Consider the following 218,073-nt stretch of genomic DNA (forward strand, 5'->3'; position numbering starts at 1 on the left):
GCCCGAAACCGGCGCCAACGGCGAAGTGCTGATGGCGCAGGTGGAGATCATCGACGCGATCGAGGCCGAAAGCACCGAGATCGAGGCGATGATGCGCCAGGTCGTCGAGCAGTTTGGTGAATATGCAAAGCTGTCGAAGAAGCTTTCGCCCGATGCCGCTGGCCAGCTTGGCGAGATCACCGAAGCGGGCCCGCTTGCCGACGCCGTTGCCGGTCAGATCGCGGCCAAGGTGTCCGACAAGCAGGCGCTGCTGTCCGAGAACGATCCGCTCAAGCGGCTCGAGATGGTGCTTTCCTTCATGGAAGGCGAACTCGGCGTGCTCCAGGTCGAAAGGAAGATCCGTGGCCGCGTGAAGCGGCAGATGGAGAAGACGCAGCGCGAATATTACCTCAACGAACAGTTGAAGGCGATCCAGTCCGAACTCGGCGGCAGCGACGATGGTGAAGCCAACGAGATTCAGGAACTGCAGGACAAGATCGACCGGCTCAAGCTGCCCAAGGAAGCGCGCGCCAAGGCGCAGGCGGAGCTGAAGAAGCTCAAGACCATGCAGCCGATGAGCGCCGAGGCCACGGTCATCCGCAATTACCTCGACGTGCTGCTGGGCCTGCCGTGGGGCAAGCGCAGCAAGCTGAAGAAGGATATCGCGGCGGCGCAGTCGGTGCTCGATGCGGACCACTACGCGCTCGACAAGGTCAAGGACCGCATCGTCGAGTATCTGGCCGTGCAGGCGCGCACCAACAAGTTGAAGGGGCCGATCCTGTGCCTCGTCGGCCCTCCGGGCGTGGGCAAGACCTCGCTGGGCAAGTCGATCGCCAAGGCCACCGGGCGCCAGTTCGTGCGCCAGTCGTTGGGCGGCGTGCGCGACGAGGCGGAAATTCGCGGCCACCGGCGCACCTACATCGGCTCGCTGCCGGGCAAGATCGTGACCAACCTGCGCAAGGCGGGCACCTCGAACCCGCTGTTCCTGCTCGACGAGATCGACAAGCTGGGGCAGGACTTCCGCGGCGATCCGGCGTCGGCGCTGCTCGAAGTGCTCGATCCCGAACAGAACGCCAAGTTCCAGGATCACTACCTCGAACTCGACGTGGACCTGTCGGACGTGATGTTTGTCTGCACCGCGAACAGCCTCAACCTGCCGCAGCCGCTGCTCGATCGCATGGAGATCATCCGGCTCGAAGGGTATACCGAAGACGAGAAGGTCGAGATCGCGCAACGCCATCTGGTGGGCAAGCAGGTCGAGGCGCACGGATTGAAGAAGGGCGAGTTCGAACTGACCGAATCCGGGCTGCGCGACCTGATCCGCTATTACACCCGCGAAGCCGGCGTGCGCACGCTGGAGCGCGAGATTGCCCGGCTTGCGCGCAAATCGCTGCGCCAGATACTGGAAGGCAAGGCCAAGGCCGTCACTGTGACGCCCGAAATCTGGCCGACTATGCCGGCGTGCGCAAATTCCCCATGGCGTTTCCGACGAGGAAAACCAGGTCGGCGCGGTGACCGGGCTGGCATGGACCGAAGTGGGCGGCGAACTGCTGACGATCGAAAGCGTGACGGTGCCGGGCAAGGGCGGCGTTCGCACGACCGGCAAGCTGGGCGAGGTGATGAGCGAGAGCGTCCAGATGGCGTTCAGCTTTGTCAAGGCGCGCAGCCCTGCCTATGGCATCAAGCCTTCGCTTTTCGCGCGCAAGGACTTGCACATTCACCTCCCCGAAGGCGCGGTGCCCAAGGATGGGCCAAGCGCGGGCATCGGCATGGTCACCGCATGGTTTCGACCCTGGCCGGCATTCCCGTCCGCGCGGACGTGGCGATGACGGGCGAGGTGACCTTGCGTGGCCGCGTGCTGGCCATCGGTGGCCTGAAGGAAAAGCTGCTCGCGGCGTTGCGGGTGGCATCAAGACCGTGCTGATCCCGGAAGAGAACCGCAAGGATCTGGCTGAAATTCCGGCCAATATCCGGGAAGGCCTTGATATCATTCCGGTAAAGCACGTGGATGAAGTGCTGGCGCTGGCGCTGGCGGCTCCGTTGGAGCCGATCGAGTGGACCGAGGCGGACGATCTGGCGAGCCAGCCGGGAGCCGCTGTGGGAGGCCAGCCGGCTTCCACCACCGCGCACTGACGGACCCCTTCGCGGGACGTCCGCGAAGCCGCAATCATCAGGGGGCGCATCTCCGCATGGGGTGCGCCTTTCCTTTTGCGGGAAATGCGTTGGTTTTTGAGACAAATTCAACGTTTCTCGTTGCTTTTGTCTTTGACAGCGGATTCTTTCTCCGCTCAAATTCCCGCGCACCCGAAAGGCGATTCCGAAACCGCAGTTTTCCCAAGAAAAGGTAGGGGGTTCCGCAATGAACAAAAACGATTTGATCAGCGCTGTCGCCGATGCCAGCGGCCTCTCGAAGGGTGATGCCACGAAGGCGGTGGAAGCCGTTTTCGAATCCATCTCCGGGGCGCTCTCGAAGGGCGACGAAGTGCGTCTGGTCGGTTTTGGCACGTTCTCGGTCGCCAAGCGCAAGGCTTCGACCGGCCGTAACCCGCACGGGCGAGCCGATGTCGATCAAGGCCTCGTCGCAGCCGAAGTTCAAGGCGGGCAAGGGCCTGAAGGACGCGGTGAACTGATAGCGAGCCGGGCCGCCGGGCGCGAACGGGTCGCGCCGGCAGAAGCCCGGCCATTGCTGGAAGTCTGACCACAGAAAAACCGCGCCGGTCATGTGATAGGCGCGGTTTTCCTTTTGGGGTTGAAGCTTATCGATCGAGCCGGATCAGCGCCGTCGGCATCGCGGCTGACCGGGCATCGACTTTCCAGTCCAGCCGCTGCCCGGCCGGATCGGGCCTGGCGCCTTCGTCGGTGTTGTTCGCCAGGATCGCGCCGTCGGTATGCAGCGTGAACGTGCCGTCCATTTGCGGCAAGGTGGAGCCGCCGCCCTTGGCCTTGTCCTTGGCCACTTCCGCCAGCATCGCCATGAGCGGGGATGCCGAGGCGCTGCTCGCAAAGGCGGGGGCGTCGATCCGCACGCTGCCATCGGCGCGGCGGATCATCGTGACGAAGGGCATCACCGCCGGCATCCGTTCGATCATGGGAAAGCTGAAATCGTGGTCGAGCCGACCGCTGACGGATATTCCACCTCGAACCGTCCGTCGCCGCGATTGATCACCGATTTCCAGCCCGCCTGGCGTGACAGGCGTTCCGCGAACGCATCGGCGGCTTTCGGATCGGACGGGTCCAGCCCGCCAAGCCACGCCTTGGCCATGCGTTCGTTCTCCGCGTCGCGTTGCGCTGCCGCGGGCAGCGCGACGTCCCACGCGGCGCGCTGGGCGTCGACTTCGGCCTTGGTGCAGGGCCGGCTGGCGTCGCTGCCCTCATCCCGGCAGGGAGAAGGGGTGAACGGCTTCTTCTCGCCCACGCCGGACGCTTGTCCTGCGCCAGCTTGGATAGCGGAAGCAGGAATATCTCCCCCTTGTAGCTGAAGCTGAACGTGCCGTCGCGGTGCAGGGTCAGGTCTGATCCGACTTGCCGGCAGCAGCATGCAGGCGGCCAGCACCAGCGATGTCAGTATCAGCAGCGGCTGGCGACCAGACGTTTCGTGCTCACGGGCTCTCTCCCTTTCGGTTCAGTCGGCTGCACGCGTGGCGATCGCGTAGAGCGCGATCGCGGCGGCGTTGGACACGTTCAGGCTTTCGATCGCCGAGGAGATCGGCAAGCGCGCGATCGAATCGCAATGCTGCGCACGTTGTGCCGAAGCCCTTCGCCTTCGGCCCCCAGCACCAGCGCGACGGGGCCGTCGGCACCGCCTGCGGGAAGGCATCCTTGCCATCGCCATCCAGGCCGATCCGCCAGTATCCAGCTTCGGCGATGCTTTCGAGCGCGCGGGCGAGGTTCACCACGCGCACCAAGGCACCGTTTCGAGCGCGCCCGAGGCCGATTTGGCCAGCGTGCCCGATTCGGGCGGGGCATGCGATCCTGGTGACGATCGCCGCCACGCCGAATGCCGCGCAACTGCGCAGGATGGCGCCCACGTTGTGCGGATCGGTGACTGGTCGAGCAGCACCAGCGTCCGGCGTCGGCCTCGTCCAGCACGTCGTCCAGCGCCACGTCGTCCAGCGGCAGGCATTCGAGCACCAGGCCCTGGTGCGGCGCGTCGCGCGCCACAGCCGGCCGAGATCGGCCGGCCTGGGCATATTCCACCGGCAGGACGCGGGCAGTTCGGCGTCGTGATCGTCGAGCATCGCCTGGATCGCCTCGCGCGTGCCCCACAGTTTTTTCGCCACGCGATCGGGATTGGTCAGGGCCGCTTCGACGGCGTGGCGGCCCCACAGGCGCACGGTGCCCTGGCTGCCGCGTCCGCTACCCCGTCCGCCCTGCATCCGCCCCGCGCGGCCGCGCAGGGCGCGGCCCTTGCGCTGTCCGTCTTGCCGGGCTTCGCGATGATCGTGGGGAGCGGCATGGAGAGTACCTTTATGCTGGAATGCGAAAATATCGTGTGCCTCCTGCCAGTCGCCCCATTGACAGGCAAGCGATGCTTCGCCAAAGGGGCCGCCTCTCGGCCGGACGGCCCCTTCGCGGGGTCTCAAATCAGAGGCGGACCCGTTTCCGGGGAACCTCGCACCGGCAGCACTGGTGTGGACAGGTGGCCGAGTGGTTAAAGGCAGCAGACTGTAAATCTGCCCGCGCAAGCGTACGCTAGTTCGAATCTAGCCCTGTCCACCACCGGCCTTTCCTTAGCAAAATCAGCCTTTTGCAAGGGAAAGGCGCGGTTTGCGCCGTGGGGGCGAATCGGTGCCCGTGTGTAGTTCTGGTGCAATCGTGTCGAGAAAACCGGTCTCGATGGCCTCAATCGACTTGTCGATATGATCGTCGGTCAGGTGCACATACCGCATCACATCGCGAGCGTCTTATGCCCGCTGATTTCTCTGGATCGTGGGAAGGTCCACGCCAGCCATGACAAGGCGGGTAATCCCGGTGTGGCGCATGACGTGCGGCGTCACCTTTGCAGGGTCCAGCTTGGCGCGAATGACTGCCCGCTGAAACTGGCGGTCCATATCGCGGCGGTGCGGCGTCTTGGTGTCGTCGCGGGTGGCCGGGAACAGCCAGACTCACCCTTCGGCCGGCGCTCACGTTCCTTGCGCAGCGTGTCGGCGAGCGTCGCCGTGATAGGTTGGACGCGCTGGCCGGCCTTCGCCCTCGGAATGTCGATTCGCCTGCGGTCAAAGTCGATGTCGTCCCATCGAATGCGCAGGATTTCGCTATGCCTCATGGCGGTGTTCAGACCGATTGCGACAAATAGCCAGGTCGAAGCGTCCTGATCCCCTGCGGCCCCTTTGAACAAGGCTTCGGCGTTGGCCTCGGACAAGACCACGATCTTCTTGCGCGGTTCCTCGGCCTTCTCGATCTTGGGCCGGTCTGTGTCCTTGATCCATTTCCAACCGACCATGGCCGTCATCATGTGGGAGAGGGTCGCAAGCTCTCGGTTGACCGATGCCAGCTTGGCGCCGTCGTCCAGCCGCTTGCGCTGGTAGTGCTTCACCAGAAAGGACGTGATCTTGTCGGCGCGGTGCTTGCCGAAATAGGGCGATAGGTATTTGTCCACGTTCCGCCGCTTGTTGGGCAGGTCGTGGAATCCCTTCTGTCCCTCGGACAAGGTTTCCTCAAGGCGTTGTAGGTACTCCGTCGCGGCCTCTGCGAATGTCCTGTGCGTCTTGCGCCCGGTGGGCAGGTCAAGGCGATCCTCTCGGGCGCGCGTGCGCAACGTCTCGATGGCTCGCTCTGCCTGCTCTCTGGTCACGCCCTCGCTCTCGCGGCCGATGACGCGGTGCACGCGCTGCCGATCGATCATGACGTTGACGCTGTAACGAACGTCGCCGCTTGTCAGCCGCTCGGCGGTTATGCCGTGTTCATGGATGCGCTGGCCCTTTTCGAGCGCGCGAATCGCTGGGCGGGTGAGGCGGGAGAATTTAAGCGCCATACTTATTCGTCAGCGTAATGCTGAAACAATGGAATGTCTGTCGTACCGGGCACCTCAATTGCAAGCGCTTCTCGAAGGGAGCGTATGCGGGCCGCGCTGTCGATAAGCAGGCCAGGACATCCTTGGGCAGAAGACAACACTTGCGCCAAGTCAGCACCGCAACTGTATGCGGTATGGGTCGGGCTATCTGCGCTCGGCGTGGTGTCACTATCCGAGGACAGGTGATCAAGCGCGTTGATGCGCAGGTGCATATAGAATGCGCGCCCCTCGATCGCCATCTTTTCGGAGAAACGGCCAGTACCATCACTGGCGTATAATGGAGCAGTAGCGAAGCGGGCCGCGATGAGGGCAGGCGGGATGCCTGCATTGAGCATATCTAGGTAGAGTTGGAATTCGCAGATCTGCCATGTGGAATAGGCGGCGCGGCTTCCCCGTCCGGTGTTAGTGCCGGCAGGCAAACCCAACTTTTGCAGTTGTTGCAAGCGCGCGACGAACGTCTTGCGCTTCCCATCGGCGATACCGAATGCGCGGGCTAGCACAGCCTCCACTTGCTTGAATGAAAATGCCGGAGAACCTTCCGGAATGAGGCGGTAGCTTTCGGTAGTCATCGGCGTACTCCAGATTTCTACGGATACCTATCCGTTTTCTCTTGACCGCGCAACACGGAATCGCATAGCTCCGTATCACGGATACTAGTCCGTTTCCGTGGAGATCGATGATGAGTGCTTCCTTTGAACAAGTCCGGGTGAGGGTTCTTCCGGATGGCCGTGTTTCGCGATCGGACGCTGCGGCTTTCTTGGGTCTGACCCCAAAAACGCTGGCAGACTACAAGTCTCGTGGGATTGGACCATGTCCTCGTAAGGTCGGGGGCAGGGTGTTTTATCGCCTCATTGATCTCGAAGCATTCCGAGATACCGGCGCACGGGAGGCTTGAGCAATGCCCCGAAAGCAAAACCCGACCGCCAAGGGCGACCGGGTTCTGTGGAATAGCTTGGCCGGCGGTTCCACCGAAACCCTTACTCTCTCCGCCTATCGCGCTCAATACCTGATCGGTATCCGCCCGGAACTCGCCACGATGGCAGCCGCGCTAGCGTTCGGGGGAGGTGCCTATCATGGCTGATCCCTTCCTCCGCTTCCCCGATGCCGCACGCGCCTTGCTGGCGGTCGATTCCCTGTCCGAGAAGGAAGGGCAATTCTGCGGCGGCCTAGCCTATCGCACCGCACCGCTCAGCGAAAAGCAGGCGAACTGGCTGCGCATCCTGCTCGCCGGCATGGTCTGCCCGCACTGGCAGAGGGAGGCGACGAATGAAGGCGCGCCGGCCTTCTCAGAGCAAGCAGATCACGCAAGCCGGTAATCGCATGGCAGCCCTCACCGCCGTAGCCCTGTGCCGTCTCGACAAGCTCGATGCCGGTCTGATCGCGCGATGCCATGGCCTTACACTGTCCGAAGTCGAGGATATGATTGCCGCGCGTCGAGAGCGGGAGGCAGCGCATGGGCTGGGCTGACCTCGAAACCTCACTGGACCCACAGCCACTGTTCCGCGTGGAAGGGCCGGACGGGGAACGCAGCTGGTCTGAGATCGAGCGGGTCGTGCGCTTCCGTCGCCTCATGCGCGATCTGGCGCCAGCCGTACTGGTCTGCGCAATCCCGAATGCCGGGCGGCGCAATCCAAGACAGGCGCGCCGCGAGGGCATTCAGGGCGGCGCTTTCGACTATCTCGTCGCCTGGGGCATCCGCCAGATCGCGTTCCCCGAGTTCAAGGGCTACGATGCACGTGGCCGCGCCGGCACGCTGTCCGATGCCCAGATCGACTGGGGCAACCGGATGTACCTGCTCGGGCATCACGTCGGCTGCTTCTTCCGTCCGAGACTGCGATCGGCTGGCTGCGCGATTGTGGCGCACCGATCAGAGGGGGCGAGCATGGCAAGCGCGCCTGACCTTCGCTCGATCGCGGCGGCCCTTGGGGGCGAGGTCAGCGGGAATCGCGTCCTCGTACCCACTGACGGGCATTCCAAGCGTGACAGGGGGACGGTCATCACGCTGAACCCGGACGCCCCTGACGGTGTTCTCGTACACAGTTTCAACGGTGGCGATGCGCTGGCCGTGAAAGATGAACTGCGCCGCCATGGCCTGCTGCCAGAGCGTCCAGAAAGGCAGGGTATGCCTAAGCCGCAATGGCGGGAAACCGGCTGCTACGAATACGACGATGGGGTTGGCAACACGGTCTATCGGACCAAGCGCCTGGAAGCCACGGGTCATAACAAGCGGTTTGTCGCAGAGCGATTCGAAGCCGGCCGATGGGTCAACGGCCTCGGTGCCCTGCCCCGCGTTCTCTATCGTCTGACCGATCTGCAGAATGCTGTCGCGATAGCGAAGGACAAGGCCAACGAACCGCCTCTTGTCTATTTCGTGGAAGGCGAACGCAAGGCCGACAAGCTCATCTCGATGGGGTTTGTTGCCACGGCCATTGCCTTCGGGGCGAATGGGTGGCAGCGAGAATATGCTGATGCGCTGGCGGGCCTGTCCGTGGTCGTGCTGCCCGACAATGATGATCCGGGCCGCAAGTTTGCCGAGACGGTCAAGGCGGCGGTGGAAGATGTGGGCGGTACAGCCTGCATCGTCGATCTGCCGGGATTGCCCGCGAAGGGCGACATCATGGATTGGAATGGCACGGCGGACGATCTGCGCACCCTGACGGACAAGGCGCTATCCGGTTCGTTGATGCCGCTGCCAATGCTCGATCTTGCAGCGCTCGCCTCGCGCCGCGCGGAACCCGTGCGTTACGTCATTGAGCGCATTGCACCGGAAGGTGAGGTTACACTGCTCTACGGACCAGGCAGCGCCGGAAAGAGTCTGTTGGGTCAGCAATTCGCAACATGTGCGGCGGCGGCTATACCGTGCCTTGGTTTATCAGTGGCGAGCGGTCCTGCGATCTATCTCACGTGCGAAGATGACGAGAACCAGTTGCATTGGCGCCAGCAACATCTTTGCGAGGCACTGGGAATTGAAATGTCGGCTCTGTCCGGCAAGCTGTTCCTGTCGAGCCTTCGCGGCGAGCTAGGCAACGAGCTGGCGAACTTTTCTGGCGACGGCCAGATGAGTCTGACGCCGGCTTATCACCGTCTTGTCGCGACTCTGCACGCGACCGGCGCCCGGCTAATCATCCTCGACAACGTAGCCCACCTGTTTACGGGCAATGAGAACGATCGCGGTGACGTGACGCGCTTCGTCAACGTGCTGAACCGGCTTGCCATGGAGACTGGAGCGGCGATCATCTTGGTCGGCCATCCGAACAAGGCTGGCGACGAATGGAGCGGCTCGACCGCATGGAACAACGCGGTACGCTCGCGGCTTTGGCTTGAGCACGACGAAGAAGCCGACGTGCGGACCCTGTCATTGCCAAAAGCGAACTATAGCCAAAAGGGCGATGTCGTGCGCTTCCGGTGGCTGGACTGGGCGTTTGTGCGCGATGAGGACATCCCACAGGATCGGCGCGAAGCGATTGACGATGTCATTCGCGCCAATGCCCAAAATGCGGCCTTCCTTGCCTGCCTGGATATACGCAATGCGCAAGAGCGGCCGGTGTCGGAAAGCCCTGCCTCCCGGACCTATGCCCCAAAGGAATTTGCGGCGATGGACGAGGCGAAGGGCTTCAAAAAGCCTCAACTTGAGGCCGCGATGGATCGCCTCTTCCGCAATGGCGAGATCGAGGTGGGGCTAGTTTGTCGGACAGGCAGAAAGGATCGCTTCGGGGTTCGTCGGGTGTGCGCTGACCTGCGCGCCGACCCCGCGCCCACACCGTGCGCCGACCCCGCGCCGACCCCGCGCCGACCCGCGCCCCCACACACACCCTATACTACGTATAGGGAGGGCGAGGCCCTTGGGGCCGCCTCGCCCTCCTCTCCGGACGGAGAACTGGACTGGTCGGATTCAAACTCAGGAGCCGCTTGGCATGACTACGCCCGCTGATAATGCACCGAAAAAACAGCGCGGGCGCCCGTTCCAGAGGGGCCGAAGCGGCAATCCCGCCGGCAAGGCGAAGGGAACGCGCAACCGGGCGACCATGGCCTGTGAGGCGCTCCTCGACGGCCAGACGGAACAGTTGACGCAAAAGGCAATCGATCTCGCGCTGAAAGGCGACGTGCAGGCCTTGCGGATCTGCATGGACCGGATCGCGCCTCCGCGCCGCGACCGACCTGTCGTGTTCGAGTTGCCCAAGGTGGAGGCTGCGGCTGATCACCCCGTGGCGCTAGCCGCGATCATGGCAGCAGTGGCGTCAGGCGACCTCACGCCGACCGAAGGCCAATCGCTCGCAGCGATGTTGGCGGAACACAGGAAAGCACTGGAGACAGCCGACATCGAGACGCGGCTGGCGGCATTGGAGGCAAACAATGGCAGGTGAGATGCGGCGACGGCTGATCGCACTCGAACGCAGCTCGAACAGCAGCGATCGGCGCCCCAGCCAGATAGAGATCGACGCTGCGGTGGCGAGATGTGATCCCGACCGGGTAGAAGGGAGATTGGTTGATGCCTATCGCCATGTGCTCAATCACGCGGCCCCTTGGTTGTCCCGGGTAATGCTGCACAGCGATCCCGAGGATTTACTGCTGTGAGCCGCGATTTCACTCGGCGGCTTGTGTCGCTCGAACGTCGTAGCCCCGATGGCGATGGCGTCCTCGTCGTAATTGAGGGAGGCTGGACGAAGATATGCTACGGAGGGAAGGCCGTGTTTGCACTGCCGAACAATGGGCGTGAGAAATGACCGTCCGGGACGCTGCTTGCTCAGCCTTACAAATTGGCGTAACGAACGTTAGCCAGATTTGTAAGGATAGCGAGACCATGCGGGCAGTGGCTTATTACCGTGTTTCGACGGCTGCGCAGAGCCGTTCCGGATTGGGTCTTGAGGCTCAGAGGGCAGCCGTGGAAAGCCTATGCTCGTCGCGAGGGTGGGAACTGACTGCGCCGCCCTTCACGGAGGTCGAGAGCGGGAAGCGTGACGATCGGCCGGAACTCGCGAAGGCTCTGCACCGCGCCAAGGTGACCGGCGCAACGCTGGTGGTTGCCAAGCTGGACCGCCTCTCACGCAACGTCGCGTTCCTCGCAGCACTGCAGGAGAGCGGCGTCCGGTTCGTCGCTGCGGACATGCCTGAGGCGAACGAACTCACCGTGCACATCATGGCTGCGGTGGCCCAGGCTGAGCGCAAGGCAATATCGAAGCGCACCAAGGAAGCCCTGCAGGCCGCAAAGGCGAGAGGCACATTCACAAAGGCCAATGGTGATCCGTACAAGTCAGGCCAGCGCCTCGGCAACCCGAACGGAGCTGCCGCGCTACAGCGCGCCGGGAAGGGCAATGGAAAGGCAATCGAGACTGTGCGGGCCGAAGCCGCCCAACGGGCTGAGGAGCTTCGCCCGATCGTCGATGACATGCGCGCTCGGGGTATCGACACGCTGTCAGGGATCGCGGCGGGCCTGAACGAAGGTGGGTTCGTCACCCCGCGCGGCGGTAGGTGGCATGCGTCGAGTGTGCGCAATTTGGTAGCGCGGCTGGCCTGAACCCTGGTTCCAAGCGGACACGATCGCGTTGGCTTCGCGGATGATGGCGTCGTGGGCGCTTTCCGGCTCGATAGCGGACTTGATGTCCACGACTTTAGGCTTGGGGTTGAGCGCGCGGCGCACCGTTTGCGTATTCAGGCCTGTGGCCTCTGCTACTTCCGTGACGATCGCCTTTGGTCTGCCAACTGGGCGCGATAATTGTTTATCATTTTGACAAACAATTACCTCATCCCGCTGCCTCTCCAGCAATTCCGCATACCGCCGGATATGCTCGTCGCGCTGCTCTTTGGTCAGGTCGCAGCGGTGCAGGTTCTCCGCGATCTCGCATAGGCCGCCCTGCTCTTTCCCGCCCGGCGGGGGCTGGCGATTTCCACTATCCAGCACTTTTTAGTGGCGGCCGCCATGTCTGGAGACGGCCGGTGGTGTCGTGCGTAGACATATGCCCACACATGAACCGCGAATCGTCGGAAAGCTTTTGACGGCGGTAACCGTCACGAGCGCGGCCCTGCACCAATATCGGCATGCTGGAATGCCGACGCTCAGACGGACGAGTTCACGACACCGGCACTATCCGCCCACGTCGGCCTTGCCCCCGTGATTTTCGGGAAACCTACATCAGGCTCGGTTGGGACGGAATCGTCGAACACTACCGGGCGAATTGGCGTTGCATCCGCCGATGGATCAACGAATGCGGGAGGGAAGAGTTGAAGAAGGCGCGGGCGGACTATGTGCGCGAGCGCGGGAGAAAGATGTTGCACACAGTTCCGGTAGACCAGTGCACGGCGGACAGGGTTGCGCGCCGGGGGCATATCGTCCGCGAAACACTGTCGTCCCGATGCTGAGCATTCGGCATTTTTCATTCTGACGGCGGTAAAACTAACTGCACTGACAAGCAACGCTCCTCCCGTTCGGCACTCCGCCGACCGCCCCATGTCCGGTCACAGTGATCGGCACCGGGCCAGCCAGGAGAAGACGCCAATGTCGTTTATCGACCCTCACGGTAAGACCGTCCCCCCGCACATCGCCCTTGATGCTTCCGGCCAGCTTCGCGCTGGTTTCCGTCGCGCTGCGGCTATTCTCGCCCCCGGCGAGAAAGTTTCCTTCGATGCCACTGTGCATGATGCTGCACCTGCGGCGGGAGTCGTCTTCCTGACCGACGCGGGCAAGCCTTTCATTTCGCCGTCGCAGGCTCGCCAGGCGGAAATCATGGCTGATATTGCGGCCACGTCCGCAGCCCTGCGGTACGTCAATGACCAGAATGTCGCGCAGAGCGTGGCAGCGGCCATCGCCGATCGCGCCACCGGTTCCCGGGCTGAGGATGTCAGTGCAATCCGCGATGCCCGCTATACTGGCGCTGCGGTTGCCGCCTCCGCGCCATCGAGGGCGTTCGCCGACAATTCGCACGTCGTCTCCGCCATCCGCGCCGCGCGCTACCTCTGAGGTCCCGACATGGCAAAGCCCCTGAACGAGCGCCTCACCAAGGCGCTGACCAATGCTGCTGCGCGTAGCGCTGAACTTGAGGCCCTGATCGGCGAGGCAACCGCAGAACGCGAGCGCCTCAGCGGGATCATGGCGCAGGCCAACGATGACGCGTTGAACCTTGGCCTCAGCGATGAGGATCGTGACGCAGCCGGCGCCCGCGCCGATCGCGCCCGCCGCGACATCCTCGCGATGAGCAAGGTGGTCGCCAACCTTGAGACCATACTCGCAGCCCGTGTTGCGTCGGAGCAGAAGCAGGCAGTGGCCGGCCGCCGCGGCGAACTGCTTGCGGAACGTGATCGCATCGCCGCGGCCTTGCGCGCCGAATGGCCCGACATCGAAGCGCGCATTGTCAGTCTGCTGTCTGCGGTGACCAGCAACGCGTCCGCGATGAAGGCCGCCGGCATCTACGAGGCGGATGCGGAGGCGGTGGCGCGCGACCTTCCCGGAAACTTCACCAAAGGCTCACTGCTATTCCGGCAGTTGTCCAAGATCGCGCTGCCATCCTTCGCCAACGGGCATGAACTGGCGTGGCCTGCTCCTGAGCGACCGGCGAAACACTGGACCGAACAGGTTGCCGAAGGGCGGAAAAGGCAGGTCGAAGCCCAGCGCCGCCAAGATCGGGCAGAGGCCGAAGCATGGGCGGGCTACTCCGTTTCCGCAGGCGCGATCAAGCAGATGACGGAAGTCAAAGGGCGCGATCCCAAAAGTGGCGTCGAGACGGGCTTCACGCTCTACCCTGAGGACATCATCGGCGCATTTCGCACTGACAACAGCGCTCGCACGATCCGGCTGCACGCAAATGCAGCGGAACGGCTGCGCCGCCTGGGTGCGAGCATCGAGCCGGTTTCATGATCAGTTTCCGCGCGGTCAGTTTTGATCGTCTTCCCGCTGCGGAGTCGGGGGCAGTCCAAGTACCGGGCTGCCCCCGGCGCACCCAAGGTTCCTTACAGCACGCAGGAAAGGAAACCGTATGTCCAAAGTCCTCAAGGTCTTATCGGTCGTAGCGACCATCGCGTCATTCATTCCGGGCATCGGTACGGCCATAGGTATTGGCGCGAAGGCGTTGATGGCGATCGGCGTCGAGCGCTTTGAGGTTCTCAGCTGGGGCGATAGGGTTGGCGAGGTGATCCGGCCGATGGGAGTAGCGGCATGAAGGGGCGCTACAAGCATCTCCTCTCCGTGGCGGCGAATATGGAGCATGTTTGCCGTGGGTAGGGGGCCACGCGATACCTTTCGCGGCCGGATGCACGGCTATGGGTCTAGCGGTTTCTGGAAAGCCGTTGGCGAAGGCCTCTACGAATGTGCGGATCACGTTCGCGCGGAAGCTCACCGGTCAATCACAGCGGGCTCGCAATCCGGTAAGAACCATAAGCCATCCGCGCCGGGTCAGCCTCCAAACAATGACACTCGCACCCTGGCTGATAGTGGTCACGTCGTCCAGCCCGGCCCGACTGAGGCGCGTGTAGTCTTTGACGCCCCTTATGCTGATGATCTCGAATTCGGCACGTCGAAGATGGCTGAGCGTCCGTTCTTGCGACCAGCGCGCGACAAATTTCGTCCCAAAGCCCTTGAAGTCCTCCGCAAGCGCATAAACGCGGCGCTCCGGACAGAATGAAGGATTTGCACATGACCTATCCCACTGAAGTTACCATGCCCTTTGCCGATGGATCGTACAGGTTTTTCTTGCCCCAAAGGCAGGTTTCTGAGTTCGAAGAAAAGCACGGAACCATCTGCGGGCTAGAGTTTAACTTGCGTTCCTGCATTATGATGAATGGGGAAGGTCACGCTATTTTCTCTGGAGGCGGCGCCGCTGAAGCTCAACAAATTCGTGATCTGATCCGCGCCGCGTTGATCGGCGGAAACAAGGCGGTGGTTGACGACAAAACCATCGAGGTCGGTCCACAAGCAGCACTGGCACTGGTAGACAGGTACGTCTATCCGGCCCGTCCTCTCGGCGAGAGTGCGGCATTGGCTTGGCGAATTCTTGGCGCCGCGATCTACGGGAATCAATTGGGAGAAGTCGCGGCGAATACCGCTGCCGCCGATCCGCAAAAGGCGGGCCAAGCCGATGAGTGAGGTCGACCCCCTCATCTTCGAGTTTCAAGCCCGGGTGAATGGCTATCTGTCCGATCTCCGCTCCACAACCACATCAGTAGACAAGATGCTTGGCCTACAAGAGGCGCGCTACAAGCACCTTGAGGGCGAGATCAGCCGTTCCAGCGGGGAAATATCCTCGCACATCAAAGGACTGGCATCCGGATTTGCCGCGTACTTCTCGGGCCGCGAACTGGTTGGCCTGCTCGATGGGTTCACGCGCCTTCAGAATAACCTGAGAGTTGCAGGCGTTGCCGGCGACCAGATGAAAGAGGTTCAGGACAGGCTCTTTACGTCTGCGCAGAAGTACGGCGTCGAGTTGGAAGGGCTGTCCTCCCTGTTCTCGACCCTGACGCAGGCCAGCAAGGAACTTGGAGCAACGCAGCAGCAGATATTCGGGATCACCGATGCCGTATCCGCTTCGCTCAAGATTCAGGGATCGTCCGCCGAGGAAGCCCAGGGCGCATTGCTCCAGCTTGGGCAGGCCTTGCGCGGCGGGAAGATTCAGGCCGAGGAATACAATTCGCTGCTTGACGGCATGTTTCCGCTGTTGGAAGCGGCGGCGGCCGGCTCTACGCGCTGGGGCGGCTCGGTCGCCAAGCTGACCGCCGATGTCAAAAAGGGCACCGTCACCAGCCAGGAATTTTTCACGGCCATTCTGGATGGCTCGAAAATCCTTGAGGATCGGGCGGCGAAGGCGAGCCTTACGCTATCCGCCGGGTTCACCACGCTGAACAATGCCCTTACGGTTTATTTCGGGGAAGCCGACAAGGCCAACGGTGTGTCTGCCGCGCTGGGCACAGCAATGAGCAAGATCGCCGATAATCTGGATACGCTGATTCCGGCGCTGGCGGTGATAAGCGGGATCATTGTTGCCAGGTACGCAGCCGGGCTCGCGGTCGCAACGGCTGCCACGATCGCGAAAGCTGCCGCTGATGAGCGCGCCACACAGACTGCTGCGGCGCACGCGGCGATGCAGGCGCGTTTGAATTCAGTCATGCTGGGCACATCGGTGAGTGCAGAAGCCGCAGCGGCTTCAGTGACCTCCCTGAGTGTAGCATCCGGCCTTGCGTCGCGCGCGGGAACAGGATTGCTTGGAGTATTCGGCGGGTCTCTCGGGCTGGCTGTAACCGCTTTGACGGTGGCTGTAGGTTACTTCGTAGTCAAATCAGCGGAGGCGTCGGCTGCATCCGAAGAATTGGCAAGAAAGGCGGAAGAAAGCCAGGGCAAGCTTGAACGTCTGGTTTCTAAACTAGACAAAGCCGGCATCAAAACTGAAGATCTGACGCGTGCGGCACAGGCGGCCGTGCCGGGAATAGACAGCGCAGCGGCAGCCTATGACCGGGCTGCGAAAGCGGCTGAACGATTGGCGGAAAAATCTGGCTTGGCGGCAATCAAAATGGCGCAGATGCGCATTGTCGAAGAGCAAGAGAGGCAGCGGGACCTGAAGAGCCAGCTTGATCGGGCAGGCACCTCACGCGGCGGGAGCGTCGCCCGCTTTGGTTATCTTCCGGGGCAGGACAACCAGGTTCAAACTATTGAAGGCCAGATTCAGGCCTCAAAACAGGAGGAAGCGCGGCAGCGCGCGATCCTCATTGGCGTTTCTAGAGCCGCTCAGAATGGTATATCCCTTGAGGATACGCCAACGCCAGCCACGCCAATTGCTGGCAAAACGAAAAAGGCTAAGAAGCCAACTGGCCCATCGGCCATGGAGATCAAGGCCCGCTTCGACGAGGAGATGGCCAACCTCCTGCAACAGACCAATTCGGCCTACGGTTCGGTCGCAACGTCTGTCGAACAGCGCGCCGAACTGGAAACCCGTAATGTGGAACTCGCTCGCTGTAGCGCGACGATTACGGAGTCCGGTCGGCGTCAATTATGATGGCCGATAGGTGGCCGCGCCGGTTGGTGAATTCTGGCTACCATTTGCTGTTGCGGGGAGCAACCGTCGAGCGACAATTACGACGCTGGGTAATTGTCGCTGACGCTGGCCGGAAGCGAGGGTCTGAAGCGCATGGGATGGTTGGCATGTAATTGCCGCTGGCGACAATTACCCGTTGCCTCAGCAAGGGTGCTCCCGAGCGCGAAGCCAGCGACAATTATGATGGCCGGTCCGGGGCGCCATTCGGCGGGTCGTAATCGCCGGCGTTGATACGGGCGACGGCGGAACGTTTGCGGTAGCTTTCGCCGTTCATCTCGATGATGATCGAGTGGTGCACGAGGCGGTCGATCGCGGCGACAGTCATAGCGGGATCAGGGAAGACGTTGTCCCATGCCGAAAATGGCTGGTTGGCGGTAATGGCGAGCGAGTGGCGTTCGTAGCGGTGGGCGATGAGCTCGAACAAGGCGCTGGTCTCGACCTGGTCCTTGCGGACGTAGGACAGATCGTCGAGCACGATGAGATCGAACTTGTCGAGCTTGTCGAGCATGGCGGGTAGGCTGAGGTCGCGGCGCGCGGACTGGAGCTTCTGGACCATGTCGGTGGTGGAGCAGAACAGGACGCGCCGCCCCGTGTCGATGAGGGCATGACCAATGGCAGCAACTGCGTGCGTCTTGCCGGTCCCGCTCTGGCCGAACAGCAGCAGGTTGCCGCCGCTCTCGATCCAGTCGTCACCGGCGGCGAGGGACAAGAGGTGCGGTTTGCGGATGCCGGGGGCTGCGTCGAAATCGAAGGTGGCGAAGGTCTTGCCTGCGGGCAAGCCGGACTGGTCGCGATGGCGCTGGATGCGCCGGGAGGAGCGATCGGCCATCTCGATCTCGAGAAGCGAGGCCAGCAGGTTGGCGGCCGGCCAGCCATCGCGATCGGCGGTGTCGGTGAGGCGCTTCCAGTTGCGGTTGATACTCGGCAGGCGCAAGGCCTTGAGCAGGGTAGGCAGCACGGCGGCGGCCTGGTCCTTGGTGCGGGTCATCAGTACACCTCCCCGCTGGCGATCAAGCTGTTGTAGCTGTGCAGATCGGGAGGCGGGATAGTGACATCGCGCTGCGATCTTGCGGTTGGCAGGAACTCGTCCCTGAGCGCATCGACATCGGGCAAGCGCCCTCTGTCGAGTGCCTCATCGATCCGCCGGGCCAGCACGTCGACACAGTCGCCCCTGGCGGCGATATCGAGCAGCGCGACGGCATCGCGGCAGGCCTGCCGTCCATCGAGTTGGGCATCGAAGGCTTGCCAGGCCCGCCGGTAGGCGTGATCGGGGAACAGGGCTTCGCGGTAGACGAGGTTGCGCAGCGCACCAGGCTTGCGGCGCAGGTTACCGATCATGTGCCGGAAATCGATGCTGTGCCCCCGGTGGGGATGGCTGATCCGCACACGCGGCGTGGACATTACCCTGTCCGGACCGAGGAAGAGCTCAATGCGATCGTCAAAGAGATGCGCGTTGAGGCGCCGTCCGACGAGGCGGGAAGGCACCGAATAGGTAACCCGATCGATGGCGACGGTGCCGTTGCGGGTGACATCGACGGTGACCATGGCGAAATCGGTGGTTCGCCTTGCGGGCAGCGCCTTGAGTACCCTGCGTTCTGCATCGATGTGCGCAGCATGCCGCCGGTTCTGTCTGGCGACCTGCGCCTCAACGAACTCGCGCCAGGCCTCGATGCTGACGAAATCGCGGCTTCCCCGCCGGCGTAAGGCCTGATCGAGCCGTCGCTTGAGATGGGCATGGGGACCTTCGATCGATCCGTTCTCGTGCGCCTCGCCGCGGTTGTTGCGGGTAGCGAGCATGCCGTAATGACGGCACAGCTCGTCATAGCTTCGGGTAAAATCCCGCTGCGCATCGGCGTCGAGGTTTTTGTAGGCGGCTGACAGGGAATCGCTGCGGTGTTCGGCCGGCGCGCCGCCCAGCTTCCACAAGGCATCCTGCAGGTGCTCCGAAAGGGCGGCAAAGCTCTCCCCGCCCAGCACGACAGCCGCATGCTCCCAGCCACTCGCCGCCAAGCGGAAGTGGTAAAGGCGATAGGCCAGGGTCTCGCCGGCAACGGTGACCTTGAGACTGTCGCATACCGTGAAATCCGACAGGCCCTGCCGACCGGGCTCATGATGCTGCGGGAAGAAGATCTCCTTCTCGCCGCCGTGCAGTGCCCGCCAGCGGGCGATCCGGCGTTCAAGTGTTCGTCGTATCGCATCGGGAACAGCATCCTCGCCGAACTCGTCCTGGAGCGTCTCGAAGACCGTGACGGCAATGATACCGTCGATCTGGAGCAACTCCTCGACGCGTGGCCAGAATGGCTCGAGCGGATCGGCGCGGGTGCGCCAGTGGCGCTCCTTCTTCTTCTGGGACGGAAGCTGCGGATCGTTCTCGATCCGGCGTGCGCTGCGCTCGCTGATACCGGCCTTGGCAGCCGCGACGGCCTGGGTGTGTTGGCGACGATGGGTCATGAAGAGAAATACCTGCTGATCGGAAATGTGGTGGCCCGGCATCGCAAACCCATCGCTCGTTGTTCGATGAGTGTTCCGATACCACCGCCCGCCACAGCCCCGATCAGCCCCCCCGAAAGAAGGGGAAAAAGATCGCCACCGGTTGTCTGGTCCGCTCTCCGGTCGGGGCTACGCCCCTCCCTACGATCAGCCCAGACAACCGATCCTACCGGCCATCATAGTTGCCGCTCAACCGGCCATCGTAGTTGTCGCCACGCACGCTCGCATCCGGACGCGAGCGGGAATCAACGCCGACAAGCACTACAGCGATGCGCAGAAGGCTGCCCTGAACGAGCAGGTGGAATACCTTGCTGAGGCGGAGCGGCAGAGGATCGAATTCCAGAAGCGCGCTGAAATCGAGCGTGACACCGCAGACCTCGCTGACCAGCAATACAACATCCAGCGGGATGCATTGCAGGCGCAGGGTGATCTTGCCGACAGCGCTGCTGAACGAAAGCGTATCGCGCTCAAGATCATTGATCTAGAGGATCAGTACCAGCGATCGATGCTGGAGACGGTCAAGAACTCGCAGACCGCCAGCGATGCGGAGAAGCGACGCGCAGAAGCAGCGCTTGCGGCGCTGGACGGGCAAACCGCAGCAAAGCGCACCTCGGCGTCACGCGCTAACGAAACGCCTCTCGAATCGTACCGTCGCAGGCTCAATCGATCGTCTGATGCCATCAACGAAGATGTCGAGGGATATGTCGTCGATGAACTCAACAGCGTCCGCGACAGCATCCGCAGCGCCGTGGAGAAGCAGATCGGGATCAAGGACCCTCTGATTTCCAGCCTGCTGAACCTGCTGATCGAAGACGTGTTGATGAAGCCTATTGCCGCTGCGCTGGACAAGGCGCGTGCCGCAAGCGGTTCCAGCGGTATTCTCGGAGGGCTTTTCAGCGCCGTTGGCTCCATTTTCGGCGGCGGCTCCGGCATCGGCACCGGGGCAACGAGCTTTGCCTCTACCACAGCATCCTTGCGCGCCGAATTCGGCCGCGCCTCAGGCGGTTACGTCAACGCCGGACAAGCCTACCGCGTGAACGAGGCCGCCTCTCCGGGGAGGGTGGAAGCCTTCGTCCCGCAGGACAGCGGCAAGATCATCCCGCTCGGTCAAATGAGCGCCATTCGCCCCATGGCCGCGCAGTCGGCAGCCCCGGTGGCGATCAAGCTGTCCCTGACCGAGGACCTGGACGCGAAGATCGACCAGCGCGCGGCGGGGGTCGCGGTGGAAGTCCACAAGCAGGCGTTGCCGCAGACGGTGAAGGCCGCTGCCGATTACACCATGGCGCGAGCAAGCCGGCCGCGAACCTGACGGCAAAGGAAACACGATGCAGAATCCCACAAATGACGCCAGCCTGGCGATAGCGCAGAAACTTCAGGTCGACGCCGGGGAGGTGGCGGGCATAGTTATGGAATGGTTCATGGCAGCCGCTGAGCGGGAAGGGCGTCCAGTTAACCAATCCGACATAGGGGAATTGATTGCCCTCTTTCTCGCCGCCGCATGGGAGTGCGCAAAGAGGAATCTATCGGATGATCCTGTCGCCGGAGCTACCCGGTATGCGAATCTACTCCGCAGCCATGCTGACCACATAGAACAATGTTCTGGTAATCGAACCGCGTAAGTAGTTTATCCGGTCCAGACCATGAGCAGCCGCGAGATTGCCGATCTCGTAGAATCGCGGCACGACAGCGTGAAGCGCGCGATGGAAAGGCTGGCGGAAAGGCGTCTGATCAGCTTTACACCATTGGTGGAAACCTCCCACGATGGTGCTGGCGCCGTCGAGATCGGCGAATGGGTCGGGTGAATCGCCTACCTAAGCCAAGCGCTCAAGCCCAGCCTCGACGAGCCGGCGGATGGCTTCGGCCCGAGGTAGATCATTTTCCGCCGCATATTCATCCAACCTGCCGAGTAATGGCTGCTGTACGCGAGCCCGAATTTCTTCGCTCTCAACTGATGGCCTGCCTCGTGGTTTTTTGCGCGCATTAATTGTTGACATGCATGTTTTATACGCGCATAAAATGCGGGCGGCAAGAGAGATTGAGCCCTCTCACGCCGCCCTAACCGCAACCGATCGCATGGAGATCGTCATGGCTAACAACGTAGTACCCTTTCCGGGGTGCGCTGCCAATGTGCCGCAACCCCTCGTCCCCGCCCTGGGTAAGGTGCCCAAGCCCAATACGCCGGAGTATCGCGAATGGTGTGATCGGGCGCGTTCGATGTGCATGGAACGCTGGGCGAGGGGGCTGTAATGACCATCAACGCCACTAATGTGCCCGTTGCGCACACCCTTAATCCCGCAATCTTCCTCGCCGAATTTGTCGACCTTGGCGGCGGCTACTGCCTCACCCCCGACGGCAAGGTCCGCCTCGCTGTCTTTTGTGTTGATGGTCATGAGGATGGGCGCGACGAGGCTCTTCAACTCATTCGCCATCTGACGCCCAACGATCTCGCAACAATCAGTTCGTACTTGCGGATGACTGCCTGCCAGCGAGTGCTGGCACCAAGCCCGACAAACATCGCCTGTAGCCTTTCGTCTGATCCGGCCTGGGCCGAACTTGCCGCCGATCTGCGCGCGAAATTTGCGGCGTGGCTGGCTGCGATTGACGTGGAGCAGGAAGCCGATGGTGCTTTCGATGCCGCTGCGGCCGGTCTGCCGCCACAACCGGTCAAGCCCGGTTCTGCTATAAATGGCGAGATTCGGGACGCTAATGACGCAGCGGAATTCATGGCCAAATGGGATGAATACGAACGCGATTACGCCGCCTGGAAAGAGCAGCGCGCGGAACTTCGGTCAAAAATCGTTGGTCCGGCGAAAGCCGAATATGACCGTACCCATGCTGCCTATTCGGGCGCACTCAATACCCTGATGTCCTACCGCACCAACAACCTCCGCGATCTTCGCGAAAAGATCGAAATCATCATAGCAGACTATGACGGATCGCCGATCGCACATGAATATGTGCGCGACATCCTCGCCGATGTTTCCCGCCTAGCTGGGGAGGAGTGAGTCATGGGTCTGGTCCATGATATTGCAGCTCGCGCTGCCTATGCGACCGTAGCGCTCGGCACGTTGGGCACGTGTCCCATATGGGATGCCGCCGTCTCAGCCTATCTTTGCAGGCTTACGTTGCAGAACGCCGACGCGGAGTTCGGCTCGCTGGCGAAATCGATAGATGAGACCACACGGCTATCGATGAGCATGAAACAGCGGCATGGCGAGCGCTGGTGCGAAAATCCCGCCCTCGCCGACACGCGGTCTAGGATTGCCCGTGAAGATTTGGCGGCCAACGATCAATGGACAGATGATTTCTGCCGTCCGCTCTGGCGCGCTGCCAATGAGTTGGCGGCAACGCCCGCGCCGACGCTGGCGGCCGCCACATTCAAGGCCTTGATGATCGAATACGAGGAGGTCTGGAACGATACTAACTTTTCTGCGGACTGCATGGACATCCTGCAAGCCGATTTCAGCCGACTGGCCGGCGACGCGTAGGCCATGGCCACGCTTCACACCATGGGGAGGCCTTCGGGCCTTCCCTTTGTTGGCTGTCCCAGTCCCCAGACTGCTGACGAATGTCGATCCCGGGAACGGCGCTGCCGACCACTCTGCATGTGCATTCCGTGTGTAATCGAGCATGGCATTACACGGAGAGTCACGGAATGTTCTCAGAGGGGAACGGATCGTGAAATCCGCCAAGCGGCGGCGAGTCGGGAACGCTGCGGAATTGGCCGGTACGTTGCACGGTTAGACTGTAAATCTGCCCGCGCAAGCGTACGCTAGTTCGAATCTAGCCCTGTCCACCACCGCTGCTTCTTCTCGTCGATCCGGTCGTGAAGCGCCGTAGCCGGGCTTAATGCCCGGTTCGCGTAACGTGTTCGCGATCCCGGCGTTTTCACATGACCGGGCACGCTCAGGACCGCTTGCCCGGAACCTGCCCTTGCCGCCTTGCGCGCCAACCCGTAGATGAGCCCCATGCCCGGAGATATTCTTGACAACCGCGGTCGCGGCAGCGCCGGCTGGAGCTGGCCAGCCATTCACCCCGAAGGACGCAAGTTCGCGCTTGTTTCCGCCGCGCTCAGCCTAGGCAGCGCGGTCATGGCGTGGGAGACGCTGGCCTGGCCGCTGGCGTTCCTGACCGTCGGCATCCTTGCCTTCTTTCGCGATCCCTTGCGGGTCACGCCGCGCGACGACCGATTCGTGGTGTCGCCCGCCGATGGCCTGATCACGCTGATCCAGAAGGTGCCGCCGCCGCGCGAACTGACCGCCGATGACGGAACCGGCGCTAATGGCATGGCGGAAACGCCGGTAACGCGCGTGTCCATTTTCATGAGCGTGTTCGACGTTCACATCAACCGGTCGCCGATTGGCGGCACGATTCGCCGCGTGGTCTATATTCCCGGCAAGTTCCTCAATGCCGATCTCGACAAGGCCAGCGAGGAGAACGAGCGCCAGCATTTCCTGGTCGAGCGCAGCGATGGCGTGCAGATCGGCTTCACCCAGATCGCCGGCTTGATCGCGCGCCGCATCGTGCCGTTCGTGAAGGGCGGGGACATCGTCGCCGCCGGCCAACGCGTGGGCTTGATTCGCTTCGGTAGCCGCGTCGATGTCTATCTGCCCGAAGGCACCGAACCCAAGGTGCTGATGGGACAGCGGGTGGTCGCCGGGGAAACCGTGCTGGCCGAGATCGGACAGGCGCCGATGATCGAGGGCGTCAGCCAGTGACCTCCGGGCCTGCGCCGTCTGCGGAGCCCGAAGAGACGTTTGACGTGAACGGCGAAGCTCTGCCGGACGGTGAGGACTTCGGCCGCACCAGCCTGCCGCGTGGATTGACCCTGCGCGCGCTGGTGCCCAACGCGATTACCTCTGCCGCGCTCTGTTCGGGGCTGACCGGCATCCGCTTTGCCATCAACGGCGATTTCGAGCGCGCGGTGATGGCGGTGATCGTCGCGGGCATTCTCGATGGCATCGATGGACGCGTCGCGCGGATGATGAAGGCGCAGTCGCGCTTCGGCGCGGAACTCGATAGCCTCTCGGACGCGATTTCGTTCGGCGTCGCGCCTGCCCTGATCCTCTACCTGTGGTCGCTGCAGACCGAGCCGCGCTTCGGCTGGTTTGCCGCGCTGGCGCTGGCGGTGTGCTGCGCGCTGCGGCTGGCCCGCTTCAACGCCCGGATCGACATGGCGGACCAGCCGCACAAATCGGCTGGGTTCCTCACTGGTGTTCCCGCTCCGGTGGGGGCGGGGCTCGCCATGCTGCCGCTATACCTGTGGATTGCCAGCGGGCGCGAGGAGTTCCGCTACCCGGTTTTCGTCGGAGTATGGGCGGCGCTGATTGCGTTCCTGATGATTTCCAACATGGCCACGCTGGGCTGGACCGCATTGCGTCCGCGTCGCGCCATCCGCCTGGAAGTGATCGCGCTGTTCGGGCTGGTGATCGCCGCGCTGCTGACCGAACCGTGGTTGACGCTGGTGGGTATTTGCGGAGTCTATCTCGCGCTCGTGCCGGTTGGCGTGGTCCGCTATGCGCGCGTCAGGCGGCTGCGCGGCGGGCAGGGACGATCCGCCGTTCCGCCGTCCGCCTGATCGCACGGAGCGGCGCGCGGCGCGGGCCGCATCCCGCCGCAGGCGCGGCCGTTGGCAGGTCGGACACGATGCTCACGCGGTATTCCCGCTGTGCCACATCCGCGCGCGCCTGGCGCAACAGGCCACGGACCGCACCGGCCTGCGCGGTTACGGTAGCCCCGATCGCACCGATGGCCAGAAGGCCGGCGCCGGCAAACAGCAGCGAGACAAGAACACCAAGCATGACAACCAGCCTTTCGACCCTTGTGTCCCCGGCCAAGGTTCGCCTTGACAGCCTGTGGACATCATGTGGATAACTCGGAATGTGGTTAACGGTTCCTTACCGGATGCCGTAATAGCCCTTATGTTCTCTTTTTGTTCTGATTCGTCAAGCGGAAAATGCCGTGCGGCGTTTTTCGCGTGCGATGGGCGGAGGCAAGGAACACGCGGTGAAGCACTGTCCTTCGCGTGAGATCCGGCCGGTCGAGTGCCGCAAATTCCCGGTGGATTTCTCTGCGAACTTGCTCTAAGGGCGCCAGCGCCGGACGGTGCGGGGGCAGGTGCCCTTTGCATGAGAGACGGTAATCCACACGGGAAACGCACATACCGGTGCCACGGCGGGATCTCCGCCAGGTTCCAGTTTCCCGGAGGCTAGAACCGGAAAGGAAATACCTATGGCGGCTCCTGTCGTCACGATGCAGCAGCTTATCGAGGCCGGCGCGCACTTCGGCCACCAGACCCATCGCTGGAACCCGCGGATGAAGCCGTACATCTTCGGCGCCCGCAACGGCATCCACATCCTCGACCTGTCGCAGACCGTGCCCCTGTTCGCGCGCGCTCTCGATTTCATCTCGGCCACCGTGCAGGCCGGCGGCAAGGTGCTGTTCGTCGGCACCAAGCGCCAGGCGCAGGAGCAGATCGCGCAGGCCGCGCGCGCTTCGGGCCAGCACTTCGTCAACCACCGCTGGCTGGGTGGCATGCTCACCAACTGGAAGACGATCAGCCAGTCGATCAAGCGTTTCAAGGCGCTGGAGGAACAGCTTGCGGGTGACACCGCCGGTCTCACCAAGAAGGAAGTCCTGCAGCTGACCCGCGAACGCGACAAGTTCGAGCTGTCGCTGGGCGGCATCCGCGACATGGGCGGCATTCCTGACGTGATGTTCGTGATCGACGCCAACAAGGAAGAACTGGCGATCAAGGAAGCCAACGTGCTGGGCATTCCGGTCGTCGCCATTCTCGATTCGAACGTTTCGCCCGAAGGTATCGCCTTCCCGATCCCGGCGAACGACGACGCCAGCCGCGCCATCCGCCTCTACTGCGAAGCGGTGGCCGCCGCCGCCACCAAGGGTGGCCGTGACGCCGCCCTCGCTTCGGGCGCCGACCTCGGCGCGCTGGACGAGCCGGTGGCCGAGGAAGCCGTCGAGGCCTGAGCCTCGCCGGTGCGCGGTCGATGATCGGGGCGGCCCGCATGGGCCGTCACCGAATTGACCCGGACAAGACTTACGGGCCGCAGCGGATTGCTGCGGCCTCACCCGTTTCAAGAACAGAAGGATCAACGCGATGGCTTATACCGCCGCTGACGTGAAGAACCTGCGCGAGCGCACTGGCGCCGGCATGATGGACTGCAAGAAGGCGCTGGACGAATCCGGCGGCGATTTCGAAGCCGCGGTCGACGCGCTGCGCGCCAAGGGTCTGGCTGCCGCCGCCAAGAAGTCCAGCCGCACCGCGGCCGAAGGTCTCGTCGGCGTGGCCGTTGCCGGCACCAAGGGCGTGGCCGTCGAAGTCAACTCGGAAACCGATTTCGTCGCCAAGAACGACCAGTTCCAGGACTTCGTGCGCAAGGCCACCGAAGTGGCGCTGAACACTGCCGCGGCCGATGTCGAGGCGCTCAAGGCTGCCGCCTATCCCGATGGCGGCACGGTTGCCGACAAGCTGACCAACAACGTCGCCACCATCGGTGAGAACCAGCAGCTGCGCCGCATCAAGCACGTTGCCGTGACGAACGGCGTGGTCGTGCCCTACATGCACAACGCCGCCGCGCCGAACCTTGGCAAGATCGGCGTGCTCGTCGCGCTCGAATCCGAAGCCGGCGCCGATGTGCTGGAGCCGCTGGGCAAGCAGATCGCGATGCACATCGCCGCCGCGTTCCCGCTGGCGCTGACCGCCGATGATCTTGACGCCGAACTGATCGCCCGCGAACGCAAGATTGCGGCCGAAAAGGCGGCGGAAAGCGGCAAGCCGGCGGAAGTGCAGGCGAAGATGGTCGACGGCGCGGTCTCGAAGTACGCCAAGGAAAACGCGCTGCTTTCGCAGCTGTTCGTGATGGACAACAAGACCCCGATCGCACAGGTCGTGGAGCAGGCGGGCAAGGCCGCCGGCACCAAGATCGCGCTGGTGGACTATGTCCGCTTCCAGCTTGGCGAAGGCATCGAGAAGGAAGAAAGCGATTTCGCCGCCGAAGTCGCCGCCGCTGCCGGCATCAAGTAAGGTCTGAACAGCACGTCCCCGCGCGGGCGGGGGAAGGCGTCGCCGGTATCGCTCCGGCCCGTCCTCCCCGCCGGCGCGGGGATCGCTGTATGCGGCCGCCACCATGGCCGGCCACGCCACCCTTGGCAGCGCGGTCCATCCGCGTATAAGGGCCGCGTTTACCCCCGTTTGCGAGTACCCCGTTCCCATGAGCCTCCCCAAGTTCAAGCGCATCCTGCTCAAGCTTTCGGGCGAGGTGCTGATGGGGAACCAGCAGTTCGGCATCGATACCGATTTCGTCGATCGCCTGGCCGCCGAGGTAAAGGCGGTGAAGGATACCGGGGTCGAACTGTGCCTCGTGATCGGCGGAGGCAACATCTTTCGCGGCATGGCCGGCGCGGCCAAGGGCATGGACCGGGCGCAGGCCGATTACATGGGCATGCTGGCCACGGTGATGAACGCGCTGGCGATGCAGTCCTCGCTCGAAAAGCTGGGCGTCCACACGCGCGTGCAGTCGGCCGTGCAGATGGACGCGGTGTGCGAGCCTGTCATTCGCCGCCGTGCCGAACGCCATCTGGAAAAGGGCCGTGTGGTGATCTTCGCCGCCGGCGTGGGCGCGCCCTATTTCACCACGGATAGCGGCGCGGCGCTGCGGGCGGCCGAAATGCAGTGCGACGCGCTGCTCAAGGGCACCAGCGTGGACGGCGTTTACGATGCCGATCCGAAGAAGAACCCCGCGGCAAAGCGTTATGAAACCGTGGATTATGCCACCGTGCTGGCAAACAACCTGCAGGTGATGGACGCCAGCGCCGTGGCGCTTTGCCGCGATAACCAGATTCCCATCGTCGTTTTCTCGATCCGCGAGCAGGGCAATCTTGCCCGTGTGCTGGCCGGTGAGGGGACGCAGACCATCGTGCAGAAGGAAGCCTGACCATGGCCAAGTATGACAAGGCCGATCTCGAACGCCGGATGAAGGGCGCGGTTGAATCGTTCAAGAGCGATCTTTCGGGCCTGCGCACGGGCCGCGCCAACACGGCGCTGCTCGATCCGATCACGGTCGAAGTCTATGGCGCGCATACGCCGCTCAACCAGATCGCCACCGTTTCCGCGCCCGAACCGCGCCTGCTCTCGGTACAGGTCTGGGACAAGTCGAACATTGGCCCGGTGGAAAAGGCGATCCGTTCGGCGGGTCTCGGCCTCAACCCGATCAACGACGGCAACAACCTGCGCCTGCCGATCCCCGACCTGACCGAGGAGCGCCGCAAGGAACTGGCCAAGCTGGCCAGCCAGTACGCTGAAAAGGCGCGCATCGCGATCCGCAACGTCCGTCGTGACGGTATGGAAGCGCTCAAGGCCGACGAGAACAAGAAGGAAATCTCGGAAGACGAGCGCAAGCGCGCCGAAGCCGACGTGCAGAAGCTGACCGACGAATACATCAAGGCGGCCGATGAAGCCGCCGCCCAGAAGGAAAAGGAAATCCTGGGCAAGTGAGCGCGGCGGTCGCCCCGAAAAACGGGTCGGGAGATACCGGTTGCGCCGCGCGGCACGTCGCCATCATCATGGATGGCAACGGACGCTGGGCGAAGAAGCGCCTGTTGCCGCGCGTGATCGGGCACAAGCGCGGAGTGGACGCGGTGCGCGAAGTCGCGCGCGCCGCGCGCGACATGGGGCTTGAAGCGCTGACGCTCTACGCCTTCTCGTCCGAGAACTGGAAGCGCCCGGCGGACGAGATCGCCGACCTCATGGGGCTGCTCAAGGCCTTCATCCGCAGCGATCTGCAGGAACTGATCGACAACAACGCGCGGCTCAGGATCATCGGCGATTATCATGGGCTTGCGCCCGATATCGTAGAGCTGGTCGAAGATGCCATGGCGCGCACGGCGGCGAACACCGGCACCACGCTGGCGATCGCGCTGAACTACGGATCGCAGCAGGAGATCGCACGCGCGGCGGCGCGGGCCGCCGCCAAGGGTGCGATCACGCCCGAAGCGATCGAGGCCGAACTCTATACCGCCGATCTGCCCCCGCTCGATCTGCTGATCCGCACCTCGGGCGAGGTGCGGCTGTCCAATTTCCTCCTGTGGCAGGCTGCCTACGCCGAAATGTGGTTCACCGACGTGCTGTGGCCCGATTTCACGCCCGAGCACCTGCGGCAGGCGCTGGAGCAGTTCTCGACCCGCGAGCGGCGCTTTGGCGGCCGCTGATCCTTCCGCCGAAGGCGCTGCCACGCCGCCCCGGCGGAGCGACCTGCCATTGCGCATCGCCTCGGCCGTGGTCATGCTCGCCATCGCGGGCCTGGCCATCTGGCGCGATGGAGTGGTGCTCGATTGCTTCATCGCGCTGGTCGCTTTCGCCGCCTATGGCGAATACGTCATGCTGGCGAGCCGGATCGCGACCGACCCGGCGCGGCTGGGCGCGGCGGCGATCACCGGCGCGTTCTACATCGGCTGGGCAGCGCTCGCGCTGATCGTCATGCCCACGCCGCTGTTGATCGCGGTGATCGGGCTGGTGATCTGCACCGATACCGGCGCCTACTTCTCCGGGCGCGCGCTGGGCGGGCCGAAGATCGCGCCGAAGATCAGCCCTTCCAAGACCTGGGCGGGTCTTGCTGGCGGCATGGCGGCGGCGGGCATCTGGTTGGCGCTGGTCACGCTTTCGGGCGGATACATGCTCTCGGCGCTGGGGCCGACCGGGCCGAGCCTGAAGCAGGCGCTGGCGATTACCAATTTCGGCATGGCGGCGCTGGCCGGCGCCGGGCTGGCGGTGGTGGCGCAGGCCGGCGATTTCTATGAAAGCTGGCTCAAGCGCCGGGCCGGCGTGAAAGACAGTTCGCGCCTGATCCCCGGCCACGGCGGCGTGTTCGACCGCGTCGATGGCTTGTTGCCGGTGGCGATCGTCGCGGGAACGGCCTGGGCGATGGGACTTGGCGGAGGAGCCTGAGATGACCGGACAACGCACGATTTCGGTTCTGGGCGCGACGGGTTCGATCGGCGCTTCCACGCTCGATCTTGTCCGCCGCAATCCCGATGCCTTCCGGGTGGTGGCGCTGACCGCGAACGCGCAGGCGGCGGAACTGGCGGCGCTGGCGCGCGAATTCCGCGCGGACGTGGCGGTCGTGGCCGACGAGGCGCGGCTTCCCGAACTGCGCGAACATCTCGCCGGATCGGGCGTGGAAGCCGCGGGCGGGCCGGCAGCGCTGGTGGAGGCGGCCGCGCGCGGCGCGGATATCACCGTGGCGGCGATCGTCGGATGCGCGGGCCTTGCGCCCACCATGGCGGCAATCGAACAGGGCAAGGTGATCGCGCTGGCCAACAAGGAAGCGCTGGTTTCCGCCGGCGAGGTGATGACCGCGGCGGTTGCCCGGACCGGGGCTACGCTGCTGCCGGTCGATTCCGAACACAACGCGATCTTCCAGTGCCTGCAGGGCAACGATCCCGCCAACGTCCGCTGGATCACGCTGACGGCCAGCGGCGGCCCGTTCCGCGATTGGCCCGCCGAACGCCTGGCACGGGCCACCCCGGCCGAAGCGGTGAAACACCCCAACTGGTCGATGGGCGCCAAGATCAGCGTCGATTCGGCCACGATGATGAACAAGGGGCTGGAGTTCATCGAGGCGTTCCACCTGTTCCCCGTGGGCGTGGAGCGGCTGCGCATCATCGTTCACCCGCAATCGATCGTGCATTCGATGGTCGAATACCGGGATGGGTCCACGCTGGCGCAGCTCGGCCCTTCGGACATGCGCGTGCCGATCGCGTCCGCGCTCGCCTGGCCCGCGCGGATGGACACGCCCTGCGCGCCGCTCGATCTTGCCGCGATCGGTGAACTTACCTTCCGCGCGCCCGACGAAACCCGCTTTCCCGCCACCCGCCTTGCGCGCGAGGCGGTGACGGCGGGCGGTTCCGCGCCGGCCGTGCTCAACGCCGCCAACGAGATCGCCGTCGCCGCGTTCCTGGCCGGTCAGATCGCGTTCACCGATATTGCGGAGAATGCGGCGCGCGTGCTCGATTCGATGAACGATTTTTCCGCTCCGGGCTCGCTGGACGATGTTATTCTGGTGGACCGCGCCGCACGGGCCAGAACGCGTGAAACGATGGAGCTTGCGCACTGATGCCCACACCACCGCTGCACGATCCGGGGATCCTCGTGACCCTGCTCGCCTTCGTTCTCGTGCTCGGGCCGCTCGTGTTCATCCACGAACTGGGGCATTACCTTGTCGGCCGGCTGTTCGGCGTGAAGGCGGAAAGCTTTTCGATCGGGTTCGGCAAGGAACTGGCGGGGTGGACCGACAAGCGTGGCACGCGCTGGAAGCTGTCCGTCCTGCCGCTGGGCGGCTACGTCCAGTTCGCGGGCGACATGAATCCCGCAAGCCAGCCCGATCCCGCCTGGCTATCGCTGCCCGCCGCTGAGCGCGAGCGGACGTTCCAGGCCAAGCCGCTGTTGCAACGCGCGCTGATCGTGCTGGCCGGGCCGGTGACCAATCTGGTTTTCGCGGTGCTGATCCTGGCGGCGTTCAACATGATCGATGGGCGTGTTGTTGCCTCGCCGGTGGTGGGCGTGGTCCAGCCGACCTCGGTGGCCGACAAGGCCGGCCTGCGCGCGGGCGACCGCGTGGTGTCGCTGCAAGGTGCGCGCATCGACGATTTCCTGCAAATCCGCATGGAAGTGTCGCAGCACCCCGCCGAACCGCTGGATCTGGTAATCGAGCGCGACGGCAAGCAATTGCCGATGCAGGTCACGCCCGAAGCCAAAGTGCTGTCCGATGCCTTCGGAAACGAACAGCGCATCGGTTATCTGGGCATCGGCCCGGCCCGTTTCGACGTGGTGCGCGCCGGTCCGGTGGATGCCGTGGCCGACGCGGTGGGGCAGACGCGCGACATCATCGGCATGATGGTGACCGGCATCGGCCAGATCGTGACCGGCCGGCGCGAGGTGAAAGAGCTGGGCGGGCCAATCAAGATCGCCAAGTATTCCGGCGAGCAACTGGTATCGGGCTGGCGCAACTACGCATGGTTTGTCGCGCTGATTTCGATTAACTTGGGGTTCATTAATCTGCTGCCAATTCCGGTGCTGGACGGAGGTCATCTCGCTTTCTACGCCGCCGAGGCGGTGCGCAGGAAGCCGGTCAGCCGGCGCGGCCAGGAATGGGCGTTCCGCACCGGGTTGGCCTTTGTTGTCGGTTTGATGCTCTTTGTTACGATCAATGACGTTGCGTCGCTGAAAGTGTTCGGAGGGTAGGGGAGACAATCCGGTCGCGGGGGCCGGATTTTCCACAATTTGCGGGGCGATCGAACGCTTGGACAGCCTGCTTGCTTGATTGGCGGGGCTGCTTCGGGCAGATGGCGGCGATTGCTGGTGCGGCCGGTCCTTGCGAAAGGGCTTGCCGCAAGAACACACGGGATGGCGCTTGGTGATGATTGGACGTAACTCGGGCCGGACCGTTCCTGCCTCGCCACGGGCGTCGTCGGTGGCTCTTGCCCTGATGGTCACCACCTGCATGACCGGCGTGCCGGAAATGGCGGCGGCGCAGCAGAGCCAGGCGGATCAGAAGCCCGCGCGCAAGCCTTCGGCCCTGTTCGGCAAACATGCCCGGCAAGCCGCGCCGGCCAGCGCGGTTCCGGTTCCCGCCACCCCCGCGCCGGCGCCCGCCGCGCCGCCGGTGGTCGCGGAAGTCACGGTCAAGTCGATCACGATCGATGGCGCGCAGCGGCTGGAGCCGGATACCATCCGCTCTTACATCCGCCTGCGCGAAGGAGATCGCTATACCCAGGCCGCCGCCGACCAGGTGCTGAAGGACCTGTTCGCGACCGAGCTGTTCTCGGACGTGCAGCTGCGCAACAACAACGGCGACGTGGTGATCCAGGTCAAGGAGAACCCGGTCGTCAACCGTATCATCCTGGAGGGCAACAAGCGCCTCAAGGAAGACAAGATCCTGCCCGAAATCAAGCTTTCGGCGCGCCAGATTTTCACCCGTTCCAAGGTGCGCGCGGACGTCGCCCGCATCATCGAGCTGTACAAGCGGCAGGGCCGCTTCGCCGCTTCGGTCGAACCGAAGATGGTCATGCTTGAACAGAACCGCGTCGATATCGTGTTCGAGATCAGCGAGGGGCCGAAGTCCAAGGTCCGCCAGATCAACATCATCGGCAACGAGAAGTTCTCCGACGGGGAACTGCGCGGCCAGATGGTGACCAAGCAATCGCGCTTCTTCCGCCTGTTCAGCTCGGGCACCAGCTACGATCCCGATCGTCTCGCCTTCGACCAGCAGAAGCTGCGCCAGTTCTACCTGACCAACGGTTACGCCGATTTCCGCGTGGTTTCGGCCGTGGCCGAACTGACGCCCGACAAGCGCGATTTCATCATCACCTACGTGGTGGAAGAGGGGAAGCGCTACAAGTTCGGCGACGTCAAGGTGGACAGCCAGCTGCGCGACTTCGATGGCGACAAGCTGGCCGAGCGGCTGAGCATCAAGAAGGGCCAGTGGTACAACGCCAAGGCGGTTGAAGACACGGTCGACAGCCTCACCGAAACCGCCGGCAGCTTCGGTTATGCCTTCGCCGACGTCCGTCCCGACTTCCAGCGCGACAAGGACGACCTGACGATGAGCGTGACCTTCCGCATGGCGGAAGCACCGCGCGTCTATGTCGAGCGCGTGGACGTCAACGGCAACACGCTGACGCAGGACAAGGTGGTCCGCCGCGAGTTCCGGCTAGGTGAGGGCGACGCCTTCAACAGCCTGCAGATCAAGCGCTCCACCAACCGCATCAAGTCGCTGGGCTATTTCCAGGAAAAGTTCGAGGTCGAGCAGAAGCCTGGAAGCGCGGCCGACCGCATCGTGCTGGAAGCCAACGTCGAGGAAAAGCCGACCGGCCAGCTCCAGCTTTCCGCCGGCTTCTCCAGCCTTGAAAGCTTCATCTTCCAGGCCTCGATCCAGCAGAACAACTTCCGCGGCCGTGGCCAGACTGTGGGCCTCAGCGTCGATTATTCGCGCTATTCGCGCGCGGTGCAGGTGAGCTTTACCGAGCCTTACCTGTTCGACCGGAACGTCTCGTTCGGCATGGACGTCTATCGGCGCGACTACAACAGCTTCAACTACTTCAACGCCAACCGCAACACGACCTACCGGCAGGCCACCACCGGCTTCCAGGCGCGCATCGGTGTGGCGCTGACCGAATATACCTCGCTGATCGGGCGCTACACGCTCAACTTCGACAACGTCACGCTCGACAAGGATACCTACTATCTCAACGGCCAGTGCAGCCCTCTGCTGGCCGGTCGGTATCTGTGCGACGCCATCGGAAAGCGTACCAGTTCGATTCTGGGTCTCTCGCTGGTCTATGACACGCGCGACAACCGCCTGCGGCCGACGCGCGGCACCTCGCTGGTGCTGGGTGGCGACATCGCCGGGCTTGGTGGTTCGGTGAAGTATGCCCGACTCACCGCCAACGCCTCGAAGTATTTCCCGCTGGGCCATGGCTTCATCTTCTCGCTGCGCGGGGAAGGCGGCGCGATCAAGGCGTTGGGCAGCCGCTCCAACGATCCGTCGATCGACGACGTGCGCCTGACGGACCGCTTCTTCCTGGGCGAACCGCAGATCCGCGGCTTCGACATTCGCGGCGTCGGCCCGCGCGTGCTGCGCAAGCAGTATTCTGGATATGATCCAAAGACCGGTACGGGCGGCACCGTTTCTACGGATCGCAACCAGTGGGTCGATGACGCGCTCGGCGGCAGGTATTATTACCTTGCTCATGCCGAGGTCGAGATTCCGCTGGGGTCCGGCGCGCGCGAAATGGGCTTGCGGCCTTCGATCTTCGTGGACGCGGGAGCTGTGTTTGGTGTGGCGCACCCGCAGACAACGGGTGCTGGCACGTTGTTGTACCTGGATAACTTGACGGGGAAGGTGACGACGTCTTCCCAGGATTCCAGTGGGGCCAAGAACGACGTTTACCAGAAGTACGATGAGGTTTTCGTCGGCGACAGCCCCAAGCCGCGCATCTCGGTGGGTATCGGCGTCAACTGGAACTCGCCGTTCGGTCCTTTCCGCATCGATTTCGCCAAGGTCCTCAGCAAGGTCCAAGGCGACGACCCCAAGGCATTCACTTTCAACGTAGGAACCCAGTTCTGATGATCATGCGCATTGCATCGGCCCTTGTCGCGGGCCTTCTCGTTTCGGTTGCTCCGCAGGCCATGGCCGCCGCTCCGGCGCCGGCCGCCCCGGTCGCCACCGGTGGTATTGTCGCCGCCGGTATCGCCGTGGCCAACCCGCCGGCGATCGTCGCCTCGTCCTCGGCCTACCAGACCGCGCAGCAGCAGCGTCCGGTGACCTACAAGGCGCAGATCGACCAGGCCAACACCCGCAAGAACCAGATCACCGCGCAGCTTCAGCCGCTCTACGCCAAGCTGGAAGCGGATTCGAAGGCGCCCAAGCCCGATCAGGCCGCGCTGCGCCAGCAGTATGCGCAGATCCAGCAGATCGAACAGGCCGGCCAGCGTGAAATCCAGCAGATCCTGGAGCCGCTGCAGCTTTCGGAACAGTACGTTCTCGAACAGATCGGCGACAAGCTGGACGACGCCACGCAGAGCGCGATGACCAAGCGCAAGATCTCGCTGGTTCTCGATTCGCAGTCGGTGATCAAGGCCGATCAGGCGTACAACCTGAATCAGGACATCCTGACCGAACTCAACGCGCTGATCCCCTCGGCGCAGCTCGTGCCGCCGGCCGGCTGGCTGCCGCGCGCGCAGCGTGAACAGCAGGCCCAGCAGCAGGCGGCGCAGGCCGCTGCCGCGCAGCCGGACAACAAGAAGGCGCCGGTCGGCCGCTGAGGCCATCCGCGTCGAACAGCGTCAAACGGGGGCACCATGGCGGAAGATCAGACGGACGGCGCGGGTGCCGCACCGTTCGACTATGACGTGACCAAGGTGATGGCGGCGCTTCCGCACCGCTATCCCCTGTTGCTGGTCGATCGCGTTCTGGGCCTTGTGCCCGATGTATCGATCCACGCGGTCAAGGCTGTCTCGATGAACGAGCAGTTCTTCCAGGGGCACTTCCCCGGCCGGCCGATCATGCCCGGCGTTCTCCAGATCGAGGCGCTGGCGCAGGCCGCCGGCGTGCTCGCGGTGGAAACGCTCGGGCTCGCGAGCACCGGCAAGCTTGTCTATTTCATGGCGATCGAGGGCGCCAAGTTCCGCAATCCGGTGGAGCCTGGCTGCCTGCTGCACCTGCACGTCGAATTCACCCAGAAGCGCGCGCGCGTCTGCAAGTTCGCGGGCAAGGCCATGGTCGATGGCAAGGTGACCTGCGAGGTCAGCTTCACCGCGATGATCGCGGACAGCTGATCCCGTTTCCGGCGGATGCCGGGCGCATCCGAGCAGGGACTCGACAAATCGCGCGGCATCCATTAGGGGCGCCGCTTTCCAGTTTCCCGAAGACCGGTCGGAACCGGTCGCCAAGCGGAGCAAGACCGATGAAGGCCAATATCCACCCCGACTACCACATGATCAAGGTGCAGATGACCGACGGCACCGTGTTCGAAACCCGCTCCACCTGGGGCAAGGAAGGCGACACGCTGGCGCTCGACATCGATCCCACTTCGCACCCGGCCTGGACCGGCGGCACGCGTCAGATGGATCAGGGCGGCCGCGTTGCGCAGTTCAACAAGCGGTTCGGCGGTCTTTCGCTCAAGCGCTGATCGCGCGCGAAAAGCCAGACGGGCAGGGCGGCTTCGGCCGCCCTTTTCGTTTTCGCCCTTTCGTTAAAGCGTTTCGCAGCGATCCGTCCGTATCGGTGCGTGGCATTGCTATCTGCGATAGCCGTTCTAGAGTATCGCCATGACCACCCTGACCAACGCGCTGGAAAGCCGCCTCGGTTATCAGCTGCGCCGCGCTTCCGCGGTGATGATGGCCGACCTCGCGCGCGAGTTGGCGGACCTTGACCTGCGCCCGGCGGAAGTGACCACGCTGCTGGTGATCGGCGAAAATCCCGATTGCTCGCAGACCGAGGTGGGGCAGGCGCTGGCGATCAAGCGCGCCAACATGGTGCCGATCATCGCGCGCCTGATGGACCGGGGCTTCGTTGCGCGCACGCGGGCGGACGGCCGTTCCCATGCGCTGACTCTGACCGATCAGGGCCGCAAGATGGCGGACGAAGCCAACCACCGCATCGCGGCGCATGAAGCCCGCTTCGTTACTCAGCTTGCCACGGGCGAGGTGGAAACGCTGCTGCGGTGCCTGCCGACGATCCGCGGTATTGGCGCCGAACCCGAGGGCTGAACGCGGGCCGGCCTATTGCCAGGGGCGTTCGCGATACCATTTCGTCACCACGTATTTCAGGCCCTTGCGCACCTTCATGGCGTGATGGATCGTTGCGGGATTGACGCTGCCGTCGCGCCGGCGGTTGTTCCAGCCCACCAGCTTGCCCGGTTCGGGATGGATCAGCTTGTCCAGTACCTTGAACCGCGTGGCGCCGCCCGCCTCCACCGCGTTGAGATAGACCATGAAGGTCCAGGTGCGTTGCCCGGAAACGGCGCAATAGCGGGTGAAATCGGCGCCCTGTTCGTCGAAGTAGTCGGTATGGGCCTTGAATTCCTGCCCCGGCGCATAGCGCTGGCCCTGGATCGGTTCGCCGAACCGCCGGTCGATGCCGCACAGTGCGGAAAAGCGCTCGTCCAGAGCCGCAACTTCGGGTGAAGCCATCGGCAGGTCGCAGGTCTCGCTGGTGCGGAAATAGTTATCGCCGTTGGGATCGGCGATGGTGGAAGGACGTCGGTCCGCCTCGATCCGGGCGATCAGCGCCGCGCATTCCGCTGCGGTCAGGAAATCGCGCAGGATCACCATGTCGGCGCGCGGGGTGGGAACGCGAACGATGCCCGGCGTTGCGAGCAGCCGATCGAGCGAGGCTTCGTTGACGGGCGCGTCCATGCTCATTTCGGTAGCCGATCTGGCACCGAACGCCAACATCGCCTGTGCGCGATGTGCCGGCAGCCATAGGATGCGGGCGTCCGGCCTGCTATCGGAATTGCGTGGCTCCGTCGTCGTCCCTTTCCGCACCGTCGCCCACGCGTGCCAACGGCTTCTCGCTGGTCGAGATGCTGGTCGTGCTGTTCGTGATCGGCCTGCTGGCGACGGTGGTGGTCCTGTCCATGCCCGGCGACGAACGCACGCTCCGCGATGAGGCGGAACGCTTCGCCGCGCGCACCATCGCGGCGCGGGACGAGGCGATCGTGGGGGGCACGCCGGTGGCGCTGGTGGTGGGGCCGGCCGGTTACTATTTCCAGCGCCGCGTTGATGGCGCGTGGCAGGCGCTTCCCGGCAAGGGTTTCGATCTGGCGGCGTGGAAGCAGGGCACGCAGGCCACGGTCGACCAGCCGGGCGGACGGGGGCGCATCGTGTTCGATACGCTGGGGCTTGCCAGCGGCGATGGCACCGTCCGGCTGGATCGCGGGGACCGCCATCTGGTCCTGCGCATCGCGCGCGATGGAAAGGTCACGCTCGATGCGGCGTGACGGCAACGGCGCGGAAGCGGGCTTCACCCTGCTCGAACTGATGATCGCGCTGGCGGTGTTCGCGCTGGCCGCGCTTGCCCTGCTCAGGATGGAAGGCGCCAGCATCGCGCGCACGGCCGATCTGGACCAGCGCCTGCTGCGCGAGATCGTGGCGCAGAACATGGCGGCCGAAATCCTGACCGATCCCGCACCCCCCGCGATGGGCGACGCCAGCGGCACGATCCGCAACGCCGGCCGCCAGTTCGCGTGGACCCGCCATGTCGAGCCGCGGGCGGACTTCGGCGTGCTGTCGATCACGCTCACCGTGCGCGAGGTGACGCCCGGCCGCACCAGCCAGGCGATCACGCTCGACTTCGCCAGGCTGCCGGTGTCATGACGCCACCCCACGATCATCGCCAGCGCGCCAACGGCTTCACGCTGGTGGAGATGCTGGTGGCGCTGCTGGTCTTCGCGATCATCGCCGGCGGCGCGCTGGCGCTGCTGCGGTTCAGCGTCGATGCCGAACTGGCGAGCCGCACCGGCACCGACCGGATCGCCGCCAGCCGGCGCTTCCTCTCGGTCTGGACGGCCGATCTGGCGCAGATCACGCCGCGTCTGGCGCGCGACGAAAGCGGCGCGGTCCATGCCGCGCTGGAGGCGGGCGGAGCCGAGGGCATGGTGCTGCGCTTCACGCGCAGCGGATGGTCCAACGTCGATGGCGCGGCGCGGCCAAGCCTGCAGAAAGTGGAATACCACTGGGACGGCAAGGCGCTGGTGCGCGCTGGCTATCCGTTCCCGGATGGCGCTGCGCCTGAGCCGGGCGCCGCCGTCCTGCCGCTGGCGGGGCCGCCGGCCTTGCGCTTCCGTGGGCGCGATGGACAATGGCATGGCCGGTGGGAGCCGCAGCGGATGGGCGAACTGCCCGTCGCGATCGAGCTGCTGCTGCCGCAACCGGGTGGCGAACCGCTGCGCATCGTCTCGCTGGTCGGGGTGAATTACCAGTGAGGCGGGATCGTCCTTCCCATGAACGCGGCGCGGCGCTGTTGTCGGTGTTGCTGCTGGTTGCGGTCATGGCGGTGATCGCAGCGGTCATGCTCGACCGGCTCAACCTCGCCACGCGGCTGGCGGGGAACGGACAGGCGATGACCCAGGCGCGTCTTACCGCGACCAGCGCGGAAACGCTGGTGATGGCCCGGCTCAAGGCGCTGGTCGATGCGGATGATCGCCGCACGGTCGACCGCATCGGGCTGCTCGGCCGCGAGTTCCCGCTGCCCTTGCCGCGCGGCGCGGTGCGCGGGCGGATCGATGACGCGGGCAATTGCTTCAACGTCAATTCGCTGGTCCAGCAAGGCGTCGATGGCTCCTTCACGCTGCGGCCCGTGGCGCTGGCGCAGCTGCGCGCGCTGATGGCCGGGCTGGCGGTGCCCGCGAACGAGGCGGTCGCCCTGAGCGACGCCATGGCCGACTGGATCGACAGCGACGAGCGGCCCGCGCCGAACGGGGCCGAGGACGATGTCTATCGTGCCGGGCCGGTGCCCTATCGCCCGCCCAACCGGCTGATCGGCGATGTCAGCGAATTGCGCGCGGTGCGGGGGATGACGCCGGTGATCTACCAGCGCTTGCGGCCCTGGCTCTGCGCGCTGCCGGCGGCAGAGCTTTCCCCGGTCAATGTCAACACGCTGCGGCTGGACCAGATCCGCCTGCTGACCATGCTTTCCCCCGCCACGATCACGCCCGAACGCGCCCGCGCGCTAGTGCTAGGGCGGCCGCCGGCGGGCTATGCCAGCGCGGCGGAGGCGACCGCGCGGCTGGGGGTCACGACCGGAGCAACCGGCGCGCTTCCGCTCGATCAGTTGCAGGTGCGCAGCCGCTGGTTCCTGCTGGATCAGGTGGTTTCCATCGATTCGGTGCGGCTGGAGGAGGAAGCGCTGATCGATACCGGTGTCACGCCCGCGCGCGTGGCGTTCCGCAGCTGGGGGGATCGCGAAAGCCGTTAGGCAGCGGGAATCGCGGGGGCGCGTGGCGGCCGCGCAAGTTTTCGCTTTTCAAGGCCGCTCCTTTCTGCAAAGGGGCTCGCCCGCGCCCCGCATCGTGTTACGATGGGCGTGTCGATCATGTGGCGATCGTAGCTCAGTTGGTTAGAGCGCCGGTTTGTGGTACCGGAGGTCGAGGGTTCGAACCCCTTCGATCGCCCCATCTTTCCTCAGATTCTCTGCGCATCACGGCCTTTCGAGGGACGCTAAGCGCTTGCCCCGGAACGGCGCAGGTGGCAGAGCGTGGCGCGAACCGGCGGCGCGCGCCGCCGGACGAGGATATGTGTTTCCCGCGTCCATGCACGGTTTTGCCAATCCCGCCCGTTTTCTGCGCCTTGCGCGCTGGTTGATGCCTTTGCTGCTGGGGCTGGGGCTGGTGCTTGCCTTCGGCGCGCTGGCCTGGGGCCTGCTGGTGGTGCCGCCCGATCGGCTGATGGGCGATACCGTGCGCATCCTGTTCATCCACGTGCCTTCGGCCTGGCTGGGCATGGCGGGCTGGAGCACGATCGCCGTGGCCAGCCTGGTCGAGCTGGTCTGGCGCCATCCGCTCGCCGCCATCGGCGCGCGCGCGGCGGCGGTGCCAGGCGCGGCGTTCACCGCGATCTGCCTGGCCACGGGATCGATCTGGGCGCGTCCCACCTGGGGCACGTGGTGGGTGTGGGACGGCCGTCTGACGAGCTTCCTCGTCCTGCTGTTCCTCTATTTCGGCTATATCGCCCTGGCAGGCGCTGCGCAGCGCGATGCGCAGGCGGGTGAGGGCGCCAGCCGCGTGACCGCGATCTTCGGTCTGGTCGGCGCGATCAACATCCCGATCATCAACCGGTCGGTGGTGTGGTGGAACAGCCTGCACCAGCCGCCGTCGATCACCATCGGCAAGTCCGCGATCGACGGCACGTTCCTGTGGCCGCTGCTGATTGCCGCGATCGGCTTTTCGTGCATCTTCGGCGGCGTGGTGCTGGCGCGGATGCGGACGCTGCTGGCCGACATCCAGACCGAGGCGCGCCTGCGCCGCAAGGCGCTGGGCTGACGCGGCGCGGGAGGGCAGGATGCACGAGAGACTGGATCAATGGGACTATGTGGCAGCGGCGCTGGCGATCGGGGTGATCGGCACACTGCTGCTGGTGGGCTGGACGCTGTGGGCCATGGTCCGCGCCGAACGCCGGCGTGACAGGGCGAGGGGCAAGTGAGCGGCATCAAGGCAAAGCACCAGCGGCTGGTCCTGCTGGCCATCGCGCTGGTCGCGCTGGTGGGCGCGGGCCTGCTCGCCGCTTACGCGCTGCGCAACCAGGCCGCCTATTTCTACGTGCCGAGCGATCTGGTCGCCCATCCGCCCGAACAGGGCCGCGCCGTGCGCCTGGGCGGCATGGTGGAGAAGGGATCGATCAAGACCCGGCCCGATGGCGTGACCATCGATTTCATCGTCGGCGATGGCAAGGCGCGGGTGCCGGTGCGCTTCACCGGAATCACGCCGGACCTGTTCGTCGAGGGGTCGGGCGTGGTCGCCGAAGGGCGGATGGAAGGCGGCACGTTCGTGGCCGACAACCTGCTGGCCAAGCATGACGAGAAGTACGTCCCGCGCGAGATGAAGAACATGACCGACGCGCAGGCGAAACAGGTGGTGGCCGAAACGAAATGATAGCTGAATTGGGCCTTGCCGTTCTCTGGATGGCCGCCGCGCTGGCGGTGCTGCAACTGGCAGCGGGTATCATCGCCCTGCGCCCCAAGGGCGAACATCTGGCCGGAGTGGTCCGCCCGCTGGCGGTGATGCAGGGCGTGCTGGTCGCCTTCGCGTTCCTGGCGCTGGTCACGCTGTTTCTGGAAACCGATCTGTCGGTGAAGCTGGTGGCGGAGAACAGCCATTCGGCCAAGCCGTTCATCTTCAAGCTGGCGGGCACCTGGGGGAACCACGAAGGCTCGATGCTGCTGTGGGTGACGATCATGGGCCTGGCCGGTGGCTTCGTCGCGCTGATCGAGAAGCGGCTACGCGAGGATACGCTGGTGGCGACGCTGGCGGGGCAGGCCTTCGTCAGCCTGGGGTTCTACGCGTTCCTGCTGCTGTCCTCGAACCCGTTCGAGCGGCTGCCAGAGCCCGCGCCCGACGGCAACGGCCTCAACCCGCTGCTGCAGGACATCGGCCTCGCCTTCCACCCGCCCACGCTTTACGTTGGCTATGTCGGCCTTTCGATCGCCTTCAGCTTCGCGATTGGCGCGCTGGTGACGCGCGATGTCGGCCCTGCCTTCGCCCGCGCGATGCGGCCATGGGTGCTGGGCGCGTGGATATTCCTCACGCTGGGCATCACGGCCGGCTCCTATTGGGCGTACTACACGCTCGGCTGGGGCGGCTGGTGGTTCTGGGACCCGGTGGAAAACGCTTCGCTGATGCCCTGGCTGGCGGCGACGGCGCTGCTCCATTCGTGCTCGGTCCTCGCTTCGCGCAACGCCTTGCGGGCGTGGACGGTGATGCTGGGCGTGATCGCGTTCTCGATGTCGATGGTCGGCACGTTCCTGGTGCGGTCGGGCATTCTCACCTCGGTCCACGCCTTCGCGGTCGATCCGGAGCGCGGCAGCTTCATCCTTGCGTTGCTGGCGATCTACATCGGCGGCGCCTTGACCCTGTTTGGCGTGCGCGCGGCGACGGTGACCGAAGGCGCGCGGTTCAGCTTCGTCAGCCGCGAGGCGAGCCTTGTGTTCAACAACGTGATGCTGTGCGGCATTCTCGGCATCGTCCTGGTCGGCACGCTCTATCCGCTGCTGACCGAGGCGTTCGGCACCAAGGTTTCGGTCGGCCCGCCATACTTCAATCCGGTATCCGCGATCTTTGCGGTCCCGATGCTGCTGGTGCTGGCGGTTGGCCCGCTGCTGCGCTGGCGCGATGACAAGGCGGGGCGGATCACCATGCCCTTTGCGATCGCCGCGCTGCTCATGGCGGCGGTGTTCCTGATCGCCGAACTGGTCGCGCCGGGCATCCATCTGCTGCCAGCGCTGGGTCTCGCCATCGCCAGCGGCCTGTTCTTCGCCAGCCTGCTGCCGCTGAAGGGGCGCAACCTGCGCCGCACGCCGCTGCCGGTGTGGGGGATGGTGATCGCGCATCTCGGCATCGCTGTAGCCTTGTTCGGCATGGCGAGCGACAGCGCCTTCTCCACCGAGAAGCTTGCCGCGATGGCCGTGGGCGATACGCAGAACGTGGGGCCGTGGCAGGTGAAGCTCGAAAGCATCGATCCGGTTGCCGGCCCGAACTGGACCGCGCTGCAGGCGACGCTCTCGGCCCGCTACGCCGGTGGCGCGCCGATCACGCTGGAACCGCAGGCGCGCGTCTTCGCCTCGCCCCCGGGCACGCGCACCGAAAGCGCGCTCAAGACGCGCTGGAACGGCCAGCTCTATTCGGTGCTGGGCGAAGAGGGCGAGGACGGCCGCTGGCAGATGCGCTTCTGGTGGAAACCGTTCGTGCCGATGATCTGGTATGGCGGCGTGCTGATCGCGCTGGGCGGGGTGCTCGCGCTGCTCGGCCGCGTGACCGCCGACGTCAGGCGGCTGCGCGCCGAAGGCAAGATCGCGTATCGCCGGATGAGGCAGGGACGATGAGCAAGCAGGACGATCGGGGCAATCATCCGGGTGATCCCGCGCCGAAGAAGCCGGGGCTGGCGCTGTGGCTGCCGCTGGCGCTGTTCGCCGGCTTCTTCGTGCTGGTGATCTACGGCCTGGTGCGGCCGGCCGACCGCGAGGTGGCGAGCGCCTTCATCGGCAAGCCGTTGCCCGGCTTCGACCTGCCCCCGGCGGTGGACGACCGCCCCGGCCTGGCGCTCGCCAACTTCCGGGATGGCAAGCCGCGCCTGCTCAACGTGTTCGCCAGCTGGTGCGTGCCCTGCGCGGTGGAATCGCCGCAGCTTGCCGCGCTGGCGCAGCAGGGCGTGGAGATCGACGGCGTTGCTATCCGCGACCGGCGCGAGGACGTGGCTCAGTTCCTCGCCGCGAACGGCAACCCGTTCCGCCGGATCGGCAAGGACGATCTCAGCAAGGTCCAGCTCGCGATTGGATCGTCGGGCGTGCCCGAGACGTTCGTGATCGATGGCAAGGGCGTGATCCGCTACCAGCACATCGGCGACATCCGCGCAGAAGACGTGCCGCTGATCCTGCGCAAGCTGAAGGAGGCGGAATCGTGATGGCGCGCGCCGCATCGCGGCATGGAGCTACCGTTTTCGCGGCGCTTGCGCTGCTGCTGGCTTCTCCAGCCACCGCGCAAGATTCGCTGCCGCCGGCGCCCTATGCCTACAAGCAGCTTCCGAATCCCGATCAGGAGGCGAGGGCGCAGGCGTTGATGGAGACGCTGCGCTGCCTCAAGTGCCAGAGCCAGTCGATCGCGGATTCGGATGCACCGATGGCGGGCGACATGCGCCATCAGGTGCGCACCCGCATCGCTGCCGGGGAAGACCCGGAGGAAATCCGCCAGTGGCTGATCGAACGCTACGGCGACTATGTCAGCTATACCCCGCAATTGCGGCCGATGACCTGGCCGCTGTTCGCCGCGCCGGCGGCGTTCCTCGTGCTGGCGGCGCTGCTGCTGCGCAAGCGCTTCCGCCGCGGGGGCGATGGCGCGGCGGATGAACCGGAAGCGGACGCGCTGGAGGACAACGCATGACCTGGGTGCTGATCCTCCTGATCGCGATCGTGGTCTTCGCGGTGCTGGCGTTCGTGCTGAAGATGCCGCGTTCGGGCTGGGAACTGACGGGCGCGGCGCTGCTGTTCGGCATTGCCGGCTATGCGCTGCAGGGCCATCCCGGCGTGCCCGGCGCGCCCAAGGCCGCGGTCGAGAACCAGAAAGCGGCCGACGAGGCGCTGATCAAGCAGCGGCAGGCGATGGGCGATGCCTTCGGCAAGGGCCAGAACTGGATGGTGCTGGCCGACGGGCTTTCACGGCAGGGCCAGTTCGGCGCGGCGGCGACGATCCTAGGCAAGGCGGTGAAGGCCGATCCCAACGATGCAGACCTGTGGGTGGCGCTGGGCAACACGCTGGTCGGCCACAGCGACGGGCTGATCACGCCGGCCGCGCAGTTCGCGTTCCAGAAGGCGGCGAAGATCGCGCCCGAACATCCGGGGCCGCCGTTCTTCATGGGCCTGGCGCTGGCGCAGTCCGGCAAGCTGGTGGAAGCACGGGCGATCTGGGCCGAACTGTTGCGCCGCGCGCCGGCCGATGCCCCCTATCGCGAAGACCTTCAGGCCCGGTTGGCGAGACTCGACTCGATGCTGGCAGCCTCCGGACAGGCACCTGCGCCGGTGGCTCCGTCCGATGAAGCGCCCGCAGCAGCCGCCGAACCGTCGGGCGCCTCTTCTGAAGCGCCCTGAAATCAGCTATTTGCGATGCCATGTGGGGCATGATTTCAGGGCGTCCGGGTTCGCTAAAGCAGCCATTGCCGGGGCCAAGGGCCGGTGCTAAAGCGCCGCGCCGTTCCGGTGTCCGATGGCGGACCGGCGGTTTGGGTCAAGGCCCGGGGGCACCGTTGCCATGAGTGATTCCGTGCTTGCAAACGGTTCGGACGAAAGCGCAGTTCCTTTATCCCCTGTCCGCGATTCCGGTCACCAGACTCACCATCATCAGGGCAGCCTGCTCAAGATGGCGGTCGGCGCGATCGGTGTGGTGTTCGGGGATATCGGCACCAGCCCGCTTTACGCGCTGCGCGATACCTTTGCCGGCCATCACAAGCTGCCGCTCGACCAGTTGCACGTGTATGGCATCATCAGCCTGATGTTCTGGTCGATGATGATCATCGTGACGTTGAAGTACGTCAGCGTGATCATGCGCGCGGACAACAAGGGCGAGGGCGGCAGCCTGGCGCTGCTGGCGCTGATCAACCAGCACACCAGCGGCAACCGGTGGGGCAAGGGCATCATCCTGATGGGGGTGTTCGCCACCGCGCTGTTCTATGGCGATTCTATGATTACGCCCGCCGTTTCGGTGATGGGCGCTATCGAAGGTGTCGCGGTCTATCAGCCGGAAATGCACCGGCTGGTGGTGCCGATGGTCGTCGCCATCCTGATCTTCCTGTTCTTCATCCAGAGCCGGGGTACGGAACGCGTGGCGACCTTCTTCGGTCCGATCATGTTGGCCTATTTCGCCACGATCGCGGTGCTGGGCGTGATCAGCATCCTGGCGTTCCCGCACGTGATCACCGCGCTCAGCCCGCACCACGCGGTGATGATGTTCGCGGCCGACCCGTTCCGGGGCTTCCTGGCGATGGGCGCGGCGGTGCTCGCCGTGACGGGCGCAGAAGCGCTCTATGCGGACATGGGCCATTTCGGCCGCAATCCGATCCGCGTATCGTGGCTGACGTTCGTGCTGCCGGCGCTGGTGCTGAACTATCTGGGCCAGGCCTCGCTGCTGATGCGCGATCCGTCCGCGCTGGAAAGCCCGTTCTATTTCCTCGCGCCCGAATGGTTCCAGTGGCCGCTGCTCATCATCGCCTCGCTGGCGGCGGTCATCGCCTCGCAGGCGGTGATCTCTGGCGCGTTCTCGGTGACGCAGCAGGCGATACAGTTGGGCTTCATCCCACGCATGACGATCAAGCACACCAGCACGGCGGCGGGGCAGATCTACATCCCTGTGATCAACTGGGCGTTGATGGTGGCGGTGATCCTGCTGGTGCTGGTGTTCCAGCGCTCGTCGAACCTGACGGCGGCCTACGGCATCGCCGTGACCGGCGCGATGCTGATCGACAACGTGCTGCTGGCCGTGGTGCTGTTCAAGCTGTGGAACTGGAAGCCGGTCTTCGCGGTCGGACTGCTGGCGCTGTTCTTCGTGATCGACGCGGGCTACCTCGGCGCGAACCTGACCAAGATCCCCGACGGCGGCTGGGTGCCGCTGCTGATGGGCGTCACCATCTTCACGCTGCTGACCACCTGGTCACGCGGGCGCGCGCTGATGCGGCAGAACATGGCGGAGGGGTCGATCCCGCTGGAAGTGTTCACCAAGTCCGCTCACGCCAGCGCCGCGCGCGTGCCGGGCACGGCGATCTTTATGGCTTCCACCGCATCGGGCGTGCCCTCGGCGCTGCTCCACAACATGAAGCACAACAAGGTGCTGCATGAACGGGTGGTGATCCTGACCGTGCAGATCGAGGACGTGCCCTACGTGGATCAGGTGGAACGATCGGCCTGCAAGGATTTCGGCAACGGCTTCTACCGCGTCAGCCTGCGTTTCGGTTTCCTGGAGGAAACCGACGTGCCCGCCACGCTCAAGACCGTGACGATGTGCGGCGAACCGTTCGATATGATGAAGACCAGCTTCTTCCTGTCGCGCCAGACGCTGATCGCGTCGGACAAGCCGGGCATGGCGATCTGGCGCGAAAAGCTGTTCGCGTGGATGCTGCGCAACGCGGCGAGTGCGATGGAGTTCTTCCGGCTGCCGACCAACCGCGTGGTGGAGCTGGGTAGCCAGCTCAAGATCTGACGGTCTCCCGCCCGTCGCGCGGACGGGAGACGCCTGTCAGGATAAACGAATCAATTGCTGTTTTCGGCCTTGGCCTTGAGCTTCGCGGCCTCTTCCTTGGCCTTGTCGCCGGCCTTGTTCAGCGCATCGGCGGCTTTCACGCCAGCCTTGTCCGCCTCGACACCGGCCTTGTCGGCGGCGGCGTCGGCCTTGTTGATCGCTTCGTCTGCCGCGTTGCGGACCGATTCCGCACCCTCGCTGGCGGTGGCGCTGATGTCCGAGGCGGCGGCGGCAATGTCGTTCCCGGCTGAGGTAGCGGCCTCCTGCGCGTTGTCCTGCGTCTTTTCCGAGCAGGCAGAAAGCGCGAGGACGGCTGCCGCTGCGGCCAGGGTGATGAAGATGGGTTTGCGCATCAAAAAGCTCCTCTCTGTCGCGTCACATCAAAGCGCGATGGCGCTTCGGGTTCCTGACGAACGTATCGTCCAACGGAAACGGGCGCGACTTTCCGGAGAAAGCCGCGCCCGTGCAAGCCTGGATGGCTCCGGTCAGCGTCGGAGTTACCCGAGGTTGGCGCTGACCATGCAGTAGAGCATCGGCAGCGACAGCAGCAGGTTTGTGCGGCTGGCGATCAGCGCGCGCGGCGCAGCGGCAGCCTTTTCCTCCGGGCTGGCTTCGACGATGCCGAGGATCTTCTTCTGCGCGGGCCAGATGATGAACCACACGTTGAACGACATGATGAGCGCGAGGTCCATGCCGAGGCCGATCAGGTTTTCGTGCTGGTTGAGCCCCTGGAGGATCAGCGCGCGGTGGACGTAGCCGGTTACGTAGGCGATCACCAGACCGGTAACGACCGTCAGCAGCGCGGCCCAGCGGAAGAAGAAGAACACCTTCGGCGCGATGTGGCCGGTGATCGCGCCCTTCTGTTCGGCCGGAATCGACGGCATCGTCGGCACCTGCACGAAGTTCAGGTAATAAAGCAGCCCGATCCACAGGATGCCGAAGAACACGTGCAGCCAGCGGAACACGGAATTGACATCAAGCGGCACTTCCGCGCCAAATCCCAGCATCACGGCGATGGCCGCGACAAGGCCGATCGCAAGCACGAGATGCAGGTTACCAAACAGCTTGGCCATGAAACTTCCCCCAGTTTGCGCCCCTTGATCCGTTTACCCGGTTATCGCCGGAGGTGGGCTGTCAACATTCTAGGGGGTGTGCGCAATTTGTCACACGTTTTTGTCGTGCGGCAGGGTGTCGGCAATTTGCGGCAGGGCGGCTTGACGGGGTGACGCGTTCAATCGTGCGGCGGGTTCTGTTCCACCTCGTCCGCCGCTTCCGTGCCCAGCCCGTGCTTCAGCAGCATCGGGATCTGCGCGAAAGTGAACAGGAACGACAGCGCGGTCACGCCCCACAGCTTGGCCTGGAGCCAGCCGTCGAAACTGAGCGTGTGGCGCAGCACTTCGTTCAGCACCGCCAGGAACAGGAAGAAGAAAGCCCAGTTGCGCGAAAGCTTCATCCAGCCGGCATCGTCCAGCCCGTCGAACGCGCTTTGCAGCAGGGTGCGCAGCATCGGCTTGCCCCGGACAAGGCCGGCGAACAGCACGCCGGCGAACAGCAGGTAGATCGCGGTGGGCTTGACCTGAATCCAGAACGGATCGCCCAGCAGCACGGTGAGCGTACCGAAGCCCAGAATCAGCACGGTCGACAGCCACAGCATCGGCGAAATCCGGCCGAGCCGCCACTTCGACACGATCAGCGCCACGATCGTCGCCACCATGAAAGCGATCGTGCCCTTGGTGACCGCCACCACCGTCCCGATCCCGGCGTCCGCTTCCTTGGGGCTGAAATGGCGATAGGCGAGGAAGAACACCAGTAGCGGGCCGTAATCGACCAGCAGGTTGATCCACGAGGATTTGGGCGCGGCGCCGGGCTGTTGAGCGTCAGACATGGAAAACCTGCATCATGCGTGGATCGTCATTGCGAGGAGCGTAGCGACGAAGCAACCCAGGGCGTCCTGCGCCGAACTCTGGATTGCTTCGCTTCGCTCGCAATGACGAAGGGGAAAAAGGAAGGCGTTCACCGGAACACGCCCGCGATGACGCGGGCGACCAGATCGGGATCGAACGGGCGCAGGTCGTCGATTTTCTCGCCCACCCCGATGGCATGGATCGGCAGGCCGTACTGTTCCGCCGCCGCCACCAGCACGCCGCCGCGAGCGGTGCCGTCCAGCTTGGTCATGATCAGGCCGGTCACTCCCGCCACTTCCTTGAAGATCTCGATCTGCTGGAGCGCGTTCTGGCCGTTGGTGGCATCGAGCACCAGCACCACGTCGTGCGGCGCGGCGGGGTTCAGGCGGCCCAGCACGCGGCGGACCTTGGCCAGTTCGTCCATCAGTTCGCGCTTGTTGTGGAGACGGCCGGCGGTGTCGACGATCAGCGCGTCGATGCCGGTGTCAGTCGCCGCCTTGACCGCGTCGAACACGATCGAGGCAGGGTCGCCACCCTCGGGGCCGGTGACCACGGGCACGCCCAGCCGGTCCGCCCAGACCTTGAGCTGGCCGATCGCGGCCGCGCGGAACGTATCGCCCGCCGCCAGCATCACGCCATAGTCCTGCTCCTGGAACAGGTGCGCCAGCTTGGCGATCGTGGTGGTCTTGCCCGATCCGTTGACGCCGATCACGAGGACGACGTGCGGACGGGGAAAGGCGGTGACCTCCAGCGGCTTCGCCACCGGGCGCAGGATCGCGGCGATTTCTTCGGCCACCGCTTCGCGCAGCGCGGTCTCGTCAATCCCGCGTTCGAACCTTTCGTCCGCCAGCCGTTCGCGGATGCGCGCGGCGGCGCGCGGACCAAGGTCGGACAGGATCAGCGCGTCCTCGATCTCGTCGAGCTGCGCGTCGTCCAGCCGGGTCTTGCCGACGATGCCGGTCAGGTTCTCGGTGAGGCGTTCCGAAGTCTTGCGGAACCCGCCGAGAAGCCTGTCGCTCCAGCTTCCGTTCTCCGGCTCGGGGCTCATGCCAGCATTCCTTCGATGATCCTTGTCGGCGTCAGGGTGACGATGGTGCCCGCGGCCGTGCCTTCGGGCAGGCGATAGGGCGCGAACTCGGGCGAATGCCCGGTGCCGTCGCGTTCGGCAAGCACTTCGCGCGGGGCGCCGACCAGCGAGGCGAGCCAGCGCGCGCGTTCGGCCGCGACAGCGGCGCGGATTTCGGCCGCGCGCGCCCGGACCGTGGCCGGGGCGACCTGCGGCATCCGCGCGGCGGGCGTGCCGGGGCGGGGGGAATAGGGAAAGACATGGCCGTGGACCACGCCGCAATCGCGCACGATGGCCAGGTTGTTGGCGTGCATGGCCTCTGTCTCGGTGGGGAAGCCGGCGATCAGGTCCGCGCCGATGGCGATGTCCGGACGGGCAGCGCGCAGGGCATCGGTCAGTTCGACCGCCTGCGCCCGGCTGTGCCGGCGCTTCATCCGCTTGAGCACCATGTCGTCGCCCGATTGCAGCGAGAGATGCACATGCGGCATCACCCTGGCCTCACCGGTGATGATCTCGAACAGCAGTCCGTCGATCTCCACCCCGTCGAGCGAGGACAGGCGCAGGCGCGGCAGGCGGGGGAAGGCATCGAGGATCGCGCGCACCAGTACGCCCAGGCGCGGCGCATCGGGCAGATCCGCGCCCCAGCCGGTCACGTCCACGCCGGTCAGCACGATCTCGTTGACGCCCAGCAGCAGGTGCCGTTCGATCGCGCGGAGCACATCGGCAACGGGCGTGGACAGGCTGGGGCCGCGCCCCTGCGGGATGATGCAGAAGGTGCAGGCGTGATCGCAGCCGGTCTGCACCGGCACGAAGGCGCGGGTGTGGACCTCGCTCTGGCGCGGTGGGGCAGGTACGTCTGACGTATTCGGGTGCCAGACGTGCGGATCGGCCTTGGCCGCGTTGGGCACCACCGCATCCACTTCGGGCATGGCCGAGAAGCTGTCCGGTTCGATCGTTGCGGCGCAGCCCGTAACCACCAGGCGCGCGTGCGGGTGGCTGCGGCGCAGGCGACGCACCGCTCGGCGCGACTGGCGCACGGCTTCGGCGGTCACCGCGCAGGAATTGACCACGACCGTCGGCGTTTGGGATTCCGCCAGCATCGCGCGGATGCTTTCGCTTTCGGCGAGATTGAGCCGGCAGCCCAGCGTGACCACTTCGGCCGGTGCGACCGTTTCGGTCATGCCGGGTAGTCCGTATCCTCGAAGCTGCCCTCGAAGCTTGTGGCGGCGGGGCCGGTCATCAGGATCGAACCACCCTCCGGCCGTTCTCCTTCGGGCCACGCAATCGTCAGCGGGCCGCCGGGAAGCTCGACCGTCAGCGTCCGCCCCGTCCGCTTGCGCCGGATCGCCGCGACGGCGGTGGCGCAGGCGCCAGTGCCGCAGGCGCGGGTCAGGCCGGCACCGCGTTCCCACACGCGCAGGCGGATGTGATCGGGGCCGATCAGGCTGGCGACATTGACGTTGACGCGTTCGGGAAACAGCGGGTCGTTCTCGATCAGCGGACCAAGCCGGGCAAGGTCCACCGCATCGGCATCGGGCACGAAGAAGATGACGTGCGGATTGCCGACGTTGACGGCGGCGGGATCGGTCAGGTCTTCCCAGCCGACCGGCATGGTCAGCGTATCCATAGCATAGGCAAGCGGGATGCGGTTCCAGTCGAAGCGGGGCGTGCCCATGTCGACCGCCACGCCATCGGCGCCCGCTGCCGAGCGGATCACGCCGGCCAGCGTCTCGATGCGCCGTTCGCCGCCCAGTAGCAGGCCCACCGCGCGGCTGGCATTGCCGCAGGCTTCCACTTCGCCGCCATCGTTGTTGAAGATGCGCATCCGCACATCGGCTACCACGGAGGGTTCCAGCACGATCAACTGGTCGCAGCCCACGCCCGTGCGCCGGTCGGCCAACGCGGCGGCGCGGCGGTCCGACATGGCAAGCGGGGTCTCGCGCGCGTCGATCACCACGAAATCGTTGCCAAGGCCGTGCATCTTGCGAAAGGGTATGCGCATGGCGGGCGATCTAGGGCGCACGCGGGCTTAGCGCAATGCCGTAGGGCGCATACGGCGGCGGTTCGGCTTGCCTTTTCGCCCGGGCGGCGCTAAGGGCGGCTCGTTCCATCACCCCGAGGGGGCTGGAACGGCTCAATAACGGCTCCAACAGGATGCCACACGCTGGTCGGCGAGGTTTCGCCCACCGGCGTTTTTCGCGTTACGCAGGTTTGCGTGGGCGATGTGGCGAACGGCGGGGCATGGCAACGGGAATACGGCGTGTTCGATAGTCTTTCAGACCGGCTTGGAGGCGTGTTCGATCGCCTGCGCGGCCGCGGCGCGCTCAAGGAGGACGATGTCCGGGCGGCCATGCGCGAAGTGCGCATCGCGCTGCTCGAAGCCGACGTCGCGCTGCCCGTGGTGCGCCGTTTCGTCGACAAGGTCACCGAGGAGGCCGTCGGCCAGTCGGTGCTGAAGTCGGTCACGCCCGGCCAGCAGGTCGTGAAGATCGTCAATGACGCGCTGGTCGAGATGCTGGGGTCGGAAACCGCCGATCTCGATCTCGCGGCAGCCCCTCCGGTCGTCATCATGATGGTCGGCCTGCAGGGGTCGGGCAAGACCACCAGCACCGCCAAGATCGGCAAGCTGCTCAAGGAAAAGCAGGGCAAGAAGGTCCTGATGGCCTCGCTCGACGTCAATCGTCCGGCGGCGCAGGAACAGCTCAAGGTGCTGGGCGAGCAGGTCGGCGTTGCCACGCTGCCGATCATCGTCGGCCAGCAGCCGGTGGACATCGCCACGCGCGCGCTCCACGCAGCGAAGCTGCAGGCGGTGGACGTCCTCCTGCTCGATACCGCCGGCCGCCTCCACGTCGATGCCGCGTTGATGGACGAGATGAAGGCGGTTGCCGCCGTCTCGGCCCCGAAGGAAACACTGCTCGTCGTTGACTCGCTGACCGGGCAGGACGCGGTCAACGTGGCGCAGAGCTTTGCCGGCGAAGTCGATCTGACCGGCGTGGTGCTGACCCGCATGGACGGCGATGCGCGCGGCGGCGCGGCGCTGTCGATGCGCGCGGTTACCGGCAAGCCGATCAAGTTCGCCGCCACCGGCGAAAAGCTCGATGCGATCGAGCCGTTCCACCCGCAGCGCGTTGCCGGCCGCATCCTGGGCATGGGCGATATCGTCTCCATCGTCGAAAAGGCGGCGGCGACGGTGCAGGCGGACGAGGCCGAACGGCTGGCCGCGCGCATGGCCAAGGGCCAGTTCGACATGAATGACCTGCGTACCCAGCTGCAGCAGATGCAGCGCATGGGCGGGCTTGGCGCGCTGGCAGGCATGATGCCCGGCATGAAGAAGGCCAAGCAGGCGATGGCGCAATCGGGCATGGACGACAAGGTGCTGCTGCGCATGGACGCGATCATCGGTTCGATGACGCCGACCGAGCGCACGCGGCCCGAACTGCTCAACGCCAAGCGCAAGATCCGCGTTGCCAAGGGTTCCGGCACGCAGGTTCAGGACGTGAACAAGCTCCTGAAGATGCACATGGAAATGGCCAAGGCCATGAAGCAGATCAAGAAGATGGGCGGCCTCAAGGGGCTTGGCGCCCTGTTCGGCAAGGGCGGCCTTGGCGCCGCCATGCCGGGGCTGGACCAGCAGGCCGGGCCGGGCGGGCTCGGTGGCCTCGGGGGCGGCATGGGTGGTGCCAGCGGTCTGCCGGGGCTCGGCAACATGCCCGCCAACCTCGGCGATCTGCTGCGGAAGAAGTGATTTCGGAAATTTGCGTTCGAAGAGTTTCGAGGAAAGGTTGAAGTAATGTCTGTTTCTCTGCGTCTGTCGCGTGGCGGTTCCAAGAAGCGCCCGTATTACAAGGTCGTCGTCGCCAACAGCCGCGCTCCGCGCGATGGTGCCTATCTCGAGCAGGTCGGCACCTACAACCCGCTGCTGGCCAAGGACGACGCCAACCGCGTCCGTCTGGTCGAAGACCGCGTCCGCTACTGGCTGGGCGTCGGTGCGCAGCCGACTGATCGCGTGGCCCGCCTGCTCGACAAGGCCGGCATCAAGGAACGCGCCGCGACCAGCAACCTGAAGAAGGGAGAGCCGGGCCAGAAGGCCAAGGATCGCGCCGAGGAAAAGGCCGAGAAGGCGCGTGAAGCCGCAGAGGCCGCCGCGGCCGCCGCTGCTGCTCCGGCCCCCGCCGAGGAAGCTGCCGTTGAGGAAGCACCGGCTGAGGAAGCGCCCGCTGCCGAGGCTGCTGCCGAAGAGTCGACCGAGGCCTGATCTTGTCGGACAAGCCCGTTACGCTGGCCGCCGTGACCGGTGCGCACGGAGTGACGGGCGAAGTCCGTCTCAAGCTGTTCGGAGAAGGCGTGGTGGCGCTCAAGCGCTACCGCGCCTTCAATGCTTCCAGCCTGACGCTGGAAAAGCTGCGCGATGACGGCAAGGGCGGCGCGATTGCCCGCTTTGCCGAAGTGACCGACCGGACCGCCGCCGAACGGCTGCGCGGCACCGCGCTCACCGTGCCGCGCTCGGCCCTGCCTTCGCTGGCGGAGGGCGAATACTATCATGCCGACCTGATCGGCCTTGCCGCCGTGTCCACCGATGGCGAATCGCTGGGCGAATGCATCGCGGTCGAAAACTACGGCGCGGGCGATGTGCTGGAAATCCGCCGGCCCGATGGAAAGCGCTTCATGGTGCCGATGCGCGCCGAAGCTGTGCCGGAATGGAACGAAACGCGGATGCTGATCGCTTCCGCCTATGCCGAGGCCTGATTTCGGCCCGGTCCGGCCGTTGTTTCGGTAACGCCGCCGTGGCGATGCGGATATGATCGCCGCCATGGACTTCGCGCTGATCCTGTTCCTGATCCCTTTCGGTATCGCCGGCCGGGTGCTGGCGCAGAAGCTGGTTGTGCGCCGGCCCGAATGGAGTGACCTGCGCCTCGCGCTCCATGCCGCTCTGCCGGTTGCCGGGGTGATCTGGCTGGCGGCGATCGTACTGCTCATGGCGGGCGAGGATGACGTGGCGCTCGCGCTCGTCCTGCTGGGGCTGGCGGCTTATGGCCTTGCCGCCGCCACCGCGCATCTGGCCGTGCGCAAGTACCGCTATCGCGTGGCCGTGCTCGGCCCGGCGCGGGCGTTCCGGTAACCCGCCTTCGCGATCCGCAAAAGGGTTGATGCACCGGCTGGGCATTCGCAACCGGATCGGGCACGTTCCGCGTGCAGAGCTGGCATGGCGGGAGGTGACGATGCGGGGGATGAAGACGAGTTCGGCGATGGCGGTCGTGCTCGCCGCGTCACCGCTTCATGCCCAGAGCACGAGTCCCCAGAGCGCCACGCTCGACAGCATCGCCCCCCAGATCGAAACCGGCTTCACCACGTTCATGACGGAAAACCATGTGCCGGGCCTGGTCTATGGCGTGGTGCAGGGCGGCCAGCTCGCGCTGGTGAAGGGGGAGGGCGTGCAGGATATCGCTGTGCGCCGTCCGGTCACGCCCGACAGCCTGTTCCGCGTCGCTTCGATGACCAAGGCCTTCACCGCGCTGTCGATCCTCTCGCTGCGCGACAAGGGCCTGCTCGCGCTGGACGATCCGGCCGAAAAGTACGTGCCCGAAATGCGCGGCTGGACGTATCCCACCAGCGATTCCCCGAAAATCCGTGTGCGCGATCTGTTGCAGCACGTCGCTGGTTTCGTCACCGACGATCCCTGGGGCGATCGCCAGCAGGTGCTGAGCCAGGAGGATTTCACCGCGCTGCTCAAAACCGGCGTGCCCTTCACGCGCGATCCGCAGGCGCGGCATGAATATTCGAACCTCGGCTATGCCATCCTCGGCCGGATCATCGCCAACGTCACCGGGCAGCCCTATCGCCGCTATGTCGAGAAGACCTTCCTCGTCCCGCTGGGCATGACCGCGAGCGGTTACGACACGCCCGCCTCGCCGATCGAGCGGCGCGCCGTCGGCTACCGCTGGGAGAACGGCGCGTGGAGCGAGGAGCCGACGATGAAGGACGGCGCGTTCAATTCCATGGGCGGGTTGCAGGTCAGCGCCAACGATTATGCCAAGTGGATCGCCTTCCTCCTCTCCGGCTGGCCGGCGCGCGACGGGCCAGAGACCGGGCCGGTGCGTCGCGCGACGATCCGCGAACTGGCGCAGGGGCTCAACTTCGTCTCGATCGCCACCCGCCCCGGCAGCACCGGTGTCACCGCCTGCCCACTGGCGCTCGCCTATGGCATGGGCTGGCGCGTGATGCAGGATTGCGACCTCGGCCTGACCATGAGCCACGGTGGCGGCTATCCGGGCTATGGCTCGCACGTCCTGCTGATGCCCGAATACGGCACCGGCATCTTCGTGCTGACCAACCGCACTTACGCCGGCCCCACTGGGCCGGCCTGGGACGCAGCGATGCTGATGCACAAGGCGGGCCTGCTCCACCGCCCGACGATGCCCATCTCGGCCGATCTCGCCAGTTTCTACGCTGCCGCGCAGGCGGTGTGGCAGGCGGGTGCCATCGCCCCGCTGGACGGCCACGTGGCGATGAACTTCCCGATGGACCGCACGGCCGAAAACTGGGCGAAAGTGCTGGGTGAACTGAAAGCGCAGGCCGGCACGTGCGACACCGCCGCGCCGGTTACGCCGACCGGCCGCATGACCGGCACTTTCCGCTGGACTTGCGGCAAGGGGAGCGTCAACGGACAGATCGTCCTCGCGCCGACGCGCCCGATAACGATCCAGGCGTTGCGGTTCACGTTCGAGGGTGCGCCGCGCTGAGTTGTATCTGGTCGAAACCATGTATATACATGTCGTGCATACGGAGCGCGCCATGGGGCAGGAATATACCGCCAAGAGCTTCAAATCGGGCAATTCGGTGGCGATCCGGATGCCGGCCGGGCTGGGCATCGAACCCGATCGCGAATGGATTGCCGAATGGGTCGATGGCGAACTGCATTTGCGCGCTAAGGCACCCGTCAGGCGCAAGATCGATGTGAGCGGTTTCGCGGGTAAGGCGCCGGGCATCAAGCTGGCCCCCCGCGAAGATTTCGATGAGCGCCCCAGTTCCACAGCCGCGCGTGAAGCCTTGCGCCGGTGACCCGATATCTTATCGACGCCAATTCGGCCGTCTATGCCATGGGCGTCGGCAACAGTCGCCTGATCGATCGGATCAAGGCGTGTGACGAAGGCGAGATCGGCATTTCGGTGATAAGCTTTGCCGAAGTCGCCTATGGGACTTACGCGGGCAAGCCGCCGTCGCCCGATGTGCTGGAGGCATTCGTCGCGGCCATCCCGCTGATTCCATTCGACGAAGCGGCCGCCCGCGAATATGCGCGCCTGCCGTTCAAGCGCGCCCGCTTTGACCGTCTGCTGGCGGCCCACGCCCTAAGCATCGGTGCCACTGTCGTGACCAACAACGAAGCCGACTTCATCGACGTGCCGGGGCTGGAGGTCGAGAACTGGACGGTCTAATGGGGCCGAATGACCTTCGCCGCCACCGTCCTTACGCTCTATCCCGAAATGTTTCCCGGCCCGCTCGGCGTCAGCCTGGCGGGGCGGGCCTTGCGCGAAGAAAAGTGGGCGCTCGATGCCGTGCAGATTCGCGATTTCGCGATCGACAAGCACCGGACTGTCGATGACACGCCCGCCGGTGGCGGCGCCGGCATGGTGCTGCGGGTGGACGTGTTGGCGGCGGCGGTCGATCATGCGCTGGCGGCGCATCCCGGATGCCCGGTCGTTGCGATGACACCGCGCGGCAAGCCGTTGACGCAGGAGCGCGTGCGCGAACTCGCCGCCGGCCCCGGCGTGATCGTGCTGTGCGGCCGGTTCGAAGGCTTCGACGAGCGCATCTTCGCCGGCCGGCGGGTCGAGGAGGTCTCGGTGGGCGATATCGTGCTGTCCGGCGGCGAATGCGCCGCCCTTATGCTGCTCGACGCTTGCATTCGGCTGCTTCCCGGCGTAATGGGCGCGCCTTCAAGCGGGCAGGAGGAGTCGTTCGAGAACGGTCTCCTCGAATACCCGCACTATACCCGACCCGTCGAATGGGAAGGGCGCACGATCCCTGAAGTGCTGCGATCGGGGGATCATGCGAAAATCGCGGAATGGCGGAAACGCCGTTCGGAAGACGATACCCGGTCACGCAGGCCGGACCTTTGGGAGCGCCACGTCGGCGCTCGGGTCTAGTCTGCCTCTGGCGCGCAGCGTGAAGTGCAGGACGATTGAAAAATGAACCTGATTCAGCAGCTTGAAGCTGAAGCTATCGCCGATTTCAAGGCGAAGAAGGATATTCCGGATTTCCGCGCGGGCGACACCGTGCGCGTGGGCGTGCGCGTCGTCGAAGGCGATCGCACCCGCGTCCAGGCTTACGAAGGCGTGTGCATCGCGCGCTCGAACCGTGGCCTCGGCTCGAACTTCACCGTGCGCAAGATCTCGTTCGGCGAAGGCGTGGAGCGCGTGTTCCCGCTCTACTCGCCCAACATCGATTCGATTACCGTGGTGCGCCGTGGTGTCGTGCGTCGTGCGAAGCTCTACTATCTTCGTGGCCGCACCGGCAAATCGGCGCGTATTGCCGAGCGCAAGGTCGTCAAGACCGGCCAGGAGGGCTGAAAGCCCAACGCCCAAGACACGGAAATTGTGTAGAAAGGCGTCCTGGCACCACCGCCAGGGCGCCTTTTTGCTGTCTGCGCGCCGTTTTCGCCGGTTCTCCTCATCCGCTGCCTTTCCCAGAGAGGTTCGTGACCTTGCCATGCTTCGCTTCCGACACCTCCTTGCCGCATCGGCGCTTTGCGCTCTCCTGCCTTTCGCTTCGGCTCACGCCGGAGAACTGCCGGTGACCGCCACCACGCAGGCCGCGCCCGCGCTCACGCTGGAGCGCGTGTTCGCCAGCCCCTCGCTCAACGGGCCGGCACCGCGCGGGGTGAAGCTGTCGCCCGATGGCGCGTACCTCACGCTGCTGCGCAACCGTGCCGACGATCGCGAACGCTATGACTTGTGGGGCTTCGAGCGGAAGACGGGCAAGTGGCGGATGCTGGTGGATTCGCTCAAGCTGTCGTCGGGCAAGGAACTGTCCGAGGCCGAGAAGATGCAGCGCGAACGGCAGCGGATCGGCGATCTGAAGGGCATCGTCAGCTACGAATGGGCGCCCGATGGCAAGGCCGTGCTGGTGCCGCTCGATGGCGACCTGTTCCTGGCCGGGATGGATGGTAGCGTCCAACGCATTCCCGGAACGCAGGGCGGCGAACTCAACCCCAAGCTGGGGCCGAAGGGCGATCGCATCGCCTATGTGCGCGACCGCCGGCTGTGGGTCGGCCCGGTAGCAGGGGAGGGCGCACCCATCGCGGTGACGCCCCCGGAAAGCGCCGAGACCGTTCACTGGGGTGAGGCGGAATTCGTCGCGCAGGAAGAAATGTCGCGCTTCGCCGGCTTCTGGTGGTCGCCCGACGAAAGCCGCCTGGCGGTCGAACGGTTCGACGAGGCGAACGTGGGCGTGGTCACCCGCGCGGCGATCGGCGCGGAGGGCACCAAAACCTTCGACCAGCGCTATCCGGCCGCCGGCACGCCCAATGCCGAGGTTTCGCTGTGGATCATGGCGCCCGACGGCAGCGGCCGCGTGGCGGTGGACCTTGGCGCGGAAAAGGACATCTACCTGGCCCGCGTGGACTGGGCGCCCGATGGCAAGACGCTCTACGTCCAGCGCGAAAACCGCGCGCAGACCCGGCTCGACATGCTGGCGGTCGATCCCACCACCGGCAAGGCGCGGGTGCTGTTCAGCGAACAGGCCGCCGAACGCAGCTGGATCAACCTGTCGGACAGCTATCGCTTTCTGGCGGATGGCAGCCTCATCTGGTGGTCCGAACGCGATGGCTTCGGCCATCTCTACCGCTTCCGGCCCGACCATCATCCGGACAGCCAGTGGCAGCAGTTGACGCAGGGCGACTGGGTGGTGACCGGCCTTGTGGGGGTGGACCAGAAGGCCGGCCGCGTGTTCTTCACCGGCACGAAGGATGGCGTGCTGGCGCAGCAGGTCTATGCGCTCGATCTTGCCGCACCGTCGAAGATCGTGCGCCTGACCGATCCCGCTTTCGACAACGCCGCGACGATGGACAAGCGCGGCCAGACGCTGATGTTCACGCGCAATGCCGATGCGCAGCCGCCGCAGTCGTACCTGGCCGATGCCGCCGGCAAGCGGATCGCGTGGATCGAGGAGAATCGCGTGGAGGGATCGCACCCCTACGCGCCCTATCTCGCCAGCCATCGCCCGGCGACCTTCGGCACGATCCCGGCCGCCGATGGCACGCCGCTGCACTGGATGATGATTACCCCGCCGCTGGAGCCGGGCCGCAAGTACCCGGTGTTCACCTTTCACTATGGCGGCCCGCACGCGCAGGTGGTCCACCAGGGCTGGCAAGGCCCGCTGGCGCAGGCGATCGTCGACAGGGGCTATATCTATTTCGCGATCGACAACCGCGGTTCGGCCAATCGCGGGGTGAAGTTCGAAAGCACACTCTACCGCGCGATGGGCTCGGTCGAGGTGCAGGACCAGCTTGCCGGGGCGAATTATCTCAAGGCGTTGGATTTCGTGGACCCGAAGCGGATCGCCACGTTCGGCTGGTCCTATGGCGGCTATATGGCGATCAAGATGCTGCAGGCCGACCCCGGCGCCTATGCGGCGGCCATCGCCGTGGCTCCGGTCACCAAGTGGGAACTCTATGACACCCACTATACCGAACGCTACCTGGGCGACCCGAAGCGCGAACCGCAGGTCTATGCCACGTCGAACGCGCTGGCCGATACGGGCCGCATCCGCGATCCGCTGCTGCTGATCCACGGCATGGCGGACGACAACGTGGTGTTCGAGAACTCCTCCGCGATCATCGCCAAGATGCAGGCGGAGGCGGTGCCTTTCGAGATGATGCTCTACCCCGGCTATACCCACCGCATCAGCGGGCCGAAGGTGAGCCAGCATCTCTACGAGACGGTTTTCCGTTTCCTCGATCGCAACGGCGTCGGACCGGCGCCGCTCGTGGTCGGGAAATAGGAATTTGGGTGGCCGGAAGGCCAATTCGCTTGGCTGGTCGGAACCAGCCGCTATGGACGGCCCGCGTCATGCGATGCGCGGCACTGGAAGGGAAGTGACATGGGTTACCGGGTTGTAGTTGTCGGCGCGACGGGGAACGTGGGCCGCGAGATGCTCAACATCCTTGCCGAGCGCGCGTTTCCGATCGACGAGATCGCCGCTGTCGCCTCGCCGCGTTCGCAGGGCACCGAGATCGAGTTCGGCGAGACCGGGCAGAAGCTGAAGGTCCAGAACATCGAGCATTTCGATTTCACCGGCTGGGACATCGCCCTGTTCGCCGCCGGTTCCGGCCCGACCAAGATCTATGCGCCTAAGGCCGCTTCGCAGGGCTGCGTGGTGATCGACAACTCGTCGCTCTACCGCATGGACCCGGACGTGCCGCTGATCGTTCCCGAAGTGAACCCCGACGCGATCGATGGCTATACCAAGCGCAACATCATCGCCAACCCCAACTGCTCGACCGCGCAGATGGTCGTTGCGCTCAAGCCGCTGCACGATGCGGCGAAGATCAAGCGCGTGGTCGTCTCGACCTACCAGTCCGTGTCCGGCGCGGGCAAGGAAGGCATGGACGAGCTGTTCGAACAGAGCCGCGCGATCTTCGTCGGCGATCCGGTGGAACCCAAGAAGTTCACGAAGCAGATCGCCTTCAACGTGATCCCGCACATCGACGTCTTCCTGGACGATGGTTCGACCAAGGAAGAATGGAAGATGGTCGCCGAAACCAAGAAGATCCTCGATCCCAAGGTCAAGGTCGTCGCCACCTGCGTCCGCGTGCCGGTATTCATCGGCCACTCGGAAGCGGTCCACCTGGAGTTCGAGGAGGAAATCTCCGCCGAACAGGCCCAGTCGATCCTGCGTGAGGCGCCCGGCGTGATGCTCGTCGACAAGCGCGAGAATGGCGGATACGTGACGCCGGTGGAATGCGTGGGCGATTACGCCACGTTCGTTTCGCGCGTGCGCGAGGATTCGACCGTCGACAACGGCCTGGCGCTGTGGTGCGTGTCGGACAACCTGCGCAAGGGTGCCGCGCTCAACGCGGTGCAGATCGCCGAACTGTTGGGCCGCCGGCACCTCAAGAAGGGATAAGCCGGCAGGCCTTCCCCGGTTGCGGGAAGAATTCGGCATTCTCGATGTCATAATATTTGCGCGATAGCCGCCCTCTCCCTAGGATCGCCTCTGATCCTTGGGAGAGGGCACCCGCGCCATGACGCTTTCCGCCGACGTTTTCTGGTCTTTCCGCAGCCCGTACAGCTACCTCGCCACGCGCCGCTACCGCGCGCTGACCGAAGAGTATGACCTCGCCATCAATCTGCGCCCGGTCTATCCGCTAGCGATCCGGCAGCCCGATTTCTTCGAGCGCAATCATCCCGGCTGGCTGCGCTATCTGTTCGTGGATGTGGCGCGGCTGGCGCAGTTCCACGGCATTCCCTTCGTTCCGCCGCGCCCCGATCCGATCGTGCAGGACATCGCCACGCGGCGCATCGCGGACGAGCAGCCCTACATCTTCCGCCTGACGCGCATGGGGCAGGCGGCATCGCGGCGCGGCAAGTCGCTGGCCTTTGCCGATGAAGTCTCGCGCCTGATCTGGGGTGGCACGCAGGGCTGGCACGAAGGCGATCATCTCGCAGGGGCGGCCATGCGCGCCGGGCTGGACTTTGCCGAACTCGAAGCCGAAGCCGCCAGCGACGCGGATAGGCTCGACGCCGAACTCGCTGCCAACCAGGAAGCGCTGGAAGCGGCCGGCCACTGGGGCGTGCCCACGCTGGTCTTTGACGGCGAACCCTTCTTCGGGCAGGACCGCATCGACCTTGCGGTATGGCGCATGGAACAGAAGGGGCTGACGCGCCGGGGCTAGCCGCTTACCCTGCGCCGATGACGAGCCCAATCATGACCGGCGGCTGCCAGTGCGGCCGCATCCGCTTTGCCGTGCGCCTCGATAGCGACGAGGCCTATCTCTGCCATTGCCGCATGTGCCAGAAGGCGACCGGCGGGGTGGCGGCGGCCTTCGCGCAGGTTGCGCGCGATGCCTTGACCTGGGAGCGCGAGCCGGACTGGTATGCCTCGTCGGCGATCGCGCGGCGCCCGTTCTGTTCGACTTGCGGCACGCCGCTGGGATTCGCCTTTGTGGATGGCGCGGGCATGATGGACCTCACCGTCGGCAGTTTTGACGATCCTTCGATCTTCCGGCCGGTGGCGCACGCCGGCGCGGAAAGCTTGCACGAGGCATGGCTGGACACGCGCGCGCTTCCCCGCCATCGCAGCGACCAGACACCGAGCGTGGCCGACCGCTGGAAGGCCGCCGGACTGGAGGTTCCCGAATGACCGAGCTGACCACCGAATTCTTCGCCGGCCACGGCGGCGCGCAACTCGCGCTGCACCGGATGGGGAAGGGGCGGCCGGTCGTGCTGCTGCACGGGTTGTTCTCCTCGGCCGCGATCAACTGGGTCAAGTTCGGCACCGCCGCGCAGCTTGTCGCCGCCGGGTTCGAATGCCTGATGCCCGATCTGCGCGCGCACGGGCAAAGCGCCGCGCCGCATGATGCGGCTGCCTATCCGGCGGACGTGCTCGCGCTGGATGCCATGGCGCTGGTGGGCCATCTGGGGCTCACCGATTTCGACCTGTGTGGGTTCTCGCTGGGATCGCGTACCTCGGCACGGGCCGTGCTGGGCGGGCTATCCCCGCGCCGGCTGGTGCTGGCGGGCATGGGGCTGGAGGGGCTGGCCGGATGGAAGGGCCGGCGCGATTTCTTCATCGACGTGATCGACCGCTTCGGCACGATCCGGCCCGGCGATCCCGCCTATGTCTCGCAGCAGTTCATGAAGACGATGAACGTCGATCGCGTGGCCGCGCGGCTGCTGCTGGGGTCCATGGCGGATACCGCGCCCGAGGACCTGGCCGGCGTGACCATGCCCGTGCTGGTGCTGTGCGGCGACAAGGACAACGACAACGGCTCGGCCGACCGGCTGGCCGCCGCGCTGCCCGATGCGCGCTGCGCGACCATTCCCGGCACGCACATGAGCAGCGTGACCGTGCCGGAAATGGGGGCGGAGATCGTTTCGTTTCTTACCAGACCGGCTTGACCGCGGCGTTCGGAGGCTTAACCACGGAGGCATGACAGGCGCCCGCATCGCGCGGCGCTGGCAATGTCCTCAGGGAGTCCCCGTCCATGAAATCGCTGTCTTCCGTTCTTGCGCTGGCCGTCGCGGGTCTTTCCGTGACGGGCCTTGCCGCGCCCGCTTGCGCGCAGGATGCTGCCGCCACACCCGCCACGGTGAAGACGTGGCTGTCCCAGGCGGAAAAGGACTATTTCGACCAGTCCATCCGCACCAACCGCACCGAGTGGGTCTATCAGACCAACATAACCTACGATACCGCCGAGCTTACGTCCGCTGGCAACGCGGCGCTGACGAAGCTTCAGGTCGATCAGGCCAAACAGGCGGCGATCCTCGCCAAGGTGCCAGGCCTTGCGCCTGACGTCGCGCGCAAGCTGCTGGTCATCCGCACACAGATCACCACGCCGGCGCCCACCACCCCCGGCGCGGCCGAGGAATTCGCCGCGCTGCAGGCCCGCGTCCAGGGCATCTACGGCAAGGGCCATGGCACGCTGAATGGCGAGCCCGTCAATGGTAGCGACATCGAGGAAGCGATGGGCACCACGCGCGATCCGGCGAAGCTCAAGGAAATGTGGGTAAGCTGGCACGATACGGTCGGCACGCCGATGAAGGCCGACTACGTGCGCATGGTCGATATCGCCAACGCTGGCGCGCGCGAACTTGGCTTTGCCGATACCGGCGCGCTGTGGCGCTCGAACTACGATATGGACCCCGATGCCTTCGCGGCGCTGACCGAGAAGATCTGGGGCGAGGTCCAGCCGCTTTACCGCCAGCTGCACTGCTACGTCCGCACCAAGCTCAACGAGAAGTACGGCGATGCCGTGCAGCCCAGGACAGGCCCGATCCGCGCCGACCTGCTGGGCAACATGTGGGCGCAGGAATGGGGCAACATCTATGATATCGTCGCTCCCGCCGGGGCGGGGGATCTTGGCTACGACGTCACCGATCTGCTGGCAGCGAAGGGCTACGATCCGCTCAAGATGGTGAAGGCGGGCGAGGGCTTCTATTCCTCGCTGGGCCTGGCGCAATTGCCCGAAACCTTCTGGCAGCGCTCGCAGTTCGTGAAGCCGCGCGATCGCGAGGTGGTGTGCCACGCTTCCGCCTGGGACGTCGACAACAAGGACGATCTGCGCATCAAGATGTGCATCAAGGTGAATGGCGACGATTTCGGCGTGATCCATCACGAACTCGGCCACAACTACTATCAGCGCGCCTACAACGGGCAGGACCCGCTTTACCTGAACGGCGCCAACGACGGCTTCCACGAAGCGATCGGCGATTTCGTGGCGCTCTCGATCACGCCCGAATATCTCGTGCAGATCGGCCTGCTCGATCGCGCCAAGGTGCCGGGGCCGGAAAAGGACACCGGCCTGCTGCTGCGCCAGGCGATGGACAAAGTGGCGTTCCTGCCGTTTGGCCTGTTGATCGATCGCTGGCGCTGGAACGTGTTCAACGGCACGATCAAGCCCGCGCAGTACGAAACGGCCTGGAACGACATGCGCCTGAAATATCAGGGCATCGTGCCGCCCGCGCCGCGCAGCGCCGATGCCTTCGATCCGGGCGCGAAGTATCACATCCCCGCCGTGGTGCCCTATACGCGCTATTTTCTGGCGCGGGTGTTGCAGTTCCAGTTCTTCGAGGCGGCGTGCAAGCAGGCCGGCTGGAAGGGGCCGCTGCACCGGTGCAGCTTCTATGGCAACAAGGCGGTGGGCCAGAAGCTCAACGCGATGCTGACCATGGGCGCATCGAAGCCCTGGCCCGATGCGCTGGAAGCCTTCACCGGCAGCCGCGAGATGAGCGGCGCCTCGATGGTGCGCTATTTCGCGCCGCTTTCGCGCTGGCTGGAGCAGCAGAATCGCGGCAAGGACTGCGGCTGGTAGGGCCTGTTCCCCGATAAGGTCTTGCCGTTGGGCGCGGTTTCCGTCACCATCCTCTCAAATCATAAAATGATCAGAGGATGCCATGATGAAACCGCGCCGGCTTGCCGCGTTTCTGGCTTTGGGAAGTGCCTTTGCGGCCTCGGTGCCCGCCCACGCCAGCATGAATCTCGATACCGAACCCGTCGCGCTTGCCCGGCAGGTTTCGGCGACCAGCCCGGATGGCGTGGTCGCGGCGCTGCGCTCGCTGGGCTATGGCGCCGATCTGACCGCCGATGACGCCGGCGAACCGCTGATCAACGCGCGCATCGGCAAATGGCAGACGTTCGTGCTGTTCTACGACTGCGACGCGAAGATGCACGACAATTGCCAGTCGCTGCAGTTCAGCGCCAGTTTCACGCCCGACAAGCCCTTCGGCCCGCAGGAAGCGGCTGCCTTCGCGCGCGACTATCGCTTCGGGGCGCTGACGATCGGCTCTGACAAGTCGGTCGTGCTGTCGTGGGACGTGGTGACCGGCGGCGGCCTGGATTCGTCGGTGTTCCGCAAGGTCGTCGAAAACTTCAGCTTCGCCATGGATAACGTGGGCGCGCTGGCGTTCAACGAGGATAGCGGCGCGGATGCGAAGCGGCCGGCGGGCCGCCTTATCGCTTCCGGCTCTCGTCCTTGACGTTCTTGAGCGACGCGCCGGCAAGTTGGGGCCAGCGTTCTTCCCAATCGTGAAGGTCCCAGTCGGCCGGCCGTTCGAAGCTCAGAATGTCTTCCTGCGTTTCGGCCAGGTTGATGTCTTCCAGTTCGATGGTCACGCCGGGCGTGGTGCTGGCGAAAGCGCGCACCGTAGGGCGTTCGGGATGCTTGCGATGCGTTTCGATCACGATCGCCAGCCGGTCGCCGGGAATGCGCACGAGTGAGCCGACCGGATAGACGCCCACCGAACGCACGAACGCGGCCAGCACATATTCGTCGAAATGGCCGTTCCAGCTCAGCATCTCGTGGATCGCTTCAGCCGGTGTCCACGGGGCCTTGTAGGGCCGGTCCGACGTGTACGCGTCATAGACGTCGCACACCGCGCCCATGCGTGAAAGCAGGGTGATCTCGTCGCCGCTCAGCCGATGGGGATACCCGGTGCCGTCGACCTTTTCGTGATGGTGCAGCGCCACGTCCATGACCAGTGCCGACAGCGTGTCGTCCTTGCGCAGCACGGAATGCCCGCGTTCGGGGTGCTCCCGCATCGAGGCGAATTCGGCGTCGGTCAGCCGTCCGGCCTTGTTCAGGATCGAATCGTCGATCGCCATCTTGCCGATATCGTGCAGCAGACCGGCCATGCCCGCCTCGCGCACCTTTTCCTCGGAGAAATCCAGTTCGCGGGCAAGGTTGATCATCAGCGCCGAGACGGTCACCGAATGCATGTAGGTGTATTCGTCCTTGCGCTTCAGCCGCAGCACCGATGTAAGCGTGGAATTGTTGCGCGACAGCGAATCCGCGATCTCGTCCACCAGCGGGCCGAGCTTTTCGGCGTCGATCGTATCGCCCGAGCGAACCTGCTTCAGAAGCTGGGACATCAGGCGGCGCGCAAGGTTCACCGTCTTGCGTGCGCGGCTGAGTTCGGCCGCCATGGAGCAGGTTTCGGGCACGGCCGGCTTCTGGCGCGCTGCCGGCGCGATCGGGGCGAGCCGGGGCTTGGCGCTTTTGCGCGGGTTGGCCCGGGCTGGCGCGGGCGGGGGCGCCGGCATTGCGGCGGGCGGCGGGGCCGGCTGGTTCGCGGCCTTGGGCGGTTCGACCTTGATGTCGAGCCCCTTGTCGGTATCGATGATCACGCCGGAAATCCGCGCAGAGCGCAGCGCGTCCACATCGTCGCTATGTTCCAGAAGGAACTTACCACGCCAGAACGGGTGGAAGAACCACACGCCCTTGATGGCATGAATCCACATGCCGGCGCGGACCTGATCCTTCTCAATCTGCTTTAGCGCCATTGGCAACCGACCTTCATATTCAAAGCCTGACCCGAGATTGCTCCGTGCGATGCGGACGCAGATTTCGTCCGCTTCGGTTCGCGTAACATTCGGGATGGTTCCAAATCGTAAACGTCGCGTACAAATTTCGTGGGCGCGAAAGTGCGGTGTTCGCACGCCGCGCCGCGCCGGCACTGGGGTTGGGAATATACTATAATCAAATCAGTATTTTATGTGGTTGTGGAGGCGCGGTGCAAGCCTGCTGCGTCGTCCACCCTTTTTGATCGGGACGCCATCTTTCGGCATGTCTCGCGCGGCGAATCGCGTTCGGCCGCATGTAACAAATGGCCCAGTGCAGGTTACCGGAATGGAGGCTCGTTGAACGCGCGCAGTTTGCGGCTGTGCAGGCGCGGGCCTTCGGCACGCAGCAGCGCGCAGGTGGTGGTGCCGATGGCCAGGTGTGCGGCGATGGCTTCCTCGTAGAACCGGTTGGCCTGCCCCGGCATCTTGATCTCGCCGTGCAGCGGCTTGTCGGAGACGCACAACAGCGTTCCATAGGGCACGCGGAAGCGATAGCCCTGCGCCGCGATCGTGGCGCTTTCCATGTCGATGCCGACCGCGCGCGACAGGCTGAACCGCCGCGCGGACTGGGTGTAGCGCAGTTCCCAGTTGCGGTCATCGGTGGTGACGATCGTGCCGGTGCGCATGCGCTTCTTGAGGTCCGCGCCGCCGGTGCCGCTGACCATCTCCGCCGCCTGCGCCAGCGCGCGCTGAATCTCGGCAATGGCAGGGATGGGGATTTCGGGCGGCAACACGGGATCGAGCACGTGATCATCGCGCAGGTAGGCGTGGGCGAGCACGTAATCGCCGATCTTCTGGGTGGGGCGCAGCCCGCCGCAATGGCCGATCATCAGCCAGGCTTCGGAGCGCAGCACGGCCAGGTGATCGCAGATCGTCTTGGCGTTGGACGGGCCGACGCCGATGTTGACGAGCGTGATGCCTGAACGATCGGGAGCAATCAGGTGGTAGGCCGGCATCTGGTGCCGCCGCCAGGCGGTGTCGGACAGCCGCGCCCTGGCGTTCTCGATCGGCGCATCGAGGTACAGCCCGCCCGCGCCCGACAGCGCGATGTGATGGCCATCGCCTACTTGCTGCGCTGCCCAGTCCACGAATTCGTCGACATAGCGGTGATAGTTGGTGAACAGCACGTAGCGCTGGAAATCGTCGGGCCGCGTGCCGGTGTAATGCGCAAGCCGGGCAAGGCTGAAGTCCGTGCGCAGGCCATCGAACAAGGACAGCGGCAGCAGCCCCTCGTATTCGGGCACGTCTAGCCCGTCGGCGATCTCGTCGCCAATGCGGGCCAGTTCGGTGGTGGGGAAGTGCTGCGCCAGATCCTGCGGCGTCACCCCGTTCATCTGCGCGCCGTCGCTGCCGTCCAGCACGTAGGGGAACGGGATTTCCTGCCGGGAGGGGCAGACTTCGATCCGCACTTCATAGTCCGACATGATAAGGGCGAGCTGTTCCGCCAGGTAGTCCTCGAACAGCGCCGGCCGCGTCACGGTGCAGGCGTAGGTGCCGCGCTCGATCAGCCGCCCGAACGAGCGCGACGAATGGTCGCCCAGCGTCTGGCCGTCGAAGTGGATGCGCAGTTCGGGATAGCAGTAGCTGCCATCGTGCCGCCGTTCGGGCGGGGGTGGGGTGCCGTGCGTGGCGAAAGCGGCGATATCGGCTCGCAGACAGGCGACGGCGGCGTCGAAAATGCGGGAAAGTTCGGTGATGATCGTTTCAGGTGTATCCATCGGCAGTATGTAGCGCGCATTCGGTGACGCTGCAAAGACGGCTTATGCCGCCACGGCGGAACGGACCGGTATGGCCGGCGCGGGATTGGCTGGGTAAGAAGGCATGATGCGGCTTCTGGCGAATATCGGTGCGGGAATGGTGCTTTCGCTGGCGCTGTCCGCCTGCGCGGGGGGCGGTGGTGGTGGATTCCGTCCGGTCAGCGATACGCCGGTGCGGATCGGTCCAGCCTATACCGTGCGCGGGCAGACTTATGTGCCCGCCGCCAGCCCCCGTTACGATATGCTTGGCTATGCCAGCTGGTATGGCCATGAATCGGGCAACCGCACCGCCAACGGAGAGGCGTTCATCCCCGGCTGGATCACCGCCGCGCATACCACGCTGCCGTTGCCGACGTATGTGGAGGTCACCGCGCTCGATACCGGCCGCCGCATCATCGTGCGGGTCAACGATCGCGGACCGTTCGTCGGCCGCGCGCGGATCATCGATCTGTCGCGCGGCGCGGCGGAACAGTTGGGCGTGCGCGCGCAGGGCCAGGTGGCTGTGCGCGTCCGCCGGGTGGAACCTTCGGAGGAGGACCGCACCCGCCTGCGTCGGGGCCAGCCCGCGCGCCCGCTGCCGCCGGTTCCCGAACCGATCCTGCGCAACCTGCGCGGCCAGCTTTCGGCGGCGGGTTTCTGATTCGACGAAAAGGCGATTATGACATTGGTAAGCGATGAGGCTTCCCTCCCCCAACCCCTCCCGCCAGCGGGAGGGGAGCGAGGCTTGCGCCGCCGCAGGCGGCGTTAGCCGCAGCGGGGTGGGCTTTTCACGCTCCGCAAGCGAGACAATCGTCAACAAAAAAGGGGCACCCGTGGGCGCCCCTTTTCCGTTTGCTTGTCGCGAAGCGATCAGGCTTCCGCGGCGCGTTCTTCCAGCAGTTCCGCCGGGATTTCGCCGGGTTCGAGGTTCGGATCGACTTCCTCGGTGAAGCCGCCGGTCTCGGTGTCGAACATCGCGTCGATCACGTTGACGCCCTGCGACTGGAGTTCGGCTTCGTCCGGCGAACGGGCGACGTTCACCTTGACCTGAACCGAAACTTCCGGGTGCAGCGCAACGCGGACCGGGAACACGCCGATGGTCTTGATCGGGCGTTCGAGCACGATCATCGCCTTCGACACCTTGGCGCCCTGATCGACCAGGGCTTCCACGATGTCGCGCACCGAAACCGAGCCATAGAGCTGGCCGGCGTTCGACGACGCGCGGATGAGGACGACTTCCTTGCCTTCGACCGAACCGGCTTCCTTGCCAGCTTCTTCGCGGCGGGCCGCGTTATCGGCCTCGATGCGGGCGCGGTTGGCTTCGAAGACCTTGCGGTTGGCTTCGTTGGCGCGCAGCGCCTTCTTGTTGGGCAGCAGATAGTTGCGCGCGTAGCCGTCCTTGACGGTCACTTCGTCGCCGATGGTGCCCAGCTTCTCGATGCGCTCGAGCAGGATGATCTGCATGGGTAGCGCTCCTTACTTGACGATGTAGGGCAGCAGGCCGATGTGCCGGGCGCGCTTGATCGCCTGGCTCAGCTCGCGCTGCTTCTTGGCCGAAACCGCGGTGATGCGGCTGGGGACGATCTTGCCACGTTCAGACATGAAGCCCTGCAGCAGGCGCACGTCCTTGTAGTCGATCTTCGGCGCGTTCTTGCCCGAGAACGGGCAGCTCTTGCGGCGGCGGAAAAACGGACGAGCCATCTCTTATTCCCCTTCGCGTTCGCGGCGACGGCTGCGGTCGCGTTCGTTCTTGCGCATCATCACCGAAGGGCCGCCTTCGTGCTCGTCCACGCGGATCGTCATGTAGCGGATGACGTCTTCGTTGATCTGCGTCTGGCGCTCCAGCTCGGCCACCACGCCGGCGGGGGCGTCGATGTTGAGCATCACGAAGTGCGCCTTGCGGTTCTTCTGGATCTTGTAGGCCAGCGAACGGAGGCCCCAGGTCTCGGTCTTGGTGACCTTGCCGTTGTTGCTCTCGACGATTTCGGTGGCGGTGGCGGCAAGCGCATCGACCTGAGCCTGGCTCAGATCCTGGCGCGCCAGAAAGACATGCTCGTAAAGCGGCATGCTTCGCGTCCTTTCATCTTCTAACCGATCGCTGGCTGATCCGCGGGATTGCGGGGCCCCTCCGGCTTTCTTCGAATCCCGTAAGTCACGGGAAGCTGCGGCCCTTAGCGGATTCCGGGCGGAACGCAAGGGGCTTCGGTCCGTTCGCCAGCTTGATCGCGCGTCACGCAAGGGGTCATAATGGCACGAAACAGCTCCGGGAGGAAGTCAGATGCCCGTTACCGTCGATCGCGAAGGCGCGGTTGCCATCGTCACGCTCAACCGGCCGGAGGCGATGAACGCGCTGTCGCGCGCCATGCGGGCCAGCCTTGCCCGCACCATGCAGGAACTGGACGGCGACGACGGTATCCGCGCCGTGGTGCTGACCGGGGCCGGGGAGCGCGCCTTCACCGCCGGGCTGGACCTCAAGGAACTGGGCGCGGACACGTCCAACCTGGGCGCGGCCAACGCCGAGGCGGCGGAGGAGAACCCGGTCAGGGCGATCGAGCAGTGCCGCAAGCCGGTGATCGGCGCGATCAACGGCGTCGCCATCACCGGCGGGTTCGAACTGGCGATTGCCTGCGACATCCTGATCGCATCGGAAAACGCGCGCTTCGCCGATACGCATGCGCGCGTGGGCATCATGCCGGGCTGGGTCCTTTCGCAGAAACTCTCGCGCCTGATCGGCATCGCCCGTGCCAAGGAGCTTTCGCTGTCGGGCAATTTCATCGATGCGCGCACCGCCGCCGATTGGGGGCTGGTCAACCGCGTGGTCCCGCCGGCGGACCTGCTCGCCACGGCGAAGCGGCTGGCGCACGACATCGCCGGCGCCGATCCGGCAATGGTCACCGCCTACAAGAAGCTGATCGACAATGGCTATGCGCTGCCGTTCGGCGAGGCGATCGCGCTGGAGCACCGCGTGTCCGTTGCCGCCAACAGCCAGGTCAGCGCGGGGGATGTCGAGGCGCGCCGCCGGGCCGTGATCGAACGCGGCCGCAGCCAGAAGGGGTAGGCCGCACCCTCAACGCGGCACGAGGTGTGCGGTTTCGGGCACCGGCGTCGGTGGCGTCCGATCAGTGAACCAGCGGACGAGGTTTTCAACCTGCAGCGCCCCCATCGCCGCGCGCGTCCGTTCGGAGCCGGAGCCGACATGCGGCAGCAGCACGGACCGGGGATGGGCAAGCAGCCCCTCCGGCACCTGCGGTTCGTGCGCGAAGACGTCCAGCCCGGCGGCGAGAATAGAGCCGTTCGCCAGCGCCACCACCAGCGCATCCTCGTCCACGATCGATCCGCGCCCGATATTGACGAGGATACCGTCCGGGCCGAGCGCTTCGAGCACCCCGGCATCGACCATCTTCTCGGTCTCCGCCGTTCCCGGTGCGGCGACGATCAGCACGTCGCAGGCCTGCGCCAGCGCGCGCGCATCGGGATACCACGGGTAATCCACGCCCTCCTGCCGGGTGCGTCCGTGGTAGGCGATTTCCACGCCGAACCCTTCCAGCCGCCGTGCGATCGCCTTGCCGATCGCGCCCAGCCCCAGGATGCCCACGCGCCGGCCGCGCAGCGAGGGGGACAGGCGGAAGCGTTCCTGCGGCCACAGCCCGGCGCGCAAATGCCGTTCGGCTTGCGGAATCTGCCGGATCGTCGCCAGCAGCAGGCCCAGGGCGAGGTCCGCCGTCTCGTCCACCAGCACGCCGGGGGTGTTGGTCACGATCGCGCCGGCCCTCACGGCGGCGGCCACGTCCACGTTGTCATACCCCACGCCGAAGCTGGCGATGATCTCCAGCGCGGGCAGGCGTTCGATCAGGTCGGCGCGGACCTTGCCGAACAGCGTGGTGGTGGCGATTCCCCGAATCCGCGCGCCGTGCGCGGCGAAAAAGGCGTCCGGATCGTCCTGCTCCCACAGCCGGTGCACGGTGAAGGTCGCATCCAGCGCCTCGGTAACGCCCGAACGGATCGGGGCGGTGACGAGAATGTCGATGCTCTGCAAGGCGTTGGGGAACGTCATGTGCCGCTCATGGATCGACGGCGCGGATCCGGCAAGGCCATGGTTCCTTGCGGCGCGCGTGCGGTGTATCGCTAGCGGTGGGCCGGGGGCGAGTCCGTATCTCCGGTCGATGGAGAGACGTTGCAATGAAGAAGGCTATCCTGCTGGCGCCGGTTCTGGCGCTGTCGCTTGCCGTTACCCCCGCATTCGCCGCGACCACGATCCTGACCGCGACGCTGGCCGGCGCCAACGAGCCGGCGGGCGGCGATCCCGACGGCACGGGTTCGTTCCGCGCCGAACTCGATCCCGACAGCGGCGATTTCTGCTATACCCTGTCGGGCGCGAAGATTGCCAAGCCGACCATGGCGCATGTTCATACCGGCGCGGCCGGCGTCGACGGGCCGCCGCTTGCCACGCTGGAAGTCACCGGGCCGAACAGCGATGCCTGCATTGCCATGGAGCCGGACCAGATCAAGAAGATCCTCGCCGACCCCGCGGGCTTCTACGTGAACATCCACACCGACGATTTCCCCAAGGGGGCGGTGCGGGGGCAACTCGCCAAGCCGTGATTTGATAGGATAGGGAGCAAGGCGCTTCCCACCCCCGACCGCTCCCGCAAGCGGGAGGGGAGCGAGACTTGCGCCGCCGCAGGCGGCGTTAGTCGCAGCGGGGTGGGCTTTCCACGCTCCGAGTTCGCAAGCGATCCAACCGCCCTAACGCAAATGCCCAACGCAAATGGAGGCTGGCATCGCTGCCAGCCTCCACTGCCGCCGCCCTCAGGCGGGTTCTTTCGCCAGACCAAGCTCGTGTCTGGAAGCGCGCCGTCCGGGACGCGAAGCCCCTGGGCCGCTGCCCGGACATGCTTGCGCGTGCCACGGGCAACTGACGTTTCCTGCATCCGGGCCGGTTCCTGCCAGCGGGGGCAGGGTTGGCGTCGGTCTCCGCTGCCGGCCTTGCGGCCATGGGCGGGCGTTTTTTCCTTCGTGTCCGGGCACCGCTCCCTCGGGTCGAGCCGAGAAAGGCGCGCCGTCGGACGGACCCCCGCGGGTCTGAAGGATCGGCGCTGCGTTCCGCTTTCGCCGTAGCCGGGCCTTTCGCGCCGGGTGGAGGCATAGCCCTTGCCGCGCGATACGCCCTGCTGGCGTCACCGATGCACTCGCCTTGCCGATCTGTCCGGTCGCTCTTCCTAGCTTCGCCGGGCACGGATGATGCCCTGCGGTCGATTGAAACGCGTACTTCCGGATCGGGCCTCTGGTAAAAACTTCCTGATTTCATCGGCTTGCGCCTCAGTTCCCAGGTCGTTTTCCCTTTCGACAAGCCAAAGCTGCGCCTGTCGCGTGAGTCGCGCAAGCGGAAACCGTGGAAGTTATCCACAGGCTATCGGATTTGCGGTGGACAACTTGAACCGGCCCCGTCAAGGAAACCGGTTTTCGTTTTCCTGATTCGAATGCGAACCCGTGCCGGGCCGCTCAGCGATCCCGCTGGGCCAGTAGACGCAGGCGCAGCGCATTGAGCTTGATGAAGCCGGCCGCGTCCTTCTGGTCATAAGCGCCGGCATCGTCCTCGAACGTCACGTGCCGTTCCGAATAGAGGCTGTCGGGCGACTTGCGGCCGACCACCGAGGCAAGACCCTTGTAGAGCTTGAGCCGCACGGTGCCGTTTACGCGCGCTTGCGAATGATCGATCGCGGCCTGCAGCATCTCGCGCTCGGGCGCGAACCAGAAGCCGTTGTAGATCAGCTCTGCATACTTGGGCATCAACTCGTCCTTGAGGTGCGCGGCCCCCCGGTCGAGCGTGATCGATTCGATGCCCCGGTGCGCGGCGGCATAGATCGTGCCGCCCGGCGTCTCGTACATGCCGCGGCTCTTCATGCCGACGAAGCGGTTCTCGACAAGGTCGAGCCGGCCGATGCCGTGCTTGCGGCCGAGTTCGTTGAGCGCGGTCAGCAGCGTGGCCGGGCTCATCGCCTCGCCATTGAGCGCGACGCCGTCACCCTTCTCGAAATCGATCGTGATGTATTCCGGCTGGTCGGGCGCGTCCTCCGGGTTGACCGTGCGCGAATAGACGTAGTCCGGCGTCTCGTCCCACGGGTTTTCCAGCACCTTGCCTTCGGACGAGGTGTGCAGGAGGTTGGCGTCGGTCGAAAACGGGCTTTCGCCGCGCTTGTCCTTGGGCACCGGGATCTGGTGCTTTTCCGCCCAGGCGATCAGCGCGGTGCGGCTGGTGAGGTCCCATTCGCGCCAGGGGGCGATGACCTTGATCGAGGGATCGAGCGCATAGGCCGAAAGCTCGAAGCGGACCTGGTCGTTGCCCTTGCCGGTGGCGCCGTGGGCGACCGCGTCGGCGCCGGTTTCCTTGGCGATCTCGATCAGGCGCTTGGAGATCAGCGGGCGCGCGATCGAGGTGCCGAGCAGGTAATCGCCTTCGTAGCGGGCATTGGCGCGCATCATCGGGAACACGAAATCGCGCACGAATTCCTCGCGCAGGTCGTCGATGTAGATATGCTCGGCCTTCACGCCCATCAGTTCGGCCTTGGCGCGCGCCGGCCCGAGTTCCTCGCCCTGTCCGAGATCGGCGGTGAAGGTCACGACCTCGCAATTGTAGGTCACCTGCAGCCACTTGAGGATGACGGAGGTGTCAAGGCCGCCGGAATAGGCAAGGACGACGCGCTTGATATCGGACATGATCGGCGATTCCCCGTGAGATAAGCGCGCGGCGCGTAACAGGACGGGGGCCGTATCGCAAGCGGCCGGCCCATCCGGACCGGCCGCGCAGGAAAGCGGTGGTTGAAGGGCGCCGTCAGTCCGACGTGGTCAGCAGCGTCTTCCAGATCAGCCCGCCGATCGCCGCGCCTGCCAGCGGCGCCACCCAGAACAGCCAGAGCTGGTGCAGCGCGTCGGTGGTGGCGACGAAGGCGACGCCCGTCGACCGCGCCGGGTTGACCGAGGTGTTGGTCACCGGGATCGAGATCAGGTGGATCAGCGTGAGCGCGAGGCCGATCGCGATCGGCGCGAAGCCGGCCGGAACGGCGGAGGACGTCGATCCCAGGATCACGATGAGGAAGCCCGCGGTCAGGATCATCTCGATCAGCAGCGCCGACTGCAGCGAATAGCCGCCGGGCGAAAGCGCGCCATAGCCGTTGGAGGCGAAGCCGCCCGCCTCGAAGCCGGACTTGCCGCTGGCGATGGCATAGAGCGCGGCCGCCGCGATCACCGCGCCCAGCACTTGCGCGATCCAGTAGGGGATCAGGTCTTTCCAGCCGAAGCGCCCGGCCACGGCGAGGCCCAGCGACACCGCCGGGTTGAAATGCCCGCCTGAAATGCCGCCCACGGCATAGGCCATGGTCAGCACCGTCAGCCCGAACGCCAGCGCCACGCCGGCGAAGCCGATGCCGAGTTGGGGGAAGGCGGCGGCCAGCACGGCCGATCCGCACCCGCCGAACACCAGCCAGAACGTGCCGAATCCCTCGGCCGCCAGTCTCTTGATCATGATCGTTCCTCTCCACTCCCGGGGGTTTTCCCCCTTTTTGGTATCGATCCAGCGCTGGCCGGCTATTCCGCCGCCTGCTTCAGCGCGGGATCGAGATGCCATTCCGGCGCGGTATCGTTGGCGCGCAGGCGGGCGCTTTCCTCCACCATCCGGTCGCGGATCATCGGGATCGCGTCGCGCCGCTTCACGTACTGCAGCTGCCAGTTGACCAGCCCGCCATAGCGGAACGCCTGCTCCGCCCCGGCCAGGTAGAATTCCCACATGCGGTAGAACCGCTCGTCATAGAGCGCCACGATCTCGTCGCGGTGCAGCCGCGTGCGGTTGTACCATTCCTCCAGCGTGTGCGCGTAATGGAAGCGCATGGCCTCCACGTCGGTCACCTGCCAGCCGGCCTTCTCGCTCTCGCTCACCAGCTCGGAAAGGGCGGGGATATAGCCGCCGGGGAAGATGTACTTGCGGGTCCACGCGTCGGTCTTGCCGGGAGGGCCGGCGCGGCCGCAGCAGTGAGAGAACATCACCCCATCGGGCTTGAGCAGGCGGTGGGTATGCTCGAAGAACGCCGGATACTGCGGCGTGCCCACATGCTCCAGCAGACCGACCGAGGTGATCCGGTCGAATTCGCCCTGCACGTCGCGATAGTCCATCAGCTCGAACTTCACGCGGTCCGCCACACCCAGTTCGGCGGCGCGTTCGCGGCAGAACTCGATCTGGTCGGGCGCGAGCGCCACGCCCAGCACGTCCACGTCGTAATGCCGGTGCAGGTAGAGCGCGAGGCCGCCCCAGCCGCAGCCGATGTCGAGCACGCGCTTGCCCGACGAGGTGGCGCGCTCGAGATGGAGCTTGGCCGCTATGTGCGCCTTCTTGTCGAGCTGCGCCTGTTCCAGGCTGATCGCCGGATCGCGGTAATAGGCCATCGTGTATTGCCGGTCCTCGTCGAGGAACAGTTCGTAGAGCCGGCGGGTGAGGTTGTAGGTATATTCGGCGTTCTTGCGGGCCGAGCGCCGGTCGTTGAAGCTGTCGATCGTGGCGGCGGCCTTGTCCGCCAGCTTGCGCAACGGCCCCTTGGCGCCCAGCGCGCGCTCGTGATCGCCCTCGGCGTTGAGCGCCACGAACAGCACCAGATCGCGGATGTCGTGCGGCGGTTCGATCACCATCCGCCCGTCCATATAGGCCTCGCCCGCGCCCACGCGCGGATAGCGCGCGATGTGCGTCGAGGCGCCCTTGTCGGTCAGCCGGATGCGCAAGGGCGCGTCCGTGCCCGGCCCATAGGCGTATTCCCTGCCATCGTGATCGATGACGATGAGCCGACCCTTGCGGATCAGCCGGCGAAGCATCTGGTCAAGCAGCCACATCGACAAGGGAGACTATGGCAAAGCGGAGGCGAGGCAAGGGGGAATCGGACGATGTGGCGGGCTATGGAACGGGTTGAGCGGGGGCAGGGCAGTCATTTTTCGTCAAGGGAACGCCTGTTATTGTGAGCCAAATCGCAATGACGGGGGTCTTGGTGGAGGAGCCGGCTTCCGACCTTTTGAGCTGGAGAGTTCTATGAGACTGCGACAGGCTTGCGCGATACTGGCCGCCGCGCCGCTGAGTGTTGCCATGTCTTCCGCTCATGCACAGCACGCGGAGGGGGCTTTGCCGCTTAAATCAAGCGAGATCGAGAAGGCTCTCGTGGGCAAGTGGATCCGCTACAACCCGCCGGGTTGGGCGGACTCGGACATTCACGAAGAATTCCATCCAGACGGGAAGTGGCGTGGATCTCTATCCGGGCTGGGGCCGATCTATTTCACGGGAAGATGGTCGATTGAAGACGATCGGGTTTGCGTGGTGGCTGACAAAGGAACTTTTGCGGAGAGCTGGCACGCAGGATTATACTGCCGCCAGGTGTTGCAAAATCGAGAAACCGAAGACCTGTTGATCGGTTATCTTCCCGACCGGCCTGATTCACCCAGAAAGATGGGATTGCAGGTTGTTGAGGTTCGTGCCCTCCCTACCCCGAAGTGACTTACGCCCACGAAAATTTCGCGCTCCAACATTTCCCTTTCCTACCCCCGTCCGCCGTGGCAACCCTGCCCGCATGATTTCAGCCGGAACCACTTTTCGGTCTGCGCGCGCCCGCGCCGGTGCGCCCGCAATGTCGGCTGGAGGACGGTTGACGATGTTTCTCGGGACCGTGTCAACTTCGTCAACTTCGCTGCCCATCCCAACAAGGACACCCCTGCTCATGCGCCGTATTCTTCTCGCTTCCGCGGCCCTTGCCGCGCCGTTCCTGCTCGCCGCGCCGGCCCACGCCGATGAAGGCATGTGGACGTTCGATGCCTTTCCGGCCGCGACGATGAAGAAGGATTATGGCTGGGCGCCCGATCAGAAGTGGCTGGACCGCGTGCGCGCCTCCGCCGTGCGGTTGACCGGTGGCTGTTCGGCCAGCTTCGTTTCGCCCGATGGCCTGATCCTCACCAACCATCATTGCGTGGTCGAATGCGCGCAGAACCTTTCGACGCAGCAGGCTGATCTCGTCGCCAACGGCTTCATCGCCGCCCGGCGCGAGGAGGAGCGCAAGTGCCCCGGCCAGCAGGCCGAGGTCGTCACCGCGATCACCGACGTGACGGCCGACGTGAAGGGTGCGATCGGCGCGCTGGTGGGCGAGGCGCTGGTCAAGGCGCGCGACGCCAAGATCGCCGAGATCGAGAAGGCCGGATGCAAGGATACCGCGACCACGCGCTGCCAGGTCGTCACGCTGTTCGGCGGCGGGCAGTACAAGCTCTACACCTACCGCAAGTATTCCGACGTGCGCCTGGTCTGGGCGCCCGAGTTCCAGGCCGCGTTCTTCGGGGGCGATCCGGACAACTTCAACTATCCGCGCTATGCGCTCGATGCCTCGTTCCTGCGCGCTTACGAGAACGGCAAGCCGGTGAAAGTGGCGGCGTTCCTCAAGTGGAGTCCGCGCGCGCCGCAGCCCGGCGAGGCGACGTTCGTGGTCGGCAACCCCGGCTCCACGCAGCGCCTGTTCACTTCCGACCAGCTCGCCTTCCAGCGCGCGGTTTCGCTGCCGCTGAACAACCGCGTGCTGTCCGAACTGCGCGGACGCCTGCTTTCGGCGATGGAGCAGAACGCCGAACGCAAGCGCGAGGGCGGCGATACCCTGTTCGGCATCGAGAACAGCCTCAAGGTCTATATCGGGCGCGAGCAGGCGCTGAACGATCCGGCTTTCGTCAAGGTGCTGGCCGATAACGAGGCGGCGCTCAAGGCGAAGGCCGCTGGCAATGCCGCGATCGGCAATCCGTGGGGCGATGTCGCCAAGGCCGTCAGCGCCTATCGCGATCTCTACGTGCCCTATCGCTTCATCCACCCGATGAGCGACCTTTACGATTACGCGCAGTCGCTGGTCCGCGCGGCGGACGAACGCGCCAAGCCCAATGCCGAGCGGCTGCCCGGCTTCACCGATTCGCAGCTGCCGCTGCTCGAAAAGGAAGTGCTGGACGAACGGCCGATCTATCCGTGGCTGGAACAGTTGAAGCTGGAATGGAGCCTTTCGAAGGCGCGCGAGGCGCTGGGTGCGGACGATGCGCAGACCAGGCTGATGCTGGGCCGGGAATCGCCCGAAGGGCTGGCGGCGCGGCTGGTGGGCGGCACCACGCTGGCCGATCCGGCGGTTCGCAAGGCGCTGTGGCAGGGCGGCAAGGCAGCGATCGATGCCTCGACCGATCCGCTGATCGTCTATGCCCGCCAGCTCGACGCGCGCGATCGGGAGCTCCAGAAGCAGGTCGACGAACGCTATCAGGGGCCGCTGGCCGCCGCCGGGGCGAAGCTCGCTGATGCACGGTTCGCCGCCTATGGCGACAGCGTCTATCCCGATGCCACGTTCACGCTGCGCATCAGCTACGGCAAAGTCGCGGGCTGGAAGGAGCGCGGGCAGGACGTGGCGCCGGTAACCACCATGGGCGGCGCGTTCGCGCGCGCCACGGGGGCCGATCCGTTCGTGCTGGCCAAGGCGTTCGTTGCCAACGAAGCGAAGATCGACAAGTCCACGCCCTATGACTTCGTGACGACCAACGACATCATCGGCGGAAACTCCGGTTCGCCCGTGGTGGACAAGGACGGGGCGGTGATCGGCGCCGCGTTCGATGGCAACATCCATTCGCTGGGCGGCAACTATGGCTACCAGCCCGAAGTGAACCGCACCGTGGTGGTGAGCACGGCGGCGGTGCAGCAGGCGCTGGAAAAGATTTACCCCGCTCCGGCGCTGGTCAGGGAACTTTCCGGCAAGTGAAGCGCTGACGGTTCACAGGGATCGGGGGCGGAGGTGCTGTCGCGTGCGGCACGCATCTCCGCTTCGGCCCTGCCGATATAATCGCGCGTCAACGGCACGGCATCGCGGTTGCGCATGATCTGGAACTGGAAGTTGACCAGCCCGCCGTATTCGAAGGCGGTCGCCGCGCCTGCCAGATAGAACATCCACATGCGGTAGAACCGCTCGTCGTAGAGTTCGACGATGCGCGCGCGGTTGGCGGCGCAGCGCTTGTACCATTCGCGGATGGTCAGGCCATAGTGCCGGCGCAGGATCTCGATATCGCCCAGCATCAGCTTGTGCGGCTCGATCGCCGCCAGCGTCTCGCTCATCGCCGGGATATAGCCGCCGGGGAAGATGTATTTCCGGGTGAAGGCATCGGTGCCGCCCGGCGGATCGGACCGGCCGATGGTGTGGAGCAGCATCACCCCGTCGTCCGCCAGAAGATCGTGGCACTTGCGGAAGAAGGCGGGGAAGTTGGCGACGCCGACATGCTCGAACATGCCGACCGAGACGATCCGGTCGAACCGCCCGGTGACGTCGCGATAGTCGGTGAGGCCGAAGGTCACCTTGTCCGCCACGCCCTCGCGATCGGCCCAGACCTTGGCATAGGCGATCTGTTCCTTGCTTAGCGTGACGCCGTGGACTTCGACGCCGGCCACCCGGTGCAGATGCAGCGCCAGGCCGCCCCAGCCGCAGCCGATGTCGAGCACGCGCATCCCCGGCTTCAGCGCGAGCTTGGCGGCGATGTGGTCCATCTTGGCGATCTGTGCCTGCTCCAACGTGGTGACGCCGTCCGCCCAGTAGGCGCAGGAATACTGCCGGCTGGCATCGAGGAACAGGTCATAGAGCGGATCGCCCAGGTCATAGTGATGCGCCACGTTGCGGCGCGAGGCGGTGCGCTGGTTGATCTGGTCGATCCGGCTGACGATCCGTTCGACGATCCGGCCGCCCAGTCCCTTGGCCTCGAAATCACCCGAGCGCTCCCACGGGTTGTTGCGCCGCGCGAACGTGATGAAGTCCAGGATATCGCCGCCCTCGATTTCGACGCGTCCGTCCATGAAGGTTTCGGCAAGGCCCAGCGTGGGGTGGCGCGCGATATAGCCCGGCACGCCGGCGTCGAGCAGGCGCAGGCCCAGATCGGGCCAGCCCGGTTCCGCCGTGCCATAGGTGCGCACCTTGCCGGAATGTTCGGTGAGGGTGAGCGTACCCCGGCGGATGATCCGCCTGAGCACGCGGTCCAGCAGCAGCATCGACATCGCGGGCGACCTCATTTTGGTGTTCGAGGACGCAGCCTAACGATGGTTAGCCAGATTGGGGACAGGAATTTGCGCCGCAAACCGGATAGATAGACCGGATCGGCTGAACCGGCCTGTTCCTTCAGCCGAGCGCGGCCTGCTTTTCGTCCGCCAGCCGGTCGAGTTCCGCGCGGCTCATCTTATGCGCGGCGGTCTTGAGCTGGCCGCAGGCGGCGTCGATGTCGCGGCCGCGCGGGGTGCGCACGGGCGCGCTGATGCCGGCCTCGAACACGATTTCGGCAAAGCGCTTGATCCGCTCTGGCGTCGAGCATTCATAGGGCGCGCCGGGCCAGGGGTTGAAGGGGATCAGGTTGACCTTCGCGGGCAGCTTGTATTGCCGGATCAGGCGGACGAGCTCGCGGGCGTCGTCGTCGCTGTCGTTCTTGTCCTTCAGCATCACGTATTCGAACGTGATGCGCCGGGCGTTGGAGGCGCCGGGGTAGTCGGAGCAGGCCTGCAGCAGCTGGTCCAGACCGAACTTGCGGTTGATCGGCACGATCTCGTCGCGCACGTCCTTGGTCACGGCATGGAGCGAAACGGCAAGGTTGACGCCGATTTCCTCGCCGCACCGTTCCATCATCGGCACCACGCCGCTGGTGGAGAGGGTGATGCGCCGCTTCGACAGGGCGAGGCCGTCGCCGTCCATCACCAGCTTCAGCGCATCGCGCACGTTGTCGAAGTTGTAGAGCGGTTCGCCCATGCCCATCATCACGATGTTGGTTAGCAGGCGCCCGTCGGAGGTATAAGTCCGCTCGTCCTCGTCTTCTTCGAGGCCCGCCATCGATCCCTTGGGCCATTCGCCCAGCGCATCGCGCGCCAGCATGACCTGGCCGACGATCTCGCCCGGCGTAAGGTTGCGGACCAGGCGCATTGTGCCGGTGTGGCAGAAGCGGCAGTTGAGCGTGCAGCCCACCTGGCTGGAGACGCACAGCGTGCCCCGGTCGGCATCCGGGATGAACACCATCTCGAAATCATGGCCGTCCGCCGTCTGCAGCAGCCACTTGCGCGTGCCGTCGCTGGAAACCTGCGCGGCGACGATCTCGGGCCGGCCGATGACGAAGCGTTCCGCCAGCCACGGGCGCATGGTCTTGGCGATGTCGGTCATCGCGTCGAAATCAGTGACGCCGCGATGGTACAGCCAGTGGAACACCTGCTTGGCGCGCAGCTTGGCCGCCTTGGCGTCCAGCCCGGCTTCGGCGAACAGTTCGGCGATGCGCGGGCGGGGAAGGCCGATCAGATCGACGCGCCCGTCAGCGCGCGGCGTGACCTCGCGGGGGACGGGAACCGGATCGACGTGTCCCGGGATCGGCATGATCGGAATGGCTGTCATGGCGAGCCATATACGGATTTTCCGCGAAATCGCCAGTCCCGAGCGGCCGGGGTGTCAGCGGCGCAGCCAGCCGGTGATCGAAAGGCGCGGCCCGCCGGCGAAAGGGGCGACGTGCGAGACGCTGTGGACTTGCGGCACTTTCAACAGATGCAGCGCATTGAACCGCGGTTTCAGCGCGTGGGTCACGTCGCCCTCGCCATCGTGGAACTGGAGCAGGCCGCCCCATTCGGTGCGCCATTCCGGGGTGAGGTTGAGGACATAGGCGGCCACGCGGTTCTTGCCGTCGACATCGTCGTCATGCGCCGTGAGGAAGTGCCCCGGCAGGTAGCGCGTCGCCTGTCCATCGACCATGGCAATCTCGGGAACGCCCGTCAGCCGGCTGAATACATCGAGCCATTCCGGCGTGTTGAACGCTGATACCAGATCGTCGATCGGCAAGCCGCGCGCCGTCCGCTCCGCCGGATCTTCCGAAACGCGGACGCTGTCGAACAGGAACTGGAAGCCGTGGCGGGCCTGGTCGTGTATGATCTTCGTCATCTGCTCGGCCTGGTGGGCGGACAGAGCTTGCAGTTCCCCGATATCGAGATCCCAGGTCTTCGCCTCCTGGTTCATCACGCGCATCCATGGCGCCGTATCGGTAAGAAAGGCGCAGAGACGGGTTGCGGCATCGGCATCGAGCACCGGTTCGATTCGGGCGTGCCCCTCGATGGCTAGGGCGTTCGCGGCCGCTTCCATGGCCTGGGGAGCGATAGCGGGGGCAAACAGGGTCATGCGCGATCATCCGGACGGCAATGGCTGATGGCCCTTACCGCGCAGGGTAATGCAACGCTACCCGTTCGCGTGCGCACGAACATTGCGGCGACGGGCGGGTTCCCCCGCCCGTCGCGCGCACGGGGGCGTTCATCGCGGCAGGTGTTGTAAAAATATCGCAGCATTTTCGTTGTGTTAGGTTCATGAAACAAGCTGCGCCGTCATCCATTCGAGGAGTCCTGTCGGGTCGCAAACCGACAGACAACAAGCGAATGGAGTGAACAATGAAGACTATCTGCGCCATCCTCGCCACCGGCACCGCGCTTGCGCTGGCAGCCCCCGCGTCCGCGCAGGAGGCTGCCCCTTCGGCCACGTTCAAGGGGCCGCGCGTCGGCGTGACCTTGGGCTACGACAAGAGCCGGTCGGGCAGCAGCGTCGACATCGACAATACCCGTAATTTCAAGCAATCGATCGATGGCCTGCTCTATGGTGGCGAGATCGGCTATGACGTGCCGCTGGGCAGCAACCTTGTGGTCGGCGCCGATGCGGAACTGACCGACAGCACCGCGAAGTGGACCGCGCAGGGCGCGCGTCCCAACACGTTCAATCTGGGCCGCGTTTCGGCCGGCCGCGATGTCTATGTCGGCGCGCGGGTCGGTTATGCGATGTCGCCCAAGACGCTGCTCTACGTAAAGGGCGGTTACACCAACGCCCGTTACGGCGTGCTTGGCAGCGACGGCACGACCACGCTGGATCAGCGGATCGACCTCGATGGCTACCGCGTGGGCGGCGGTCTGGAATATGCGTTCAGCCCGAAGACCTTCGGTCGGATCGAATACCGCTATTCGCACTACGGCAAGGGCGAGTTCGATTTCGGCGGCCAGACGCCGGACAGCAGCCGCTTCAACGTGGACACCGACCGTCATCAGATCGCGGTGACCTACGGCCTGCGCTTCTGACGAAAGCAGGCTGATCCGCTTGCGGGCGGGAAGGGCGGGCCGGGGGAAACTCCGGCCCGCTTTTTTCATGGCTGTCCTACCGGCCGGCGCATCCCAGCGCGGCGGCGTCCATCGCGCTGGCCGCGCCGGCAAGGCGGTAGGTATCGCGAAACAGCCGGCCATCGCGGCCGCGTGCCGATACCGTCATTTCGCGCCCCGATCGCAGCGCGGCGACGATGGCCGCATCCATGCGCGGGTCCTGCGCCCAGGCATCGGCCTGCCCTGTCGCCAGTTCGAACGACTGCCCCGCCAGCGACAGAACCGCGCGGCCGCTTGGCCCGATCCGACGCGAAAGGCGGATGTGGATTTCGTTGCGGGCATTGCGCCGGGGCCAGATGCCGACGGTGAAGAACGGCTGAAAATCGCGCGGCCGGCCTGTAACCGGCTGCGCCATGGCGATGGCATAGCAGCGCGGCACGGCGGAATCGCGAAATGCGCCCCAGTCGTTCCAGATGCCCAGGCTGTCGCGCGCGGCGGCGGGCGCGGCTGGCAACAGGCCAATCAGGCAGGCAAGAAGGAGCAGGCGGCGCAAGGGCTTATTCCCCGATCAGGTCGAGATAGGCGATCACGTCGTTGTCGGTCGCCAGGAACAGGCCGTCCTGCACCGCTTCGGACTGCGCGGCGGCGATGTCTAGCGCCTTGGTCAGCGGGCCGTAGAACAGCGTTTCCGCCGCGCCGCCTTCGGGGCCGCCATCGAGATGGTAAAGCCGCACCGTCGCGTCGCCATGGGTGGTGCGCATCAGTCCGTCTCGCGCTCGGTGTCGCGTAGCGCTCCATCGAGCAGGCGTTCCGCGCGCGCCGCCTCCAGCGCATCGCGCTGCTTTTCCGTCTTGGTCCGGCCGAACTTCGCGCGGTTGGACGCCGCCTGCCCCTGCGCCGCATCGCGGGCCTTGGCCTTGCGGGCAAGGCGCAGGTTAACGACATCGCCCATCAGGCGTGCTCGATTCCGCGTTCGGCGCCGAACAGTACCCGTTCCCGGCCGCCTTCGATCAGCGCCACCGAGCCCTGCACCAGCGACGGCGCGATCGGCACGCCATGATCGGGGTGGACCGGATAGCCGGCCATCATCCCGCGCAGCACGCGGCTGGAGATGCCGTGCATCACCACGATGTGATCGCGCCCGTCGGTGAGCCCTTCGTACTCGATCGCGTCCAGCCAGCATTCCAGTCGGCTGGCGATGGCCGGATAGTCCTCGCCATCGGGGGCGGGGCGCAGCAGGTGATCGGCCAGGATCACCGGCCCTTCCTCCGCTTCCACATCGGCGTAGCGGCGTTCGCACCACGATCCCATGTCGATTTCCTTGAGCGCGTTCGACCGGCGCGCCTCGAACCAGTCGAGTTCCAGCGCCTCGGCGATGATCGCCGCGGTCTGCAGCGCGCGCCCGGTTTCCGAGATGTGCAGCACCACCGGCGGCCGCGCACCCAGTTCCTCGCGCAGCGCCTTGCCCATGGCCAGCGCCTGTTCGAATCCCTGCCGCGTCAACGGGGTATGAATGTGGTTGGACTGGAGCCGGGCGGAGGCGTTGTACACCGTTTCGCCGTGGCGCATGATGAAGAAGCGGCCGGATTTCATGCGCCGCTGGTATCAGCAAAGCGCGGCACATTCCAAGGGGTCAGGCGGGATCAGGGTAGGAGATGGAGACGATTTCCCACTCCTTCTCGCCGCCGGGCAGACGCACCACGCGCAGATCGCCAACCCGTGCGCCGCGCAGGGCACGGGCGATCGGAGCGCTCCAGCCGATCCGGCCGGCGCTCGCGTCCTGCTCGTCATCGCCCACCAGCGTCAGCACCTTGCGGTTGTCGTCCTCGTCCGCAATCTCGGTCGTGGCGCCGAACAGCACGCGCGAACGGTCCTCCTGCCTGGCGGGATCGACCACGCGCGAAGCCTTCATCCGCCGCGCCAGCCACGCCAGTTCACGATCGATCTCGCGCATCCGCTTGCGGCCGTAGAGGTAGTCCCCGTTCTCGGACCGGTCCCCGTTGCCGGCGGCCCAGCTCACCACCTCGACGATCTGCGGGCGTTCGGTGCCGAGCAGATGATCGTACCGCGCGCGCAGGGCGGCGAGGCCGGCGGGGGTTATGGGATTGCCGTCTGGTTTCATCGGTGCGGTATTAGCCCAAGCGCCGTGTCTGGAAAGAGGATTTGGTTCACGCAACCGCGTCTGCGCGCGAACCCAAATCAGCCGGGAGACGGTTTGCCGAGGAAGTGGCTCATCGGGTTGGCGCCGGTGTAGCTTGCCTTGTCGGGGTTCATTGCCTCGTAGACCACCGCGTTTTCGAGCACGCGCTGCACATAGTTGCGCGTTTCCGAAATTGGGATGCGTTCCAGCCAGTCCATCCAGGCGATGCCGCCGGTGCGCGGATCGCCGTTGGCGCGCAGCCATTTGTTCACGTTGCCCGCGCCCGCGTTGTAGGCGGCGACGGCCAGTGGATAGCTGCCGTTGTAGTAGCTCATCAGGCGCTGGAAATAGGCCGAGCCGAGCTGGATGTTGAAACCGGCATCGTCGATCAGCGCCTGCGAACTGAACGAAAGGCCCAGCTTGCCGGCCTGTTCGTTGGCGGTGCCGGGCATCAGCTGCATCAGCCCGCGCGCGCCGGCGTGGCTGATCGCATTCTGCGCGAACTGGCTTTCCTGCCGGGTGATGGCGTGGACCATCGTCCAGGTATCGCGGCTGTTGTCGGGCACGGGAATCAGCGGGAAGGCGATGTGCTGGAAATCCAGGTAGCCGCGCGCGCCGGCGGCTTGCCCCACGATCACGCCCAGATCGCGCCGGCCCAGCGATCGGGCAAGGTCGGCCACCAGCATGTGCTGCCCTTCGCTCTGCTGCTGTTCGGCGATTTCCTTGAAGAAGCGCACCGTGGTCCGCCAGTCGGCATTGCGGGCGACTTCGCGCACGGCCTGCGTGATCGGCGCGTTCTGGAAGCGGGCGCGCTCGTCCGGAGTCGGTTGCGCCGTCGAATCCACGGCAAAGCGCGGCACCGGCTTGCCCAGCCGTTCCAGCGCGAGCAGGCCGTAGAACTGGTCGGCATATTGCGCGGCCATGGCGAAATAGCGTTGCGCGTCGGCCCCGCGCCCCGCCTGTGCCGAGGCGAGCCCGGCCCAGTAGAAGCCCTTGGATCGCGTGCCCGGCGTGCGCGCGGCGGCGCCATAGCGGTAAAACAGAGGGGCCGCGTCGCTGCCCGCCCCCAGGTTCCACAGCGCCTGCGTGCCGCCGAGCCACATCAGCGAGGTATAATCGTCGCGCAGGTCATAGGGCATCTGGCTGACGTCTTCGCCCTGATCGAACGCATCGTCGATGCCGGCCGCGATTCGCACGGTGCTGCGGGTATCGCCGGCCGAAGCCGCGCCGCGCGCGTTGATCAGCAATTCGTCGACCCACTTGGCGCGATCCAGCGGCTTGCGCGCGAGCGGCGGGCGGCTGGCCAGCAGGGCACGCGCCGAAGCGCCATCGCCGTTCTTCCGCAACTGGCGCACGCGCTGATAGACGAAGCCCGGATCGCTGTTCAGCACTTGCCCGCTGATGCCGGCCGCCGCTGCATAGGGATCGGTTCCCTGCAGCGCGGCAAGGCGTGCCGCGTCGATCGGACGGCGCGCGGGCGAAACCCAGGCGAGTTCGCGCGCCGCCTGGCCCGCCGCGCCGGCCCACAGCAGCGCGTCCATGCGCGCGTCATGATCGTCCTGGGTGAAGGTGTTGCCCCAACCCGCCAGTAGCGAGGATTCGGCCGAATCGCTCATCGCCCCGCCGCGCCAGGCCGCCCTGGCCATTTGCGCGGCTTCGGGCCGGCCCAGCGCTTGCAGCGCCAGCGCATATTGCGCGCGGCCGGGGTTGGTCAGCGGAGGTTCCCGGTCGAAGAACGCCACCAGCCGCGCGGGATCGGCGAAATCCCGGTCCAGCGCGCTTTCGGCATAGCGGCGCAGCTTCTCCTCGTCCGGAAAGCCGGGGTAGGACAGCACGAAGCCCGCATAATCGTTGAAGGCGAAGCGGTTCGACGAGGTCAGCAGCTTCCAGCGTTCGACGGCGAACGACATCGGCCCCTGTTGCGAGGCGGACAGCTGCGCGCGTGCCTGGTCCCAGGCGCTGCCGTCATTGTCGCTCGCGTGGCAGGCGACGGATGCGGCGAGGCCCGGCAGGACCAGCGCGGAACAGGCGAATTTGCGAAGCACGGTTTTCACGTCCATGCTGGACATCCTATGGAACGGCTCCTTATCAGGCGCTGAACATGCCCGGTTCGTCGGTCAAAACCAACCACAACGGGCCGATCACCGCCGTTCTTGCGGCAAAATGAGGAACAAAGTCCATGTTTTCCGGCTCCATTCCGGCTCTGGTGACTCCTTTTCGCGACGGAGTGTTTGACGAGAAGGCGTTTCGCCGCCTTGTCGACTGGCAGATCGAGAATGGCTCGAAAGCGCTCGTTCCCTGTGGCACCACCGGCGAAGCCTCCACGCTGTCGAACGCGGAACACCATCGCGTGATCGAAGTCTGCGTGGAGCAGGCGGCGGGCCGCGTTCCGGTGATCGCGGGCTGCGGCAGCAACGATACGATGAACGCGCTGCTGCACATGACGTTCTCGCGCAAGAGCGGCGCGGCGGCGGCGCTTTGCGTCGCACCGTATTACAACCGGCCGAGCCAGGCCGGGCTGATCGCGCATTTCAGCTATCTGGCCGAACACAACGAACTGCCGATCATCCTCTACAACGTGCCCGGCCGCACGGTGACCGACATCCTGCCGGAAACCGTGTGCGAACTGGCCAAGCGCTATCCGGACAAGATCGTGGGCATCAAGGATGCCAGCGGCGATCTTTCGCGCGTCACCGATCACCGGATGGGCATCGGCAAGCATTTCTGCCAGCTTTCGGGCGACGATGAACTGGCGCTGCCGGCTAACGCCGCGGGCGCGGTGGGCTGCATCTCGGTCACCGCCAACGTCGCGCCCAAGCTCTGCGCCGAGTTCCAGCAGGCCTGCGCCGACAACGACATCGCCAAGGCGCGCGAGCTGAACGACCGGCTCTATCCGTTGCACTACGCGATGTTCGAGGACGCTTCGCCCGGGCCGCTCAAGTACGCGCTGACCCGCGTGCACGACTGGCTGACCGAGGACATGCGCCTGCCGCTGGTGCCGTGCAGCGATGCCGCGCGCAAGGCGGTAGATGCGGCGCTGGCGCACGCGGGGCTGGTATAAGCGCGACGCCCTCTCCCATCATGGGAGAGGGCGCGTGGCCGGTCAGTTCATGTACCAGCCGTGGCTGGCCACCAGCGATTGCCCGGTAAGCGCGTTGGTGGGGAAAGCGGCCAGGAACAGCGCGACTTCGGCGATGTCGTCGACCGTGGTGAATTCGCCGTCCACGGTCTGGCCGAGCATGACCTTCTTGATGACGTCCTCTTCGGAAATGCCCAGTTCCTTGGCCTGTTCGGGGATCTGCTTGTCGACCAGCGGCGTGCGCACGAAGCCGGGGCAGATCACGTTGGTGCGCACGCCCTTAGGCCCACCTTCCTTGGCGATCACGCGCGACAGGCCGAGCAGGCCGTGCTTGGCGGTGACATAGGCGGACTTGAGCGGCGAGGCTTCCTTGGAGTGGACCGAGCCCATGAACAGCACCGTGCCCGAACCCTGTTTGTACATGTGCGGCAGCACCGCCTTCGAGGTGAGGAACGCACCGTCGAGGTGGATCGCCAGCATCTTCTTCCAGTCCGAAAAGGCGAATTGTTCGACCGGGTTGACGATCTGGATACCCGCGTTGGACACCAGCACGTCCACGGTGCCCCAGGCATCGACCACCTGCTGCACGCCGGCATTGACCTGGTCTTCCTGCGTCACGTCCATCGCCACTGCCATCGCCTGACCCGGGTGGTCGGCGTTGATGCCGTCCGCCGCCGTCTGCGCCGCCTCGATCTTGAGGTCGGCGATCGCGATCTTGCCGCCCGCCGCGGCATAGCGCTTCGCGATGGCGAGGCCGATGCCGCTGGCCGCGCCGGTGACGATGCAGACCTTGTCCTTGAGTTCCATTTACTTGCTCCGGTTGCTTTAGGGGCGGTCCCCGAAAAGATTCTGAGATTCAGGCGAGATCGAGCGTGGCGATGCCCCGGGCGGGCGGGTGCCGCTTCTTCCAGCGCGGGCTGGCGAAGGAACGGCGCACGTCGTGCATGCCCGCCTGCCAGTGGCCTTCCATCGTCATGCGCGAAAATTCGTAGTCCTTGCTCTGCGTTTCGTAATCCTCGCCCCGGTTGATGAGATGCAGGATGGTGACGGGGCTGTCGCACGAATTGGCGCGCAGCAGCGCCACGTCGGGATCGTTACGCAAGTCCTCCGGCAGCTTGTCCGACAGCCGCGCGGCGGCGGCTTCGAGCGCCTCGATCCGCTTCTGCATGTCAGTGTTGAGCCGGGTGCGGCTGGAATAGCGGATGTCCTTCTCGCGCTGCGCGGCTTCCGCCAGCGTGCGCGGCATCAGCCCGCGCGCGCTGAACAGGTCGACCTGGAAGACCAGCAGCGGACGCCCGTTTCGTTCGTCGAGCACGTATTGCAGCGGCGTGTTGGAAACGATGCCGCCGTCCCAGTACGGTTCGCCGTCAATCATCACCGGCGGGAACCCCGGCGGCAGCGCGCCGCTGGCCATGATGTGTTCGGGCTCGATCAGCCGGTCGCGGTTGTCGAAATAGGCGAAGTTGCCGGTCAGCACGTTGACCGCACCTACGCTGAACCGGGTCGGGCCGTCGTTGAGAAGGTCGAAATCGACGAGATCGAGCAGGGTCTGCCGCAACGGCCCGGTATCGTAGAGGCTGATCGCTTCGGGCGATCCCGGCAGCGCCAGCCACGGCGGGGTCAGGCGCGGGGTGAAGAAGCCGGGAATGCCAGTAAGCGCGACGGTTGCCGCCGCCGCCTCGTTGAACACGCGCCGCCCCCAGCCTTCCGCGAAAGGCGACGGGAAGGGGACGCGCGAGGACGCCTGTTCCCAGAATTCACGCAGCCGCCGCGCGCGCCGTTCGGGCGGGTTGCCCGCTATGAGCGCCGCGTTGACCGCACCGATCGAAATGCCGGCGATCCAGTCCGGCTCGTGTCCGGCTTCGGCCAGGGCCTCGAACACGCCGGCCTGGTAGGAGCCGAGCGCGCCGCCGCCCTGCAGGACGAGAACGACTCGTTCCCGGTCATCCGCCTGATTTCGGTCTTCAGATTGCCGGACCTTCGATCTGGCCATGCGCTGCTCCGTTTGCGAATCCCCGCAGAGGAAATTCCAGCCCGGTTTGTGCACTGCAACGAAGGAAGTGCAAGAGCGGTTCCCGTGCCTGCGACCTTGTTTCGCACCGTTTCGGGCGGGAGCGGTCGCTATTTGCTTGCGGGGTTCCAATTCGGCCGCCGCGCACCTACATGCTCGATACCATGGCCCGTCCGACTCCCGTTGCTTTCGACAAGAAGAAGATCGTCGCAGAGAACCGCCGCGCGCGCTTCGATTACCATATCGAGGACGTATACGAGGCGGGAATCGTGCTGACCGGAACGGAAGTGAAATCGCTGCGCTTCGGCGAGGGATCGATCGCCGAAAGCTATGCCGAGGTCAAAGGCGGTGAGGTGTGGCTGATCAATTCCAACGTGCCCGAGTTCAGCCATGGCAACCGTTTCAACCACGAGCCCAAGCGCCCGCGCAAGCTGTTGCTGAAGGAGCGCGAGATTTCCAAGTTCCACGGCGCGGTGGAGCGCAAGGGCATGACGCTGGTGCCGCTGTCGGTCTATTTCAACGGCCGGGGCCGGGCGAAGGTGGAACTGGCGCTGGCCAAGGGCAAGAATGCGGCGGACAAGCGGACCACGATCAAGGAACGCGACTGGAAGCGCGAAAAGGCGCGGATCATGAAGGAGCACGGGTGACGCGCTTCACCGGTTTGAAAGCGGGACGGCGCTAGAGCGGCAAAAATCGCCCCGATGGCGGGCTGGCGGGAAACGGGTGGAACGCAGGACGCGATGTTCGACAGGATCGTGAAATGGGCGCAGGCCAACATGCCGACGCGCGAACAGATGGAGCAGAACCGCTTTGCCCGTCCGCTCGCCGCGCGTCATGAACTGTGGCGGTTCACCCGGCGATCGGTGCCGCGCGGCGTGGCGGCGGGCTTGTTCATCGGCATCTTCGCGCTGATTCCCGGCGTGCAGATCGTGGGGGCGGCGCTGATGTGCGTGCCGTTCCGCGGCAATATTCCTCTGGCCGCGCTGATGACGTTCATCTCGATTCCGCCGACCACGCTGTTCGTGTTCCTGCCGGGCGCGATCTGGGTGGGCAACAGCTTCGGCTATCACGCCGATTTCCTGACGGTGCGTGAACTGGTCACGCGCGGCGCCGGCGCCGGCGAATGGCTCGCCTGGCTGGGCAGCGACGCGGCGCCGTCGCTGTTGATCGGCCTGTTCCTGATTTCGCTGCTCGCCGCCGTCGTCGGCTATGTCCTCTCGGCGCTGGGCTGGCGCTGGTGGACCGGTCACAAGCGCCGCTCACGCCTGATGCGCGCCGCCGCGCGGGATCACGCCGAATGAACGAAGCGCCGCTCGCGCTTGGACCTGTGGCGCAGGACGCCACGGCGCCTTGGCGCGAATGGCTGTTGCTGGGCGGGGCGCTGCTGGCGACCGCCGTGCTGCTGTGGGCGGTTTCGGGCGAGCCGGTGGTCGCCGTGGCCTTTGCCGGTGGCGCGCTGCTGCTGGGCGGGGCGCTTCGGCTGGCCCTGCGCCTGCGCCCGCAGGTCGCCACTCCCGATTTCGCCGCCCCCGACTGGTCGGTGACTCACGCCGCGATCGAGCGGCCGGACATGGGCATCGCCATCACCGATCGCGCCGGCCGGCTGGCCTGCGCCAGCCTGCGCTTCAGCGAATGGTTCGGCCTTGGCGCCGCGCCGCCGCGCCTGCCGGTGTCGAAGCCGCAGGCCGAAGCGCTCGACGCCGCCGCCCGCACCGCCTGGCGCGACGGGCGCGCGACGCTGGACCTGATCGAAACCGCGACCGGCCGCTGGAGCGGCGAAGTCGCCCGCGCGGGGCGGGGCGAGGATTATCTCGTCTGGCGGTTCACGCCCGTGAACCAGCGCGATCTGGTGGCGGAAATGGTGGAGCATATCGGCGGCAAGGTGGGCCGCGCGCTGGCCCGCGAAAGCATCCAGGCCGCGGTCGTGGCGCCGGACGGGCGCATCCTGGCTGGGAATACCGCGTTCGCCAGCCGCGCTAGCGGGGAAGAGAACGGCGCGGTGGCCGGGACCGAGTTCGTGGCCTGGTTCCGCTCCGACGAGCAGGAGCGCATCTACTACGCGCGCGAAGGCGCCAAGGGCATTCCGGTGCGCTTCATCCACATGCCGGTGGCAGACCCTGACGGCGGCATCGATGCCGATCCCTCGCACACCGCCTCGCTGTTCATCCTGCTCGACAACCAGGGCGGGGTGGGCGATGCGCGCACCGGCTTGCCGCAGATTGAGGCGCTGCTCGCGCGGCTGCCGCTGGGCCTGGCCATGACCGACCGCGACGGACGCTTCCTGTTCGCCAACCGGGCCTTCCTGCGCGCGGCGGGCCACGAAGATACGATGCCACCGCCCTATCCTTCGGACCTCGTCATCCGCGAGGACAAGGGCGCGCTGGCCGATGCCGTACGCCGTTACGCGCAAGGGGCGCCGACGGCGGGCGACGTGGCGGTGCGCCTGCGGTCCTCGCCCGAGGAGCCGGTTTCGCTAAGCCTTGCCGGCGTGCGCGGGCTGGGCGATGGCGCGGTGCTGCTCAGCCTCAAGGATTCGAGCGAGGAAACCCGCCTCAAGCGCGAGATCGCGCAGGCCACCAAGATGCAGGCGGTGGGCCAGCTTGCCGGCGGCGTGGCGCACGATTTCAACAACGTGCTTACCGCGATCATCGGCTATTGCGATCTCATGCTGATGCGCCACACGCCGGGCGACAGCGATTACGACGATATCCAGCAGATCAAGGCCAATTCCAACCGCGCGGCATCGCTGACGCGCCAGCTGCTCGCCTTCTCGCGCCAGCAGACGCTGCGGCCCGAAGTGCTGCAACTACCCGACGTGGTGGCCGAGGTTTCGACCCTGCTCAAGCGGTTGCTGGGCGGCAAGATCCAGCTCGAAGTGACGCACGACCGCGACCTTGGCTTCGTGCGCGCCGATCCGGTGCAACTGGAGCAGGTGCTGCTCAACCTGGCGGTAAACGCGCGCGATGCCATGGCCGACAACAAGAGCGGCGGGGTGCTGCGGCTGATGACGCGGCGCATCACCGCGGCCGACGTGCGCGGCATGAAAAGCGATATCCTGCCGATCGGCGATTACACGGCGCTGATCGTCGAGGACAACGGTCACGGCATCAAGCCGGCGCTGCTCGGCAAGATCTTCGAGCCGTTCTTCACCACCAAGGAAAAGGGCAAGGGCACCGGGCTCGGGCTTTCGACGGTCTATGGCATCGTCAAGCAATCGGGCGGGTTCATCTTCGCGGAAAGCGAGGTAGGCCGAGGCACGCGGTTTTCGATCTACCTGCCGGTTCATGCCCCCGATCCGGCAGCCAGCCTGGAAGGCCCGAAGCCGAAGGCTGATGTCCGGCGCGAATGGAGCGGCGGTGGGCGCGTGCTGCTGGTCGAGGACGAGGATACCGTCCGCGCCGTGGCCGAACGCGCGCTGGTGCGGCAGGGCTACGAAGTGACCACCGCCGCCGATGGCGAGGAGGGGCTGGAAGCGATCGGCCGCAGCGGGCCGTTCGATCTCGTGGTCAGCGACGTGGTGATGCCCTCGATGGACGGTCCCGCCATGGCGCGGGAGATTCGCCGGTTGAAGCCCGATCTGCCGGTGCTGTTCATGTCGGGCTATGCCGAGGAGCAGTTGCGGCGCGATATCGACATCCCCAACATGCACTTCATCGCCAAGCCGTTCTCGGTGGCGCAGATCGTCGCGGCGGTGGAGAAGGTTTTGCGCGGCGAATAAGATCGTTACCATTCAATATGATGCATGATTCTTCGCGGGTACCGGAAAAAATTCCTGTTCCCATCTTGTTCTAAAGGAACAAAGTAGGTACATAGTCCCCGTTGACGGTTCAGGTCAGCCATCTCTAGCAAGGGACGAGAAGCCATGGCGGCGCAGCTCAAGCTCATTCAGGAAGGCAAAGACAAGGAAATGGATCGTCAGAAGGCGCTTGATGCGGCGCTCGCCCAGATCGACCGGGCATTCGGCAAGGGCTCGGTGATGAAGCTCGGCTCGAAGGAGGCCATGCAGGTGGAAGCGATTTCCACCGGGTCGCTCGGGCTGGACATCGCGCTTGGGGTGGGCGGCCTGCCGCGCGGTCGCGTGATCGAAGTCTATGGGCCGGAAAGCTCGGGCAAGACCACGCTGGCGCTGCACGTCATCGCCGAAGCGCAGAAGAACGGCGGCACCGCCGCGTTCGTCGACGCCGAACACGCGCTCGATCCGGTCTATGCCAAGAAGCTGGGCGTCAACATCGACGAATTGATCGTCTCGCAGCCCGATACCGGCGAACAGGCGCTGGAAATCACCGACACGCTGGTCCGTTCCAACGCGATCGACGTGCTGGTGGTGGACTCGGTCGCCGCGCTTGTTCCGCGCGCCGAAATCGAGGGCGAGATGGGCGACAGCCACGTCGGCCTCCAGGCGCGCCTGATGTCGCAGAGCCTGCGCAAGCTGACCGGTTCGATCAGCCGTTCGCGCTGCATGGTGATCTTCATCAACCAGCTGCGCATGAAGATTGGCGTGATGTACGGCAATCCCGAGACCACGACCGGTGGCAACGCGCTCAAGTTCTATGCCTCGGTCCGTCTCGACATCCGCCGCACCGGGCAGATCAAGGACCGTGACGAGATCGTCGGCAACTCCACGCGCGTCAAGGTCGTCAAGAACAAGGTGGCGCCGCCGTTCAAGCAGGTCGAGTTCGACATCATGTATGGCGAGGGCATCTCCAAGATCGGCGAGATTCTCGATCTCGGGGTCAAGGCCGGCCTGGTCGAGAAGTCGGGCGCGTGGTTCAGCTACGATTCGATCCGAATTGGCCAGGGGCGTGAGAACGCGAAGAACTACCTGCGCGAGAACAAGGAAGTTTGCGACCGTCTGGAAGCCGCCATTCGCGGCCGCACCGAACAGGTTGCCGAAGGACTGATGGCGGGGCCGGACGCGGACGACGACATCTGATCCTTCAGGCTGACGGGCGCGGGCATCTTCCTCTCGCTCGCGTCCGTCCAGCCAGACCAAAGAACCGGCACGCTCCCCGGCAGGAGCGGTGCCGGTTTCTTGGCGTCGGGGATGATCGGGAAGAAGGCGAACGGACATGACGGACATCGGCGAATGGCAGGGCGGCGTGGGCCGGAGCTGGGCGGACGAGCACGCCCGGACGGACCGCAGCTTTTCCCGGATGACGCCGCATCTGCTGGAAGCAATTGGTCAGGAACCGGGGCGGCGCATCGTCGATATCGGCTGCGGCGCCGGCGAACTCTCGCTCGCGCTCGCGCGAGCCCGTCCCGATGCAATGGTGACCGGTGTCGACGTTTCGGCGGACCTGGTGGCGGCCGCGTCCGCGCGGGCTGCCGGATTGGACAACGTCCGTTTCGCCGTGGCCGACGCCTCGACCTGGCGGCCGGAGGAGGTGCCGGACCTCTATGTCTCGCGCCACGGCGTAATGTTCTTCCCCCAACCGCCGGCCGCATTCGCGCACCTTGCCGCCATCGCAGCGCCGGGTGCGCGAATCGTCTTCTCCTGCTTCCGCACCCCGCGCGAGAATCGCTGGGCAAGCGGGATCGCGTCCCTGCTGCCGGAATCCGCTGCCTCCGCGCCCGCTGATCCCTTCGCGCCGGGGCCGTTCGCCTTCGCCGATCCCGATCATGTGCGCACCTGCCTGAGTGGGTGGCGGGACGTGACGTTCACTCCGGTCGATTTCGACTACATCGCAGGAGCCGGGCCTGACGCCGTGGCCGAAGCGCTGGCCTTCTTCGGCCGGATCGGCCCCGCGGCGCGGGCGATTCGCGTGATGTCCGAAGCGGAGCGGCCGGCCTTCCTAGAACGGCTGGCAAATCTGCTCGAAAGCCACCGTTCGGGCGACGTCGTGTCGTTCCCGGCGGCGGTCTGGCTGATGCGCGCGACGGCCGAATAGCATGTGCGATCACATTGATCGGCGAAACGTGCTTGTTCCGGGCCGAACGCTCGCTTAATCGGCGGCTCATGACGTCGACGAACGAAATCCGCCGGTCCTTCCTCGAATACTTCGGCTCGCACGGGCACGAGGTGGTGCACAGCGCGCCGCTGGTGCCCTACAATGACCCGACCCTGATGTTCACGAACGCGGGCATGGTCCCGTTCAAGAACGTGTTCACGGGGCTGGAAACGCGCGCCGTGCCGCGCGCCACGTCCTCGCAAAAGTGCGTGCGTGCCGGTGGCAAGCACAACGACCTCGACAACGTGGGCTATACCGCGCGCCACCACACGTTCTTCGAGATGCTCGGCAACTTCTCGTTCGGGGACTACTTCAAGGAACAGGCGATCACCCACGCCTGGACGCTGCTGACGCGCGAATGGGGACTGCCCAAGGACAAGCTGCTCGCCACGGTCTATCACACCGATGACGAGGCGTTCGAGCTGTGGAAGAAGATCGCCGGCCTGCCCGAGGATCGCATCATCCGCATCGCCACCAAGGACAATTTCTGGGCGATGGGCGATGATGGCCCGTGCGGGCCGTGCTCGGAAATCTTCTTCGACCACGGCGATCACATCTGGGGCGGCCCTCCGGGATCGGCCGAGGAAGACGGCGACCGCTTCATCGAGATCTGGAATCTCGTGTTCATGCAGTTCGAGCAGGCCGCCGGCGAAATCGTCGGGAACCTGCCCAAGCCCTCGATCGATACCGGCATGGGACTGGAGCGCGTCGCGGCGGTACTGCAGGGCGAGCACGACAACTATGATACCGACACGTTCCGCGCGTTGATCGCGGCGTCCGAAGGGCTGACCGGGGTTAAGGCGGAGGGCGACCAGCGCGCCAGCCACCGCGTGATCGCCGATCACCTGCGTTCCACCAGCTTCCTGCTGGCGGATGGCGTGCTGCCCTCCAACGAAGGGCGCGGCTATGTGCTGCGCCGGATCATGCGCCGCGCCATGCGCCACGCGCACTTGCTGGGCGCGAAGGAGCCGTTGATGCACCGGCTCGTCGGCGCGCTGGTGACGGAGATGGGCCAGGCCTATCCCGAACTCGGCCGCGCACAGCCGCTGATCGAGGAAACCCTGCTGCGCGAGGAAGTGCAGTTCCGCCGCACGCTCTCGAACGGGCTGAAGCTGCTGGACGAGGCAACGACGGAACTGGGCGAGGGCGACAAGCTGCCCGGCGAGACGGCGTTCCGCCTCTACGACACGTTCGGCTTTCCCTATGACCTCACCGAGGACGCCTTGCGGTCGCGCGGGATCGTGGTCGACAAGGACGGCTTCGATGCGGCGATGGCGCAGCAGAAGGCGGCGGCGCGCGCGGCTTGGAAGGGATCGGGCCAGACCGCCGACAGCGAAGTGTGGTTCGACATTGCCGAACGCGAAGGCGCGACCGAGTTCACCGGCTACACCGCGACGAGCGGCGAGGGGCAGGTCGTCGCGCTGGTGAAGGACGGCAAGGAAGTCCCTTCGGCGAGCGCGGGTGACGAGGTGGTCGTCCTGACCAACCAGACTCCGTTCTACGGCGAATCGGGTGGCCAGACTGGCGATAGCGGGGCGATCACGGGGGCCGATGGCCTGAAAATCGTGGTGAGCGATACGTCCAAGCCGCTCGGCCGGCTGCACGCGCACCAGGGCAAGGTCGAAGCCGGCACGATCAAGGTGGGCGATGCGGTGGCGCTGGCGGTCGATACCGCGCGCCGCGATGCGACGCGCGCCAACCATTCTGCCACGCACCTGCTGCACGCAGCGTTGCGCCACCGGCTGGGCGCGCACGTCACGCAGAAGGGCTCGCTGGTCGCGCCCGACCGCCTGCGCTTCGATTTCTCGCACCCGACGGCGCTCAGCGCCGAGGACATCGCGGTGATCGAGGCCGAAGTGAACGCCGAGATTCGCGGCAACGAACCGGTCACCACGCGCCTGATGACGCCGGACGACGCGATCGCCGCCGGGGCCATGGCGCTGTTCGGCGAAAAGTATGGCGACGAGGTGCGCGTGCTGAGCATGGGCAGCGCCGGCGCGGAGCATCCCTATTCGGTGGAGCTGTGCGGTGGCACGCACGTTCGCGCGCTGGGTGATATCGGCGTGTTCCGCATCGTCTCCGAAAGCGCGGTCAGTTCCGGTGTGCGCCGGATCGAGGCGCTGACCGGTGAAGGCGCACGCCAGTGGCTGGTGGGCCGCGAGGAAGCGCTGAAGCACGCTGCCGGCCTGCTGCGCACCACGCCCGAGGAAGTCGAAGGCCGCGTCGCGGCGCTGCTCGACGAACGGCGCAAGCTGGAACGCGAACTGGCCGAGGCCAAGAAGGCCCTCGCGCTGGGTGGCGGTGGCGGGTCGAAGGCCGAAGCCGCCGACGAGGACGTGGGCGGGGTGAAGTTCGCCGGCCAGGTGCTCGAAGGGCTGGACCCCAAGGAACTGCGCGGGTTGCTCGATCAGGCGAAGCAGCGGCTAGGATCGGGCGTGGCGGTGATCGTCGCGGTCAACGATGGCCGCGCCTCGATCGCGGCGGCGGTGACCGATGACCTGACCGGCAAGGTCAGCGCGGTCGATCTGGTGCGCGCGGGCGTGGAAGCACTGGGCGGCAAGGGCGGCGGTGGCCGTCCTGACATGGCGCAGGGCGGTGGTCCGGACGGCGCGAAGGCGGCCGAAGCCATCGTGGCGGTCAAGGCCGTGATCGCCGGATAGCGACAAGCCGGGCGGCGGCTCCTTACAGGGTCGCCGCGCGCTTCCGCAGCGCGGCGTGTACCCGGTTTGCCTCGTCCATCAGGTCAGCGGGCAATTTCGCGTCCCGGTGCGGCAGCGCCGTCGGCGAGCGCAAGGTGGCGGGCGAGAGCGGGCGGGCCAGATCGAGCCGCCTGCCAAGCCGGTCCAGCAATTCGGGATCGCCGGTGGCCAGCAGGTCGTAGTCCACGAAAACCTGGGCTTCGCGCACGTCCTCGGGCTGGCCGAGCAGGTGGGTGTGGACGCCGATCCACGTCGCCAGCCAGTACGCCAGCGTATCCGGATCGCCCTGGGGGCCTGATCCGGCGGGGAGCAGGAACGGCCGCTGGTGCGCGCCGAATTCGTGGTGGCCCAGCCACCGCATGAAGGCGCCGCGAAACGGATCGCCCGCTGCCAGCATGCAGGCTTGCCGATGCTGGCGGTGGAGCGAACGGGCCTGCGCCAGCGGATCGCGGAAGGGATGCACGACGCGCGCGCCGGGAACGTTCCGCGCCAGGCTTCCCACCCGCAGCACGTTGGCGTTGTTCTTGGAGAGATAGCGCCGCGCGCCGTAGCGTAGGCACACGAGCCGGCGATAATCGGCGAAGGCGGTCAGCGTTTCGGCATCGGGCTGGTGGGCGACCAGCCCGTCCGCGCGGCAATAGTGCTTGCCCTCGTGCAGCTTCCAGAACACTTCCTCGATCGCCTCGGGGCTGTCGAGATCATGGTCCAGTCCATCGCCGTGGCCGCGTTCGCGCGTTTCGACATGGCGTTTCAGGCGGGCGGTTATCCGCGCCCAACTGTTCGTGGCCAGCGGAAAGGGCAGATCGCGATAGCGGAGCGCGGCGAAATCGTCGGCCGCGTGGATCAGCCGCATCAGGATGGTCGTGCCGGCACGGGCCAGGCCGGTGACGAAGACCGGCGGGCCAAGTTCCCGCGCCGCCGCCGCCTTGCCATGGCGGGCGCGTTCCAGATCGAAGCTCATCTCCAGCACCACATCGCTGCCCAGCGCGATGCGGTGGAGCAGGCGGTCAAGCGTGCCGTAAGCCAAGGCGGCGGACGCGGGAGCGGAGGAAGGCAAGAGCGATACCTGCGGCAAGAATGGACAGGCGGGCGGTGGGATCGAACAGCGCGTCCTGCGTCGGAATGCCCGCGACGGGGCCGATCGCCAGCACCGCCGCGATGGGCAGGGCGATCATCAGCAGGAGGCCGCCCGCCGCGAGCGATTTGCCCATCATCCGGATTGCGAGAATGCGCGTCGCGCGTTCCTTGCTCCAGTCGGAAACCCCGCTGCGGGCGAGCGTGCGGACCGAGCGTCGGCCGATTGCCGCAAGATCACCGAAATGGCGCAACAGCGTCCATCGGCGCGCCAGATGCACCGAGGCCAGCAGCGCGGCGAACAGGACCAGCGCGGCGGGAATCACAGTTCCGCTTCCGCTTGCGGATCGGCTTGCGCCGGCGCGGTCGGTTTGCGCCGGGCCGCGCGGACCAGACGCTTGACGGGATACCACACGAAGGACACGATTCCGAGGAGGATGGCCCCCACCACGCCCAGCGCGGTGGAAATCGCGCCAAGGCCCAGGCCCGGTCCGACATAGGCCTGCGCCGGAACGGTGGTGGCCATCAGGGCGATGGCGGCAAGGGAAACGATCGACAGGCCATGGGCCATGCTCGGAAGGTTCATTCGCATATGGCGTTCACCGCTGCTTGGATGCCGACCTTGTCGGCGATGGGATCGAGATACCGGCTCCAGCGCAGTTCATACCGGTGCTGGTCGGGATCGGCGGATACGTAGCGCCAGCGGACGGAGCCATCGGGCGCGATGCGGAACAGGCGACCGCGTTCGGTTTCCTCGATCAGGAAATCCCCGCCGGGCAGAGGCATGGCCCGGCCCTGCGCATGGGTGCGGATGTCCAGCTTGCGGAAGGCATCGCCCAGCGGATCGCGCACGGTATCGGTCGCGAAGTCATAGACGAGAACGCGGTTATGCCCGTCGGTTTCGACCTTTTCCGGTGCCTGCCAGTTCCAGCGCCAGTTGTTGTCGAACACCGAGATGCGGTGATCGTCGATCACGGCGACATCGTGCTGGAACCGCCACGGCACTTCGCGATGCCATACGATGCGCCCTTCCGCCGGCCGGTAGAGCGCCACCATCGACAGATTGCGCAGGCTGAGCAGGAGATCGCCCGCGTGCCAGTAGGGGCCATCGCCCGGTACGGGTTGCACGTCGTTCAGGTGGATCGGGTCGTCCTGGTAGGGCCGGCTGCGCCAGAGATGGCCAAGGCCGTTGCGATCGAGAATGTCGATGATCGCTTCGCGCCGCAGGACGGTTCCGTCCGCCCGGAGATGCACGATATTCTCGTCTCCGAACAGCGGACCAAGCCCGGGGCGGCGCGATCGGGGTTGCCGGTCGGCCGCCCACAGCGTGCCATCAGGCGCGCGTTCGACCGCGTGGTGGAAGATGCCGTCGATCATCCACTGCCGCTTCCCGCAGGCATCGATCCGCGTGAGCGGCGAGGTATCGTGCAGGATCAGCCCGCCATCATTGGTGAGCATGGGATGCATCGGAAAGTAGAGCCGCTGGGTCTTGTCGCGTTGCAGGTCGACGATGGCCGATCGGAACGTGGACCCTTGCAGCATGGCGCGCACGTCAGGCGCGTATTCGCGCAGCACCTTGCCATCGCTCAGCCGCATCAGGCGGATGACCCGCTGCTGGCGGGCATTGCTGAATTCCGTAAGCAGGACATAGCCCGGATCGACAAAGCTCTGGCCGGCCGGATAGTGCAGGCCGCCCGGTTCGGGCACGTAATCGAGCACGAGCTTCGGCCGGTTGGGGAACATCCCGTGATAAACGCCGGCCAGCGTGTTGGGGATGCCGGCGATCTGGACCGCCGCCTTGCCAAGCCCGCCGTGGCGATCGGCCTGCGCCACGATCGCGCCGAACGCGATGGTCACGATCACCCCGCAAAGGCCCAGAAGGCCGACGGTCCACAACGGTATCCGGGCGTTGCAGACGCGTTCCCACAGACGTGCGAACGGGCGCGCCGTTTCTGCCGTCGCGGGCTCCCTCATCCCTGGCTCGAACCTGATCGGCCATGATTTTCCCCTGCCACAGGACGGGCTGCCCAGACGGAGAAGATATAGAGATTCATGATCTAAAGTTATAGGAAAGTTGTAACCGGAGTATGTCAGGCTCGGGGCACTTTGTCGCAAAATGTATTGGGCGTTACACGCCGTGTCGGGCTGTTTGCGCACCGGGCACCCTTTTTGCCGGAGCGATTGCCGACAGGAGGCCGCCCGGTTACGCTCCGCGTCACGGGTTTGTTGGGGGAAGATATGGGTATCGCGAAATGGCGCCAGGCTTCACGTGTGCTGCGGTGTGGCACGATCTTGGCGCTGGCCGCACCGCCGGCTTTGGCGGTGGCCGCGGATGCCACGCCGGCGCGCCACGCGGTGACGATTGACGATATTCTCGCGATGCGCTCGCTCTCGGAAATGGCCTGCGCGCCCGACGGCCGGCAGGCCGCCTACGTGGTGAGCAATGCGGACGTGAAGGCGGACAAGCACCGTTCGGCGATCTGGCTTGCCGATCTGGCGGGCGCGCCCGCGCTGCAGTTGACGGACGGCGAAGAGAGCGCCAGCGCCCCCGCGTTCAGTCCGGATGGCAAGACCATCGCGTTCCTTTCGAAGCGTGGCAAGGACAAGCAGGCGCAGATCTGGCTGCTCGACCGGCGAGGGGGCGAGGCGCAGAAGCTGACCGATGTGAAAGGCGATATTGCCGCCTTCCGCTGGTCGCCCGATTCGCGCCGCGTCTTGCTGACGCTGAGCGATCCGGCGCCCGAGCCGCCCAAGGACGATGCCGAGCGGCCGCTGCCGGTCGTGGTCGACGACGTGAAGTTCAAGGAAGACGGCCAGGGCTTCATCACGGCCGAAAGCCATACGCACCTGGCGCTGTTCGACGTGGCCTCGCGCACCGAGACGCGGCTGACGGCCTCGGATTCGTTCGATGTCATCGCGGCGGAATGGGCACCCGATGGCAAGAGCGTGGCCTATCTTGCCAACCACGGGATCGATCCCGCTGCGCCGGCAACCCAGTGGCTCGGCGTGGTGGAGGCCAAGGTGGGCGCGGCTCCGCGCGTGGTGGCGAAGCTTCCCGGGGCGCTGGGCCAGTCGCTGATCTGGTCCGCTGACGGCACGAAGATCGCGCATCTGGTGGGCGATGTGCCCAAGGTCAATCAGTATAGCCAGCCGCGCCTTGCCGAAACGGTGCTGGCGACGGGGCAAACACGCATCGTGGCGTCATCGGTGGGCACCTATGTGCAACGGCCCGTCGATCTTGGTGGCGGGCGCGTGGGCGCCATCCTGGCCGAGGACCGGCATGAGGTTCCCGCCGTGTTCGATCTGGCGACGGGTGGCGTGCAGCGCCTGGGCGATCCCCGGCTGGCGGTATTCGACCAGTGCGGCGGCCGCGATGCCAGGGCACCGCGCGCGGTGATTGCCAGCGGCGATGACGCGATGCCCGAAGTCTATGCGCTGGAAGGCAAGACGATGCGCGCGCTGACCGCGCACAACCGCACGCTGAACGCGGGCATTGCCTGGTCGCCGGTACGCGATTTTGCCGCCACGACGAGCGACGGCAGCGAAGTGCATGGGATTCTGACGTTCCCGGCCGGCTATGTGCAAGGGCGCCGCTATCCCACCGTGCTGTGGATTCATGGCGGGCCGACGGCGCAGGACGCGCACGAGATCGATACGATGCGGCAATGGATCGCCGCGCAGGGCTATGCCGTGCTCGCGGTCAACTATCGCGGCAGTTCGGGCCGGGGCGATGCCTATGGCGCCGCAATCGCCGCCGACTGGGGCAACAAGGAAGTGCTCGACCTGCATGCCGCGAGCGACTGGGCGGTGGCGCAGGGCATTGCCGATCCCGCCCGGCTTGGCGTCGGTGGGTGGAGCTATGGCGGCATTCTCACCGATTATCTGATCGTGCGCGACAGCCGCTTCAAGGCCGGTGTCAGCGGCGCGGGGGTGGGCAACATCTTCGCCTTCTTCGGCGTGGACCAGTATATCGAGCAATATGTGCAGGAGCTTGGCCCACCGTGGCAGGACACGGCGCTGTGGACGCGCCTTTCCGAGCCGCTGCTCCATGCGGACCGGATCAAGACGCCAACGCTGTTCCTGGGCGGCACGGCGGATGACAACGTGCCGTTGATCGGTGGGCAGCAGCTCTATCAGGCGCTCAAGCTGACGGGGGTTCCGACGCGGCTGGTGGCGTATCCCGGCGAACACCACGGACTTGTGCGGCCAAGCTTCCTGCGCGACCGGTTCGAGCGGATTGCCGACTGGTACAAGCGCTATCTGAAGTGAGCGATATCGCCGCCATCGTTGCCGAGATCGCCGCCGAAATGCGCGAGGCCACCGACCGAGGGCAGGTGGCGGACTACATCCCGCCGCTCGCCTGCGTTTCGCCCGACCGTTTCGGCATGGCGGTGGTGACGGCCGCCGGGGACGTGTTTACGGCCGGGGACGCGGAAGAGCCGTTTTCGATCCAGTCGATCTCGAAGGTGTTTTCGCTCACGCTGGCGCTGGGCGCGGTGGGCGATGCCCTGTGGCGGCGTGTGGGCCGTGAACCATCGGGCAGCGCCTTCAACTCGATCGTCCAGCTCGAAAGCGAGCACGGCATTCCCCGCAACCCGTTCATCAACGCGGGCGCGATCGTGGTGGCCGACGTGCTGCTGTCCGGGCACGAACCGCGCGAGGCGATTGGCAGCATCCTGCACTTCGTGCGCTCGCTGGCGAGTGACGAGAGCGTGACTATCGACGAGCACGTCGCCAATGCGGAGCGGGAAACCGGCTTCCGCAATTTCGCGCTGGCCAATTACATGCGGGCGTTCGGCAATATCCGGCATCCGGTGGAGCGAACGCTGGGCGTCTATTTCCACCAGTGCGCGCTGGCGATGAGCTGTCGCCAGCTGGCCATGGCGGGGCGGTTCCTGATGCACGACGGGCGCAACCCCGCCACGGGCCTCAGCGTCGTTTCGCCACGCCGCGCGCGCCGCATCAACGCGTTGATGATGCTGTGCGGGCACTACGACAATTCGGGCGAGTTCGCGTTCCGCACCGGGCTTGCCGGAAAATCGGGCGTGGGCGGGGGCATATTGGCGGTGGCGCCGGGCATCGCGTCGATCGCAGTATGGTCGCCGGGGTTGAACGAGAAGGGCAATTCGCAACTGGGCGCGTTGGCGTTGGAACGGCTGACCCAGCGGACGGGCTGGTCGGTGTTCCAGCCGCGCCCGGTTGCCTGATCCGATTCAGGCCGTCCTTTCGCGCAGGCTGGCGGACTTCAGCTTGGGCGCGATGGTCAGATCACCATCCGCCATGATCTGCTGGCGTAGTTCATCGCGCTTTTCGTGGATCGAGGCGATCACCGGCCCCATCGGCACGCCCAGATCGACAAGGACGGCTTCGGACAGTTGCAGCGAGCTTTCGAGCGTTTCCGGCACGGCATGGGTCGCGCCGGCGCGGTAGAGTTCGCCGGCATGGGCGGCGTCGCGCGCGCGCACGATGATCGGCAGGTCGGGCCGCAGCTTGTGCAGCTTCTTGACGATGCGCGAGACCAGCACCGGTTCGTCCATGGTGACGATCAGCGCACGGGCATGGTCGAGGTCAAGCCGGTCGATCACCGTTTCGCTGGCGACGTTGCCGAACAGCACGGGCAGCCCCGCAAGGCGCGCTTCACGCACCAGCCGGGGATCGGAATCGATCGCGATATAGGGCGCATCGTGGGCCGCCAGCATTTCGCCCACCAACCTCCCGACGCGGCCGAAGCCGAGGATCACGGCACGGTCGCCGGCCGGCTCCTCGCGCGGGAGGTCGGCCGAGGCCGGCTCGCGCGCTTCCAGCCGCTTGGCGAAGCCTTCGCCCACCTTGGCCAGCGCTGGCGTGATGGTGAGGCCGATGGCGGTGACGATCTGCCAGAACTGCGCGGTCTGCGGCAGAATCAGTTGCGCCTGGGTGGCCGTGGCCAGCACGATCAGGGTCGTTTCCGAAGGGCTGGCCATGAGAATGCCGGTTTCGAGCGCGGTGCCCCGGCCCTTGCCCATCACGCGCAGCAGCAGGCCGGTGACGAGCGCCTTGATTACGACCACGCCCGCCACGCCGGCCGCCAGCGGGCCGAGGTTCTCCCACACCACGCGCAGGTCTATGCCCATGCCGATGGTGATGAGGAATACGCCCAGCGCCAGGCCCTTGAACGGCTTGGTGATCGCCTCGACCTCGTTGTGGTACTCGGTCTCGGCGATCAGCAGGCCGGCGAGCAGCGCGCCCATGATCGGGGAAAGGCCCACCGCTCCGGTGGCGAGCGCGGCGACGATGACGACGAGCAGGCTAGCGGCGAGGAACAGTTCCGGGCTTTTCGTCTGCGCCGCCTGCGCGAACAGGCTGGGCAACAGAAAGCGTCCGGCCAGCAACAGCGCGACGATGACGATGCCGCCACGCCACAGCGTATCGAGCAGCACCGCGCCGCCATCGGCCGACGCCGTGGGGGCGATCGCGCCGAGCAGGAAGATGATCGGGACGAGCGCGATGTCCTCGAACAGCAGCATCGACAACGCCGCGCGGCCGACCGGACCCTGCGTGCCCGAGATGGGCAGGACCAGCGCGGTGGAGGACAGCGCCAGCGCGAGGCCCAGCCCGAGCGCGGCGTAAAGGCTTTCTCCCATGATCCCCATCAGGGCGAGGCCGATCAGCAGGGCTCCGCCGACCAGCTCCATCGCGCCGAGCCCGAACACCAGCCGCCGCATGGCCCACAGGCGGTTGAACGACAGTTCCAGCCCGATCTCGAAGAGCAGCAGGATGATGCCGAACTCCGCGAAGGGCGCGATCGCCTCGGGATCGGAAATGGTGATGTGGTATAGCCACGGCACCTGCGCGACCAGCGAGCCGAGACCATAGGGGCCGACCGCGAGGCCGACCAGAATGAACCCGATGATCGGGGTGATCCGGAAGCGGGCGAAGGCCGGGATGACGATTCCGGCGGCACCGAGAATGACCAGGGCATCGGAAAGGGCAGTCGAAGGAGCAAGGGAACCGGCCATGCGGCACCGTAACCTTCGTTAACCTGCCTTGCCAACCCCGGCGGTAGAGAAAAGTACCCCCAGCAACAAAATGAAAGAGGCCCCGGCAGTGCCGGAGCCTCTTTTGCTTTTCCTTCAGGAACGCGGCTGGATCAGTTCCAGGCCGTCATTTCCTTTTCGAGGTTGGCAACGATCGCTTCGAAGAACTTCTCGGTGGTCATCCACGGCTGGTCCGGACCGATCAGGATGGCGAGGTCCTTGGTCATCTTGCCGCTTTCGACGGTTTCGATGCAGACGCGCTCCAGCGTTTCGGCGAACTTCACCACATCGGGCGTATCGTCGAACTTGCCGCGATAGATCAGGCCGCGCGTCCAGGCGAAGATCGACGCGATCGGGTTGGTCGAGGTCTGCTTGCCCTGCTGGTGCTGGCGGTAGTGGCGGGTGACGGTGCCGTGGGCGGCTTCCGCTTCCACGGTCTTGCCGTCCGGCGTCATCAGCACCGAGGTCATCAGGCCCAGCGAGCCGAAGCCCTGCGCCACGGTATCGGACTGGACGTCGCCGTCGTAGTTCTTGCAGGCCCAGACGAACTTGCCGCTCCACTTGAGCGCGGAGGCGACCATGTCGTCGATCAGGCGGTGCTGGTACTCGATGCCGGCAGCAGCGAACTTTTCCTTGAAGCCTTCGCTGTCGAACACTTCCTGGAACAGATCCTTGAAGCGGCCGTCATAGGCCTTGAGGATGGTGTTCTTGGTCGAAAGATACACCGGCCAGCCGAGACCGAGGCCATAGTTGAAGCTGGCGCGGGCGAAGTCGCGGATCGAATCGTCCAGATTGTACATCGCCATGGCGACGCCGGGCGAGGGGAAGTCGAACACGTCGAGGTCGATCTTCTCGCCGTCCACGCCGTCCCACACCAGGCGCAGTTTGCCGGGGCCGGGGATCAGGGTGTCGGTGGCCTTGTACTGGTCGCCGAAGGCGTGACGGCCGACCACGATCGGGTCGGTCCAGCCCGGAACAAGCCGGGGCACGTTCTGGATCACGATGGGTTCGCGGAACACCACGCCGCCCAGGATGTTGCGGATCGTGCCGTTGGGCGACTTCCACATCTTCTTGAGCTTGAATTCCTCGACGCGGGCTTCGTCGGGCGTGATCGTGGCGCACTTCACGCCCACGCCATACTGCTTGATCGCGTTGGCGGAATCGATGGTGATCTGGTCGTTGGTCTCGTCGCGCTTTTCGACCGAGAGGTCATAGTACTTGAGATCGACGTCGAGGTAGGGGAGGATCAGGCGTTCGCGAATCCATTCCCAGATGATCCGCGTCATTTCATCGCCGTCGATTTCGACGATCGGGTTCTTCACCTTGATCTTCGCCATAGCCGTTCCGTGCCTCGTCTGGGGGAGAAAAGTTAGGCTCCCCTTAGCAGAGGCGCGCCGTGGTGCAAGGCAAGGACGCCCCGGACTTCCGTCTTAGAGCGCAATTTTCTGCATCCCCGCCGGCCGCTCCCTCTGGACACGGGAAGCGGTCCGGTCCAAGAATTTTAAGTGACCGGTTAAAGGTCCGGGCAATTTGCAGGAGAGATGGGGATGAGCGAACCTGAAGTGCTGACCGAAGTGGACGGCAACGTCCTGGTGGTCACGATCAACCGGCCCGACGCGAAGAACGCCATGAACAAGGCGGCGGCCGAAGGCATCAGCGCGGCGATGGACCGGCTTGACGCGGAACCGGGCCTTCAGGTCGCGATCCTGACCGGCGCGGGCGGAACCTTCTGTTCCGGCATGGATCTCAAGGGCTTCCTGCGTGGGGAATCGCCGTCGCTTCCGGGGCGCGGGTTCGGCGGCCTGTCGCAATGGACGCCGAAGAAGCCGATCATCGCGGCGGTCGATGGCTATGCTCTGGCAGGCGGCATGGAACTGGCGCTGTCGTGCGACCTTATCGTGGCCAGCTCCGCCTCCAAGTTCGGCATTCCCGAAGCGAAGCGCGGCCTGGCCGCGGCCGCCGGCGGACTCATCAAGCTGCCGCGCCAGATCCCGCCGCGCATCGCCATGGAACTGGCGCTGACCGGTGACTTCATCGATGCCGCGCGCGCCTACGAACTGGGCTTCATCAACCGCGTGGTCGAAGGCCCGTCGCTGCCGGCGGCCAAGGAACTGGCGGCGCGCATCGCCGAAAACGGCCCGCTGGCGCTGGCCGCGTCGAAGGCCATCGTGCGCGATTCGCACGAATGGACCGAGGCCGACATGTGGGACAAGCAGCAGGCCTACATCACCCCGGTGTTCACCTCGCAGGACGCGCGCGAAGGCGCCGCGGCCTTTGCCGAGAAGCGCAAGCCGAACTGGCAGGGCAAGTAACGCGCGGCTGCTTTGCGCGCCGCGAATGCCAGAAAGGCCGGGCCATCCTGCGATGGTCCGGCCTTTTGCATTGGGGGAATGCCCTCAGGCGACGCTGAGCTTCACTTCGATGTTGCCGCGCGTGGCGTGGCTGTAGGGACAGATCGTGTCGGCTTCGGCCACCAGCTCCTCGGCGGCGGCGCGGTCCACGCCCGGCAGGCTCACTTCCAGCGAAACCGCGAGGCCAAAGCCCTTGTCGGCGCGCGGACCGATGCCGACCGTGGCCGTCACCGTGGCATCCGCCGGTACGCGGGGCAGGCTCTTGTCCTGCGTCGCCGCGAACTTCATCGCGCCCAGGAAGCAGGCGGCGTATCCGGCGGCGAACAGCTGTTCGGGATTGTTGCCCTGGCCGTTGCCGCCCAGTTCCTTGGGGCTTGCGAGCACAACGTCCAGCGAACCGTCGGCGATGCGCGAGCGGCCATCACGGCCTCCGGTGGCGGTGGCGCTGGTGGAATAGAGGATCTTGGTGCTCATGGGATGCTTCCTTTCGCTTGGGGGATATTGAAATCGTAAACGATTAAATCGTGTACGATGTATATGGACTCGCTGCATCGAGTCGTCAATCCCTTGCGATTAAATCGTGTGCGATTTATATAGGGCGCATGACAGACACTCCCCAGACCGCCGCTGGCCCGTTCGAAGGCTACCTGTGCTTTTCCGTCTATGCGGCGGGGCTGGCGTTCAACCGCCTGTACAAGCAGGTGCTCGATCGTTTCGGGCTGACCTATCCGCAATACCTGGTGCTGGTCGCGCTGCGGCAGCGCGACGGGCGGACGGTCAGCGAATTGGGCGAGGCGCTGTTTCTGGAATCGAACACGCTGACCCCGCTGATCAAGCGGCTGGAAGCGGCGGGGCTGGTCGAGCGCCGGCGCGATACGCGCGACGAACGCGTGGTGCGCGTCAGCCTCAGCGAGGCGGGCAAGGCGCTGGCGGTCGATATCGCCTGCGTGCCGCCGCAGATCGGCGAGGCGATCGGCATCGACCATGCGCGACTGGGACAAATGGCGCAGACGCTCGACGAACTTGCCGCCGGGCTGCGCCGCGCGGTCAGGGACTGACCGTCTTGGTCAGCCGTGTCACCGCGCTTTCGATCACCGCGCGCGCCTGCGCCGGCGGCAGGTGCTGGTCCAGCCGCAGGCGTTGCCAGGTTTCGAAGCTGAGCAGCAGGTCCATCGTTTCCAGCAGGATCGGATCGCCAGCGATCGCGGGGGGCATGATCGCGACCAGCCGTTCGCGCATCATCGCCAGCCGCTGCCCGTAATTGCGCTGAATCGTGGGCAGCGAATGGCGGTGGCCATCGGCCGCGCGCTTGTAGGGCATCAGCTTTTCATAGGTGCTGAGCCGGCGTTCGATCATTTCCGCCAGCTTGGCGCGCCAGTCCGGCCCCTCGAACGGATCGAGCCAGTCTTCGTATTCGCGCTCCAGCCGCAGGGCCATCGAGGCGTAGAGGCTGTCCATGTCGGCAAAGTGACGGAACACCGTGCGCAGGCCCACGCCGGCCCGCGTCGCCACCTGTTCCGCGCCGGGGCTCATATGCCCTTCGCCCACCAGCGCGATCATCGCTTCGACAATGCGCTGACGGCTGGTTTCCGAACGCTTGCGGCGCCCGTCCGTCGCGGCAGTGTCCATGGTGGCCTGTTCCTGTGGCAATCCCGTATGTCCAATGCGCCTGAATGTCCGTTTCGCGCCCTACCAAGCCCGCGATCGATTGCAACGGTCAAGCGTGAAGGGGGGGGCGAGGAGTGGCTCAGCCCCGCTTTTCGTCGAAACTGCGCGCCGCCAGCACCAGAATCGCGATCATCGCGGCTTCCACGATCATCGGCGGAACGGCCGTTGCCGGCGCGCCATCGGCGATCAGGCTGACGCCGCGCCCGATCAGCGCCAGCGGCAGCAGCACGACCGGCACCAGCAACAGCGCGCGGCTGGCCTTCCAGGCGCCGGCCAGCGCGAACAGGCCCATGCCCAAGAACAGCGCGGTGAAATCGGCGCGCAGCGTAGCCATTCCCTGCGTGCCGAGCGAGGCCAGGAAGAAGCGCTGGCCCGCGATCGCGGGATCGAGCAGGAAACCGAGGCCGATCGCCACATTGAACAGGCCGAGCAGGCCGGCGATCACGCGCATGGCATTTTTCATGACATTCTCCCCACTGTTTGCGCCAGACTACCACGTTCCGGGCGCGTGGCAATATATCGGCATTGTAAATGCCATAATATCGCGTATCCTTTCGCAAAACAGGAAGGGAGAACGCGGATGCACGGGGCGGTGAAGTGGGGCCTTGGTGGAGCGATGCTGGCCGGCGTGCTGGCGCTGGCGGCATTTCCGGCGCCGATCGGACTGGCAATGGCACGGCTGGCGATCGATGCGCGCGCCGGCGTGGATGCGACACGGGAACTGCCCGAGGGGCTGCATGTGGCGCTGTGCGGCTCCGGCTCCCCGTTGCCCGATCCCACCCGCGCCGAGCCGTGCAGCGTGGTGATCGCCGGCAAGCATGTCTTCGTGGTCGATGCGGGTGAGGGCGGCGCGCGCAACATGACCTTGATGCGCATTCCCAATGGGCATGTCGAAGCGGTGTTCCTCACGCATCTCCATTCCGATCATATCGACGGGCTGGGGCCGATGATGCTGCTGCGCTGGACCGGGGCGAACGCCACCGTGCCGCTGCCGATCTACGGGCCGGCGGGAACCGAGCGCGTCGTGGCCGGGATGAACGAGGCCTATGCGATCGACGGGGGCTATCGCACCGCGCACCACGGCCCCGCTGTCGCGCCGCCGTCGGGCCGGGGCGGCACCGCCTATCCTTTCGCGCTGCCGCCCAGGGGGGATGGCACGCCCGTCACCGTGTTGCAGCGGGATGGACTCACCGTGACCGCGTTCCGCGTGGATCACGGCCCGGTCGACCCGGCGGTGGGCTATCGCTTCGACTACAAGGGGCGCTCGATCGTGTTCAGCGGCGATACCGCCCCCACGCCGCTGCTGGTGCGCAACGCGCGCGGCGCGGACCTGCTGGTGCATGAAGGGTTGCAGCCCAGGCTGGTCGGCCTGATGGAGCAGACGCTGCGCAAGCGCGGACAGCCGGGCCTCGCAAAGATCATGAGCGACATCCCCGGTTATCATACCTCGCCAGAGGCCGCTGCGGCCGAGGCGCAGGAGGCCGGCGTGAAGAATCTGGTGTTCAGCCACAACGTGCCGCAATTGCCCACGCGCGCGATGTATCCCGCCTATCTCGGCAACGCGCGCCAGAAATTCGACGGCACGATCACGGTGGGCGAGGACGGCATGGTGTTCAGCCTGCCGGCCGGCGGCAAGGGCATGGAACTGCGTACATGGTCGGTCAGATGATTCGACGTAGCCGGGTTTCCGTTGCTTCGGGCCGCCGCGCGCGATAGCCGTTGCGGATATGGACAAGGCGCCATCCGCACCGGCCCGCGTGGTCTCGCTCGCGCTATCTGGCGACCATGCCTTCTCGAAACAGGCAATCGAGCGCGTGAAGGTGATCCAGGGGATCGGCGTCGAGGGTGACGCTCATGCCGGCGAGAAGGTCCAGCACCTCTCCCGCGTGAAGGCGAACCCCGACCAGCCGAACCTGCGGCAGGTCCACCTGATCCATGCGGAATTGTTCGAGGAACTGCGCGAAAAGGGCTTCACCGTTGGGCCTGCCGACCTTGGCGAGAACATTGTGACGGCCGGGATCGCGCTGCTTGAACTGCCCCGGGGCGCTGTGCTGCACATCGGGCCGGATGTCGCGCTGGAAGTGACCGGTCTGCGCATTCCCTGCGCACAGATCGAGGCCTTCCAGAAGGGACTGCTGGCCGCGGTGCTCGATCGCGGGCCGGACGGGGAACTCATTCGCAAGGCCGGCGTCATGAGCGTGGTCCTGTCCGGCGGCGACATCGCCGTAGGGGACGGCATCGAGGTCCGCTTGCCGCCGGAACCGCACTTGCCGCTCGTCCCGGTTTGAATACGGCGGGGAGGCGCGTCTGCCTCCCCCTTGCGCTATTTGCCCAATTGCTTTGTGCGGATATTGAGCTGGCCCGCCAGCCCCGCATGGCGGTGCTTCTCGATGGCCTGATATTCCGGCGACTGGATCATCTGCATCATCGCGGCGAGCGAGGGGTATTCGACCAGCGCCGCCATGTCCCACAATTCGCCGACCTCGCCGATCATCAGGCCGGTGACCGCGCCGGCATAGACCTGCCGACCGCCGACGGCGGCGACACAGGCCTGCACCGCCGCGCCATAGCGGGCATAGGCCTCGCGTCCGGTCAGTTCGGGTTCGCTGCCATCGGCATAGGTTGCGTGCGGCTTGAACTTGAGCAGGTTGATCATCACGAATGGCCCGTCCTCGCCACTGCCGAAGAAGGCGGCGATCTGTTCGGGGCCGGGGGTGACGGCGTTGACGACTTCCATGGTGGCCTCCCTTAGCCGCGGATGAGCGTGTCGATGATCGTGCAAAGCTCGGCGGGAACATCTTCCTGCAGGAAGTGGCCCGCGCTCTGCAGCACGGTATGCGCCTGCCCCTTCGCGCCCGGAACGCGATCGATGAACGGCCGTTCGCCGCCGCGCGTGATGGCATCCTCGGCGCCGAAGGCGGTCAGCAGCGGCTTGTCGAAACGCGCCAGCACGTCCCAGGCCGCCTTGTTCTCCGCCACCGAGCCATGTTCGGGCGTGATCGGTACCAGCGTGGGGAACTGGCGGGCGCCTTCCTTGTAGGTTTCGTCGGGGAATGGGGCGTCGTAGGCGGCGATTTCTGCCGGCGAAAGATCGCGATGGCATCCGCCGTTGACGATCATGCCGACTGGGAAGACCGGCACGTTCTGGCTGAAATCGAGCCATGCGCGGAAGCCGTCGGTTGCGCCCGCGCCCACCGGCAGACCGGTATTGGAGACGACCACGCGGGCGAAGCGGTCGGGGAAGGCTGCGACCAGTCGCAGGCCGATCAGGCCGCCCCAGTCCTGGCAGAACAGGGTGATGCCGGTGAGATCAAGCTGCGTCAGCCAGTCGCTCATCCACTGGACATGGCGTTCGTAGGTATAGTCGTCGCGCCGCGCGGGCTTGTCGGAGCGGCCGAAGCCGACGAGGTCGGGGGCGACGACACGATGACCGCGCGCGACGAGATCGGGGATGAAACGGCGATAGAGGTAACACCAGCTCGGCTCGCCGTGCATGAGCAGCACCGGCGCGGCATCGCGCGGGCCTTCGTCGAGATGGTGGATTCGCAGGCGCGTACCGTCCTGTCCGTCGATCACCTCGCTGTAATGCGGCGAAAAATCAAAGCCATCCAGGCCGGCAAAGCGTTCGTCCGGCGTGCGCAGGATCTCCATGGCATCCCCCAGTTGATTATTGTGGCACGCATAATGCCATAATAAACGCGGAGGTCAAATGCCGGTTGGGGCATTCCCCCCCCAACCCCGCCCGCGGGCGGGAGGGGAGCGAGACGTGCGCCGCCGCAGGTGGTGCTAGTCGCAGCGGGGTGGGCGTTTCGCGCCTTGTGTCGGCGAATGCCATGATCGCCATGAAAAAAGCCCGCTCAAGCCAGGGGCTTAGCGGGCTTTTTCGATGGTGGGCGTAGCAAGGATTGAACTTGCGACCCCTACGATGTCAACATAGTGCTCTACCACTGAGCTATACGCCCGAACCATCGTGCGCCCGGCCGTTTCCGGCGCGGGAGGCAGCCCATTAGCGGCGCTTGGGAATGCTGGCAAGAGACTTTTGCAGGCTCTTTTCCCCATCCCGTGCGCGCGCCTGACGGGCTGTCAGGCGTAAGGCCCGGCCCCCGTCAGCGCGCCATCGGCGAAGACCCGTTCGACTTCGAGCACCAGGTCGCGCAGGTGGAACGGTTTGGACAGGACACGGGCCTGCGGTGCCTCGCGATCGGACTTGAGCGTGACGGCGGCAAAACCCGTGATGAACATAACCCGCGTTTCGGGGCTGATCTCGGCGCAATGCTTGGCAAGCTCGATGCCGTCCATCTCGGGCATGACGATGTCGGACAGCAGCAGATCGAAGTGTTCTGACCGCAGCAGGGGCAGGGCCTCCGTTCCGCGATCGACCGCAACCACGCTGTACCCGGCGTTTTCCAGGGCGCGCGCAAGATAGGTGCGCATCGCTTCTTCGTCTTCGGCCAGTAGAATCCGGATCATGATTACCTTCGCGATTCGAGTGGTCGCCTCATCGGGCCATGTCGTAACGTTTTGGTTTAAGGCATGGCAGGAAACGAATATATACCGGGATGGGTTAAGTTTCTGCGCCCTTGTTCGCGGTGGCCGACTTTGACACAGCCGCGAATCAGTTGCAGCTTTATTCCATGCGTGACGAAGGCGATCCAGGGGGCGATTCGCGCCTGCTGCAGGGCGGGGCAGTGCCCGGCTGCCCGGATGTGCCCGCCTATGCGCTGAGGCTGGTGGAGCCGTCCGCGATTCCCGTCATCATCGCTGTGCCGCACGCCGGGCGCAGCTATGCCCGGACCTTGCTGGACCGGATGCGCCACCCGGCGTTCGCCGCGCTGCGCCTGGAAGACCGCTATGTCGACCTCGTGGCCGATGCGGTGGCGCGGCAGACCGGCGCCTCGCTGTTGGTCGCCCATGCGCCGCGCGCGATGATCGACCTCAACCGCGCGGCCGACGACATCGACTGGGATATGGTTGGCGGCCCGCCGCCCGATGCTTCTTCCGCCCTGCAGGGCCTTGCCCATCGGGCGCGCACCGGGCTGGGCCTGATCCCGCGCCGGCTGCCGGGGCTGGGGGAACTGTGGAAGCGGCGGTTGGACCGGGCCGAACTCGACGATCGCATCGCTCTGGTCCACGAACCCTATCACAGCGCCCTGGGCGATGCGCTGCAAGACACGCGCGACCGCTGGGGAGCGGCTCTGCTGATCGATCTGCATTCGATGCCGCCGCTGACGGCCTATTGCGGCGCGGAGCCCGCGCCGGAATTCGTGCTGGGCGACCGCTTCGGGGCGAGCTGTGCCGGCGCGCTGGTCGCTTCGGCCTTCGCGCACTTCGCGGCGGCGCGGCGGCTCGCGGCGCACAACCGGCCCTATGCCGGTGGCTACGTGCTGGAGCGGCATGCGCAGCGCAAGGAAGGCATTCACTGCATCCAGATCGAGATAGACCGGCGCTGCTACCTCGATGCCCGCTTCAGCGAACCGGGGCCGGGCATGGATGAAACGATCGCGCTGCTGGTGGGGCTGGTCCAGCGCCTCGCCGGCGACGTGGCCGAACTGGGCCGCGATCGGCAACGCGAACGGTGGCGGGCGGCGGCGGAGTAGATTGGCAGGCGAGCAAACTGGCAGGAAAGCCGGGGTGGACGATCGCCTTTGGGCTTCGGTGCCGCCCAAATGAAAACCCGATAAAAAAACCACCTGGAGACATGCTCCAGGTGGCCAAGGTTCAGGGAGGAGGTGCACAAAGTGCACCAGTCACATCGGGCCATGAGGGGAGCACCGATGCGACGTACTAAAGATAGGTGAGGCGCCATGGGCGCGCAAGTGGTTTCGTTTGGAATTTTTGCTGCGTTTTGGCGACTGCGCGCAAAAAAATGCGGCGGCCGGACGCTAATCCGACCACCGCATTCACACTCTTGAAATAAAGCTGGTTTCCAGCGTGCGGCTGGTGATTCATTCCGCCGGAACGGGAATCGCCGGAACCGGACCCTTGCCCTGCTGTGCCTGCAGGCCGAAGATCGTGCTCATCAGATCGAGCGAGAAGACATGGGCGTAGAGCAGCGGCAGCAGGCCGCTCTGCGCCCAGCCGCGCAGCACGTCGCCGCGGGTTTCGCGCAGCTTTTCCTGATCGACCATCTGGAAGCCGCGATAGACGAACGGCTGTTCCACCCCGGTCTGCTGGATCGAGACTTCGCCATCCATCAGCAGGTTGTGCTTCTTCAGTTCATCGACGAAGGTCTGCGTGCGCATTCCGGCCTGTTCGAACTGCTCGCAGAATTCCAGCGCGGCCTTGGTCGCGTCCGAAGGCTGATCACCGTCGAACAGCGCGTCGCCTTCCTCGAACTCTCCGATCAGACCGGAGGACGGATCGAAGCACAGCGACAGTTCCTCGCTGCTGGGATCGAGCTTGGCGAGCAGGAAGGGATAGCGGCGGGCATAGGCCGGCAGGTAGATCGGCTGGTCGATCTTGCCTTCGCTGTCGACGAACACGTTGACGCCTTCGTTCAACCCCATCAGCGCCAGCGGCACCGGGTTGTCCCCCGCCGAGAACACGATGGGAAAGTGGCGCGCGGCCTGCGGGAATTCTTCGACCGTCAGCGGCACGGCATGCTGATCGATCAGCCACGGCGCCGCATTGGCGCCACGGGCATGCCAGGTGGCGTGATCGCGGCTGTTGAGCGGCATCAGGTCATTGTAGAACAACGGAAGGTTGGCTTGCGGCGCGCTGGCCATGAGGTCTCTCCGAAAAAACTTTCGCGAAAACGCGCAGGGAAAGGCGCGGGTCCGGCGGGAACAGGGGCTTTAAGCGGTCCATCGGGGCGAGGCAAGGCCGGTAACCACGCATCCACACCCTTGCAGCGCCACGGCGTGGCGTTTCAGATAAGCTTGCCGGGATTCATCAGCCCCTGCGGATCGAGGGCCTGCTTGATCGCGCGCATCATGTGCAGCGCCACCGGATCGCCCAGCCGTTCCAGTTCGTCGCGCTTGAGTTGCCCGATGCCGTGTTCGGCCGAAATCGAACCCTTCCACTGGGTGACGAGATCGTGGACCTGCCGGCTGATCGCCTTGCCGTCACCGGCCTGCCATTGCGCGCCATCGGCTCCGGCGGGCGCCAGGACGTGGAAGTGGATGTTGCCATCGCCCAGATGGCCGAAAGCCACCGCGCTGGTGCCGGGCCACGCGGCTTCGATCAGCGGGACGGCCGTTTCGACGAATTCGGGCATCCGCTCCACGGGCACGCTGATGTCGTGCTGGACAGCCGGGCCGATCGCGCGCTCTGCCGGGGCGATCGATTCCCGGATCAGCCACATCTGTTCGGCCTGCGTCTCGCTCGCGGCGATCGTCGCGTCGGTGACCAGTCCCGCCTCGAACGCGCTGATCAGCAGGCGCTCGGCCAGGTCGGGCAGGCCTTCCGCGCGGTCGGCATCGGCCACCAGTTCGATCAAGACATGCCAGGGATGGGCTTCCGCCAGCGGCGCGCGCGCCGTCGGCAGGTAATCGATCACCGCATCGAGGCTGTGCTGCGGCAGCACCTCGAAACCCTCCAGCGCGCCGCCGGCGACGCTTTCGGCATGGAGCAGCAGGGTGCGGGCGATGGGAAGCGATTCCACGCCCGCCCACAGCACCGCGCGCGCCGCAACCGCCGGTTCCAGCTTGAGCGTGGCGGCGGTGACGATGCCAAGCGTTCCTTCCGATCCGATCAGCAGCTGCTTCAGATCGAAACCGCGATTGTCCTTCTTTAACGGGGTGAGCGCATCGAACACGGAACCATCCGGCAGCACGGCTTCCAGCCCCAGCACCAGCGCGCGCATCGATCCGTGGCGCAGCACCTGCGTGCCGCCGGCATTGGTGGAGATGAGGCCCCCCACCGTCGCCGAACCCTTGCCGCCCAGCGAAAGCGGAAAGCGCAAGGCTTCCTTTTCGGCCGCTTCGTGCAAGACCTGCAGCACGACGCCGGCTTCGCAGGTGGCGGTGCGGTTTTCGGTGTCGACGGTACGGATGGCGTTCATGCGGCGCAGGGTGAGCAGCAGCGCGTTGCCGGTCCGGTCGGGCGTTGCCCCGCCGGACATGCCGGAGTTGCCGCCCTGCGGGACGATCGGCACGCGATGCCGGGCGCAGAGCCTGACCAGAGCCGCCACCTCAGCCGTATCGGCGGGCGATGCCATGGCCAGCGCGCGGCCGGTGAAGCGCCCGCGCCAGTCGGTCAGCCACCCGTCCATGGCCTCCTGATCGGTGGTGATGCCCTTGGGGCCGAGCAGGGCGGTTGCTTCTTCCAGAAAGGCGGTAGGCGAAAAGGATGTGGACATGCGGCAGCGCTAGGCCGCGCGCCGGGGTGCTGCAATTCAAATCTGCTTGTCATCCCGCCCGGCAATCGGGTTAAGCAGCCGTTCAACAGGATGATGTAACGAAGCAGCATTCGCAGCGAGACTTGCCGGGGGGCGTGTGTTCGCGTGCGGGATGAGGGATCAGGTTGGCCGTTTTCCTTCCATGATGGTGCTTGCCGCATTTCTAGCGCCTTTCGCGCTGCTGTTTCCCGCCGTGGCGGGAGGCGACGCCGTGGGCGATCCGTGGCCGACGGCGGTGGCGCCGGAAGGGCCGCCGCTGCTTGGCGGGTTTGCCGGAGACGGCGGTTTCGGCGGGGGACCGCTTGCGGAGTGGGCAAGCGGGTTTCCGGAGGATTCCTGGGACCAGGTCCGCATCGAGCAGCGCCTGATCATTCGCATCGCGCCGCGCGCGCCGGGCCGCGATTCGTTCGCGCCGCCTCCGCCGCCGCCCGGGCCGATGCGGCTGCGCGAGCGCAAGTCGGCGCATTGCCTGCCGGTGGCCGGGATCGCCGGCGTTCAGCGCGATGTGGCGGACCGCCTGGTGCTGTTCATGCGCGATCGCCGCATCATCGGCGCCAGCCTCGACAAATCGTGCAACGCGCGGGATTTCTACCTCGGCTTCTATGTGGAGCAGACCGCCGACGGCATGCTTTGCGCCGGGCGCGACACCATTCATTCACGCGCGGGGGCGACCTGCGAAATCAGCCGCATGCGCGAACTCGTGCCGGAAAACTGATCCCGAAACGTCTTCATCGCGGGGTTCGGTGCTGAAAGCGCCCGAAGTTCTCGGGTTTCCTTGACTTTCGCCGTGCAATGGTCTTAGCGCGCGCTAAGGGAACCGGCGTCACACGGCGACGGTCGGGCTGGAGTATATCCCGCCTCGTTACTTTCGGAAATTGTCGCTGATGAAGTTCGCCGATCTCGGCCTGTCTGATGAATTGCTAAAGTCGGTAACGGACGCCGGCTACGACGAACCGACTCCGATCCAGGCGCAGGCCATCCCCAGCGTGCTGATGATGCGCGATCTGATCGGCATCGCGCAGACGGGCACCGGCAAGACGGCCGGTTTCGTGCTGCCGATGATCGATATCCTCGCCCACGGCCGCCGCCGCGCGCTGATGCCGCGCTCGCTCATTCTGGAGCCGACGCGCGAACTGGCGGCGCAAGTGGCCGAGAATTTCGAGAAGTACGGCAAGAACCACGATCTCAAGATGGCGCTGCTGATCGGCGGCGTGCAGATGGGCGATCAGGTCAAGGCGCTGTCGGAAGGCGTGGACGTGCTGATCGCCACGCCCGGTCGGCTGATGGACCTGTTCGAGCGCGGCAAGATCCTGCTCACCGGCTGCAACCTGCTGGTGATCGACGAAGCCGACCGGATGCTCGACATGGGCTTCATTCCGGACATCGAGAACATCTGCACCAAGCTGCCGGCCCAGCGCCAGACGCTGCTGTTTTCGGCGACGATGCCGCCGCCGATCAAGAAGCTGGCGGATCGCTTCCTGTCGAATCCGAAGTACATCGAGGTCGCGCGGCCCGCGTCGAACAACGCCAGCATCGCCCAGCACAAGGTGAAGGTCGGCAGCCGGCAGAAGCGCGAGGTGCTCCGGCACCTGCTCCGCAACGACAACGTGACCACGGCGATCATCTTCGCCAACCGCAAGACCACGGTGCGCGAACTGGCCAAGAGCCTCAAGAGCCATGGCTTCGCCGCCGGCGAGATCCATGGCGACATGGACCAGTCCAGCCGTATCGCCGAACTCGACCGTTTCAAGTCGGGCGACATCAACATCCTGTGCGCGTCCGACGTTGCCGCGCGCGGGCTGGACATCAAGGGCGTGAGCCACGTCTTCAATTTCGACACGCCCTGGCACCCGGACGATTACGTCCACCGCATCGGCCGCACCGGCCGCGGCGGGGCCACCGGCCGCGCGTTCACGCTCGTCGCGCCGGAGGATGCCGAAGCGATCGAGAACGTCGAGAAGCTGACCGGCGCCCCGATTCCCGAAATCAAGCTTGATATCGCTGGCGCTCCGGCGGAGGAAAGGCCGGCCCGCAAGCCGCGCGAGGAAAGACCCGCAGCGGCCGAAAAGCCGAAGCGCGGCCGCAAGGCCGAACCGCGCGCGTCGCAGGAAGAAGCATCACCCTCCCGTGCCCGCCCGCCCCGGAGCGAAGCGCGGCCTCGCCGCGAGGCGCCGCCGGAACGCGCGCCACGCTATCAGGATGCGGAACCGCCGAGCGAACCGGGCGCGTGGAACGGGCCGATACCGGGATTCCTGAACGTTTCAGCGCTTTGACCAGCGATTGACCGCAGTTGCGGGAATGACTTTCCGCGATAATCTCCCGGGATGGCTAGAAAGAGATCGACCACTTCCCTACCGCCGCCATATCTGAAGCGGATATGGTTTGCGGAGGATAGCCGAGCCTCCGTCGATTGGGAGGTGTATCCCTTTTCATTACCGCTGTTCGGGAAGGGCGAGTTTGCCTTTTCCTTCTCTGCCGCCGTCACGATTTTTGTCGGCGAGAATGGTGCGGGGAAGTCTACGCTGCTTGAAGCAATCGCCGGACTGGCCGGCTTCAAAGATGGCGGTGGCGGCCCGGGCATGGCGGCGGTTTCGGGCTCCGAGGTCTCGGGGCAGGATGCCGGAGAGGTGGGAAATGCGCTTCGCGGCGCCTGGCTCCCGCAGATTCGTGACGGCTGGTTCTTTCGGGCCGAGACTTTCTTTTCGGTGGCCCGATATCTGGACGATGCTGGATCGCTATATGCAGACTTCCTCTCCTCTTCGCACGGCGAAGGCTTTTTGCAATTTTTCGAGGAGAGGCTCGATCGCCAAGGCCTGCTTATTTTCGACGAGCCGGAATCGGCGCTTTCACCATACAAGCAGTTCGAGTTCTTGAAGATTCTCAGGCGGATGCAGCGCAATGCCAATGCGCAGGTCATCATTGCCACGCACTCGCCGCCGTTGATGGCATTGCCCGACGCAGATCTTCAGTTTGTCGACGCTTACGGCTTGCGGCCGATCAGCCTCGAGGAGACGCCGCACTTCAAGATATACCGGGAGTTCGCGGCTTACCCTCATGAAACAGTCGAAGCTATTATCGAGTAGACTACCCCGCCGGCTTGACGAAGCTGTCGATCATGCGCTTGCGGCCCGCCGTTTCGAAATCGATCTCCAGCTTGTTGCCTTCCTGCGCGGCGACGGTGCCGTAGCCGAACTTGTCGTGGAACACGCGCGCGCCCATGGCGATGTCGGAGCGGGGCTTGGCGGCGAAGCTGGCGGCGCTGCGGGTGGCTTCGGGAATGCGGCGGGGGCTGGGGTCATAGCTCTGCGCCGCCGCGCGCTGCCAGCCGGGGCCGCGGCCCACGCCGCGCGACGGTTGCGCACGCGCGACGTCGGCGAAGGGATCGCTCTGTTCGGACCAGTTTGCGCGCCATAGCGAGGCGCCGCCGGACAGCGTGGTTTCTTCCTCGATGTGCCCGCGCGGCAGTTCGCCGATGAAGCGGCTGGGAATCGAGCTGGTCCACTGGCCATAGATGCGGCGGTTGGCGGCGTGCAGGATTGTGCAGCGTTTGCGCGCGCGGGTGATGGCGACGTAGGCGAGCCGGCGTTCCTCTTCCAGCGAGGCAAGGCCGCCTTCATCGAGCGCGCGTTGCGAGGGGAACACGCCTTCCTCCCAGCCCGGCAGGAACACCTGATCGAACTCCAGCCCCTTGGCGGCGTGGATCGTCATCACCGTGACCTTCTCGTCATCGGGCGCGGCTTCGTTGTCCATCACGAGGCTGACGTGTTCCAGGAAATCGCCCAGCGTCTCGTAATCCTCCATCGCGCGGGCGAGTTCGGAGAGGTTTTCCAGCCGCCCGTTCGCCTCCGCACTGCGTTCGGCCTGAAGCGCGGCGGTGTAGCCGCTCTCATCGAGGATGGTGCGCGCGAGTTCCGCTGGCACGAGCGTTTTCGAGGCATCGCGCCAGCGCGCGAAATCGCGCATCAGCGCGGTCAGCGTGCCGCGCGCGCGGGCGGGCAGTTCATCGGTATCGAGGATTTCGACCGCCGCCAGCGACAGCGGCACGCCGCGCGCGCGGGCATGGCGGTGGAGCTTCTCCAGCGTCTTGTCACCCAGCCCCCGCTTGGGCGTGTTGTAGATCCGCTCGAACGCGAGGTCGTCCGATGGTGAGGCGATCAGGCGCAGATAGGCGAGCGCATCACGGATTTCGGCGCGTTCGTAGAAGCGGAAGCCGCCGACGATGCGATAGCCCAGGCCGATCTGGATGAAGCGGTCTTCCAGTTCGCGCGTCTGGAACTGCGCGCGCACCAGAATCGCGATCTGGTTGAGCCCGCAGCCTTCGCGTTCCAGGCGCTCGATCTCGTCGCCCACGCGGCGGGCTTCCTCTGGCCCGTCCCACACGCCCACGACGCGAACCTTGTCACCGCCATTCTGCTCGGTCCACAGCGTCTTGCCGAGCCGTTCGGAATTTTCCGCGATCAAGCCGGATGCCGCGCCCAGGATGTGCGGGGTGGAGCGGTAGTTCTGCTCCAGCCGGATCACCTTCGCGCCGGGGAAGTCCTTTTCGAAGCGCAGGATGTTGGCCACTTCCGCGCCACGCCAGGAATAGATCGACTGGTCGTCGTCTCCCACCACGCAGATGTTCTTGCGCGCCTGCGCGATCAGCCGCAGCCACAGGTACTGCACCGCGTTGGTATCCTGGTATTCGTCCACCATCACGTATTTGAAGCGCTGCTGGTACTGTTCCAGCACCTCGCGCTCGCGCCGGAACACGTTGAGCATGTGGAGCAGCAGATCGCCAAAGTCGCAGGCATTGAGCGCCTGAAGCCGCGCCTGATAAAGCGCGTAGAACTTCTGCCCGCGCCCGTTGGCATAGGCTTCGTTCTCGCCCGCATCGAGATCGGCGGGGTTGAGGCCCCGGTTCTTCCACTTGTCGATCAGCCCCGCGAGCTGCCGGGCGGGCCAGCGCTTTTCGTCCAGCCCTTCCGCCTGGATTAGCTGCTTGAGCAGCCGCAACTGGTCGTCGGTGTCGATGATCGTGAAGTTCGATTGCAGACCGACGATTTCCGCATGGCGGCGCAGCATTTTCGCCGCGATGGCATGGAACGTGCCCAACCAGGGCATCCCTTCCACGGCGGGGCCGATCAGTTGGCCGACTCGTTCGCGCATTTCGCGCGCGGCCTTGTTGGTGAACGTGACGCAGAGGATTTCGGAGGGCCACGCCCGGCGCGCGCGCAGCAGGTAGGCCATGCGCGCGGTGAGCGCGGCGGTCTTGCCGGTGCCCGCGCCCGCCAGCATCAGCACGGGGCCTTCGGTGGTCAGCACGGCTTCGCGTTGCGGCGGGTTCAGGCCATCGAGCCAGGCTTCGCTGTCTGCGGGATTCGCGGGTTGGGGAACGGACATCGTGAACAGATAGGGACCAAAACAGGTCGTCGCAACGATCATTCGGCCCGTCGTGCCCGGTTTCCGTCACGGTTCGGCTCGTCGGCGCGAAAGGCACGTTCCGCCGCTTTGGCGGGATCGCAGGCAACGTCCATGCGTAGCTTGTTCACAGTACCTGACGACAGCAGGAGATTGAAAATGCGTAAGTTTCTGTGCGTGAGTGCGCTTGCGCTCGCAACCGCCGCCCTGCCTGCCGCCGCGCTTGCGCAGGCCGCCACTCCTCCGCCCGCCGATACCACGGCACCCGTTCCACCCGAAGCGGCCACTCCGCCGGCTTCCGCTGCGGATGCTTCGACCGCCACGACCACGTTCAGCCCCAGCGCTGAGCAGAAGGCGCAGAACGATGCATGGCCGGCGGACAAGAAGGCCAAGTACGACGCGTGGCCGGCCGCCCAGCAGGAATACTTCTGGTCGCTCGCTCCCGAGCGTCAGACGGGCTGGTGGGCGCTGAGCGATCAGCAGCGTGGCCAGGTGCTCGCCATGACGCCGGATCAGCGTGAACAGGTGTGGCCTACGATCGTGGCCCAGGTGAGCGGCAAGCCGTCGGCTGCGGCGGCTCCCGCCTCCGCGCCGCCGGCGGCCACGGCCGATGCCCCTTCGGAAGCGGCTCCGCGCGGAAATATGGCGTCGGCCGATGGAGCCGCGGCCAAGGCCTATCCGCTGTGTTCCAAGACCGTGCAGGACAGCTGCCGCAACCGTGGCGGCGTCTGACGTCTGACGGATAAAGGCCCTTCGGGTCGGGCCTGAAGGAAGGGCGCCGGATCACTCCGGCGCCCTTCGCGCTGCCCGCTCTGTGGCTGCAGCGCCCCGAGCCTAGAATTCGCTCCAATCCTGCACATCGTCCGACCCTTTCAAGGCGAGGTTGCCTTGCGTGGGGGAGGGTAGCGCGCGCTCGGCGATCTCCGCAGGTTCCGCGGCCGGCGGTGGCGCGAGGACCACGATCTCGGCGGACGGCGCCGGCCGTTTGGTCGCCCTACCGTCCGATGTATTGAATCGTGACACGAGCGCCGAGAGATTGCCGGCCTGCTGCGCCAGGCTGCGCGATGCGGCGGTGCTTTCTTCGACCATGGCGGCATTCTGCTGCGTCATCAGGTCGATCTGGGTGACCGTTTCGTTCACGTCGCGCAGCATTTCCGACTGCTGCCGCGCGGATTCGGCAATGGTCTTGGTCAACTGGCTGACCTCCCCCACCCGCGTAACAATCTCGCCCAGTGCGCGGCCGGTTTCGCCGACCAGCGTGACCCCCTTGTTCACGTGCTCGCTGCTGTTGGTGATGAGATCCTTGATTTCGCGCGCGGCATCGGCAGAGCGCTGCGCCAGGGCGCGCACTTCGTTGGCGACCACGGCAAAGCCCTTGCCGGCATCGCCCGCTCGCGCAGCCTCCACCCCGGCGTTGAGCGCGAGGAGATTGGTCTGGAAGGCGATGCCGTCGATCACATTGATGATCTGCGTGATTTCCTGCGACGATTTCTGGATCATGGTCATCGCAGCCACCGCCTGTTCCACGACTTCGCCGCCCTGCGTGGCGCCGCGATGGGCATCCGCGATCGACTTGTCGACATCGGCCACGCTGCCGGCATTCTGTTCGACCAGCATGGTCACGGCCCGCATGGATTCGCTGGCCTTGGCGATCGAGGCGGCCTGCTGTTCGGTGCGCGCGGCCAGGTCGTCCGACGCGGTGCGGATCTGGCCCGAACTGCTGTCGATCGAGATGGCCGAAGTGGCGACCGAGGTCAGCGTGCCCGACAGCGATTCGGCGGCGCGGTTGAAATCGGTGCGGACCTGTTCCTGTGATTCCGGAAACGCGGTGTTGATGCGATAGGACAGGTCCGCTTCGGCGAGGTGCGACAGGGCCGCGCTTAGGGCGGTGCTGACCTTCTCGCGCATGGCGGACGAGGCCTGAAGCGCCTGGGCGTTTTCGCGGAACACGCTCATCGCCTTGGTCATCCGACCGACGCAGTCCGTATGGTTGGTGTAGTGAATCGGGCTTTCGAGATCGCCACGGGCAAGCGCCTCCATGCGCACGACGGTGTTCACGTAAGGCGTGCAGATGCGTTCGCCGCTGACGATCACCGCCGTGACAGAAAGTGCGACCACGGCGGCCGAGGCGATCAGCGGCAGGACCAGTCCACCGCCCAAGCCGGCCCACAGCGTCGCCAGCAGGCCAAGGACGGCAAGGCCCGAATGCACGAACAGCAGGGCGCGGAATTTTGCGCGGATGGGAGCCTGCTTCTCGAACCAGTTCAGCATGTTCACGTCGTTACCCCTGATGCCTGGGCCGCGAAGCTTCAGCGCGGCGTGCCGCGCATCTTCCTAAAGAGCGCGCGCTGTGATTGGCTGAATGCCGGGATACGTGATTTCGCAGAGGCGCGGCGCAGATCGGCTGCCCTTTCTTGACAAGTCCGCACCCGGCGCCGAACGAAGCGGCTCATGACGTCCTCAGCCCATCCGATCCGCACGCACGCCCGCATCCTCACGGCCAGCCTCGTCGGCACGGCGGTCGAGTTCTATGACTTCTACGTCTATGCGACGGCGGCGGCGCTGGTGATCGGGCCGCTGTTCTTTCCGGCGGAATCGGAAGCGGCGCAGACCATGGCCTCGTTCATGACGTTCGGTCTCGCCTTCTTCGCGCGGCCGGTGGGCGCGATCGCGTTCGGGCATTTCGGGGACCGGGTGGGGCGCAAGTCCACGCTGGTCGCCTCGCTGATGCTGATGGGCCTTTCCACGCTGCTGATCGCCTTCCTGCCGACCTATGCCATGGCCGGACCGGTCGCGCCTGCGCTGCTGTGCCTGCTGCGCTTCGGGCAGGGTTTCGGGCTTGGCGGCGAATGGGGCGGGGCGTCGCTGCTGGCGGTGGAGAACGCGCCCAAGGGGTGGGAGGCGCGCTTCGGCTCCGCCCCGCAACTGGGCGCGCCGCTGGGTTTCCTCGCCGCAAACGGCCTGTTCCTGATCCTGGCGGTGAACCTTTCGGACGCCGATTTCGCGGCGTGGGGCTGGCGCATTCCGTTCCTGGCTTCGGCGCTGCTCGTCGGGCTGGGCCTGTGGGTCCGGCTGCGGATTGGCGAGACGGCGGCGTTCCGCGCCGCGCTGGAAGCCGCGCCGCCGCCGCGCGTGCCGATCGGCCGGCTGTTCGCGGATCATGCCGGCGCGGTGATCGCCGGGATCGCGGGCGTCGTCGCCTGCTTCGCGATCTTCTACCTCGCCACCACATTCGCGCTGAGCTTCGGGACCAAGACCCTCGGCTATTCGCGCGAGGCGTTTCTGCTGGTGCAGTTGGGCGCCAACACCTTCCTGGCCATCGGCATCCTGCTGGCCGGCTGGTGGGCGGACCGGACCAGCGCGCGCAACGTTCTGGGCAAGGGCGCAGCGCTGACGGCGTTGATCGGGCTGGTGTTCGGCGCGGGGCTGGGCTCCGGTTCGCTGCTGCTTGTGTTCCTGACGCTGGCCGCCGCGCTGCTGGTGATGGGGCTGACCTATGGCCCGCTCGGCGCCTGGTTGCCCACGCTCTACGCGGTGCCGGTGCGCTACACCGGGATATCCGTGGCGTTCAACGTCGGCGGGATCATCGGCGGGGCGATGGCGCCGTTTGCCGCGCAATATCTCGCCCAGCACGGTGGCACCCCTTACGTCGGCCTGTTCCTGACCGTGGCGGGCAGCCTCACGCTGGCGGGCGTGCTGTTTGGCCGCAAGGCCGGGTAAAGGCCGCTCGGGTCAGCTCTTGAGGCGCAGCAGGGTGAGTAGCGCCTTGCCCACCTTGCGTTCGGCATCGACTTCGCACGCGCGGATCTGCGGCTGTTCGTTGGCAGCGGTTTCCAGACTGATCCACGTGCCTTCACCGATCCAGCCGAGCCGCACCAGCCGGTCGATCGCCACCGCGCCCGCGCCGGTGCCGTAAGGCGGATCGAGCAGGATCAGATCGACCGGTTCCTTCACAGGCCCCAGCGTCAGCACCGATGCGGCGCGCACATCGCACTTCGGCTGGGTGTGCAGCGCCGCGATATTGGCACGGATCGCGCGGATCGCGGGCGGGGCCTGTTCGACAAAGATCGCCTTCTCCGCGCCGCGTGACAGTGCCTCCAGCCCCAGCGCGCCCGATCCCGCGAACAGATCGGCCACCGTCAGCCCTTCGAAACTGCCGAGCCGGCTGGTCAGCATCGAGAACAGCGTCTCGCGCGTGCGGTCCGCCGTGGGGCGGGTGGCGTCGCCCTCGGGCGCGCGCAGCGGCCGGCCGCGCCATTCTCCGGCGATGATCCTCATGCCTGCCCCCGGCCGGCGGGCTTCAGCGTCTTGCGGAAGCGCTCGACATCGACCTGGCGGATTTCATCGGCCATGCCGCGCGGAATGTCGGCCAGCGGGAAGGGACCGTACTGGATGCGGATCAGGCGCGATACCTGCAGGCCCAGGTGCTCCAGCACACGGCGCACTTCGCGGTTCTTGCCTTCGGTCAGCGTCAGTTCGATCCACTGGTTGCGGCCGGTGCGCCGCTCCATGTTGGCGTCGATCGAGCCATAGCGGATGCCCTCGATCTCCACGCCCTCGCTCAGCGCTTCGAGCCGTTCCTGCGTGATGTCGCCGAAGGTGCGGGCGCGGTAGGTGCGCGGGACGCCAGTGGACGGCAGTTCCATCGCGCGCTTGAGTTCGCCGTCGTTGGTCAGCAGCAGCAGACCCTCGGTATTGAGGTCGAGCCGGCCGATCGGCATCAGGCGCGGCGTGCCGCTGGGGAGCGCGTTGCGCAGGGCGTTGTAGATCGTTGGCCGCCCCGCCGGATCGCGCTCCGCCGTGATGAGGCCGGCGGGCTTGTGGAAGCGAAACAGGCGCGCCGGTTCCGCCGCGGCCACGGCCTTGCCGTCCACCGTCACGCCCTTCAGGTTCTTGAGCACCGTGGCGGGCGTGGTCAGCACTTCGTCGTTCAGCTTCACGCGCCCGTCGGCGATCATCCGTTCGACTTCGCGGCGCGAGGCGATGCCGGCGCGCGCCAGCAGCTTGGCGATGCGTTCGCCCTCGCGCGGCGGGCCATCGCCGGCGGGCGTGGCCGGCGCGCGCGGCGCGGCGGGATTGCGGGGCTTGGCGGGACGCTTCGCTGCGTCAGGCCTGTTCGGAGCGGCGGGCCGTCCCGGGCGGCCGTTCCGGGGTTTGGGGGGAAGTGTCATGCCCCGCCCTTACGCGCGCTTGGCCCGCGCGTCACCCCGGCTCTTGCGTTTCAGACGCCGGCTTTCGCCATCTGCTCCGCGCAGATCGCGTGGAAGCGCGCGATCCCGGCTTCGAGCGTGCCGAGCGTGATCGTGCTGATCGCGCCGCTGGCAAGGCCCTGCTGGCCGAGTTCCGCCGCCCGAAAATCCTCCGCGCCGAACACCTGGCCATCGAGCAGATTCCAGCTCTTTTGCCAGTGTTTTTCCGCCTTCTCGTCGCGCGGTGGTTCGGGGATCAGCATGAAATCCTCGACCAGCGTCCGGTCCACCGCCTGCGGCATGATCGTCATCAGGTTCACGTAGTCCGGGCTGACCACGACCACGGTGGCGGGAAAGAGCTGGTAGGCGAACGTGCCGACCGCGCGCAGCTGCGCCCAGTCGGACAGGTCCACCCCTTCCATCTCCGCCGCCCGGCCGACCAGCGAGCGCTTGTGCGGCCCGATCTCGTCGCCGGAGGTGATGCCGTCCTTGAAAAATGGCGCGATCGACGTCGCGTGCAGGCGCAGCACGTGGTAGCTTTCGAGGAACGCGTCCATGATGAGCTTCCAGTTCGACGCCACCCGGTGCGTGCGCCGCGCATAGAGGTGCTGGCCGGCCAGGCCTACTGCCGCGAAATCCTCACCCACGCGCGCGGCGTCACCGAAATCGGCGTCGGGGGCTGCGGGCGCGAACCAGATCAGGCCGCCGGATTCGTGGCTCGGCAGTTCGACCAGGCCGTGCGCCGCCTTGTCGAAGCCGGGAAACGTATCCGGGCGGGGTAGGGCGAGCAGGCGGCCGTCGGTGGCATAAGTCCACGCGTGATAGGGGCAGACCATGCGCTTGCCGCAGTGCACGTCCTGCCCTTCCACCAGTCGCGTGCCCCGGTGGCGGCAGACGTTGAGGAACACCCGGATCGCGCCCTCGCCATCGCGCGCTATCAGCAGCGGCCGGCCGGTGCCATCGTGGGGCACGGCCATGTTGGGTTCGGGCAGCAGCGCCGAAGGGGCCAGCACTTGCGGCATCCGGTCGAAGAGCGCGGCCTTCTCGCGCGCGAAATGCGCCGGATCGACATAGGCGGACGCGGGCACATGGGCGATGGCGGACGCCTGCTGTCCGGCGCCGGCGGCAACCTGATGCGCCAGCGCAAGCTGGCCTTCGGTGGGGCGTCCCATGGGGTCCTCTTCCCTATCTTTTGTTGTCGGGGCTAGGCATACCCCGAAAGGCCGCTAGTTTTGCGCGAAATCGGGCAGGGAGCAATCGCCGCATGAATGACGTAGGGGCGCGTGGGAAAACGGGCGAGGGAAGCGGACTGGCGCAGGCGCTCAAGCCCTATGTCGAACGCGAATCGCTGGCGTCGTTCTTCCTCGGCATCTCGTCGGGCTTCCCGTTCGCGATGATCGGCGCGACGCTCACAACGCGTCTGGCGCAGGATCACATCCAGAAGTCCACGATCACCGCGTTCACGCTGGCGTTCCTGGTCTATAACCTCAAGTTCCTGTGGTCGTGGCTGGTCGATGGCGTGCATCTGCCGGTGCTGGGCCGGCTGGGGCAGCGGGTTTCGTGGATGATCCTTGCGGGTGCGCTGGTCTTTCTTGCCGTGATCAATCTCGCGCTGGTCGATCCGGCGAAGGATATCGGCGCGACAGTGGTCGCCGCCGTTCTCGTCGGAGCGGCGGGCGCGACGTTCGACATCGTGATCGACGCCTTCCGGATCGAGACGCTCAAGCCCTACCAGCTGGGCACGGGATCGGGCATGTCGCAATACGGCTGGCGGATCGGTTCGGCCGGCGCTGGCGGAATCGCGCTGTTCGTCGCCGCGCGGCATGGCTGGACGGCCGCCTATGTCGCCTGCGCGTTCCTCGTCCTGCCGGCGGTGCTGACCGCGCTGCTCATGGGCGAACCCGCCCGCCATCGTGAGGCGACCCGGCGCAAGGGGCTGGGCGAGGTGTGGGATTCGATCACCGGCCCGTTCGCGGAGTTCTTCCGGCGCCATGGCGCGCTGCTGGTGCTGGCCTTCATCCTGGTCCACAAGATCGGCGATACGCTTGCCAACCTGACGTTCCGGCTGCTGTTCGACGACCTTGGCTTCACCAACGACGAAATCGCGCTCTATGACGTCGGGCTGGGGTTCTGGGCCTATCTCATCGGCGTGTTCATCGGCGGCGCGGCCTATTCCCGCCTTGGCTTGAAGCGGTCGGTGCTGTTCGCGCTGGTGCTGATGGGCGTGTCGAACCTGAGCTTCGCGGCGCTCGCTACTGCCGGCCATTCCAACCTGGGCATGGCCGGCGCGATCGGTTTCGAGAACATCGCGTCCGGCTATGGCGGCGTGGTGGTCGTCGCCTATTTCTCGGCGCTGTGCGACCTGCGGTTCACGGCCGCGCAATACGCGCTGATTTCCGCCGGTGCCAGCATCGTGGGGCGGTTCGTTACCGGTACGACCGCCGGCGCGATGATCGAACGGTTCGGCTATGTGAACTTCTACCTGCTCACCACCGTGCTGGCGCTGCCGGGCATCGTGCTGTTCTGGTGGATGAGCCGCACCGGGCTGGTCGATGAAGCCATGGGCACGGCGGGCGAGGAATCGCCAAAAACCTAATCCGGTACTTCCCCGTTCCGCCGCAGCACGTCCCCGGCAAGGTAAAGCGAACCCGCGATCAGCACGTCGCCTTCGGGCGGCAGCGCGGCCAGCGCGTCGGCCACGTTGGCAAAGCTGCGCGCTGGCAGCGTGGTGAACGGCGCGAAGTCTTCCGGGCGGTGCGCGTCATGCCCCGGGGCGGGAACGATCGACAGCGACAGCAGCCGGTCCGCCAGAGGCGCGATGATCGCCGACGGGTCCTTGTTGGCGAGCATGCCCGTGACGAGGTGGATTTTCGGACCGCCGGCGAAATGGCGGGCGATGGCGAGGCCGGCATCGGGATTGTGCCCGCCGTCGAGCCACACCGCGCGCTGGCCGGCCAGAGCGGTCAGCGGGCCAGCGCCCAACCGTTGCAGCCGCGCCGGCCAGCGCGCGGCGGGAATGCCCCGCGCCATCGCTTCGGGCGAAACGGCGACCACGCGCTGATGGCGCAGCATGGCCACGGCGAGCGCTGCGTTGTCCGCCTGATGGCTACCCGGCAGCGCGGGCAGGGGCAGGGTCAGCGAACCTTGCGCATCGCTGTAGGCAATTGCATCGCCGATCGCGGCGTTCCATTCGCGCCCGCGCATAATGACCGGCGCGCCGATCGCCCGCGCCGTATCGAACACCGATTGCGCCACGGCAGCAGGATAGGTCTGCGTCACCAGCGGCACGCCGGGCTTGGCGATGCTCGCCTTCTCGAAGGCGATGCGCGCCAGCGGATCGGTGGGCACGCCGGCTTCGGGGGTCAGCAGGAAGCCTTCGTGGTCCAGCCCCAACGTCGCGATGCCGCACGCCGCCGCGGTCGGCAGCACGTTGGTGGCGTCCAGTCGCCCGCCCAGCCCGGTTTCGATCACGCAGACGTCGGCCGGGATGCGGTGGAAGGCCAGGAACGTCGCCACCGTGGTCACTTCGAAGAAGCTGGGGGCAAGGTCCTCCGCCGCGTCCAGCACTTCCTTGAGCAGCGCGGCCAGCAGATCGTCGCCGATCAGCTTGCCGGCGATGCGGATGCGTTCGTTGTAGCGCACCAGATGCGGCTTGGTGGCGGAATGGACGGTCAGCCCCTGCGCCTCCAGCATGAAGCGCAGATAGGTGCAGGTCGATCCCTTGCCGTTGGTGCCGGCCACATGGAATACCGGTGGCAGCGCGAGATGCGGGTTGCCGACGCGGGCGAGCAGTTCGCGCGCGGTACCCAGCCCGAACCGGCCCTGCGGCAGCGACAGCGCGCCCAGCCGGTCAAGCTGGGCCTGCACCGCCGCGTTTTCGGAAATGGCGAAGTCGCGTGTCAGAAGTCCCTCCCGCTGGCGCGGAGTGTCACGCGGCCTTTGCGGCCGTGAGGTAGTCGATCACTTGCGCCAGAGTCGCCTTCATGTCGCGGCGGTGGACGACCATGTCCAGCATCCCGTGGGCATGCAGATATTCCGCGCGCTGAAAACCTTCGGGGAGCTTTTCGCGGATGGTGTCCTGAATCACGCGCTGGCCGGCGAACCCGATCAGCGCGCCGGGTTCGGCGATCTGCACGTCGCCCAGCATGGCGTAGCTGGCGGTGACGCCGCCCGTGGTGGGATCGGTCAGCAGCACGATATAGGGTAGGCCCGCCGCGTGCAGCTTGGCGATGGCCACGGTGCTGCGCGGCATCTGCATCAGGCTGAGAATGCCTTCCTGCATGCGCGCGCCGCCGGCGGCGGTCACCGCGATATAGGGGCACTTCTCCGCTATTGCGCGCTCGATCCCGGCGATGAAGGCATTGCCCACGGCCATGCCCATCGATCCGCCCATGAACGCGAATTCCTGCACGCCGACCACGGCTTTGTGCCCGTCGATCGTGCCGGCGGCATTGGTCAGCGCGTCAGGGTGCGGGTTGGCCGCCTTGGCCGCCTTGAGCCTGTCTGTATATTTCTTGCTGTCGCGAAACTTCAGCGGGTCTTCTTTCACCTTGGGCGCGGGAAGAATCTCGAACCCTGGATCGAGCAGTTGCGCGAACCGCGCGTCGGCGCCGATGCGGCCGTGATGGTCGCAATGCGGGCAGACCGAAAGGTTGTCCTCATAGTCCTTGGTGAACAGCATTTCGCTGCACGAAGGGCACTTGATCCAGAGATTGTCGGGCGTGTCCCGCTTCGGCGTGAAGGGGAGGGCGTTGCGAACGCGGTTGAGCCAGCTCATGCGATTTCCTTGCGGGCAGAGTGGACGGCGGCGGCCAACGCGGCGGTGAGTTCCTTCACCGGCCCCGCCGCGTCCGCGCCATGTTTGGCGACGAGATCGACCAGCGCCGATCCAACGACCACGCCATCGGCCACCCTGGCGATGGCCGCGGCCTGTGCGGGCGTGCGCACGCCGAAGCCGACGGCAACGGGAATGGTGGCCGACGCCTTGATCCGGGCGACGGCTTCGTCGATCGAAGCCTGCGCCGCCTGCTGCATCCCGGTGATGCCGGCGACCGAGACGTAATAGAGGAAGCCCGATGATCCTTCCAGCACGGCGGGAAGCCTCGCGTGGTCGGTGGTCGGCGTGGCAAGACGGATCAGTGAGATGCCGGCCCCGCGCAGCGCGGGGCCAAGCTCGGCATCTTCCTCGGGCGGAATATCCACGCAGATCACGCCATCGACGCCGGCGCTCACGCATTCGGCGGCGAACCAGTCGGCCCCGCGCACGGTCATCGGATTGGCATAGCCCATCAGCACGAGCGGCACGTCGGGATGACGCGCGCGGAACGCGGCGGCGATGCGCAGGATATCGGCGGTCTTGGTGCCGGCACCAAGGCTGCGCAGGTTAGCGAGCTGGATCGCCGGACCATCGGCCATCGGATCGGTAAAGGGCATCCCCAGCTCGATCACGTCGGCACCGCCTTCGACCAGCGCGTCGAGGATCGAAGCGGTGGCCTCTGGCGTAGGATCGCCGCCGGTCACGAAAGTGACGAGGGCGGGCCGGCCCTTGGCGAAGGCAGAGGCGAGGCGGGTCACAGCGACACCCCCAGATGTTCGGCGACGGAGAAGATGTCCTTGTCGCCACGGCCGCACAGGTTGGCGAGGATGATCTGATCCTTGCCCATCGTCGGTGCGACCTTCTTGACGGCAGCAATGGCGTGCGCGGGTTCGAGCGCGGGAATGATGCCTTCGGTGCGGCAGAGCAGCTGGAAGCCATCGAGCGCTTCCGTGTCGGTCACCGAGGTATAGTCCACGCGGCCGATCTCCTTGAGCCACGCATGTTCCGGCCCGATTCCGGGATAATCGAGGCCGGCCGAAATCGAATGGCCTTCGGTGATCTGGCCGTCCTCGTCCTGCAACAGGTAGGTCTTGTTGCCGTGGAGAATGCCGGGCCGTCCGCCTGCGAGGCTGGCGGCGTGCTCCTTGTCCAGCCCGTGGCCCGCCGCTTCCACGCCCAGCATCCTGACGCCGGTATCGTCGAGGAAGGGATGGAACAGGCCGATCGCGTTCGATCCGCCACCGATCGCGGCGACGAGCAGATCGGGCAGGCGGCCGATGCGGGACAGCATCTGCGCCCGGGCTTCCTTGCCGATCACGCTCTGGAAATCGCGGACGAGTTCCGGATAGGGGTGCGGGCCAGCAGCAGTGCCGATGATGTAGAACGTGTTGTGCACGTTCGCGACCCAGTCGCGCAGTGCCTCGTTCATGGCATCCTTGAGCGTACCCGCGCCGGCCGTGACCGGCACGACTTCGGCGCCCAGCAGCTTCATGCGGAACACATTGGGTTTCTGCCGCTCCACGTCGGTTGCGCCCATGAAGATCACGCAGGGCAGGCCGAAGCGCGCGCAGACCGTCGCGGTCGCCACGCCGTGCTGTCCTGCGCCGGTCTCGGCGATGATCCGCGTCTTGCCCATGCGCATGGCGAGCAGGATCTGGCCGATGCAGTTGTTGATCTTGTGCGCGCCGGTGTGATTCAGCTCGTCGCGCTTGAACCAGACTTGCGCGCCGCCCAGTTCTTCGGTCAGCCGGGGCGCGAAATAGAGCGGGCTCGGGCGGCCGACATAGTGTTCGAGCAGGTCGTCGAACTCGGCCTGGAATGCGGGGTCGGCCTTGGCCCTGCGGTATTCCTGTTCGAGATCGAGGATCAGCGGCATCAGCGTTTCGGCAACATAGCGCCCGCCGAACTGGCCGAAATGGCCACGATCGTCGGGCTGGCTGCGAAAGCTGTTGGGGGTGGCCCCTGTCGGTTCTGCGCTCATGCGCGGCGATTGGCAGAGGCCGCGCGGCTTGTCCAGATTCGCCTCCCTTGCCCGAGCACGTTTCACCACGGGGCAACAGCCGGAAGCCGGGGCCGGCGGCGACGGTGCAATTTTTCTGGCGGTGTTCATCTTGCGGAAAGATGCAGTCGCTAGAGAGGCGCTGCAACGTCGTGAAGGCGGTCTCGAAAGAGGCCGCCTTTTCATTTTTGATATTCGGAAATAGTGCTGAAAATATTTGTTACAAACATACCGGTAAATGTGTGACAATGATGTCACTTATATGAAGGTTTTGTTTGGATTAATGTTTTCGGTATTGTGACATATGTGATTGAAAATTAACTGACCGCTGCCCCCATGAAGCAAAGAAGGGGCGTTCAAGTCAGGAGTTTATTATGCGTATTGTTCTTCTTTCGCTCGCTGCCTCGCTGGTCGCGGCGACCCCGGCCCTTGCCAACGAAGTCCGCGTCGAAACGCGCGCGGGTGTCTATTGGACGGACGGCGCGACGAAGGGCACGGCCGGCGTCGCCGCCGGTTACGATTTCGATCTGGGACCGGCCGCCTTTTCCGGCCTCGAAGTCTCGGGCGACAAGATTCTCACTTCCGGCACCAAGGTGGCCTGGGGCTTCACCGGCCGTCTGGGCGCGAAGCTCGCCGGCTCGAAGCTCTACGGCACCGGCGGCTACACCACCGAACCGTGCAGCCAGTGCGAAGGTTCGTGGCATCTCGGCGCCGGCTACGAGCGCGGCTTCATGGGCAATCTCTATGGCAAGGTGGAGTACCGCCACTACTTCGGCCGCAACGGCTTCAACGATGCCAACGCGGTCGTGGCTGGCGTGGGCGTGAAGTTCTGATCGCCTCAGCTACGCGATCCTGCCACGCGTGAAAGCGTGGTCTCGCTTCGGGGCGGCTTTCTTCGGGAAGCCGCCCTTTTTCTGTTCCGATGGAGCGATCAGCCCGCGCGGGCGGCGTAACAGAACGAGGCGATGCGCTGTTCGTCCTTCACGCCGGGCGCGCTTTCCACGCCGGACGAGACGTCGACCATCGGCGCCCCGGTCATGCGGATCGCCACGGCCACGTTGTCGGGCGAAAGGCCGCCTGCAAGGCCCCACGGCAGCGCGCCGCGATAGCCGGCCAGCAGCGTCCAGTCGAACGCCAGGCCGAGTCCACCGGGCAGGGCGGCGCCCTTGGGCGTCTTGGCATCGAACAGGATGAAATCCGCCGTGCCGGCATAGGCGTTGGCGCGCGCCACATCGTCTGCCGTGGCGACAGACAGCACTTTCCACACCGGCAAGCCGAACCGCGCGCGGACCTGCGCGGCGCGCTCGGGCGCTTCCTTGCCGTGAAGCTGGATGGCATCGAGCCGCGCCGCCGCGACGGCTTCGGCGATGAAGGCATCGTCGGCATCGACGAAGACGCCCACCCGCGTGATCCTGCCCTGCGCTTGTGCCGCAAGCGCGGGGGCTTCGGAAAAGGCCAGGAAGCGCGGGGATGGGGGATAGAAGTTGAAGCCGACGTATTCGGCGCGGGCCTTGATCGTGGCGGACAGCGCCTGCGGTTTCGTGATTCCGCAGATCTTGATGGAAGGGCCGGGCATGGCGCTGCGTTAGGCCATGCCCGGCCGCTTCGTCAAACTGCCGATCAGGGCGCGAGTTCGTAGGTGACGGTCACGCTGGCGCCGACATCCAGTTCACCGGCGGCGACCGGGCTGGGCGCGGCGGCGGCCATCATCTTGTCGGCGCGGGCATAGAGGACCGGCGCGGGCGGCGACCAGCCGCCGCTTTCGCTGATCGTCAGCACGCGCACCACCCGCAAGCCGGCGGCGCGGGCATAGAGTTCGGCGCGGGCGCGGGCCTTCTTCATGGCATCGACGCGGGCTTCGTCGGTCGCGGCGTCGGCGTTGTCGAGCTGGAACGAGGGGCCGTTGACCTGGTTGGCGCCGGCCGCCACCAGCGTGTCGATCACCTTGCCGTACTGGTCGATCTTGCGCTGGCGCACGGAGACCTGGTTGGTCGCCTGATAGCCGATGATCACCGGTTCCTGCTGCTCGATCGAACCGTCGGGCAGGCGCTTGGGCTGGCCATAGACCGGGTTTACCGAAAGATTGCTGGTCTGGATGTCGCGGTCGGCAATGCCGGTGCGCTTCAGTGCGGCGATCACCGCGTTCATCTTGGCGGCGTTTTCGCTCAGCGCTTCGCCGGCGGTCTTGCCCTGCGTGGTCACGCCGGCGTTGAACACCGCGAGATCGGGCGTGCGCGTGGTCTTCCCTTCGGCGGATATGGTCAGCACGCTGTTGCCCGCCGCCACGACCGGCGCGGCGGAAAGCGCGGCCTGCGCCGCCGCCGGGGTGGCCATCATCGCCAGCGGCGCGAAAGCGGCCGCGGCAGCGACGGAAAGAAGGGCACGTTTCATGGGGGCGGTCTCCTGTTGCACTCTGTTGCGCGATCTGGACGAAGCGACGTTACGGCGTGATGAACCGTTGCAACGGAAACCGTTCAGGAACGGAAATCGTTCCGCGACTACAGCGTCGCCTCGATCGCGCGCGCGGCCATGACCGGGTCTTCGGCGCGGCTGATCGGGCGTCCGATCACCAGCACGCTGGCGCCCGCATCGCGCGCCTGGCGCGGGGTGACGGCGCGCTTCTGGTCGCCCAGGTGGCCATCGGCGGGGCGCAGACCAGGCACGACGAAGAAGCCGTTCTTCCAGCGCTTGTGCACGGCGGCGACCTCGTGCCCGGAACAGACGATGCCGTCGATGCCCGCTTCCTGCGCCAGATCGGCCAGGCGCAGCACCTGATCGTGCGCCGATCCGCCCACGCCCACGCGGGCAAGATCGCTGTCGTCAAGGCTGGTGAGCACGGTGACGGCCACGACCTTGCAGTTTTCGCCGGCGGCGGCCTTGGCGTCTTCCATCATCGCCCGCCCGCCCGAGGCATGGACCGTGACGATCGCGGGTTCGAGAACGTGGATGGACTGCATCGCGCCGGCCACGGTGTTGGGAATATCGTGCAGCTTGAGGTCGAGGAAGATCGGCAGGCCGATCCGGGCGACTTCATGCACCCCGTGATGCCCGTGCGCGCAGAAGAATTCGAGGCCCAGCTTCAGCCCGCCGACATGGCCGCGCACCTTTTGCGCAAGCGCGATCGCGGCATCGAGACGGGGCAGGTCGAGGGCGAGGTAGATCGGGTTGCTCACAGGGTCACGCTCTTGGAATATCGGAGATGGACGCGGCTTCAAGCTGCGTGGAGGTCGCCAGCGGTGGCGTGGGATTGGAGGTGGCGTTCTGCGTCGCCAGCAGGGATTCAAGGTTGGTGATGCGTCGCCCCAGCCGCCAGCGCGTGGCGCGGTACAAGGCCCACATCGGCAGCAGGCCCAGCAGGAAGGCGGAAATCACCAGAGCGGGCAGACGCGTTTCCAGCACCAGCCCTTCCCAGATGCGCACTTCCACCGGTTGCCAGTTGGCGACGGAAAAGAGACCGAGCACCACGACGACCGCCGTCCAGAAGATCGTGCGAACAATCCGCATTGCCTTTGTCCCCCGGATATCTGGCCTTTCGGCCGGTTTGCTCAACAGGCCGTAACCCGCTTTTCCCTTCCGCGCGAGTCTCCGCTTATTCGCCGAACACCCGTGCGAAGATCGTGTCGATCGCCTTGAAGTGGTAATCGAGGTTGAACTTCTCTTCCAGTTCCCGCGCCGGGAGGGCGGCGGTCACTTCGGGATCGGCCTTGAGCAGTTCCAGCAGCGAAAGCTGTCCGTCCGATTCCCACACCTTCATCGCGTTGCGCTGGACCAGGCGATAGGCGTTGTCGCGGGTGACACCCGCCTGCGTCAGGGCCAGCAGCACCCGCTGCGAATGGACCAGTCCGCCCATCCGGTCGAGGTTCTTCTGCATCCGCTCCGGATAGACCACCAGCTTGTCGACCACGCTGGTCAGCCGCGCCAGCGCGAAATCGAGCGTGATCGTGGCGTCCGGGCCGATGAAGCGTTCGACCGAGGAGTGCGAGATGTCGCGCTCGTGCCACAGCGCCACATTCTCCAGCGCGGGCGTGACGGCCGAACGGACCATGCGGGCAAGGCCGGTCAGGTTTTCGGTCAGCACCGGGTTGCGCTTGTGCGGCATGGCCGAGGAACCCTTCTGGCCCGGCGAGAAGTACTCCTCCGCTTCCAGCACCTCGGTCCGCTGCAGATGGCGGACCTCCACGGCCAGCCGTTCGATCGACGAGGCGATCACGCCCAGCGTGGAGAAGAACATCGCGTGGCGATCGCGCGGGATAACCTGCGTCGACACCGGCTCGACCGCAAGGCCCAGCTTGTCGGCGACGTATTCCTCCACCGAGGGATCGATATTGGCGAACGTGCCGACGGCGCCCGAAATGGCGCAGGTGGCCACTTCGGCGCGCGCGTTGACCAGGCGCGTGCGGCAACGGCTGAATTCGGCGTAGGCTTCGGCCAGCTTCTTGCCGAAGGTGGTCGGTTCGGCGTGGATGCCGTGGCTGCGGCCGATGGTGGGCGTGTACTTGTGCTCATAGGCGCGGCGCTTGATCGCGGCGAGCAGCGCGTCGATGTCTTCCAGCAGGATGTCGGCCGCGCGGGCGAGCTGTACGGCCAGCGTGGTATCAAGCACGTCCGAGCTGGTCATGCCCTGGTGCATGAAACGGGCCTCGGGGCCGACCTGCTGGGCCACCCAGTCGAGGAAGGCGATCACGTCATGCTTGGTCACGGCCTCGATCGCATCGATCGCCGCGACGTCGATGGCGGGGTTGGTCGCCCACCAGTCCCACAGCGCTTTGGCGCCGCTGGCCGGCACTACGCCCAGTTCGCCCAGCTTCTCGGTGGCGTGGGCCTCGATCTCGAACCAGATGCGGTAGCGGGCTTCGGGTTCCCAGATCGCGGTCATCGCGGGGCGGGCGTAGCGGGGGACCATGTTCGACTCCGTCAGATACGTTTGGCCACGCCGCTAGGAGGAGGGGGCGCGGATGGCAAGGGCCGGGCACGATTGTTGGGAGCGGGCGGCATGTTCCCCTGGCATCGCGATAGCCAAGCGTGGTGCGAGAGTGGCGGTGCCGGGAAGCGGGAAAGTGCCCGAAAGCTAACATGCGTGGGCCGATTTTGCGGAAAAAGCGCTCCTTCCATGCAATTCATCGCATAAAACGCCCGGTACATGCCCATGGTAAAGGTTCTGGCCGGAACCTTGCTCGGCAGGAAATGTTCACATCGGCGCTTTAGCAGTTTTCATTTTGGCAGGTTTCAGGTTTGAAGGAGTTGGTTGATGCGTGTTCTTTCCAAGAAGACTGGCGCGTTCGCGCTACTGGCCGTGGCGGCCTTGCCGGTGTCGGGCGTCGTGTCGGCGCAGCCGCAGGAAGCGCCCGATTCCGGGATCACCGGAAGCGTGACCGATACCACGCCAGCCGCGCCGGCGACCAAGGGGCCGGACATCGAAGGCATCATTTCGGCGCGCAAGGGTGACAGGATGCAGGTCACGTCCGCCGATGGCACCAAGTCGGTCGTCGCTATCAACGATGCCACGCGGATTCGCGCCAGCGGCGGTTTCCTTAGCATGAACCGCAGCACTTTGGCGGCGACCTCGCTGCTCAACGGCCTTCCCGTTTCGGTGAAGACGCTGCAATCGGGCGGCGAACTCGTGGCAAGCCAGATCGATCTCAAGAGCAAGGATCTCAAGGTCGCGTCGATGATCCACAACGGCACCGACCAACGCTTTACCGAACAGGCCGCGGCAACCGAAGCGTTGCGCAGCCGCATGGCGGATATCGACAAGTACAACGTGAAGAGCACGACGAACGTGAACTTCGACACCGGCAAGGCGGTCCTGTCGGATCAGGCCAAGGCGGATCTGTGCTCGGCGGCGTCCTCGGCTGAAGGCATGGACAACGCGCTGTTGCTGGTCGTTGGCTACACGGACTCGACCGGCAGCCAGGAACTGAACCAGCGCCTGAGCGAAAAGCGGGCCGGCAACGTGGTGAACTATCTCCAGCAGGTCTGCCACTGGAAGCCCTACCGGATGCTGACCCCCACCGGCATGGCCGAAGCCGATCCCGCCGCCAGCAACGATACGATCGAGGGCAAGGCGCAGAACCGCCGCGTGGCGGTGAACGTTCTGGTCAGCAAGGGCCTCGACGGGATGTAAGCAGGTCTCGGGCCGGAGTGAGCGCGTTATCGTTCATTCCGGCCCTTGCCGCGCTGTCACGGCCGTTGGATTGGAACCGGCAACCTATGCCTGTGACAGGCGCTTGCGGAACAGACGCTTGACCAGCCGGTCTTCCAGGATGCGCCCGCCAACATAGAGCGCGGCGAAAATGCCCGCGAAGACGTAGGCCGGGGTCGGCGTGGGCTTACGGTTGCGCTTGCCGCCGCCTTCCTTGCCATCCTTTCCCGGCTTGTCGGGCGCGGGAGCGCCAAGCGCCTTGTCTATCGGGTTCATCGGCGGAACTTCCGCCTTCTTGGCATCGGGCTTCTTGGCCGCCTCTTCCGCCGCCGGTTTCTGGTTCGCGTTGACGAGGATGGTCAGTTGCGCGAAGCCGAGAAACAGGAGCGGCGCCAGGAAGCAGGCCAGCAAGGCGCGGCCGACCAGATGATAGCGCAGACTCACACCCTGTCCGGTGTCTTCCACGCGCAGAACGCCGCGTTCGAACACGGATAGCGGGTCTTGCGACGCGGGGTTCTTCTTGGTGAAGCTCAGCGCCGCGTCAGAGCGGACGTGCGCCGTGCCCACTTCGTCGAACACGGGTTCGATCCGGTCCAGCGCCTCGCCGGGGGTCTGGCCTTCCGGCACGGGCACGCTGCCGCGCACATGCCAGATCCAGTCGATATAGCGCAGGTTCACGCGAGGGCCTTCGGGAATGACGGTTTCGTGCCAGATCGGCTGTGCGGTCATTCCGGTCATTCGGCCGGCACCGCGCTTTCGGGCGTGTCGAACCGGCCGCGTCCGAGCTTCGCCTTCAGCGTCTTCCAGGCTTCCGTGAACGGATAGTGCATCTGTTCGACGATCGACATCCGGCGGCCGCCTTCCATGCCGAGCAGTTCCGCTTCACCATCGACGCAGGTGCCGAACATGCGGTCGATGAAGATCCAGGTGCCCGAATAGTTGCTGCGGCTCGCTTCGTAGTCGCGCGAATGATGCAGGCTGTGGTGCTCGGTGGTGTTGAAAACGAAGCGCCACCAGGCCGGCGTGTTGAAGCGTACGTTGATGTGTTGGTAGGTGCTGACCGCCATGCCGAACGAGCCGGCGAGAAGGAAGGCGCGCGGCAGGAAATCGAAGAACCCGCCCACGCCCAGGCCGATCAGGAACAGCTCCACCGGGTTGCCGACCGCGCCCTTGTTGATGTTCAGCTGCGTGATGTAGTGATGCGGGGCGTGGGTCAGCCACAGCGGATACCAGTTATGCATCCCGCGATGCATCCAGTATTGCCCGAAATCGAACAGAAACGAGATCAGGAACGCCTGCACCAGCAGGGGCAGCCCGACGAACCACGTGAACTTGTCCCAGTGGAACGCGTGCTGGATGCCCTTGGCCATCACGTCGCTGCCGATGTAGCTGTCGACGATGCGGAGGATGGTGTAGCCCAGCCCGACGTAGAACAAGTCGGTGGTGAGTTCCTTCCAGGTGAGCTGCCAGCTGCGGTAGCGCGGGTTCACCCATTCCAGCCCCAGCAGCAGCACCTTGAAGCCGATTCCGATGCCGATGGCGGTCGATGCCTTGGCGATGGAATTGGGCGCGTAGTACCAGAACGCCAGCAGCGCGAGCAGCATGGCAGGCTGAAACCAGGTGAAGATGAACTGCTTTGCCGGACCTCCCTCCACGCGGGGGATGTTTTCCCAGCCGATGGTTACCGGAGATTCCGCTCCGATGATCCTTTTGCCTACCCGAATTCCGTTCATCTTGTCCCCGCGATACAAAGTATCCGGTTCAAAATGACCGAATTTACTCCGAAGCGTTATACGCCATCAGGCGTACATGGCCGGCGGCAGTCGATGCCGGCGTTCAGATCAACCCTTTTGCCTTCAGCGAAACATGCCCTTCGCGCCCCACGATCACGTGATCGTGGACCACGATGCCCAGCAGCCGCGAAGCCTCGATCACGCGCTGGGTGATCTGGATGTCGGCCCGGCTCGGCTGCGGCGAGCCGGAGGGGTGGTTGTGGACGAGGATCAGCGCGGCCGCGCCGATGTCCAGCGCCTTGTGGATGATCTCGCGCGGATGGATCGCGGCCTCGTCGATGGTGCCTTCGCTCACAAGGTCATCGAGGATCAGGCGGTTGCGCGTATCGAGATAGAGCGCGCGGACCCGTTCGCGGCGCAGATGCGCCATGTCGATGTGCAGATAGTCCAGCAGCGCCTGCCAGCTTCCCAGTACGGGCTGCTCCTGCACCTGCTGACGCGCCATGCGCCGCGCCGCGATGCCGGCGATGCGCAGCGCGGCGGCGGCGGATTCCCCCACGCCGGGCGTGGCCTGCAAGGTGAGCGGGTCGGCATTGAGCACCGCCGCGAGCGAACCGAACCGCTTGAGGAGCATGCGCGCTATTGGCTTCATGTCCTGCCGTCGGATACCCGTCATCAGCAGGTATTCGACCAGTTCGTGATCGGCGAGCGCATCATCGCCACCCTCCAGCATGCGCTTGCGCAGCCGGGCGCGATGGCCGCTGGGATCGTGGGCCGCTTCGCGCACGCGGTCATCGGATGAACGATCATCGCCGTTCCGGACCATCTTTCGGGTCCGTTCCGGCGCCTGTTCACCAAAGAGACCGGGTTCGTCGTCCATGAAGGGTCCGCGCGGGCACCTTTCGCTGTTCGCGGCGTTGTGGCCGGAACAGTGCATTGCCTAAGCCGCGGCAGTGCGCAAGAAGGGGCGGAATGGCGGATAGGACCGATTTGGCGGACGGCGTTGCGGCCGATGGCTCCGGGATGGGGAGCGAGGCCGGGAACGGCGTCGATACCCCGTCGCCGGCGCGCCGTCGCCGCTTGCGCCGCGCGGCGCTGGCGACGCTTGGGGTGATCGGCGTGGCCGGGGGCGGCCTGTGGCTCGCGCGCGAACGCATCGCCGACCGCCTGATCGCCAGCCAGCTGGCCCAGACCGGGCTGCCCGCGACCTACGAGATCGACACCATCGGCGGCCGCACGCAAGTGCTGCGCAACATCGTGATCGGCGATCCGCGCAAGCCGGACCTGACCGTCGAGCGAATGGAAGTGCGCATGGCCTATGGCCTCGGCGGCGCGCGCATCGGCGGGATCACGCTGATCCGCCCCCGGCTCTATGGCCGGCATCATGCCAACAAGCTGAGTTTCGGGGCGCTCGACAAGCTGTTGTTCGGTCCGTCCAGCGGCCAACCGTTTCGCCTGCCCGATTATGATCTGAAAGTGGTGGACGCGCGCGGCCTGATCGACAGCGACTATGGCCGGCTGGCGTTCAAGGCCGATGGCGCGGGTGCGCTGCGCGACGGGTTCGCCGGATCGATCGCGGCGCTTGTGCCCGAAGCGCATGTCGGCGGCTGCGCGCTGGGACGGGCGAGCCTTTACGGGCGCGTGGCGATCGAGGGTGAGCGTCCGCGCTTCTCGGGTCCGTTGCGGTTGGTCAGCGCGCGGTGCGTGGAGCAGGGCATGGCCCTGGGCGCGGCCACGGTGCAGGTCGACGCGCGGGCGGATCGCGATTTCGCGGGGGCGACCGTGCAGGCCAAGCTGCGCAGCGGCGCGCTGGCCCTGCCATCGGCGCGGGCCGATGCACTGACCTTCGATGCGGCGATGGCCTATCGCAACGGAATGCTGTCCGGGCGGCTGGTGGGCAATGCGGGCGGGGTTCACGCTCCGGGCGCGACCGTCGCGCTGCTCGGGCTGGACGGGCTGGTGCGCACGCGCGACGGTTTCCGTACTGTCGAGTTCCGCGGCAATGTGGACGGGCAGGGGTTGCGGCAGGGGCCGGCGCTCGACACCGGTCTTGCTTCGGCCGAGGCAGCGTCCAACGGCACGCTGATCGCACCGATGGTGGCGCAGGTGCGGCAGGCCCTGCGACGCGAGGAGCGCGGCAGCCGCATCGCCGGGCAACTTCACTATCGGCAGGACGGCGACCGCTGGTCGTTCGTGGTGCCCGAAGCGCGGTTGCGCGGGGGCAGTGGCGCTTCGCTGCTGGAACTCTCGCGCTTTCAGGTCACCGGCGAACCGCAAGGGTTGCCGCGCATCGCCGGGAACTTCGTCACCGGTGGCGTGGGATTACCGCGGATCGAGGGCGTGATGGAGCGCGGCGCAGCCGGCGGCGCGCTGTTCCGCCTGACGATGGCCGAATACCACGCGGGCGGCGGCACGCTGGCCATTCCGCAGATGTCACTGGCGCAGGTTTCCGATGGTTCGCTGGGCTTTTCGGGCACGGCCCGGCTTTCCGGCGCGATACCGGGCGGATCGGCCCGCAATCTGGAACTGCCGGTGCAGGGCGCCTTTTCGGCCCGGGGCGAACTGGCACTCTATCGCCATTGCATCACCCCGCGTTTCGACGGGCTGACGCTGGGCGACATGGTGCTGGACGGCCGCGCGATAACCGTCTGCCCGCAGTCCGGCGGCGCAATCGTGCGCAACGGGGCCGGTGGCTTGCGCGTTGCGCTGGGCGTGCCCGCGCTCGCCCTGACCGGCAGGCTGGGCGAAACGCCGCTGCGCATCCAGTCGGGGCCGGTCGGCTTCGCCTGGCCGGGAACGGTGACGGCGCGCGCGTTCGATGTCGCGCTGGGGCCGCCGGAAGAAGCGACGCGCTTCCATCTAGCCGACCTGACGGCCCGGGCGGGCAAGGACTTCGCCGGCACGTTCGGCGGCGTGGACGCGCGGCTGGCGGCGGTGCCGATGGACCTGACCAACGCGGCAGGCGATTGGCGCTATGCCGACGGGACGCTGACGCTCTCGGGCGCGCGCTTCGACCTGACCGATCGCCTGAGGCCGACCCGCTTCGAGCGGATGGTGGCCCGCGACGCGACGATGACGCTGCACGACAACCGGATCGACGCGGACGCGGTGCTGCGCGAGCCCAAGTCAGACCGTACGGTGACGCGCGCGGTGATTCGCCACGATCTGTCCGACGGTTCAGGCCATGCCGACCTGCTGGTCGATGGCCTGCGCTTCGACAAGGCGATGCAGCCCGATGCGCTGACGCGGATGGCGCTGGGCGTGATCGCCAATGTCGAAGGCACGGTCACCGGCAAGGGCCGGATCGACTGGAACGCGCGCGGCGTGACCAGTTCCGGACGGTTCTCTACCACCGGGCTGGATCTGGCCGCCGCCTTCGGACCCGCGCGCGGGCTGGCGGGGACGGTCGAGTTCACCGACCTGCTCAACATGGTCACCGCGCCCAACCAGACCTTGCGGGTGGCCGCGATCAACCCGGGCATCGAGGTGAACGACGGCGTGGTCGTCTTCGCGATGGAGCCGGGGCAGGTGCTGAAGCTTCACAGCGCAACCTGGCCGTTCCTGGGCGGCAAGCTGAGCCTTGAACCCACCGTGATGCGCGTGGGCGTGGCCGAGACGCGGCGCTACACGCTGGTGATCGAAGGGCTGGACGCGGCGAAGTTCCTTGAACGCATGGAACTGGGCAACCTGGCCGCCACCGGAACCTTCGACGGGCGGATGCCGCTGGTGTTCGACGACAACGGCGGGCGCATCGAAGCGGGCAATCTGGTTTCGCGCGCGCCGGGGGGCAATGTTTCCTATGTCGGCGCGCTGACCTACAAGGACTTGTCGGCGATGGGCAACTTCGCGTTCGAGGCGCTGAAGTCCATCGACTACAAGACCATGACGATCGGGATGCGGGGCGATCTCGCGGGCGAAATCGTCACCAACGTGCGCTTCGGCGGCGTCAAGCAGGGCCTCGGCACGCGCCAGAACTTCCTGACGCGACAGGTTGCCGGCCTGCCGATCCAGTTCAACGTCAACATTCGCGCGCCGTTCTATCGGCTCGTCACCTCGGCCAAGTCGCTCTACGATCCCACCTATGTCCAGGACCCGCGCACGCTGGGGCTGGTCGATGCGCAGGGCAGGGCGGTGCGGCGGCTTACCAACAACGCCGGAACCGGCGGCACCGGCTCCGGCACCATCGGGCCGGCCGTATCCGGCACCGGCATTCAGCGTCCAGAAAGCGGGAACCTGCCATGAGAAGCTCCGAATTGACCCTGCCTGCGGGCTCTGCGAAACGTTCGTCCATGGATGAACGGATCAACGGGATCGGGGGCAGGATCGGGCAGCGCCTTCTGCGGGTGCTGCCGCTGGTGGGAGCAACGGTGATGACGGCACTGCTGTCGGGCTGCATTTCGGTGAAGGCGCCGGACAAACCCATCGTCATCGAGCTGAACATCAACATCAAGCAGGAAGTCGTGTACAAGCTTGCGGCCGACGCGGGCAGCACGATCGAGAAGAACCCGGAGATTTTCTGACCATGGCCCGCACAATCGCAACCCGTTTCCGCACGATTTCGCTCGGCGCGGTCCTCGCAGGCGCGGCACTGGCTGCCGCTCTGCCCGGCGCGGCCTTTGCCCAGCGCGATCCCGCCTATGCAGCGGCCCGCGCCGCCGGGCAGGTGGGCGAGAAGGCCGATGGCTATCTCGGCTATGTCACCACGCCCAGCCCGGCGCTGCGGGCGGTGATCGAAGACATCAACATCAAGCGCAAGGCGGTCTATGCCGACAAGGCCAAGGCCAAGGGCGCGACGGTGGAAGAATACGCGCTGACCTCCGGCTGCCTGCTGGTGGCGCAAACCTCGCCTGGCGAAAAGTACCAGGCGCCGGACGGAAGCTGGCAGACGCGCACTGGCGCGCCGCCGATCCGCGATCCCCGCTGTCCCTGATTCCGGCTCGCTGAAAGAGAACGCGGATTTCCGCTCCGTGCGGTGGCCCCGTGCAACCGTATGCATAGACCTTGGTCAGAGCGGTTGCGGGGCGGTTGACTCGCGTATGCCCCCCGCCTAAGGGGACGGCGCCCTCGGCGGGGAGCCGTTGCGCACGTCACGCTTTCGTGCTGGGAATGCCCAGTTGGGAGAATGGCATGAGCGACGAGCAAACCGGGATGGAGCCTGTCGGCGAGGATGCGCGGATCGATACGCTTGAACAGCGGCTGAAAGCTGCTCGCAAGCGGGAGGACGAGCGTATCGCGAAGCCGGCGCCCGAAGAATCCAACGCGAGCTATCGCGAAGGGAACCGGGTGCTGGCGGAACTCATCGGCGGGCTTGCGGGGGGCGCGTTTCTGGGGTGGGTCATCGACCAGTTTGCGGGAACGTCGCCCTGGGGCCTGTTGGTGATGTTGTTCGTGGGCGTGGGTGTCGCCTTCCGCAATATCATCAGGATTTCGAGCCGGCGTCCCTGACAAGGGGCGCTGTTGTTATATGCGATGAGACGGGGTTAAGCGCGTGGCCGAAGGCAAGGTCGATCCGGTTCACCAGTTCACTATCGAGCCGCTTTTCGGCACCGATCACTGGAGCATCGCGGGTTACAACATCGCTTTCACCAATTCGGCGCTGTGGATGGCGATCACGGCCATCGTGCTGCTGGTGTTCGTTGGCGGTGGCGCCAAGCGCCAGCTCGTTCCGGGCCGCTGGCAGATGGCGGTGGAAGGGCTGACCGGCTTCGTCGACAACCTGCTGAAGTCCAATATTGGCCCCGCCGGCCGCAAGTATCTGCCCTACGTCTTCTCGCTGTTCACCTTCATCCTGTTCGCCAACCTGCTGGGCCTGCTGCCGCTGGCGCTGGTCGGCCTGCACCCGTTCACCGCCACCAGCCACTTCACGGTGACGGGCGTCCTGGCGATCCTGAGCTTCTCGATCGTGCTGATCGTCGGCTTCGCCAAGCATGGTCTGCACTTCTTCTCTCTGTTCGTGCCGCACGGTACGCCGGTCCTGATGATCCCGATCATTTTCCCGATCGAGCTGATCTCGTTCATGGTGCGTCCGTTCTCGCTCGGCCTGCGTCTCTTCGTCGCGATGATGGCCGGGCACGTGCTGCTCGAAGTGCTGTCGGGCTTCGTCATTTCGGGCACCAACGCCGGTGCGCTGACCTTCGGCATCGCCGCGCTGCCCAGCTTCCTGCTGATGATCGGCATCTGCGCTCTGGAACTGCTGGTCGCGGGCATCCAGGCTTATGTGTTTGCCCTGCTGACCTGCGTTTATCTGAACGACGCGGAAAACCTGCACTGAGTTTCGAAGTTTCGTGCCGGGCCTTTGCCCGGTTGTTTTGCCGAATATTTTAGGCGCAACTTTTCCACTACGGATCTGAAAGAGGGAGTTTTTATCATGGACGCACAGAGCGCGAAGCTTCTCGGCGCTGGTCTTGCCGCCATCGGTGCGGGCCTTGCCTCGCTGGGCGTGGGCAACGTCTTCGCCAAGTTCCTCGAAGGCGCGCTGCGCAACCCCGGCGCCGCTGACGGCCAGCAGGGCCGCCTGTTCATCGGCTTCGCCGCCGCGGAACTTCTCGGCCTGCTTTCGTTCGTCGTTGCCATGATCCTGATCTTCGTCGCCTGATCGCGGCGACGTCAGTCATAACGAACGAATGTTGATGGAACGACCGGGGTTCGCCCCGGTCGTATGATGCGCGGACCGACCGATGCCTCAAATCGCACAGCTTGCCACCACCTATGCCAGCCAGGTCTTCTGGCTGCTGGTGTTCTTCGGCCTGATCTTCTTCGTCATCGGCCGCGGCATGGTGCCCAAGGTCATGGCGACCGTCGACCAGCGCGACAAGCAGATCGCCGATGACCTTTCCGCCGCCGAGGCTGCAAGGGCTGCCGCCGACGCCGAGGAAGAGGCGTGGCGCGTGCAGGAAAACAAGCAGCGCGCCGAAGCGCAGGCGCTGATCGCTAAGGCCAAGGCCGAAGCCGCCAGCTCCACGCAGGCCAGCCTCGATGTCGCTTCCGGCAAGATCGAGCAGACGGTTTCGGCCGCCGAAGCCCGCATCGCCACCGCGCGCGACGCTGCGCTGACCGAGATCGAAGGCGTTGCCGCATCGGCCGCGCAAGACATCGTCAGCCGCCTTGCCGGCCTTTCGGTTTCGGCCGAACAGGCGCAGGGCGCGGTGAAGGGAGTGCTGGCCAATGGCTAATGCAGAAGCCGCGCACGGCGAACTGACTGCCGGCGTCGAACAGCCGCATGGCGAGGCGCATGGCGAAGAGCCGACCGTTGCCGGACTGGGTGCGGGCTGGTTCGTGGCGCTGGCCATGTTCGTGTTCCTTCTCATCCTCGTGTGGAAGAAGGTGCCGGGCCTGATCGTTGGCGGTCTCGACAAGCAGATCATCGCCATCCGCAAGCAGCTCGACGAAGCCAAGGCGCTGCGCGCCGAAGCCGAAGCGCTGCGCGCCGAATATTCGGCCAAGATCGCCAACGCCGAAAAGGACGCGGCCTCCATGCTGGAGCATGCCCGTCATGAAGCAGCGGCGATCGTTGCCAAGGCGGAAGCCGATACGCGCGATGTCATCGCCCGGCGCGAGAAGATGGCGGCTGACAAGATCGCCGCCGCCGAACGCGCCGCGGTGGAGGATCTGCGCGCCAAGGCCGCTTCCGCCGCCGCCGCCGCCGCCGGCCAGCTCATCGCCGGCCATCATGGCGCGGACGCTGACAAGGCACTGGTGAACAGCGCGATCGCGGGACTTGCCACGCACTGAGAGCCCTGGCCATTCAAAGGCCTCGCTTGAAAAAGGCCCCTTCCGCGATCGGCGGAAGGGGCCTTTTCCGTTCAATGATCATTTCCGGACGGGCCGCGTAAGGTTTTCCGTCTGGTAGAAGCGCGTGATCGCCGCGGGAGAACGCAGCGCGATCACCGGTCGGGACATTTCTTCCAGCATCGCGGCATAGCGTTTGCGGTTCGCAGGGGTGGTCACGGCAATGTGGTGGATCATTTCCCATTTGATACTGTCTCGGCCGCCCTCCAGCGCCCCGATCCGTCCATCGCGCTGGAACAGCGTGCGCCGGAAGTAGCGCAGAAGGCTGGTGGTCGTCGGCACGTCCGGCAGGATAACGCCGGTTGCGCGGGCCAGCCTTTGCGGCATGCAGATCGAATAGTTGCCGTCCATGACCCAGCGTTCTTTCATGATTTCGCGATCATGCAGCGCCATGAATTCGTCGCGGGGGCGGGGGCACCAATCGGTGCCGGGAAGGTGGTAAAACGTATCCAGGTGAATCACGTCCAAGCCGAGCGCGGCTCCGATGGCGGCCGCAAGCGTGGACTTGCCACTGTTCGATGGTCCCAGAATACATATGCGCGGACCAAGGCTTTGCAGGCTGGGCAAGACCACGGGCCTGCTCCGATCTCAGGCCCGCGTCGAACCGCGCACGATCAGCCGCACCGGCACGCGCCGGGCGGAGCCTTCCTCGCCATTGATCATCGCCAGCAGGCGATCGACCAGCAGCGTGCCGGCGGTCTGGAAATCGGGTTCGATCGTGGTGAGCGGGGGTGAGGACCAGGCGCCGGCACGGATGCCGTCGAACCCCACCACGCCCACGTCTTCGGGCACACACACGCCGCGCGCGGTCAGTTCCTTGAGCGCGCCCAGCGCCATCTCGTCGCACACTGCGAAGATGCCGTCGAACGCCGCGCCGGATTCGACCAGCCGGGCGGCGGCGCGGCGGCCCTGTTCCTCGCGCGGGAGGCCGCTTTCGATATGTTCGAGGCGCGGTTCCAGCCCGGCATTGTCCATCGCCTCGGCATAGCCTTCGTAGCGTTCGATGAACTGCCGCTGCGGCGAGGTAAGCGAACCGATGCAGACGATGCGGGTATAATCGCGCACCAGCATGTGGCGCGTCGCCAGCGTGGCGCCCGAAAGGTTATCGCTGCGCACCCATGCGAAATCATCGCGCGGCGCGCCCCAGCAGACCCAGTGCGTTCCTTCCGGCAGCTGGCCGAAATAATCCCACGCGGCGGCGTTGGAGGTGGTGCCGATCACAATCAGGCCATCCGCCTTGCGCCGTTCCTGATAGTGGCCCCAGAAGTTGTCCGGCCCGTCCTGGAAGGACACCAGCACTTCATAGCCGCGCGCCGAAGCGGCGGCGCAGGCGCTGCCCAGCAGCGAATAGTAGAATGGATTGATGTCCTTCCGGTCCTGCCCCGGTCGGCAGATCAGCACGATCGCCAGCGTCCCCGTGCGGCCCCGGCGCAGGCGCGCGGCGTTCTCGTCCACCTGGTAGTTCAGCTTGCGCGCGGCTTCGGCCACGCGCAGCCGCGTCGGTTCGCTGATCGAGGGATCGCCCGCCAGCGCGCGGCTGACCGTGGACTGGCTGACCCCGGCCGCTTCGGCGACGTCGAAGGACGTGACGCGCGGCGGACGTTTCGCGGTTCCGGTCATCGTCTGTATGCCCCTTGTCTGCCGTCCGTCAGCGGAACGTGTCTTTCGCGGTCCGCAGCGCCGCAAACGTCGCCACCGCATCTCCGCCGCCCCAGCGGGCCTGCATGGCGGGATCGTCCGCGCGCAGGAAGGGGTTGGTCGCGAGTTCCCGGTCGAGCCGCGCGGGCACGGTAGGCAAGCCATCGGCGCGGAGGCGTTCGATCTCGGCGGCGTAAACGCGCAGCGCAGCGTTGTCCGGATCGGCATGGAGCGCGAAGCGGGCATTGGAGGCGGTATATTCATGGGCGCAGCAGATTGCCGTTTCGGGCGGCAGCGTCTTCAGGCGCGAGAGACTGTCCCAGAATTGTGGCGCCGTCCCCTCGAACATCCGCCCGCAGCCGAGCGCGAACAGGGAATCGCCGACGAAGGCGGTCTGCGCGCCGGGCACGTAATAGGCCACATGGCCCAGGGTGTGGCCGCCCACGTCGATGACCGAAGCCTCCCACGCGCCGAGGCGCACCACGTCGCCCTGGCCAACCGTGCGATCGACGCCGGCGATCTTCGCCGCATCGCCCGCCGGCGCGGTGATCGTACAGCCGGTCGCGGCCTTGATCGCCTCGTTGCCGCCGGCATGGTCGGGATGCCAGTGCGTGTTCCATATCTGGGTGATCGTCCAGCCCCGCGCCGCCGCCTCGCGCAGATAGACGTCGGCTTCCGGCGTATCGATGCACACCGTCTCGCCGCTGGCGGGATCGTGCAGCAGATAGCCGTAATTGTCTGACAGGCAGGGAAACTGGTGAATCTGGAGGGGCATCATCTCTCACTCGCGGTCGCGGGGCGTCGGGAACCCTAGCCTTTGCCGCCGGACAAAGCAAAAGCCCGCCCGGATCGCTCCGGACGGGCCTTTGGGTTGCTTGCGTCGAAGCGTGGCTTAGCCGCGGTTCTTCAGCGCTTCGCCGAGGATGTCGCCGAGCGAGGCGCCCGAATCCGACGAACCGTACTGTTCCACCGCTTCCTTCTCTTCGGCCAGCTGGCGGGCCTTGACCGAGAAGTTCGGCTTCTTCGAACGATCGAAGCCGGTGACCATGGCATCGAGCTTCTGGCCGACCTGGAAGCGATCCGGACGCTGTTCGTCGCGGTCGCGGCCGAGGTCCGAACGCTTGATGAAGCCGGTCGAGCCGTCTTCGCCAGCCTGCACTTCGAGGCCGCCATCGCGGACTTCCAGAACGGTGACGGTGACGACTTCGCCACGACGCAGCGAACCGGTGTTGCCGCCGGTGGCCGGAGCGCCCTTTTCAAGCTGCTTCATGCCCAGGCTGATGCGTTCCTTCTCGACATCGACGTCGAGAACCACGGCCGAAACCTGCTCGCCCTTGCGGTGCAGCGCCAGCGCGTCTTCGCCCGAGATGCCCCAGGCGATGTCCGACATGTGAACCATGCCGTCCACGTCGCCATCGAGGCCGATGAACAGACCGAACTCGGTCGCGTTCTTGACTTCGCCTTCCACGGTCGAACCGACCGGGTGCTTTTCGGCAAAGGCTTCCCACGGGTTCTGCTGGGCCTGCTTGAGGCCGAGCGAGATGCGGCGCTTGTCGCTGTCGACTTCCAGCACCATGACGTCGACTTCCTGGCTCGTCGAAACGATCTTGCCGGGGTGGACGTTCTTCTTGGTCCACGACATTTCCGAAACGTGGACCAGGCCTTCGATGCCCGCTTCCAGTTCCACGAACGCGCCGTATTCGGTGATGTTGGTGACCGTGCCGCGCAGCTTCGCGCCGACCGGGTACTTGGCGGCAACGCCATCCCACGGATCGCTTTCAAGCTGCTTCATGCCCAGGCTGATGCGCTGCGTATCCTGGTTGATGCGGATGATCTGGACGCGCACGGTATCGCCGATGGCGATCACTTCGCTGGGGTGGTTGACGCGCTTGTAGCTCATGTCGGTGACATGGAGCAGGCCGTCGATGCCGCCGAGGTCCACGAACGCACCGTAATCGGTGATGTTCTTGACCACGCCGTCGATGATCTGGCCTTCCTTCAGGTTCTGGATCAGGCCCGAACGCTGTTCAGCGCGGGTTTCTTCCAGAACGGCGCGGCGCGAGACGACGATATTGCCGCGGCGGCGGTCCATCTTGAGGATCTGGAACGGCTGCGGCACGTCCATCAGCGGGGTGACGTCGCGCACGGGGCGGATGTCGACCTGGCTGCCGGGCAGGAAGGCCACGGCGCCGTCAAGATCGACGGTGAAGCCGCCCTTCACGCGGCCGAAGATCACGCCTTCAACGCGCTTGCCTTCGCCGAATTCGGATTCGAGTTTGTCCCACGCGGCTTCGCGGCGGGCGCGGTCGCGCGACAGCATGGCTTCGCCGTCGGCGTTTTCGACGCGGTCGACATAGACTTCGACTTCGTCACCGACCTTCAGGCCATGGGCCTGGCCGGGGGCGGCGAATTCGCGCAGCGCGACGCGGCCTTCGCTCTTGAGGCCGACGTCGATAACGGCCTTGTCGTTTTCGATCGCGGTGACGGTGCCCTTGACGACGCGGCCTTCAAAGCCGCCATTGCCGGCAGCGCCGAGCGATTCGTCGAGCAGCGCGGCGAAATCGTCGCGCGTGGGAGTTGCCGTAGAGGCCATTCAGTTACGTCCTAATCTTACGGTTTTTCCGGCCAGGCGGTTGAGTCCGCCGGTCTTTCACACCGGAGCATATCCGGGGCTAAGGGCCGAACCGTCCCCCGGACCGGATGCCGCGGGGAACATTCCAAAAGCGCTTGCGAACCATTGGAACGGTCGCGCGCCTAGACCAATCGCTGTGGAAAAGCAAGCATAACGGGGATCGTCGGAGGCATGGCCGGCGGGCTGACGTGCCTGCGGCGAGCCCTGTCGCGCGAGTAGAGCATCGGCGCGCTCCATGTAATCGCGGTCATAGACTAAAGTCTTATGTTTTTATCGGTGCAATTGCCATCGCGATAATGGCAATCGGGATGGGCTGGCAATTTGACGAGAAAAGGTCTTGGGGTTGTCCCAGATCAAAGCCCGCCGTGTTGCGAGTGCTAACAGGCCGGCATTGGCATGGAATGATCCCAAGGAGATCCCCTGATGACTGGAACGACATTGCCCGGACTTGCGGAAACGACCGAAATGACCACGCGCGATGGCGTGGTGCTGTCGATCCGGCCCGCCTTTGCCGAGGACGAACCGGCGCTGGAAGAATTCTTCGACAAGGTAAGCGACGAGGACCGCCGCTTCCGCTTCCTGTCCGCACAGAAGCACGTCGGGCATGAAAAGCTCGAACTGCTGACCCATGTCGATCACTGGAAGACCGAAAGCTTCCTTGGCTTCGACAAGACGACCGGCGAACTCGTCGCTTCGGCGCTGCTCGCCTGCGATGCGCAGATGGATGGCGGCGAAGTGGCCGTGTCGATCCGTGAGGACTATCGCGGGCGCGGCGTGGCGTGGACGATCCTCGACCATGTCGGCCAGGAAGCGCGCCGCCGTGGCCTGAAGCGTGTGATCTCGATCGAGGACCGCGCCAACCATGCCGCGATCGAACTGGAACGCGAACGCGGCTACAGCGCGCACGCCGTCGATGGCGATCCGCATCTGGTCCTGCTGGAAAAGCGGTTCGACTGACGGCGCGTGTCAGGATCAAGTAAGGAGCCCACGGGGCGCACCGGGGCCAGGAAACCGGAAGCGCGGGATGCGCTTTCGGCTTCCGCCGTGTTGGGGCGGTGGTGATTGTGAGGCTCTGCTGGTGCTAGGATGATGGTCGTCGTCAGCAAGCTTAGCAAATGGGAAGGTTTTGATAGCGCTTGCGGTAGGGCGATTTGCCTTCCCCTAGAAGGTCCAGGCACTCCGCGCTTTGGTTTGCTGTGAAGAACTTTCCACCGATGATTACGCCGATATAGCGCCATGCATCGGAGGCGGTGTCCCGCTCGTCATATCGGTTGCCGGAAAGCGCTTCTGGCGCCCCGTCTGGGTGTAGCGCGAAAAACACATCGCTACCGCCCTTTTCCATAACGACGAGTTGGTGCTTTGGTGTGAGGTAGATATTGCTGCGTTGATGGTCGTTAGCCGCAAACATGGTGTCCGTTGCACTACCGTCTTTATTTCGAACGGTAACTATCCACTCCTTGCCGGAATGCAGCCGGACGTTAACCGAATTCAGGCCGTCAGGCAGAAGCACGAACTCGCGCTTCTGACACATCCCAAGGGAAAGAACGGCGACCGCTAGGAGAATGAGGGATAACCCGGCTATGAATTTCCTCATGGGGCAGTGTGTAACCGAAAAGCCGGCGTCAGCAAGACGAGGCTGAACGGAAATGGCAGCGCGATGCAACAGCAAGCCGGTCTCTGCTCGTTACCCCAGCCTTTCCAAAATCCCCTGCGCGAACTGGCTCAGCGTGTCGTCGCGCGCGCCCATGATCACGACGCGGTCGCCGGGGCGGGCGATTTCCACGATGCGGTCGGCGCAGGCTTCGCGCGCGGGCACGTATTCGGCGTGGCCGCCGTGCGCGCCGATCAGGTGGACGATGCGTTGGCTGCCCTGCGAACGGTCCACGGTGCCGCCGAAATAGACCGGATCGCACAGGATCGGCACGTCGTCGGGGCCGAGCCGGGTGGCGAGCACTTCGGCCAGTTCGGCGCCCATCTGGCGCAGCGGGCCATAGCCGTGGGGCTGGAAGAAGGCGATCACGCGGCCGGGGTGGGCTTTCAGCGTCGCCAGCGTGGCGGCGACCTTTTCCGGGTTGTGGCCGAAGTCATCGATTACGGTAACCCCGGACGTACTGGTGCCAACGATGTCAAAGCGGCGGGCGAGCCCCGCGAAGGTGGCGAGCGCGGCGACGGCCCGCGCCACGGGCACGCCAGCCGCCGTGGCGCCGGCGATCGCCGCCAGCGCGTTGGCCAGGTTGTGCCGGCCGGGCAGCGCCAGCGCCAGCGCATGCCGTTCGCCGGTGCGGCGGTCGATCACGGTCGCGGCGATGCCGGTGGCGGATTCGTCAACGCTATCGGCCGCCACCCCGATCGCCGCGCTTTCGGCAAAGCCGAAGGTGATCGCGTCGCGCGCGCGGGGGAGCAGCGCGCGGCTTTCGGTATCGTCGGCATTGACCACCGCCCGGTCCGCGCGGGCGAGGAAATCGCCGAACAGCGCGCGCAGTTCCTCCAGGCTCTTGTGATCGAGGCTGACGTTGTTGAGCACCGCGACGGTGGGGCGGTAGAGCGCGATCGAACCGTCGCTTTCATCCACTTCGGACACGAACAGATCGCCCCCGCCCACGCGCGCGCTGGCGAAGGGCGCGTCCGGCGTGCGGAAGTTCTTCATCACCGCGCCGTTCATGATCGTGGGATCGGCGCCGGTTTCGGTCAGAACCCAGCCGAGCATGCCCGTGACGGTGGACTTGCCACTGGTGCCGCCGACCGCGATGCGCGTTCCCGTGGCGTTGAACAGCGTGGCGAGCAGGTCCGCCCGGCTCATCCGCGCGCAGCCCAGCGCCTTGGCGCGGACCACCTCGGGCACCGTGTCTTCCACCGCAGCTGACGCGACCAGCACCTGATCGGGCCGGGCGATGCCGCTGCCGTCCTGCGGGAACAGGGTGAAGCCCAGGCTTTCGAGCCAGCCGAATTTCTCGGGCGTGCGCCCCTGATCGCGGCCCCGGTCCGATCCGGCAACGTCCGCGCCCAACCCCTTGAGGATCAGAGCCAGCGGCAACATGCCCGATCCGCCGATGCCGCAGAAGAACCAGGGATGCGAGGTGAGCGAGGGGCCGGGGGCGGGAATGGTGGCTGTCATGCCCTGCTGGGTATGCCGCCTTGACCCGCAACTCAACACCGTCATTCCCCACTTCGCCCGAAGGACGAAACGGGCTAGGGCAGGGCGATGCCCTCGCTGCCCGATCGCCCGATGACACAGATTGCCATTTGCGCGCCGTCCACGCCGTTCACGCGCGAGGATGCGGCGCGCGTTTCCGCGCTGGCGCGGGCGGAGTTTCCCGCGCTTGCTCTGCACTTCCACGATCAGTGCTTCGCCAGCGAAGGTCACTTTGCCGGGCCGGATGCGCTGCGGCTGCGCGCGCTGCTCGAATGCGCCAACGATCCGGCGTTCGATGCGGTGTGGTTCGTGCGCGGCGGCTATGGCGCGAACCGCATTGCGGCCGAGGCGGTGGCGGGCATGGACGACGCGGCGCGGGGCAAGGCTTTCGTCGGCTATTCGGACGGCGGCACGCTGCTGGGCGCGCTCTATCGCGCAAGAATCGGCCATCCGGTCCACGCGCCGATGCCCACCGACATCCGCCGCGCCGGGGGCGAAGCGGCGGTGCGCCGCACGCTGGGCTGGTTCGCGGGATCGGACGCGGGGCTGGAGCCCTCCTTGGGCGAAGCGCCCGCCGTGGCGTTCAACCTGATGACCCTGGCGATGATCGCGGGCACGCCGCTGATGCCCGACATTGCCGGGCATGTGGTGATGGTTGAGGAAGTGGCGGAGCATCACTATGCGGTTGATCGCCTGCTGTTCCACGTTACCGCCCTGCTCGCGCCGATGGGCATTGCCGGGCTGCGGCTCGGCCGGGTGAGCGACGTGCCTGAAAACGACCGTCCGTTCGGCGCCGAACCCGAAGAAATGGCGCGGTACTGGTGCCAAAAGGCCGGCATCCCCTTCCTGGGCGCGGCGGCGATCGGCCATGACATCGATAATAGGATCGTGCCGTTCGGGCTTGCCCCCGGCGAGCCACGGCAATAGGGCGCGCGCCCGAAGCACTTCGAGACGCGCAGGAGCGGAGACAGGATATGAGAGCTTTCGTTTTCCCGGGGCAGGGCAGCCAGAAGGTCGGCATGGGTGTCGAACTGGCCGAAGCCAGCACAATCGCGCGCGAAGTGTTCGAGGAAGTGGACGACGCGCTGGGGCAGAAGCTGTTCCAGATCATGCGGGAAGGCCCCGAAGACGCGCTGACCCTGACCGAGAACGCCCAGCCCGCGATCATGGCCAATGCCATCGCCGTGCTGCGCGTGCTGGAAAAGGAAGGCGGCATCGCGCTGGCCGACAAGGCGGACTTCGTCGCGGGGCACAGCCTGGGCGAATATACCGCGCTCTGCGCCGCGGGGGCCTTCAGCCTGGCCGACACCGCGCGCCTGCTCAAACTGCGCGGGCGTTCGATGCAGGCGGCCGTGCCGGTGGGCGTGGGCGCGATGGCCGCGCTGCTGGGCGCCGACATCGAGAAGGCGACCGCGCTGGCCGAAGCGGCGGCCGAAGGAGAGGTCTGCACCGTCGCCAACGACAACGATCCGACGCAGGTGGTCCTTTCGGGCCACAAGGGCGCGATCGACCGGGCCGTGGCGCTGGTCAAGGAACACGGCATCAAGCGCGGCGTGCTGCTGCCGGTGTCCGCGCCGTTCCATTGCCCGCTGATGCAGCCCGCCGGCGACGCCATGGCCGAGGCACTGGACAAGACCCCGCCCGCCGCGCTGCGCGTGGCCCTGTTCGCCAATGTCACCGCGGCCATGGTCACCGACCCTGCCGACGTGAAGCGCCTGCTGGTGGAACAGGTCACGGGCCGCGTGCGCTGGCGCGAGAGCGCGATCGCGATGAAGGACGCGGGCGTCGAACAGTTCGTGGAACTGGGCGGCAAGGTGCTAGGACCGATGATCAACCGCACGGTGGCGGACGTTTCGGTCACCAGCGTGATCGGCATGGCCGACATCGAGGCGCTGGCGAAGGATTTGTAAGGGATTTCGGTTCGCTGAAATCTCCGCGCCTCTGCGCAAACAAACACAATGGAGCAATCGATGGAACACCGCCTTTTCGATCTTACCGGCATGACCGCCCTCGTTACCGGCGCGGCCGGCGGCATCGGGTCGGCGATCTGTCATGCGCTGGCGCGGCAGGGCGCGCGGCTGGCGCTGTCGGGCACCAATCCCGGCAAGCTGCGCGCATTCCGCGAGGAACTGAATGCGGCTTACGGGCACGATCACGTCGAGATCACCTGCGATCTTTCGAACACCGAACAGGTGGAGCATCTGGTGCCAGCCGCGCTCGATACGCTCGGCAAGCTGGACATTCTGGTCAACAACGCCGGCATCACGCGCGACAACCTGGCCATGCGGATGAAGGACGAGGAATGGGACGCGGTGATCCGCGTCAACCTGGAAGCTGCGTTTCGCCTGATGCGCGCCTCGGCCAAGCCGATGATGAAGGCGCGCTTCGGCCGGATCGTCACGATCACCAGCGTCGTCGGCGCCACCGGCAATCCGGGGCAGGTGAACTATGCCGCCGCCAAGGCCGGGCTAGTCGGCATGTCGAAGTCGCTGGGGCAGGAACTCGCCAGCCGCAACATTACCGTCAACTGCGTGGCGCCCGGCTTCATCCGCACCGCGATGACCGACGTACTGCCCGATGCGCAGAAGGACGCGCTCAACGCCCGCATCCCGATGGGCCGCATGGGTGAGGGCAGCGACATCGGCGCGGCGGTGGCCTATCTCGCATCGAAGGAAGCGGGCTACGTCACCGGTCAGACGCTCCACGTCAACGGCGGCATGGCGATGCTTTCCTGATCGCGATGCGTCTGTCGTTTCCGGAATTGCTGACCCGCGCCGCCGTCTTGCTGGCGGTACTGTCGGCGCTGGCGGGCGTGCCGGCGCAAGCCCGTTCGCCCGAGGCGCTGGCCTGCGCGGTGCAGCGTGCGCCGGCCGGGCTGGACGCGCGCCTTGCCGATGCGATGCTGGCGCAACAGTCCGACGGGCCGGCGCTGCGCGATCTGCAGAACGTGGTCGATCGCTGCGGCGACGATCAGTTCATGGACGATGCGGCGCGCAAGGCCTACTTTTCCTATGCCATGGGGCGCATGGCGCGCGACGTGCTGGGAGACCGGCTCCAGGCCGCCGGCGTGCCCCATGCGCTGATCGACGACGCGCTGGACATCGGCCCCGGCAAGGCCAACAATCCGGCCGAGCAGATCACGCAGGGCGATCTGCGGCGGATCACCATCGCGATGACGGATGCGGGGATCAACCCGGCCTCGGTCACGCCGCAGGCTTGGGCGCTGATCAACGCCTATATCTCGGCCACGGCGGCGATGTTCGACGGGCAACGCAAGCTCGAATAGTTACCGCAACCTTGCTCTTCCCCAAGGTTTTGCGCCATTTATGCACAGCTTCCGCCCGAACGGGGCATGGGCGGCTTGCCCAAGCGGTCCCGTGCGTTAAGGAAGGTGGTCCGAACCGGAGCCGAACCGTGCGATTCCGCGCGATAAGGCCGTTTACACAGCCCGGCGGATGGTGATGTTGCTACTGCGTCTTTGGCAGTGACATGGCGTCCGGCCGACTGGGGGGATCGAGACGAGAATGAAGGCGACGATCGAACGCGCAACCCTGCTGCGGTGCCTGTCCCACGTGCAATCGGTGGTGGAACGGCGCAACACGATCCCGATCCTGTCGAACGTGCTGATCGAGGCTGCGCCCGATGCCACGGTGCGCCTGATGGCCACGGACCTTGATCTGCAGATCGTGGAAACCATGCCCGCCGCCGCTGTCGACCAGCCCGGCGCGATCACCGTATCGGCGCACTTGTTGTTCGACATCGCGCGCAAGCTGCCCGATGGCAGCCAGGTCAGTCTGGAAACGGCGGACAACCGCATGATCGTGAAGGCCGGGCGCAGCCGCTTCCAACTGCCCACGCTGCCGCGCGACGATTTCCCGGTGATCGTGGAAGGCGATCTGCCGACCAGCTTCGAGATCCCGGCGCGCGTGCTCGCCGAACTGATCGACCGCACCCGCTTCGCGATATCGACCGAAGAGACACGGTATTATCTCAACGGCATCTTCCTGCACGTTTCGGACGAGGCGCAGCCCGTGCTGAAGGCGGCGGCGACCGACGGGCACCGTCTGGCGCGCTACACGCTGCCGCGCCCGGATGGTGCCGAAGGCATGCCGGACGTGATCATCCCGCGCAAATGCGTGGGCGAGTTGCGCAAGCTGCTGGAGGAAGTGCTCGATACCAGCGTGCTGATCGATCTTTCGGCCAGCAAGGTGCGCTTCACGCTGGGTGGTGAGAACGGCGTGGTGCTGACCAGCAAGCTGATCGACGGCACGTTCCCCGATTACAGCCGCGTCATCCCCACCGGGAACGACAAGCTGCTCCGGCTCGATCCGCGCAGCTTCTTCGAAGGTGTGGACCGCGTGGCGACGATCGCCACCGAAAAGACCCGCGCGGTGAAGATGGCGCTGGAAACCGATCGTGTGACGCTGTCGGTCACCAGCCCGGACAACGGCACCGCGGCCGAGGAGCTGCCGGCGGATTACACCGCGCAAGGGTTTGAGATCGGCTTCAATGCCAACTACCTCAAGGACATCCTGAGTCAGATCGACGGCGATACGGTGGAACTGCACCTGGCCGATGCCGGCGCGCCCACGCTGATCCGCAAGGACGAGAAAAGCCCGGCGCTGTACGTGCTGATGCCGATGCGCGTCTGATCCATCGCGCCACGGTACGAACGGATGAAGCCCCGCAAGCCCGCGCTTGCGGGGCTTTCCGCATCCGAAAGGTCCGGGAATCTCCTTACGGCCCTGTTGAGGCGGCCTGAAGCACGGTCGGTTACATCGGCCGGGCACAGGAGGATCAAGGCCGTGGACGACAAGCGACAGGATTTCAGCAGGAAGATTGCCTTCTTCGCCATCGGCGAGAAGGATCAGGCGCATTTCCCCGCGATTTTGCGGGCGTTGGCCAAGCATGCGCCGCCGGCGCTGGATCGGCTTTACGATGGCATCGCCGCCGAACCCGCGCTTTCGGGCTTCTTCAGTTCGCAGGCGATGGTGGACCACGCCAAGCAAAAGCAGCTCGATCACTGGCGCCAGATGTTCGAGGGGCGGCCCGATGAGGCCTACAACGCGCGGGCGCGCCGGATCGGCCACATCCATGCGAAGATCGGGTTGGAGCCGGGTTGGTACATCGGCGCCTATGCCGGGGTGCTGGCCGATGTGATCGTGGCGATGGCGGCGGGGTCCGGTCTTGGCGTGACCGGATCGCGCAAGCTGGGCCAGGCGATCAGCGCCATGTTGAAGATGGCCATGCTGGACATGGAAATCGCGCTTTCGACCTATTTCGATGCCGCCAACGAGGCGCTGCGCAGTTCCGTGATCGACAAGCTGGGCGATTCGCTGCGCAAGATGACCGATGGCGATTTCACCGCCAGGCTTACCGACTTGCCGAGCGAGTTCATCGAGCTTCAGAACGATTTCGAGACGATGCGCGAAAAGGTGCGCGTGGCGCTTTCCGCTGTCTCCGAAACCGCCCAGAACGTTGACCTTGGCGCGCGGGAAATCCGCGAGGCATCGCACGATCTCGCGACGCGCACCGAAGAGCAGGCCGCTTCGCTGGAAGCGGCGTCCGCTTCGATGACGACGCTGGCAAGCAGCGTGCAGACCACCGCCGAAGACGCCTGGCACATGCGCGATTCGGTGCAGCAGGCGCACAACGATGCCCAGCAGGGCGGTGCGGTGGTGGGCGAGGCGGTTCACGCCATGAACGACATCCACCGGTCCGCGCAGGAGATCGGCAAGATCATCTCGGTGATCGATGGCATCGCGTTCCAGACCAACCTGCTGGCGCTCAACGCCGGCGTGGAGGCGGCGCGGGCCGGCGATGCGGGGCGCGGGTTCGCCGTCGTCGCCAACGAGGTGCGCGCGCTGGCGCAACGGTCGGCCGAGGCCGCGCTCGACATCAAGAAGCTGATCGGGGAAAGTTCGGTCCAGGTGGAACGCGGCGTCGAACTGGTCGGCCAATCCGGCGATACGTTCGCCCGGATCGTCGCCAAGGTCGGCGAGATTGCGGACCTTGCCAACAACATCGCGACCGTCGCGGGTGAGCAGGCGAGCCATATCGGCCAGACGCGCGAAACGGTGCGTGAACTGGACGTGATGACCCAGCAGAACGCCGCCATGGTGGAAGAGGCGACCGCCGCCGCGCGCAACCTTGCCGGGGAGGCCGATCGCATGGCCGAACTGGTCGGCCATTTCGTGCTCGAAGCGAACAAGGGCGGCTACCCGCGCCGTATGGCGCGGGCGGCCTGATCGCCCGCGTCGGTCAGATATCGACGATGATCTTGCCGAAATGCGCTCCGCTCGCCTGATGCCGGAAGGCATCGGCGAGGGCGGCCAGCGGGAAATGGCGATCGAGCACGGGCCGGATGCCGTTGGCCTCCACGCCGGCGATCATCGCCAGCTGGTCCGATCGCGATCCGACCGTCAGCCCCTGCACGCGCAGGTTCTTGGCCATCAGCAGCGCGGTCTGCACCGGCCCGGCGAAGCCCGTGAGCACGCCGATCAGTGCGACATGCCCGCCCACACGCGCCGCCATCATCGACTGATCGAGCGTTCCCGCCCCGCCGATCTCGACCACGGTATCCACGCCGCGCCCGCCGGTGAGTTCCAGCGCCTTCGCGCCCCAAGCGGGCACTTCGCGGTAATTGATCGTCTCGTCCGCGCCCAGCGCACGCAGCCGTTCCAGCTTCTCGCCCGACGAACTCGTCGCGATCACCCGCGCGCCCGCCGCCTTGGCGAACTGGAGCGCGAAGATCGAGACGCCGCCCGTGCCCTGCACCAGCACGGTATCGCCCGGCTTGGTCGCGCCATCGACGAACAGGGCGCGCCACGCGGTAAGGCCTGCGCAGGTCAGCGTCGCGGCCTCGGCGTGCGAATAGCCCGCCGGTGCGCGGGTAAACCAGTGCGCCGGCACGACCACGTCTGTCCGCGCATAGCCGTCGATCCCGTCTCCTGGGACGGTGGTGAACGCGCTTGACGGCGGCGGGCCGCTGTCCCAGTCGGTGAAGAACGTCGAGACCACCGCATCGCCCACCGTGACGCCCCGGACACCATCACCCACGGCCACCACTTCGCCCGCGCCGTCCGACATCGGAATCCGCCCGGCGGCCGCCGGCAGCATGCCCGTCACTACCGCGAAATCGTGGTAGTTGAGCGACGAGGCGGCGAGGCGCACGCGGATCTGGCCCGATCCCGGCGCGCCGGGATCGGGAAGGGTATCGGCATGGAGGCTGTCGAGCGTGGCGGGCGCGCCGACGCGGATGGCCTGCACTTCGCTCATTCGGCGGCCTCCAGGGCTTCCACGCGCTGCGGTCCGCGCACCAGCCCGCCCGGCGTCGCCCCGGTCCACGCGCCCTTGCGGAAGGTCACCACGCCGGACTTGATCGTCGCGTCATAGCCTTCGGCCTTCTGGAGCAGGCGCTTGCCGCCCGCCGGCAGGTCGAAATCGAGCCAGGGCCGCAGCAGCTTCAGGTTGTCGAAGTCGATCACGTTGATGTCCGCGATGTAGCCCGGCGCGAGCACCCCGCGATCGTCGAGGCCATAAAGCCGCGCGGTATCGTGGCACTGGCGCTTGACCGCGTGTTCCAGCGTGAGCCGGCCTTCCGCGCGGTCCTTGGCGCGCTTGCGGTCGCGCACCCAGTGCTGGAGCATGAAGGTGGGGCTGGCCGCATCGCAGATCGTGCCACAGTGCGCGCCGCCGTCCGACAGCGAATTGACGCAATCGTCGCGGGCCTGCAGCGCTTCGAGGAAATCGAGATTGCCATCGGCATAGTTGAGGATCGGCAGGTAGATGAAGCCGGTGCCGTCCTGTTCCATCATCAGGTCATAGGCATAGGCGTCCGGCGCCATGCCGCGTGCCGCCGCCCGCGCGGCGATGCTGGCTTCGGCCTGCGGTTCGTAATCGAAATCATCGTCCATCTGGTACTGGTTGAACCAGCCTTCCGCGATCATGCGGAAGAGGTGGATGATGTCGCTCTCCGGATAGACATTGGCTTCGGCCAGCAGCTTCTCGCGAAACGCGGGGTCTTTCAGGCGGGCAAGCTGTTCGTCCCACGGCAGATCGGCAATGGCGATGTAGCTCGGGCGGAAGCGGAACGGGTGCACCGTGCCGCGCCAGGCCATGACGATGCCGTTCCCGCGCAGCGCGATTTGCGCGACGATATTGGCCCCTTGCGCGTTCTGCCGGTCCATTTCCGCGATCTGTTCGGACAGCGGCAGTTCCTTGGCGATCGACTGGAGCGCGGCGAACGTCACAGGCAGGCCGGTTTCGCGGCTGATTGCGCCCATCCAGCCGAATTCGTCCCATTCACGCTTCATGTCGGACGCGATTTCGAACACCCCGTGGCCGACGCGGCCCATGGCGCGGCCGATGCGGATCAGTTCCTCGGCGGTGGCGGTGGTGCCGGGCACGAGTTCGCCATCGACCGACTTGTGGATCACGGTGCGGCTGGTGGAGAAACCCAGCGCGCCGGCGCGCACGCCTTCCTCCACGATCGCGGCCATGCGATCCATGTCCTCGTCGGTCGGCACGGCGCCGGGCCGTTCGCGATCGCCCAGCACATAGGCGCGCACCGCGCCATGCGGAACGTGGGTGGCAACGTCCACGCTGCGCGGCAGGCGCTCCAGCGCGTCGAGATATTCGGGGAAGGTTTCCCAGTCCCACTTCATGCCTTCGGCCAGCGCGGTGCCGGGGATGTCCTCCACGCCTTCCATCAGGCCGATCAGCCAGTCGTGCCGGTCGGGCGCTGCCGGCGCGAAGCCCACACCACAGTTGCCCATGACCACGGTGGTCACGCCGTGCCAGGACGAGGGCGCCATTTCCGCATCCCACGTCGCCTGCCCGTCATAATGCGTGTGGATGTCAACCCAACCGGGCGCCACGATGCGGCCGCTGGCGTCGATTTCCTCGGCGGCGTCGCCCTGGACGGTGCCAACGGCGGCGATCAGCCCGTCGCGTACGGCGACATCGCCCTTGAAGCGCGGACGGCCGGTGCCATCGACGATGGTGCCGTTGCGAATGATGAGATCGTATTGGGGCATGCGCTTGCTCCTCTCCCCGCGCGGCCGCGTGTTGGTCAGGAGCGGGCCGTCGCGTTTAACCGTGTGATTAACGCACGTCTGCGCGCGGGGGTCAATCCGTTGCGTGCGGCAACTGATCCGAATGAAACGCGGCTTCGCCGCATCGCGGAGCGCTGCGTCAGCCCCGTGCGCGGATCATATCGGCCACATCAACGAACTTCTCGCGGGGGGCACCGCTGCGCGCGCGCGCCGATTCGGCTTCCTCGATGCGTTTCCAGTCGCGGAACGTCACCACATCGAGCTTACGCGTTTCGGCCAGCGCGTCGAATCCGGCGCGACCGGCCTTGCCTGCACCTTCACCGATGTCCGCGGCGATCTGTTCGATGATCGCGAATCCGTCCGGACGGTTGGTGCCGATGGTGCCGGAAGGTCCGCGCCTCGCCCAGCCAACGCAGTAGAGGCCGGGCAGGATGCGCCCCTCGTCGTTGGCGAAGCGGCCCGCCCGTTCGTCGAAGGGAACGCCTGGGATCGGCACCGTGCGATAGCCGATGCAACTGACCACCAGACTGGCGGGAAGCTCATAGAATTCGCCGGTGCCGACTGCACGGCCATCTTCGATGCGCGTGCGCTCGACTTCGATCGCCTCCACCTTGCCGGTGCCGAGCAGGGCGCGGGGGGCGCCGAAGAAATCGAACTCGATCGCGATGTCCGCGCCCGTGGCATCATTACGGGCAAAGGCGCGCAGATGGCTGACGGACTTGCGGATGCCCGGCTCCAGCAGGGCGTCCTTGCTTTCGTCCGGCAGGTCCTGCGGATCGACCGCGGGCGTGCCGCGCGAAAGATGGCCCAGTTCGCCCAGTTCCTTGGGCGTCATCATGATCTGGTGCGGGCCGCGCCGGCCCAGGATCACGATCCGGCGCAGCTTCGAAACATCGAGCGCGTCGAGCGCGTGCGCCACGATGTCGCTCCCGGCGAACTCGTCGCGCGTCTTGGACAGGATCCGCGCCACGTCGAGCGCCACGTTGCCCATGCCGATGACCACGGCGGTATCGCCCGAAAGATCGGGCGCGAGCGAGGTGAATTCGGGGTGGCCGTTGTACCACCCGACGAAAGCCGCACTGCCGAAGACGTTGCCCAGCCGATCGCCGGGCAGGTCGAGCGGCCGGTCCCGCGGGGCGCCGGTGGCGAGGACCACCGCGTCGTAGAACCCGCCCAGTTCCTCGATGCTCACATCCTGGCCGATGGTAACGTTGCCCACGAAGCGCACGTTGTCCGACAGCGCGGTCTGTTCATAGCGGCGCGAGACGCCCTTGATCGACTGGTGATCCGGCGCGACGCCGGTGCGGATCAGGCCGAACGGAACGGGCAGACGGTCGAATATGTCGACCTTTACATCTTCGCCCCACTGCTTGAGGGCGGCTTCGGCGGTGTAGTATCCGGCGGGACCGGAACCGATAATGGCGATATGCCGCATTCATTCTCCCGCGCTTGGTCTGTTTCAGGGGATGCTAGCGCGCGGCGGGGAAAAGGGAAGCGGCGTGTGCGGTCAGCCCTTGCGGGCGGTGGCATCGAGAAACGCGCGCACGCGATTCCCGAACGAGACCGGGTCTGACAGCATGAACAGGTGCCCGCCGCCGCGAAACATCTGGAGCTGGCTGCCGGGAATCGCGTTGTGCAGGAAGTGCGAATTGGCGGGCGGGATCAACTGATCGTCCTCGTCCGCCATGATCAGCGTGGGCGGGGAGATCAGCGGCAGGAAGGGAACGCTGCTCCACGTGCCGAACGCGGTCATCTGGCAGGCCCAGCCCAGCGGGGAGGGCGCCTTGGCGGCGTTCAGGGACACGCTGCCGCGCCCGCCGCCGTTGTAGAGCGAGGCCAGGTTGCGGCGCAGCGCCCGTTCCACCGTATATTCCATCGGATCGACGAGGTGGCTGAACATCGAACCGTTGGCAGGCACCATCGTAGCGCCGCCCGATGCGGTGGCGGCCAGGATCAGGCCACCGGTCTTGGCGCGGTGCTGGAACGCGAATTGCTGCGCCACCGCGCCTCCCCAGCTGATGCCGGCAATGTCGGCACGGTCGATCCGCAGCCGATCGAGCAGCGTCGCCAGGGTCAGCGCCATGCAGGGTATGGTATAGGGGAAGACGGGATCGGGCGACTTGCCGATGCCTGGCATGTCGATGCTGATGATCCGGCGATCGTCTAGTTCCCGCGCCACCGGCTCCAGCAATTCGATGTTCATGCCGATGCCGTTCAGCAAGACCAGCGGCCGCCGCCCGGTGGCTGCGCGATGCCACTGTCCCATGCGCAGCCGCCGCCCGGCAACGCCGATCATTGAAAATTCCGCTGTAGCCGACACGAACCGAAACCAAGCCTCCGCAAATCTGCGCCGGGTTAGCATGGCGCGACCGCACGAGAAAGGGCGGACCGAAGCCGTTTCCGAGGTGGGTCGCTTAACCGTTTCTCAAAGCAAATCGGGCAATCGGAGCCCATGCCCGATCGTGATGGTTCCCGCTTGCAGACAGTGTCCCAGGATGATGGGACGATTCCAGCCGGCGTGCGCGATTTCGCGCGCACGCACCGCCGCCGGGATCGCCCCAGCCCGATGCAGGATGGCACCGCGATGTCGAACTTCCTGTTCGGCGTGGGGCGCGAAAACAACCTGATCGCCAAGGAATGGCCGCAGATGGGCATTGCCATGCTCGGCGGCTTGGTGGCGCTCACGGGGCTGAACATGGTGGTGCCGCCGCTGGTGCCGACGGTGCTGGCGGGCATAGCGATCGTCGTGGCGTTCTGTTCCGTGTTCGCGGTGCGGCTGGAGCAGACCAAGCGGCTCTCCACCGGGCAGCGGATGAGCCTGATGGGGCTGGTGATCGGCCTGCCGATGATGCTCTACGGCTCCGCCATCGGCCTGCTGGCCATGGCCGGCCTGATGCCCTGGCTGCAATGTCTGGCGGTGCTGGTGACGATCTCGCTGCTGGCGAGCGTGACGGAATCGGGCAGGCTGGCGGGTGTGCTTGTCGCGCAGATCGCAATGTGGTCGGGCGTGACGTGCGTGGCCAGCCGTATGGGCGGCTTCACCACGCTGGCGATCGGCACCGTCATCACGGTCATCGCCTTCCTGCGCCAGCGCCAGATTGAGCAGCTTGCGCAGGAACAGGCCGAAGAGGCCCAGCGGGTGCATGCCCGGGCGCAGGAGCTTCTCGCCGAATACGAGGAGACCGGGCAGGGCTGGTTCTGGGAAACCGACCGGCGCGGGCAACTGATCTATCTGTCCGCGACCGTGGCCGAAACGATCGGCCGCAAGGCGGAACATCTCCTCGGCAAGCCTTTCACCGATCTGTTCGACCTGTCCGAACAGTCGGGCGACGGCGAGCGCACGCTCACCTTCCACCTTTCGGCGCGTTCCAGCTTCAGCGAACTCGCGGTGCGCGCGGCCTGCCGCGACGACGAGCGCTGGTGGTCGATCACCGGCCGCCCGACCTATGACACCTTCAACAACTTCCAGGGCTTTCGCGGTTCGGGCGCGGACCTGACCGAGAAGCGCCGGTCGCAGGAACACGCCTCGCGCCTGGCGCATTTCGATTCGCTCACGGGCCTGTCCAACCGCTTCCGCATCTCGCAGACGCTGGAGAAGATTCTCAACGCGCCGCAGGAGCAGCATCGGGAGTGCAGCGTGTTCCTGCTGGATCTCGACCGCTTCAAGCAGGTCAACGATACCATGGGGCACCCCGCCGGCGATGCGCTGCTCAAGCAGGTGGCGCAGCGACTGGAGCGCACGGTGGGTGCGATGGGGCGCGTCGGCCGCCTCGGCGGCGACGAATTCCAGGTCATCTTCCCGGGCAAGATCGATCGCGACGAATTGGGGCATCTCGCCGCGCGGGTCATCGAGGCGCTTTCGCAGCCCTATTCGCTGGAAGGCAGCCGGGTCACCATCGGCGCGTCGATCGGCATCGCGCTGGCGCCCGACGACGGCGTGACCAGCGAGGCGCTGATCCGCAACGCCGACCTTGCGCTCTATGCGGCGAAGGACGGCGGGCGCGGTCGCTATCATTTCTACGCGGCCGACCTGCACAGCGACGCCGAGGAACGTCGCAAGATGGAGGACGAGCTGCGCGACGCCGTGGCGAATGGCGGGCTCGAACTCTATTACCAGCCGGTCGTGCAGACGGCGACCGAGAAGATCACCGGGTTCGAGGCGCTGCTGCGCTGGAACCATCCGCAGCACGGGTTCGTTTCGCCGGCCAAGTTCATCCCGATCGCCGAGGATACGGGCATGATCGCCGCGATCGGCGAATGGGCGCTGCGCACCGCCTGCAAGGATCTGGCGCGCTGGCCCGCGAACGTGCGCGTGGCGGTCAACGTTTCGGCTTTGCAGTTCGCCAACCCGGCGCTGCCCTCGATCGTCACGCAGGCGCTGGCCCACGCGCAGGTCGATCCGCAGCGGCTGGAACTCGAAATCACCGAAAGCGTGTTCATCAACGATGACGAGGGCACCGAACAGATGTTCCGTGCGCTGAAGGCTATCGGCGTGCGCATGGCGCTGGACGATTTTGGCACCGGCTATTCCTCGCTCGGCTACCTGAAGAAGGCGCCGTTCGACAAGATCAAGATCGACCAGAGCTTCGTGCGTGGCGCGACCCAGCCGGGCAGCATCAACGGCGCCATCATCGCCTCGATCGTCAGCCTGGCCGAAGCGCTGGGCATGGAAACCACGGCGGAAGGCGTCGAGACGTTCGACGAGCTGGATCTGGTGCGCGAACTAGGATGCAGCCATGTGCAGGGCTATATCTACGAGCGCCCGCTGTCCGCGCTGGATGCCGCGGCGCGCCTGTCCACCGGCCTGATCGCGGTAGCGCACGGCCCCCGGTCCGCCCGCGCGCCGCGCCAGGCCATGCTGCGCAAGGTGGTGCTGGAACACGGCGGCCATCGCTACAACGGCACGGTCCGCAACATCTCGCAGTCCGGCGCGCTGATCGAAGGGCTGTGGAACGTCCCGCCCGAGACGAGTTTCCGGTTCTATCTGTCGGAAACCTATGCCGTCACCGCGATCTGCAAGTGGAGCGAGGGCGAGCGCATGGGCGTGGAGTTCGCCGAGCCGCTGCACCTGGATGAAAACGGGCGGATCGCGGCGGTGGCGGTGAAGGCGGTGCCGGCCGTGCAGACCGAACCGGCGGGCCTGCGCAAGGTGGGATGACGAAGGTGGCTGACTTGTGCGCCCGCCGCTGCTAACGGCGGCGCATGACCGAGCTTGCACTGATCCGTAACTTCTCGATTATCGCCCATATCGACCATGGCAAATCGACGTTGGCCGACCGCCTGATCCAGTTCACGGGCGGCCTGACCGACCGCGAGATGAGCGCGCAGGTGCTCGATAACATGGACATCGAGAAAGAGCGCGGGATCACCATCAAGGCCCAGACCGTCCGCTTGAATTACAAAGCCAAGGACGGGCTGACCTATGAACTGAACCTGATGGACACCCCTGGCCACGTCGACTTCGCCTACGAGGTCAGCCGCAGCCTGGCCGCCTGCGAAGGCGCGCTGCTGGTGGTGGACGCGGCGCAGGGCGTGGAAGCGCAGACGCTGGCCAACGTCTATCAGTCGATCGAGCACGACCATGAGATCGTGCCCGTCATCAACAAGATCGACCTGCCTGCCGCCGAGCCGGAAAAGGTCAAGGCCGAGATCGAAGAAGTGATCGGGCTAGATGCGAGCCAGGCGGTGCTGACCAGCGCCAAGAGCGGCATCGGCATCGAGGACGTGCTCGACGCTGTGGTCGCGCGCATCCCCCCGCCCAAGGGCGACCGGACCCGCCCGCTCAAGGCGATGCTGGTCGACAGCTGGTACGATCCGTACCTGGGCGTCGTCATCCTGGTGCGCGTGGTCGACGGGGTGATCAGGAAGGGCCTGCAGGTAAAGTTCATGCAGGGCGGCACCGAACACCTGATCGACCGCGTCGGCTGCTTCACGCCCAAGCGCGAGGAACTGCCGGAACTGGGGCCGGGCGAAATCGGCTTCATCACCGCGCAGATCAAGGAGGTCGAAACCGCCAAGGTCGGCGACACGATCACCACGGTCAAGGCGGGCGCCGTTGAGGCTCTGCCGGGCTACAAGGAAGTGCAGCCGGTGGTGTTCTGCGGCTTGTTCCCGGTGGATGCCGCCGATTTTGACAAGCTGCGCGAAAGCATCGCCAAGCTGCGCCTGAACGACGCCTCGTTTTCGTTCGAGATGGAATCGAGCGCGGCGCTGGGCTTCGGCTTCCGCTGCGGGTTCCTGGGGTTGCTTCACCTGGAAATCATCCAGGAGCGGTTGAGCCGCGAGTACGATCTGGACCTGATCACCACCAGCCCGTCGGTGGTCTATCGCATCCAGTTGCGCGCGAGCAAGACCGATGATGCGCGCGAAATCCTGCTGCACAACCCGGCGGACTACCCCGATCCCAACCGGATCGAGCAGATCGACGAGCCGTGGATCAAGGCGACGATCTACACGCCCGACGAGTACCTCGGCTCGATCCTCAAGCTGTGCCAGGACCGGCGCGGCATCCAGACGGGCCTCACTTACGTCGGCGGGCGCGCGCAGGTGAATTACGAGCTGCCGCTGAACGAGGTGGTGTTCGACTTCTACGACCGGCTGAAGTCGATCAGCCGGGGCTATGCCAGCTTCGACTACGAACAGATCGGCCTGCGCGAGGGCGATCTCGTCAAGATGAGCATTCTCGTCAACAACGAGCCGGTCGACGCGCTGAGCATGATCGTGCACCGCGCGGTGGCCGAGGAGCGCGGGCGCGGCATGTGCGAGCGGTTGAAAGACCTGATCCCGCGTCACCTGTTCAAGATCCCGATCCAGGCGGCGATCGGCGGCAAGGTGATCGCGCGCGAGACGATCGCAGCGCTGCGCAAGGACGTGACCGCCAAGTGCTATGGCGGCGACATCACCCGCAAGAAGAAGCTTCTGGAAAAGCAGAAGAAGGGCAAGGCGCGGATGCGCGAATACGGCAACGTGCAAATCCCGCAGGAAGCCTTCATCGCTGCGCTGCGCATGGGCGAGGAATAGGGGGCCGAAGGCAGCTCCGGCCCTCCGTTCCTTCAGAAGGCGTAGCGGATCGAGGCGCGCACCTGGCGCGGTTCGACCGGGTGGATGTGCCGGTCTTCCACGCCGTCCGCCGGTTCGCCTTGCAGCCGCGAGGCGTAGAAATAGGTGATGTCGGCGTCCTTCGCATCGAACAGGTTGAGCACATCCAGCCCCAGCTTGATCCGGCCGCGCGTGTAATAGGCGCCGAGGTTCATCAGCGTGGTCGGATCGGAGCGCACACTGTCATCCTCGATCAACGGCGCCGCGCCGAAATGGCGCAACCGCAGCGACGCGCTGAGGCCCTTGCCGAAATCCACCGCCGCGCCGGCTGAAATCACGTTGCTGACCGCGTTGGGAATGAACGTGGCGCCGGGCGCGACGCCGTGGAACCGCGCGTGCGTGGCGGCGGCCGAGGCGTCGAGCGTCAGCCAGCCGGTCGGCCGCCAGAACAGGCTGCCTTCCACGCCATAGCGGCGCGTGGCATCGTTCGGTTCGGTCGTGCCGCCATCGCCCACGAACACCAGTTCGGAGCCGAGGCTCAGCCAGAACCCGACGAGCGAGGCGGTGAAGTGCGGGGTTTCCACGCGCGCGCCCAGTTCCGCGCCGCGCGCCTTGACCAGCACCTGCACGCGCTCGGCCGGATCGCCGGTTGCCGGATCGACGCGGATCGACGCTCCGCGCACGTCGTTGGAATGGAAGCTCTCGCCATAATTGGCGTAGAATTCGAGATGGTGCGCCGCGCGCCAGGCCAGCGCCACCTTGGGGCTGAGCAGCGCGTCCGATCCCTTGCCCGAATTGACCGGCAGCGTGCGGGCATCGATATCGTAGCCATAGACGTCGCCGCGCAGGCCCAGCGTCAAGCGCAGCCGGTCGGTCAGCGCGGCGGTGCCTTCGGCGAAGAGCGCGCCGGAATATTCATCGACCTTGTCCTGCCGCACGGTGCCGCTGCGCGCGCCGGCGATGGAACTGTAGAGGCCGATCGTGCCGATGTGGTCCCAGCGCGCATCGCCGCCTACCGCGAACATGACGGGCACGCCGCCGAGCCGGACGGGCGCGAAATCGTGCCGCACCGAACCGCCGAACACGCCGCGCCGGTCGGCTTGCTGGAATTCGTCGCCGTTGACCGGATCGTTCAGGAAGTAGGTGAAATTCGAGGTCAGGCGGAAGTCGTAATAGAGCGCATACGCGTTGAGCTTCGTACCTCCCAAAGTGGCGTTGGCGGTCAACCCCAGCCGCGTGGTGCGCCCGCCCAGCGCCGGATCGATATTGCCCCAGCGGCTGACGAGGCCGCTGGCGATGGCGCGTTCGGGCACCTGGTCGGTAGCGTTCCAGGTGGCGTGATAGCCGTTGAAGGAGAGGCTCCAGCCATGGTCCTTCGTGCCCTGTGACAGCTTGACCAGCCCGTTCACCTTCTTGAGATCCTCGTTGAGATCCCAGGGACCGTTGGAGCGGGTGCCGTCGATCGCCACCAGCAGATCGCCATCGCCCACGCCCGCGCTGCCGGCGGCGAGGGCGCGGTAATAGCCGTACATGCCCACGGTCGCTTCGGCGATGGGACGGGCAAGGCGGCTGGCGGTGGTGAACTGCACGGTACCGGCGGCCGAGAAATCGCCCACGTCGGCGAAATAGGGGCCTTTGCGGTAGTCGATCCGCTCGACCAGTTCGGGGATCAGGAAGTTGAGGTCGAGATAGCCCTGTCCATGGCCGTGCGTGCGCATGTTCACCGGCACGCCATCGACGAAGCCCGCGAAATCGGTGCCGTGGTCCAGGTTGAAGCCGCGCAGGAAATACTGGTTGGCCTTGCCCGTGCCCGAATGCTGCGTGGCGATCACGCCGGGCACGTTCTCGACCAGTTCGCCCACGCGGCTCAGCGGCTTGTTCTCAAAGTCCTGGTAGCCGACCACGCCCTGCGATCCGGAGATCGCGGTGCCGATCTGCGGCAGCGCGCGGCCATAGACGACGATGTCGTCGCCGGGCGGCGGCGCTTCCTCGGCGGCAAGCGCGGCGTGCGTGCACGCCAGGCACAAGACCGCTGCAATAGCGGCCATGGTCGTTTCGGGAACACCGGTTTGCCCGGCTCGCATTGCTTTGCCCACTGCCCGCTCATTCCGTCCCATTGTATGCAGAACTTAAAAATACTTCATACTATCGGGTGTTACAACCATTATGCGTTTCTTCCACCTCTCGCCACGATCCCGCAATTTCGCGCTGTTCGTGCCGTGGTTCGGCGCTAGGATAAATGCCGCACCGCACAGCACCACGCGGACCGTGACCGAAAGAGGAGACGCATGGCCATTCCCGATGACATCTTTACCGAACCCGAGGACGTCGATCCTGACGCGCTGGCCAATCTGGGTCCGTTGCGCCATCTGGCCGGCATCTGGGAAGGGCGCGGTGGCATCGACATCGCGCCGAAGGCCGACGGTCCAGAACGGCGCGCCTATTACGAGCGGATCGAGATGCAGCCGATCGATCCGCAGGCCAATGGCCCCCAGCTGCTCTACGGGCTGCGCTATCACCAGCACATCAACACGGTGGAGGAGGACATCACCTTCCACGACCAGGTGGGGTTCTGGCTGTGGGAGCCGGCGACAGGCCTGATCATGCAGACGCTGGCCATCCCGCGCGGGCAGATCGCCATGGCTTCGGGCCACGCCGGAAAGGACGATACACGCCTTTCGCTCTCCGCCGAACGGGGCAGGACCGACTACGGCATCTGTTCGACGACCTTTCTGGAAGAGGCGTTCCGCACCGATCGTTACCAGATCGACGTGACCTTCAACGCCGACGGATCATGGAGCTACGTCAGCGACACCACGCTGGTGGTACGCGGCAAGGAGCCGTTCGCGCACCGCGACCGCAACAAGCTGGTCAAGGTGGGCGAGGCCGATCTCAACCCGTGGCTGAGCATCATCCGGGGTGGCGCAAAGCCATGACAGGCGAAGCCGGATAAGCGGAAACGGATAACGGAGGGGATATGACCGTATCGGCGAAAGTAGCCGTCTGCCGGGGCAAGGACACCCCGTTCACGATTGAGGACGCCACGCTGGACGCGCTGCGGCCCGACGAACTGCGCGTGAGGATCGTGGCCTGCGGCGTGTGCCACACCGATCTGGCGGTGCGCGACGGGCAACTGCCCGTGCCGCTGCCGATCGTGCTGGGCCACGAAGGGGCTGGTATCGTCGAGGCCGTTGGCAGCGCGGTCACCGCCGCAAAACCGGGCGACCGAGTGCTGATGAGCTTCAACAGCTGCGGCGATTGCCCCAGTTGCGCGATCGAGGCGCCGACCTATTGCTACAACTTCTTCCCGCACAACTGGTCCGGCACGCGGGCGGACGGTTCGCCGACGCTCTTTCGCGATGGTGCGCCGCTCCACGCCAATTTCTTTGGTCAGTCGAGCTTCGCCACCCATGCCATCGCGCACCAGCGCAACGTGGTGGTCGTGCCCGAAAGCGCCGCCGCGATCCCGCTGGAACGGCTGGCGCCGCTGGGCTGCGGGCTGATGACCGGCGCGGGCGCGGTGCTGCGCAGCATGAAGGTGCGCGCCGGGATGCCGGTCGCGGTGTTCGGCACAGGCACGGTCGGCATCGCCGCGATCATGGCGGCGCGGATTGCCGGGGCCGATCCGATCTTCGCGGTCGACATCAACGACGAACGCCTGGCGCTCGCCCGCGAACTGGGCGCGACGCACACGGTGAATGCGCGCGAGGATGTGGCCGTCGCGATCCGCGCGGTCTGCCCGACCGGGCTTGGCTATGCCCTCGACACGACCGGCATCGCCCGCGTGATCGAAGGGGCGTTCGACCTGCTGGCGCCCAAGGGCAAGCTGGCGATGGTCGGCGCGTCGGGGCCTGAGGCCATGCTGGCCTTCAACGAAACGGCGTTCATGGGGCAGGGGCGCACCGTGATGGGCGTGCTGGGCGGCGACAGCGACATCGGTCCGTTCCTGCGCGAACTGATCGACCTTCATGTCGCAGGGCGTTTCCCGTTCGATCGCCTGATCGGCTATTTCGATTTCGACGCCATCGACGCGGCGGTGCACGCCAGTGAGACCGGCAGCGTGGTCAAGCCGGTGCTGCGCATTACGCCCGAATAGCGGCCTCTGCATGACGCTCGAACAGTTGCGCATTTTCGTGGCCGTGGCCGAAGCGCTCAACATGCGCGCGGCGGCGGAGCGCCTGCACCTGACGCAGCCCGCCGTCAGCGCCGCCATCGCCGCGCTGGAGGAACGCCACGCCACGCGCCTGTTCGATCGCGTGGGGCGCGGGCTGGAACTGAACGACGCGGGCCGCGCCTTCCTGCCCGAAGCGCGCGCGGTGCTGGCGCAGGCGGCCGACGCGTTGGGCGTGCTGGACGATCTGGCGGGGCTGAAGCGGGGCGACTTGCGCATCGCCGCCAGCCAGACGGTCGCGACGTACTGGTTGCCGCGCCGCATGGCCGCCTTCGCGGCCGCCTACCCCGGCGTTACGCTGCATCTCGAAGTCGGCAACACTGCGCAGGCGGTGGCGGCGCTGTTGGCGGGCGAAGCGGATCTCGGTTTCGTCGAGGGCGAGGTCGATGCGGAATTGCTGTCCGTCGAGCGGATCGGTGGTGATCGCCTGGCGCTCTATGCTGCGCCCGAACACCCGCTCGCCGGCCGCCCGCTCGGGCGCGAGGACATCGCGGCCGCGTGCTGGGTGCTGCGCGAGCAGGGATCGGGCACGCGCAACCACCTGGAGCACAGCTTGCACGCGCGGTTCGGCCTGACGATGGCCGATCTCGACGTGCGGCTGGAGCTTCCTTCCAACGGCGCGGTGCTGGAAGCGCTGGGCGCGGGCGGATTGGTGACGGCAGTATCCGATCTGGCCGCCGGGCCACGCGTGGCGGCGGGCCTTGTCCGCGAACTCGATTGCGCGCTGGTCGAGCGCGATTTCCTGCTGCTGCGGCATCGCGCACGGCGCGTCAGCCGCGCGGCACAAGCATTCCTTGATACGGCACGGAATTGATCCGTCGGCAAAACGCCGGGTGCCTGCGGCTTGAAATACGCGGTTTTGATTGACTTTCGTGCCCGGCCACCTACCGCGCGCTTTCATACCCAGTTCATCCGGCGGATCGTTAGAGCACGTCGCCCGCGGACTGCTCCCAATCCAGCCGAGAAGCCCTGTTCCATGCCGTTTTCGACCCTTCCTGAATCCGTTGCCGCCGCGCTTGCCGAGCGCGGCTATCAGGCACCTACGCCCGTGCAGGCCGCCGTACTGGAGCCGGAGGCCGAGGGCCGCGACCTGCTCGTTTCCGCGCAGACCGGCTCAGGCAAGACGGTGGCGTTCGGCGTGGCCATGGCGGCGGACCTGCTGGCGGCCTGCTCCGTTCCCGATGGCAACAAGGCGCCGCGTGCGCTGGTGATCGCGCCCACGCGCGAGCTGGCGTTGCAGGTCAGCAAGGAACTTGCCTGGCTGTTCGGCAAGGCAGGCCTGCGCATCGTCACCTGCGTCGGCGGGATGGACCCGGTGCGCGAACGGCGCGCGCTGTTCCAGGGCTCGGACATCGTCGTCGGCACGCCCGGCCGCCTGCGCGATCATCTGGAGCGCGGCGCGCTCGACCTCTCTGCCGCCGCCTTCGCGGTGCTCGACGAGGCGGACGAGATGCTCGACATGGGCTTCCGCGACGATCTCGAGGAACTGCTAGACGCGACGCCCGAAGGCCGCCGCACTTTCCTGTTTTCCGCCACCATGCCCAAGCCGATCCAGGCGCTGGCCAAGCGCTACCAGCGCGATGCCTTGCGCGTCTCGACGATCGACGAACGGCAGGGCCATGGCGACATCGCCTACGAGGTGGTGACCGTTTCGCCGGCCGACATCGAGCACGCCGTCATCAACCTGCTGCGCTTCCATGAAGCGGAAACGGCGATGCTTTTTTGCGCCACGCGCGACAACGTGCGGCATCTTCACGCGACGCTGGTCGAACGTGGCTTCGCCGCCGTGGCGCTTTCGGGCGAGCACAGCCAGAACGAGCGCAACCATGCACTTCAGGCGCTGCGCGATGGCCGCGCACGTGTCTGCGTGGCGACCGACGTGGCCGCGCGGGGCATCGATGTCGCCACGCTCAGCCTGGTGATCCACGTGGAGGTGCCGCGCGATGCCGAAGTGCTGCAGCACCGTTCCGGCCGCACCGGCCGCGCCGGGCGCAAGGGTACCGCCGTGCTGATCGTGCCCTATCCGCGCCGCCGCCGGGTGGAAGGCATGTTGCGCGCCGCGCGCATTTCCGCCGACTGGATCGCGGTGCCCGATGCCGAGGTGATCCGCCAGCGTGATCGTGAGCGCCTACTCGAAATTCTCACGCAACCGGTGGAAGCGAGCGAGGCCGATCTCGCGCTGGCCGGTGAACTGCTGTCCCGCCGCGACGCGATCGAGATTGCCGCCGCGCTGGTGCAGGCGCACCGCAAGGCGATGCCCGAGCCCGAGGAGCTGATCGACATCTCCACGCGCGAAGGGAAGCCGGAGCGGGGCAAGGAGCATCACCGCGAAGGCTTCGACGATATCGTATGGTTCCGCATGGATATCGGCCGCCGCCAGAATGCCGATCCGCGTTGGATCCTGCCGCTGCTGTGTCGCCGCGGGCACATCACCCGCAACGAGGTGGGCGCGATCCGCATCGCCGCCAACGAGACCTGGTTCCAGATTCCCCGTGCCCTGGAAGCGCGCTTCGTCGCGGCGGTGAAGCGCACCGCGCGCGAGGACGCCGGGGACGAAGGCGGCGTGACGATCGAGCTGGCGGCCGAGCCGCCCCGCGATACCGCGCGGCGCAACGCGCGCCAGCAGCGGGGTAGCCCCAACGACGGCCCCAACGACCGGCCTCGCCCCAACGGTCCGCGTGGCCATCACGGCGCGCCCAAGCCGCATCGCCCGAGTGGCCCCGGCTCCGAAAAGCGCCCGCACCGGAAGGGCAAGCCGGCGCACGCGCGTTAGGATAGCGCGCGCGGTCTGTGTCCTCAGCCCGGCGTGACCAGCGGCGCCAGCGCGATGACCGCGCCGGTCAGGGCAATCAGCCCGCCAATGGCAAGCTGCGCGGGGGGCACGATCTGCCGCACGGGCAAGGCGATGGCGTTTTCGATCTGTTTCATGCGTTCATGATGGGGGCGGCCGCTGCGAAAGTCTCGCGGATTTCCCCGATCACTGTGATCCACGATGTTGCTGGCGCTTTTACGAGGCGAAATCTCCGCGTGTGGTGATGTCAGCCCGGCACCCAGTTGCCGTGGAAGCCTGCCGGCACGCGATGCGGCAGGTGGACCACGCCGACCGGCGGATCTTCGAAGCGCATGGCGTCCAGCACCACGAAATCGGTGGTGTCGTTCGCCATGTCCACGACGAAACCCACCAACCAACCTTCACCTTCCACCGCATCTTCGGACGCGGGGACGAACACGAATTCGCCCGGATGCCGGCGCGGACCGAAATCGTGAACCTGCCGCGTGCCCTCCACCAGATCGTGCCGGAACAGCCGGGTATCACCGATGAATTCCGCCGCCGGATCGGTGGGCACGGCCATGGCATAGGCATAGCGATAGGGCTGGCCGAAGCGGCGTTCGTCGGGACGGGGGAATTCCTGAGGGTGGAATCGATCGTGGTGATCGCCACCGTCCCGGTCACGGGATCGATCGTCCAGCGCTCCAGCCCGCGGGCCGCGCCGTCCGGGCCGACGGCTTCCGGGCCGAACATTGTGCCATAAGCGCAGACATCCATGATGACCGCGCCGTCCGCCCGGTCATAGGCGTTGGCGACGTGGAACACGCTGCATGGCTCCACGTCGCACCAGATCACGTCCGCCGCCGCGCCGTTTCGCGGCAGCAGCCCCACGCGCGCGCGGTGCTGCGGGTTCCAGCGATAGGGGAAGGGTTCGCCCGCCATCGCCGCCGGTAGCGAGAAGGTCACGGGCAGGTCCAGGATCACCACGTAGCGCGCGGTGATCGCACAATCGTGGATCATCGGGCCGTGTTCCACCGGGATCGCCAGTTCGCGCGTCACCTTGCCGTGGGCGTCGACAACGACATGGCGGACTTCGCCGGGATTGTGCGCGCTATAGCAAATCGCGTGGTTCTCTCCGGTCAGCGGGTCGAGATGCGGGTGCGCGGTGTAGGAGCCGAGCAGCGTGCCGCCGAAGGCATCGTACTGCTGGTCACCCAGCGTGGGACCAAGCTTCACCGGATAGCTGCCGGCTTCGACCAGCGCGTAAGTCTGCCCGCCGATCGCAAGGACGTTGGTGTTCACGGTGTCGAACAGGTTGCGCGGGCCGGGGGCCTTGGGCACGCCGAGCGCCTCGCCCACCCGTTCCGACCGGATCCAGCGGTTGCGATACCAATGCGCCCGGCCATTCGCGAGCTTCAGCCCGTGGACCATGCCATCGCCCGAGAACCAGTGATAGTTCGCCGGATCGGGCGCGATCGGGTTGGGGCCGATGCGCAGGTAGCAGCCGTCCAGCGCGGTGGGGATCGTACCGTCCACCGCGAGGTCGGTGATCGTGTGTTCCGCCGCCATCGGACGGTGGATGCCCGAAAGGAAGGGATGGTCGGAAACGGGAGCGGGCGCGCAGGCCAGTTCCTCGTCGATTTTGGTGGCCATGATCGTCTCCCTATGTTTACGGTGTGAACATGACGAGTAATGATAACAGTGTCAACATCGATCGGAAGTACCACCACGGCGATCTGCGCGCGGCGCTTATCGAGGCCGGCCTGGGCTTGCTTGAAACGCGCGCGGCGGACGATCTCTCGCTGCGCGAGGTGGCCCGCGCCGTGGGAGTCAGCGCGACCTCCGTCTATCGCCATTTCCCCGACAAGGCGGCGCTGCTGGCGGCGCTCGCGGCGGACGGGCTGGAGCGGCTCAGCGCGGCGCAACGGCGGGCGGCTGAGGCGGCAGGTGGCGGAGCGGCCGGCTTTGCCGCGACGGGGCGGGCTTACGTCCGCTTCGCGCTGGCGAACCCTGCGCTGTTCCGCATGATCTTCACCTCGGCTCCGCCGTCGGCGGATCACATCGATGGCACGGACGCGATGGCGTTTCTGCGCGCCAACGCCGCACAGGCGGCGGGCGCCGCGCCGGACAGTCGCGCGGCCGAGGTTCGTTCGATCTGGGCGTGGAGCCTCGTCCACGGGCTTGCCATGCTGATGCTCGACGGACAGGTGCCGGCGGACGAGTCTCTGGTGGACGAGGTCGTTGCCCTAGGCTGACGGGCTACCCACCCGACTGCCGGGATAGGAGGGGGCGAGCGCCGCGCGTGATGAGGCGCGCCGCTTCGTGCCGCATCCGCTCGAAGCCGGGCGCGTCGCCCAGTTTGTTCGCCATGTGCAGCACGATCAACCCGTGCAGTGCCGCCCAGTAGGACTGCGCGATCGCATCTGCATCGCCTTCCAGCAGTCCTTCGGCCACCATGTCGCGTACATAGCCTGTCATCGTCATCCGCGAACGCGCCTCGGCGCGGCGCAGGTCGTCGGTGCGTTCGCTGTCGGGCTGGTTGTAGGCGAAGATGAGCTGATACGCCGCCGGCTCGGTAAAGGCGAAAGCGACATAGGCGTCGCCGATCGCGCGCGAGCGCTGCCACGGATCGTCCGCGCTGGCATAGGCCGCCTCGATCCGGTCCGAAAAGCGGTCGTGCGCGGCGGCGCGCGCGGCGGCCAGCAGTTCACCTTTGTTGGCGAAATAGCGGTAGAGCGAGGCGGCGGTCCAGCCCATCTCCGTGGCGATCGAACGCAACGAGGTGCCGTCGATGCCCCGCGTCGCGATCTGGCGCTCGGTCGTGCGCAGGATGCGTTCGCGCACCGCGCCCACCTGTTCCTCTGTCAGCGATACGGCCATGGCCCTTGCCATACTAAACGGCGTTTATTATGCAAACGCTAAACAGTGTTTAGCAATGATCCGGGAGGAAGGATTCCATGAACGCACCCGTCCGTTATCCGCACGTGTTCTCGGAACTGGCGATCGGCCCGCATCGGCTGAAGAACCGGATCATCATGGGGTCGATGCACACCGGCCTGGAAGACGTGCCGAATGCCGCCGAACGGCTCGCCGCCTATTTCGTCGATCGCGTGAAGGGTGGCGTCGGCATGATCATCACCGGCGGCATCGCGCCGCACGTTACGGGTGGCGTTGGCGCGAAACTATCCGAACCGTCCGAAGTGCCGCTGCACCGGCATGTTACCGATGCCGTCCACGCCGCTGATCCCGACGTGAAGATCTGCATGCAGATCCTCCACACCGGCCCGCTGGCCGGAACCCCGGATTGCGTCGCGCCATCGCCGGTAAAATCGCGCATCGGCGCCCATGTCCCGCGCGAACTCGACGAAGCGGGGATCGAGGAGATGATCGCCGCGTTCGCTAATTGCTCGAAGCTGGCCCAGGAAGCGGGCTACGACGGCGCCGAGATCATCGGGTCGGCGGGATACCTGATCTCCACCTTCCTCGTCGAAAAGACCAACCAGCGCACCGATCGCTGGGGCGGTTCGTGGGAAAACCGGATGCGCTTTCCGCTGGAAGTGGTGCGACGTGTGCGCGTGGCGGTTGGCCCGGACTTTCTGCTGATCTTCCGTATCTCCGCCATGGACATGCTGCAGGGCGGACTGGCGTGGGACGAGGTCGTCTCTCTGGCGAAGGCGCTGGAAGCCGAAGGCGTCGACGTCATCAGCACCCATTTCTGCTGGCATGAAAGTTTCGTGCCCACGATCGCCACGATGGTGCCGCGCGCGGCCTTCACGCAAGTGACCGGGCGGCTGCGCAAGGAACTGTCGATCCCGCTCATCACCAGCAACCGCATCAACATGCCCGATGTGGCGGAAGCCGTCCTTGCGCGGGGGGATGCCGATCTCGTTTCGATGGCCCGGCCAATGCTGGCCGATCCCGATCTGGTCAACAAGGCGCGCGAGGGGCGCGAGGACGAGATCAACACCTGCATCGGCTGCAACCAGGCCTGCCTCGACCATACCTTCACCCGCCAGCTGACCTCGTGCCTCGTCAACGCGCGCGCCTGTCGCGAAACCGAGATCGTGATGCGCCCGGCGCAAAAGTGCAAGCGGATCGCGGTGGTCGGCGCGGGGCCTGCTGGTCTCGCCTTCTCGACGCTCGCGGCGGAGCGCGGGCACGATGTCACGTTGTACGATGCGGCGGGTGAAATCGGCGGGCAGTTCAACCTCGCCAAGCGCATCCCCGGCAAGGAGGAGTTCCACGAAACTCTGCGCTATTTTCGCCGGATGATCGATGTGCACGGGGTCACGCTGAAACTGGGTACGCGCGTCGATGCCGCGATGCTGGCGGACGGCGGCTTCGACGAGATCGTGATCGCCACGGGCATCGCGCCGCGCCGCCCCGATCTGCCCGGCATCGATCATTCCAAGGTCGTGCGCTACATCGACGTGATCGCGGGCAGGGCACCGGTCGGCCGCAAGGTGGCGATCATGGGGGCGGGCGGCATCGGCTTCGATGTGGCGGAACTGATTACGCACCAGGGCACATCGGCCGCGCTCGATATCGATGTGTTCGCCCGCGAATGGGGCATTGATTTCCGCAATCATCCGCGCGGCGGGGTGACCGGGGTGGAGCCGGTCGTAGCGCGCAACGATCGCGAGGTCACGCTGATGCAGCGCAAGGCCACCACCGTGGGCAAGGGGCTGGGCCGCACCACGGGCTGGACCCATCGTCTTACGCTCCAGCGCCGGGGCGTGCGCATGGTGGGCGGCGTCGAATACCTGCATATCGACGATGCCGGGCTGCATACGCTGGTCGAAGGCCAGGCGGTGCTGTTCGATGTCGATACCGTCATCGTTTGCGCCGGCCAGGAACCGGCACGCGGATTGCACGATGACCTGGCGGCGGCAGGCATCCGCTCGCACCTAGTCGGCGGCGCCTTCGAAGCGGCGGAACTGGACGCCAAGCGCGCGATCCGGCAGGCGACCGAGCTGGCGATGGAGGTGTAAAGGCGGCTTGGCTGTTTTCCCCTTCCGGCGCTCTGGCACGAGGAGGGGAAATGGCTCCCTGAGTATCGGTCAAAGTGCATGGGCTAAGTTTCCGTTCTACAACTGAAATTTTGGCGGAGGTTGGTTCGGATACCCCCGCGCGCACCCCGGTTTTTCGGGGCGCGGCGGTGGAAAACTAATTTTCGGCGATGGGGCGAGAGGCCTTCCAGGCGTCGATATCGGACGCCAGCCAGGCGACCGACTTGCGGCCGATTCGGCGGGGACGGGGAAAGCTGCCTTCGTCCATCTGACGGTAGATCGAGGACCGGCTAAGGCCCGTCTGGCGCTCGACTTCGGGGCGGCGCAGCATGGTGTCGCTCAGCTGGGTCATGCGGCAATCCCCGGTGCCATGTGGGGTTGCATGTGCGCGCGCGGCTGGGCCTGGACGAGGCGGACCTTCCCGGCCTCGACGAGCTGCAGCTGTTCGGCGAAGGACTTGGGGCGCTGGCGTTCGGCGCGGTCGGCCTCGGCGCGCGATCGGCGCCATTTGGCCTTGGCCTCGTCCAGCGACATCGTCGCCAGCATCGCCCGGAACGCGAAGATCTGCTTGTTGCCGATCGGCGGCCAGTACGGATCGCGGTGCGTGGAGCGCACGCGGCCGGGGAGGATCGGCGGCGGCAATTCCTCTCCGCGGGCGGCCAGCTCGGCGCGCAGCGCGTCGCGCATTCGGTAAGCGGAGCAGGTGCCGATCGCGAGCATTGCGGCCGCACGGCGAACGGGCACGCGATCCCTCAGGAGAGCAACCAGCTGCTCGCGCTGTTCGGGCGCGATCTTGCGCGCGCTTTCCGCCTGGACGTGGCGGGCGCCGCTGGCGTCACACCCGGGCAGGACCTGGCCCCTGCGCTTCAGGCGCCGGATCAGGCGATTGCGGATCCGCGTGCACGACGTCTTCGAAACGCCGCTGCGCTCTGACACCTTCAACGTGCCCAGCCCCGACAGGAACAGTGCCTCGACCCGGGCAATCCGTTCGCGCGTCAGCTTGACCCCGGAATAAGCCTCGCCATTGCCGGGCAAGGGCGGTTCGGCCTTGCCACGCGCGCGCAGCTCGCGGTTGTAGCGGCGGCGCTGTTCGGCGACGCAGCTGGCGGAGACCCCGAGGCGAAGCTGGATGTCCACGCCCTTCAGGCCCTTTTTCAGGGCATAGCGCACGCGCTCCAGGCCGGCTGGCGTCAGCCTGCCGTGGGAATCGCGTTCGGCCGGCCGGTAGCCTTTGCGCGGGCAGAGGGCGATCAGCACCGCATTGCAAGCGCTCGCCTCTGCCACGCCGAAATGCGCGCCGATGCGCGCGAACGACCATCCCTGTTCCTCGCGCAGGCGGATCGCCTCCTCGAGGGCCGCGCCGCGCAGGCGTGGCTCGGGTGCATCCGCCACGATGGCCGTGCGCAGGCCGAGCTTGTTGGCCATGACGTAGATCGCGCTCCAGGACCGTTCGGGCAGCAGGTCCGCAACGCCATCAAGGCCGCCATCGGGATAGTGTTCGCGCAGGATGGCGATTTCCTGCGAGGTCCAGGGCGGCGCCTTGCGGTTGGTCATGCGTAGCTCCTTTCTTCGAGGGGAAGCGGGCCGGCGACGTGCCGGAAATCGATCACCAGGACGTGCGGATCGGCGGCCCAGCGGCGGTTCGGGCCGCCGGACAGTGTGAGGCCCGCGTCCCAAGCGGCGGCGAACTGTTCGCGGCTGGCATGGCCTTCGGCCTCGATCTCGGCGTCGGTGATGGCCTGCAGGCGTTCGGTGACGACGGTCGTGACGATCAGGTGATGCCGGTGCCAGACCTTGGGCAGCGATCGCGCGAAGCGGCGCGGGCCGAGACCGCCGGTCGCCCACTCGGGCAGATCGCGATCGTGGGCGAAGACCGGTGTGGCGCCCAGCTCGGCCGCGCGCGTCGGCGACACGTGATCATAATACCGCGGCAGATAGAACTGTTCGCGGATCCAAAGGCGATCCCCGGGCGCGATCGGGTAAATCGGTCCGTCGGATGGGCGGCGCAAGCGCTTGAGCGTGCCGGCGATCAGCGCGCCGATCGCGGGCGCGATGAGCGTGACGGGGCGGTCAGACATGGTAGGTGCGCTCCTTCCGCGCGGCGTCGCGCGCGGCGTTCAGGCGTTTGGCGTGTTCCGGATTGCCGCCCTGGTCGGGGTGCGCCGTGCGCATCTTCGCGCGCCAGGCGCGGTCAATCTCGTCCAGGCTGGCAGCGCGATCGACATCGAGGACGATCCACCAGGCGTCGTTCTGCGCCGCATCGGCGTCGGGTCGGTGGGGCAGGGCCTCGTATCCGGTGAACGCCATGGCGAGGTTGCCGACGCCCCAGCGCTCCATGCCGCGCATCGCCTCGATGTGCTTGGCGATCGCGCAGATGTTATCCGCCACGCGATTCCAGCGATCGCAGGCGAGGGCGATCGGCTTGCCGTTCAGCGTGAACCACAAGGCCGCGCCCGGATCGGCCGGATCCCGGTCTGTGCCGCGCGGGCGGCCGTCGAGGCGCAGCTCGACGTTGGTCGACAGGACGACGTCGTGCGCGTCGAGCTGGTCGAGCTCGAAATCGAGCCGCCCGAGCGCGACCTTGAAGGTGATGTCGCGCGTTTCGTGAAAACGGCCGTTGTAGACCTTCTGGTTGAAGCTGGCGCGGCGTCGCTCATTCGCCGGCGTGCGCGGGCGGCCGTGGGGCCAGTGCAGGGGAAAGCGGGCTGTCAAAGCGCGCGCGCCTTCTCGATCTCCGCCACCAACTCCGGCGCCGCCTCGCGGATCTGGTTAAAAGTCACCTGGACGAGCTGCTCGTAGAGTGCCGCTTCCCGCCCCGGCGCAGCGGCCAAGGCGACAGATATCTTGAGGGCGTTGATCATGAACTGCGCGGCGCCGGCGGTCATGATCATCATAGCCTCGTGCGGCGACGTTGATATCGCCATGACCGCCATGTGTCGCTTGAGTATGGTCGAGGCTTCGTTGGCCAGGTGGCGTGCCAGGTCATCGACGATCGGGCGTCGGGCATCGGTCATGGTCGGGTTCCTTGGTGTGAGGGCGTCCGGCTGGCGCGTGGCGTCGGCGATCGGCCGGGAAAGATGACCGGCAGCTGCAGTTGCGCGCCCATGCCGGGAAAGGCGCGATCGAGGCGGGCGCATTCGGCGCAGCGGCAGAGCATGGCCGGCATCACGCGGCGCACCGGTGCTTGAGCCGCTTCCAGATCCGCGCGCTCGCACCTGGCGCGACATCGCAGCCGAAGCGGCGCCGGCGGCGCTGGTGGCGCGCCCACACGCGGCGCTCGTCCCGCGACAGCCGGCGCCAGTGATGCTGGCAGATGTATTCGCTCGGCACGCGGCCGAAGCGTTTCAACGCCGCGCGGACACCGATCGAGCGCGGGCAGCTGCCAACGCAACAATGAATACGCGCCTCAGCCACGACGCGCCTTCCACATGGCGGCATGAGCGGGGCAGAGATCCTTGCCGGGCGCCGGCACATGGGTGCAGGTGGGGCACAGCGGTTTGTCGCACGTGCCGGAGCGGCGCGCGGGTACCTTCCAGTCGCACTCAAGCGTCGCGGGGTTGCCGCACTGGCACTTCCGGCGCGGCTGGCGCGGGCCGCAGACGATCGCGCGGCGTCCGCCGGGAAGCTCGACCACTTCACAGGCCATGGCGGGGCTCCGGAAAGGCGCTGTGTTCGACGCCATCGAGCAGGCGGCCGGCGCGCTTCTTGCCGATGCGAAACATGGTCATTGCGCCGGCGCCTTGTTCGAACGCCGGGCGTCGGAACATCGCCTCTCCGTCGAAGCGCTGGCCATCGCGGTGGAGGACGCACTGATCGACCTTGCAGCGCCGCCTAGCTTCGGGATCCCGCTCGGGCGCAGGCCAATAGCAGGCGTCGATCGTCTCGTCGGACATATGCGAGACCGGCGCCCATTCCCCCCATTGCTTGTGGAAGTAGGCTATGCCGTTCGACGCGCAAAAAGCGTTGGTTGCCTGAAACCAGGCGGGATGCGCCGGCCGCGCGTTCGGGCCGCTCTCGCCGCCGCCGATGATCTGGTCGACGAACTCCCAGCCCGACCAATCAACGGGGCCAAGCGCGGGCTCGTAACTGACGAAGCGCACCGCTGCCGGGACACTGCAGAAGTCCTCGCGGCGTTTGTCGGCGCGGGGCTGGTCCTCGACGCTGACACCCAGCCACACGTTGGGCAGGGGCCATTGCCAGCGATCGGGGAGGCGGCCGAAGGGGGCGGGGAGGGACTTGGCTGCCTCGAGAATGCGCTCGGGCGTGCCCGGCATCGCGAAGTAGCGGCGCATGCGGGCGGTGCGCTTGGTGAGCAGCATGTGGACGTGGTGCGGGGTGAGGGCCGCGACGGCGAGCTCGCGATCGACCCATTCATAGGGAACGCGCTCGAAGAACGGATCGCCATGGGCGTTCCAGAAGATCCGGCGCGGGCGGGACCAGCGCAGCGGCTTGACCAGCCATTCCTCGTTCAGCCGGATCGCGCCGGTCCAGACGTGGTGCGATGCCGGATCGTCGGCCTTGGCCGGGCGGGTGAGGCCGTTGACCGGATGGTTCGGGCGGCGGCGCTGGCCCGCGGTCGACGCAAAGCAGTTGGTGCAGCCGGGCGAGGCCGGCAGGCATCCGCTGATCGCGTTGATCGTGGCGTCGGCCCATTCGATCGCGGTGCCGTCAGCCATCGGTCCGCGTCTCGTATGCGCGGACAAGCGCTGCCATGTTGGGAAAGCATTTGCCGCGCGCCCATTCGATCATCGCCCGATATCCCGGATGACCGGCGGCCTTGTAGCGATCGACGCCCTCCCACCACGCCGCCTCGTTTTCCATTTCAAACAACGGACTGACGCAGTGTGGGCAACCCGGAATACCCCGGGGGTTAAAGGGACTTCCTGTTCCAGGAATATGCCCGATAGCGCCAATGCCGTCCCACCAGGTGCAGCGTGCGCCGTAGACGATCCGTTCGTCGGTGCGTGGAGATTGTGGCTTCACGCGCCGTCTCCCGCGATTTCATCACCGGCCCAGCTGTGCTGGTGAATTCGCTCTCGAAATTCGCCGGCCGAAACCATGCAATTGCTGAGGAAGGCAGGCGGCCAATCGGGCGCGGCGGGTTCGGGAAGGCCGACCGCCACGCTGGAGGGAAGATCGTATTCCGCCGTCGCGCGCCGGGACCATGCGGCCGCGGGCGTGCAGGGCGTGAACTGGTAGAGCGCGGCGCCGCTGAGAAAGAGCGGATCGAGCAGCCAGTCGCGGTAAAGCGGCTCGATCTGCAGCATCTTTGCGCCGAAGCGTTCGACCTCGGCGACCCGGCCGGCATAGGTGCGATGGCCGAGCGCCTCGACGATGGCGTAATCGCCATGGGGCAGGCTGGTTTCGGTGACGGGCTGGACCACGGTTTCAGACTCCCGCAAGGGCCAGCGCCACGCCCAGGCAGGCGGCGGCGCATAGCGCGAGGACGATGGAAAGGTCGGGAAAGCGGACGGCGAAGGCCCACAGCGTGTGCTTCATGCCGGCACTCCCGACAGGATCGGCGCGAGCATCATGGCGGCGATCGTAACGGCGCTGGCCAGGGCCGGCATGACCACGCACAGCGCGGCCATTTCGCGCCAGTCCTCGGCCGAGAGCGTGTGAACAAAGGCGGCGACCCCGCCCTGCCGCGCCAGGGATACGCGACAGGGCGGAGCGCCATTTCCGGACCGGGAAACAAAAACCCACCGCGATGGTATGGTGGACCGATCCGAAACGGGATGATGGGCCGGGGCTGGCGCGAGGCGCTCGCGGAGTTCCGACAGGAAGGCGGCGTCGGCGGCGATCGCGCTGTCCGCGCGCGGGGTAAGCTTGCGGAAGTGGTGCGCGGCAAACCAGCTGCCCGGAAAGCGGGCGAACTGTAGGTAGTAGCGCGCGCAAGCGTGCCCCTCGCCGACTTTCACCGCTGCGACGCGGTTGACTTCGTTCCCTTGCGGACCTGGTGATGGGCACCGTGTGAACTCATTGCACCAGGGGCCTTCGCCCACGCAGATGGCGTGGTCGCCCGGGTGCCAGTCGTCGCAGGGCGGGCGTTCCGCGCCGCTGGCGCTTTTGCCGGACCGGCGGCCGAACGAAAGGAAGCGGAGCCAGCCCATCAGCCCAGCCCCAGCGCGGCTTTGTAGGTTTCGAGGACCGCTTCCATCTCGCGCCGATCGTCGGGCTTCATCTTCCGAAGCCGGACGATCTGGCGCATGATTTTGGCGTCGTACCCGACGGCCTTGCCCTCGTTGTAGACATCCTTGATGTCGTCGTTGAGGCCCTTCTTTTCCTCCTCGAGCCGTTCGATCCGTTCGATGAGCAGGCGCAGGCGATCGTTCGCTTCTTCAGCCATGGGGGGATGCTCCGATAGCGCCGGCGCCGATGGCGATCGCGGCGACAAGGCAGATGACGGCGCCGAGCAGCAGCAGGCCGACGCCGAGGCGGAAACGGTGGTCGGTGTCCTCGTGGCGGCGCATGATCAGCGCGCGCTCCTGGAGGGCTTGGCGAAAGCTTCGGTGAACATGCGCTCCACGGCGGCGCGGATGTCTTCGGCGACACGGGCCTCGAAGCGATCCATCGAGGCGCGGCGCGAGGCCATGGTGGCGGCCTGCAGGTGCGCAAGCCAGATCTCCCGATAGGTGGTCGCCGTGAAGCCGGGCAGGACGCGCTCGACCAGGGCGGCCTGATAGCTCGTGAGCGAGGCCTGATCCTCCTCGGCCTGGTGCAGGCGCCAGGCGAGCTGGACGATCAGCGCCGGGGTGACGACGCGCGCTTCGGGCAGGGCGCAGAGGCGTTCGGCGATCTGCCGTTCGCTCCATTTCGTCGCCTCGCGGCATAGGCGCAGGTACTGGCCGGGCGTGGTCATCAGATGGGCTCCGGAAAGCGGGCAGCAGAAAGCCGCATCGGCAAGCGCGCGAGCGCGGCCGAAGCGGCGGATCGATCGAGAAAAAAGCGGGGCGGGCGGCGGCTTCGGACGGGATGAACTCAGCCGGGTGTCCGCCCGCCCCACAGGTGCGGGGCCTTGCGCGGGGTCGCGCGCTCGGCAGGGTCGCTTACGGGGGGCCGGTCGCCGATGGCCCGCCCAGGAGAACGCGGGTGCGGTGGAGGACGGCGATCGCCTCCTCGACTTCCTGCATGGCCTGCCGGCGGTCCTTGTCGGTGCGGCCGGGCTGCGCGGCGATGATCGCCGCCGCGTTGGCCTCGGCAGTTTCCTTGATCATCAGCGCCGCATGGCGCCCGAGCGCGATTTCGTCGGCAAAGGCCATGACGCCCGCGGCATCGAGCATGGCGCCATAAGTCTCATAGAGCGGGGCGCCCGTGCCGCCGGCGGCGCGGTAGGCCAGATCGAGGCGGATCGCGTCCTCGAGCGGGATGCGTTCGCGGCGGCCCGGCTGGCCCCAGGCGCGCACCAGGCTCTCGCTCCGCTCGACCGCCTGCGCCATGCCCGCCCAGCCATCGGGCAGCTGCCCGGCGATGCGGGCGAGGCCGGCATCGATGGAAAGGGGCGGGCGGTGCAGCGTCATGCGCGGTCACCCCGCGCTGCAGGGGCTGTACGCGATTGCAGCATATGCGCGGCCAGCGCGGTGATAGCGGGGCGCATGGCAGCAGAGATCAACGCGCGCGTCACGGCCGATTCCCCGCGCCCGAGGTGGCGCCGACGGCGGAGGGAGACTCCGCAGCCGGCGCCGTGCCCGGGTACGACCCGAAGGACCGTGGATGGTGCGTCGGACCGGGCGTTGAACTGGAAGGGGCGGCGTCGTCGCGCGGATAGATGTCCGGGCGCAAATCGTGCCGGGATACGCCGGTGGCCTGCTCGACCTTCAGGACGTGTTCGGCGGGGAGAGGGCGCGCGTCACGCAACCAGCCAAAGACGACTGATTGACGCTTCCCGAGCAAACGACCGAACGCACTTTGCGATCCAACGGCGCGAACCGCGATCGCCAGTGCCGAATCTGATTCGTGTTCTAACGCCATGCCGTTTGAATAACGGAATGACGTTAGATGATCAATAGACAAATCGAAGTGCCGGCTAACGGGGTTTCGTTAGATAAAGCGGCATGAACCTCGGGGAGCGAATCGAGCGGAGACGCGTGGAAATCGGCATGTCGCAAGCCGAGCTGGCACGGCGTGTCGGCGTGCGCCAAAGCACGATGAACTCGCTAATTCGTGGAAATTCACAGACTTCCCGATCGCTGACCAAGATCGCCCGCGAACTGCAAACAACGCCCGAGTACCTGACAGGCGAAATTGACGATCCATCCCCAGATGCATCCGATTTGGCGTGTTCGGCGGAGGACCGGGAGTGGCTCAACCTGATCCACGATCTCAGCGCGAAGGAGCGCAACGCCGTTCGTGAGTTGATGATTGCGCTGGCCAGCACGTCGTTCGCACCCGAGTCGCCATCGGCCGTTCATTCGCCTCAGCGGCAGTTCCGGGGGCAGGGCCAATGATCGCGTTGATGCTTCTCGCTGCCGGAGCCGTAGTTGATACAAAGGCCCCGTACCGGGTAGCGATCGAACGGATTGAACTCGACACCAGTGCCGTTGCCGCTGGTGCATGCACAACGCGCGCCCTGGCCCGAGCAGGTCGGGCGACTAGTTATGCCATTCCCGACGGGGTGGCAGTGGATTGGTCCGTTGGCGCGCTAGGACTATCCGGACCCAATTATCTCACGATAGAGTTTCACGAGGATGCCGGCAAATCCTACGCGCGGGTCCTCTATCGGCGCCCTTACAGCGCGGCCAGCGCAACGAATATCACGAGGAACATCGCAAAAACCTGCTTCACCAATGAATGGAACCGCTGGGCCGCCGGCAGCGGCGAAAAAGTCTTGTAGGCGACTGGACCGGTAATGAACGCAGGGCAGATCATTGTCGTATTGGTCGTCGTGTTCGCCGCGATCATCTTTGTTTGGGTTTACGTGTTCAAGGTGAACGATGCGGACCCCGTTTCAGACGAGCGGCCCGGCCTCGAGCTCGGCCCCGCTGATGAGCTCAGGCCACAAGCACCAGGCAGCGCCCTGACGCCGACCGGCTGGCTCATGCTTGTGGCGGGCGTTGCCATGACAATCGGATCGCTGGCCATGGATATCTCCGCGCCGGGGTACGACGGCATCGCAAACATGGACGCGATCTCGCGCCGGGCGATGGTGTTCGAGGCCGGGCTGGCGCTGGCGGTGATCGGCGTGGTGCTGGCGACGGCCGGGCATGTTGTGACGGTGCTGCGGGAATCAACGCGCGGTTCGCGCGGGGTATAAGGGGGCGAAAATGACCGACCAGCAGAACGTACCAGACCCGGATTGGGAACGCCGGTCGATCCAGCCTAAAGCGCCTCCGCCTCCGCCGCCGGAGGCTCCGCCGCCGCCGGAGCCGAGCCGGTAGGGCCATCGAGCATCCGAATGCGCATTTCGCGGATGCGGCTGGCGGGGACATAGGTCATATCGTCGCCGTACCAAGGGTTGCGGACGCCGGTACGCTCAATGAAACAGCCCGAGTCCGGCCGCTCGGCGTGCGTGACATAGAACGCGATATCGCCATTGGCGCCGAGGACGCAGGGGCCGTAGGGCGCCTTGGCAAATTGCCGGGCATCCCTGCAACACAGCACCGAACCATCATCGAGGAACACGGTGATCTGCGTGACATAGTGCCGGCGGTTGGTTTGGGTGACGCGGTACCAGGCGCTGGGCGTATCATCCGACCAGCTGAGGTTGATAGCGCGGGCGAGGCGGCGCAGGGCATCATCGAGCCACAGGCGCCAGAGCAGCGCCGCCAGTATCGGGGCGAGACCGGCGGCAATGACGCGTGGCCAGCCATGGAAACCGGGCAGCGCGAGCACGGCCGCCGCGCATAGCCCGAATGCCATGGTGCCGAACGTAACATCCGCCGGCTTGTGGTGATCGCGCATGCCGAAGCAGGCGATCAGGTAAGCGAAATAGCCCGTCCCGAGCGCCAGCTGGATCTGCCAGGGAAGGTTGAGCAATCGATCATCCATGCGGCGCGCCTTTCCGAAACGCATGCGGACCGGGCGGAACTACCATCCTTTTGAGATTCCTGCTATGTTCCGTTCATGTCCGGGGGCGGTTTTATGAACGTGGCCGTGGGGGGCGGCGATCGCGCCATGGATGGTGATGGCGGGGGCGATCCCGTGCCCTTGCGGCTGGCGCCGGAGATCGCCAGCACCCGGCTGCTCGTGCTGCGGTTCGTGCGCGATTATATCCGCCGGTGGGGCGCAAGCCCGAGCTATGGCGAGATCGCCGCCGGCGTGAACGCCCACCGCAGCCGGGTGCGCCGCGCGGTGAAGCGGCTGGCGGCCGAGGGGCTGCTGCTGCGCCGCCCGGGCGGGCGCGGGCTGTCGCTGCCCGACGATCGCGCCAGCGCGCTGCGCGTGCTGGCCGCGCTGGGGTGGACGGTGATGCCGCCCGATGGCGAAACCGGCACAAATGCGACCCTGCTGGCCGGGCCGGTGCTCGATTACGATCCGGCGCATGGGCAAGGCAGCGAAAGCAGGGAACCCGACGGCGGGCCAGATCGCCGAAGCACGGCGCAGCCGTAGCCGGTCCGCCTGGGCGCAGCGCCATCCCGAAATCGCCGCCGCCGAGCGCGCGCTGCGCAAGGAGCGGCGCGAGGCGCGCGAGCGGTTCGGCCACAAACCTTATGGCACCGTGCAGACGCATGCCCACGTGGCGCGATCGCGCACAGGCGCGCTGGCGCGCCTGTTCCAGTCGGGCGCGCTTTCGGCCGACGAGCTGGGCATCGCGCTGGAGATCGCGGCGGTGCATGAACGGATCGGCCGCGATGCGACGATCCAGACCGCCAGCTTCGAAACGCGGGTGGACAAATCGCGCGCGAGCGACGCGCTGTTCCTGGAGCGGCTGGGCTGGGTGCGGCGCGAGATGGCCTATTCGCGCTGGCGAGCCCGGTTGCCCGAGATCTGCGCCGGCCGGGGCGGGACGCGGATCGCACCGGCGGCGGTGCTGGACCTGATCGCGCACGATATGGGCGTGACCGTTGTCGCCCGGCGCCACCGAATCCACGTGCGGCGCGCGCGCAAGCTGCTGTGCGACGCGCTGGCGCTGTGGCGTGGCGAGTTCGGTACGGTGTGCCGCGAAGTGGACGACGAGGCGCTGACCATCGCGCATATCGGGCTGCACTGATCGCGGCGCCTATTCGCCGGTCGACGGTGGCGCCATGCCCGGACCGCGAATCGCGGGGGCGCGGCTTTTGGCCGACCAGAGATCGGCGGTGCGATCGATGACGAGCCGATCGGCGGGGTAGGGCCGATCGAAGCGGCCGAGCTGGTCGAACGGCAGGGTAAGCCAGGCGTCCCACTCCTCCGGATCTAGCAGCAGCGGGCAGCGATCGTGGATGTCCTGCAGCTGGGGCGCGTTGGCGGTGGTGACGCCGGAATAGACCGGCCCCCATTCCGAATCGTCCGTCCAGATCGCCGCCCATGCCATGGAGCGGTGATCGCGGTGCGCGATCCAGGTGGTGGTCATCATGCCCGGGTTTCCCGCTGCCTCGGCAAAGCGGCGCACTGGCATGAGGCAGCGGTTCACGGGATTGACGGCCCAGCGCTTCCAGAATCCGGCGAGCTTATCGAACCGGGCGTTGTTAACCGGGCGCGGCTTCAGCTGCTGGCCGCTGCGCCCGATCCGGCCCCGGACATAGACGGGAAAGCCCCAGGACATCGCATCGACGACGCGGCGGCCGTCCTGGACGCGCACGACGGTTCCCGTATCGCGCGGATGGACGATCGGCGGGCCGCCGTTCATCGGGCGCACCGGTTCCGCGTCGTAATCGGCAACGACGAGATCCAGCTCGAGCTGCTCATAGCGGTTGCACATGCAGGGATGCTGATCCGTTCCCGATTGCAGATCAAGATCGGGCGCATAGCGCCGCATCAGACTGCCGACGCGGAGCAGATCGTCATCCGGCAGCATTGCCCGATAGCGCCAATCGCGCAGCAAACCGGTCAGCCGGGTGTGAACGGTGTAGCGCGCGTCCGTTTCCTGTTCCCCGGGCAATCCTTCGTAGGCCAGCAGATCCCAATAGGCGCGGGCCTGCCATTGATCGGCGATGCCGGCATCCGCGAGAACGGCAAGCGCCAGGCGCTGGCCGCGCGTGCGTTCGCATTCGCCATGCCAGGCACGGGCGCGCGCGTCCTCGAGCTCCGCCAGGGCGAGCGTGACCAGGCGGCCGTGATGCCGGGCAAGAGGGCTGAGTCGCATCCGTCCAGCTTAGAACAATATGAGAACAAATGCAGCCGGACGTAAACCGGTACAAAAACGACCCTGCCGAAACGGCCACCATTCGGCCAAAAACGACCCCGCCACAATTGCATCTGGAGCCCGCGACCCGACCGGTCAGCGGGCTTTTTCATGTGCCGGAGACGACGATGTGACGGCCCCCAAAGCGTTTCGGTGGATTGATCCGCCAAGCCTCCTGGTGAAGCTCGACCAGCTTCGCGACCAATTCGACACATTGTGCAGCGAAGTGGCCGGCGGCGTGCGTGGGCCGGCACAGTTCGATGCGCTCGAGGAACGGGCGCAGGGCATCGCCGCGGATCTGCGCGCGGCCTTCCGGAGCCGGTGATGATCGACGTCGTGAAACTGCGCCGGATTGCCGCCGGTGACGACGACATGGCGGAAGTGCGCGTGACCAAGCGCCTGCTGTGCCAGGTCATCAGTGAGATCGAGGCGGGCCGGCTGGCCGAACTTCAACTGAGGCGGCAGACGCAGCTTGACGCGCTGCTCCTCGACATTTCGGGAACGGTGACAGGATGAGCGGACATCGCACGCCACGATCGACCAGCGCGGCGATCAGCATGCTCGAGCGCTTCGCCACGATCGAGAGCATGATCGAAGCGACCGAGACGGCGCGCAATGCCGCGATCGCCCGCGCGAACACCGATGCCGATAGCCAGCTCGAGCCGCTGCTGCTGGAGCGGGCCGTGATCCGCGAAAAGCTGGAGCCGTGGTGGACCGCCAACGCGGCCGAGCTGACGGGCGGCAAGCGCAAGTCCACCGTGCTGGGCGGCTGCACCGTTGGCACGAAGGCGGGCCGCTTCTCGCTGGGCGTGAAGGACGAGGACCAGGCCAAGGCGGACCTGCAGGGCCTGCGCTGGGCCAAGGCGCTGTTGCGCGTGACCACGTCGCTCGATCGCAAGGCCATCCTTACCGCGCTGGACGGCAAGCGTGCGGACGAGCTGAAGGCGCTGGGCTTCTCGCGCCAGGGCGGCGAGCCGGTGTTCGTGGTGGAGCGCGTGGCGCAGGGCGGCACGCTGGCCGGGGCCGCGTCGTGAGGCTGTCACAGCTGCCGATGGTGCAGCAAATGAATGACGAGCGCATGCGCTTGCTCGGCGAGATCCGATGCATCGAGCGGCAGCAGGTGCTTGGCGACGCATGGCGATTGCTGATCGACGGCGAGTTGCAGGACGACGTCATGCATGGCCTGGTGCAGTCGATCGTGCTGGGCGAGCTGCGCAAGCGGCTGCGCGCTGTGGAGGCAGACCTCGTGGCCCTGGGTGTCGTGGTAGGCTGAGCGCGTGGCGCAACAGCCTCCTGTCTTTCGTGCGCCTGGTGCGCGCTCGTCGAAGCCATGGGCAGCGCAGGGCGCGGTTGTCGATCGACGCAAGCGCGGGCGGGCTGGCATGCGCGATCGCGCTGCGGTGCTGGCCGAGGAGCCGTTCTGCCGGGTCTGCCTCGAACGCGGGCTGCAGGTGGCGAGCGACGAGGTCGACCACGTGGTGCCGCTGGCCTGGGGCGGCCGGGACGACCGGGCAAACAAGCAGGCCCTGTGCACGCCGTGCCACGAGGCCAAGTCGAAGGCCGAGCGCGCCGAGGCTCGCCGGCGGTCCTGACGGCCGTTCATGAAACCCACCTCCAAGCTGAACGGCAGGGGGGAGGGGTCAAAACAAACCGGCCGACTGGCCGGACACCGACCACCAAACAAATTTTTGTGTGGGCGATATCAAAGGGGAAAAGTTCACTGCGCTGAATTGCGCGGCGATCGCTCCCTTTGGCCCTTGAACGCCACGATTTAGGCCGAATTGGGCGAAAATGGGGTGACGCATGAGCAAAGGCGGCGCCCGGCCGGGATCTGGACGGAAGCGGAAGGACCCGGCGCTGAAGGCGCTGGCCGGCACGACCAGGGCCGACCGCGAGAACGCGATCGGCACGCCGGCGCCAGAGGCCCCGATGATCGCGCCGCTGCACCTGAGCGACCTGGCGCAGCTGCATTTCCGCTCGATCGCGGGAATGCTTGAGGCGGAAGGTCGATCGAGCCCGCACTATGCCGAACACGTCGCGCTGCTGGCGCTGCGCCTGGAGCAGATCCAGCGCTACCAGGCCGTGCTCGAAGTGGAAGGCGACGTCTACCACACGGAATCGGCGAAGAAGATCGGCGACGTGACGATCGTCACCCGACTGATCCGAGCGCGGCCGGAAGTGGCCATGCTGTCGGACGCGATGCGCCAGGCGCAATCGCTCATCGCCGAGCTGATGCTCAACCCCGCCGCCGCGTTGCGGATCGCTAGCGGCCACAAGCCGCAGGCCGGCGCCTTCGACGACTTCTGAAGGAGACACCGATGCTTCACCCGCGCGCCCTGCTGGGAGCCATGATCTTCGCGCTCGCCAGCCCGGTCCTGATGTTGCCGATCGAGCCAGCCCTTGCCGGCGTGGACTTGATGGCGCCGGCGGTGGTGGTCGAACGTCGATCGACGGCACGCCGCGCAAAGACGGGTCGGTACCGTTCGAAGGGGCCGCAGGCGCACCGTGCGCGGAAGCCGAACCGCAACACCATCGGAAAGCGAGTGCGCCGAAAGCATCGCCGCGCCGCCTAGTTCGATGTGGAGAGCCGCAACTATCCCGAGATCGCGCAGCGCTATGCGCGCGAGGTAACGCGGGGGAAGATACCGGCCTGCAAGTCGATCCGGCTGCAATGCCAGCGGTTCCTGGACGAGCTGAAGGCGCAGCGGAGCAAGGACTTCCCGCACCGGTTCGATGCGGACCAGGCATCGCGCGTTTGCAAGTTCATCGAACGCCTGCCGCACTCGAAGGGCAAATGGGCGCGATCGAAGGAGACAATCCGGCTCGAGCCGTGGCAGATCTGGATCCTGTGCTGCACGTTCGGCTGGCTTCGCAAGCGCGACGGGCTCCGCCGATTCCGCGTGCTGTTCGTGGTCGTGCCGCGCAAGAACGGCAAGTCTGCGCTGTCCGCCGGCATCGGCCTTTACATGCTGTGCGCCGACAACGAGTTCGGCGCCGAGGTCTATTCCGGGGCGACCAACGAAAAGCAGGCGTGGGAGGTGTTCGGCCCGGCCCGCCTGATGGCGCAGCGCACACCGGCGCTGCTCCAGCGGTTCGGGATCGAGGTCAACGCCAAGAACCTCACCCGGGTCCAGGACAACAGCAAGTTCGAGACGATCGTCGGCGATCCGGGCGACGGACAAAGCCCGAGCTGCTCGATCCACGACGAATATCACGAGCACGCGGACGACGGGCAGGTCGACTGCATGCAGACCGGCATGGGCGCGCGCGATCAGCCCCTGCAGGTGCTGATCACCACCGCCGGCGATAACCTTGCCGGACCCTGTTACGCGCGGATCGACGAAGAGCGGCGCAAGCTGGCCGGCATCGGCCACGATGAAAAGACTACCGGCCAGCGCGCGGCGCTTGGCCTTGGGGCTGGCCCGCCGCTGGATGACGAGACGTTCTTCGTCGAATACACGATCGACGAGGACGACGACTGGCGATCGGAGGCCGCGCTCCGCAAGGCCAATCCGAATTACGACGTTTCTGTTTCGGCCGACTTCCTGAAGGCGCGGCAGCGCGATGCGATATCGACCCCGCGCAAGGTCGGCGTCTTCAAGACGAAGCACCTGAACCTGTGGGTTGCGGCAAAGGCGGCCTACTTCGATGTCGAAGCATGGAGGAAGTGCCGCGATCCGGACATTCCGGTGCGCGCGATCGACGCGATCGAGCTGGAGCGCCTACGCGGCCGGCGGTGCATCGCCAGCCTGGACCTTGCCAGCAAGGTCGACATCGCCGCGCTGGAGCTGCTCTTCCCGCCGATCGCGGCGAAGCCGTCGATCGACGATCCGTACATCCGGATCGGGTTCTATTTCGTGCCGTCGGAAACGGTGCTGAAGGTCGAAGCCTATCAGGGCTGGGATGCGCAGAGCCTGCTGAACGTCACCGATGGCAACATCATCGATTACGACGAGATCCTGGAAGTGCTGCGCCAGGTGCGCGGCATGTTCCAGCTCGAGCAGGTGGCATACGACCCGCACCAGGCCACCTACATGGTGACCACGATGGTGAAGGAGGGCTTCCCGGTCCTCGAGTACCGCCCGATCGTGCTGAACTTCAGCGAGCCGATGAAAGAGCTCGACGCACTGACAAAGGCCGGAACGATCGCGCACGCTGGCTGCCCGGTGATGGAGTGGCAGATCAACAACGTCGTCGCGCAGCCCGACGCGAAGGACAACGTCTATCCGCGCAAGCCGCGCGACACCGCCAAGATCGACAATCCCGTAGCGCTGATCGCCGCGATCGGCGTGGCGATCGCCAAGGAGGAGGAAGCAGTGCCGACCTCTCCCTGGGACGATCCCAACTTCAGCCTGACAGGTCAGAATTGATGTCGCCAGACGACTACCGGCGCATGTCGGCAGAGCGCCGGTCGGGCAATCCGCTGGAAAACCCGGCGTACAGCCTGAGCGCGAACAGCGAGGAGCTGCTCGCGCTGCTGGGCGTGCTCGATCGCACGAACCAGTTGCCGCCGGTGTCGATCGAGGCCGCGCTGGAAGTGCCCGCGGTGCTGTGCGCGGTAAGTTTCCTGTCCCGCACCAACGCGAGCCTGCCGCTTCACGCCTACCGATCCGAGGACAAGATCGACGGCGAACTGGCGATGCTGCTGAACGAAGCGCCGAACAGCGAATGGAGCAGCTTCGGTTGGCGCCAGTATTTCTGGCAGCAGGTGTTCACGACGGGCCGCGGGCTGACGTGGATCGAGCGCCAGGGCACGCGTCCGGTGGCGCTGTGGCCGATGGACACCACGAACACGGTTGTCGGCCGCCGCAACGGGCGCCGCTACTATCGGTTCGACGGCAAGGAATATGCGGCGGCAGACGTGATCGACGTGCCGTTCATGCTCCGCCCCAACCAGCTCGACGTCTACAGCCCGATCTACAAGGGCCGAAAGGCGATCGCGCTGGCGATCGCGATGCATGACTTCGCGGCGTCATTCTTCGCCGGCGGCGGCGTCCCGCCGCTCGCGCTGGAGGGGCCGATGCCGACCGGCGCGGATGCTTTGCGGCGCGCCCAGGCCGACATCAAACGCGCGATCGACCAGGCGAAGGCGGCTGGCTTGCCATTCTTCGGCATGCCGCCGGGCCATTCGCTCAAGTCCGTCGGCACCGATCCCGACAAGGGGCAGATGGCGCTGGCCCGCCTGTTCCAGATTCAGGAGATCGGCCGAATCTTCGGCATGCCGCCGGTATTCCTGGGCGACCTGTCCAAGGGCACGATGAGCAACACCGAGCAGCAGGACCTGCAGCTGGTGAAGCACCTGATCGCCCACTGGTGCAAGGCGCTGGAAGACGAACTGAACCTGAAGCTGTTCGGCCAGCGCCGGCGCTCGCGCACCGTCAAGCACAACCTGGACGGGATCCAGCGCGGCGCCTTCAAGGACAGGATCGAGGGCCTCGCCCGCGCGATCCTGACGGGCCAGCTGACGCCCGACGAGGCACGCGCGCTGGAGAACCGCCCGAAAGACCCGACGGGCGCCGGCGCCAGGCTGTACGTCCAGCAGGCCACGGTGCCGCTCGGCACGATGCCGACACAGATGGTCCACAACGGCGGGCCGCCGCTGGACAACGCGGATCCGCCCGATCCCAACGACACCACCAACCCCAACGACACAACCGACCCGAAGGACCCTGCCGATGCCGGCACCGCAGACTAAACCAGGCGCCGACGAGCGCGAGACGCGCGCCTTTACCAGCAAGCTGGAATGCCGCGCGGCCGACAACGGCGCGCAGACGGCGCGGGGCTATGCCGCCCGCTTCAATTCGCGCACGACGATCGGCAACTGGTTTACGGAGGAAATCGCTCCGGGCGCCTTCGCGAAGTCACTGCGCGAGAATGATGTCGTCGCGCTGCACAGCCACGACATCGGCCGCGTGATGGGGCGCACCGGCGCCGGCACCCTGACGCTCCGCGAGGACGAGCAGGGCCTGTACTTCGAGAACGAGCTGCCCGGGACGATGGACGGCAAGGATCTGGCGATCCAGATTGATCGCGGCGACATCCCGGGCATGTCGTTCGGCTTCTGCACGCGCAAATGCGAGTGGGACGAAACGGTCGATCCGCCCCACCGGACGATCCTGGAAGCCGAGCTCTACGAGATCACCTATACCGCGCTGCCCGCGTACCCTGATACCACGGTCGGCCTGCGATCGCTGGAACACGCCCGCGCCGAGCGGCGCGAGCATAACAAGGCCGGTGCCATGAACCGCATCGCGCAGCGGCGCGCACGGCAAGCGCAGATCGAACGCCGCATCTGATTTTCACCCGGCCGGAAGGCCGGAGGTGACGGGCTTTCCCCGTCTTCGCAGCCCGCCCCGGGAAACCGGCGGCGGGCTTTTTCATGCCCAGGAGAGACAGATGGCAAGTCTGACCGAACTGCACGAAAAGCGGGGCAAGCTGGTTACCCAGGCCCGCGACGCGCTCGAAGAGATCACCAAGAACACCGACGAAGCGCGCACCAAGGAGCTCGAAGAGCGCCATGACAAGATCATGACCGAATTCGATGCCCTCGAAAAGTCCATCGCGCGCGAGGAGCGCCAGGCCGAGATCGAGCGTCAGGACCAGGAGCGCCGCGAACGCCAGCGTCCGAACGGCGATGACATCGAGACCCGCGCCGCCGGCGACCACGATGGCGGCGACAAGCCCGGCAAGAGCGCGAAGGAACAGCGCCAGGCCGAATACCGCGACGCCTTCGACGCGTTTCTGCGTTCCGGCGCCGATGTCGGCGCGCTGACCAACGAGCAGCGCACGATCCTGCGCGCCGGCCACGATCCGGAAGTGCGCGTGCAGGTGGCGGGCACGGCGGCATCGGGTGGCTATACCGTTCCGGTCGAGCTGGCGCGCGAGATCGTCAAGACGATGAAGGACTGGGGTCCGATGTACGATGGAAACATCGTGCGCGAGATCGTGACCGGATCGGGCAACGAGTTCGACATCCCGACGAACGACGACACCAGCGGTTCCGCTTCTGCGCTGGCCGAGGGCGCGGACCTGACCGACGACAACAGCGGCGACCTGACGTTCGCACAGAAGCGCCTCGACGCTTATGTCGATGCCACCCCGTGGGTGAAGATCAGCTTCGAGCTGATGCAGGACTCGGTGTTCGATCTCGAATCGTTCCTGGCCGAAGCCCTGGGCGAACGCCTGGGCCGTCGCACCAACGCCCGCCTGACCACCGGCACGGGCGCCAGCCAGCCCAACGGCATCGTTACCGCATCGGCGCTTGGCAAGACGGCCGCCGCCACCGGCGCGATCGCCGCGGACGAGCTGCTCGACCTGCAGCACTCGGTGCGCGCGCCGTACCGCCGCAGCCCGAAGTGCCGCTGGATGTTCGCCGACACCACCCTGCTTGCGCTGCGCAAGCTGAAGGACGGCCAGGGCAACTACCTGTGGCAGATGGGCGACGTGCGCATCAGCGCGCCGTCCATGCTGCTCGACAAGCCCTACAGCATCAACGACGACGTGCCGGCGATCGCCACGGGCAACCGCGCCGTGATCTTCGGCGACTTCAGCCGGTACTGGGTGCGCAAGGTGGGTTCGCCGCTGATCGGCACCGTCCGCGAACGCTTCTGGCCGAAGATCGGCATGGCCGGCCTCGTCCGTTACGACGGCGAGCTGGTCGACGCCGACGCTGTCAAGCACCTCAAGCTGGCCTGATCCAGGCCGGATGAGCGAACGCGGGGCGGGCCGCATCAGCCCGCCCCGCCATTCCGGAGAATCACAATGCTGTTGAAGATGAAGACGTCCCTCGCGGGACCGAACATTTCGTTGCACGCCGGCGATCTGCACGAATTCGCGGACGACGCGGAGGCCCTGCGCTTGATCGAGGCCGGCTTTGCGATCTCGGCCGAGCCCTTTGCGCAGGCAGAACCTGCTGCGCCGGCGGAACCCGCCGCGCCGGAAAAGCCCGTTGCGCCGGAAGAGCCCGCTGCGCCGAAGGAGCCGGCAAAGACGGCAAAGACGGCAAAGACGGCCGGCTGATCCATGTGGAGCAGCCCTGCCATCGTCACAGCGCCGGCGGCCGAGCCACTGACGCTGGCGGCGGTGAAGGAATTCGTCCGCATCGATGCGGACATCGACAGCTTCGACACGGAGCTATCCGCGCTGATCGCCGGCGTGCGCGAGGACGTGGAACGCCTTGCTTCGATCCGCCTGGTCAACCAGACGGTGAAGCTGGCGGCCGCATCGTTCGCGGATCTGCTGCACCTGCCGATCGGCCCGGTGCGGAGCGTCGACGCGATCACATACACCGCGCTCGATGGCACCGAAGCTACCGTCGATGCCGCCGCCTACGTGCTGTTCGGTGCGGATCTCGAGCAGGGCGTCCGCCCGGCAACCGGAGTGACCTGGCCCAAGCCCGCAAACCTGCCGGACGCGATCGAGATCCAGCTGCAGGTCGGTTACGGTGCGGACGGAACGGCTGTGCCGCCGGCGGTGCGCGTGGCGATGCTCCGCGCCATCCGCGCGCGGTTCGATGACCGGCCCTTCGATCTGGAGCCGGCCCTGGCAAACCATCGGATCTGGTTGGCATGACGGCAGGCGCACCGCGGCCGACCGCGCGATACCGCGAGCGGCTGGCGATCCAGCAACGCAACCTGGTCGACAACGGCCGGGGCGGGCGCAAGCGCCCCGACGGCGACGATCGCGACTGGATCGATGTCGCCGGCAATGTCGCGGCTGAGGTGCTGCCTCTTCGCGGCGACGAGGCGCTGCAAAACGCCGTGATACGCGCGGTGCAGATCTACCGCGTGACGATCCGGGCGCGCAGCGGCCTGACGCCGGATCTGCGCCTGTTCTGGCGCGGCCAGGCGATGAACATAAAGACCATCGCCTGGAGCGACGATCGGCGCGAGATCGTGATGACCTGCGCGACGGGCGAGGCGGCAGCCTGATGGCGCGGGGCTTTCGTGGCATTGGCAAGGTGCGCCGCATGATGCGTGATCTGCCGGAGAACTTCCGCCGGCAGATGGTTTCGGTCCTGAACAGCGGCGGCCGCGCCCTGCAATCGTCGATGCGGGCCAAGGCGCCACGGCGCACGGGCGCCACGCGCGAGGGCATTACCTACAAGGTCTCGGAGCGGACCATGAAGCTGCGCGTCGGCCTGCTGGGAACACGCGCCGGACGGTCGAAGCTGTTCTATGCGCGGATCCAGGACCTGGGCCGGAAGGCGCAGGTGGCCAAGCGGCGCTACGTCGTGGCTGTTCCGCGCAATGGCTATCGCCGTTACGCGGGCAAGCGGACGCGGGACCTGGGGCGGAAATACCACCCGGTCAACGTGCGGGCGATGGCCGGCAAGCACTTCGTGACCGGCAGCTTCCCGGTGCTGCGCCAATACATTGGCACCGCCGTGCGCGGCATCTGGTCCCGCGCGCTGCGATCGATCGCGAGTGGCGGCAATGACTGACGCCAAGTCCATAACCGAGCTGGTCGCGTTCCAGCAGCTGGACGCTGCGGTCACCGGCGCGACCGTTTATCAGGATGCGCCGGAGGGCGCGATGCTGCCGATCGTGGTGGTCGGCGATATGAAAAGCACGCCGATCGGCGGGAAGGGCGATCGCGATCGCCGCATCTCGCTGCTGATCCAGGCCGAGGTGAGCGCGGAAGAGCGCGCGCCGTTGCTGGCGCTGCAGAAACAGATCGAGGACACGCTGGACGGCCTGACGATCGAACAGGATGGCTGGACGCTGGCGTTTACGTTCGAGGATGACGACGCGCAGCTGGGCGAGGACGGCGGCACCTACATCGGCACGTCCGCCTTCGCGGTCCTTGCCCTGCAAGACTGACCCACACCCCACTCCGGGCCGCCCTGGCCCCAATCGCACCCCGCTTCGGCGGGGTTTTTTCGTTGGAGACCGCTGATGGCCAAGAAGCTTGGCAACGACTACCGCCTGTGGATCGAAAGTGCCACGCCCGGGACCTATAACGAGATCAAGGGCCAGACCTCGATGAAGGTCAGCCGCAAGGCCGGCGAAATCGATACGTCGACGAAGGACGACTATCCCTATGGCACCCAGGCGCCGGGCCTCAAGACGCTGACGATCGACGTCGAGCTCTATCCGAACCTGCCCGACGCCAACGGCTACACGCTGTTCGAAACCGCCGCCCAGGGCAGCAGCCCGAAGAAATTTCAGATCCGCAAGGGCGGGTCGGCCGGCGCAGCGGGCGACGTGGTGTTCGAGGCATCGATGTACATCGGCAGCTTCGACACCGACTACGGCAAGAACGACGTGGTGAAGTGCAATTCGCAGCTCTCGCTGGCCGCCGCACCGACCACGGACGCGCTGGCGTAAGGATCGCACCATGGCCGAAGCGGAAAACACCGCCCGCCCCGCCAGCGAAGAGCGGGGTGAAGTCTCGCTCGTGCTCGATGGTGCCACGATGGCGCTGCGCCCTTCGTATGAGGCGATCTTCGCCTTCGAGGCTTCGACAGACAAGGGGCTGCTAGAGCTCGCCCGCGCCGCTCTCGAGGGCAAGATGCGCCTTGCCGACCTGTCGCAGGTGGTCACCGAATGCATCCGTGCATGGGGCCGCGCAACCCAGCAGCCCAGCATCGCCGCCTCGAACGCCGTCCGAATCGGGCAGCTGATCGTCGAGGCCGAAGGCGGCATGGCCCGTGTGCTGGGGATCGTGTCGGGCATGCTCAGCATGGCCGTGACGGGGAACTTCACTGCCTCGGGGGAAGTGAAGGCGGGGACGACGACGACGAGCGAAGTCCCCGCCGAAAGCTGAGCAGCTTCGCGATCGCCGCGTTGGGGTGGCAGCCAGACCAGTTCTGGCGCGCCACCCCGCATGAATTCTGGACCGCTGTCGAAGGGTACGAGCGCCTCAACCGCGCCGCGCAACCCTGACGCCTGCCGCCTTGCCGGGAGACCACTATGGCCGATCGGGAAACTTCCAGCCTGTTCCTGGAAGTGGACGCGCCAACTGAAGCGATGCGCCAGCAGCTGGCGATCGGCGAAGGTGCACTCGTAGCGTTCGACCGGAAGGCGGCCAAGGTTGCTGAATCGGTTGGGCGGCAGATCGCCAAGATGGGCGATCAGTCGTTCGGCCCGTTTCAGAGTAGCGCGGCCGCTGCAGCGCAGAAGGTCGAGAACGAATTCGCGTCGAGCTTCAGCCGTATCCAGGCGCTGGCGTCGAAATCAACCGCCAACGCAGGTGGTGGACTGTCAGTCGGAGCATCGGATGCGCGGGCCGCAGCCGAAGCTGCCCGGCAACAGGCGGCAAATGCCCGCGCGATCGAAGATGCGGTCAACCGTGCCGCGCTCGCGCAGGGAAGGTTGACTTCGGCCTACGGCTTCGACCTGCAGGCCGCGCGCACAGCCACGATCGCGGCCGAGAAGCGCGCTCAGGCGCTAGCGCTGGAAGCGGCCCAGCTCGAGGCGCTTGAAATCGAATTGCGGCAGGCCGGCGCAGCGGAGCAGGTCTTTGCCGCCGGTGGGCGGGGGATTGTCGTTTCGGCGGGCCAGCAGAAGGCCGCCATGCAGCAGATCTCGTACAATCTCTCCGACCTCGGCGTTCAGCTGGGAGCAGCTGCGGGCAGTACCGAAACGGCCAAACTGGCGTTCATAGCGTTCACTCAACAGGGCACGCAGATGATCCAGGCCATTGCCCTGCTCAAGGGTGAGGCTAGCGGGTTCATCGGATTCCTGGGCAGTGCGTGGGGTGCCGCGTTGATCGCGGCCATTACCATCGTTGGAAACCTCGCGCTGGCGCACCGCGACGCCGCCACAGCCGAGGGCAAGCACACCGATGCTGCAGAAGAACTCCGCAAGGCAATCGACGATCTCCATGAGGCCTCCGTCCGTGAGGCGCGTTCGACCCAAGCGAGCATCCAAGCCGATATCGACAAGGCAAATTCTCTGCGCCAACGCGCGCAGGAAGCCCGCAAAGCGGCCATCGCAGAGCTTCAACTCGCTCAGACGCGGGCTGCTGCTGCCAAGGTTGGCGCCCAATCCGGCGAACCCGGCAGCGAAGGCAACAGCCTTGTTCTTCCGTTCCTCGATCGCACCGTCACGGACCTGCAGGGGCAGATCAAAAGCCTCACCGCCCAGATTTCGGCCAGCGATGAAACGATCAGGCTGAAGCGCGGCGCGCAGATCCGGCAATCCGTCATCGAGCAAACCGATGCCGTGTCCGCTGCGAACGGCCGATACGAACGGACGTTGGATGATCTCAATGCGCGTCTTCAGCGAAATGCCATTTCTGAAGCGGCTTATCGCACCGAAGTGCTCAGGGCCTCGCAGGCCCGTGACGCAGCAACAGAGGCTGCCCGAAAAAGCGGCGGCGCTGGCGGCGGTCGCGGCAAGTCTGAAGCAACGCTTGCGCGCGAAGCGGAGAAGGCTCGGCTCGACGCGATCCTCAAGGAGTTCAAGGATCCGGTCCGTGATGCGTCGGCCGCTTTTGCGGAGGCACGGGGCAAGGCGATCGAGCAATCGACGCAGCAGGAATACGACGCGCAGCTGCTGCTCATCGAACGCATCCGTACCGAAGATGCGCAGGCGCGGCAGAGGGTGATCGATGAAGCCTACCGTCTTGAAGAGCGGAAGGTCGATTTCCTGACCAACCTGTTCGAGGACGGGATGCGCGGCGGTGTTTCCGCCATCTGGGGTGATTTCGAGCAGATCGGCACACGCGTAATTTCGCGGGTGCTGGCACAGTTCGTGGCGGCTCAAGTATCGGGGAAGGGCGGCGGCTTCAGCTTCGGCAGCGCATTTGGCTCGGCGATTACGGCCGTGCTCGGTTTTTCGCGTGGTGGGCGCATCGCTGGGTTTGCTGGCGGCGGCCGGATGATTTCCGGCCCGGGCACAGGAACATCTGACAGTATCCTCGCCTTGGTAGGCGGGCGAGAACCGATCGCGGTCTCGAACGGTGAATCGATCAACACTGCCGCTGCCACCCGGAATTACTGGCCGCTGATCGAAGCCATGAACGCAGGGCAACTGCCGCGCTTTGCCGCCGGCGGCCTGGTATCGCCGCGTCTGCCGGTCGTTCGCGCCGGGCCTGCGGCCAGCGGGGGCGACGGCGCCGGCGGCGTGACCATCCAGATCAATGCGCCCGGCGCGACGGCCGAGACGGTGGCGATGATCCGGCGCGAGCTGGCCAATGCACTTCCGGTGATCGTGCAGACCGCGACGGCCAACACCACGCGCCAGCTGAACCGGAGGAGCCTGTGACGATCGTATCGCCGCCGGCGGCCATCCCCATCCGGTCGATCAAGTGGACGCTGAAGCAGCCGCACCAGGTGAACCGGTCCGGGTGGACCGGGCGCCGGCAAGTTTCCACGTTGCCCGGCGGATCGTGGTGGAGCTGCTCGGCCGAATTGCGGCCGATGATTGGCATGGCCGCCGCTCAGCCCTGGATCGGGTTTTTCAACGGCCTGAAGGGGCAGGTGAACCTGTTCCCGGTGATCGCCGTCGAAGCGGCCCAGCACGGCGGCGCCAATCCGACCGTGGTGCTGGGCGCGGCCGGCGCCCGAACGCTGACGCTGTCCGCCACGCCGCCGG

General features: G+C 66.0%; 239 protein-coding genes, 4 tRNA genes and 3 pseudogenes (1 of these 246 only partly in view). 143 read left to right on the forward strand and 103 right to left on the reverse strand.

Annotated features, from left to right (window positions below; all coding sequences use genetic code 11):
• Positions 1-4: 4 nt before the first annotated feature.
• A pseudogene (lon, locus tag FA702_RS00005) lies at positions 5-2,112 on the forward strand (endopeptidase La); the annotation flags it as partial.
• Between the two features lie 226 nt (positions 2,113-2,338).
• Positions 2,339-2,609: pseudogene (locus FA702_RS00010) on the forward strand (HU family DNA-binding protein).
• Positions 2,610-2,735: 126 nt separating this feature from the next.
• Here the strand turns inward: FA702_RS00010 and FA702_RS00015 are convergent.
• From FA702_RS00015 to FA702_RS00025, 3 genes are all read right to left on the reverse strand, one after another.
• Positions 2,736-3,068, reverse strand: a complete 333-nt coding sequence (locus FA702_RS00015) for a hypothetical protein (RefSeq protein ID WP_136954493.1) — start codon at positions 3,066-3,068, stop codon at positions 2,736-2,738.
• Entirely contained in the window at positions 3,065-3,394 is a 330-nt protein-coding gene (locus FA702_RS00020) for a hypothetical protein (protein ID WP_136954494.1), read from the reverse strand. The genes FA702_RS00015 and FA702_RS00020 overlap by 4 nt, the downstream gene beginning before the upstream one ends.
• Positions 3,395-3,578: 184 nt before the next feature.
• Positions 3,579-4,313 (reverse strand): TrmH family RNA methyltransferase, encoded by a 735-nt coding sequence (locus tag FA702_RS00025; RefSeq protein WP_168195956.1) that lies wholly within the window; start codon positions 4,311-4,313, stop codon positions 3,579-3,581.
• 299 nt (positions 4,314-4,612) lie between these two features.
• Here FA702_RS00025 and FA702_RS00030 point away from each other — a divergent pair.
• Positions 4,613-4,698 (forward strand) — tRNA-Tyr (locus FA702_RS00030).
• 20 nt (positions 4,699-4,718) lie between these two features.
• Here FA702_RS00030 and FA702_RS22630 read toward each other — a convergent pair.
• The 4 genes from FA702_RS22630 to FA702_RS00045 are packed head-to-tail and all read right to left on the reverse strand — an operon-like array spanning position 4,719 to position 6,561.
• Complete coding sequence (locus FA702_RS22630) at positions 4,719-4,859, reverse strand: hypothetical protein (RefSeq protein WP_168195957.1); 141 nt, start codon at positions 4,857-4,859, stop codon at positions 4,719-4,721.
• Positions 4,860-4,883: 24 nt separating this feature from the next.
• Complete coding sequence (locus FA702_RS23480) at positions 4,884-5,030, reverse strand: tyrosine-type recombinase/integrase (RefSeq protein WP_370385484.1); 147 nt, start codon at positions 5,028-5,030, stop codon at positions 4,884-4,886.
• A complete protein-coding gene (locus FA702_RS00040) occupies positions 4,973-5,953 on the reverse strand; it encodes a site-specific integrase (RefSeq protein ID WP_136954495.1) in 981 nt (326 codons plus the stop codon). Before FA702_RS00040 ends, FA702_RS23480 begins: the two co-directional genes overlap by 58 nt.
• 2 nt (positions 5,954-5,955) lie before the next feature.
• Positions 5,956-6,561 carry a hypothetical protein gene (locus FA702_RS00045; protein WP_136954496.1) on the reverse strand — a complete coding sequence of 202 codons (606 nt, stop codon included), beginning with the start codon at positions 6,559-6,561 and terminating at the stop codon, positions 5,956-5,958.
• 110 nt (positions 6,562-6,671) lie between these two features.
• Between FA702_RS00045 and FA702_RS23485 the strand changes: the two genes are divergently transcribed.
• The 14 genes from FA702_RS23485 to FA702_RS00110 all read left to right on the forward strand — a co-directional run bounded on the left by FA702_RS23485 (position 6,672) and on the right by FA702_RS00110 (position 16,965).
• A complete protein-coding gene (locus FA702_RS23485) occupies positions 6,672-6,887 on the forward strand; it encodes an AlpA family transcriptional regulator (RefSeq protein WP_136957170.1) in 216 nt (71 codons plus the stop codon).
• Between the two features lie 3 nt (positions 6,888-6,890).
• The gene (locus tag FA702_RS00055) at positions 6,891-7,073 is read left to right on the forward strand and encodes a hypothetical protein (protein WP_136954497.1); all 183 of its coding nucleotides are present in this window, start codon (positions 6,891-6,893) and stop codon (positions 7,071-7,073) included.
• Positions 7,066-7,308, forward strand: a complete 243-nt coding sequence (locus tag FA702_RS00060) for a hypothetical protein (protein ID WP_136954498.1) — start codon at positions 7,066-7,068, stop codon at positions 7,306-7,308. Before FA702_RS00055 ends, FA702_RS00060 begins: the two co-directional genes overlap by 8 nt.
• A 4-nt stretch (positions 7,309-7,312) precedes the next feature.
• The gene (locus FA702_RS22635; protein WP_168195958.1) at positions 7,313-7,459 is read left to right on the forward strand and encodes a hypothetical protein; all 147 of its coding nucleotides are present in this window, start codon (positions 7,313-7,315) and stop codon (positions 7,457-7,459) included.
• Positions 7,446-9,923 (forward strand): AAA family ATPase, encoded by a 2,478-nt coding sequence (locus tag FA702_RS00065; RefSeq protein ID WP_136954499.1) that lies wholly within the window; start codon positions 7,446-7,448, stop codon positions 9,921-9,923. The genes FA702_RS22635 and FA702_RS00065 overlap by 14 nt, the downstream gene beginning before the upstream one ends.
• The gene (locus FA702_RS00070) at positions 9,907-10,356 is read left to right on the forward strand and encodes a DUF5681 domain-containing protein (protein ID WP_136954500.1); all 450 of its coding nucleotides are present in this window, start codon (positions 9,907-9,909) and stop codon (positions 10,354-10,356) included. Before FA702_RS00065 ends, FA702_RS00070 begins: the two co-directional genes overlap by 17 nt.
• Positions 10,346-10,567 (forward strand): hypothetical protein, encoded by a 222-nt coding sequence (locus tag FA702_RS00075; RefSeq protein ID WP_136954501.1) that lies wholly within the window; start codon positions 10,346-10,348, stop codon positions 10,565-10,567. Before FA702_RS00070 ends, FA702_RS00075 begins: the two co-directional genes overlap by 11 nt.
• Before the next feature lie 226 nt (positions 10,568-10,793).
• Positions 10,794-11,507 carry a recombinase family protein gene (locus FA702_RS00080; protein ID WP_136954502.1) on the forward strand — a complete coding sequence of 238 codons (714 nt, stop codon included), beginning with the start codon at positions 10,794-10,796 and terminating at the stop codon, positions 11,505-11,507.
• Positions 11,508-12,485: 978 nt separating this feature from the next.
• A complete protein-coding gene (locus tag FA702_RS00085) occupies positions 12,486-12,947 on the forward strand; it encodes a hypothetical protein (protein ID WP_136954503.1) in 462 nt (153 codons plus the stop codon).
• A gap of 9 nt (positions 12,948-12,956) precedes the next feature.
• A complete protein-coding gene (locus FA702_RS00090) occupies positions 12,957-13,841 on the forward strand; it encodes a hypothetical protein (protein ID WP_136954504.1) in 885 nt (294 codons plus the stop codon).
• 118 nt (positions 13,842-13,959) lie between these two features.
• Positions 13,960-14,142, forward strand: a complete 183-nt coding sequence (locus tag FA702_RS00095; RefSeq protein ID WP_136954505.1) for a hypothetical protein — start codon at positions 13,960-13,962, stop codon at positions 14,140-14,142.
• Between the two features lie 90 nt (positions 14,143-14,232).
• Positions 14,233-14,604 carry an HK97-gp10 family putative phage morphogenesis protein gene (locus tag FA702_RS23490; RefSeq protein WP_370385519.1) on the forward strand — a complete coding sequence of 124 codons (372 nt, stop codon included), beginning with the start codon at positions 14,233-14,235 and terminating at the stop codon, positions 14,602-14,604.
• An 11-nt stretch (positions 14,605-14,615) separates the two neighbouring features.
• The gene (locus FA702_RS00105; protein ID WP_136954507.1) at positions 14,616-15,065 is read left to right on the forward strand and encodes a hypothetical protein; all 450 of its coding nucleotides are present in this window, start codon (positions 14,616-14,618) and stop codon (positions 15,063-15,065) included.
• On the forward strand, positions 15,058-16,965 hold the full coding sequence (locus FA702_RS00110; RefSeq protein WP_136954508.1) for a tape measure protein: 1,908 nt from the start codon (positions 15,058-15,060) through the stop codon (positions 16,963-16,965). Before FA702_RS00105 ends, FA702_RS00110 begins: the two co-directional genes overlap by 8 nt.
• 217 nt (positions 16,966-17,182) lie before the next feature.
• On the opposite strand, the gene istB is transcribed toward FA702_RS00110, so the two are convergent.
• A complete protein-coding gene (gene istB, locus FA702_RS00115) occupies positions 17,183-17,992 on the reverse strand; it encodes an IS21-like element helper ATPase IstB (protein ID WP_009823666.1) in 810 nt (269 codons plus the stop codon).
• The gene (gene istA, locus FA702_RS00120; RefSeq protein ID WP_162832905.1) at positions 17,992-19,455 is read right to left on the reverse strand and encodes an IS21 family transposase; all 1,464 of its coding nucleotides are present in this window, start codon (positions 19,453-19,455) and stop codon (positions 17,992-17,994) included. The genes istB and istA overlap by 1 nt, the downstream gene beginning before the upstream one ends.
• Before the next feature lie 142 nt (positions 19,456-19,597).
• Between istA and FA702_RS00125 the strand changes: the two genes are divergently transcribed.
• Both FA702_RS00125 and FA702_RS22960 read left to right on the forward strand, forming a co-directional pair.
• Positions 19,598-20,803 (forward strand): hypothetical protein, encoded by a 1,206-nt coding sequence (locus tag FA702_RS00125; RefSeq protein WP_136954509.1) that lies wholly within the window; start codon positions 19,598-19,600, stop codon positions 20,801-20,803.
• Between the two features lie 331 nt (positions 20,804-21,134).
• On the forward strand, positions 21,135-21,296 hold the full coding sequence (locus FA702_RS22960) for a hypothetical protein (RefSeq protein WP_210417568.1): 162 nt from the start codon (positions 21,135-21,137) through the stop codon (positions 21,294-21,296).
• 9 nt (positions 21,297-21,305) lie between these two features.
• Here the strand turns inward: FA702_RS22960 and FA702_RS23495 are convergent, their stop codons facing one another.
• Positions 21,306-21,488, reverse strand: coding sequence for a ribbon-helix-helix protein, CopG family (locus FA702_RS23495; protein WP_136954510.1), 183 nt, complete (start codon positions 21,486-21,488; stop codon positions 21,306-21,308).
• A 252-nt stretch (positions 21,489-21,740) separates the two neighbouring features.
• On the opposite strand from FA702_RS23495, the gene FA702_RS00140 reads away from it, so the two are divergent.
• From FA702_RS00140 to FA702_RS00155, 5 genes are all read left to right on the forward strand, one after another.
• Positions 21,741-22,499 (forward strand): hypothetical protein, encoded by a 759-nt coding sequence (locus tag FA702_RS00140; protein WP_136954511.1) that lies wholly within the window; start codon positions 21,741-21,743, stop codon positions 22,497-22,499.
• Positions 22,500-22,502: 3 nt separating this feature from the next.
• Positions 22,503-22,982, forward strand: coding sequence for a hypothetical protein (locus FA702_RS00145; RefSeq protein ID WP_136954512.1), 480 nt, complete (start codon positions 22,503-22,505; stop codon positions 22,980-22,982).
• Positions 22,983-23,200: 218 nt separating this feature from the next.
• Positions 23,201-23,293 (forward strand) — tRNA-Tyr (locus FA702_RS22640).
• 169 nt (positions 23,294-23,462) lie between these two features.
• A complete protein-coding gene (locus FA702_RS00150; RefSeq protein ID WP_136954513.1) occupies positions 23,463-24,212 on the forward strand; it encodes a phosphatidylserine decarboxylase in 750 nt (249 codons plus the stop codon).
• 44 nt (positions 24,213-24,256) lie between these two features.
• The gene (locus FA702_RS00155) at positions 24,257-25,072 is read left to right on the forward strand and encodes a phosphatidylcholine/phosphatidylserine synthase (protein ID WP_168195959.1); all 816 of its coding nucleotides are present in this window, start codon (positions 24,257-24,259) and stop codon (positions 25,070-25,072) included.
• On the opposite strand, the gene FA702_RS00160 is transcribed toward FA702_RS00155, so the two are convergent.
• On the reverse strand, positions 25,020-25,295 hold the full coding sequence (locus FA702_RS00160; protein WP_136954515.1) for a hypothetical protein: 276 nt from the start codon (positions 25,293-25,295) through the stop codon (positions 25,020-25,022). The genes FA702_RS00155 and FA702_RS00160 overlap by 53 nt on opposite strands.
• 430 nt (positions 25,296-25,725) lie before the next feature.
• Between FA702_RS00160 and rpsB the strand changes: the two genes are divergently transcribed.
• From rpsB to FA702_RS00225, 13 genes are all read left to right on the forward strand, one after another.
• Positions 25,726-26,481: a 30S ribosomal protein S2 gene (rpsB, locus tag FA702_RS00165; protein ID WP_136954516.1), complete on the forward strand. Its 756-nt coding sequence runs from the start codon at positions 25,726-25,728 to the stop codon at positions 26,479-26,481.
• Between the two features lie 130 nt (positions 26,482-26,611).
• On the forward strand, positions 26,612-27,538 hold the full coding sequence (gene tsf / locus FA702_RS00170; protein ID WP_125955971.1) for a translation elongation factor Ts: 927 nt from the start codon (positions 26,612-26,614) through the stop codon (positions 27,536-27,538).
• 187 nt (positions 27,539-27,725) lie between these two features.
• The gene (pyrH, locus tag FA702_RS00175; RefSeq protein ID WP_136954517.1) at positions 27,726-28,448 is read left to right on the forward strand and encodes a UMP kinase; all 723 of its coding nucleotides are present in this window, start codon (positions 27,726-27,728) and stop codon (positions 28,446-28,448) included.
• Between the two features lie 2 nt (positions 28,449-28,450).
• Positions 28,451-29,008 (forward strand): ribosome recycling factor, encoded by a 558-nt coding sequence (gene frr, locus FA702_RS00180; RefSeq protein WP_136954518.1) that lies wholly within the window; start codon positions 28,451-28,453, stop codon positions 29,006-29,008.
• Positions 29,009-29,076: 68 nt separating this feature from the next.
• Positions 29,077-29,721: a polyprenyl diphosphate synthase gene (uppS, locus tag FA702_RS00185; RefSeq protein WP_136957171.1), complete on the forward strand. Its 645-nt coding sequence runs from the start codon at positions 29,077-29,079 to the stop codon at positions 29,719-29,721.
• Positions 29,708-30,457 (forward strand): phosphatidate cytidylyltransferase, encoded by a 750-nt coding sequence (locus tag FA702_RS00190; protein WP_255504647.1) that lies wholly within the window; start codon positions 29,708-29,710, stop codon positions 30,455-30,457. The genes uppS and FA702_RS00190 overlap by 14 nt, the downstream gene beginning before the upstream one ends.
• A gap of 1 nt (position 30,458) precedes the next feature.
• Positions 30,459-31,625 (forward strand): 1-deoxy-D-xylulose-5-phosphate reductoisomerase, encoded by a 1,167-nt coding sequence (locus FA702_RS00195; protein ID WP_136954519.1) that lies wholly within the window; start codon positions 30,459-30,461, stop codon positions 31,623-31,625.
• Positions 31,625-32,752, forward strand: coding sequence for an RIP metalloprotease RseP (gene rseP, locus FA702_RS00200; RefSeq protein ID WP_136954520.1), 1,128 nt, complete (start codon positions 31,625-31,627; stop codon positions 32,750-32,752). Before FA702_RS00195 ends, rseP begins: the two co-directional genes overlap by 1 nt.
• Positions 32,753-32,927: 175 nt before the next feature.
• Positions 32,928-35,636 (forward strand): outer membrane protein assembly factor BamA, encoded by a 2,709-nt coding sequence (gene bamA, locus FA702_RS00205; protein WP_370385520.1) that lies wholly within the window; start codon positions 32,928-32,930, stop codon positions 35,634-35,636.
• Positions 35,636-36,334, forward strand: coding sequence for an OmpH family outer membrane protein (locus FA702_RS00210; RefSeq protein WP_136954521.1), 699 nt, complete (start codon positions 35,636-35,638; stop codon positions 36,332-36,334). Before bamA ends, FA702_RS00210 begins: the two co-directional genes overlap by 1 nt.
• 36 nt (positions 36,335-36,370) lie before the next feature.
• The gene (gene fabZ, locus FA702_RS00215) at positions 36,371-36,847 is read left to right on the forward strand and encodes a 3-hydroxyacyl-ACP dehydratase FabZ (RefSeq protein ID WP_136954522.1); all 477 of its coding nucleotides are present in this window, start codon (positions 36,371-36,373) and stop codon (positions 36,845-36,847) included.
• 128 nt (positions 36,848-36,975) lie between these two features.
• Complete coding sequence (rpmE, locus tag FA702_RS00220) at positions 36,976-37,200, forward strand: 50S ribosomal protein L31 (protein ID WP_124810317.1); 225 nt, start codon at positions 36,976-36,978, stop codon at positions 37,198-37,200.
• Positions 37,201-37,339: 139 nt separating this feature from the next.
• Positions 37,340-37,780, forward strand: coding sequence for a MarR family winged helix-turn-helix transcriptional regulator (locus FA702_RS00225; RefSeq protein ID WP_136954523.1), 441 nt, complete (start codon positions 37,340-37,342; stop codon positions 37,778-37,780).
• 12 nt (positions 37,781-37,792) lie between these two features.
• On the opposite strand, the gene FA702_RS00230 is transcribed toward FA702_RS00225, so the two are convergent.
• Positions 37,793-38,428, reverse strand: coding sequence for a 2OG-Fe(II) oxygenase (locus tag FA702_RS00230; protein ID WP_136954524.1), 636 nt, complete (start codon positions 38,426-38,428; stop codon positions 37,793-37,795).
• A 101-nt stretch (positions 38,429-38,529) separates the two neighbouring features.
• On the opposite strand from FA702_RS00230, the gene FA702_RS00235 reads away from it, so the two are divergent.
• The 13 genes from FA702_RS00235 (at position 38,530) to FA702_RS00290 (ending at position 48,465) form a co-directional block, all read left to right on the forward strand.
• A complete protein-coding gene (locus FA702_RS00235) occupies positions 38,530-39,012 on the forward strand; it encodes a GspH/FimT family pseudopilin (RefSeq protein ID WP_136954525.1) in 483 nt (160 codons plus the stop codon).
• Positions 39,002-39,388: a type II secretion system minor pseudopilin GspI gene (gene gspI, locus FA702_RS00240; protein WP_136954526.1), complete on the forward strand. Its 387-nt coding sequence runs from the start codon at positions 39,002-39,004 to the stop codon at positions 39,386-39,388. The genes FA702_RS00235 and gspI overlap by 11 nt, the downstream gene beginning before the upstream one ends.
• Entirely contained in the window at positions 39,385-39,996 is a 612-nt protein-coding gene (gene gspJ, locus FA702_RS00245) for a type II secretion system minor pseudopilin GspJ (protein WP_136954527.1), read from the forward strand. The genes gspI and gspJ overlap by 4 nt, the downstream gene beginning before the upstream one ends.
• Positions 39,993-40,988 carry a type II secretion system minor pseudopilin GspK gene (gspK, locus tag FA702_RS00250; RefSeq protein ID WP_168195961.1) on the forward strand — a complete coding sequence of 332 codons (996 nt, stop codon included), beginning with the start codon at positions 39,993-39,995 and terminating at the stop codon, positions 40,986-40,988. Before gspJ ends, gspK begins: the two co-directional genes overlap by 4 nt.
• 122 nt (positions 40,989-41,110) lie before the next feature.
• Positions 41,111-41,187 (forward strand) — tRNA-His (locus FA702_RS00255).
• A 135-nt stretch (positions 41,188-41,322) separates the two neighbouring features.
• On the forward strand, positions 41,323-42,051 hold the full coding sequence (ccmC, locus tag FA702_RS00260; RefSeq protein ID WP_124808748.1) for a heme ABC transporter permease CcmC: 729 nt from the start codon (positions 41,323-41,325) through the stop codon (positions 42,049-42,051).
• Positions 42,052-42,070: 19 nt separating this feature from the next.
• Entirely contained in the window at positions 42,071-42,211 is a 141-nt protein-coding gene (locus FA702_RS22645) for a hypothetical protein (RefSeq protein WP_168195962.1), read from the forward strand.
• A gap of 5 nt (positions 42,212-42,216) precedes the next feature.
• On the forward strand, positions 42,217-42,660 hold the full coding sequence (gene ccmE, locus FA702_RS00265; RefSeq protein WP_125956074.1) for a cytochrome c maturation protein CcmE: 444 nt from the start codon (positions 42,217-42,219) through the stop codon (positions 42,658-42,660).
• On the forward strand, positions 42,657-44,606 hold the full coding sequence (locus tag FA702_RS00270) for a heme lyase CcmF/NrfE family subunit (RefSeq protein ID WP_136954529.1): 1,950 nt from the start codon (positions 42,657-42,659) through the stop codon (positions 44,604-44,606). Before ccmE ends, FA702_RS00270 begins: the two co-directional genes overlap by 4 nt.
• On the forward strand, positions 44,603-45,184 hold the full coding sequence (locus tag FA702_RS00275) for a DsbE family thiol:disulfide interchange protein (protein ID WP_136954530.1): 582 nt from the start codon (positions 44,603-44,605) through the stop codon (positions 45,182-45,184). The genes FA702_RS00270 and FA702_RS00275 overlap by 4 nt, the downstream gene beginning before the upstream one ends.
• A complete protein-coding gene (locus FA702_RS00280; protein WP_136957174.1) occupies positions 45,184-45,660 on the forward strand; it encodes a cytochrome c-type biogenesis protein in 477 nt (158 codons plus the stop codon). Before FA702_RS00275 ends, FA702_RS00280 begins: the two co-directional genes overlap by 1 nt.
• On the forward strand, positions 45,657-46,364 hold the full coding sequence (locus FA702_RS00285; protein ID WP_136954531.1) for a tetratricopeptide repeat protein: 708 nt from the start codon (positions 45,657-45,659) through the stop codon (positions 46,362-46,364). Before FA702_RS00280 ends, FA702_RS00285 begins: the two co-directional genes overlap by 4 nt.
• 160 nt (positions 46,365-46,524) lie before the next feature.
• Positions 46,525-48,465, forward strand: a complete 1,941-nt coding sequence (locus FA702_RS00290; RefSeq protein WP_136954532.1) for a potassium transporter Kup — start codon at positions 46,525-46,527, stop codon at positions 48,463-48,465.
• Between the two features lie 50 nt (positions 48,466-48,515).
• Here the strand turns inward: FA702_RS00290 and FA702_RS00295 are convergent, their stop codons facing one another.
• The 6 genes from FA702_RS00295 to dapF all read right to left on the reverse strand — a co-directional run bounded on the left by FA702_RS00295 (position 48,516) and on the right by dapF (position 53,476).
• The gene (locus FA702_RS00295) at positions 48,516-48,857 is read right to left on the reverse strand and encodes an entericidin EcnAB (RefSeq protein WP_136954533.1); all 342 of its coding nucleotides are present in this window, start codon (positions 48,855-48,857) and stop codon (positions 48,516-48,518) included.
• Between the two features lie 144 nt (positions 48,858-49,001).
• Entirely contained in the window at positions 49,002-49,577 is a 576-nt protein-coding gene (locus FA702_RS00300) for a urate hydroxylase PuuD (protein ID WP_136954534.1), read from the reverse strand.
• 158 nt (positions 49,578-49,735) lie between these two features.
• A complete protein-coding gene (locus FA702_RS00305) occupies positions 49,736-50,389 on the reverse strand; it encodes an inner membrane-spanning protein YciB (RefSeq protein WP_136954535.1) in 654 nt (217 codons plus the stop codon).
• 128 nt (positions 50,390-50,517) lie between these two features.
• Positions 50,518-51,456, reverse strand: a complete 939-nt coding sequence (gene ftsY, locus FA702_RS00310; RefSeq protein WP_136954536.1) for a signal recognition particle-docking protein FtsY — start codon at positions 51,454-51,456, stop codon at positions 50,518-50,520.
• On the reverse strand, positions 51,453-52,655 hold the full coding sequence (locus tag FA702_RS00315; RefSeq protein ID WP_136954537.1) for a MiaB/RimO family radical SAM methylthiotransferase: 1,203 nt from the start codon (positions 52,653-52,655) through the stop codon (positions 51,453-51,455). The genes ftsY and FA702_RS00315 overlap by 4 nt, the downstream gene beginning before the upstream one ends.
• Entirely contained in the window at positions 52,652-53,476 is an 825-nt protein-coding gene (dapF, locus tag FA702_RS00320; RefSeq protein ID WP_136954538.1) for a diaminopimelate epimerase, read from the reverse strand. Before dapF ends, FA702_RS00315 begins: the two co-directional genes overlap by 4 nt.
• 258 nt (positions 53,477-53,734) lie before the next feature.
• Here dapF and ffh point away from each other — a divergent pair, with 258 nt between their 5' ends.
• The 16 genes from ffh to FA702_RS00400 all read left to right on the forward strand — a co-directional run bounded on the left by ffh (position 53,735) and on the right by FA702_RS00400 (position 68,168).
• Positions 53,735-55,219: a signal recognition particle protein gene (ffh, locus tag FA702_RS00325; RefSeq protein ID WP_136957175.1), complete on the forward strand. Its 1,485-nt coding sequence runs from the start codon at positions 53,735-53,737 to the stop codon at positions 55,217-55,219.
• Between the two features lie 45 nt (positions 55,220-55,264).
• Positions 55,265-55,729, forward strand: a complete 465-nt coding sequence (gene rpsP, locus FA702_RS00330; protein ID WP_136954539.1) for a 30S ribosomal protein S16 — start codon at positions 55,265-55,267, stop codon at positions 55,727-55,729.
• A 2-nt stretch (positions 55,730-55,731) separates the two neighbouring features.
• A complete protein-coding gene (rimM, locus tag FA702_RS00335) occupies positions 55,732-56,220 on the forward strand; it encodes a ribosome maturation factor RimM (protein WP_370385485.1) in 489 nt (162 codons plus the stop codon).
• Positions 56,221-56,272: 52 nt separating this feature from the next.
• Positions 56,273-56,593, forward strand: a complete 321-nt coding sequence (locus tag FA702_RS00340) for a hypothetical protein (protein ID WP_136954540.1) — start codon at positions 56,273-56,275, stop codon at positions 56,591-56,593.
• 109 nt (positions 56,594-56,702) lie between these two features.
• The gene (locus tag FA702_RS00345; RefSeq protein WP_255504648.1) at positions 56,703-58,214 is read left to right on the forward strand and encodes a serine hydrolase; all 1,512 of its coding nucleotides are present in this window, start codon (positions 56,703-56,705) and stop codon (positions 58,212-58,214) included.
• A 52-nt stretch (positions 58,215-58,266) separates the two neighbouring features.
• Positions 58,267-58,533: a hypothetical protein gene (locus FA702_RS00350; RefSeq protein WP_136954542.1), complete on the forward strand. Its 267-nt coding sequence runs from the start codon at positions 58,267-58,269 to the stop codon at positions 58,531-58,533.
• Positions 58,530-58,907, forward strand: coding sequence for a type II toxin-antitoxin system VapC family toxin (locus FA702_RS00355; protein WP_136954543.1), 378 nt, complete (start codon positions 58,530-58,532; stop codon positions 58,905-58,907). Before FA702_RS00350 ends, FA702_RS00355 begins: the two co-directional genes overlap by 4 nt.
• A 9-nt stretch (positions 58,908-58,916) precedes the next feature.
• Entirely contained in the window at positions 58,917-59,618 is a 702-nt protein-coding gene (gene trmD / locus FA702_RS00360; protein WP_136954544.1) for a tRNA (guanosine(37)-N1)-methyltransferase TrmD, read from the forward strand.
• A 42-nt stretch (positions 59,619-59,660) separates the two neighbouring features.
• Positions 59,661-60,041: a 50S ribosomal protein L19 gene (gene rplS, locus FA702_RS00365; protein ID WP_124808710.1), complete on the forward strand. Its 381-nt coding sequence runs from the start codon at positions 59,661-59,663 to the stop codon at positions 60,039-60,041.
• A gap of 139 nt (positions 60,042-60,180) precedes the next feature.
• Positions 60,181-62,472 carry a DPP IV N-terminal domain-containing protein gene (locus FA702_RS00370; protein ID WP_136954545.1) on the forward strand — a complete coding sequence of 764 codons (2,292 nt, stop codon included), beginning with the start codon at positions 60,181-60,183 and terminating at the stop codon, positions 62,470-62,472.
• Between the two features lie 99 nt (positions 62,473-62,571).
• Positions 62,572-63,597 (forward strand): aspartate-semialdehyde dehydrogenase, encoded by a 1,026-nt coding sequence (locus FA702_RS00375; protein ID WP_136954546.1) that lies wholly within the window; start codon positions 62,572-62,574, stop codon positions 63,595-63,597.
• Positions 63,598-63,715: 118 nt separating this feature from the next.
• On the forward strand, positions 63,716-64,366 hold the full coding sequence (locus FA702_RS00380) for a 2-hydroxychromene-2-carboxylate isomerase (RefSeq protein WP_136954547.1): 651 nt from the start codon (positions 63,716-63,718) through the stop codon (positions 64,364-64,366).
• A 32-nt stretch (positions 64,367-64,398) separates the two neighbouring features.
• A complete protein-coding gene (locus tag FA702_RS00385) occupies positions 64,399-64,833 on the forward strand; it encodes a GFA family protein (RefSeq protein ID WP_136954548.1) in 435 nt (144 codons plus the stop codon).
• Positions 64,830-65,591, forward strand: coding sequence for an alpha/beta fold hydrolase (locus FA702_RS00390; protein WP_136954549.1), 762 nt, complete (start codon positions 64,830-64,832; stop codon positions 65,589-65,591). Before FA702_RS00385 ends, FA702_RS00390 begins: the two co-directional genes overlap by 4 nt.
• An 86-nt stretch (positions 65,592-65,677) precedes the next feature.
• Positions 65,678-67,504 carry a M2 family metallopeptidase gene (locus tag FA702_RS00395; protein WP_124808703.1) on the forward strand — a complete coding sequence of 609 codons (1,827 nt, stop codon included), beginning with the start codon at positions 65,678-65,680 and terminating at the stop codon, positions 67,502-67,504.
• A gap of 82 nt (positions 67,505-67,586) precedes the next feature.
• A complete protein-coding gene (locus tag FA702_RS00400; RefSeq protein ID WP_255504649.1) occupies positions 67,587-68,168 on the forward strand; it encodes a YbjN domain-containing protein in 582 nt (193 codons plus the stop codon).
• On the opposite strand, the gene FA702_RS00405 is transcribed toward FA702_RS00400, so the two are convergent.
• Both FA702_RS00405 and FA702_RS00410 read right to left on the reverse strand, forming a co-directional pair.
• Complete coding sequence (locus FA702_RS00405) at positions 68,143-69,471, reverse strand: HD-GYP domain-containing protein (protein ID WP_136954550.1); 1,329 nt, start codon at positions 69,469-69,471, stop codon at positions 68,143-68,145. The genes FA702_RS00400 and FA702_RS00405 overlap by 26 nt on opposite strands.
• Before the next feature lie 338 nt (positions 69,472-69,809).
• Positions 69,810-71,249, reverse strand: coding sequence for an AMP nucleosidase (locus FA702_RS00410; RefSeq protein ID WP_136954551.1), 1,440 nt, complete (start codon positions 71,247-71,249; stop codon positions 69,810-69,812).
• 106 nt (positions 71,250-71,355) lie between these two features.
• On the opposite strand from FA702_RS00410, the gene FA702_RS00415 reads away from it, so the two are divergent.
• A complete protein-coding gene (locus FA702_RS00415) occupies positions 71,356-71,928 on the forward strand; it encodes a septal ring lytic transglycosylase RlpA family protein (RefSeq protein WP_136957177.1) in 573 nt (190 codons plus the stop codon).
• Between the two features lie 209 nt (positions 71,929-72,137).
• On the opposite strand, the gene rplI is transcribed toward FA702_RS00415, so the two are convergent.
• From rplI to rpsF, 3 genes are read right to left on the reverse strand one after another with little or no spacing between them, the layout of a single operon-like run.
• Entirely contained in the window at positions 72,138-72,731 is a 594-nt protein-coding gene (gene rplI, locus FA702_RS00420; protein ID WP_136954552.1) for a 50S ribosomal protein L9, read from the reverse strand.
• Between the two features lie 12 nt (positions 72,732-72,743).
• Complete coding sequence (gene rpsR, locus FA702_RS00425; RefSeq protein WP_011445073.1) at positions 72,744-72,968, reverse strand: 30S ribosomal protein S18; 225 nt, start codon at positions 72,966-72,968, stop codon at positions 72,744-72,746.
• Between the two features lie 3 nt (positions 72,969-72,971).
• The gene (gene rpsF / locus FA702_RS00430) at positions 72,972-73,334 is read right to left on the reverse strand and encodes a 30S ribosomal protein S6 (RefSeq protein WP_124808699.1); all 363 of its coding nucleotides are present in this window, start codon (positions 73,332-73,334) and stop codon (positions 72,972-72,974) included.
• A 211-nt stretch (positions 73,335-73,545) separates the two neighbouring features.
• Here rpsF and FA702_RS00435 point away from each other — a divergent pair, with 211 nt between their 5' ends.
• Entirely contained in the window at positions 73,546-74,325 is a 780-nt protein-coding gene (locus tag FA702_RS00435) for an enoyl-CoA hydratase (protein WP_136954553.1), read from the forward strand.
• A gap of 9 nt (positions 74,326-74,334) precedes the next feature.
• On the opposite strand, the gene FA702_RS00440 is transcribed toward FA702_RS00435, so the two are convergent.
• Positions 74,335-75,321: a 2-hydroxyacid dehydrogenase gene (locus FA702_RS00440; protein ID WP_136954554.1), complete on the reverse strand. Its 987-nt coding sequence runs from the start codon at positions 75,319-75,321 to the stop codon at positions 74,335-74,337.
• 125 nt (positions 75,322-75,446) lie between these two features.
• Between FA702_RS00440 and FA702_RS00445 the strand changes: the two genes are divergently transcribed.
• Positions 75,447-75,869 (forward strand): CHRD domain-containing protein, encoded by a 423-nt coding sequence (locus tag FA702_RS00445; RefSeq protein WP_136954555.1) that lies wholly within the window; start codon positions 75,447-75,449, stop codon positions 75,867-75,869.
• Between the two features lie 900 nt (positions 75,870-76,769).
• Here the strand turns inward: FA702_RS00445 and FA702_RS00450 are convergent.
• The 3 genes from FA702_RS00450 to FA702_RS00460 form a co-directional block, all read right to left on the reverse strand.
• Positions 76,770-77,984: an argininosuccinate synthase gene (locus FA702_RS00450; protein WP_124808695.1), complete on the reverse strand. Its 1,215-nt coding sequence runs from the start codon at positions 77,982-77,984 to the stop codon at positions 76,770-76,772.
• 115 nt (positions 77,985-78,099) lie between these two features.
• Positions 78,100-78,789, reverse strand: a complete 690-nt coding sequence (gene aqpZ, locus FA702_RS00455) for an aquaporin Z (RefSeq protein WP_136954556.1) — start codon at positions 78,787-78,789, stop codon at positions 78,100-78,102.
• A gap of 62 nt (positions 78,790-78,851) precedes the next feature.
• Positions 78,852-80,141, reverse strand: coding sequence for a cyclopropane-fatty-acyl-phospholipid synthase family protein (locus FA702_RS00460; RefSeq protein ID WP_136954557.1), 1,290 nt, complete (start codon positions 80,139-80,141; stop codon positions 78,852-78,854).
• 193 nt (positions 80,142-80,334) lie between these two features.
• Between FA702_RS00460 and FA702_RS00465 the strand changes: the two genes are divergently transcribed.
• Together FA702_RS00465 and FA702_RS00470 are read left to right on the forward strand one after the other, a co-directional pair.
• Positions 80,335-80,793: a hypothetical protein gene (locus FA702_RS00465; RefSeq protein WP_136954558.1), complete on the forward strand. Its 459-nt coding sequence runs from the start codon at positions 80,335-80,337 to the stop codon at positions 80,791-80,793.
• 220 nt (positions 80,794-81,013) lie between these two features.
• Entirely contained in the window at positions 81,014-83,059 is a 2,046-nt protein-coding gene (locus tag FA702_RS00470; protein WP_136954559.1) for a S46 family peptidase, read from the forward strand.
• Here FA702_RS00470 and FA702_RS00475 read toward each other — a convergent pair.
• The 3 genes from FA702_RS00475 to FA702_RS00485 all read right to left on the reverse strand — a co-directional run bounded on the left by FA702_RS00475 (position 83,017) and on the right by FA702_RS00485 (position 86,476).
• On the reverse strand, positions 83,017-84,330 hold the full coding sequence (locus FA702_RS00475; RefSeq protein ID WP_136957178.1) for a cyclopropane-fatty-acyl-phospholipid synthase family protein: 1,314 nt from the start codon (positions 84,328-84,330) through the stop codon (positions 83,017-83,019). The genes FA702_RS00470 and FA702_RS00475 overlap by 43 nt on opposite strands.
• Before the next feature lie 127 nt (positions 84,331-84,457).
• A complete protein-coding gene (gene rlmN / locus FA702_RS00480) occupies positions 84,458-85,705 on the reverse strand; it encodes a 23S rRNA (adenine(2503)-C(2))-methyltransferase RlmN (RefSeq protein ID WP_136954560.1) in 1,248 nt (415 codons plus the stop codon).
• Positions 85,706-85,759: 54 nt separating this feature from the next.
• Positions 85,760-86,476 (reverse strand): 2OG-Fe(II) oxygenase family protein, encoded by a 717-nt coding sequence (locus FA702_RS00485; protein WP_136954561.1) that lies wholly within the window; start codon positions 86,474-86,476, stop codon positions 85,760-85,762.
• A 263-nt stretch (positions 86,477-86,739) separates the two neighbouring features.
• Between FA702_RS00485 and FA702_RS00490 the strand changes: the two genes are divergently transcribed.
• Positions 86,740-87,414, forward strand: a complete 675-nt coding sequence (locus tag FA702_RS00490) for an outer membrane protein (protein WP_136954562.1) — start codon at positions 86,740-86,742, stop codon at positions 87,412-87,414.
• A gap of 76 nt (positions 87,415-87,490) precedes the next feature.
• Here the strand turns inward: FA702_RS00490 and FA702_RS00495 are convergent, their stop codons facing one another.
• The 6 genes from FA702_RS00495 to FA702_RS00520 all read right to left on the reverse strand — a co-directional run bounded on the left by FA702_RS00495 (position 87,491) and on the right by FA702_RS00520 (position 91,632).
• A complete protein-coding gene (locus FA702_RS00495; RefSeq protein ID WP_136954563.1) occupies positions 87,491-87,985 on the reverse strand; it encodes a hypothetical protein in 495 nt (164 codons plus the stop codon).
• A 4-nt stretch (positions 87,986-87,989) separates the two neighbouring features.
• The gene (locus FA702_RS00500) at positions 87,990-88,193 is read right to left on the reverse strand and encodes a hypothetical protein (protein ID WP_136954564.1); all 204 of its coding nucleotides are present in this window, start codon (positions 88,191-88,193) and stop codon (positions 87,990-87,992) included.
• Positions 88,193-88,384 carry a DUF4169 family protein gene (locus tag FA702_RS00505; protein WP_136954565.1) on the reverse strand — a complete coding sequence of 64 codons (192 nt, stop codon included), beginning with the start codon at positions 88,382-88,384 and terminating at the stop codon, positions 88,193-88,195. The genes FA702_RS00500 and FA702_RS00505 overlap by 1 nt, the downstream gene beginning before the upstream one ends.
• Entirely contained in the window at positions 88,384-89,025 is a 642-nt protein-coding gene (locus FA702_RS00510) for a phosphoglycerate mutase family protein (RefSeq protein ID WP_125955888.1), read from the reverse strand. The genes FA702_RS00505 and FA702_RS00510 overlap by 1 nt, the downstream gene beginning before the upstream one ends.
• A 40-nt stretch (positions 89,026-89,065) precedes the next feature.
• Positions 89,066-89,554 (reverse strand): GreA/GreB family elongation factor, encoded by a 489-nt coding sequence (locus FA702_RS00515; RefSeq protein ID WP_136954566.1) that lies wholly within the window; start codon positions 89,552-89,554, stop codon positions 89,066-89,068.
• Positions 89,555-89,631: 77 nt separating this feature from the next.
• Positions 89,632-91,632 (reverse strand): lytic transglycosylase domain-containing protein, encoded by a 2,001-nt coding sequence (locus FA702_RS00520; RefSeq protein ID WP_255504650.1) that lies wholly within the window; start codon positions 91,630-91,632, stop codon positions 89,632-89,634.
• A 119-nt stretch (positions 91,633-91,751) separates the two neighbouring features.
• Between FA702_RS00520 and dapA the strand changes: the two genes are divergently transcribed.
• Complete coding sequence (gene dapA / locus FA702_RS00525; RefSeq protein WP_136954568.1) at positions 91,752-92,633, forward strand: 4-hydroxy-tetrahydrodipicolinate synthase; 882 nt, start codon at positions 91,752-91,754, stop codon at positions 92,631-92,633.
• Positions 92,634-92,675: 42 nt separating this feature from the next.
• On the opposite strand, the gene FA702_RS00530 is transcribed toward dapA, so the two are convergent.
• Positions 92,676-93,458 carry a 3-hydroxybutyrate dehydrogenase gene (locus FA702_RS00530; protein ID WP_136954569.1) on the reverse strand — a complete coding sequence of 261 codons (783 nt, stop codon included), beginning with the start codon at positions 93,456-93,458 and terminating at the stop codon, positions 92,676-92,678.
• 49 nt (positions 93,459-93,507) lie between these two features.
• Entirely contained in the window at positions 93,508-94,644 is a 1,137-nt protein-coding gene (locus tag FA702_RS00535; protein WP_136954570.1) for a patatin-like phospholipase family protein, read from the reverse strand.
• A 182-nt stretch (positions 94,645-94,826) separates the two neighbouring features.
• On the opposite strand from FA702_RS00535, the gene smpB reads away from it, so the two are divergent.
• The 6 genes from smpB to alaS all read left to right on the forward strand — a co-directional run bounded on the left by smpB (position 94,827) and on the right by alaS (position 103,270).
• Positions 94,827-95,309, forward strand: a complete 483-nt coding sequence (gene smpB / locus FA702_RS00540) for an SsrA-binding protein SmpB (RefSeq protein ID WP_124808682.1) — start codon at positions 94,827-94,829, stop codon at positions 95,307-95,309.
• A 93-nt stretch (positions 95,310-95,402) separates the two neighbouring features.
• Positions 95,403-95,963, forward strand: a complete 561-nt coding sequence (locus FA702_RS00545) for a DUF2062 domain-containing protein (RefSeq protein WP_136957179.1) — start codon at positions 95,403-95,405, stop codon at positions 95,961-95,963.
• Complete coding sequence (locus tag FA702_RS00550; protein ID WP_136954571.1) at positions 95,960-98,380, forward strand: response regulator; 2,421 nt, start codon at positions 95,960-95,962, stop codon at positions 98,378-98,380. Before FA702_RS00545 ends, FA702_RS00550 begins: the two co-directional genes overlap by 4 nt.
• Before the next feature lie 144 nt (positions 98,381-98,524).
• A complete protein-coding gene (gene recA, locus FA702_RS00555; protein WP_136954572.1) occupies positions 98,525-99,595 on the forward strand; it encodes a recombinase RecA in 1,071 nt (356 codons plus the stop codon).
• 136 nt (positions 99,596-99,731) lie between these two features.
• Positions 99,732-100,550, forward strand: coding sequence for a trans-aconitate 2-methyltransferase (locus tag FA702_RS00560; protein ID WP_136954573.1), 819 nt, complete (start codon positions 99,732-99,734; stop codon positions 100,548-100,550).
• A gap of 68 nt (positions 100,551-100,618) precedes the next feature.
• Positions 100,619-103,270, forward strand: coding sequence for an alanine--tRNA ligase (alaS, locus tag FA702_RS00565; RefSeq protein WP_136954574.1), 2,652 nt, complete (start codon positions 100,619-100,621; stop codon positions 103,268-103,270).
• Positions 103,271-103,292: 22 nt separating this feature from the next.
• Here alaS and FA702_RS00570 read toward each other — a convergent pair whose 3' ends face one another.
• The 4 genes from FA702_RS00570 to FA702_RS00585 are packed head-to-tail and all read right to left on the reverse strand — an operon-like array spanning position 103,293 to position 106,357.
• A complete protein-coding gene (locus FA702_RS00570; RefSeq protein ID WP_136954575.1) occupies positions 103,293-104,366 on the reverse strand; it encodes a sulfotransferase in 1,074 nt (357 codons plus the stop codon).
• Positions 104,317-104,709: a hypothetical protein gene (locus FA702_RS00575; RefSeq protein WP_136954576.1), complete on the reverse strand. Its 393-nt coding sequence runs from the start codon at positions 104,707-104,709 to the stop codon at positions 104,317-104,319. The genes FA702_RS00570 and FA702_RS00575 overlap by 50 nt, the downstream gene beginning before the upstream one ends.
• On the reverse strand, positions 104,706-104,969 hold the full coding sequence (locus tag FA702_RS00580; protein ID WP_210417570.1) for a hypothetical protein: 264 nt from the start codon (positions 104,967-104,969) through the stop codon (positions 104,706-104,708). The genes FA702_RS00575 and FA702_RS00580 overlap by 4 nt, the downstream gene beginning before the upstream one ends.
• Positions 104,966-106,357: an arylsulfotransferase family protein gene (locus FA702_RS00585; protein WP_136954577.1), complete on the reverse strand. Its 1,392-nt coding sequence runs from the start codon at positions 106,355-106,357 to the stop codon at positions 104,966-104,968. Before FA702_RS00585 ends, FA702_RS00580 begins: the two co-directional genes overlap by 4 nt.
• Before the next feature lie 264 nt (positions 106,358-106,621).
• Here FA702_RS00585 and FA702_RS00590 point away from each other — a divergent pair, with 264 nt between their 5' ends.
• Positions 106,622-108,652, forward strand: coding sequence for a S9 family peptidase (locus FA702_RS00590; RefSeq protein WP_136954578.1), 2,031 nt, complete (start codon positions 106,622-106,624; stop codon positions 108,650-108,652).
• A 38-nt stretch (positions 108,653-108,690) separates the two neighbouring features.
• On the forward strand, positions 108,691-109,590 hold the full coding sequence (locus FA702_RS00595) for a glutaminase (protein WP_255504830.1): 900 nt from the start codon (positions 108,691-108,693) through the stop codon (positions 109,588-109,590).
• Between the two features lie 6 nt (positions 109,591-109,596).
• Here FA702_RS00595 and FA702_RS00600 read toward each other — a convergent pair whose 3' ends face one another.
• Positions 109,597-111,381 carry a cation:proton antiporter gene (locus FA702_RS00600; protein WP_136954580.1) on the reverse strand — a complete coding sequence of 595 codons (1,785 nt, stop codon included), beginning with the start codon at positions 111,379-111,381 and terminating at the stop codon, positions 109,597-109,599.
• Between the two features lie 131 nt (positions 111,382-111,512).
• Complete coding sequence (locus FA702_RS00605) at positions 111,513-112,736, reverse strand: NADP-dependent isocitrate dehydrogenase (protein WP_136954581.1); 1,224 nt, start codon at positions 112,734-112,736, stop codon at positions 111,513-111,515.
• A 210-nt stretch (positions 112,737-112,946) separates the two neighbouring features.
• Between FA702_RS00605 and FA702_RS00610 the strand changes: the two genes are divergently transcribed.
• Entirely contained in the window at positions 112,947-113,711 is a 765-nt protein-coding gene (locus FA702_RS00610; protein ID WP_136954582.1) for a crotonase/enoyl-CoA hydratase family protein, read from the forward strand.
• 84 nt (positions 113,712-113,795) lie between these two features.
• Here the strand turns inward: FA702_RS00610 and FA702_RS00615 are convergent, their stop codons facing one another.
• The gene (locus FA702_RS00615; protein WP_136954583.1) at positions 113,796-114,224 is read right to left on the reverse strand and encodes an organic hydroperoxide resistance protein; all 429 of its coding nucleotides are present in this window, start codon (positions 114,222-114,224) and stop codon (positions 113,796-113,798) included.
• Positions 114,225-114,352: 128 nt separating this feature from the next.
• Here FA702_RS00615 and FA702_RS00620 point away from each other — a divergent pair, with 128 nt between their 5' ends.
• Complete coding sequence (locus FA702_RS00620; RefSeq protein WP_136954584.1) at positions 114,353-114,808, forward strand: MarR family winged helix-turn-helix transcriptional regulator; 456 nt, start codon at positions 114,353-114,355, stop codon at positions 114,806-114,808.
• Here FA702_RS00620 and FA702_RS00625 read toward each other — a convergent pair.
• Positions 114,798-115,379 carry a TetR/AcrR family transcriptional regulator gene (locus FA702_RS00625; protein WP_136954585.1) on the reverse strand — a complete coding sequence of 194 codons (582 nt, stop codon included), beginning with the start codon at positions 115,377-115,379 and terminating at the stop codon, positions 114,798-114,800. The two genes, FA702_RS00620 and FA702_RS00625, sit on opposite strands and share 11 nt — an antisense overlap.
• Before the next feature lie 118 nt (positions 115,380-115,497).
• Entirely contained in the window at positions 115,498-115,881 is a 384-nt protein-coding gene (locus FA702_RS00630) for a hypothetical protein (RefSeq protein WP_136954586.1), read from the reverse strand.
• Positions 115,882-115,998: 117 nt separating this feature from the next.
• Here FA702_RS00630 and FA702_RS00635 point away from each other — a divergent pair, with 117 nt between their 5' ends.
• Positions 115,999-117,087 carry an MBL fold metallo-hydrolase gene (locus tag FA702_RS00635; RefSeq protein ID WP_136954587.1) on the forward strand — a complete coding sequence of 363 codons (1,089 nt, stop codon included), beginning with the start codon at positions 115,999-116,001 and terminating at the stop codon, positions 117,085-117,087.
• Between the two features lie 58 nt (positions 117,088-117,145).
• Positions 117,146-117,706: an MOSC domain-containing protein gene (locus FA702_RS00640; RefSeq protein ID WP_136954588.1), complete on the forward strand. Its 561-nt coding sequence runs from the start codon at positions 117,146-117,148 to the stop codon at positions 117,704-117,706.
• A 35-nt stretch (positions 117,707-117,741) separates the two neighbouring features.
• Here FA702_RS00640 and FA702_RS00645 read toward each other — a convergent pair whose 3' ends face one another.
• The 4 genes from FA702_RS00645 to cpdR all read right to left on the reverse strand — a co-directional run bounded on the left by FA702_RS00645 (position 117,742) and on the right by cpdR (position 119,888).
• Complete coding sequence (locus tag FA702_RS00645) at positions 117,742-118,155, reverse strand: DUF1330 domain-containing protein (RefSeq protein ID WP_136954589.1); 414 nt, start codon at positions 118,153-118,155, stop codon at positions 117,742-117,744.
• A gap of 11 nt (positions 118,156-118,166) precedes the next feature.
• Positions 118,167-119,069 (reverse strand): haloalkane dehalogenase, encoded by a 903-nt coding sequence (locus FA702_RS00650; RefSeq protein ID WP_136954590.1) that lies wholly within the window; start codon positions 119,067-119,069, stop codon positions 118,167-118,169.
• 236 nt (positions 119,070-119,305) lie between these two features.
• Positions 119,306-119,380, reverse strand: a tRNA-Val gene (locus FA702_RS00655).
• 121 nt (positions 119,381-119,501) lie between these two features.
• Positions 119,502-119,888: a cell cycle two-component system response regulator CpdR gene (gene cpdR / locus FA702_RS00660; RefSeq protein WP_124808660.1), complete on the reverse strand. Its 387-nt coding sequence runs from the start codon at positions 119,886-119,888 to the stop codon at positions 119,502-119,504.
• A gap of 164 nt (positions 119,889-120,052) precedes the next feature.
• Here cpdR and FA702_RS00665 point away from each other — a divergent pair, with 164 nt between their 5' ends.
• Complete coding sequence (locus FA702_RS00665) at positions 120,053-121,015, forward strand: N-formylglutamate amidohydrolase (protein ID WP_136954591.1); 963 nt, start codon at positions 120,053-120,055, stop codon at positions 121,013-121,015.
• A gap of 348 nt (positions 121,016-121,363) precedes the next feature.
• Here FA702_RS00665 and FA702_RS00670 read toward each other — a convergent pair whose 3' ends face one another.
• Positions 121,364-122,143 carry a SapC family protein gene (locus FA702_RS00670; RefSeq protein WP_136954592.1) on the reverse strand — a complete coding sequence of 260 codons (780 nt, stop codon included), beginning with the start codon at positions 122,141-122,143 and terminating at the stop codon, positions 121,364-121,366.
• A gap of 143 nt (positions 122,144-122,286) precedes the next feature.
• On the reverse strand, positions 122,287-123,717 hold the full coding sequence (locus FA702_RS00675) for an FAD-binding oxidoreductase (RefSeq protein ID WP_136954593.1): 1,431 nt from the start codon (positions 123,715-123,717) through the stop codon (positions 122,287-122,289).
• Between the two features lie 181 nt (positions 123,718-123,898).
• Between FA702_RS00675 and FA702_RS00680 the strand changes: the two genes are divergently transcribed.
• The 3 genes from FA702_RS00680 to FA702_RS00690 all read left to right on the forward strand — a co-directional run bounded on the left by FA702_RS00680 (position 123,899) and on the right by FA702_RS00690 (position 126,839).
• The gene (locus FA702_RS00680) at positions 123,899-124,471 is read left to right on the forward strand and encodes a hypothetical protein (RefSeq protein ID WP_136954594.1); all 573 of its coding nucleotides are present in this window, start codon (positions 123,899-123,901) and stop codon (positions 124,469-124,471) included.
• 169 nt (positions 124,472-124,640) lie between these two features.
• The gene (locus FA702_RS00685) at positions 124,641-126,029 is read left to right on the forward strand and encodes a DEAD/DEAH box helicase (RefSeq protein ID WP_136954595.1); all 1,389 of its coding nucleotides are present in this window, start codon (positions 124,641-124,643) and stop codon (positions 126,027-126,029) included.
• Positions 126,030-126,173: 144 nt separating this feature from the next.
• A complete protein-coding gene (locus FA702_RS00690) occupies positions 126,174-126,839 on the forward strand; it encodes an AAA family ATPase (RefSeq protein ID WP_255504651.1) in 666 nt (221 codons plus the stop codon).
• 1 nt (position 126,840) lies between these two features.
• On the opposite strand, the gene FA702_RS00695 is transcribed toward FA702_RS00690, so the two are convergent.
• On the reverse strand, positions 126,841-129,138 hold the full coding sequence (locus FA702_RS00695) for an ATP-dependent helicase (protein ID WP_136957181.1): 2,298 nt from the start codon (positions 129,136-129,138) through the stop codon (positions 126,841-126,843).
• A gap of 177 nt (positions 129,139-129,315) precedes the next feature.
• Between FA702_RS00695 and FA702_RS00700 the strand changes: the two genes are divergently transcribed.
• Positions 129,316-129,888, forward strand: coding sequence for a hypothetical protein (locus FA702_RS00700; protein WP_136954597.1), 573 nt, complete (start codon positions 129,316-129,318; stop codon positions 129,886-129,888).
• A 102-nt stretch (positions 129,889-129,990) separates the two neighbouring features.
• Here the strand turns inward: FA702_RS00700 and FA702_RS00705 are convergent, their stop codons facing one another.
• Complete coding sequence (locus tag FA702_RS00705; RefSeq protein ID WP_136957182.1) at positions 129,991-131,427, reverse strand: methyl-accepting chemotaxis protein; 1,437 nt, start codon at positions 131,425-131,427, stop codon at positions 129,991-129,993.
• A gap of 180 nt (positions 131,428-131,607) precedes the next feature.
• Between FA702_RS00705 and FA702_RS00710 the strand changes: the two genes are divergently transcribed.
• Positions 131,608-132,876, forward strand: coding sequence for an MFS transporter (locus FA702_RS00710; RefSeq protein ID WP_136954598.1), 1,269 nt, complete (start codon positions 131,608-131,610; stop codon positions 132,874-132,876).
• Between the two features lie 12 nt (positions 132,877-132,888).
• On the opposite strand, the gene rsmD is transcribed toward FA702_RS00710, so the two are convergent.
• The 3 genes from rsmD to FA702_RS00725 are packed head-to-tail and all read right to left on the reverse strand — an operon-like array spanning position 132,889 to position 135,517.
• On the reverse strand, positions 132,889-133,434 hold the full coding sequence (gene rsmD / locus FA702_RS00715; protein ID WP_136954599.1) for a 16S rRNA (guanine(966)-N(2))-methyltransferase RsmD: 546 nt from the start codon (positions 133,432-133,434) through the stop codon (positions 132,889-132,891).
• Complete coding sequence (locus tag FA702_RS00720; RefSeq protein WP_136954600.1) at positions 133,431-134,327, reverse strand: pseudouridine synthase; 897 nt, start codon at positions 134,325-134,327, stop codon at positions 133,431-133,433. Before FA702_RS00720 ends, rsmD begins: the two co-directional genes overlap by 4 nt.
• Positions 134,328-134,377: 50 nt before the next feature.
• Positions 134,378-135,517, reverse strand: coding sequence for an aromatic ring-hydroxylating dioxygenase subunit alpha (locus FA702_RS00725; protein WP_136954601.1), 1,140 nt, complete (start codon positions 135,515-135,517; stop codon positions 134,378-134,380).
• Positions 135,518-135,609: 92 nt separating this feature from the next.
• Between FA702_RS00725 and FA702_RS00730 the strand changes: the two genes are divergently transcribed.
• Positions 135,610-136,941 carry an MFS transporter gene (locus FA702_RS00730; RefSeq protein ID WP_136954602.1) on the forward strand — a complete coding sequence of 444 codons (1,332 nt, stop codon included), beginning with the start codon at positions 135,610-135,612 and terminating at the stop codon, positions 136,939-136,941.
• Here the strand turns inward: FA702_RS00730 and FA702_RS00735 are convergent.
• From FA702_RS00735 to trpB, 4 genes are all read right to left on the reverse strand, one after another.
• Complete coding sequence (locus tag FA702_RS00735) at positions 136,938-138,212, reverse strand: folylpolyglutamate synthase/dihydrofolate synthase family protein (protein ID WP_255504652.1); 1,275 nt, start codon at positions 138,210-138,212, stop codon at positions 136,938-136,940. The two genes, FA702_RS00730 and FA702_RS00735, sit on opposite strands and share 4 nt — an antisense overlap.
• 61 nt (positions 138,213-138,273) lie before the next feature.
• Positions 138,274-139,122, reverse strand: coding sequence for an acetyl-CoA carboxylase, carboxyltransferase subunit beta (gene accD, locus FA702_RS00740; protein ID WP_136954604.1), 849 nt, complete (start codon positions 139,120-139,122; stop codon positions 138,274-138,276).
• The gene (gene trpA / locus FA702_RS00745) at positions 139,119-139,919 is read right to left on the reverse strand and encodes a tryptophan synthase subunit alpha (RefSeq protein ID WP_136954605.1); all 801 of its coding nucleotides are present in this window, start codon (positions 139,917-139,919) and stop codon (positions 139,119-139,121) included. Before trpA ends, accD begins: the two co-directional genes overlap by 4 nt.
• The gene (gene trpB / locus FA702_RS00750; RefSeq protein ID WP_124808644.1) at positions 139,916-141,142 is read right to left on the reverse strand and encodes a tryptophan synthase subunit beta; all 1,227 of its coding nucleotides are present in this window, start codon (positions 141,140-141,142) and stop codon (positions 139,916-139,918) included. Before trpB ends, trpA begins: the two co-directional genes overlap by 4 nt.
• A 392-nt stretch (positions 141,143-141,534) precedes the next feature.
• Between trpB and FA702_RS00755 the strand changes: the two genes are divergently transcribed.
• Complete coding sequence (locus tag FA702_RS00755) at positions 141,535-141,993, forward strand: outer membrane protein (protein ID WP_136954606.1); 459 nt, start codon at positions 141,535-141,537, stop codon at positions 141,991-141,993.
• Positions 141,994-142,091: 98 nt separating this feature from the next.
• Here the strand turns inward: FA702_RS00755 and FA702_RS00760 are convergent, their stop codons facing one another.
• From FA702_RS00760 to purB, 5 genes are all read right to left on the reverse strand, one after another.
• Complete coding sequence (locus FA702_RS00760) at positions 142,092-142,736, reverse strand: phosphoribosylanthranilate isomerase (protein ID WP_136954607.1); 645 nt, start codon at positions 142,734-142,736, stop codon at positions 142,092-142,094.
• A gap of 44 nt (positions 142,737-142,780) precedes the next feature.
• Positions 142,781-143,551 (reverse strand): SIMPL domain-containing protein, encoded by a 771-nt coding sequence (locus FA702_RS00765; RefSeq protein WP_136954608.1) that lies wholly within the window; start codon positions 143,549-143,551, stop codon positions 142,781-142,783.
• A 107-nt stretch (positions 143,552-143,658) separates the two neighbouring features.
• A complete protein-coding gene (gene pyrF, locus FA702_RS00770) occupies positions 143,659-144,333 on the reverse strand; it encodes an orotidine-5'-phosphate decarboxylase (RefSeq protein ID WP_136954609.1) in 675 nt (224 codons plus the stop codon).
• A gap of 4 nt (positions 144,334-144,337) precedes the next feature.
• Positions 144,338-144,664 carry a DUF1049 domain-containing protein gene (locus FA702_RS00775; RefSeq protein WP_136954610.1) on the reverse strand — a complete coding sequence of 109 codons (327 nt, stop codon included), beginning with the start codon at positions 144,662-144,664 and terminating at the stop codon, positions 144,338-144,340.
• An 85-nt stretch (positions 144,665-144,749) separates the two neighbouring features.
• Positions 144,750-146,063 carry an adenylosuccinate lyase gene (gene purB / locus FA702_RS00780; RefSeq protein ID WP_136954611.1) on the reverse strand — a complete coding sequence of 438 codons (1,314 nt, stop codon included), beginning with the start codon at positions 146,061-146,063 and terminating at the stop codon, positions 144,750-144,752.
• 345 nt (positions 146,064-146,408) lie between these two features.
• Here purB and FA702_RS00785 point away from each other — a divergent pair, with 345 nt between their 5' ends.
• Positions 146,409-147,284: an OmpA family protein gene (locus tag FA702_RS00785; RefSeq protein WP_136954612.1), complete on the forward strand. Its 876-nt coding sequence runs from the start codon at positions 146,409-146,411 to the stop codon at positions 147,282-147,284.
• A gap of 84 nt (positions 147,285-147,368) precedes the next feature.
• Here FA702_RS00785 and FA702_RS00790 read toward each other — a convergent pair whose 3' ends face one another.
• The 3 genes from FA702_RS00790 to radC all read right to left on the reverse strand — a co-directional run bounded on the left by FA702_RS00790 (position 147,369) and on the right by radC (position 149,915).
• Complete coding sequence (locus FA702_RS00790; protein WP_255504653.1) at positions 147,369-148,040, reverse strand: hypothetical protein; 672 nt, start codon at positions 148,038-148,040, stop codon at positions 147,369-147,371.
• Entirely contained in the window at positions 148,037-149,035 is a 999-nt protein-coding gene (locus tag FA702_RS00795) for a sterol desaturase family protein (protein WP_136954613.1), read from the reverse strand. Before FA702_RS00795 ends, FA702_RS00790 begins: the two co-directional genes overlap by 4 nt.
• Before the next feature lie 103 nt (positions 149,036-149,138).
• Positions 149,139-149,915 carry a DNA repair protein RadC gene (gene radC / locus FA702_RS00800; protein WP_136954614.1) on the reverse strand — a complete coding sequence of 259 codons (777 nt, stop codon included), beginning with the start codon at positions 149,913-149,915 and terminating at the stop codon, positions 149,139-149,141.
• A 92-nt stretch (positions 149,916-150,007) separates the two neighbouring features.
• Between radC and FA702_RS00805 the strand changes: the two genes are divergently transcribed.
• The 8 genes from FA702_RS00805 to FA702_RS00840 all read left to right on the forward strand — a co-directional run bounded on the left by FA702_RS00805 (position 150,008) and on the right by FA702_RS00840 (position 156,766).
• Positions 150,008-153,277 carry a YdbH domain-containing protein gene (locus FA702_RS00805; protein WP_255504654.1) on the forward strand — a complete coding sequence of 1,090 codons (3,270 nt, stop codon included), beginning with the start codon at positions 150,008-150,010 and terminating at the stop codon, positions 153,275-153,277.
• A gap of 47 nt (positions 153,278-153,324) precedes the next feature.
• Entirely contained in the window at positions 153,325-153,555 is a 231-nt protein-coding gene (locus FA702_RS00810) for a YnbE family lipoprotein (protein WP_136954615.1), read from the forward strand.
• A gap of 2 nt (positions 153,556-153,557) precedes the next feature.
• On the forward strand, positions 153,558-153,965 hold the full coding sequence (locus FA702_RS00815; RefSeq protein WP_136954616.1) for a YdbL family protein: 408 nt from the start codon (positions 153,558-153,560) through the stop codon (positions 153,963-153,965).
• A 197-nt stretch (positions 153,966-154,162) separates the two neighbouring features.
• The gene (locus tag FA702_RS00820; RefSeq protein ID WP_124807291.1) at positions 154,163-154,480 is read left to right on the forward strand and encodes an AtpZ/AtpI family protein; all 318 of its coding nucleotides are present in this window, start codon (positions 154,163-154,165) and stop codon (positions 154,478-154,480) included.
• A gap of 43 nt (positions 154,481-154,523) precedes the next feature.
• Positions 154,524-155,306: a F0F1 ATP synthase subunit A gene (locus FA702_RS00825; protein ID WP_124807292.1), complete on the forward strand. Its 783-nt coding sequence runs from the start codon at positions 154,524-154,526 to the stop codon at positions 155,304-155,306.
• 96 nt (positions 155,307-155,402) lie between these two features.
• Positions 155,403-155,630, forward strand: a complete 228-nt coding sequence (locus tag FA702_RS00830) for a F0F1 ATP synthase subunit C (RefSeq protein ID WP_022677864.1) — start codon at positions 155,403-155,405, stop codon at positions 155,628-155,630.
• A gap of 82 nt (positions 155,631-155,712) precedes the next feature.
• On the forward strand, positions 155,713-156,207 hold the full coding sequence (locus FA702_RS00835; protein ID WP_136954617.1) for an ATPase: 495 nt from the start codon (positions 155,713-155,715) through the stop codon (positions 156,205-156,207).
• Positions 156,200-156,766 carry a hypothetical protein gene (locus tag FA702_RS00840; protein ID WP_136954618.1) on the forward strand — a complete coding sequence of 189 codons (567 nt, stop codon included), beginning with the start codon at positions 156,200-156,202 and terminating at the stop codon, positions 156,764-156,766. The genes FA702_RS00835 and FA702_RS00840 overlap by 8 nt, the downstream gene beginning before the upstream one ends.
• Before the next feature lie 78 nt (positions 156,767-156,844).
• On the opposite strand, the gene FA702_RS00845 is transcribed toward FA702_RS00840, so the two are convergent.
• The 4 genes from FA702_RS00845 to rpsA all read right to left on the reverse strand — a co-directional run bounded on the left by FA702_RS00845 (position 156,845) and on the right by rpsA (position 161,054).
• The gene (locus tag FA702_RS00845) at positions 156,845-157,396 is read right to left on the reverse strand and encodes an AAA family ATPase (RefSeq protein ID WP_255504655.1); all 552 of its coding nucleotides are present in this window, start codon (positions 157,394-157,396) and stop codon (positions 156,845-156,847) included.
• Positions 157,397-157,411: 15 nt separating this feature from the next.
• Complete coding sequence (locus FA702_RS00850) at positions 157,412-158,443, reverse strand: LacI family DNA-binding transcriptional regulator (RefSeq protein WP_136954619.1); 1,032 nt, start codon at positions 158,441-158,443, stop codon at positions 157,412-157,414.
• 28 nt (positions 158,444-158,471) lie between these two features.
• Positions 158,472-159,236: a hydroxyacylglutathione hydrolase gene (gene gloB, locus FA702_RS00855; RefSeq protein WP_136957186.1), complete on the reverse strand. Its 765-nt coding sequence runs from the start codon at positions 159,234-159,236 to the stop codon at positions 158,472-158,474.
• Between the two features lie 117 nt (positions 159,237-159,353).
• Positions 159,354-161,054, reverse strand: a complete 1,701-nt coding sequence (rpsA, locus tag FA702_RS00860) for a 30S ribosomal protein S1 (RefSeq protein WP_136954620.1) — start codon at positions 161,052-161,054, stop codon at positions 159,354-159,356.
• 462 nt (positions 161,055-161,516) lie between these two features.
• Here rpsA and FA702_RS00865 point away from each other — a divergent pair, with 462 nt between their 5' ends.
• On the forward strand, positions 161,517-162,050 hold the full coding sequence (locus tag FA702_RS00865; protein ID WP_136954621.1) for a GNAT family N-acetyltransferase: 534 nt from the start codon (positions 161,517-161,519) through the stop codon (positions 162,048-162,050).
• A 151-nt stretch (positions 162,051-162,201) separates the two neighbouring features.
• Here FA702_RS00865 and FA702_RS00870 read toward each other — a convergent pair whose 3' ends face one another.
• Both FA702_RS00870 and FA702_RS00875 read right to left on the reverse strand, forming a co-directional pair.
• Positions 162,202-162,603 carry a hypothetical protein gene (locus FA702_RS00870; protein ID WP_136954622.1) on the reverse strand — a complete coding sequence of 134 codons (402 nt, stop codon included), beginning with the start codon at positions 162,601-162,603 and terminating at the stop codon, positions 162,202-162,204.
• 174 nt (positions 162,604-162,777) lie between these two features.
• On the reverse strand, positions 162,778-164,208 hold the full coding sequence (locus tag FA702_RS00875; protein ID WP_136954623.1) for a Mur ligase family protein: 1,431 nt from the start codon (positions 164,206-164,208) through the stop codon (positions 162,778-162,780).
• Between the two features lie 111 nt (positions 164,209-164,319).
• Between FA702_RS00875 and FA702_RS00880 the strand changes: the two genes are divergently transcribed.
• The 6 genes from FA702_RS00880 to FA702_RS00905 all read left to right on the forward strand — a co-directional run bounded on the left by FA702_RS00880 (position 164,320) and on the right by FA702_RS00905 (position 170,474).
• The gene (locus FA702_RS00880; RefSeq protein ID WP_136957187.1) at positions 164,320-165,153 is read left to right on the forward strand and encodes an LD-carboxypeptidase; all 834 of its coding nucleotides are present in this window, start codon (positions 164,320-164,322) and stop codon (positions 165,151-165,153) included.
• 47 nt (positions 165,154-165,200) lie between these two features.
• Positions 165,201-166,136 carry an ACP S-malonyltransferase gene (fabD, locus tag FA702_RS00885; RefSeq protein ID WP_136954624.1) on the forward strand — a complete coding sequence of 312 codons (936 nt, stop codon included), beginning with the start codon at positions 165,201-165,203 and terminating at the stop codon, positions 166,134-166,136.
• A gap of 60 nt (positions 166,137-166,196) precedes the next feature.
• Positions 166,197-166,961, forward strand: coding sequence for a 3-oxoacyl-[acyl-carrier-protein] reductase (gene fabG, locus FA702_RS00890; protein ID WP_136954625.1), 765 nt, complete (start codon positions 166,197-166,199; stop codon positions 166,959-166,961).
• Positions 166,962-166,966: 5 nt separating this feature from the next.
• A complete protein-coding gene (locus tag FA702_RS00895; protein WP_136954626.1) occupies positions 166,967-167,512 on the forward strand; it encodes a hypothetical protein in 546 nt (181 codons plus the stop codon).
• A gap of 238 nt (positions 167,513-167,750) precedes the next feature.
• The gene (gene dnaN, locus FA702_RS00900; protein ID WP_136954627.1) at positions 167,751-168,878 is read left to right on the forward strand and encodes a DNA polymerase III subunit beta; all 1,128 of its coding nucleotides are present in this window, start codon (positions 167,751-167,753) and stop codon (positions 168,876-168,878) included.
• A 153-nt stretch (positions 168,879-169,031) separates the two neighbouring features.
• Complete coding sequence (locus FA702_RS00905) at positions 169,032-170,474, forward strand: methyl-accepting chemotaxis protein (RefSeq protein WP_255504656.1); 1,443 nt, start codon at positions 169,032-169,034, stop codon at positions 170,472-170,474.
• Between the two features lie 13 nt (positions 170,475-170,487).
• Here the strand turns inward: FA702_RS00905 and FA702_RS00910 are convergent, their stop codons facing one another.
• The 4 genes from FA702_RS00910 to FA702_RS00925 all read right to left on the reverse strand — a co-directional run bounded on the left by FA702_RS00910 (position 170,488) and on the right by FA702_RS00925 (position 175,578).
• A complete protein-coding gene (locus tag FA702_RS00910; RefSeq protein WP_136957188.1) occupies positions 170,488-171,495 on the reverse strand; it encodes an NAD(P)-dependent alcohol dehydrogenase in 1,008 nt (335 codons plus the stop codon).
• A gap of 5 nt (positions 171,496-171,500) precedes the next feature.
• Entirely contained in the window at positions 171,501-173,264 is a 1,764-nt protein-coding gene (locus FA702_RS00915; RefSeq protein ID WP_136954629.1) for an amidohydrolase family protein, read from the reverse strand.
• 157 nt (positions 173,265-173,421) lie between these two features.
• Entirely contained in the window at positions 173,422-174,717 is a 1,296-nt protein-coding gene (locus FA702_RS00920; RefSeq protein WP_136954630.1) for an FAD-dependent oxidoreductase, read from the reverse strand.
• Positions 174,718-174,789: 72 nt separating this feature from the next.
• Complete coding sequence (locus FA702_RS00925) at positions 174,790-175,578, reverse strand: alpha/beta fold hydrolase (protein WP_136954631.1); 789 nt, start codon at positions 175,576-175,578, stop codon at positions 174,790-174,792.
• A gap of 189 nt (positions 175,579-175,767) precedes the next feature.
• On the opposite strand from FA702_RS00925, the gene FA702_RS00930 reads away from it, so the two are divergent.
• Together FA702_RS00930 and lepA are read left to right on the forward strand one after the other, a co-directional pair.
• A complete protein-coding gene (locus tag FA702_RS00930) occupies positions 175,768-178,440 on the forward strand; it encodes an EAL domain-containing protein (RefSeq protein ID WP_370385521.1) in 2,673 nt (890 codons plus the stop codon).
• A gap of 44 nt (positions 178,441-178,484) precedes the next feature.
• Positions 178,485-180,302 carry a translation elongation factor 4 gene (lepA, locus tag FA702_RS00935; protein ID WP_136954633.1) on the forward strand — a complete coding sequence of 606 codons (1,818 nt, stop codon included), beginning with the start codon at positions 178,485-178,487 and terminating at the stop codon, positions 180,300-180,302.
• A gap of 32 nt (positions 180,303-180,334) precedes the next feature.
• Here lepA and FA702_RS00940 read toward each other — a convergent pair whose 3' ends face one another.
• The gene (locus FA702_RS00940; RefSeq protein WP_255504657.1) at positions 180,335-182,368 is read right to left on the reverse strand and encodes a TonB-dependent receptor; all 2,034 of its coding nucleotides are present in this window, start codon (positions 182,366-182,368) and stop codon (positions 180,335-180,337) included.
• Between the two features lie 240 nt (positions 182,369-182,608).
• Here FA702_RS00940 and FA702_RS00945 point away from each other — a divergent pair, with 240 nt between their 5' ends.
• From FA702_RS00945 to FA702_RS00960, 4 genes are all read left to right on the forward strand, one after another.
• A complete protein-coding gene (locus tag FA702_RS00945) occupies positions 182,609-183,256 on the forward strand; it encodes an FABP family protein (RefSeq protein ID WP_136954635.1) in 648 nt (215 codons plus the stop codon).
• A gap of 41 nt (positions 183,257-183,297) precedes the next feature.
• Positions 183,298-184,416 (forward strand): NAD(P)-dependent alcohol dehydrogenase, encoded by a 1,119-nt coding sequence (locus FA702_RS00950; protein WP_136954636.1) that lies wholly within the window; start codon positions 183,298-183,300, stop codon positions 184,414-184,416.
• A gap of 10 nt (positions 184,417-184,426) precedes the next feature.
• Entirely contained in the window at positions 184,427-185,305 is an 879-nt protein-coding gene (locus tag FA702_RS00955) for a LysR substrate-binding domain-containing protein (protein ID WP_136954637.1), read from the forward strand.
• A gap of 162 nt (positions 185,306-185,467) precedes the next feature.
• Entirely contained in the window at positions 185,468-187,264 is a 1,797-nt protein-coding gene (locus tag FA702_RS00960; RefSeq protein ID WP_136954638.1) for a DEAD/DEAH box helicase, read from the forward strand.
• A 23-nt stretch (positions 187,265-187,287) separates the two neighbouring features.
• Here FA702_RS00960 and FA702_RS23070 read toward each other — a convergent pair whose 3' ends face one another.
• From FA702_RS23070 to FA702_RS23505, 3 genes and pseudogenes are all read right to left on the reverse strand, one after another.
• Positions 187,288-187,419: a hypothetical protein gene (locus tag FA702_RS23070; protein WP_255352114.1), complete on the reverse strand. Its 132-nt coding sequence runs from the start codon at positions 187,417-187,419 to the stop codon at positions 187,288-187,290.
• 110 nt (positions 187,420-187,529) lie between these two features.
• Entirely contained in the window at positions 187,530-188,030 is a 501-nt protein-coding gene (locus FA702_RS23500; protein ID WP_370385522.1) for a carotenoid oxygenase family protein, read from the reverse strand.
• Positions 187,979-188,914 (reverse strand): annotated as a pseudogene (locus FA702_RS23505) (carotenoid oxygenase family protein); the annotation flags it as partial. The pseudogene FA702_RS23505 and the gene FA702_RS23500, both read right to left, overlap by 52 nt.
• 29 nt (positions 188,915-188,943) lie before the next feature.
• Here FA702_RS23505 and FA702_RS00970 point away from each other — a divergent pair.
• Positions 188,944-189,516 carry a TetR/AcrR family transcriptional regulator gene (locus FA702_RS00970; protein ID WP_136954639.1) on the forward strand — a complete coding sequence of 191 codons (573 nt, stop codon included), beginning with the start codon at positions 188,944-188,946 and terminating at the stop codon, positions 189,514-189,516.
• Positions 189,517-189,520: 4 nt separating this feature from the next.
• Here FA702_RS00970 and FA702_RS00975 read toward each other — a convergent pair whose 3' ends face one another.
• The gene (locus tag FA702_RS00975) at positions 189,521-190,141 is read right to left on the reverse strand and encodes a TetR/AcrR family transcriptional regulator (RefSeq protein WP_168195964.1); all 621 of its coding nucleotides are present in this window, start codon (positions 190,139-190,141) and stop codon (positions 189,521-189,523) included.
• Between the two features lie 77 nt (positions 190,142-190,218).
• Here FA702_RS00975 and FA702_RS00980 point away from each other — a divergent pair, with 77 nt between their 5' ends.
• Entirely contained in the window at positions 190,219-192,252 is a 2,034-nt protein-coding gene (locus FA702_RS00980; protein WP_136954641.1) for an NADPH-dependent 2,4-dienoyl-CoA reductase, read from the forward strand.
• 175 nt (positions 192,253-192,427) lie between these two features.
• On the opposite strand, the gene FA702_RS00985 is transcribed toward FA702_RS00980, so the two are convergent.
• The 16 genes from FA702_RS00985 to FA702_RS01055 all read right to left on the reverse strand — a co-directional run bounded on the left by FA702_RS00985 (position 192,428) and on the right by FA702_RS01055 (position 200,241).
• Positions 192,428-192,622: an AlpA family transcriptional regulator gene (locus tag FA702_RS00985; protein ID WP_210417572.1), complete on the reverse strand. Its 195-nt coding sequence runs from the start codon at positions 192,620-192,622 to the stop codon at positions 192,428-192,430.
• Positions 192,619-193,824, reverse strand: coding sequence for a hypothetical protein (locus FA702_RS00990; RefSeq protein WP_136954642.1), 1,206 nt, complete (start codon positions 193,822-193,824; stop codon positions 192,619-192,621). Before FA702_RS00990 ends, FA702_RS00985 begins: the two co-directional genes overlap by 4 nt.
• Positions 193,821-194,348, reverse strand: coding sequence for a hypothetical protein (locus FA702_RS00995; protein ID WP_136954643.1), 528 nt, complete (start codon positions 194,346-194,348; stop codon positions 193,821-193,823). The genes FA702_RS00990 and FA702_RS00995 overlap by 4 nt, the downstream gene beginning before the upstream one ends.
• Positions 194,341-194,982, reverse strand: coding sequence for a J domain-containing protein (locus FA702_RS01000; RefSeq protein WP_136954644.1), 642 nt, complete (start codon positions 194,980-194,982; stop codon positions 194,341-194,343). Before FA702_RS01000 ends, FA702_RS00995 begins: the two co-directional genes overlap by 8 nt.
• Entirely contained in the window at positions 194,979-195,284 is a 306-nt protein-coding gene (locus FA702_RS01005; protein ID WP_136954645.1) for a hypothetical protein, read from the reverse strand. The genes FA702_RS01000 and FA702_RS01005 overlap by 4 nt, the downstream gene beginning before the upstream one ends.
• 151 nt (positions 195,285-195,435) lie before the next feature.
• Complete coding sequence (locus FA702_RS01010) at positions 195,436-195,684, reverse strand: hypothetical protein (RefSeq protein WP_136954646.1); 249 nt, start codon at positions 195,682-195,684, stop codon at positions 195,436-195,438.
• Positions 195,677-195,916: a hypothetical protein gene (locus FA702_RS01015; protein WP_136954647.1), complete on the reverse strand. Its 240-nt coding sequence runs from the start codon at positions 195,914-195,916 to the stop codon at positions 195,677-195,679. The genes FA702_RS01010 and FA702_RS01015 overlap by 8 nt, the downstream gene beginning before the upstream one ends.
• Complete coding sequence (locus tag FA702_RS01020) at positions 195,906-196,946, reverse strand: DUF5131 family protein (RefSeq protein WP_136954648.1); 1,041 nt, start codon at positions 196,944-196,946, stop codon at positions 195,906-195,908. The genes FA702_RS01015 and FA702_RS01020 overlap by 11 nt, the downstream gene beginning before the upstream one ends.
• Positions 196,939-197,253: a hypothetical protein gene (locus FA702_RS01025; RefSeq protein ID WP_136954649.1), complete on the reverse strand. Its 315-nt coding sequence runs from the start codon at positions 197,251-197,253 to the stop codon at positions 196,939-196,941. The genes FA702_RS01020 and FA702_RS01025 overlap by 8 nt, the downstream gene beginning before the upstream one ends.
• Positions 197,250-197,654: a hypothetical protein gene (locus FA702_RS01030; protein ID WP_136954650.1), complete on the reverse strand. Its 405-nt coding sequence runs from the start codon at positions 197,652-197,654 to the stop codon at positions 197,250-197,252. Before FA702_RS01030 ends, FA702_RS01025 begins: the two co-directional genes overlap by 4 nt.
• Positions 197,655-197,765: 111 nt before the next feature.
• On the reverse strand, positions 197,766-198,383 hold the full coding sequence (locus FA702_RS01035; protein WP_136954651.1) for a hypothetical protein: 618 nt from the start codon (positions 198,381-198,383) through the stop codon (positions 197,766-197,768).
• Positions 198,383-198,619, reverse strand: a complete 237-nt coding sequence (locus tag FA702_RS01040) for a DUF2312 domain-containing protein (protein ID WP_136954652.1) — start codon at positions 198,617-198,619, stop codon at positions 198,383-198,385. Before FA702_RS01040 ends, FA702_RS01035 begins: the two co-directional genes overlap by 1 nt.
• Positions 198,612-198,743 carry a hypothetical protein gene (locus tag FA702_RS23075; protein ID WP_255504658.1) on the reverse strand — a complete coding sequence of 44 codons (132 nt, stop codon included), beginning with the start codon at positions 198,741-198,743 and terminating at the stop codon, positions 198,612-198,614. Before FA702_RS23075 ends, FA702_RS01040 begins: the two co-directional genes overlap by 8 nt.
• 2 nt (positions 198,744-198,745) lie before the next feature.
• On the reverse strand, positions 198,746-199,132 hold the full coding sequence (locus tag FA702_RS01045) for a hypothetical protein (protein ID WP_136954653.1): 387 nt from the start codon (positions 199,130-199,132) through the stop codon (positions 198,746-198,748).
• A 187-nt stretch (positions 199,133-199,319) separates the two neighbouring features.
• Positions 199,320-199,790, reverse strand: a complete 471-nt coding sequence (locus tag FA702_RS01050) for a hypothetical protein (RefSeq protein WP_136954654.1) — start codon at positions 199,788-199,790, stop codon at positions 199,320-199,322.
• Positions 199,791-199,890: 100 nt separating this feature from the next.
• Positions 199,891-200,241 carry a YdaS family helix-turn-helix protein gene (locus FA702_RS01055; RefSeq protein WP_136954655.1) on the reverse strand — a complete coding sequence of 117 codons (351 nt, stop codon included), beginning with the start codon at positions 200,239-200,241 and terminating at the stop codon, positions 199,891-199,893.
• A gap of 116 nt (positions 200,242-200,357) precedes the next feature.
• On the opposite strand from FA702_RS01055, the gene FA702_RS01060 reads away from it, so the two are divergent.
• From FA702_RS01060 to FA702_RS01070, 3 genes are read left to right on the forward strand one after another with little or no spacing between them, the layout of a single operon-like run.
• The gene (locus FA702_RS01060) at positions 200,358-200,717 is read left to right on the forward strand and encodes a helix-turn-helix domain-containing protein (protein WP_168195965.1); all 360 of its coding nucleotides are present in this window, start codon (positions 200,358-200,360) and stop codon (positions 200,715-200,717) included.
• Positions 200,714-201,103 carry a hypothetical protein gene (locus FA702_RS01065; protein ID WP_136954657.1) on the forward strand — a complete coding sequence of 130 codons (390 nt, stop codon included), beginning with the start codon at positions 200,714-200,716 and terminating at the stop codon, positions 201,101-201,103. The genes FA702_RS01060 and FA702_RS01065 overlap by 4 nt, the downstream gene beginning before the upstream one ends.
• 15 nt (positions 201,104-201,118) lie before the next feature.
• Positions 201,119-201,523 (forward strand): hypothetical protein, encoded by a 405-nt coding sequence (locus FA702_RS01070; protein WP_136954658.1) that lies wholly within the window; start codon positions 201,119-201,121, stop codon positions 201,521-201,523.
• Positions 201,524-201,588: 65 nt separating this feature from the next.
• Here the strand turns inward: FA702_RS01070 and FA702_RS01075 are convergent, their stop codons facing one another.
• A complete protein-coding gene (locus tag FA702_RS01075) occupies positions 201,589-202,257 on the reverse strand; it encodes a hypothetical protein (protein ID WP_136954659.1) in 669 nt (222 codons plus the stop codon).
• A 93-nt stretch (positions 202,258-202,350) separates the two neighbouring features.
• Here FA702_RS01075 and FA702_RS01080 point away from each other — a divergent pair, with 93 nt between their 5' ends.
• Both FA702_RS01080 and FA702_RS01085 read left to right on the forward strand, forming a co-directional pair.
• A complete protein-coding gene (locus FA702_RS01080; protein WP_168195966.1) occupies positions 202,351-202,818 on the forward strand; it encodes a LexA family transcriptional regulator in 468 nt (155 codons plus the stop codon).
• Entirely contained in the window at positions 202,751-203,419 is a 669-nt protein-coding gene (locus FA702_RS01085; protein WP_136954661.1) for a hypothetical protein, read from the forward strand. The genes FA702_RS01080 and FA702_RS01085 overlap by 68 nt, the downstream gene beginning before the upstream one ends.
• Positions 203,420-203,428: 9 nt before the next feature.
• Here FA702_RS01085 and FA702_RS23080 read toward each other — a convergent pair whose 3' ends face one another.
• A complete protein-coding gene (locus FA702_RS23080; protein ID WP_255504659.1) occupies positions 203,429-204,493 on the reverse strand; it encodes an SOS response-associated peptidase family protein in 1,065 nt (354 codons plus the stop codon).
• 169 nt (positions 204,494-204,662) lie between these two features.
• Between FA702_RS23080 and FA702_RS01095 the strand changes: the two genes are divergently transcribed.
• The 21 genes from FA702_RS01095 to FA702_RS01195 all read left to right on the forward strand — a co-directional run.
• Positions 204,663-204,857, forward strand: coding sequence for a hypothetical protein (locus FA702_RS01095; protein ID WP_136954662.1), 195 nt, complete (start codon positions 204,663-204,665; stop codon positions 204,855-204,857).
• A complete protein-coding gene (locus FA702_RS01100; RefSeq protein WP_136954663.1) occupies positions 204,857-205,048 on the forward strand; it encodes a hypothetical protein in 192 nt (63 codons plus the stop codon). Before FA702_RS01095 ends, FA702_RS01100 begins: the two co-directional genes overlap by 1 nt.
• On the forward strand, positions 205,045-205,566 hold the full coding sequence (locus tag FA702_RS01105; protein ID WP_136954664.1) for a host-nuclease inhibitor Gam family protein: 522 nt from the start codon (positions 205,045-205,047) through the stop codon (positions 205,564-205,566). The genes FA702_RS01100 and FA702_RS01105 overlap by 4 nt, the downstream gene beginning before the upstream one ends.
• Before the next feature lie 29 nt (positions 205,567-205,595).
• Positions 205,596-205,805 (forward strand): hypothetical protein, encoded by a 210-nt coding sequence (locus FA702_RS01110; protein ID WP_136954665.1) that lies wholly within the window; start codon positions 205,596-205,598, stop codon positions 205,803-205,805.
• Between the two features lie 109 nt (positions 205,806-205,914).
• Positions 205,915-206,124, forward strand: coding sequence for an HNH endonuclease signature motif containing protein (locus FA702_RS01115; RefSeq protein ID WP_136954666.1), 210 nt, complete (start codon positions 205,915-205,917; stop codon positions 206,122-206,124).
• Positions 206,125-206,335: 211 nt separating this feature from the next.
• The gene (locus tag FA702_RS01120; protein ID WP_136954667.1) at positions 206,336-206,839 is read left to right on the forward strand and encodes a P27 family phage terminase small subunit; all 504 of its coding nucleotides are present in this window, start codon (positions 206,336-206,338) and stop codon (positions 206,837-206,839) included.
• An 11-nt stretch (positions 206,840-206,850) separates the two neighbouring features.
• Positions 206,851-207,105: a hypothetical protein gene (locus tag FA702_RS01125; RefSeq protein ID WP_136954668.1), complete on the forward strand. Its 255-nt coding sequence runs from the start codon at positions 206,851-206,853 to the stop codon at positions 207,103-207,105.
• A gap of 6 nt (positions 207,106-207,111) precedes the next feature.
• The gene (locus FA702_RS01130) at positions 207,112-208,902 is read left to right on the forward strand and encodes a terminase large subunit (RefSeq protein WP_136954669.1); all 1,791 of its coding nucleotides are present in this window, start codon (positions 207,112-207,114) and stop codon (positions 208,900-208,902) included.
• Entirely contained in the window at positions 208,902-210,227 is a 1,326-nt protein-coding gene (locus FA702_RS01135; RefSeq protein ID WP_136954670.1) for a phage portal protein, read from the forward strand. Before FA702_RS01130 ends, FA702_RS01135 begins: the two co-directional genes overlap by 1 nt.
• Positions 210,208-210,828, forward strand: a complete 621-nt coding sequence (locus FA702_RS01140; protein WP_136954671.1) for an HK97 family phage prohead protease — start codon at positions 210,208-210,210, stop codon at positions 210,826-210,828. Before FA702_RS01135 ends, FA702_RS01140 begins: the two co-directional genes overlap by 20 nt.
• 100 nt (positions 210,829-210,928) lie before the next feature.
• The gene (locus FA702_RS01145; protein ID WP_136954672.1) at positions 210,929-212,227 is read left to right on the forward strand and encodes a phage major capsid protein; all 1,299 of its coding nucleotides are present in this window, start codon (positions 210,929-210,931) and stop codon (positions 212,225-212,227) included.
• Between the two features lie 66 nt (positions 212,228-212,293).
• Complete coding sequence (locus tag FA702_RS22965; RefSeq protein ID WP_210417573.1) at positions 212,294-212,551, forward strand: hypothetical protein; 258 nt, start codon at positions 212,294-212,296, stop codon at positions 212,549-212,551.
• 3 nt (positions 212,552-212,554) lie between these two features.
• Positions 212,555-213,103: a hypothetical protein gene (locus tag FA702_RS01155; protein ID WP_136954673.1), complete on the forward strand. Its 549-nt coding sequence runs from the start codon at positions 212,555-212,557 to the stop codon at positions 213,101-213,103.
• A complete protein-coding gene (locus FA702_RS01160) occupies positions 213,100-213,462 on the forward strand; it encodes a head-tail adaptor protein (protein WP_136954674.1) in 363 nt (120 codons plus the stop codon). The genes FA702_RS01155 and FA702_RS01160 overlap by 4 nt, the downstream gene beginning before the upstream one ends.
• Positions 213,462-213,974: an HK97 gp10 family phage protein gene (locus FA702_RS01165; protein ID WP_136954675.1), complete on the forward strand. Its 513-nt coding sequence runs from the start codon at positions 213,462-213,464 to the stop codon at positions 213,972-213,974. The genes FA702_RS01160 and FA702_RS01165 overlap by 1 nt, the downstream gene beginning before the upstream one ends.
• A complete protein-coding gene (locus tag FA702_RS01170; RefSeq protein WP_136954676.1) occupies positions 213,967-214,353 on the forward strand; it encodes a DUF3168 domain-containing protein in 387 nt (128 codons plus the stop codon). Before FA702_RS01165 ends, FA702_RS01170 begins: the two co-directional genes overlap by 8 nt.
• 75 nt (positions 214,354-214,428) lie before the next feature.
• Positions 214,429-214,860, forward strand: coding sequence for a phage tail tube protein (locus tag FA702_RS01175; RefSeq protein WP_136954677.1), 432 nt, complete (start codon positions 214,429-214,431; stop codon positions 214,858-214,860).
• A 10-nt stretch (positions 214,861-214,870) separates the two neighbouring features.
• Complete coding sequence (locus FA702_RS01180) at positions 214,871-215,299, forward strand: GTA-gp10 family protein (RefSeq protein WP_136954678.1); 429 nt, start codon at positions 214,871-214,873, stop codon at positions 215,297-215,299.
• A 20-nt stretch (positions 215,300-215,319) separates the two neighbouring features.
• Positions 215,320-215,418 carry a phage tail assembly chaperone gene (locus tag FA702_RS23510; protein WP_168195967.1) on the forward strand — a complete coding sequence of 33 codons (99 nt, stop codon included), beginning with the start codon at positions 215,320-215,322 and terminating at the stop codon, positions 215,416-215,418.
• A gap of 27 nt (positions 215,419-215,445) precedes the next feature.
• The gene (locus FA702_RS01190; RefSeq protein ID WP_136954679.1) at positions 215,446-217,743 is read left to right on the forward strand and encodes a hypothetical protein; all 2,298 of its coding nucleotides are present in this window, start codon (positions 215,446-215,448) and stop codon (positions 217,741-217,743) included.
• A protein-coding gene (locus FA702_RS01195) for a hypothetical protein (protein WP_136954680.1) crosses the window boundary here: on the forward strand, positions 217,740-218,073 show its 5' portion. 254 nt of this gene lie beyond the right edge of the window; the window shows 334 of its 588 coding nt (coding positions 1-334); the start codon lies at positions 217,740-217,742; its stop codon lies off the right edge, out of view. Before FA702_RS01190 ends, FA702_RS01195 begins: the two co-directional genes overlap by 4 nt.

It is taken from the genome of Novosphingobium sp. EMRT-2 (assembly GCF_005145025.1).
Classification (GTDB): domain Bacteria; phylum Pseudomonadota; class Alphaproteobacteria; order Sphingomonadales; family Sphingomonadaceae; genus Novosphingobium.

Excerpts from the sequence above, each read along its gene's own strand:
- FA702_RS00015 (WP_136954493.1), bottom strand. The coding sequence starts at position 3,068 with ATGATCGAACGGATGCCGGCGGTGATGCCCTTCGTCACGATGATCCGC.
- FA702_RS23480 (WP_370385484.1), bottom strand. The coding sequence starts at position 5,030 with ATGGACCGCCAGTTTCAGCGGGCAGTCATTCGCGCCAAGCTGGACCCT.
- FA702_RS00040 (WP_136954495.1), bottom strand. The coding sequence starts at position 5,953 with ATGGCGCTTAAATTCTCCCGCCTCACCCGCCCAGCGATTCGCGCGCTC.
- FA702_RS00045 (WP_136954496.1), bottom strand. The coding sequence starts at position 6,561 with ATGACTACCGAAAGCTACCGCCTCATTCCGGAAGGTTCTCCGGCATTT.
- FA702_RS23485 (WP_136957170.1), top strand. The coding sequence starts at position 6,672 with ATGAGTGCTTCCTTTGAACAAGTCCGGGTGAGGGTTCTTCCGGATGGC.
- FA702_RS00055 (WP_136954497.1), top strand. The coding sequence starts at position 6,891 with ATGCCCCGAAAGCAAAACCCGACCGCCAAGGGCGACCGGGTTCTGTGG.
- FA702_RS00060 (WP_136954498.1), top strand. The coding sequence starts at position 7,066 with ATGGCTGATCCCTTCCTCCGCTTCCCCGATGCCGCACGCGCCTTGCTG.
- FA702_RS22635 (WP_168195958.1), top strand. The coding sequence starts at position 7,313 with ATGGCAGCCCTCACCGCCGTAGCCCTGTGCCGTCTCGACAAGCTCGAT.
- FA702_RS00065 (WP_136954499.1), top strand. The coding sequence starts at position 7,446 with ATGGGCTGGGCTGACCTCGAAACCTCACTGGACCCACAGCCACTGTTC.
- FA702_RS00070 (WP_136954500.1), top strand. The coding sequence starts at position 9,907 with ATGACTACGCCCGCTGATAATGCACCGAAAAAACAGCGCGGGCGCCCG.
- FA702_RS00075 (WP_136954501.1), top strand. The coding sequence starts at position 10,346 with ATGGCAGGTGAGATGCGGCGACGGCTGATCGCACTCGAACGCAGCTCG.
- FA702_RS00080 (WP_136954502.1), top strand. The coding sequence starts at position 10,794 with ATGCGGGCAGTGGCTTATTACCGTGTTTCGACGGCTGCGCAGAGCCGT.
- FA702_RS00085 (WP_136954503.1), top strand. The coding sequence starts at position 12,486 with ATGTCGTTTATCGACCCTCACGGTAAGACCGTCCCCCCGCACATCGCC.
- FA702_RS00090 (WP_136954504.1), top strand. The coding sequence starts at position 12,957 with ATGGCAAAGCCCCTGAACGAGCGCCTCACCAAGGCGCTGACCAATGCT.
- FA702_RS00095 (WP_136954505.1), top strand. The coding sequence starts at position 13,960 with ATGTCCAAAGTCCTCAAGGTCTTATCGGTCGTAGCGACCATCGCGTCA.
- FA702_RS23490 (WP_370385519.1), top strand. The coding sequence starts at position 14,233 with ATGCACGGCTATGGGTCTAGCGGTTTCTGGAAAGCCGTTGGCGAAGGC.
- FA702_RS00105 (WP_136954507.1), top strand. The coding sequence starts at position 14,616 with ATGACCTATCCCACTGAAGTTACCATGCCCTTTGCCGATGGATCGTAC.
- FA702_RS00110 (WP_136954508.1), top strand. The coding sequence starts at position 15,058 with ATGAGTGAGGTCGACCCCCTCATCTTCGAGTTTCAAGCCCGGGTGAAT.
- istB (WP_009823666.1), bottom strand. The coding sequence starts at position 17,992 with ATGACCCGCACCAAGGACCAGGCCGCCGCCGTGCTGCCTACCCTGCTC.
- istA (WP_162832905.1), bottom strand. The coding sequence starts at position 19,455 with ATGACCCATCGTCGCCAACACACCCAGGCCGTCGCGGCTGCCAAGGCC.
- FA702_RS22960 (WP_210417568.1), top strand. The coding sequence starts at position 21,135 with ATGAGCAGCCGCGAGATTGCCGATCTCGTAGAATCGCGGCACGACAGC.
- FA702_RS23495 (WP_136954510.1), bottom strand. The coding sequence starts at position 21,488 with ATGTCAACAATTAATGCGCGCAAAAAACCACGAGGCAGGCCATCAGTT.
- FA702_RS00140 (WP_136954511.1), top strand. The coding sequence starts at position 21,741 with ATGACCATCAACGCCACTAATGTGCCCGTTGCGCACACCCTTAATCCC.
- FA702_RS00145 (WP_136954512.1), top strand. The coding sequence starts at position 22,503 with ATGGGTCTGGTCCATGATATTGCAGCTCGCGCTGCCTATGCGACCGTA.
- FA702_RS00150 (WP_136954513.1), top strand. The coding sequence starts at position 23,463 with ATGCCCGGAGATATTCTTGACAACCGCGGTCGCGGCAGCGCCGGCTGG.
- FA702_RS00160 (WP_136954515.1), bottom strand. The coding sequence starts at position 25,295 with ATGCTTGGTGTTCTTGTCTCGCTGCTGTTTGCCGGCGCCGGCCTTCTG.
- rpsB (WP_136954516.1), top strand. The coding sequence starts at position 25,726 with ATGGCGGCTCCTGTCGTCACGATGCAGCAGCTTATCGAGGCCGGCGCG.
- tsf (WP_125955971.1), top strand. The coding sequence starts at position 26,612 with ATGGCTTATACCGCCGCTGACGTGAAGAACCTGCGCGAGCGCACTGGC.
- pyrH (WP_136954517.1), top strand. The coding sequence starts at position 27,726 with ATGAGCCTCCCCAAGTTCAAGCGCATCCTGCTCAAGCTTTCGGGCGAG.
- frr (WP_136954518.1), top strand. The coding sequence starts at position 28,451 with ATGGCCAAGTATGACAAGGCCGATCTCGAACGCCGGATGAAGGGCGCG.
- uppS (WP_136957171.1), top strand. The coding sequence starts at position 29,077 with ATGGATGGCAACGGACGCTGGGCGAAGAAGCGCCTGTTGCCGCGCGTG.
- FA702_RS00195 (WP_136954519.1), top strand. The coding sequence starts at position 30,459 with ATGACCGGACAACGCACGATTTCGGTTCTGGGCGCGACGGGTTCGATC.
- rseP (WP_136954520.1), top strand. The coding sequence starts at position 31,625 with ATGCCCACACCACCGCTGCACGATCCGGGGATCCTCGTGACCCTGCTC.
- bamA (WP_370385520.1), top strand. The coding sequence starts at position 32,928 with ATGATTGGACGTAACTCGGGCCGGACCGTTCCTGCCTCGCCACGGGCG.
- FA702_RS00210 (WP_136954521.1), top strand. The coding sequence starts at position 35,636 with ATGATCATGCGCATTGCATCGGCCCTTGTCGCGGGCCTTCTCGTTTCG.
- fabZ (WP_136954522.1), top strand. The coding sequence starts at position 36,371 with ATGGCGGAAGATCAGACGGACGGCGCGGGTGCCGCACCGTTCGACTAT.
- rpmE (WP_124810317.1), top strand. The coding sequence starts at position 36,976 with ATGAAGGCCAATATCCACCCCGACTACCACATGATCAAGGTGCAGATG.
- FA702_RS00225 (WP_136954523.1), top strand. The coding sequence starts at position 37,340 with ATGACCACCCTGACCAACGCGCTGGAAAGCCGCCTCGGTTATCAGCTG.
- FA702_RS00230 (WP_136954524.1), bottom strand. The coding sequence starts at position 38,428 with ATGGACGCGCCCGTCAACGAAGCCTCGCTCGATCGGCTGCTCGCAACG.
- gspI (WP_136954526.1), top strand. The coding sequence starts at position 39,002 with ATGCGGCGTGACGGCAACGGCGCGGAAGCGGGCTTCACCCTGCTCGAA.
- gspJ (WP_136954527.1), top strand. The coding sequence starts at position 39,385 with ATGACGCCACCCCACGATCATCGCCAGCGCGCCAACGGCTTCACGCTG.
- ccmC (WP_124808748.1), top strand. The coding sequence starts at position 41,323 with ATGCACGGTTTTGCCAATCCCGCCCGTTTTCTGCGCCTTGCGCGCTGG.
- FA702_RS22645 (WP_168195962.1), top strand. The coding sequence starts at position 42,071 with ATGCACGAGAGACTGGATCAATGGGACTATGTGGCAGCGGCGCTGGCG.
- FA702_RS00270 (WP_136954529.1), top strand. The coding sequence starts at position 42,657 with ATGATAGCTGAATTGGGCCTTGCCGTTCTCTGGATGGCCGCCGCGCTG.
- FA702_RS00275 (WP_136954530.1), top strand. The coding sequence starts at position 44,603 with ATGAGCAAGCAGGACGATCGGGGCAATCATCCGGGTGATCCCGCGCCG.
- FA702_RS00280 (WP_136957174.1), top strand. The coding sequence starts at position 45,184 with ATGGCGCGCGCCGCATCGCGGCATGGAGCTACCGTTTTCGCGGCGCTT.
- FA702_RS00285 (WP_136954531.1), top strand. The coding sequence starts at position 45,657 with ATGACCTGGGTGCTGATCCTCCTGATCGCGATCGTGGTCTTCGCGGTG.
- FA702_RS00290 (WP_136954532.1), top strand. The coding sequence starts at position 46,525 with ATGAGTGATTCCGTGCTTGCAAACGGTTCGGACGAAAGCGCAGTTCCT.
- FA702_RS00295 (WP_136954533.1), bottom strand. The coding sequence starts at position 48,857 with ATGCGCAAACCCATCTTCATCACCCTGGCCGCAGCGGCAGCCGTCCTC.
- FA702_RS00300 (WP_136954534.1), bottom strand. The coding sequence starts at position 49,577 with ATGGCCAAGCTGTTTGGTAACCTGCATCTCGTGCTTGCGATCGGCCTT.
- FA702_RS00305 (WP_136954535.1), bottom strand. The coding sequence starts at position 50,389 with ATGTCTGACGCTCAACAGCCCGGCGCCGCGCCCAAATCCTCGTGGATC.
- ftsY (WP_136954536.1), bottom strand. The coding sequence starts at position 51,456 with ATGAGCCCCGAGCCGGAGAACGGAAGCTGGAGCGACAGGCTTCTCGGC.
- FA702_RS00315 (WP_136954537.1), bottom strand. The coding sequence starts at position 52,655 with ATGACCGAAACGGTCGCACCGGCCGAAGTGGTCACGCTGGGCTGCCGG.
- dapF (WP_136954538.1), bottom strand. The coding sequence starts at position 53,476 with ATGCGCATACCCTTTCGCAAGATGCACGGCCTTGGCAACGATTTCGTG.
- rpsP (WP_136954539.1), top strand. The coding sequence starts at position 55,265 with ATGTCTGTTTCTCTGCGTCTGTCGCGTGGCGGTTCCAAGAAGCGCCCG.
- FA702_RS00340 (WP_136954540.1), top strand. The coding sequence starts at position 56,273 with ATGATCGCCGCCATGGACTTCGCGCTGATCCTGTTCCTGATCCCTTTC.
- FA702_RS00345 (WP_255504648.1), top strand. The coding sequence starts at position 56,703 with ATGAAGACGAGTTCGGCGATGGCGGTCGTGCTCGCCGCGTCACCGCTT.
- FA702_RS00350 (WP_136954542.1), top strand. The coding sequence starts at position 58,267 with ATGGGGCAGGAATATACCGCCAAGAGCTTCAAATCGGGCAATTCGGTG.
- trmD (WP_136954544.1), top strand. The coding sequence starts at position 58,917 with ATGACCTTCGCCGCCACCGTCCTTACGCTCTATCCCGAAATGTTTCCC.
- rplS (WP_124808710.1), top strand. The coding sequence starts at position 59,661 with ATGAACCTGATTCAGCAGCTTGAAGCTGAAGCTATCGCCGATTTCAAG.
- FA702_RS00370 (WP_136954545.1), top strand. The coding sequence starts at position 60,181 with ATGCTTCGCTTCCGACACCTCCTTGCCGCATCGGCGCTTTGCGCTCTC.
- FA702_RS00375 (WP_136954546.1), top strand. The coding sequence starts at position 62,572 with ATGGGTTACCGGGTTGTAGTTGTCGGCGCGACGGGGAACGTGGGCCGC.
- FA702_RS00380 (WP_136954547.1), top strand. The coding sequence starts at position 63,716 with ATGACGCTTTCCGCCGACGTTTTCTGGTCTTTCCGCAGCCCGTACAGC.
- FA702_RS00385 (WP_136954548.1), top strand. The coding sequence starts at position 64,399 with ATGACCGGCGGCTGCCAGTGCGGCCGCATCCGCTTTGCCGTGCGCCTC.
- FA702_RS00390 (WP_136954549.1), top strand. The coding sequence starts at position 64,830 with ATGACCGAGCTGACCACCGAATTCTTCGCCGGCCACGGCGGCGCGCAA.
- FA702_RS00395 (WP_124808703.1), top strand. The coding sequence starts at position 65,678 with ATGAAATCGCTGTCTTCCGTTCTTGCGCTGGCCGTCGCGGGTCTTTCC.
- FA702_RS00400 (WP_255504649.1), top strand. The coding sequence starts at position 67,587 with ATGATGAAACCGCGCCGGCTTGCCGCGTTTCTGGCTTTGGGAAGTGCC.
- FA702_RS00405 (WP_136954550.1), bottom strand. The coding sequence starts at position 69,471 with ATGGCGCTAAAGCAGATTGAGAAGGATCAGGTCCGCGCCGGCATGTGG.
- FA702_RS00410 (WP_136954551.1), bottom strand. The coding sequence starts at position 71,249 with ATGGATACACCTGAAACGATCATCACCGAACTTTCCCGCATTTTCGAC.
- FA702_RS00415 (WP_136957177.1), top strand. The coding sequence starts at position 71,356 with ATGCGGCTTCTGGCGAATATCGGTGCGGGAATGGTGCTTTCGCTGGCG.
- rplI (WP_136954552.1), bottom strand. The coding sequence starts at position 72,731 with ATGCAGATCATCCTGCTCGAGCGCATCGAGAAGCTGGGCACCATCGGC.
- rpsR (WP_011445073.1), bottom strand. The coding sequence starts at position 72,968 with ATGGCTCGTCCGTTTTTCCGCCGCCGCAAGAGCTGCCCGTTCTCGGGC.
- rpsF (WP_124808699.1), bottom strand. The coding sequence starts at position 73,334 with ATGCCGCTTTACGAGCATGTCTTTCTGGCGCGCCAGGATCTGAGCCAG.
- FA702_RS00435 (WP_136954553.1), top strand. The coding sequence starts at position 73,546 with ATGCCCGTTACCGTCGATCGCGAAGGCGCGGTTGCCATCGTCACGCTC.
- FA702_RS00440 (WP_136954554.1), bottom strand. The coding sequence starts at position 75,321 with ATGACGTTCCCCAACGCCTTGCAGAGCATCGACATTCTCGTCACCGCC.
- FA702_RS00445 (WP_136954555.1), top strand. The coding sequence starts at position 75,447 with ATGAAGAAGGCTATCCTGCTGGCGCCGGTTCTGGCGCTGTCGCTTGCC.
- FA702_RS00450 (WP_124808695.1), bottom strand. The coding sequence starts at position 77,984 with ATGTCCGATATCAAGCGCGTCGTCCTTGCCTATTCCGGCGGCCTTGAC.
- aqpZ (WP_136954556.1), bottom strand. The coding sequence starts at position 78,789 with ATGATCAAGAGACTGGCGGCCGAGGGATTCGGCACGTTCTGGCTGGTG.
- FA702_RS00460 (WP_136954557.1), bottom strand. The coding sequence starts at position 80,141 with ATGTGGCTGCTTGACCAGATGCTTCGCCGGCTGATCCGCAAGGGTCGG.
- FA702_RS00465 (WP_136954558.1), top strand. The coding sequence starts at position 80,335 with ATGAGACTGCGACAGGCTTGCGCGATACTGGCCGCCGCGCCGCTGAGT.
- FA702_RS00470 (WP_136954559.1), top strand. The coding sequence starts at position 81,014 with ATGCGCCGTATTCTTCTCGCTTCCGCGGCCCTTGCCGCGCCGTTCCTG.
- FA702_RS00475 (WP_136957178.1), bottom strand. The coding sequence starts at position 84,330 with ATGCTGCTGCTGGACCGCGTGCTCAGGCGGATCATCCGCCGGGGTACG.
- rlmN (WP_136954560.1), bottom strand. The coding sequence starts at position 85,705 with ATGACAGCCATTCCGATCATGCCGATCCCGGGACACGTCGATCCGGTT.
- FA702_RS00485 (WP_136954561.1), bottom strand. The coding sequence starts at position 86,476 with ATGACCCTGTTTGCCCCCGCTATCGCTCCCCAGGCCATGGAAGCGGCC.
- FA702_RS00490 (WP_136954562.1), top strand. The coding sequence starts at position 86,740 with ATGAAGACTATCTGCGCCATCCTCGCCACCGGCACCGCGCTTGCGCTG.
- FA702_RS00500 (WP_136954564.1), bottom strand. The coding sequence starts at position 88,193 with ATGCGCACCACCCATGGCGACGCGACGGTGCGGCTTTACCATCTCGAT.
- FA702_RS00505 (WP_136954565.1), bottom strand. The coding sequence starts at position 88,384 with ATGGGCGATGTCGTTAACCTGCGCCTTGCCCGCAAGGCCAAGGCCCGC.
- FA702_RS00510 (WP_125955888.1), bottom strand. The coding sequence starts at position 89,025 with ATGAAATCCGGCCGCTTCTTCATCATGCGCCACGGCGAAACGGTGTAC.
- FA702_RS00515 (WP_136954566.1), bottom strand. The coding sequence starts at position 89,554 with ATGAAACCAGACGGCAATCCCATAACCCCCGCCGGCCTCGCCGCCCTG.
- FA702_RS00520 (WP_255504650.1), bottom strand. The coding sequence starts at position 91,632 with ATGGACGTGAAAACCGTGCTTCGCAAATTCGCCTGTTCCGCGCTGGTC.
- dapA (WP_136954568.1), top strand. The coding sequence starts at position 91,752 with ATGTTTTCCGGCTCCATTCCGGCTCTGGTGACTCCTTTTCGCGACGGA.
- FA702_RS00530 (WP_136954569.1), bottom strand. The coding sequence starts at position 93,458 with ATGGAACTCAAGGACAAGGTCTGCATCGTCACCGGCGCGGCCAGCGGC.
- FA702_RS00535 (WP_136954570.1), bottom strand. The coding sequence starts at position 94,644 with ATGGCCAGATCGAAGGTCCGGCAATCTGAAGACCGAAATCAGGCGGAT.
- smpB (WP_124808682.1), top strand. The coding sequence starts at position 94,827 with ATGGCCCGTCCGACTCCCGTTGCTTTCGACAAGAAGAAGATCGTCGCA.
- FA702_RS00545 (WP_136957179.1), top strand. The coding sequence starts at position 95,403 with ATGTTCGACAGGATCGTGAAATGGGCGCAGGCCAACATGCCGACGCGC.
- FA702_RS00550 (WP_136954571.1), top strand. The coding sequence starts at position 95,960 with ATGAACGAAGCGCCGCTCGCGCTTGGACCTGTGGCGCAGGACGCCACG.
- recA (WP_136954572.1), top strand. The coding sequence starts at position 98,525 with ATGGCGGCGCAGCTCAAGCTCATTCAGGAAGGCAAAGACAAGGAAATG.
- FA702_RS00560 (WP_136954573.1), top strand. The coding sequence starts at position 99,732 with ATGACGGACATCGGCGAATGGCAGGGCGGCGTGGGCCGGAGCTGGGCG.
- alaS (WP_136954574.1), top strand. The coding sequence starts at position 100,619 with ATGACGTCGACGAACGAAATCCGCCGGTCCTTCCTCGAATACTTCGGC.
- FA702_RS00580 (WP_210417570.1), bottom strand. The coding sequence starts at position 104,969 with ATGAACCTTCCGAGCATGGCCCATGGCCTGTCGATCGTTTCCCTTGCC.
- FA702_RS00585 (WP_136954577.1), bottom strand. The coding sequence starts at position 106,357 with ATGAGGGAGCCCGCGACGGCAGAAACGGCGCGCCCGTTCGCACGTCTG.
- FA702_RS00590 (WP_136954578.1), top strand. The coding sequence starts at position 106,622 with ATGGGTATCGCGAAATGGCGCCAGGCTTCACGTGTGCTGCGGTGTGGC.
- FA702_RS00595 (WP_255504830.1), top strand. The coding sequence starts at position 108,691 with ATGCGCGAGGCCACCGACCGAGGGCAGGTGGCGGACTACATCCCGCCG.
- FA702_RS00600 (WP_136954580.1), bottom strand. The coding sequence starts at position 111,381 with ATGGCCGGTTCCCTTGCTCCTTCGACTGCCCTTTCCGATGCCCTGGTC.
- FA702_RS00605 (WP_136954581.1), bottom strand. The coding sequence starts at position 112,736 with ATGGCGAAGATCAAGGTGAAGAACCCGATCGTCGAAATCGACGGCGAT.
- FA702_RS00610 (WP_136954582.1), top strand. The coding sequence starts at position 112,947 with ATGAGCGAACCTGAAGTGCTGACCGAAGTGGACGGCAACGTCCTGGTG.
- FA702_RS00615 (WP_136954583.1), bottom strand. The coding sequence starts at position 114,224 with ATGAGCACCAAGATCCTCTATTCCACCAGCGCCACCGCCACCGGAGGC.
- FA702_RS00620 (WP_136954584.1), top strand. The coding sequence starts at position 114,353 with ATGACAGACACTCCCCAGACCGCCGCTGGCCCGTTCGAAGGCTACCTG.
- FA702_RS00625 (WP_136954585.1), bottom strand. The coding sequence starts at position 115,379 with ATGGACACTGCCGCGACGGACGGGCGCCGCAAGCGTTCGGAAACCAGC.
- FA702_RS00630 (WP_136954586.1), bottom strand. The coding sequence starts at position 115,881 with ATGAAAAATGCCATGCGCGTGATCGCCGGCCTGCTCGGCCTGTTCAAT.
- FA702_RS00635 (WP_136954587.1), top strand. The coding sequence starts at position 115,999 with ATGCACGGGGCGGTGAAGTGGGGCCTTGGTGGAGCGATGCTGGCCGGC.
- FA702_RS00640 (WP_136954588.1), top strand. The coding sequence starts at position 117,146 with ATGGACAAGGCGCCATCCGCACCGGCCCGCGTGGTCTCGCTCGCGCTA.
- FA702_RS00645 (WP_136954589.1), bottom strand. The coding sequence starts at position 118,155 with ATGGAAGTCGTCAACGCCGTCACCCCCGGCCCCGAACAGATCGCCGCC.
- FA702_RS00650 (WP_136954590.1), bottom strand. The coding sequence starts at position 119,069 with ATGGAGATCCTGCGCACGCCGGACGAACGCTTTGCCGGCCTGGATGGC.
- cpdR (WP_124808660.1), bottom strand. The coding sequence starts at position 119,888 with ATGATCCGGATTCTACTGGCCGAAGACGAAGAAGCGATGCGCACCTAT.
- FA702_RS00665 (WP_136954591.1), top strand. The coding sequence starts at position 120,053 with ATGCGTGACGAAGGCGATCCAGGGGGCGATTCGCGCCTGCTGCAGGGC.
- FA702_RS00670 (WP_136954592.1), bottom strand. The coding sequence starts at position 122,143 with ATGGCCAGCGCGCCGCAAGCCAACCTTCCGTTGTTCTACAATGACCTG.
- FA702_RS00675 (WP_136954593.1), bottom strand. The coding sequence starts at position 123,717 with ATGTCCACATCCTTTTCGCCTACCGCCTTTCTGGAAGAAGCAACCGCC.
- FA702_RS00680 (WP_136954594.1), top strand. The coding sequence starts at position 123,899 with ATGATGGTGCTTGCCGCATTTCTAGCGCCTTTCGCGCTGCTGTTTCCC.
- FA702_RS00685 (WP_136954595.1), top strand. The coding sequence starts at position 124,641 with ATGAAGTTCGCCGATCTCGGCCTGTCTGATGAATTGCTAAAGTCGGTA.
- FA702_RS00695 (WP_136957181.1), bottom strand. The coding sequence starts at position 129,138 with ATGTCCGTTCCCCAACCCGCGAATCCCGCAGACAGCGAAGCCTGGCTC.
- FA702_RS00700 (WP_136954597.1), top strand. The coding sequence starts at position 129,316 with ATGCGTAAGTTTCTGTGCGTGAGTGCGCTTGCGCTCGCAACCGCCGCC.
- FA702_RS00705 (WP_136957182.1), bottom strand. The coding sequence starts at position 131,427 with ATGCTGAACTGGTTCGAGAAGCAGGCTCCCATCCGCGCAAAATTCCGC.
- FA702_RS00710 (WP_136954598.1), top strand. The coding sequence starts at position 131,608 with ATGACGTCCTCAGCCCATCCGATCCGCACGCACGCCCGCATCCTCACG.
- rsmD (WP_136954599.1), bottom strand. The coding sequence starts at position 133,434 with ATGAGGATCATCGCCGGAGAATGGCGCGGCCGGCCGCTGCGCGCGCCC.
- FA702_RS00720 (WP_136954600.1), bottom strand. The coding sequence starts at position 134,327 with ATGACACTTCCCCCCAAACCCCGGAACGGCCGCCCGGGACGGCCCGCC.
- FA702_RS00725 (WP_136954601.1), bottom strand. The coding sequence starts at position 135,517 with ATGGGACGCCCCACCGAAGGCCAGCTTGCGCTGGCGCATCAGGTTGCC.
- FA702_RS00730 (WP_136954602.1), top strand. The coding sequence starts at position 135,610 with ATGAATGACGTAGGGGCGCGTGGGAAAACGGGCGAGGGAAGCGGACTG.
- accD (WP_136954604.1), bottom strand. The coding sequence starts at position 139,122 with ATGAGCTGGCTCAACCGCGTTCGCAACGCCCTCCCCTTCACGCCGAAG.
- trpB (WP_124808644.1), bottom strand. The coding sequence starts at position 141,142 with ATGAGCGCAGAACCGACAGGGGCCACCCCCAACAGCTTTCGCAGCCAG.
- FA702_RS00755 (WP_136954606.1), top strand. The coding sequence starts at position 141,535 with ATGCGTATTGTTCTTCTTTCGCTCGCTGCCTCGCTGGTCGCGGCGACC.
- FA702_RS00760 (WP_136954607.1), bottom strand. The coding sequence starts at position 142,736 with ATGCCCGGCCCTTCCATCAAGATCTGCGGAATCACGAAACCGCAGGCG.
- FA702_RS00765 (WP_136954608.1), bottom strand. The coding sequence starts at position 143,551 with ATGAAACGTGCCCTTCTTTCCGTCGCTGCCGCGGCCGCTTTCGCGCCG.
- FA702_RS00775 (WP_136954610.1), bottom strand. The coding sequence starts at position 144,664 with ATGCGGATTGTTCGCACGATCTTCTGGACGGCGGTCGTCGTGGTGCTC.
- purB (WP_136954611.1), bottom strand. The coding sequence starts at position 146,063 with ATGGTCCCCCGCTACGCCCGCCCCGCGATGACCGCGATCTGGGAACCC.
- FA702_RS00785 (WP_136954612.1), top strand. The coding sequence starts at position 146,409 with ATGCGTGTTCTTTCCAAGAAGACTGGCGCGTTCGCGCTACTGGCCGTG.
- FA702_RS00790 (WP_255504653.1), bottom strand. The coding sequence starts at position 148,040 with ATGACCGGAATGACCGCACAGCCGATCTGGCACGAAACCGTCATTCCC.
- FA702_RS00795 (WP_136954613.1), bottom strand. The coding sequence starts at position 149,035 with ATGAACGGAATTCGGGTAGGCAAAAGGATCATCGGAGCGGAATCTCCG.
- radC (WP_136954614.1), bottom strand. The coding sequence starts at position 149,915 with ATGGACGACGAACCCGGTCTCTTTGGTGAACAGGCGCCGGAACGGACC.
- FA702_RS00805 (WP_255504654.1), top strand. The coding sequence starts at position 150,008 with ATGGCGGATAGGACCGATTTGGCGGACGGCGTTGCGGCCGATGGCTCC.
- FA702_RS00810 (WP_136954615.1), top strand. The coding sequence starts at position 153,325 with ATGGATGAACGGATCAACGGGATCGGGGGCAGGATCGGGCAGCGCCTT.
- FA702_RS00815 (WP_136954616.1), top strand. The coding sequence starts at position 153,558 with ATGGCCCGCACAATCGCAACCCGTTTCCGCACGATTTCGCTCGGCGCG.
- FA702_RS00820 (WP_124807291.1), top strand. The coding sequence starts at position 154,163 with ATGAGCGACGAGCAAACCGGGATGGAGCCTGTCGGCGAGGATGCGCGG.
- FA702_RS00830 (WP_022677864.1), top strand. The coding sequence starts at position 155,403 with ATGGACGCACAGAGCGCGAAGCTTCTCGGCGCTGGTCTTGCCGCCATC.
- FA702_RS00835 (WP_136954617.1), top strand. The coding sequence starts at position 155,713 with ATGCCTCAAATCGCACAGCTTGCCACCACCTATGCCAGCCAGGTCTTC.
- FA702_RS00840 (WP_136954618.1), top strand. The coding sequence starts at position 156,200 with ATGGCTAATGCAGAAGCCGCGCACGGCGAACTGACTGCCGGCGTCGAA.
- FA702_RS00850 (WP_136954619.1), bottom strand. The coding sequence starts at position 158,443 with ATGACCGGAACCGCGAAACGTCCGCCGCGCGTCACGTCCTTCGACGTC.
- gloB (WP_136957186.1), bottom strand. The coding sequence starts at position 159,236 with ATGCCCCTCCAGATTCACCAGTTTCCCTGCCTGTCAGACAATTACGGC.
- rpsA (WP_136954620.1), bottom strand. The coding sequence starts at position 161,054 with ATGGCCTCTACGGCAACTCCCACGCGCGACGATTTCGCCGCGCTGCTC.
- FA702_RS00865 (WP_136954621.1), top strand. The coding sequence starts at position 161,517 with ATGACTGGAACGACATTGCCCGGACTTGCGGAAACGACCGAAATGACC.
- FA702_RS00875 (WP_136954623.1), bottom strand. The coding sequence starts at position 164,208 with ATGACAGCCACCATTCCCGCCCCCGGCCCCTCGCTCACCTCGCATCCC.
- FA702_RS00880 (WP_136957187.1), top strand. The coding sequence starts at position 164,320 with ATGACACAGATTGCCATTTGCGCGCCGTCCACGCCGTTCACGCGCGAG.
- fabD (WP_136954624.1), top strand. The coding sequence starts at position 165,201 with ATGAGAGCTTTCGTTTTCCCGGGGCAGGGCAGCCAGAAGGTCGGCATG.
- fabG (WP_136954625.1), top strand. The coding sequence starts at position 166,197 with ATGGAACACCGCCTTTTCGATCTTACCGGCATGACCGCCCTCGTTACC.
- FA702_RS00895 (WP_136954626.1), top strand. The coding sequence starts at position 166,967 with ATGCGTCTGTCGTTTCCGGAATTGCTGACCCGCGCCGCCGTCTTGCTG.
- dnaN (WP_136954627.1), top strand. The coding sequence starts at position 167,751 with ATGAAGGCGACGATCGAACGCGCAACCCTGCTGCGGTGCCTGTCCCAC.
- FA702_RS00915 (WP_136954629.1), bottom strand. The coding sequence starts at position 173,264 with ATGCCCCAATACGATCTCATCATTCGCAACGGCACCATCGTCGATGGC.
- FA702_RS00920 (WP_136954630.1), bottom strand. The coding sequence starts at position 174,717 with ATGCGGCATATCGCCATTATCGGTTCCGGTCCCGCCGGATACTACACC.
- FA702_RS00925 (WP_136954631.1), bottom strand. The coding sequence starts at position 175,578 with ATGATCGGCGTTGCCGGGCGGCGGCTGCGCATGGGACAGTGGCATCGC.
- lepA (WP_136954633.1), top strand. The coding sequence starts at position 178,485 with ATGACCGAGCTTGCACTGATCCGTAACTTCTCGATTATCGCCCATATC.
- FA702_RS00940 (WP_255504657.1), bottom strand. The coding sequence starts at position 182,368 with ATGGCCGCTATTGCAGCGGTCTTGTGCCTGGCGTGCACGCACGCCGCG.
- FA702_RS00945 (WP_136954635.1), top strand. The coding sequence starts at position 182,609 with ATGGCCATTCCCGATGACATCTTTACCGAACCCGAGGACGTCGATCCT.
- FA702_RS00950 (WP_136954636.1), top strand. The coding sequence starts at position 183,298 with ATGACCGTATCGGCGAAAGTAGCCGTCTGCCGGGGCAAGGACACCCCG.
- FA702_RS00955 (WP_136954637.1), top strand. The coding sequence starts at position 184,427 with ATGACGCTCGAACAGTTGCGCATTTTCGTGGCCGTGGCCGAAGCGCTC.
- FA702_RS00960 (WP_136954638.1), top strand. The coding sequence starts at position 185,468 with ATGCCGTTTTCGACCCTTCCTGAATCCGTTGCCGCCGCGCTTGCCGAG.
- FA702_RS23070 (WP_255352114.1), bottom strand. The coding sequence starts at position 187,419 with ATGAAACAGATCGAAAACGCCATCGCCTTGCCCGTGCGGCAGATCGTG.
- FA702_RS00970 (WP_136954639.1), top strand. The coding sequence starts at position 188,944 with ATGACGAGTAATGATAACAGTGTCAACATCGATCGGAAGTACCACCAC.
- FA702_RS00975 (WP_168195964.1), bottom strand. The coding sequence starts at position 190,141 with ATGGCCGTATCGCTGACAGAGGAACAGGTGGGCGCGGTGCGCGAACGC.
- FA702_RS00980 (WP_136954641.1), top strand. The coding sequence starts at position 190,219 with ATGAACGCACCCGTCCGTTATCCGCACGTGTTCTCGGAACTGGCGATC.
- FA702_RS00985 (WP_210417572.1), bottom strand. The coding sequence starts at position 192,622 with ATGACCCAGCTGAGCGACACCATGCTGCGCCGCCCCGAAGTCGAGCGC.
- FA702_RS00990 (WP_136954642.1), bottom strand. The coding sequence starts at position 193,824 with ATGACCAACCGCAAGGCGCCGCCCTGGACCTCGCAGGAAATCGCCATC.
- FA702_RS00995 (WP_136954643.1), bottom strand. The coding sequence starts at position 194,348 with ATGTCTGACCGCCCCGTCACGCTCATCGCGCCCGCGATCGGCGCGCTG.
- FA702_RS01005 (WP_136954645.1), bottom strand. The coding sequence starts at position 195,284 with ATGACCGATGCCCGACGCCCGATCGTCGATGACCTGGCACGCCACCTG.
- FA702_RS01015 (WP_136954647.1), bottom strand. The coding sequence starts at position 195,916 with ATGGCCTGTGAAGTGGTCGAGCTTCCCGGCGGACGCCGCGCGATCGTC.
- FA702_RS01020 (WP_136954648.1), bottom strand. The coding sequence starts at position 196,946 with ATGGCTGACGGCACCGCGATCGAATGGGCCGACGCCACGATCAACGCG.
- FA702_RS01035 (WP_136954651.1), bottom strand. The coding sequence starts at position 198,383 with ATGGGCTGGCTCCGCTTCCTTTCGTTCGGCCGCCGGTCCGGCAAAAGC.
- FA702_RS01040 (WP_136954652.1), bottom strand. The coding sequence starts at position 198,619 with ATGGCTGAAGAAGCGAACGATCGCCTGCGCCTGCTCATCGAACGGATC.
- FA702_RS23075 (WP_255504658.1), bottom strand. The coding sequence starts at position 198,743 with ATGCGCCGCCACGAGGACACCGACCACCGTTTCCGCCTCGGCGTCGGC.
- FA702_RS01045 (WP_136954653.1), bottom strand. The coding sequence starts at position 199,132 with ATGACCACGCCCGGCCAGTACCTGCGCCTATGCCGCGAGGCGACGAAA.
- FA702_RS01050 (WP_136954654.1), bottom strand. The coding sequence starts at position 199,790 with ATGACGCTGCACCGCCCGCCCCTTTCCATCGATGCCGGCCTCGCCCGC.
- FA702_RS01055 (WP_136954655.1), bottom strand. The coding sequence starts at position 200,241 with ATGGCGTTAGAACACGAATCAGATTCGGCACTGGCGATCGCGGTTCGC.
- FA702_RS01065 (WP_136954657.1), top strand. The coding sequence starts at position 200,714 with ATGATCGCGTTGATGCTTCTCGCTGCCGGAGCCGTAGTTGATACAAAG.
- FA702_RS01070 (WP_136954658.1), top strand. The coding sequence starts at position 201,119 with ATGAACGCAGGGCAGATCATTGTCGTATTGGTCGTCGTGTTCGCCGCG.
- FA702_RS01075 (WP_136954659.1), bottom strand. The coding sequence starts at position 202,257 with ATGGATGATCGATTGCTCAACCTTCCCTGGCAGATCCAGCTGGCGCTC.
- FA702_RS01080 (WP_168195966.1), top strand. The coding sequence starts at position 202,351 with ATGAACGTGGCCGTGGGGGGCGGCGATCGCGCCATGGATGGTGATGGC.
- FA702_RS01085 (WP_136954661.1), top strand. The coding sequence starts at position 202,751 with ATGGGCAAGGCAGCGAAAGCAGGGAACCCGACGGCGGGCCAGATCGCC.
- FA702_RS23080 (WP_255504659.1), bottom strand. The coding sequence starts at position 204,493 with ATGCGACTCAGCCCTCTTGCCCGGCATCACGGCCGCCTGGTCACGCTC.
- FA702_RS01100 (WP_136954663.1), top strand. The coding sequence starts at position 204,857 with ATGATCGACGTCGTGAAACTGCGCCGGATTGCCGCCGGTGACGACGAC.
- FA702_RS01105 (WP_136954664.1), top strand. The coding sequence starts at position 205,045 with ATGAGCGGACATCGCACGCCACGATCGACCAGCGCGGCGATCAGCATG.
- FA702_RS01110 (WP_136954665.1), top strand. The coding sequence starts at position 205,596 with ATGAATGACGAGCGCATGCGCTTGCTCGGCGAGATCCGATGCATCGAG.
- FA702_RS01115 (WP_136954666.1), top strand. The coding sequence starts at position 205,915 with ATGCGCGATCGCGCTGCGGTGCTGGCCGAGGAGCCGTTCTGCCGGGTC.
- FA702_RS01120 (WP_136954667.1), top strand. The coding sequence starts at position 206,336 with ATGAGCAAAGGCGGCGCCCGGCCGGGATCTGGACGGAAGCGGAAGGAC.
- FA702_RS01125 (WP_136954668.1), top strand. The coding sequence starts at position 206,851 with ATGCTTCACCCGCGCGCCCTGCTGGGAGCCATGATCTTCGCGCTCGCC.
- FA702_RS01135 (WP_136954670.1), top strand. The coding sequence starts at position 208,902 with ATGTCGCCAGACGACTACCGGCGCATGTCGGCAGAGCGCCGGTCGGGC.
- FA702_RS01140 (WP_136954671.1), top strand. The coding sequence starts at position 210,208 with ATGCCGGCACCGCAGACTAAACCAGGCGCCGACGAGCGCGAGACGCGC.
- FA702_RS01145 (WP_136954672.1), top strand. The coding sequence starts at position 210,929 with ATGGCAAGTCTGACCGAACTGCACGAAAAGCGGGGCAAGCTGGTTACC.
- FA702_RS22965 (WP_210417573.1), top strand. The coding sequence starts at position 212,294 with ATGCTGTTGAAGATGAAGACGTCCCTCGCGGGACCGAACATTTCGTTG.
- FA702_RS01155 (WP_136954673.1), top strand. The coding sequence starts at position 212,555 with ATGTGGAGCAGCCCTGCCATCGTCACAGCGCCGGCGGCCGAGCCACTG.
- FA702_RS01160 (WP_136954674.1), top strand. The coding sequence starts at position 213,100 with ATGACGGCAGGCGCACCGCGGCCGACCGCGCGATACCGCGAGCGGCTG.
- FA702_RS01165 (WP_136954675.1), top strand. The coding sequence starts at position 213,462 with ATGGCGCGGGGCTTTCGTGGCATTGGCAAGGTGCGCCGCATGATGCGT.
- FA702_RS01170 (WP_136954676.1), top strand. The coding sequence starts at position 213,967 with ATGACTGACGCCAAGTCCATAACCGAGCTGGTCGCGTTCCAGCAGCTG.
- FA702_RS01175 (WP_136954677.1), top strand. The coding sequence starts at position 214,429 with ATGGCCAAGAAGCTTGGCAACGACTACCGCCTGTGGATCGAAAGTGCC.
- FA702_RS01180 (WP_136954678.1), top strand. The coding sequence starts at position 214,871 with ATGGCCGAAGCGGAAAACACCGCCCGCCCCGCCAGCGAAGAGCGGGGT.
- FA702_RS01190 (WP_136954679.1), top strand. The coding sequence starts at position 215,446 with ATGGCCGATCGGGAAACTTCCAGCCTGTTCCTGGAAGTGGACGCGCCA.